The organism is Streptomyces sp. NPDC090077 (assembly GCF_044747545.1).
Lineage (GTDB): Bacteria > Actinomycetota > Actinomycetes > Streptomycetales > Streptomycetaceae > Streptomyces.
Map to the genome: position 1 here is coordinate 1 of NZ_JBIVEG010000003.1, position 230,686 is coordinate 230,686.

At 73.1% G+C, this 230,686-nt stretch carries 178 protein-coding genes, 1 tRNA gene, 1 rRNA gene, 2 pseudogenes and 1 riboswitch; of the genes and pseudogenes, 128 read left to right on the forward strand and 54 right to left on the reverse strand.

What is annotated here, in order from left to right; genetic code table 11:
* Positions 1–137: 137 nt before the first annotated feature.
* Positions 138–254 (forward strand): 5S ribosomal RNA (gene rrf, locus ACIPW5_RS07030).
* Positions 255–259: 5 nt separating this feature from the next.
* Positions 260–332: transfer RNA gene (locus tag ACIPW5_RS07035), tRNA-Thr, on the forward strand.
* A 128-nt stretch (positions 333–460) separates the two neighbouring features.
* On the opposite strand, the gene ACIPW5_RS07040 is transcribed toward ACIPW5_RS07035, so the two are convergent.
* A complete protein-coding gene (locus ACIPW5_RS07040) occupies positions 461–3,043 on the reverse strand; it encodes a SpoIIE family protein phosphatase (RefSeq protein ID WP_401241457.1) in 2,583 nt (860 codons plus the stop codon).
* Between the two features lie 167 nt (positions 3,044–3,210).
* On the opposite strand from ACIPW5_RS07040, the gene ACIPW5_RS07045 reads away from it, so the two are divergent.
* From ACIPW5_RS07045 to ACIPW5_RS07080, 8 genes are all read left to right on the forward strand, one after another.
* On the forward strand, positions 3,211–8,721 hold the full coding sequence (locus ACIPW5_RS07045) for a HAMP domain-containing protein (RefSeq protein ID WP_401241460.1): 5,511 nt from the start codon (positions 3,211–3,213) through the stop codon (positions 8,719–8,721).
* 236 nt (positions 8,722–8,957) lie between these two features.
* Positions 8,958–9,638 carry a two-component system response regulator gene (locus ACIPW5_RS07050; RefSeq protein ID WP_125818620.1) on the forward strand — a complete coding sequence of 227 codons (681 nt, stop codon included), beginning with the start codon at positions 8,958–8,960 and terminating at the stop codon, positions 9,636–9,638.
* A 168-nt stretch (positions 9,639–9,806) separates the two neighbouring features.
* On the forward strand, positions 9,807–12,578 hold the full coding sequence (locus ACIPW5_RS07055) for a DNA translocase FtsK (RefSeq protein WP_401241462.1): 2,772 nt from the start codon (positions 9,807–9,809) through the stop codon (positions 12,576–12,578).
* 302 nt (positions 12,579–12,880) lie between these two features.
* Positions 12,881–13,792 (forward strand): RodZ domain-containing protein, encoded by a 912-nt coding sequence (locus ACIPW5_RS07060; RefSeq protein WP_401241465.1) that lies wholly within the window; start codon positions 12,881–12,883, stop codon positions 13,790–13,792.
* 125 nt (positions 13,793–13,917) lie between these two features.
* Positions 13,918–15,420 (forward strand): 30S ribosomal protein S12 methylthiotransferase RimO, encoded by a 1,503-nt coding sequence (rimO, locus tag ACIPW5_RS07065; protein ID WP_401241467.1) that lies wholly within the window; start codon positions 13,918–13,920, stop codon positions 15,418–15,420.
* Positions 15,417–16,073, forward strand: coding sequence for a CDP-diacylglycerol--glycerol-3-phosphate 3-phosphatidyltransferase (gene pgsA / locus ACIPW5_RS07070; protein WP_401241469.1), 657 nt, complete (start codon positions 15,417–15,419; stop codon positions 16,071–16,073). The genes rimO and pgsA overlap by 4 nt, the downstream gene beginning before the upstream one ends.
* Positions 16,074–16,138: 65 nt before the next feature.
* Entirely contained in the window at positions 16,139–16,639 is a 501-nt protein-coding gene (locus ACIPW5_RS07075; RefSeq protein ID WP_401241471.1) for a CinA family protein, read from the forward strand.
* 109 nt (positions 16,640–16,748) lie between these two features.
* Complete coding sequence (locus tag ACIPW5_RS07080) at positions 16,749–17,129, forward strand: helix-turn-helix domain-containing protein (RefSeq protein ID WP_007266936.1); 381 nt, start codon at positions 16,749–16,751, stop codon at positions 17,127–17,129.
* Positions 17,130–17,548: 419 nt separating this feature from the next.
* Here the strand turns inward: ACIPW5_RS07080 and ACIPW5_RS07085 are convergent, their stop codons facing one another.
* From ACIPW5_RS07085 to ACIPW5_RS07100, 4 genes are all read right to left on the reverse strand, one after another.
* Positions 17,549–18,319 (reverse strand): SDR family NAD(P)-dependent oxidoreductase, encoded by a 771-nt coding sequence (locus tag ACIPW5_RS07085; protein WP_401241474.1) that lies wholly within the window; start codon positions 18,317–18,319, stop codon positions 17,549–17,551.
* Positions 18,320–18,351: 32 nt separating this feature from the next.
* Positions 18,352–19,164: an Fpg/Nei family DNA glycosylase gene (locus tag ACIPW5_RS07090; protein WP_401241476.1), complete on the reverse strand. Its 813-nt coding sequence runs from the start codon at positions 19,162–19,164 to the stop codon at positions 18,352–18,354.
* A 151-nt stretch (positions 19,165–19,315) separates the two neighbouring features.
* Entirely contained in the window at positions 19,316–20,035 is a 720-nt protein-coding gene (locus ACIPW5_RS07095) for a hypothetical protein (protein WP_401241478.1), read from the reverse strand.
* A gap of 173 nt (positions 20,036–20,208) precedes the next feature.
* Positions 20,209–24,801, reverse strand: coding sequence for an ATP-dependent helicase (locus ACIPW5_RS07100; RefSeq protein WP_401241481.1), 4,593 nt, complete (start codon positions 24,799–24,801; stop codon positions 20,209–20,211).
* Between the two features lie 81 nt (positions 24,802–24,882).
* On the opposite strand from ACIPW5_RS07100, the gene ACIPW5_RS07105 reads away from it, so the two are divergent.
* From ACIPW5_RS07105 to ACIPW5_RS07115, 3 genes are all read left to right on the forward strand, one after another.
* Complete coding sequence (locus ACIPW5_RS07105) at positions 24,883–25,722, forward strand: AraC family transcriptional regulator (RefSeq protein WP_401241484.1); 840 nt, start codon at positions 24,883–24,885, stop codon at positions 25,720–25,722.
* Between the two features lie 94 nt (positions 25,723–25,816).
* Positions 25,817–26,533, forward strand: a complete 717-nt coding sequence (locus tag ACIPW5_RS07110) for an AzlC family ABC transporter permease (protein WP_401241486.1) — start codon at positions 25,817–25,819, stop codon at positions 26,531–26,533.
* Entirely contained in the window at positions 26,530–26,838 is a 309-nt protein-coding gene (locus tag ACIPW5_RS07115) for an AzlD domain-containing protein (protein ID WP_042801959.1), read from the forward strand. The genes ACIPW5_RS07110 and ACIPW5_RS07115 overlap by 4 nt, the downstream gene beginning before the upstream one ends.
* Here the strand turns inward: ACIPW5_RS07115 and ACIPW5_RS07120 are convergent.
* Complete coding sequence (locus tag ACIPW5_RS07120; RefSeq protein ID WP_401241489.1) at positions 26,807–27,838, reverse strand: hypothetical protein; 1,032 nt, start codon at positions 27,836–27,838, stop codon at positions 26,807–26,809. The two genes, ACIPW5_RS07115 and ACIPW5_RS07120, sit on opposite strands and share 32 nt — an antisense overlap.
* Before the next feature lie 81 nt (positions 27,839–27,919).
* Between ACIPW5_RS07120 and ACIPW5_RS07125 the strand changes: the two genes are divergently transcribed.
* Together ACIPW5_RS07125 and ACIPW5_RS07130 are read left to right on the forward strand one after the other, a co-directional pair.
* Complete coding sequence (locus tag ACIPW5_RS07125) at positions 27,920–28,114, forward strand: DUF3046 domain-containing protein (protein WP_401241492.1); 195 nt, start codon at positions 27,920–27,922, stop codon at positions 28,112–28,114.
* Positions 28,115–28,393: 279 nt separating this feature from the next.
* A complete protein-coding gene (locus ACIPW5_RS07130; RefSeq protein WP_401242222.1) occupies positions 28,394–29,485 on the forward strand; it encodes an AI-2E family transporter in 1,092 nt (363 codons plus the stop codon).
* Here the strand turns inward: ACIPW5_RS07130 and ACIPW5_RS07135 are convergent.
* Complete coding sequence (locus ACIPW5_RS07135; RefSeq protein WP_401241495.1) at positions 29,439–30,194, reverse strand: Clp protease N-terminal domain-containing protein; 756 nt, start codon at positions 30,192–30,194, stop codon at positions 29,439–29,441. The genes ACIPW5_RS07130 and ACIPW5_RS07135 overlap by 47 nt on opposite strands.
* 110 nt (positions 30,195–30,304) lie before the next feature.
* Here ACIPW5_RS07135 and ACIPW5_RS07140 point away from each other — a divergent pair, with 110 nt between their 5' ends.
* Positions 30,305–30,877, forward strand: coding sequence for an HPP family protein (locus ACIPW5_RS07140; RefSeq protein WP_401241497.1), 573 nt, complete (start codon positions 30,305–30,307; stop codon positions 30,875–30,877).
* 58 nt (positions 30,878–30,935) lie between these two features.
* Here ACIPW5_RS07140 and ACIPW5_RS07145 read toward each other — a convergent pair whose 3' ends face one another.
* Complete coding sequence (locus tag ACIPW5_RS07145) at positions 30,936–31,361, reverse strand: hypothetical protein (RefSeq protein ID WP_401241500.1); 426 nt, start codon at positions 31,359–31,361, stop codon at positions 30,936–30,938.
* A gap of 298 nt (positions 31,362–31,659) precedes the next feature.
* On the opposite strand from ACIPW5_RS07145, the gene ACIPW5_RS07150 reads away from it, so the two are divergent.
* A complete protein-coding gene (locus tag ACIPW5_RS07150) occupies positions 31,660–32,520 on the forward strand; it encodes a serine protease (RefSeq protein WP_401241502.1) in 861 nt (286 codons plus the stop codon).
* A gap of 33 nt (positions 32,521–32,553) precedes the next feature.
* Here ACIPW5_RS07150 and ACIPW5_RS07155 read toward each other — a convergent pair whose 3' ends face one another.
* Positions 32,554–32,814, reverse strand: a complete 261-nt coding sequence (locus ACIPW5_RS07155) for a hypothetical protein (protein WP_401241504.1) — start codon at positions 32,812–32,814, stop codon at positions 32,554–32,556.
* Between the two features lie 69 nt (positions 32,815–32,883).
* Here ACIPW5_RS07155 and ACIPW5_RS07160 point away from each other — a divergent pair, with 69 nt between their 5' ends.
* The 4 genes and pseudogenes from ACIPW5_RS07160 (at position 32,884) to ACIPW5_RS07175 (ending at position 37,742) form a co-directional block, all read left to right on the forward strand.
* Positions 32,884–33,219, forward strand: coding sequence for a lysine transporter LysE (locus tag ACIPW5_RS07160; RefSeq protein WP_401241507.1), 336 nt, complete (start codon positions 32,884–32,886; stop codon positions 33,217–33,219).
* Positions 33,220–33,401: 182 nt separating this feature from the next.
* Entirely contained in the window at positions 33,402–34,508 is a 1,107-nt protein-coding gene (recA, locus tag ACIPW5_RS07165; RefSeq protein ID WP_401241509.1) for a recombinase RecA, read from the forward strand.
* Positions 34,421–35,089, forward strand: a pseudogene (recX, locus tag ACIPW5_RS07170) (recombination regulator RecX); the annotation flags it as partial. The gene recA and the pseudogene recX, both read left to right, overlap by 88 nt.
* Positions 35,090–35,198: 109 nt before the next feature.
* Positions 35,199–37,742 carry an FtsX-like permease family protein gene (locus tag ACIPW5_RS07175; protein WP_401241512.1) on the forward strand — a complete coding sequence of 848 codons (2,544 nt, stop codon included), beginning with the start codon at positions 35,199–35,201 and terminating at the stop codon, positions 37,740–37,742.
* A 435-nt stretch (positions 37,743–38,177) separates the two neighbouring features.
* Here ACIPW5_RS07175 and ACIPW5_RS07180 read toward each other — a convergent pair whose 3' ends face one another.
* The 8 genes from ACIPW5_RS07180 to ACIPW5_RS07215 form a co-directional block, all read right to left on the reverse strand.
* Positions 38,178–38,564 (reverse strand): rhodanese-like domain-containing protein, encoded by a 387-nt coding sequence (locus ACIPW5_RS07180; RefSeq protein WP_401241515.1) that lies wholly within the window; start codon positions 38,562–38,564, stop codon positions 38,178–38,180.
* On the reverse strand, positions 38,561–39,097 hold the full coding sequence (locus ACIPW5_RS07185) for a cysteine dioxygenase (protein ID WP_401241517.1): 537 nt from the start codon (positions 39,095–39,097) through the stop codon (positions 38,561–38,563). Before ACIPW5_RS07185 ends, ACIPW5_RS07180 begins: the two co-directional genes overlap by 4 nt.
* 92 nt (positions 39,098–39,189) lie before the next feature.
* Positions 39,190–39,276 carry a putative leader peptide gene (locus tag ACIPW5_RS07190; protein WP_311318651.1) on the reverse strand — a complete coding sequence of 29 codons (87 nt, stop codon included), beginning with the start codon at positions 39,274–39,276 and terminating at the stop codon, positions 39,190–39,192.
* A 33-nt stretch (positions 39,277–39,309) separates the two neighbouring features.
* Positions 39,310–40,881 (reverse strand): FAD-dependent oxidoreductase, encoded by a 1,572-nt coding sequence (locus tag ACIPW5_RS07195; protein ID WP_401241520.1) that lies wholly within the window; start codon positions 40,879–40,881, stop codon positions 39,310–39,312.
* 185 nt (positions 40,882–41,066) lie between these two features.
* Positions 41,067–41,960 (reverse strand): amino acid ABC transporter permease, encoded by an 894-nt coding sequence (locus tag ACIPW5_RS07200; RefSeq protein WP_401241523.1) that lies wholly within the window; start codon positions 41,958–41,960, stop codon positions 41,067–41,069.
* On the reverse strand, positions 41,957–42,631 hold the full coding sequence (locus tag ACIPW5_RS07205; RefSeq protein ID WP_401241526.1) for an amino acid ABC transporter permease: 675 nt from the start codon (positions 42,629–42,631) through the stop codon (positions 41,957–41,959). The genes ACIPW5_RS07200 and ACIPW5_RS07205 overlap by 4 nt, the downstream gene beginning before the upstream one ends.
* Before the next feature lie 84 nt (positions 42,632–42,715).
* Positions 42,716–43,570, reverse strand: a complete 855-nt coding sequence (locus ACIPW5_RS07210) for a glutamate ABC transporter substrate-binding protein (RefSeq protein WP_401241528.1) — start codon at positions 43,568–43,570, stop codon at positions 42,716–42,718.
* Between the two features lie 98 nt (positions 43,571–43,668).
* A complete protein-coding gene (locus ACIPW5_RS07215) occupies positions 43,669–44,454 on the reverse strand; it encodes an amino acid ABC transporter ATP-binding protein (protein WP_401241530.1) in 786 nt (261 codons plus the stop codon).
* 277 nt (positions 44,455–44,731) lie between these two features.
* On the opposite strand from ACIPW5_RS07215, the gene ACIPW5_RS07220 reads away from it, so the two are divergent.
* A complete protein-coding gene (locus ACIPW5_RS07220) occupies positions 44,732–45,433 on the forward strand; it encodes a response regulator transcription factor (protein ID WP_401241533.1) in 702 nt (233 codons plus the stop codon).
* Between the two features lie 12 nt (positions 45,434–45,445).
* Positions 45,446–46,867, forward strand: coding sequence for an ATP-binding protein (locus ACIPW5_RS07225; protein ID WP_401241535.1), 1,422 nt, complete (start codon positions 45,446–45,448; stop codon positions 46,865–46,867).
* On the opposite strand, the gene ACIPW5_RS07230 is transcribed toward ACIPW5_RS07225, so the two are convergent.
* Together ACIPW5_RS07230 and ACIPW5_RS07235 are read right to left on the reverse strand one after the other, a co-directional pair.
* The gene (locus ACIPW5_RS07230; RefSeq protein WP_401241538.1) at positions 46,864–48,999 is read right to left on the reverse strand and encodes an endo-beta-N-acetylglucosaminidase; all 2,136 of its coding nucleotides are present in this window, start codon (positions 48,997–48,999) and stop codon (positions 46,864–46,866) included. The two genes, ACIPW5_RS07225 and ACIPW5_RS07230, sit on opposite strands and share 4 nt — an antisense overlap.
* A gap of 77 nt (positions 49,000–49,076) precedes the next feature.
* The gene (locus ACIPW5_RS07235) at positions 49,077–50,324 is read right to left on the reverse strand and encodes a glycosyl hydrolase (RefSeq protein ID WP_401241539.1); all 1,248 of its coding nucleotides are present in this window, start codon (positions 50,322–50,324) and stop codon (positions 49,077–49,079) included.
* Between the two features lie 335 nt (positions 50,325–50,659).
* On the opposite strand from ACIPW5_RS07235, the gene ACIPW5_RS07240 reads away from it, so the two are divergent.
* The gene (locus tag ACIPW5_RS07240; protein WP_401241542.1) at positions 50,660–51,718 is read left to right on the forward strand and encodes a LacI family DNA-binding transcriptional regulator; all 1,059 of its coding nucleotides are present in this window, start codon (positions 50,660–50,662) and stop codon (positions 51,716–51,718) included.
* A gap of 103 nt (positions 51,719–51,821) precedes the next feature.
* Positions 51,822–52,745: an ROK family protein gene (locus tag ACIPW5_RS07245; RefSeq protein WP_401242225.1), complete on the forward strand. Its 924-nt coding sequence runs from the start codon at positions 51,822–51,824 to the stop codon at positions 52,743–52,745.
* On the opposite strand, the gene ACIPW5_RS07250 is transcribed toward ACIPW5_RS07245, so the two are convergent.
* Positions 52,735–53,730, reverse strand: coding sequence for a TAXI family TRAP transporter solute-binding subunit (locus tag ACIPW5_RS07250; protein ID WP_401241545.1), 996 nt, complete (start codon positions 53,728–53,730; stop codon positions 52,735–52,737). The genes ACIPW5_RS07245 and ACIPW5_RS07250 overlap by 11 nt on opposite strands.
* Before the next feature lie 340 nt (positions 53,731–54,070).
* Complete coding sequence (locus ACIPW5_RS07255; protein WP_401241547.1) at positions 54,071–54,997, reverse strand: LysR family transcriptional regulator; 927 nt, start codon at positions 54,995–54,997, stop codon at positions 54,071–54,073.
* 111 nt (positions 54,998–55,108) lie between these two features.
* On the opposite strand from ACIPW5_RS07255, the gene miaB reads away from it, so the two are divergent.
* Positions 55,109–56,629 (forward strand): tRNA (N6-isopentenyl adenosine(37)-C2)-methylthiotransferase MiaB, encoded by a 1,521-nt coding sequence (gene miaB, locus ACIPW5_RS07260; RefSeq protein WP_401241549.1) that lies wholly within the window; start codon positions 55,109–55,111, stop codon positions 56,627–56,629.
* 34 nt (positions 56,630–56,663) lie between these two features.
* Positions 56,664–57,386, forward strand: coding sequence for a class III extradiol dioxygenase subunit B-like domain-containing protein (locus ACIPW5_RS07265; protein WP_401241551.1), 723 nt, complete (start codon positions 56,664–56,666; stop codon positions 57,384–57,386).
* A gap of 119 nt (positions 57,387–57,505) precedes the next feature.
* On the opposite strand, the gene ACIPW5_RS07270 is transcribed toward ACIPW5_RS07265, so the two are convergent.
* Positions 57,506–57,751 carry an antitoxin gene (locus ACIPW5_RS07270; RefSeq protein WP_401241552.1) on the reverse strand — a complete coding sequence of 82 codons (246 nt, stop codon included), beginning with the start codon at positions 57,749–57,751 and terminating at the stop codon, positions 57,506–57,508.
* A gap of 22 nt (positions 57,752–57,773) precedes the next feature.
* A complete protein-coding gene (locus tag ACIPW5_RS07275; protein ID WP_401241554.1) occupies positions 57,774–57,983 on the reverse strand; it encodes a gliding motility protein in 210 nt (69 codons plus the stop codon).
* 218 nt (positions 57,984–58,201) lie between these two features.
* Between ACIPW5_RS07275 and miaA the strand changes: the two genes are divergently transcribed.
* The 6 genes from miaA to hflX all read left to right on the forward strand — a co-directional run bounded on the left by miaA (position 58,202) and on the right by hflX (position 66,567).
* Complete coding sequence (gene miaA, locus ACIPW5_RS07280) at positions 58,202–59,140, forward strand: tRNA (adenosine(37)-N6)-dimethylallyltransferase MiaA (RefSeq protein ID WP_401241557.1); 939 nt, start codon at positions 58,202–58,204, stop codon at positions 59,138–59,140.
* A gap of 111 nt (positions 59,141–59,251) precedes the next feature.
* Positions 59,252–59,854: a hypothetical protein gene (locus ACIPW5_RS07285; RefSeq protein WP_401242227.1), complete on the forward strand. Its 603-nt coding sequence runs from the start codon at positions 59,252–59,254 to the stop codon at positions 59,852–59,854.
* Positions 59,855–59,947: 93 nt separating this feature from the next.
* Positions 59,948–60,823 (forward strand): diaminopimelate epimerase, encoded by an 876-nt coding sequence (gene dapF, locus ACIPW5_RS07290; RefSeq protein ID WP_401241559.1) that lies wholly within the window; start codon positions 59,948–59,950, stop codon positions 60,821–60,823.
* Between the two features lie 140 nt (positions 60,824–60,963).
* Positions 60,964–63,066 carry a RelA/SpoT family protein gene (locus ACIPW5_RS07295; protein ID WP_401241562.1) on the forward strand — a complete coding sequence of 701 codons (2,103 nt, stop codon included), beginning with the start codon at positions 60,964–60,966 and terminating at the stop codon, positions 63,064–63,066.
* A 250-nt stretch (positions 63,067–63,316) separates the two neighbouring features.
* Positions 63,317–64,858: a M1 family metallopeptidase gene (locus ACIPW5_RS07300; RefSeq protein WP_401241565.1), complete on the forward strand. Its 1,542-nt coding sequence runs from the start codon at positions 63,317–63,319 to the stop codon at positions 64,856–64,858.
* 203 nt (positions 64,859–65,061) lie between these two features.
* On the forward strand, positions 65,062–66,567 hold the full coding sequence (gene hflX / locus ACIPW5_RS07305) for a GTPase HflX (protein WP_401241568.1): 1,506 nt from the start codon (positions 65,062–65,064) through the stop codon (positions 66,565–66,567).
* Positions 66,568–66,669: 102 nt separating this feature from the next.
* Here hflX and ACIPW5_RS07310 read toward each other — a convergent pair whose 3' ends face one another.
* Entirely contained in the window at positions 66,670–67,845 is a 1,176-nt protein-coding gene (locus tag ACIPW5_RS07310; protein WP_401241569.1) for a trypsin-like serine peptidase, read from the reverse strand.
* 195 nt (positions 67,846–68,040) lie between these two features.
* Here ACIPW5_RS07310 and ACIPW5_RS07315 point away from each other — a divergent pair, with 195 nt between their 5' ends.
* From ACIPW5_RS07315 to ACIPW5_RS07335, 5 genes are all read left to right on the forward strand, one after another.
* Complete coding sequence (locus ACIPW5_RS07315) at positions 68,041–69,615, forward strand: diaminobutyrate--2-oxoglutarate transaminase family protein (RefSeq protein WP_401241572.1); 1,575 nt, start codon at positions 68,041–68,043, stop codon at positions 69,613–69,615.
* A 782-nt stretch (positions 69,616–70,397) separates the two neighbouring features.
* A complete protein-coding gene (locus tag ACIPW5_RS07320) occupies positions 70,398–72,317 on the forward strand; it encodes an IucA/IucC family protein (protein ID WP_401241573.1) in 1,920 nt (639 codons plus the stop codon).
* A gap of 31 nt (positions 72,318–72,348) precedes the next feature.
* Entirely contained in the window at positions 72,349–73,023 is a 675-nt protein-coding gene (locus tag ACIPW5_RS07325) for a GNAT family N-acetyltransferase (RefSeq protein ID WP_401241576.1), read from the forward strand.
* A gap of 194 nt (positions 73,024–73,217) precedes the next feature.
* Positions 73,218–75,074: an IucA/IucC family protein gene (locus ACIPW5_RS07330; protein WP_401241579.1), complete on the forward strand. Its 1,857-nt coding sequence runs from the start codon at positions 73,218–73,220 to the stop codon at positions 75,072–75,074.
* Positions 75,075–75,126: 52 nt separating this feature from the next.
* Complete coding sequence (locus tag ACIPW5_RS07335; protein WP_401241581.1) at positions 75,127–77,097, forward strand: ATP-dependent DNA helicase; 1,971 nt, start codon at positions 75,127–75,129, stop codon at positions 77,095–77,097.
* A gap of 139 nt (positions 77,098–77,236) precedes the next feature.
* Here ACIPW5_RS07335 and lexA read toward each other — a convergent pair whose 3' ends face one another.
* Complete coding sequence (gene lexA / locus ACIPW5_RS07340; RefSeq protein WP_125602045.1) at positions 77,237–78,028, reverse strand: transcriptional repressor LexA; 792 nt, start codon at positions 78,026–78,028, stop codon at positions 77,237–77,239.
* Between the two features lie 546 nt (positions 78,029–78,574).
* Here lexA and nrdR point away from each other — a divergent pair.
* Both nrdR and ACIPW5_RS07350 read left to right on the forward strand, forming a co-directional pair.
* On the forward strand, positions 78,575–79,090 hold the full coding sequence (gene nrdR, locus ACIPW5_RS07345; RefSeq protein WP_079431988.1) for a transcriptional regulator NrdR: 516 nt from the start codon (positions 78,575–78,577) through the stop codon (positions 79,088–79,090).
* Between the two features lie 136 nt (positions 79,091–79,226).
* On the forward strand, positions 79,227–82,109 hold the full coding sequence (locus ACIPW5_RS07350) for a vitamin B12-dependent ribonucleotide reductase (RefSeq protein WP_401241585.1): 2,883 nt from the start codon (positions 79,227–79,229) through the stop codon (positions 82,107–82,109).
* A gap of 96 nt (positions 82,110–82,205) precedes the next feature.
* Here ACIPW5_RS07350 and ACIPW5_RS07355 read toward each other — a convergent pair whose 3' ends face one another.
* A complete protein-coding gene (locus tag ACIPW5_RS07355) occupies positions 82,206–83,165 on the reverse strand; it encodes a DUF1152 domain-containing protein (RefSeq protein WP_401241587.1) in 960 nt (319 codons plus the stop codon).
* 67 nt (positions 83,166–83,232) lie between these two features.
* Here ACIPW5_RS07355 and ACIPW5_RS07360 point away from each other — a divergent pair, with 67 nt between their 5' ends.
* The 4 genes from ACIPW5_RS07360 (at position 83,233) to ACIPW5_RS07375 (ending at position 86,372) form a co-directional block, all read left to right on the forward strand.
* Positions 83,233–84,075, forward strand: a complete 843-nt coding sequence (locus ACIPW5_RS07360; protein WP_401241589.1) for an arylamine N-acetyltransferase — start codon at positions 83,233–83,235, stop codon at positions 84,073–84,075.
* A gap of 32 nt (positions 84,076–84,107) precedes the next feature.
* Positions 84,108–84,713: a YdbC family protein gene (locus tag ACIPW5_RS07365; RefSeq protein WP_401241592.1), complete on the forward strand. Its 606-nt coding sequence runs from the start codon at positions 84,108–84,110 to the stop codon at positions 84,711–84,713.
* Between the two features lie 73 nt (positions 84,714–84,786).
* Positions 84,787–85,446 (forward strand): histidine phosphatase family protein, encoded by a 660-nt coding sequence (locus ACIPW5_RS07370; protein ID WP_401241593.1) that lies wholly within the window; start codon positions 84,787–84,789, stop codon positions 85,444–85,446.
* Positions 85,447–85,457: 11 nt separating this feature from the next.
* Positions 85,458–86,372: an ADP-ribosylglycohydrolase family protein gene (locus ACIPW5_RS07375; RefSeq protein WP_401241595.1), complete on the forward strand. Its 915-nt coding sequence runs from the start codon at positions 85,458–85,460 to the stop codon at positions 86,370–86,372.
* Between the two features lie 141 nt (positions 86,373–86,513).
* On the opposite strand, the gene ACIPW5_RS07380 is transcribed toward ACIPW5_RS07375, so the two are convergent.
* Positions 86,514–88,067: an MFS transporter gene (locus ACIPW5_RS07380; protein ID WP_401241598.1), complete on the reverse strand. Its 1,554-nt coding sequence runs from the start codon at positions 88,065–88,067 to the stop codon at positions 86,514–86,516.
* A 140-nt stretch (positions 88,068–88,207) separates the two neighbouring features.
* Between ACIPW5_RS07380 and ACIPW5_RS07385 the strand changes: the two genes are divergently transcribed.
* The 3 genes from ACIPW5_RS07385 to ACIPW5_RS07395 all read left to right on the forward strand — a co-directional run bounded on the left by ACIPW5_RS07385 (position 88,208) and on the right by ACIPW5_RS07395 (position 90,442).
* A complete protein-coding gene (locus ACIPW5_RS07385) occupies positions 88,208–88,813 on the forward strand; it encodes a TetR/AcrR family transcriptional regulator (protein ID WP_401241600.1) in 606 nt (201 codons plus the stop codon).
* Between the two features lie 193 nt (positions 88,814–89,006).
* The gene (locus tag ACIPW5_RS07390; protein WP_401241603.1) at positions 89,007–89,717 is read left to right on the forward strand and encodes a ribonuclease HII; all 711 of its coding nucleotides are present in this window, start codon (positions 89,007–89,009) and stop codon (positions 89,715–89,717) included.
* 59 nt (positions 89,718–89,776) lie between these two features.
* Positions 89,777–90,442: a hypothetical protein gene (locus tag ACIPW5_RS07395; protein WP_401241605.1), complete on the forward strand. Its 666-nt coding sequence runs from the start codon at positions 89,777–89,779 to the stop codon at positions 90,440–90,442.
* 171 nt (positions 90,443–90,613) lie between these two features.
* Here the strand turns inward: ACIPW5_RS07395 and ACIPW5_RS07400 are convergent, their stop codons facing one another.
* Positions 90,614–91,243: a hypothetical protein gene (locus tag ACIPW5_RS07400; protein WP_401241608.1), complete on the reverse strand. Its 630-nt coding sequence runs from the start codon at positions 91,241–91,243 to the stop codon at positions 90,614–90,616.
* Positions 91,244–91,458: 215 nt separating this feature from the next.
* Complete coding sequence (locus ACIPW5_RS07405; RefSeq protein ID WP_401241609.1) at positions 91,459–93,618, reverse strand: RecQ family ATP-dependent DNA helicase; 2,160 nt, start codon at positions 93,616–93,618, stop codon at positions 91,459–91,461.
* A gap of 124 nt (positions 93,619–93,742) precedes the next feature.
* Between ACIPW5_RS07405 and ACIPW5_RS07410 the strand changes: the two genes are divergently transcribed.
* The 7 genes from ACIPW5_RS07410 to ACIPW5_RS07440 all read left to right on the forward strand — a co-directional run bounded on the left by ACIPW5_RS07410 (position 93,743) and on the right by ACIPW5_RS07440 (position 104,693).
* On the forward strand, positions 93,743–95,014 hold the full coding sequence (locus ACIPW5_RS07410) for a DUF4192 domain-containing protein (RefSeq protein WP_401241612.1): 1,272 nt from the start codon (positions 93,743–93,745) through the stop codon (positions 95,012–95,014).
* A 485-nt stretch (positions 95,015–95,499) separates the two neighbouring features.
* Positions 95,500–97,473 carry a glycogen debranching N-terminal domain-containing protein gene (locus ACIPW5_RS07415; RefSeq protein WP_401241613.1) on the forward strand — a complete coding sequence of 658 codons (1,974 nt, stop codon included), beginning with the start codon at positions 95,500–95,502 and terminating at the stop codon, positions 97,471–97,473.
* A gap of 117 nt (positions 97,474–97,590) precedes the next feature.
* Positions 97,591–98,337, forward strand: coding sequence for an NUDIX domain-containing protein (locus ACIPW5_RS07420; protein WP_401241616.1), 747 nt, complete (start codon positions 97,591–97,593; stop codon positions 98,335–98,337).
* Between the two features lie 161 nt (positions 98,338–98,498).
* Complete coding sequence (locus tag ACIPW5_RS07425) at positions 98,499–100,580, forward strand: ATP-binding cassette domain-containing protein (protein ID WP_401241619.1); 2,082 nt, start codon at positions 98,499–98,501, stop codon at positions 100,578–100,580.
* A gap of 201 nt (positions 100,581–100,781) precedes the next feature.
* On the forward strand, positions 100,782–101,669 hold the full coding sequence (locus ACIPW5_RS07430; RefSeq protein WP_401241622.1) for a FadR/GntR family transcriptional regulator: 888 nt from the start codon (positions 100,782–100,784) through the stop codon (positions 101,667–101,669).
* Between the two features lie 381 nt (positions 101,670–102,050).
* Complete coding sequence (locus ACIPW5_RS07435; RefSeq protein ID WP_401241625.1) at positions 102,051–103,622, forward strand: RNA polymerase sigma factor; 1,572 nt, start codon at positions 102,051–102,053, stop codon at positions 103,620–103,622.
* Between the two features lie 216 nt (positions 103,623–103,838).
* Entirely contained in the window at positions 103,839–104,693 is an 855-nt protein-coding gene (locus ACIPW5_RS07440) for a serine protease (RefSeq protein ID WP_401241628.1), read from the forward strand.
* Positions 104,694–104,953: 260 nt separating this feature from the next.
* Here ACIPW5_RS07440 and ACIPW5_RS07445 read toward each other — a convergent pair whose 3' ends face one another.
* Entirely contained in the window at positions 104,954–105,187 is a 234-nt protein-coding gene (locus ACIPW5_RS07445) for a hypothetical protein (RefSeq protein ID WP_007267009.1), read from the reverse strand.
* Positions 105,188–105,634: 447 nt separating this feature from the next.
* Between ACIPW5_RS07445 and ACIPW5_RS07450 the strand changes: the two genes are divergently transcribed.
* The 3 genes from ACIPW5_RS07450 (at position 105,635) to ACIPW5_RS07460 (ending at position 110,084) form a co-directional block, all read left to right on the forward strand.
* A complete protein-coding gene (locus tag ACIPW5_RS07450; protein ID WP_401241632.1) occupies positions 105,635–107,755 on the forward strand; it encodes a type IIA DNA topoisomerase subunit B in 2,121 nt (706 codons plus the stop codon).
* Between the two features lie 185 nt (positions 107,756–107,940).
* The gene (locus tag ACIPW5_RS07455) at positions 107,941–108,495 is read left to right on the forward strand and encodes a DUF485 domain-containing protein (RefSeq protein ID WP_401241635.1); all 555 of its coding nucleotides are present in this window, start codon (positions 107,941–107,943) and stop codon (positions 108,493–108,495) included.
* Entirely contained in the window at positions 108,492–110,084 is a 1,593-nt protein-coding gene (locus ACIPW5_RS07460; protein WP_401241637.1) for a cation acetate symporter, read from the forward strand. Before ACIPW5_RS07455 ends, ACIPW5_RS07460 begins: the two co-directional genes overlap by 4 nt.
* Positions 110,085–110,088: 4 nt before the next feature.
* Here ACIPW5_RS07460 and ACIPW5_RS07465 read toward each other — a convergent pair whose 3' ends face one another.
* The 3 genes from ACIPW5_RS07465 to ACIPW5_RS07475 all read right to left on the reverse strand — a co-directional run bounded on the left by ACIPW5_RS07465 (position 110,089) and on the right by ACIPW5_RS07475 (position 113,739).
* The gene (locus ACIPW5_RS07465; RefSeq protein ID WP_401241639.1) at positions 110,089–110,787 is read right to left on the reverse strand and encodes a response regulator; all 699 of its coding nucleotides are present in this window, start codon (positions 110,785–110,787) and stop codon (positions 110,089–110,091) included.
* Positions 110,784–112,400, reverse strand: a complete 1,617-nt coding sequence (locus ACIPW5_RS07470; protein WP_401241642.1) for an ATP-binding protein — start codon at positions 112,398–112,400, stop codon at positions 110,784–110,786. Before ACIPW5_RS07470 ends, ACIPW5_RS07465 begins: the two co-directional genes overlap by 4 nt.
* Before the next feature lie 97 nt (positions 112,401–112,497).
* The gene (locus ACIPW5_RS07475; protein ID WP_401241645.1) at positions 112,498–113,739 is read right to left on the reverse strand and encodes a citrate synthase; all 1,242 of its coding nucleotides are present in this window, start codon (positions 113,737–113,739) and stop codon (positions 112,498–112,500) included.
* 55 nt (positions 113,740–113,794) lie between these two features.
* On the opposite strand from ACIPW5_RS07475, the gene ACIPW5_RS07480 reads away from it, so the two are divergent.
* Together ACIPW5_RS07480 and ACIPW5_RS07485 are read left to right on the forward strand one after the other, a co-directional pair.
* On the forward strand, positions 113,795–114,961 hold the full coding sequence (locus tag ACIPW5_RS07480) for a citrate synthase/methylcitrate synthase (protein WP_401241648.1): 1,167 nt from the start codon (positions 113,795–113,797) through the stop codon (positions 114,959–114,961).
* Positions 114,962–114,975: 14 nt separating this feature from the next.
* Entirely contained in the window at positions 114,976–116,136 is a 1,161-nt protein-coding gene (locus ACIPW5_RS07485) for a CobW family GTP-binding protein (protein ID WP_401241650.1), read from the forward strand.
* 10 nt (positions 116,137–116,146) lie between these two features.
* On the opposite strand, the gene ACIPW5_RS07490 is transcribed toward ACIPW5_RS07485, so the two are convergent.
* Both ACIPW5_RS07490 and ACIPW5_RS07495 read right to left on the reverse strand, forming a co-directional pair.
* A complete protein-coding gene (locus ACIPW5_RS07490) occupies positions 116,147–118,267 on the reverse strand; it encodes a restriction endonuclease (RefSeq protein WP_401241653.1) in 2,121 nt (706 codons plus the stop codon).
* A 104-nt stretch (positions 118,268–118,371) separates the two neighbouring features.
* A complete protein-coding gene (locus ACIPW5_RS07495; protein WP_401241656.1) occupies positions 118,372–120,828 on the reverse strand; it encodes a DNA topoisomerase (ATP-hydrolyzing) subunit A in 2,457 nt (818 codons plus the stop codon).
* Between the two features lie 227 nt (positions 120,829–121,055).
* Between ACIPW5_RS07495 and ACIPW5_RS07500 the strand changes: the two genes are divergently transcribed.
* The 4 genes from ACIPW5_RS07500 to ACIPW5_RS07515 all read left to right on the forward strand — a co-directional run bounded on the left by ACIPW5_RS07500 (position 121,056) and on the right by ACIPW5_RS07515 (position 125,813).
* On the forward strand, positions 121,056–122,408 hold the full coding sequence (locus ACIPW5_RS07500; RefSeq protein WP_401241659.1) for a M16 family metallopeptidase: 1,353 nt from the start codon (positions 121,056–121,058) through the stop codon (positions 122,406–122,408).
* 20 nt (positions 122,409–122,428) lie between these two features.
* Positions 122,429–123,796, forward strand: coding sequence for a M16 family metallopeptidase (locus ACIPW5_RS07505; RefSeq protein WP_401242230.1), 1,368 nt, complete (start codon positions 122,429–122,431; stop codon positions 123,794–123,796).
* A gap of 218 nt (positions 123,797–124,014) precedes the next feature.
* A riboswitch (cyclic di-AMP (ydaO/yuaA leader) is annotated at positions 124,015–124,174 on the forward strand.
* 12 nt (positions 124,175–124,186) lie between these two features.
* The gene (locus ACIPW5_RS07510) at positions 124,187–124,990 is read left to right on the forward strand and encodes a M23 family metallopeptidase (protein ID WP_401241662.1); all 804 of its coding nucleotides are present in this window, start codon (positions 124,187–124,189) and stop codon (positions 124,988–124,990) included.
* 157 nt (positions 124,991–125,147) lie between these two features.
* Entirely contained in the window at positions 125,148–125,813 is a 666-nt protein-coding gene (locus ACIPW5_RS07515; RefSeq protein WP_401241665.1) for a GntR family transcriptional regulator, read from the forward strand.
* Positions 125,814–126,003: 190 nt separating this feature from the next.
* Here the strand turns inward: ACIPW5_RS07515 and ACIPW5_RS07520 are convergent, their stop codons facing one another.
* Positions 126,004–126,285: an HPr family phosphocarrier protein gene (locus ACIPW5_RS07520; protein WP_007267025.1), complete on the reverse strand. Its 282-nt coding sequence runs from the start codon at positions 126,283–126,285 to the stop codon at positions 126,004–126,006.
* A gap of 210 nt (positions 126,286–126,495) precedes the next feature.
* Between ACIPW5_RS07520 and ACIPW5_RS07525 the strand changes: the two genes are divergently transcribed.
* The 4 genes from ACIPW5_RS07525 to ACIPW5_RS07540 are packed head-to-tail and all read left to right on the forward strand — an operon-like array spanning position 126,496 to position 131,869.
* The gene (locus ACIPW5_RS07525) at positions 126,496–129,309 is read left to right on the forward strand and encodes a GNAT family N-acetyltransferase (RefSeq protein WP_401241669.1); all 2,814 of its coding nucleotides are present in this window, start codon (positions 126,496–126,498) and stop codon (positions 129,307–129,309) included.
* Between the two features lie 47 nt (positions 129,310–129,356).
* A complete protein-coding gene (locus ACIPW5_RS07530) occupies positions 129,357–129,953 on the forward strand; it encodes a DUF5998 family protein (RefSeq protein WP_185911182.1) in 597 nt (198 codons plus the stop codon).
* Positions 129,953–131,158, forward strand: a complete 1,206-nt coding sequence (locus ACIPW5_RS07535) for an alkaline phosphatase family protein (RefSeq protein WP_401241672.1) — start codon at positions 129,953–129,955, stop codon at positions 131,156–131,158. The genes ACIPW5_RS07530 and ACIPW5_RS07535 overlap by 1 nt, the downstream gene beginning before the upstream one ends.
* Positions 131,159–131,218: 60 nt before the next feature.
* On the forward strand, positions 131,219–131,869 hold the full coding sequence (locus ACIPW5_RS07540) for a thymidine kinase (protein ID WP_401241675.1): 651 nt from the start codon (positions 131,219–131,221) through the stop codon (positions 131,867–131,869).
* A gap of 7 nt (positions 131,870–131,876) precedes the next feature.
* Here the strand turns inward: ACIPW5_RS07540 and ACIPW5_RS07545 are convergent, their stop codons facing one another.
* The 4 genes from ACIPW5_RS07545 to ACIPW5_RS07560 all read right to left on the reverse strand — a co-directional run bounded on the left by ACIPW5_RS07545 (position 131,877) and on the right by ACIPW5_RS07560 (position 134,095).
* On the reverse strand, positions 131,877–132,623 hold the full coding sequence (locus ACIPW5_RS07545) for a VOC family protein (RefSeq protein WP_401242232.1): 747 nt from the start codon (positions 132,621–132,623) through the stop codon (positions 131,877–131,879).
* Between the two features lie 214 nt (positions 132,624–132,837).
* On the reverse strand, positions 132,838–133,140 hold the full coding sequence (locus ACIPW5_RS07550; protein ID WP_401241678.1) for a winged helix-turn-helix domain-containing protein: 303 nt from the start codon (positions 133,138–133,140) through the stop codon (positions 132,838–132,840).
* Complete coding sequence (locus ACIPW5_RS07555) at positions 133,137–133,553, reverse strand: hypothetical protein (protein ID WP_401241681.1); 417 nt, start codon at positions 133,551–133,553, stop codon at positions 133,137–133,139. Before ACIPW5_RS07555 ends, ACIPW5_RS07550 begins: the two co-directional genes overlap by 4 nt.
* 101 nt (positions 133,554–133,654) lie before the next feature.
* Complete coding sequence (locus tag ACIPW5_RS07560; protein ID WP_401241684.1) at positions 133,655–134,095, reverse strand: nuclear transport factor 2 family protein; 441 nt, start codon at positions 134,093–134,095, stop codon at positions 133,655–133,657.
* Positions 134,096–134,193: 98 nt separating this feature from the next.
* Here ACIPW5_RS07560 and ACIPW5_RS07565 point away from each other — a divergent pair, with 98 nt between their 5' ends.
* Together ACIPW5_RS07565 and ACIPW5_RS07570 are read left to right on the forward strand one after the other, a co-directional pair.
* Positions 134,194–134,766, forward strand: a complete 573-nt coding sequence (locus tag ACIPW5_RS07565) for a PadR family transcriptional regulator (RefSeq protein WP_401241687.1) — start codon at positions 134,194–134,196, stop codon at positions 134,764–134,766.
* A complete protein-coding gene (locus ACIPW5_RS07570; protein ID WP_401241689.1) occupies positions 134,753–135,523 on the forward strand; it encodes an SGNH/GDSL hydrolase family protein in 771 nt (256 codons plus the stop codon). The genes ACIPW5_RS07565 and ACIPW5_RS07570 overlap by 14 nt, the downstream gene beginning before the upstream one ends.
* A 31-nt stretch (positions 135,524–135,554) precedes the next feature.
* Here ACIPW5_RS07570 and ACIPW5_RS07575 read toward each other — a convergent pair whose 3' ends face one another.
* Positions 135,555–136,358: a VOC family protein gene (locus ACIPW5_RS07575; RefSeq protein WP_401241692.1), complete on the reverse strand. Its 804-nt coding sequence runs from the start codon at positions 136,356–136,358 to the stop codon at positions 135,555–135,557.
* Positions 136,359–136,534: 176 nt separating this feature from the next.
* Between ACIPW5_RS07575 and ACIPW5_RS07580 the strand changes: the two genes are divergently transcribed.
* Complete coding sequence (locus ACIPW5_RS07580; RefSeq protein WP_401241694.1) at positions 136,535–137,368, forward strand: sulfurtransferase; 834 nt, start codon at positions 136,535–136,537, stop codon at positions 137,366–137,368.
* Positions 137,369–137,417: 49 nt separating this feature from the next.
* Here ACIPW5_RS07580 and sepH read toward each other — a convergent pair whose 3' ends face one another.
* Complete coding sequence (sepH, locus tag ACIPW5_RS07585; protein ID WP_401241695.1) at positions 137,418–138,446, reverse strand: septation protein SepH; 1,029 nt, start codon at positions 138,444–138,446, stop codon at positions 137,418–137,420.
* Between the two features lie 532 nt (positions 138,447–138,978).
* Here sepH and ACIPW5_RS07590 point away from each other — a divergent pair.
* Complete coding sequence (locus tag ACIPW5_RS07590; RefSeq protein ID WP_401241698.1) at positions 138,979–139,815, forward strand: hypothetical protein; 837 nt, start codon at positions 138,979–138,981, stop codon at positions 139,813–139,815.
* Positions 139,816–139,822: 7 nt separating this feature from the next.
* Here the strand turns inward: ACIPW5_RS07590 and ACIPW5_RS07595 are convergent, their stop codons facing one another.
* The gene (locus ACIPW5_RS07595) at positions 139,823–141,157 is read right to left on the reverse strand and encodes a D-arabinono-1,4-lactone oxidase (protein ID WP_401241700.1); all 1,335 of its coding nucleotides are present in this window, start codon (positions 141,155–141,157) and stop codon (positions 139,823–139,825) included.
* On the reverse strand, positions 141,102–142,364 hold the full coding sequence (locus tag ACIPW5_RS07600) for an MFS transporter (RefSeq protein ID WP_401241703.1): 1,263 nt from the start codon (positions 142,362–142,364) through the stop codon (positions 141,102–141,104). The genes ACIPW5_RS07595 and ACIPW5_RS07600 overlap by 56 nt, the downstream gene beginning before the upstream one ends.
* A 168-nt stretch (positions 142,365–142,532) precedes the next feature.
* Between ACIPW5_RS07600 and ACIPW5_RS07605 the strand changes: the two genes are divergently transcribed.
* A complete protein-coding gene (locus ACIPW5_RS07605; RefSeq protein WP_401241706.1) occupies positions 142,533–143,699 on the forward strand; it encodes a ferrochelatase in 1,167 nt (388 codons plus the stop codon).
* Between the two features lie 9 nt (positions 143,700–143,708).
* Positions 143,709–144,512 carry an inositol monophosphatase family protein gene (locus ACIPW5_RS07610; protein ID WP_401241708.1) on the forward strand — a complete coding sequence of 268 codons (804 nt, stop codon included), beginning with the start codon at positions 143,709–143,711 and terminating at the stop codon, positions 144,510–144,512.
* Between the two features lie 104 nt (positions 144,513–144,616).
* Here ACIPW5_RS07610 and ACIPW5_RS07615 read toward each other — a convergent pair whose 3' ends face one another.
* Complete coding sequence (locus tag ACIPW5_RS07615; protein WP_361599620.1) at positions 144,617–144,784, reverse strand: hypothetical protein; 168 nt, start codon at positions 144,782–144,784, stop codon at positions 144,617–144,619.
* Between the two features lie 283 nt (positions 144,785–145,067).
* Here ACIPW5_RS07615 and ACIPW5_RS07620 point away from each other — a divergent pair, with 283 nt between their 5' ends.
* The 4 genes from ACIPW5_RS07620 (at position 145,068) to ACIPW5_RS07635 (ending at position 148,594) form a co-directional block, all read left to right on the forward strand.
* Positions 145,068–145,721, forward strand: coding sequence for a response regulator transcription factor (locus ACIPW5_RS07620; protein ID WP_007267046.1), 654 nt, complete (start codon positions 145,068–145,070; stop codon positions 145,719–145,721).
* 4 nt (positions 145,722–145,725) lie between these two features.
* Positions 145,726–146,970 carry a sensor histidine kinase gene (locus ACIPW5_RS07625; RefSeq protein ID WP_401241711.1) on the forward strand — a complete coding sequence of 415 codons (1,245 nt, stop codon included), beginning with the start codon at positions 145,726–145,728 and terminating at the stop codon, positions 146,968–146,970.
* A 383-nt stretch (positions 146,971–147,353) separates the two neighbouring features.
* The gene (locus ACIPW5_RS07630) at positions 147,354–147,650 is read left to right on the forward strand and encodes a DUF4193 domain-containing protein (RefSeq protein ID WP_007267048.1); all 297 of its coding nucleotides are present in this window, start codon (positions 147,354–147,356) and stop codon (positions 147,648–147,650) included.
* Between the two features lie 182 nt (positions 147,651–147,832).
* Positions 147,833–148,594 (forward strand): hypothetical protein, encoded by a 762-nt coding sequence (locus ACIPW5_RS07635; RefSeq protein WP_401242235.1) that lies wholly within the window; start codon positions 147,833–147,835, stop codon positions 148,592–148,594.
* Between the two features lie 20 nt (positions 148,595–148,614).
* Here the strand turns inward: ACIPW5_RS07635 and ACIPW5_RS07640 are convergent, their stop codons facing one another.
* Positions 148,615–149,085: a DUF3093 domain-containing protein gene (locus tag ACIPW5_RS07640; protein WP_401241714.1), complete on the reverse strand. Its 471-nt coding sequence runs from the start codon at positions 149,083–149,085 to the stop codon at positions 148,615–148,617.
* A 58-nt stretch (positions 149,086–149,143) separates the two neighbouring features.
* Between ACIPW5_RS07640 and ACIPW5_RS07645 the strand changes: the two genes are divergently transcribed.
* From ACIPW5_RS07645 to ACIPW5_RS07675, 7 genes are all read left to right on the forward strand, one after another.
* On the forward strand, positions 149,144–149,728 hold the full coding sequence (locus ACIPW5_RS07645) for a PaaI family thioesterase (RefSeq protein WP_401241717.1): 585 nt from the start codon (positions 149,144–149,146) through the stop codon (positions 149,726–149,728).
* Entirely contained in the window at positions 149,728–150,267 is a 540-nt protein-coding gene (gene dut, locus ACIPW5_RS07650; protein WP_401241719.1) for a dUTP diphosphatase, read from the forward strand. Before ACIPW5_RS07645 ends, dut begins: the two co-directional genes overlap by 1 nt.
* Before the next feature lies 1 nt (position 150,268).
* Positions 150,269–151,045 carry a DUF3710 domain-containing protein gene (locus tag ACIPW5_RS07655; protein ID WP_401241722.1) on the forward strand — a complete coding sequence of 259 codons (777 nt, stop codon included), beginning with the start codon at positions 150,269–150,271 and terminating at the stop codon, positions 151,043–151,045.
* Between the two features lie 175 nt (positions 151,046–151,220).
* Positions 151,221–153,848, forward strand: coding sequence for a DUF4118 domain-containing protein (locus tag ACIPW5_RS07660; RefSeq protein WP_401241725.1), 2,628 nt, complete (start codon positions 151,221–151,223; stop codon positions 153,846–153,848).
* Positions 153,845–154,531, forward strand: coding sequence for a response regulator (locus tag ACIPW5_RS07665; RefSeq protein ID WP_401241728.1), 687 nt, complete (start codon positions 153,845–153,847; stop codon positions 154,529–154,531). The genes ACIPW5_RS07660 and ACIPW5_RS07665 overlap by 4 nt, the downstream gene beginning before the upstream one ends.
* A 43-nt stretch (positions 154,532–154,574) precedes the next feature.
* A complete protein-coding gene (locus tag ACIPW5_RS07670; RefSeq protein ID WP_125816976.1) occupies positions 154,575–154,994 on the forward strand; it encodes an OB-fold nucleic acid binding domain-containing protein in 420 nt (139 codons plus the stop codon).
* 3 nt (positions 154,995–154,997) lie between these two features.
* Positions 154,998–155,783: a DUF3159 domain-containing protein gene (locus tag ACIPW5_RS07675; protein WP_401241731.1), complete on the forward strand. Its 786-nt coding sequence runs from the start codon at positions 154,998–155,000 to the stop codon at positions 155,781–155,783.
* A 100-nt stretch (positions 155,784–155,883) separates the two neighbouring features.
* Here ACIPW5_RS07675 and ACIPW5_RS07680 read toward each other — a convergent pair whose 3' ends face one another.
* On the reverse strand, positions 155,884–156,549 hold the full coding sequence (locus ACIPW5_RS07680; protein ID WP_401241734.1) for a potassium channel family protein: 666 nt from the start codon (positions 156,547–156,549) through the stop codon (positions 155,884–155,886).
* Complete coding sequence (locus tag ACIPW5_RS07685) at positions 156,546–157,214, reverse strand: TrkA family potassium uptake protein (protein WP_358891940.1); 669 nt, start codon at positions 157,212–157,214, stop codon at positions 156,546–156,548. The genes ACIPW5_RS07680 and ACIPW5_RS07685 overlap by 4 nt, the downstream gene beginning before the upstream one ends.
* A gap of 210 nt (positions 157,215–157,424) precedes the next feature.
* On the opposite strand from ACIPW5_RS07685, the gene ACIPW5_RS07690 reads away from it, so the two are divergent.
* On the forward strand, positions 157,425–159,479 hold the full coding sequence (locus ACIPW5_RS07690) for an APC family permease (protein ID WP_401241737.1): 2,055 nt from the start codon (positions 157,425–157,427) through the stop codon (positions 159,477–159,479).
* Between the two features lie 112 nt (positions 159,480–159,591).
* Entirely contained in the window at positions 159,592–160,923 is a 1,332-nt protein-coding gene (locus ACIPW5_RS07695; RefSeq protein ID WP_401241740.1) for a class I SAM-dependent RNA methyltransferase, read from the forward strand.
* A gap of 525 nt (positions 160,924–161,448) precedes the next feature.
* Here the strand turns inward: ACIPW5_RS07695 and ACIPW5_RS07700 are convergent.
* Positions 161,449–163,140, reverse strand: coding sequence for a DUF6119 family protein (locus ACIPW5_RS07700; protein ID WP_401241742.1), 1,692 nt, complete (start codon positions 163,138–163,140; stop codon positions 161,449–161,451).
* Positions 163,141–163,363: 223 nt separating this feature from the next.
* Here ACIPW5_RS07700 and ACIPW5_RS07705 point away from each other — a divergent pair, with 223 nt between their 5' ends.
* The 15 genes and pseudogenes from ACIPW5_RS07705 to trpD all read left to right on the forward strand — a co-directional run bounded on the left by ACIPW5_RS07705 (position 163,364) and on the right by trpD (position 185,823).
* Positions 163,364–165,097 carry an N-6 DNA methylase gene (locus tag ACIPW5_RS07705; protein WP_401241745.1) on the forward strand — a complete coding sequence of 578 codons (1,734 nt, stop codon included), beginning with the start codon at positions 163,364–163,366 and terminating at the stop codon, positions 165,095–165,097.
* Positions 165,094–167,124 carry an N-6 DNA methylase gene (locus tag ACIPW5_RS07710; RefSeq protein ID WP_401241748.1) on the forward strand — a complete coding sequence of 677 codons (2,031 nt, stop codon included), beginning with the start codon at positions 165,094–165,096 and terminating at the stop codon, positions 167,122–167,124. Before ACIPW5_RS07705 ends, ACIPW5_RS07710 begins: the two co-directional genes overlap by 4 nt.
* Positions 167,121–168,311, forward strand: a complete 1,191-nt coding sequence (locus ACIPW5_RS07715) for a restriction endonuclease subunit S (RefSeq protein ID WP_401241751.1) — start codon at positions 167,121–167,123, stop codon at positions 168,309–168,311. Before ACIPW5_RS07710 ends, ACIPW5_RS07715 begins: the two co-directional genes overlap by 4 nt.
* A 12-nt stretch (positions 168,312–168,323) precedes the next feature.
* Positions 168,324–171,545: a type I restriction endonuclease subunit R gene (locus ACIPW5_RS07720; RefSeq protein WP_401241754.1), complete on the forward strand. Its 3,222-nt coding sequence runs from the start codon at positions 168,324–168,326 to the stop codon at positions 171,543–171,545.
* 72 nt (positions 171,546–171,617) lie between these two features.
* On the forward strand, positions 171,618–173,273 hold the full coding sequence (locus ACIPW5_RS07725; protein ID WP_401241757.1) for a protein kinase: 1,656 nt from the start codon (positions 171,618–171,620) through the stop codon (positions 173,271–173,273).
* A 238-nt stretch (positions 173,274–173,511) separates the two neighbouring features.
* A pseudogene (locus ACIPW5_RS07730) lies at positions 173,512–173,807 on the forward strand (3'-5' exonuclease); the annotation flags it as partial.
* A gap of 162 nt (positions 173,808–173,969) precedes the next feature.
* Entirely contained in the window at positions 173,970–175,163 is a 1,194-nt protein-coding gene (locus ACIPW5_RS07735) for a hypothetical protein (RefSeq protein WP_401241760.1), read from the forward strand.
* Positions 175,164–175,276: 113 nt separating this feature from the next.
* Positions 175,277–175,894 (forward strand): TIGR02679 family protein, encoded by a 618-nt coding sequence (locus ACIPW5_RS07740; protein WP_401241762.1) that lies wholly within the window; start codon positions 175,277–175,279, stop codon positions 175,892–175,894.
* A gap of 671 nt (positions 175,895–176,565) precedes the next feature.
* Positions 176,566–179,559 carry a BTAD domain-containing putative transcriptional regulator gene (locus ACIPW5_RS07745; RefSeq protein WP_401241765.1) on the forward strand — a complete coding sequence of 998 codons (2,994 nt, stop codon included), beginning with the start codon at positions 176,566–176,568 and terminating at the stop codon, positions 179,557–179,559.
* Positions 179,560–179,625: 66 nt separating this feature from the next.
* Complete coding sequence (gene sbnB / locus ACIPW5_RS07750) at positions 179,626–180,660, forward strand: 2,3-diaminopropionate biosynthesis protein SbnB (RefSeq protein ID WP_401241768.1); 1,035 nt, start codon at positions 179,626–179,628, stop codon at positions 180,658–180,660.
* A 64-nt stretch (positions 180,661–180,724) separates the two neighbouring features.
* Positions 180,725–182,263, forward strand: coding sequence for an anthranilate synthase component I family protein (locus tag ACIPW5_RS07755; protein ID WP_401241770.1), 1,539 nt, complete (start codon positions 180,725–180,727; stop codon positions 182,261–182,263).
* Positions 182,260–182,856: an anthranilate synthase component II gene (locus ACIPW5_RS07760; protein ID WP_401241772.1), complete on the forward strand. Its 597-nt coding sequence runs from the start codon at positions 182,260–182,262 to the stop codon at positions 182,854–182,856. The genes ACIPW5_RS07755 and ACIPW5_RS07760 overlap by 4 nt, the downstream gene beginning before the upstream one ends.
* Before the next feature lie 26 nt (positions 182,857–182,882).
* The gene (locus ACIPW5_RS07765) at positions 182,883–184,211 is read left to right on the forward strand and encodes a class II 3-deoxy-7-phosphoheptulonate synthase (protein ID WP_401241775.1); all 1,329 of its coding nucleotides are present in this window, start codon (positions 182,883–182,885) and stop codon (positions 184,209–184,211) included.
* A 264-nt stretch (positions 184,212–184,475) separates the two neighbouring features.
* A complete protein-coding gene (locus ACIPW5_RS07770) occupies positions 184,476–184,685 on the forward strand; it encodes a hypothetical protein (RefSeq protein WP_401241778.1) in 210 nt (69 codons plus the stop codon).
* 40 nt (positions 184,686–184,725) lie between these two features.
* On the forward strand, positions 184,726–185,823 hold the full coding sequence (trpD, locus tag ACIPW5_RS07775) for an anthranilate phosphoribosyltransferase (RefSeq protein WP_401241779.1): 1,098 nt from the start codon (positions 184,726–184,728) through the stop codon (positions 185,821–185,823).
* 103 nt (positions 185,824–185,926) lie between these two features.
* On the opposite strand, the gene ACIPW5_RS07780 is transcribed toward trpD, so the two are convergent.
* The 3 genes from ACIPW5_RS07780 to ACIPW5_RS07790 all read right to left on the reverse strand — a co-directional run bounded on the left by ACIPW5_RS07780 (position 185,927) and on the right by ACIPW5_RS07790 (position 189,578).
* Complete coding sequence (locus tag ACIPW5_RS07780) at positions 185,927–187,240, reverse strand: cation:proton antiporter (protein WP_401241782.1); 1,314 nt, start codon at positions 187,238–187,240, stop codon at positions 185,927–185,929.
* Complete coding sequence (locus ACIPW5_RS07785; RefSeq protein ID WP_401241785.1) at positions 187,227–187,880, reverse strand: flavin reductase family protein; 654 nt, start codon at positions 187,878–187,880, stop codon at positions 187,227–187,229. Before ACIPW5_RS07785 ends, ACIPW5_RS07780 begins: the two co-directional genes overlap by 14 nt.
* 99 nt (positions 187,881–187,979) lie before the next feature.
* Positions 187,980–189,578 (reverse strand): tryptophan halogenase family protein, encoded by a 1,599-nt coding sequence (locus ACIPW5_RS07790; protein WP_401241788.1) that lies wholly within the window; start codon positions 189,576–189,578, stop codon positions 187,980–187,982.
* A 176-nt stretch (positions 189,579–189,754) separates the two neighbouring features.
* Between ACIPW5_RS07790 and sbnA the strand changes: the two genes are divergently transcribed.
* The 25 genes from sbnA (at position 189,755) to ACIPW5_RS07915 (ending at position 226,026) form a co-directional block, all read left to right on the forward strand.
* Positions 189,755–190,789, forward strand: coding sequence for a 2,3-diaminopropionate biosynthesis protein SbnA (gene sbnA / locus ACIPW5_RS07795; protein WP_401241791.1), 1,035 nt, complete (start codon positions 189,755–189,757; stop codon positions 190,787–190,789).
* A gap of 67 nt (positions 190,790–190,856) precedes the next feature.
* The gene (locus tag ACIPW5_RS07800) at positions 190,857–191,120 is read left to right on the forward strand and encodes an acyl carrier protein (RefSeq protein WP_007267082.1); all 264 of its coding nucleotides are present in this window, start codon (positions 190,857–190,859) and stop codon (positions 191,118–191,120) included.
* Positions 191,117–192,385, forward strand: a complete 1,269-nt coding sequence (locus tag ACIPW5_RS07805) for a beta-ketoacyl-[acyl-carrier-protein] synthase family protein (protein ID WP_401241793.1) — start codon at positions 191,117–191,119, stop codon at positions 192,383–192,385. The genes ACIPW5_RS07800 and ACIPW5_RS07805 overlap by 4 nt, the downstream gene beginning before the upstream one ends.
* Positions 192,382–193,476, forward strand: coding sequence for a beta-ketoacyl synthase N-terminal-like domain-containing protein (locus ACIPW5_RS07810; RefSeq protein ID WP_401241796.1), 1,095 nt, complete (start codon positions 192,382–192,384; stop codon positions 193,474–193,476). Before ACIPW5_RS07805 ends, ACIPW5_RS07810 begins: the two co-directional genes overlap by 4 nt.
* A gap of 83 nt (positions 193,477–193,559) precedes the next feature.
* Entirely contained in the window at positions 193,560–194,303 is a 744-nt protein-coding gene (gene fabG, locus ACIPW5_RS07815) for a 3-oxoacyl-[acyl-carrier-protein] reductase (protein WP_401241799.1), read from the forward strand.
* Positions 194,304–194,347: 44 nt separating this feature from the next.
* On the forward strand, positions 194,348–195,064 hold the full coding sequence (locus tag ACIPW5_RS07820) for a 2-hydroxychromene-2-carboxylate isomerase (protein ID WP_401241801.1): 717 nt from the start codon (positions 194,348–194,350) through the stop codon (positions 195,062–195,064).
* Complete coding sequence (locus ACIPW5_RS07825; RefSeq protein WP_401241804.1) at positions 195,061–196,509, forward strand: condensation domain-containing protein; 1,449 nt, start codon at positions 195,061–195,063, stop codon at positions 196,507–196,509. The genes ACIPW5_RS07820 and ACIPW5_RS07825 overlap by 4 nt, the downstream gene beginning before the upstream one ends.
* Positions 196,506–197,699, forward strand: coding sequence for an FAD-dependent monooxygenase (locus ACIPW5_RS07830; protein ID WP_401241807.1), 1,194 nt, complete (start codon positions 196,506–196,508; stop codon positions 197,697–197,699). The genes ACIPW5_RS07825 and ACIPW5_RS07830 overlap by 4 nt, the downstream gene beginning before the upstream one ends.
* Before the next feature lie 144 nt (positions 197,700–197,843).
* Positions 197,844–198,086 carry an MbtH family protein gene (locus ACIPW5_RS07835; RefSeq protein ID WP_401241810.1) on the forward strand — a complete coding sequence of 81 codons (243 nt, stop codon included), beginning with the start codon at positions 197,844–197,846 and terminating at the stop codon, positions 198,084–198,086.
* Between the two features lie 83 nt (positions 198,087–198,169).
* Complete coding sequence (locus tag ACIPW5_RS07840; protein WP_401241812.1) at positions 198,170–203,434, forward strand: amino acid adenylation domain-containing protein; 5,265 nt, start codon at positions 198,170–198,172, stop codon at positions 203,432–203,434.
* On the forward strand, positions 203,431–209,961 hold the full coding sequence (locus ACIPW5_RS07845; RefSeq protein ID WP_401241814.1) for an amino acid adenylation domain-containing protein: 6,531 nt from the start codon (positions 203,431–203,433) through the stop codon (positions 209,959–209,961). Before ACIPW5_RS07840 ends, ACIPW5_RS07845 begins: the two co-directional genes overlap by 4 nt.
* A 4-nt stretch (positions 209,962–209,965) precedes the next feature.
* Complete coding sequence (locus ACIPW5_RS07850; protein ID WP_401241817.1) at positions 209,966–210,988, forward strand: ornithine carbamoyltransferase; 1,023 nt, start codon at positions 209,966–209,968, stop codon at positions 210,986–210,988.
* A complete protein-coding gene (locus ACIPW5_RS07855; RefSeq protein ID WP_401241820.1) occupies positions 210,985–212,397 on the forward strand; it encodes an MFS transporter in 1,413 nt (470 codons plus the stop codon). Before ACIPW5_RS07850 ends, ACIPW5_RS07855 begins: the two co-directional genes overlap by 4 nt.
* A gap of 190 nt (positions 212,398–212,587) precedes the next feature.
* The gene (locus ACIPW5_RS07860) at positions 212,588–213,376 is read left to right on the forward strand and encodes a Tat pathway signal sequence domain protein (RefSeq protein WP_401241822.1); all 789 of its coding nucleotides are present in this window, start codon (positions 212,588–212,590) and stop codon (positions 213,374–213,376) included.
* 83 nt (positions 213,377–213,459) lie between these two features.
* Complete coding sequence (locus ACIPW5_RS07865) at positions 213,460–214,671, forward strand: inositol-3-phosphate synthase (protein WP_401241825.1); 1,212 nt, start codon at positions 213,460–213,462, stop codon at positions 214,669–214,671.
* Positions 214,668–215,657 carry an SCO3242 family prenyltransferase gene (locus ACIPW5_RS07870; protein WP_401241828.1) on the forward strand — a complete coding sequence of 330 codons (990 nt, stop codon included), beginning with the start codon at positions 214,668–214,670 and terminating at the stop codon, positions 215,655–215,657. Before ACIPW5_RS07865 ends, ACIPW5_RS07870 begins: the two co-directional genes overlap by 4 nt.
* Positions 215,654–216,550, forward strand: a complete 897-nt coding sequence (locus tag ACIPW5_RS07875; protein WP_401241831.1) for a sugar phosphate isomerase/epimerase family protein — start codon at positions 215,654–215,656, stop codon at positions 216,548–216,550. The genes ACIPW5_RS07870 and ACIPW5_RS07875 overlap by 4 nt, the downstream gene beginning before the upstream one ends.
* Complete coding sequence (locus ACIPW5_RS07880; RefSeq protein WP_401241833.1) at positions 216,547–217,230, forward strand: EboA domain-containing protein; 684 nt, start codon at positions 216,547–216,549, stop codon at positions 217,228–217,230. Before ACIPW5_RS07875 ends, ACIPW5_RS07880 begins: the two co-directional genes overlap by 4 nt.
* 27 nt (positions 217,231–217,257) lie before the next feature.
* Complete coding sequence (locus ACIPW5_RS07885) at positions 217,258–218,115, forward strand: TatD family hydrolase (RefSeq protein ID WP_401241836.1); 858 nt, start codon at positions 217,258–217,260, stop codon at positions 218,113–218,115.
* Positions 218,116–218,135: 20 nt separating this feature from the next.
* Positions 218,136–219,365 carry a metabolite traffic protein EboE gene (eboE, locus tag ACIPW5_RS07890; protein ID WP_401241839.1) on the forward strand — a complete coding sequence of 410 codons (1,230 nt, stop codon included), beginning with the start codon at positions 218,136–218,138 and terminating at the stop codon, positions 219,363–219,365.
* Positions 219,362–220,771 carry an alkaline phosphatase family protein gene (locus ACIPW5_RS07895; protein WP_401241841.1) on the forward strand — a complete coding sequence of 470 codons (1,410 nt, stop codon included), beginning with the start codon at positions 219,362–219,364 and terminating at the stop codon, positions 220,769–220,771. Before eboE ends, ACIPW5_RS07895 begins: the two co-directional genes overlap by 4 nt.
* A gap of 30 nt (positions 220,772–220,801) precedes the next feature.
* The gene (locus ACIPW5_RS07900) at positions 220,802–221,623 is read left to right on the forward strand and encodes a 4'-phosphopantetheinyl transferase superfamily protein (RefSeq protein WP_401241844.1); all 822 of its coding nucleotides are present in this window, start codon (positions 220,802–220,804) and stop codon (positions 221,621–221,623) included.
* A 136-nt stretch (positions 221,624–221,759) separates the two neighbouring features.
* Positions 221,760–222,482, forward strand: a complete 723-nt coding sequence (locus ACIPW5_RS07905) for a hypothetical protein (protein ID WP_401241847.1) — start codon at positions 221,760–221,762, stop codon at positions 222,480–222,482.
* A gap of 203 nt (positions 222,483–222,685) precedes the next feature.
* Entirely contained in the window at positions 222,686–223,465 is a 780-nt protein-coding gene (locus ACIPW5_RS07910; RefSeq protein ID WP_362461037.1) for an ABC transporter ATP-binding protein, read from the forward strand.
* Entirely contained in the window at positions 223,465–226,026 is a 2,562-nt protein-coding gene (locus ACIPW5_RS07915) for an FtsX-like permease family protein (protein WP_401241850.1), read from the forward strand. The genes ACIPW5_RS07910 and ACIPW5_RS07915 overlap by 1 nt, the downstream gene beginning before the upstream one ends.
* 74 nt (positions 226,027–226,100) lie before the next feature.
* Here ACIPW5_RS07915 and ACIPW5_RS07920 read toward each other — a convergent pair whose 3' ends face one another.
* Positions 226,101–227,108, reverse strand: a complete 1,008-nt coding sequence (locus ACIPW5_RS07920) for a TauD/TfdA family dioxygenase (protein ID WP_401241852.1) — start codon at positions 227,106–227,108, stop codon at positions 226,101–226,103.
* 217 nt (positions 227,109–227,325) lie between these two features.
* Here ACIPW5_RS07920 and ACIPW5_RS07925 point away from each other — a divergent pair, with 217 nt between their 5' ends.
* Positions 227,326–228,114: a 4'-phosphopantetheinyl transferase family protein gene (locus ACIPW5_RS07925; protein WP_401241855.1), complete on the forward strand. Its 789-nt coding sequence runs from the start codon at positions 227,326–227,328 to the stop codon at positions 228,112–228,114.
* 143 nt (positions 228,115–228,257) lie between these two features.
* Positions 228,258–228,818: a hypothetical protein gene (locus ACIPW5_RS07930; protein ID WP_401241857.1), complete on the forward strand. Its 561-nt coding sequence runs from the start codon at positions 228,258–228,260 to the stop codon at positions 228,816–228,818.
* Between the two features lie 34 nt (positions 228,819–228,852).
* Here the strand turns inward: ACIPW5_RS07930 and ACIPW5_RS07935 are convergent, their stop codons facing one another.
* The gene (locus tag ACIPW5_RS07935; RefSeq protein WP_401241860.1) at positions 228,853–230,685 is read right to left on the reverse strand and encodes a BTAD domain-containing putative transcriptional regulator; all 1,833 of its coding nucleotides are present in this window, start codon (positions 230,683–230,685) and stop codon (positions 228,853–228,855) included.
* Position 230,686: the final 1 nt, after the last annotated feature.

The window sequence follows — 230,686 nt, forward strand, 5'->3', positions numbered from 1 at the left end:
CAGATGTGGAAGCCCGGTAACGGGTGGAGCTGACTGGTACTAATAGGCCGAGGGCTTGTCCTCAGTTGCTCGCGTCCACTGTGTTAGTTCTGAAGTAACGAACTCGCCTTGCCGGCTTGAGTTCAACTTCATAGTGTTTCGGTGGTCATAGCGTTAGGGAAACGCCCGGTTACATTCCGAACCCGGAAGCTAAGCCTTTCAGCGCCGATGGTACTGCAGGGGGGACCCTGTGGGAGAGTAGGACGCCGCCGAACAACCCGCCCTTTTAGCTCAGTCGGTAGAGCGTCTCCATGGTAAGGAGAAGGTCAACGGTTCGATTCCGTTAAAGGGCTCAAAGAAAAAGGCCCCCGCCAGATGGCGGGGGCCTTTTTGCGTTTCAGGACGAGTTTCCGGACCGGACGCCGGGCCGCGCTTCCACGGTTCCGGCCCGCCGGTGGCGCGGGCCGGGACCGTGTGCGGCTCAGGAGCCTTCGCGCTGCTGGGGGACGCGGAAGGCCAGGATGGCCATGTCGTCGGAGGCCGGTTCGGCCGCGAAGCGTTCGACCGCGCGCAGGACGCGGGAGGCGACCGCGCCGGCGGTCAGGCCGGTACAGGTGGTGAGCACCTCCGCGAGCCCGTCGTCGCCGAGCATCCTGGAGCCCTCGCGGCGTTCGGTGACCCCGTCCGTGACGCAGAGCAGGACGTCGCCCGGGTCGAGGGTCATGGTCTGTTCGTAGAGGTCGAGGTCCTCGATCACCCCGAGCAGCGGCTGCGGTTCCGCGGCAGCCGTGACCTCGCCGTCCGGGCGCAGGCGCAGCGGGAGGGGGTGGCCCGCGCAGACGACCTTCATCAGGGCGCCGCCGCCGGGCTGCGGGTGGAGTTCCCCGTAGAGGAGGGTGAGGAAGCGGCTGCGGGCGCCCTCGTCGAGGATCGCCGCGTTGAGGCGTTCCAGCACCGCCGGTCCGCCGAGGCCCTCGCGGGCCAGGAGGCGCAGGGCGTGCCGGGCCAGGCCGGTGACGGCCGCGGCTTCGGGGCCCGTGCCGCAGACGTCGCCGATGGCGAAGCCGTACGCGCCGTCGCGGATCGGGAAGACGTCGTAGAAGTCGCCGCCCACCTCGTTGCCCTCGCCGGCGGCGCGGTAGATGACCTCGACCTCCATGCCGGGGATGGCGGGGGAGCCGGGCGGCAGGAGGCTGCGCTGGAGCGAGCGGCTGATGGCGGTGCGCTCGGAGTAGAGGCGTGCGTTGTCGAGGGCCAGGGCCGCGCGCCGGGAGAGGTCGTCGGCGAGCTCCAGGATCTCCTGGCGGAAGTGCTCCTCGCTGGGCTTGCCGAGGGTCAGCATGCCGATCACCCGGTTGCGGGCGAGCAGGGGCAGGACGACCGTCTCGCCGCCGACCGCCGCAGCCGTCGCGGGCCAGGGGCGGGCGCCGGCCTCGCGGACCGGTTCGGGCGGGTCGACACGGGACAGCAGGGCCTTGAGGCCGTCGATGCGTTCCTCGTCCTCGTGCAGGACGTAGGCGAGGTACGGGTCCGAGGCCTGGTCGGCGATGGTGTAGACGGCGCACCAGGTGGCGAGCGTCGGGACGGTCATCTGGGCCATGAGGGCCAGGGTCTGGTCCCGGTCCAGGGTGCCGGCGAGCAGGTCGGAGGCCTCGACGAGGAAGGAGAGGGAGCCGCGGCGCAGCCGTTCCAGCTCGCCGAGGCGGGCGGACTCCACCGCCAGGGCGATGCGGTCGGCGGCGAACTGGAGGCGCAGGGCCTCCTCGTTGGTGTAGCGGCCGGGTCCTTCGGCGGCGACGCCGAGGGACCCGGTGAGGCGGCCCTCGACCTTGAGGGGGACGGTGACGACGGAGCGCATGCCGGTGGACTCCAGGAGCGGTACGGCTCCGGGGACGACGGCGAGGTCGTCGTGGACGGCGGGCAGACGGGCCGATCCGTAGCGGCTGGTGCCCGCCTCGACGGGGACGCGGGCGAAGCGCTGGCGGGTGGAGGGCAGGCCGGTGGTCGCGCGGACCTCCAGCTCGGTCTCGTCGTCGGTGGCCAGCAGCAGGAAGGCGGCGTCGGCGTCGAGCATGTCGCGGGCCCGCTCGACGGTGCGCTGGAGCAGTCCGTCGAGGTCGTCGGGGGCGGGGGAGCCGATGAAGACCTCGAAGGGGTCGGTGGGGCGGGGCTCGCTGTGCTGGCCGTCGGAGGAGGGGACGCGGACGGGGGTCTGGAGCAGGGCCCGCTCGTCGTCGTGGACGAGGAGGCAGACAATGGAGGGCTCGCCGTGGGCGTCGCGCACCCGCAGGTGGGAGGCGTAGACGGGGATGACCCGGCCGTCGGCGCCGCGGATGCCGTAGCTGCCCTCCCAGCGGGACAGGCGCAGGGCCTCGGCGACGCCGGTGCCGGTCCCCGGGGTCTGGGGCCAGGCGGCGATCTCTGCGAGGGGACGGCCGAGGGCCTTCTCGGCGGGGTGGCCGAAGATGTGCTCGGCGTCCTCGTTCCAGGCGGAGATGGTGTCGGCGGCGTCGATCTGGAGGACGGCGACGCGGACCCGGCTGTCGGCCAGCGGCAGGAACTGGTCCGGTACGACGGGCCCGGCGGAGCGGGTACCGACCGGACGGTCCGGGAGATCGAGGCGGAACCAGACGTGCTTGTGGGTGGCGGTGTACTCGACGCCCCAGCGGGTGGCGAGGGCGGCGCAGAGCATCAGCCCGCGGCCGCTCTCGCGGTCGGGGTCGGCGTACGGGCGCTCGCCGGGGTGCCGCAGCGGCAGTTCGCGCTCGGGGTAGCGGTCGGCGACCTCGACGCGTACGCCGCCCTCGGCGCGCAGGCACAGGACCTCGGCCCTGGTTCCGGCGTGCACCACGGCGTTGGTGACGAGCTCGCTGGTCAGTACGGCCGCGTCGTCGACGATGTCCGCGAAGCCCCAGCCCTGCAGCGTGTCGCGCACGAACGCGCGGGCGGCGGCGACCGACCGCCCTTGAGGGTCGAAACTGGCAGCCGCCCGTGCCGTGATCACGAGTCTCCTTCGACGCGGTTGGACATCGGATGCCAGGTTACTTACCTTCGCGGTCTCCATGAGGCGGTCGTACGGGAATCCACCCGCAGGGTGCGGCCGGTGTGCGATGGTGCCGAAGTGTTATCGCCGGGTTCGGCCGGGGTGAAACACTGGGCAGGCTTGGAGGGCCGGCTCTTGGACAGCCGGCGTCCGGTGGAACAGAGGTCGACCCTTTCGGGAGGGACACGGTGGAGTCTGGCGCAGCGGTGCGGCGTACGGGAACGCGCCCCAAGGGGGGCCGGTCCCGGCGGAACGGGACCACGGAAGTCGACACCGCCGCTCTGAACCGCCTGCTCACGGCCCTGGTGTCGATGCGGGACGGGAACTTCCGCAAGCGGCTGACGGTGTCCGGCGAAGGCGTGATGGCGGAGATCGCCGCCGTCTACAACGAGGTCGCCGACCGCAATCTGCACCTGACCGGTGAGCTGTCCCGGGTCCGGCGGACGGTGGGCCGTGAGGGCAAGCTGAGCGAGCGGCTGGAGACGGGGGCCTGCGAGGGTTCCTGGGCGGCCGCGATCGACGCGTCGAACCAGTTGGTCGACGATCTCGCGCGGCCGGTGTCCGAGGTGGGCCGGGTGCTGTCGGCGGTGGCCGAGGGCGACCTGGACCAGCGGATGGACCTGCGGACCCAGGCCCCGGACGGGGTGGGGCATCCGCTGCGCGGGGAGTTCCTGAAGGTCGGACGGACGGTCAACAACCTGGTCGACCAGCTGTCGGCGTTCACCGACGAGGTGACGCGGGTGGCGCTGGAGGTCGGCACGGAGGGCAAGCTGGGCGGGCAGGCCCAGGTGCGCGGAATGTCCGGTTCTTGGAAGGACCTGACCGACTCCGTCAACACGATGGCGTACCGGCTCACCGCTCAGGTGCGTGACATCGCCCTCGTCACGACGGCGGTCGCCAAGGGCGATCTGTCGCGCAAGGTCACGGTGCACGTGGCCGGCGAGATGCTCCAGCTGAAGAACACCGTGAACACCATGGTGGACCAGCTGTCCTCCTTCTCCTCCGAGGTGACGCGCGTCGCCCGCGAGGTGGGTACGGAGGGCGAGCTGGGCGGCCAGGCGAAGGTGCCCGGGGTCGCGGGCGTGTGGAAGGACCTGACCGACTCCGTCAACACGATGGCGGGGAACCTGACGGCGCAGGTGCGCGGGATCGCACAGGTGACGACGGCCGTCGCGAACGGCGACCTGTCGCAGAAGGTGCGGGTCAGCGCGCGCGGCGAGGTCGCGCAGCTGGCCGAAACGATCAATCAGATGACGGAGACCCTGCGGACCTTCGCGGACGAGGTCACGCGCGTGGCCAGCGAGGTCGGCGCCAAGGGCCTCCTCGGCGGCCAGGCGCAGGTGCCGGGGGCGGCGGGTACCTGGAAGGACCTCACCGACTCGGTGAACACGGTCTTCCGCAACCTCACCACGCAGGTGCGGGACATCGCGCAGGTGACGACCGCGGTGGCCAACGGCGACCTGTCGCAGAAGGTCACGGTCAACGTGGCCGGCGAGATGCTGGAGCTGAAGAACACCGTCAACACGATGGTGGACCAGCTCCAGTCGTTCGGTGCGGAAGTGACGCGCGTGGCCCGTGAGGTCGGCGTCGAGGGTGAGCTGGGCGGTCAGGCGCAGGTGCCGGGGGCGGCGGGTACCTGGAAGGACCTCACCGACTCGGTGAACACGGCTTTCCGCAACCTCACCGGGCAGGTCCGCAACATCGCCCAGGTGACCACGGCGGTGGCCAACGGCGACCTGTCGCAGAAGGTCACGGTGGACGTCTCCGGCGAGATGCTCCAGCTGAAGAACACCGTGAACACGATGGTGGACCAGCTGTCCTCGTTCGCCGACCAGGTGACCCGGATGGCGCGGGACGTGGGCACGGAGGGACGGCTCGGCGGCCAGGCCCGGGTGGAGGGGGTCTCCGGCACCTGGAAGGAGCTCACCGACTCCGTCAACTTCATGGCGGGGAACCTGACGTCGCAGGTGCGCCAGATCGCCCAGGTGACGACGGCGGTGGCGCGCGGTGACCTGTCGCAGAAGATCGACGTGGACGCCCGGGGCGAGATCCTGGAGCTGAAGAACACCATCAACACGATGGTCGACCAGCTGTCCGCCTTCGCGGAGCAGGTGACCCGGGTGGCCCGGGACGTGGGCACCGAGGGCCGGCTCGGCGGGCAGGCGCAGGTGCCCGGTGTGGCGGGCGTGTGGCGGGACCTGACGGACTCGGTGAACGGCATGGCCGGGAACCTGACGTCGCAGGTGCGCAACATCGCCCAGGTCGCGACGGCGGTGGCGCGCGGCGATCTGTCGCAGAAGATCGACGTGGACGCCCGGGGCGAGATCCTGGAGCTGAAGAACACCCTCAACACGATGGTCGACCAGCTGTCGAACTTCGCGGAGCAGGTGACGCGGGTCGCCCGCGAGGTGGGTACCGAGGGCATCCTCGGCGGGCAGGCGGAGGTCAAGGGGGTCTCCGGCACCTGGAAGGACCTCACCCAGTCCGTCAACTTCATGGCGAACAACCTGACGTCGCAGGTGCGCAACATCGCCGAGGTGACCACGGCCGTGGCCATGGGCGACCTCTCCAAGAAGATCACGGTGGACGCCAAGGGCGAGATCCTCGAACTGGTCACCACCGTGAACACGATGGTCGACCAACTGTCGTCCTTCGCGGAGCAGGTGACGCGGGTGGCGCGCGAGGTGGGCTCCGAGGGCATCCTCGGCGGCCAGGCCCGGGTGCGCGGGGTGACCGGCATCTGGAAGGACCTCACCGACAACGTCAACCTGATGGCCAACAACCTGACCTCGCAGGTGCGCAACATCTCGCAGGTGTCCGCGGCGGTCGCCAACGGCGACCTGACGAAGAAGGTGACGGTCGAGGCGCGCGGCGAGGTCGCGCAGCTCGCCGACACCGTCAACACGATGGTGAAGACCCTGTCGTCCTTCGCGGACGAGGTCACGCGCGTGGCCCGCGAGGTGGGCACGGAGGGCCGGCTCGGCGGCCAGGCGCACGTCCCGGGCGTCTCGGGGACGTGGAAGGACCTCACCGACTCGGTGAACTTCATGGCGTCCAACCTCACCGGCCAGGTGCGGCAGATCGCCATGGTCACGACCGCCATCGCCAAGGGCGACCTGACCAAGAAGATCGACATCGACGCCCGCGGGGAGATCCTGGAGCTCAAGACGACCATCAACACGATGGTCGACCAGCTGTCCTCCTTCGCCGACCAGGTGACGCGGGTGGCCCGCGAGGTGGGTACCGAGGGCATCCTCGGCGGCCAGGCCCGGGTGCGGGACGTGGACGGCACCTGGCGGGACCTGACCGAGTCCGTGAACGAGATGGCCGGGAACCTGACCCGGCAGGTGCGCGCGATCGCGGCCGTGGCCACCGCGGTGACCCGCGGCGACCTGAGCCTGAAGGTCGACGTGGACGCGGCGGGCGAGATCCAGGTCCTCCAGGACAACATCAACACGATGATCGTCAACCTGCGGGACACCACCCTGGCCAACAAGGAGCAGGACTGGCTCAAGGGCAACCTCGCCCGGATCTCGGCCCTGATGCAGGGCCGCCGGGACCTGGACGACGTGGCCTCGCTGATCATGAGCGAGCTGACGCCGGTGGTCTCCGCGCAGCACGGGGCGTTCTTCCTGGCCGTCCCGGCCGGCGGGACCTCCGAGATCGGGACGGACGGCGGCGCGGAGGGCTCGTACGAGCTGCGGATGCGCGGGAGCTACGCGTACGCGGGCGGGCAGATGCCGATCTCCTTCCGGCCCGGGGAGGGGCTGATCGGCACGGTCGCCGAGGAGAAGCGGACGATCCTCGTCGAGAACACCCCGCCCGGCTACCTGAAGATCTCCTCGGGGCTGGGCGAGGCGCCGCCGGCGCACGTGATCGTGCTGCCGGTGCTGTTCGAGGGGAAGGTGCTCGGCGTCATCGAGCTGGCGTCGTTCACTCCGTTCACGCAGATCCAGAAGGACTTCCTGAGCCAGATCGCCGAGATGATCGGTACGAGCGTCAACACCATCTCGGTGAACTCCAAGACGGAGATGCTGCTCAAGCAGTCGCAGGAGATGACCGAGCAGCTGCGCGAGCGCTCCGACGAGCTGGAGAACCGGCAGAAGGCCCTCCAGGCGGCCAACGCGGAGCTGGAGGAGAAGGCCGAGCTGCTGGCCCAGCAGAACCGGGACATCGAGGTGAAGAACACCGAGATCGAGGAGGCCCGGCAGGTCCTGGAGGAGCGTGCCGAGCAGCTCGCGGTGTCGATGCGGTACAAGAGCGAGTTCCTCGCGAACATGTCGCACGAGCTGCGGACCCCGCTGAACTCGCTGCTGATCCTGGCGAAGCTGCTGGCCGACAACGCGGACGAGAACCTCTCGCCGAAGCAGGTGGAGTTCGCGGAGACCATCCACGGCGCGGGTTCCGACCTGCTCCAGCTGATCAACGACATCCTGGACCTGTCGAAGGTCGAGGCGGGCAAGATGGACGTCTCGCCGACGCGGATCGCGCTGGTCCAGCTCGTGGACTACGTGGAGGCCACCTTCCGGCCGCTGACCGCGGAGAAGGGGCTGGACTTCTCGGTACGGGTCTCCCCGGAGCTGCCCGCGACCCTGCACACCGACGAGCAGCGGCTGCTCCAGGTGCTGCGGAACCTGCTGTCCAACGCGGTGAAGTTCACCGACAACGGGGCCGTGGAGCTGGTGATCCGGCCCGCCGGGTCCGACGTGCCGACGGCCATCCGGGAGCAGCTGCTGGAGGCGGGGTCGCTGCGGGACGCGGACGGCGACCTGATCGCCTTCTCCGTGACCGACACCGGGATCGGGATCGCGGCGAGCAAGATGCTGGTGATCTTCGAGGCGTTCAAGCAGGCCGACGGCACCACCAGCCGCAAGTACGGCGGCACCGGCCTCGGGCTGTCCATCAGCCGGGAGATCGCCCGGCTGCTGGGCGGGGAGATCCACGCGGCGAGCGAGCCGGGCCGGGGGTCGACCTTCACGCTGTACCTGCCGCTGCACCCGAGCGAGCTGCCGCCGCAGGGGTACGCGCCGCCGACGCCCGGCGGGGCGCGCGGGGAGTACCGCAGGGCGGCCGAGGAGGAGCCGGTGGCGGTCCAGCCGCTCCCGGCGGCGCTGCCGTCCCTGCCGGCGCCGCTGGGCGCGGCACCGCAGCGGCAGGCGCTGCCGGTGGCGGAGGGGGCCGGGCAGGGCTCCTCGGCGCTGTTCCGGCGCCGGCGCAAGCCGCCGGCCGGTCCGCTGCCGCGCACCGAGGTGCCGGGGCAGCCGGAGGGCGACGCCTGGGACGTGGCGGAGCCGCTGCCGGTGCCGCCGCGCACGTACGACTTCCACGGTGAGCGGGTGCTGATCGTGGACGACGACGTGCGCAACGTGTTCGCCCTGACGAGCGTGCTGGAGCAGCACGGGCTGGCGGTGCTGTACGCGGAGAACGGCCGGGAGGGCATCGAGGTCCTGGAGCAGAACGACGACGTGGCGGTCGTGCTGATGGACATCATGATGCCGGAGATGGACGGGTACGCGACGACCTCGGCGATCCGGCGGATGCCGCAGTTCGCGGGGCTGCCGATCATCGCGCTGACGGCGAAGGCGATGAAGGGGGACCGGGAGAAGGCCATCGACTCCGGGGCCTCCGACTACGTCACCAAGCCGGTCGAGCCCGACTACCTGCTGACGGTCATGGAGCAGCACATGCGCGGGGACTGACCGCGGGGCGGGCCGCGGGGCGGAGACCGGGAGGGGAACCTTCGGGTCTCCCCTCACGTTTCCGCTTCGTGCACAGTGACATCTCGGTGACAGGGTGTGGCGATCTCGGGACTGGGGCTACGATGACCGGCACAAGGACGGACGGCTCAAGGATGCCGTCCTCTGGGGCGGGGCCCGGCGCGCACGCCGGAGCCAGGAGCCGGGGAGGCCCCATGCCGGGGCGAGGAGGACAGGGCATGGTGCAGAAGGCCAAGATCCTCCTGGTCGACGACCGGCCGGAGAATCTGCTGGCGCTGGAGGCCATCCTCTCCGCGCTCGATCAGACACTGGTCCGGGCGTCGTCGGGGGAGGAAGCGCTCAAGGCGCTGCTCACGGACGATTTCGCGGTCATCCTGCTGGATGTCCAGATGCCGGGCATGGACGGATTCGAAACGGCCGCGCACATCAAGCGGCGCGAGCGGACCCGGGACATCCCGATCATCTTCCTCACCGCGATCAACCACGGTCCGCACCACACCTTCCGCGGCTACGCGGCGGGCGCGGTGGACTACATCTCGAAGCCGTTCGACCCGTGGGTGCTGCGCGCCAAGGTCTCGGTGTTCGTGGAGCTGTACACGAAGAACTGCCAGCTGCGGGAGCAGGCGGCCCTGTTGCGGCTCCAGCTGGAGGGCGGCGGGACCAACGGCGACGGCGGCCGGGAGACGGCCGGGCTGCTGGCCGAGCTCTCCGCGCGGCTCGCGGCGGTCGAGGAGCAGGCCGAGGCGCTGACCAAGCAGCTCGGCGAGGACTCGGCGGACGCCGGGGTGGTCGCCACGGCCGCGCACCTGGAGCGGAAGCTGACCGGACTGCGGCGGGCGCTCGACGCGCTGGAACCGGGAGCCAGCGGGGGAGCCGCGGTCCTGCCCGCGCAGGGCTGAGGGCGCGGGGCCGCCCGCCGCGCGACGGCGGAGCGGCCCGCCCGGCAGTCCTGCTGGGCACCCGTCAGTTCTGGCACGGCGTCAAAGCGCTTGCGGGCGCGGCGACACGAACGGGTGAAGGAGTGGGCACGCGTGTCCACCGGCGTGCGCACAGGTAACCTCGGCCCCATGGCCTCAAGTACGTCCGGCAAGGGTTCCCAGAGCACGGCGGGCACCGCGAAGGGCCGCACCGGCCGTACGACGGCGCCGACCAAGAAGGCGGCCCCGCGTAAGCCCCCCGCGAAGAAGGCGGTCGCGGCCAAGCGCCCCCCGGCGAAGAAGGCCGCCGCCAAGCCGGCGCCGTCGCCGAGCGGGGGAGTGGTGCGGCTGGTCCGCTGGTGCTGGCTCGGTCTCGCGCACGCCGTCGGCGGGCTGTTCCGCGGGATCGGCAGGGGCGCGCGGAACCTGGACCCCGCACACCGCAAGGACGGTGTGGCGCTGCTGCTGCTCGCCCTCGCGCTGATCGTCGCCGCCGGTACCTGGTCGAACCTGAGCGGGCCCGTCGGGGACCTGGTGACGATGCTGGTCACCGGTGCCTTCGGGCGCCTGGACCTGCTCGTGCCGATCCTGCTGGGGGTCATGGCGGTACGTTTCATCCGGCACCCCGAGCAGACCGACGCCAACGGGCGGATCGGGATCGGCCTGTCCGCCCTCGTCGTCGGCGTCCTCGGGCTGGTGCACATCGCCTGCGGGGCGCCCGGGCGGGACGAGGGCACCACCGCCATGCAGAACGCGGGCGGGCTGATCGGCTGGGGCGCCTCCAAGCCGCTGATCTTCACGATGGGGGCGCCGCTCGCGGTACCCATGCTGGTGCTGCTGACGGTCTTCGGGCTGCTGGTGGTCACCGCCACCCCCGTCGCCGCGATCCCGCAGCGGCTGCGCCGCGCCGGGATCCGGCTCGGGGTGATCCAGCCGAACGCGTACGACGAGGGGTACGGGGAGCCCGAAGGCGCCGGCGGGCAGGACCGTCACGACGCCGAGCAGTGGCAGGCCCGCACCGGCGGTGCGGTGGACGAGGCCGAGGAGGCGGCCCTGGCGCGCCGGCGCCGGCCCCGGCGGAGTGCCGCGCGGCCCGGCGGGCGCGAGCCGGACGCCGTCGACGTCGCCGCGGCGGCAGCGGCCGCGCTGGACGGGGTGGTCTACGGGGGGCTGCCGCCGAACCCGCTGGTCGCCGATCTCACCCAGGGCATCTCCGCCCGGGAGGAGGGCGTGGAGGTCACCGCTCCGGTGCCGCCCGCCCGGGAGGAGCGGCCCGCCCCGGCCCCCGCCCCGGCCCAGGCTCCGGCCCCGGCCGGCGGGCGTGACGAGGCCCCGCACGAGCGGACCGCAGCGGCCTCCGGGACGCTGTCGGTGCCGGACCTGACGAAGGCGCCGCCCGAGGCCCAGCCGCTGCCGCCGCGGGCCGAACAGCTCCAGCTGCGCGGGGACATCACGTACGCCCTGCCCTCCCTGGAGCTGCTGGAGAAGGGCGGACCCGGCAAGACCCGCAGCGCCGCGAACGACACGGTGGTGGCGGCGCTGACGAACGTGTTCACCGAGTTCAAGGTGGACGCGCAGGTCACTGGCTTCACCCGGGGTCCGACGGTCACCCGGTACGAGGTGACGCTCGGCGCCGCCGTGAAGGTCGAGCGGATCACCGCGCTGGCGAAGAACATCGCCTACGCCGTGGCCTCGCCGGACGTGCGCATCATCAGCCCGATCCCGGGCAAGTCGGCCGTCGGCATCGAGATCCCGAACACCGACCGCGAGATGGTCAACCTGGGCGACGTGCTGCGCCTCGCGGACGCCGCCGAGGACGACCACCCGATGCTGGTCGCGCTGGGCAAGGACGTCGAGGGCGGCTACGTCATGGCCAACCTCGCCAAGATGCCGCACGTGCTGGTCGCCGGCGCCACCGGCTCCGGCAAGTCCTCCTGCATCAACTGCCTGATCACCTCGATCATGGTGCGGGCCACCCCGGAGGACGTCCGGATGGTCCTGGTCGACCCCAAGCGGGTCGAGCTGACCGCCTACGAGGGCATCCCGCACCTGATCACGCCGATCATCACCAATCCCAAGCGGGCCGCCGAGGCCCTCCAGTGGGTCGTGCGCGAGATGGACCTGCGCTACGACGACCTGGCCGCCTTCGGCTACCGGCACATCGACGACTTCAACCAGGCGATCCGGGACGGCAAGATCAAGCTGCCGCCGGGCAGCGAGCGGGAGCTCAGCCCGTACCCGTACCTGCTGGTGATCGTGGACGAGCTCGCGGACCTGATGATGGTGGCCCCGCGCGACGTCGAGGACTCGATCGTCCGCATCACCCAGCTGGCCCGCGCGGCCGGCATCCACCTGGTGCTCGCCACCCAGCGGCCCTCGGTGGACGTGGTGACCGGTCTGATCAAGGCGAACGTGCCCTCGCGGCTGGCCTTCGCGACCTCCTCGCTCGCCGACAGCCGGGTCATCCTGGACCAGCCGGGCGCGGAGAAGCTGATCGGCAAGGGCGACGGGCTGTTCCTGCCGATGGGCGCCAACAAGCCGGTCCGGCTCCAGGGCGCCTTCGTCACCGAGGACGAGATCGCCGGGATCGTGCAGCACTGCAAGGACCAGATGGCGCCCGTCTTCCGGGACGACGTCACGGTCGGGCAGAAGCAGAAGAAGGAGATCGACGAGGAGATCGGCGACGACCTGGACCTGCTGTGCCAGGCGGCGGAGCTGGTGGTCTCCACCCAGTTCGGCTCCACCTCGATGCTCCAGCGCAAGCTGCGGGTCGGCTTCGCCAAGGCGGGCCGGCTCATGGACCTGATGGAGTCCCGCGGGGTCGTCGGGCCCAGCGAGGGGTCCAAGGCGCGCGACGTGCTGGTCAAGCCGGACGAGCTCGACGGGGTGCTCGCCGTGATCCGCGGCGAGGACGCCCCGTAGGGCGTCCGGAGCCCCCGGAGGCACCCGGGCAACGAGGGAAGCGGAATCCCCCGGGGCCCCGGGCGGCCCGCTAGAACGGGGGTCCGGCCGCCTCACCCGACCGAATGGGATCGTGGCCGGATCGTCACCGGATCAGGCGGCAACCGTTTCCCGCGGGCGTGCGTCAAGTTGAGGGAGGCACCGGCGACCGCTCCCTCGCCATTCGGATGGCGTAGGAAGCGGACCCTCCGGTTGCCCCACCCTTTCGTACCCCCCCTAGACTGGACATCCAGCAGGTGGCTACACGCTCGAAAGGCGCCCTTGTGTCCATCGGCAACTCCAACTCCCCCGAAGAAGAGCGGCCTTCGACCGACGTCCGGTCCGAGGACCGGTCCGAGGACCGCATCGTCGAGCGCTCCGTCGAAGAGCCGTCCATCGGGACGGCCCTGAAGAAGGCCCGGATCGCCGCCGGGCTCACCGTCGACGAGGTCAGTTCCACCACCCGCGTGCGCATCCCGATCGTGCACGCGATCGAAGAGGACGACTTCACGCGGTGCGGTGGTGACGTGTACGCCCGCGGCCACATCCGTACGCTCGCCCGCGCCGTCCACCTCGACCCGGCACCCCTGGTCGAGCGCTACGACGCGGCCCACGGCGGACGGCCGGCGCCCACCCCCGCCGCGCCGATGTTCGAAGCCGAGCGGCTCCGTCCCGAGCGGCAGCGGCCCAACTGGACCGCCGCCATGGTCGCCGCCATCGTCGCGGTGATCGGTTTCGTCGGCTTCACGGCCTTCGGCGGCGGTGACGGGCAGTCGAAGCGGCCGGTGGCGGAAGGTTCCGCCGCCCCGAAGCCCGCGCCCAAGCAGTCCGCGGGCAAGCAGCCCGCCGCCCCGAAGCCCCAGGCCCCGCAGGCTCCCAAGCCCGAGCCCTCGGACAGCGCCATCGCCGCCGCGCCCAAGGACGTCGTCACCGTCGTCCTGACGGCCGACGCCGGCGAGAGCTGGATCTCCGCGAAGGACCACAGCGGCCGGCTCCTCTTCGACGGCACCCTCGCGCAGGGCGAGTCGAAGACCTTCACCGACAAGGAGTCCGTGGACCTCGTTCTCGGCGACGCCGGTGCCGTCAAGCTGTTCGTGAACGGCAAGGAGATCAAGGAGCGGTTCGAGTCGGGACAGGTCGAACGTCTCACCTACACCAAGGACGACCCGCCCCAGGGTCAGGCCCAGGCGGGCTGACCAGCACGGAATACGAAATTCCAGATCCCCGGGATCCCGCGCGGCGGCCGCCGCCGGCCCCGGGGATCTTGTCGTGGGGGGACTTGGGGCGGGGGCGGCCGCCGGGACGAAGTAGTCTTGAGTCCATGCCCGAACGCCGTACCGTCGCCCTTGTCACTCTTGGCTGCGCCCGTAACGAGGTGGACTCGGAGGAGCTCGCAGGCCGCTTGGCGGCGGATGGCTGGGAGCTCGTCGAGGACGCCGCCGACGCGGACGTAGCCGTCGTCAACACCTGTGGCTTCGTCGAAGCCGCCAAGAAGGACTCCGTAGACGCCCTGCTGGAAGCCAACGATCTCAAGGATCACGGCAAGACCCAGGCCGTCGTCGCCGTCGGCTGTATGGCCGAGCGCTACGGCAAGGAACTCGCCGAAGCGCTCCCCGAGGCCGACGGAGTCCTCGGTTTCGACGACTACGCCGACATCTCCAACCGCCTCCAGACCATCCTCAACGGTGGCAGCGTCGAGGCGCACACCCCGCGCGACCGGCGCCAGCTGCTGCCGATCAGCCCGGCCGAGCGGCAGAGCGCCGCCGTGGCGCTGCCCGGCCACGCCCAGGCCGCCGAGGAGCCCGCCCCGGCCCCCGCCGACCTGCCGGACGGGCTCGCCCCCGCCTCCGGGCCGCGCGCGCCGCTGCGCCGCCGCCTGGACAAGAGCCCGGTCGCCTCCGTGAAGCTCGCCTCCGGCTGTGACCGGCGCTGCTCCTTCTGCGCCATCCCGTCCTTCCGCGGCTCCTTCATCTCCCGCCGCCCCAGCGACGTGCTGGGCGAGACGCGCTGGCTCGCCGAGCAGGGCGTCAAGGAGATCATGCTGGTCTCCGAGAACAACACCTCGTACGGCAAGGACCTGGGCGACATCCGCCTGCTGGAGACCCTGCTGCCCGAGCTGGCCGCCGTCGACGGCATCGAGCGCGTCCGCGTCAGCTACCTCCAGCCCGCCGAGATGCGGCCCGGGCTGATCGACGTGCTGACCTCCACCCCCAAGGTCGTGCCGTACTTCGACCTCTCCTTCCAGCACTCGGCACCCGACGTGCTGCGCGCCATGCGCCGCTTCGGCGACACCGACCGCTTCCTGGAGCTGCTGGACACCATCCGCTCCAAGGCCCCGCAGGCCGGCGTCCGGTCCAACTTCATCGTCGGCTTCCCCGGCGAGAAGGAGTCGGACTTCGCCGAGCTGGAGCGTTTCCTCACCCACGCCCGCCTCGACGCCATCGGCGTCTTCGGCTACTCGGACGAGGACGGCACCGAGGCCGCCGGCTACGAGGACAAGCTGGACGAGGACACCATCGCCGAGCGGCTCGCGCACATGCAGCGGCTCGCCGAGGAGCTGACCTCGCAGCGCGCCGAGGAGCGGATCGGCGAGACCCTGGAGGTGCTCGTCGAGACGGTCGTCCCGCTCGACGAGGCGGAGGAGGGCGAGGGTGCCTACGGGCGCGCCGCCCACCAGGCCCCCGAGACCGACGGCCAGGTCGTCTTCACCGACGGCGCGGGCCTGGTCCCCGGCCGTATCGTCACCGCCAAGGTGGTCGGGACCCTGGGCGTCGACCTCGTCGCCGAGCCCCTGGGCGTGGAACTCGAGGAGGCGGCCGGATGACCGGAGTCCCGGCATCGGCGGCGGGCGGGACCGGCCGCCGGCCCGCGCCCGGCACGAAGCTCGGGACTGCGGCCGTCAACCAGGCCAGCCTCTGGAACATCGCCAACATCCTGACGATGATCCGGCTCGTCCTCGTGCCGGGATTCGTCCTGCTGCTGCTCGCCGACGGGGGCTACGACCCCGTCTGGCGGGCGCTGGCCTGGGCGGCCTTCGCCGTCGCCATGATCACGGACGTGTTCGACGGGCACCTGGCCAGGACGTACAACCTGGTCACGGACTTCGGGAAGATCGCCGACCCCATCGCCGACAAGGCGATCATGGGGTCGGCGCTCGTGTGTCTCTCCTGGCTCGGCGACCTGCCCTGGTGGGTCACCGGGGTGATCCTCGGGCGCGAGCTCGGCATCACGCTGATGCGGTTCTGGGTGATCCGGTACGGGGTGATCCCGGCCAGCCGGGGCGGCAAGCTGAAGACCCTGGCCCAGGGCACGGCCGTGGGCATGTACGTGCTCGCGCTGACGGGGCCGCTGGCGACCCTGCGCTTCTGGGTGATGGCCGTCGCCGTCGTGCTGACCGTCGTCACCGGTTTGGATTACGTCCGGCAGGCCGTGGTGATGCGCCGGGCGGGTCTGGCGGCGGAGCGGGCCGCGACGTGACATACGGGGCGGGGGACGCGCCGGAGGCCGCGGAAGCGGCGGAAGGTGCCGCGGGGGCGGCAGCGGTGGCCGGGGACGTGCTGCGGCTGCTCGCGGAGAGTGACCAGACGCTCGCGGTAGCGGAGTCGCTGACCGGCGGCATGGTGGCTTCCGAGCTGACGGCCGTGCCGGGGGCCTCGCGCGCCTTCCGCGGCTCGGTCACGGCGTACGCCACTGAACTCAAGCACCGCGTCCTCGGGGTGGACGCGGAACTGCTCGCGGCCGAAGGCGCGGTGAACGCACAGGTCGCGGAGGAGATGGCCGCCGGTGTGCGGCGGGTGCTGGGTGCCTCGTGGGGGATCGCGACGACCGGAGTGGCCGGCCCGGACCCCCAGGACGGGCAGCCGGTGGGCACCGTCTTCGTCGCCGTGGCGGGTCCGCGGAGCAGGAAAACGGCCCGGCTGCGGTTGAACGGCTCCCGTGCGGAAATCCGTAGGGAGAGTGTACGGACAGTGCTCGAACTCCTCTCGAGCGAACTCCGCGAGAATCTGCGGGGGCAGGATACGGAACAGAACGGGGGGATTTGATGTTTGCAGCCCTGAGTGAACACGACATCGCTCCCCGCACGGCCGCGGCGCGAGGCGGTACGGTGGGGCGTGAAGGTTACGGCTACACGGTCAGAGGAGGGAGCCACCGATGATTCTGCTCCGTCGCCTGCTGGGTGACGTGCTGCGTCGGCAGCGCCAGCGCCAGGGCCGTACTCTGCGCGAAGTCTCCTCGTCCGCCCGAGTTTCGCTCGGCTATCTCTCCGAGGTGGAGCGGGGGCAGAAGGAGGCATCCTCCGAGCTGCTCTCCGCGATCTGCGACGCGCTGGACGTACGGATGTCCGAGCTGATGCGCGAAGTCAGTGACGAGCTGTCGCTGGCGGAGCTTGCGCAGTCGGCCGCCGCAAGCGAACCGGTGCCGGCACCGGTGCGCCCGATGCTCAATTCGGTCTCCGTGGCCTCGGTCACGGGCGGACCCGAGCGGGTGACCATCAAGGCACCCGTGGAAGCGGTGAACGTCGTAGCCGCTTGAGCGTTCCGTTGGGTATGTGAGCGTGGCGGGAGCCCCGGGTGGTGCGCGAGCACCGGCCGGGGCTCCTTGCCGTTCCGGGGGCCCTCGCGGGGTGCGCCCGGCGTTCTGGGTGCGGGGGCGCGGAGGGTGCGGGAGGATGGGCCCGTCCGGGAACCGGCCCTTCCCCCAGACTCCGTCCGGGGGGATCCCCAGGGAGGTCGCCGTGCGGCGGTCGCTGCGCATACCTGTGGCGGTGCCCTTCGCCCTGGCCGTGGCGGCGCTGTGGTGGTGGGCCGTGCTGCGCCTGGCGCTGGCGCCGGCCGAGGCGGGCCCGGTGGAGGGCGCGATGGCGGTCGGCGGCTGGGGCCTGGGGCTGCTGCCGGTGCACTGCGTGCCGGGGCCCGTGCGCGGGGCGGGTGGGGAGCCGTCCGGGGCAGCGGCTACCAGGGCATCGACACCCCGCCGTTCGGGCGCAGGATCTGCCCGGTCATGAAGGACGAGGCGTCCGAGGCCAGGTAGAGCACGGCCTGGGCGATGTCCTCGGGTTCGCCGACCCGGCCCAGCGGGGACATGCGGACCATGGCGGCCTCGGTCTGCTGCTGGACCTCGGGGCCGTGGCGGCCGGTCATGGGCGTGCGGACCCAGCCGGGGGCGACGGCGTTGACACGGATCCCGTGCGGGCCGCTCTCGGTGGCCAGGGTCTTGGTCAGCTGGACCACGGCGGCCTTGGCGGCGCTGTAGCAGAGCAGGCCGGGCTGGGCGGCGTCCACGGCGCCGGAGGCCATGGTGACGACCGAGCCGGGGCGGCCGGCGGAGATCATCGCGCGGACGGCCTCCTGGCAGGTGCGCAGGATCCCCTTGAAGTTGATGTCGAGGATCCGGTCGAGGTCCTCGTCGGTGGTGTCCAGGACGCTGCTGGTGTGCATGACCCCGGCGATGGCGGCCGCGATGTCGAGGGGGCCCGCGGCGGCGACGGCGGCCCGCAGGGCGGCCCGGTCGGTGACGTCGAGGGGGTGTGCGGTGGCCGAGCCGCCCTCCGCGGCGATCAGGTCGGCGGTCTCGGCGAGGCCCCGTTCGTCGCGGTCCGCGCAGTGGACGGCGGCTCCGGCGCGGGCGAGGAGGAGGGCGGTGGCACGCCCGATGCCGCCGGCGGCTCCGGTGACGAGCGCGGTGCGGCCGGTGAGGTCGTACGAGGCGATCGGTGTGGGCATGCCAGGACCGTACGAGTGGATCTGACGGTCCGTCAACTACCGGGGTGGTCCGGGACCGGGCCGGACTGGCAGCGGGGGCACCAGTAGGTGGGCCGGCCGTCCTGCGCGGCCTCGCGGACGGGGGTGCCGCAGCGCAGGCAGGGGCGGTGGGCGCGGCCGTAGACGAAGAGCTCCCGGCCGGGGCGGCGGCTGCCGGTGGTGTTGCGGGGTCCCCCGTGGCCGGTGTTCGCCGCCAGCAGGCGCTGGGCGGCGGCCGCGATGCGGGGGACGGTGGCGGCGGGGTCGGGGAGCGCCCCGACCGGGGTCCAGGGGGTGGCCCGGGCGAGGAAGCAGAGCTCGCACTTGTAGATGTTGCCGATGCCGGCCAGGTTGCGCTGGTCGAGCAGGGCCGCGCCGAGGGGCCGGGCCGGGTCGGCGAGGAGGTTGGCGGCGGCACGCTCCCGGTCCCAGTCGGGGCCCAGGAGGTCGGGGCCGAGGTGGCCCACGGCCCGGGCCTCGTCCGCGGTGCGCAGCAGTTCCAGTACCGGGAGCCGGTAGCCGACCGCGGTGGCGGCGGCGGTGGACAGGACGGCCCGGATCTCGTGGGAGGGCCCGCCGCGCCACTTCTCGCCGGGGGCGAAGAGCCGCCAGGAGCCGTCCATGCCGAGGTGGCTGTGGAGGGTGAGGCCGCCTTCGAGGCGGGCGAGGAGGTGCTTGCCGCGCGGGGTGACGTCGAGGACGGTGCGGCCGGTGAGGTCGGCGGTGGCGAAGCGGGGCACGCGCAGGTCGGCGTGGGTGAGGGGGCTGCCCGCGAGGGCGGCGTGCAGCCGGGCCGCCGCGCGGTGGACGCTGTCTCCTTCGGGCACGGGTCCATTGTCGGGCCCGCCGGGTCCGTGCGCGGTGCCGACGGGTCGGGAGGCGGGGCGGCCGGGCCCGGACGAGCGGAACCCCCTGGGCGGGGTGGCCGCCGCAGGGGGTTCGCGGATCAGGAGGTGTGAGGGCCGGACGGGCCGCTCGTCACTTCCAGGTGAGGCCCTTCTGCGGCGGGGAGGCCAGGTTGTTGTACGGGTCGCCCCAGTACAGGGCGCCGGAGACCTTGGTGCCGGTCGGGGCCAGGGCCACGGCGCAGGAGTTCTGCGACTGGCCGTTGGTGAAGCCCTTCGGCAGCGACTCGCTCGGGCACTTGTCGAACTTGCCGGCGATCAGCAGCACGTCGGACTCGCTGCCGCCGTCGAGCAGGCCCTTCATGTGGCCGACGGAGGAGAAGGACAGGTCCGTGCTGCCGGTGTTCTTGACCGTGTAGCGGATGTAGAAGGGGGTCTTGCCCTTCACCTTGTCGGGGGCGATGTTCACCGCGGCCAGGTCGGACGGGTTGCCCGCGTCGATGCCGGTGACGGTGATGGCGAGCTGGCCGCCCTTGTTGCTGCCGTAGCTGAACGGGACGGTGGCCGCCTCGCCGATCTTGAAGGCCTGGCCGGACTTCGCCACGGCGCCGCCGGCGGCGCCGCCCGGGGCCGGGGAGGCGCCCGCCGAGCCGTCGTAGCCGCCCGCCGAGGAGCTGGGCGCGGCCGGGGCGACCGGCTGGGCCGAGGAGCCGGCGGAGGCGGCGGCGGACGGGGCGGCCGGAGCCGCCGGCGTCTCCTCGATGCCGTCCTTGCAGCCGGTCAGGACGAGGGTTCCGGCGACGGCGAGGCCGGCGGCGGCGAGGGTGGTCCTGCGCATGCTGTTGGTGCTCACTGTTCTTGTCCCCCATGACGGGGCACCGCCGAGCGCGGTGCCTGTGATCACCTTTGATAAGCCACGGATAAGCGCCCGGGCCAGCCCTGGAGCCCCTGTGGAGCGGCTGGCAGCAGTTTCGTGACATGCCCAAGACATACGTGTCCGGGCCGAGACCGGACCGGGCCGGAGCGTCAGCTGCGCAGCCGCAGCCCCTTCGGGGTGGCGTGGAAGCCCGCCGCCTCCAGGGCCGCGCCCAGGGGGGAGGTCAGGGCCGCCGCCGCGTTGATCCGCTCCACCGTCAGCGCCGGCAGGGTGCCCGCGCGGGCCCCGGCGGCCAGCGCGGCCACGGCCGCCTCCAGCCGCGGATCCCCCGCCTCCGGCCAGGCCAGCAGGGTCTTGCCGCCGCGCTCCAGGTACAGGGTCAGCTCCCCGTCGACCAGCACCACCAGGGAGCCCGCCTTGCGGCCCGGCTTGTGCGAGGCGCCCGCCGGCGGCTCCGGCCAGGGCAGGGCCGCCCCGTACGCGTTCGCGGGATCGGCGGCGGCCAGGACCACCGCGGCCAGCGGCGGGGGGTTCTTCTCGGCGGCGCGGAGCCGGTCCACGGCACCGTCCATCGCGAACTGGGCCGCGCCCAGCCCCTCCACCACGTATCCCCGGCGGGCCTGGCCGCCGTCCTCGAACGCCGACAGCACCCGGTAGACGGCGCTGAAGCCGCCCTGCACGCCCTCCGCCGCCACCGCCCCCCGGGTGACCACCCCGTGCCGGTCCAGCAGGGTGCGGGCCAGGGCGTGCGCCCGGTGGGTCGGGTCGGGGGCCTGCGCGGGCAGCAGCGACCAGCGGCCCGAGACCGTCGGCGGGCCGTTGCGGGACACCGACGCGCTCAGGCTGCCGTACCGGCCGCGCGGCACCGTGCGCCGGGCCCGGTGCGCGGTGGCCCCCGCCGTGCGCCCCGAGCCCAGCAGGGAGCGCAGCGGGGCCAGGGTGTCGTTCGTCAGCCGGCCCGACCAGGCCAGGTCCCACAACACCTCGGAAAGCTCCAGGTCGGAGGCCTCCGGGTGGTGGGCGCGGACGGACTGGGTGATCTGCCGGAAGAACAGGCCGTACCCGCCGGCCAGGCTCTCCAGGACCGCCTGGTGCAGCGGGCCCGCCTCCAGCGGATGCGGATCGGGCAGCAGCAGCGGAGCGGCGTCCGCCAGGTACAGGGAGATCCACCCGTCCTTGCCCGGCAGGGCCCCCGCACCCGCCCACACCACCTCCCCGTTACTGGTCAGCTCGTCCAGCAGCGTCGGCGAGTACCCCGCCACCCGCGAGGGCAGGATCAGCCGCTCCAGCGCCGAGGCCGGTACCGGGGCCCCCTGGAGCTGCTCCACGGCGCGGGCCAGGCCGTCGACCCCGCGCAGGGCCCCGCCCAGGTGCTGCCACTGCGGCAGGAACGTTGCCAGCGAGGCCGGCGGGACCGGCTCCAGCTCCTGGCGCAGGGCCGCCAGCGAACGCCGCCGCAGCCTGCGCAGCACCGTCGCGTCACACCACTCCTGGCCGATGCCGGCCGGATGGAACTCGCCCTGCACCACCCGGCCCGCCGCCGCGAGCCGGTGCAGGGCGCCCTCGGTCACCGCCGCGCCCAGGCCCAGGCGGGCGGCCACCACCGCCGTGGTGAACGGCCCGTGGGTGCGCGCGTACCGGGCCAGGAGATCGCCGAGCGGGTCCTTGACCGGCTCGGTGAACGCCTCCGGCACCCCGACCGGCAGGGCCGTGCCCAGTGCGTCGCGCAGCCGGCCCGCGTCCTCGATGGCCGCCCAGTGGTCCGCGCCGCCGATCCGCACCCGGATCGCCCGCCGGGCCGCCTCCAGCGCCCGCGGCCAGCCGGGCTGGGCCCCCCGCGCGGCCAGCTCGGCGTCCGTCAGCGGGCCCAGCAGCCGCAGCAGGTCCGCCACCGACTCGGCGTCCCTGGCGCGCCGGTCCTCCGTCAGCCACTGGAGCTCCCGCTCCAGCTCCTCCAGCACCTCCGCGTCGAGCAGCTCCCGCAGCTCCGCCTGGCCCAGCAGCTCGGCCAGCAGCCGGGAGTCCAGCGACAGCGCCGCCGCCCGCCGCTCGGCCAGCGGCGAGTCCCCCTCGTACAGGAACTGCGCGACGTACCCGAACAGGAGGGAGCGGGCGAACGGCGAGGGCTCCGGGGTGGTGACCTCGACCAGCCGGACCCGGCGCGCCTCGATGTCCCCCATCAGCTCGGTCAGGCCCGGTACGTCGAACACGTCCTGGAGGCACTCGCGGACGGCTTCCAGCACGATCGGGAAGGAGCCGAACTCCGACGCCACCTGCAGCAGTTGCGAGGCGCGCTGGCGCTGCTGCCACAACGGGGTGCGCTTGCCCGGACTGCGCCGGGGCAGCAGCAGGGCGCGCGCCGCGCACTCGCGGAACCGCGACGCGAACAGCGCCGAGCCGCCGACCTGGTCGGTGACGATCCCCGAGACCTCGCCCCGGTCGAACACCACGTCCGCCGCACCCAGCGGGGCCTGCTCGTCGTCGAACTCGAACGCCGCGGGCCGCGCGGGGTCGTGGTCCAGCAGGTCCATGGAGAGCAGGTCGGCGTCCGGCAGGCGCAGCACGATCCCGTCGTCGGCGTGCATCACCTGGGCGTCCATGCCGTACTTCTCGGCGAGGCGGGCGCCCAGCGCCAGCGCCCACGGGGCGTGCACCTGGGCGCCGAAGGGGGAGTGGACGACGACCCGCCAGTCGCCCAGCTCGTCCCGGAACCGCTCCACCAGCACGGTCCGGTCGTCCGGCACGTGTCCGCAGGCCTCCCGCTGCTCCGCCAGGTAGGCGAGCACGTTGTCGGCGGCCCAGCCGTCGAGACCGGCCGCCAGCAGCCGCAGCCGGGCGTCCCCGTCGGAGAGCGCGCCCAGTTCCCGCAGGAACGCGCCGACCGCGCGGCCCAGTTCCAGGGGGCGGCCCAGCTGGTCGCCCTTCCAGAACGGCAGCCGGCCCGGCACCCCCGGGGCGGGGGTGACCAGGACCCGGTCGCGGGTGATGTCCTCGATCCGCCAGGAGGTGGTGCCCAGGGTGAACACGTCGCCCACGCGGGACTCGTAGACCATCTCCTCGTCCAGCTCGCCGACCCGGCCCCCGCCCTTCTTCGGGTCGGCGCCGGCCAGGAACACCCCGAACAGGCCCCGGTCCGGGATGGTGCCGCCGGAGGTGACCGCGAGCCGCTGGGCGCCGGGCCGCCCCGTGACCGTCCCGGCGACCCGGTCCCACACCACGCGCGGTCTGAGCTCGGCGAACGCGTCCGACGGGTAGCGGCCCGCCAGCATGTCCAGCACCGAGGTGAACGCCGACTCGGGCAGCGCCGCGAAGGGCGCCGCCCGCCGCACCAGCGCCAGCAGCTCGTCCAGCTGCCAGGTGTCCATGGCGGTCATCGCCACCAGCTGCTGGGCGAGCACGTCCAGCGGGTTGGAGGGGATCCGCAGCGACTCGATCGCCCCGGTCCGCATCCGCTCGGTGACCACGGCGGCCTGCACCAGGTCCCCCCGGTACTTGGGGAAGACCACACCGGTGGAGACCGCGCCCACCTGGTGCCCGGCCCGGCCCACCCGCTGGAGCCCCGAGGCCACCGACGGCGGCGACTCCACCTGCACCACCAGGTCCACCGCCCCCATGTCGATGCCCAGCTCCAGGCTGGAGGTGGCGACGACGGCGGGCAGCCGGCCCGCCTTCAGGTCCTCCTCGACCTGTGCGCGCTGCTCCTTGGACACCGAACCGTGGTGCGCGCGGGCCAGCAGCGGCGGGGCGCCCAGGGCGGCGCCCGACTGGGCCATGATCTCCGCCGGGGGCGGTGCGCCCTCGGCGAGCGGTGCGCCCGTGGCCCGCTCGTGGGCGATCTCGTTGAGCCGGTTGCACAGCCGCTCGGCGAGACGGCGGGAGTTGGCGAACACGATCGTCGAGCGGTGGGCCTGCACCAGGTCCGCGATCCGCTCCTCCACGTGCGGCCAGATCGACGGCTTGTCGCCGCCCTCCCGGCCCTCCGTCGCCGGGGAGCCCCCCAACTCGCCCATGTCCTCGACCGGGACGACCACCGACAGGTCGAACTCCTTGGACGACGGCGGCTGCACGATCTCCACCCGGCCGCGCGGCGCCAGGTAGCGGGCCACCTCCTCCACCGGCCGGACCGTCGCCGACAGCCCGATCCGGCGGGCCGGGCGGGGCAGCAGCTCGTCCAACCGCTCCAGGGAGAGCGCCAGATGGGCGCCGCGCTTGGTCCCGGCGACGGCGTGCACCTCGTCCAGGATCACCGTCTCCACCCCCGACAGCGCCTCCCGCGCCGCCGAGGTCAGCATCAGGAACAGCGACTCCGGCGTGGTGATCAGGATGTCCGGCGGCCGCGTCACCAGAGCCCGGCGCTCGGCGGCCGGGGTGTCCCCCGAGCGGATCCCCACCCGGACGTCCGGCTCCGGCAGCCCCAGCCGGGCCGACTCCTGCCGGATCCCCGTCAGCGGACTGCGCAGGTTGCGCTCCACGTCCACCGCCAGGGCCTTCAGCGGCGACACGTACAGCACCCGGCACCGCTTGCGCGCCTCGGCCGGCGGCGGCTGCGAGGCGAGCCGGTCCAGGGCGGCGAGGAAGGCGGCCAGGGTCTTGCCCGACCCCGTCGGCGCCACCACCAGCACGTCCGAGCCCTCCCCGATGGCCCGCCAGGCGCCCTCCTGCGCGGGAGTGGGCGTACGGAAGGCCCCCGTGAACCACGAGCGGGTCGCGGGGGAGAACGAATCGAGCGCAGCGCCTGCCATGCCCCCATCGTGCACCCCGCCTCTGACAACCGGGCCCGACCTGCGCAAACGCCCCGCCGCGGCGAGGCGCAGAATGAGGGCATGGGGACGGACGGCGGACGCGCGCGCGGCGAGTGGGCACGGCACTGGCAGTACGAGGAACTGCCCGGCCTGGACCTGCTGCGCGCCCACTACGTGCGCCACACCTTCCCCCGCCACGCCCACGACGGGTACGTCATCGCCGCCGTCACCGGCGGGGTCGAGGAGATCGGCCTGCCCGGCGGCACCGTACGGGCCGGGCCGGGCAGCGTGGTGCTGATCAACCCGGAGGTCGCGCACACCGCCCGCGCCGGGGTCCCCGAGGGCTGGGCGTACGCCACCCTCTACTCCCCGCGCGAGCTGATCGCCGAGGTCGCCGCCGAGATCGCCACCCCGCGCGGCACCCCCGGGTTCACCACCGACCTGGTCGCCGACGCGCAGGGCGCACGGGCCATCACCGAGGTCCACCGGGCCGCCGAGGCCGGGAACGCGCTGGCCGCCGACACCCTGCTGCGGGGCGTCGTGGCCCGGATGCTCAGCCGGCACGCCGGCCCGCTGCCCGCCCGCCCCGTGCGCGGCGCGGGCGCCGCCGACGCCGAACGGGCCAGGGCCGTACTGGAGGACCGGATGGCCGAGCCGCCCTCGCTGGAGCAGCTCGCCGCCGGACTCGGCACCAGCCCCTTCGCGCTGCTGCGCGCCTTCCGGGAGCGGTACGGGATGCCCCCGCACACCTGGCTGACCGACGCCCGGGTGCGCAGGGCGCGCCGGCTCCTCGACGCGGGCGTCCCGCCCGCCGAGGCCGCCGTCACCGTCGGCTTCACCGACCAGCCCCACCTGAACCGGCACTTCACCCGCATCGTCGGCGTCCCGCCGGGCGCCTACCGCAGGGAACGCGCAGGTTAGGCCCGCTGCTCGCGGCAGCCCGGACGGGCGCGCAAGAACGTACAAGACCCGGCCGGTCCTCCCCGCCTACCTTCGGGGCGTGGGAGAACATCAGATGGTGATACAAGAGGCCCCCGGCGCGGTCGAAGGCCGTCCGCGGGCCGCCGTCGTACGGGATGCGCTCGGGGTCGGCGTGGCCGTCGGCCTGTCCGGGTTCGCGTTCGGCGTGACCGCGGCCGGCGCCGGGATCAGCGTGCTCCAGGCCTGCGTGCTGAGCCTGCTCGTCTTCACCGGCGCCTCGCAGTTCGCGCTGGTCGGAGCACTCGCGGCGGGCGGGAACCCGTTCACCGCCGCCGCCGGGGCCTTCTTCCTCGGCACCCGCAACGCCTTCTACGGGCTGCGGCTGTCCCAGCTGCTGGCCCTCCCGAAGGCCGTCCGGCCCCTCGCCGCGCACTGGGTGATCGACGAGACCACCGCCGTGGCCCTGGCCCAGCCCGACCGCAGGTCGGCCCGGCTCGGCTTCACCGTGACCGGGCTCGCCCTCTACGTGCTGTGGAACCTCACCACCCTGCTGGGCGCGCTCGGCGCCGAGGCCATCGGCGACACCGCCGCCTGGGGGCTCGACGCCGCCGGGCCGGCCGTGTTCCTCGCCCTGCTCGCGCCGATGCTCAAGAGCACCACCGAGCGGGCCGTCGCCGCCCTCGCCCTGGTGCTGGGGCTGGGCTTCCTGCCGGTGCTGCCGGCCGGGGTGCCCGTACTGATCGCCGCGCTGGCCGCACCCGCGGTGCTGTGGATGAAGGGCCGCCGTTCGCCGGAGGGAGAGCGCTCGTGAACGTCTGGATCGCCATCGGGCTCACCGTCGTCGGCTGCTACGCCGTCAAGCTCGCCGGACTGCTCGTGCCCGCGGGGGCCCTGGAACGCCCCGTGGTGCGCCGGCTCTCCGCCCTGCTGCCCGTCGCGCTGCTCGCCGCGCTCACCGCCCAGCAGACCTTCAGCACCGGCCACGAGCTGGTCCTCGACGCCCGCGCCGCCGGGCTCGCCGCCGCCGGGGTCGCCCTGCTGCTGCGCGCCCCGTTCCTGCTGGTCGTCGGCGCGGCCGTGGTGGTCACCGCGGGCGTCCGGGCGCTGGGAGGCTGACCCCGCCGGCCCCAGCCGGGGCCCCGATCGGCCGCCCGTACGCCCGCAGCGTCAGCAGGGCCTCCAGGGTGGCGATCGGCCGCCGTTCCAGCGAGCTGCCCGGAGCCCAGGCCCGGCGGTGCACCGGCCAGCCGCCGTCGGGCTGCTGCTCCGCCGCGAGGAAGTCCAGCGAACGCCGCATCTCCTCGTCGGTGAACCAGCCCCGGGCCAGCGACTCCGGCCGCCGCGCGTAGTCGTGCGGGAACAGCTGCTCGCCCGGCGCGTAGCCGGGGGCGGTCGGGTACTCCGCGCGCCGGTCCGGTTCGAGCACCGCCAGCCGCCGCTCGCGCACCAGCCGGCCCAGCCGGTCCGCGGCGGCCGCGGCACGGGCCCGGTCCGGGGCGCCGTCGAGGAAGGCCACCGCGCTCTGCACCTCGTACGGATGGGTCTGGCGCAGGCCCTCGACCCGCTCCCAGCAGAAGTCCGTCGCCCGGAACAGCCAGGCGTGCCAGATCCGGTTGCGGTGCAGCACCCCGACGACGGGCCCCGTGGTCAGCAGCGTCCCCGGCGGGTCGTCGCACACCGGGTGGTACGGGGCGGCGGGATAGTCCCGCGGGCCCGCCAGGGCCAGCGGGAGCGCGCCCTCCGGGGTGGAGACCCGGGTCAGGTGGCGGCACAGCCGTTCGATGCGCTGCCCGGCGCACCGGCCGAGGGCGTCGAGGACCCGCAGGGCGTGCGCGGTGTGCAGGGGCTGGCTCAGCGGGCCGCGCAGGTCGGGGTCGAGCGCGTGCCCGTAGCCCCCGTCGTCGCCGAGGTAGGAGCCGAGGGCGGCGTCGACGGGGTCGGCGTCCCCGCCGAGGAAGTGGAACGCGAACCGCCGCTGCTCCAGCACCCGGGCCGTGAGCCAGGTGAACCGTTCGGCACGGGCCAGCGGGCCGGCCGCGGGGGAGGCGGGGGCGGAGGGGGCCGTCGGGGCCGCCGGGCCCGGTGGGGCCGGCGTGGAAGCTTCGTCTCCAGGCATGCGTGACACCGTAGGGCGCGCGCACGGGGGCGCAGGGGAGCAACGGGGCCGGTGCACTCTCCGGGGCGGGATACTGGAGGCATGCGGTTGACGATTTTCTGGGAGCGGATGGCCGAGCACTTCGGCGCGGGCTACGCGGACTCCTTCGCCCGGGACCACGTGATGGCCGAACTGGACGGACGCACCGTCCACCAGGCGCTGGACGAGGGCTGGGAGACCAAGGACGTGTGGCGCGCGGTGTGTTCGGCGATGGACGTGCCCGCCTCGCTGCGCTGACCCGGCCGCCCCGGCACGCGGCGCAGGCCCCGCCGGCCGGCCGGTCCCGTCCGGTTTCGTGGTCCGGGCGGACGGTGGGACAGACTGGGCGGCGTGGCAGCAACAGAAGAGACGACCGACCAGACGACGGGCCGGACGGAGGACGGGACGGCCGCCGGGCCGGCGGACCCGTCGGAGGGCGCCCCCGGAGCCGGCGCCCCCGAGGCCCCCGCGGGAGCGGGCACCGTCCCGCCCGGCACCGTCCCACCCGGGACCGCCCCGGCCGGGGCGGAGGCGCGGATGCCGCGCTGGCTGCCGCGCGCGGTGGTCCTCGTACTGGCCCTGGTCGCCTGCTTCCAGCTCGGCAGCTGGGCCTTCCACCAGCTGATCGGGCTGCTGGTCAACATCCTGATCGCGTTCTTCCTCGCGCTCGCCATCGAACCGGCCGTGGCCAGGATGGCGGCCCGCGGGATGCGCCGCGGGCTCGCCACCTTCCTGGTCTTCCTGGGCGTGTTCGTCGCGGCCGCGGGGTTCCTCGCGCTGCTCGGTTCGATGCTCGCCGGGCAGATCATCGACATGGTCGAGGGCTTCCCGGGTTACCTCGACTCGGTGATCGACTGGATCAACCGGACCTTCCACACCGATCTGTCCCGGCTGGAGATCCAGGACAGCCTGCTGCACTCCCAGTGGCTCCAGAAGTACGTGCAGAACAGCGCCACCGGTGTGCTCGACGTGTCCACCACCGTGCTCGGCGGGCTCTTCAAGCTCCTGACGATCTTCCTGTTCTCCTTCTACTTCGCCGCCGACGGGCCCAGGCTGCGGCGCGCGCTGTGCTCCGTGATGCCGCCCGCCAAGCAGCGCGAGGTGCTCCGGGCCTGGGAGATCGCCGTGGCGAAGACGGGCGGCTACCTGTACTCGCGCGGGCTGATGGCACTGATCTCCGGCATCGCGCACTACGTCCTCTTCGCGGTGCTCGGCGTGCCGTACGCGCCCGCCCTCGCGGTGTGGGTGGGGCTGGTCTCCCAGTTCATCCCCACCATCGGCACCTACCTGGCGGGCGCGCTGCCGATGCTGATCGCCTTCACCGTCAACCCCTGGTACGCGCTGTACGTCCTCGGGTTCGTGGTGATCTACCAGCAGTTCGAGAACTACGTCCTCCAGCCGAAGCTCACCTCGAAGACCGTGGACATCCATCCCGCGGTGGCCTTCGGCTCGGTCATCGCGGGCACCGCCCTGCTGGGCGCGGTCGGGGCGCTCATCGCGATCCCGGCCGTCGCCACCCTGCAGGCCTTCCTCGGCGCGTACGTGAAGCGGTACGAGCTGACGGGTGCGGCGGCCGGCGAGGCTACGCCCCCGCGTCCCCGCCGAGTACGGCTGCGAGGGCTTCGGTGACGGTCGCCTCGGCGGCGGCCTTGTCCAGTCCGGCGCCGCTGAGCGGGCCCTCGCCGTTCTCCAGCTCCAGGAGCGCGAGCAGGACGTGTTCGGTGCCGACGTAGCCGTGGCCCAGGCGCAGGGCCTCGCGGAAGGTGAGCTCCAGGGCCTTCTTGGCGTTCGCGTCGAAGGGGACGAGGTCGGGGACCGCGGCCTCGGCCGGGGGCAGGGCGGCGGTCACGGCGGTGCGCAGTGCTTCCACGTCGACGCCGCGGGAGGTGAGGACGTGGGCGGCCAGGCCCTCGGTCTCGGCGAGCAGGCCGAGCAGCAGGTGCTCGGTGCGGATCTCGGTGTTGCCGGCGGCACGGGCCTCGTTCTGCGCGGACATGACCGCGTTGCGGGCGCGGGGGGTGAAGCGGCCGAATCCCGCGTTCGGGTCGAGGCCGGGGTCGCCGTCCTTGTCCGCCTTGGGGACGAAGCGCTTCTGGGCGGCCTGGCGGGTGACGCCCATGCTGCGGCCGATGTCGGTCCAGGAGGCGCCGGAGCGGCGGGCCTGGTCGACGAAGTGGCCGATGAGGTGGTCGGCCACGTCGCCGAGGTGTTCGGCGGCGACGACGGCGTCGCTGAGCTGGTCGAGGGTGTCGGAGTGGACCTTCTTGATGGCCTCGATCAGGTCGTCGAGGCGTACCGGATTGGTCATGCGAACGGGTTCCACCGAAGGGTTCGTCATGAGTGCAACCCTAGGTTGACACTTCGAGGGGTGTCAACCGTCGGTTGTCACTCGGTGGTGGGTGGTTCCGTATAGGGCCGTGATGCGGGGGGCGCGTAGACCTGGCCCCCATGAGTGCGGACACGAGTCACACGCGTACGGGGCCTGCGTCGAAGGCGGCCGGCCGGGCCCGCCCCGGGCTCTCCGGCGTGCTGGCGGGGCGGGCTCCCGCGCCCGCGTCGCCGGCACGGGCCGCCGCCCTGCACAGCGGCGGGGTCGCGGCGGCCGCGCTGCTGGCACTCGTCGGCATCGGCGCGGTCCTCCGCGAGCCGGTGCTGATCCCGCCGGTCGCGGCGAGCGCGGCGATCGTCTGCGGGGTGCCCGCGCTGCCGCTGGCCCAGCCGCGCAGCGTCCTCGCCGGGCACCTGCTGTGCGCGGCCGTGGGCTACCTGGCGCTGGCCCTGCTGGGGGGAGCGCCGTGGGTGGCGGCGCTGGGGGCGGGGGTGGCGGTGGGGGTGATGACCCTGGCCCGGACCCCGCATTCGCCGGCGGCGGCGACCACCGTCGTGGTGGTGCTCCAGGCGCCGGATCCCCTGGTGTTCGTACCGCTGCTCGCGGGGGCGGCGCTGGTGCTGGTGCTGGCCGGGGCGGTCGCCTCGCGGGCCCGGCGGGGTGCGGTGCGCTACCCCGTGTACTGGTGGTGAGCCCGGGGGCGGAGAGGGGCTGGGGACGGGTCCCCCTGCACCCCCGGGCCGTCAGGCGTCAGGCGACGGGCTGGCTCTGACCCGTCAGCAGGCCGAGCAGCTGGTCCATCTCGGCGCGCCAGATGCGGTGCACGTTCATCCGGGTCGGCGCGGCCTGGCCGGGGAGCTGCATGCGGAAGGAGCTCCAGACGGCGTTGCGCTTGACCTCGGTGATGCTGCCGACGGCCTCGGCGGGGGATATCGCGAAGACGATCTCCTGGGGGCGGTTGCTCATCCGGCTGGCCTTGTGGAGCACCACGGCCTGCTCGGTGACGGTGACGAAGTAGTAGGTGAGGAACGCCTGGCCGATGAGGCCGAGCATGCTCATCAGCCACACGCTGGGGCCGGCGATGGCCTGGATCGTGACGATGGGCTTGTCGGTGGGGTTGGCCTGGGCGAGGGCGTCTGCCACCTGCTGCTGGATCGTGGCCTTCTTGATGGCCATGGGTCCTCCTGAGCGGAATTTTCACGGCCCCCGTCGTCGGGGGCACCGCAGGGTACCGACCGTCCGGAGGGGGTTCCGCGCCAGCCCGGGGTGCCGGTGCATGTGCCCCGGTAGGGGCATCGGTGCCCGCCTCGTGGGGTGTTGGAATGGTTGATTCCGGATGCGTCGCAGGCCCGGCGGTGGGGCTTCGGCCCAACGGGCAAGGCCCTCTTGTGGGTTGGGCTCCCTGGTTTGAGAATGCGCATGACAACCGGAAGATCTTCGGTCGTCACATCCTTCACCAGAGGGGACCCCCCACATGAACAAGCCTCTCGCCGCCGTCGCGCTCGCCTTACTCCTCACCGGAGCGGCAGCGGCCCCGGCCATGGCCTCGACCTCGGCCTCCGACACGGCCGCCGGCACACCCACCGCCGCCGCGCCCGCCGTCGCGGTCACGTACGCGGGCACGGTCGCGCTCAGCAACTGCTCCGGTTCCGTCGTCCGCACCCCGAACTCCCAGCCCGGAGACCCCGCGCTCGTCCTCTCCAACGGGCACTGCCTGGAGACCGGCTTCCCGGCGGCCGGCCAAGTCCTCGTCAACCGGGCGTCCAGCCGCACGTTCTCGCTGCTCAACGCCGCGGGCTCGAAGGTCGCGACGCTGCGCGCGAACAAGATCGCGTACGGGACGATGACGGACACGGACGTCTCGCTCTACCAGCTGACCACGACGTACGCGCAGATCCAGAGCCAGTACGGGATAGCGGCACTCACCCTCAACGACGCCCGCCCGGCGCAGGGTTCGTCCATCAAGGTCGTCTCCGGGTACTGGAAGCGCACCTACAGCTGCAACGTCGACGGGTTCGCGTACCGCCTCAAGGAGGGCGCCTGGACCTGGAAGGACTCGGTCCGCTACACCTCGTCCTGCAACACCATCGGCGGCACGTCCGGCTCGCCGGTGATCGACACGACGACGGGCAAGGTGGTCGCCGTCAACAACACGGGCAACGAGGACGGCCAGCGCTGCACGGACAACAACCCGTGCGAGGTCGACGCGAACGGCAACGTGACGGTCCGCCGGGGCATCAACTACGCCCAGCAGACCTACACCCTCGTCCCGTGCATCGGCCCCGGCAGCCAGATCGACCTGAGCCGCCCCGGCTGCACCGTGCCGAAGCCGTAACCCCCGCCTGACGCCGGGGCCTCGCCCACCCCCTCACGGGGTGGGCGAGGCCCCGGTGAGGGACATCCGGCTCCGGACGGTCTCCTGGTGGGAGCCGTCCGCGGTACCCGCCGCCACGGCCGCCGCGTCCCCGGCGGAGCGCGGCGCCCCCGCGCGGGCCGGCAGGACGAGCGGCCACTGCGGGCCCGGGCCGGGCGGCGCCCCGTCGAAAGGCTCCCGGTCCCAGGGCCCGTCGAACCGCCACGCCCGGCCGCCGCCGCCGACCTCGTCGCCCGGCCCACCGACGGCAACCATCGCCGTGCCGCCGGGGTCTTCTCCTCCGGGCCCCGCGCAGGGGCGACGGGCGCGGGGCGGGGAGGCATCGTGCGGGTCCGCAGGGCCGTGAAGGCCGTCGGCGACTTCGTGATCGAGGCGGCGGGCGAGTTCGTCGGGGAGCTGATCCTCAGCCTGCTCGCCTGCGCCCTCCTCGGCGGCCTGGCGCTGGCCGTCCACCTGAGCTGGTCCGCCAGCCCGCGCCTGACCGTCGCGGGGGCCGGGCTGCTGGCCCTGCTCTTCGCCCACGGCGCCTGGCGGACCTTCCGCGATCCCGCGGAGGGCAGCCCCCGGGGTTTCGCCGCCGTGACCGCCGCCTGCTTCACCCTCGCCGCCGGGACGGCCGGCTTCCTGCTGGTCTACGGCGGCGACTGCGGCTGCCTGTGAGTCCGGCGGCTCCCTGCCCGCCGACGCCCCGCCGGGGCGGGCGTGGCTCGCTTGACAGGGAAATCGAACATCCATTCTGATGGGTTATCCACAGCCGAAACGGGCGTGGGAGCGCATTGTCAGTGGCAGGCGTTAGCGTCAATGGCGTGAAGCGATCGACTCAAGCAAACCGGGTGGAACCCATGGCAGGCACCGACCGCGAGAAGGCTCTCGACGCCGCGCTCGCGCAGATTGAACGGCAATTCGGCAAGGGTGCGGTCATGCGCCTCGGCGACAAGCCGAACGACCCCATCGAGGTCATCCCCACCGGGTCGACCGCGCTGGACATCGCCCTCGGCGTCGGCGGTCTGCCGCGCGGCCGCGTGGTCGAGATCTACGGCCCGGAGTCCTCCGGTAAGACGACCCTGACCCTGCACGCCGTGGCGAACGCGCAGAAGGCCGGCGGCACCGTCGCCTTCGTGGACGCCGAGCACGCCCTCGACCCCGAGTACGCCCGGGCCCTCGGCGTGGACACCGACAACCTCATCCTGTCCCAGCCGGACACCGGCGAGCAGGCCCTCGAGATCGTCGACATGCTGGTCCGCTCCGGCGCGCTCGACCTGATCGTCATCGACTCCGTCGCGGCGCTCGTCCCCCGCGCGGAGATCGAGGGCGAGATGGGCGACTCGCACGTGGGTCTCCAGGCCCGTCTGATGAGCCAGGCCCTCCGCAAGATCACCGGTGCGCTGAACCAGTCCAAGACCACCGCGATCTTCATCAACCAGCTCCGCGAGAAGATCGGTGTGATGTTCGGCTCGCCGGAGACCACCACCGGTGGCCGCGCGCTGAAGTTCTACGCCTCCGTGCGCATCGACATCCGCCGCATCGAGACCCTGAAGGACGGCACGGAGGCGGTCGGCAACCGCACCCGCTGCAAGGTCGTCAAGAACAAGGTCGCGCCGCCCTTCAAGCAGGCCGAGTTCGACATCCTCTACGGCCAGGGCATCAGCCGCGAGGGCGGCCTGATCGACATGGGCGTGGAGCACGGCTTCATCCGCAAGGCCGGCGCCTGGTACACGTACGAGGGCGACCAGCTCGGCCAGGGCAAGGAGAACGCCCGCAACTTCCTGAAGGACAACCCCGACCTCGCCAACGAGATCGAGCGCAAGATCAAGGAGAAGCTCGGCGTGGGCGTCCGCAAGGACGCCGAGGGTGACGAGTCCGCCGCCGCCGCGCCGGCCGACGCCTCGGTGCCCGCCCCGGCGTCGAAGGCCAAGCCCGCGGCCAAGGCCGCCGTGGCCAAGAGCTGACCGTGCGCGAAGAGCAGGAGCGGGGCGGCAGAGCGAGGGGCGGCCGGGAGGGCCGCCAGGAGCTGCCGCCCCAGAGTCCCGAGGAGCAGGCGCGGGCGATCTGTCTGCGCCTGCTCACCGGGATGCCCCGCACCCGGCGGCAACTGGAGGAGGCCCTCGCGAAACGGGGCATCCCCGAGGAGGTGTCGCAGGAGGTCCTCTCCCGCTACGAGGAGGTGGGCCTGATCGACGACGCCGCCTTCGCCGGGGCCTGGGTGGAGTCCCGGCACCGCGGCCGGGGCCTGGCCCGCCGGGCCCTCGCGCAGGAGCTGCGGACCAAGGGGGTGCACACCACCCTCGTCCAGGAGGCGCTGGAACAGCTGGACTCCGAGCAGGAGGAGCAGACCGCCCGGGAACTCGTGGAGCGCAAGCTCCGCAGCACCCGCGGCCTGGAGCGGGACAAGCGGATCCGGCGCCTCGCCGGAATGCTCGCCCGCAAGGGATACCCCGAGGGCATGGCCCTGCGGGTGGTCCGGCGCGCGCTGGAGACCGAGGGCGACGACGTCGACGACGCCGACGGCCCGGGGTACCCCGGGTACTGAGCCCGGGCCCCGCGAAGGGGGCCGGGTTCCGGGGGTGGGGGTAGCCCCCGGAAGAGGACGCCGGGGCGCTCCAGTGCCGGAAAACCGGCACGCGGCCAGAGTTGACCGCATGATGCTGCGTTACGCCCTTCAGACCATCCGGGACCGCAAAGCCGGCTTCCTCGGAGCCTTCGTCGCGCTCCTGTGCGCGGCGGCCCTGATCACCGCCTGCGGCACCCTCCTGGAGACCGGACTCCGCGGCCGGATCGTCACCGAACGCTACGCCGGCACCCCGGTGGTCGTCTCCGCCGACCAGAACGTCCACCAGACGACGGTCAAGGAGAAGAAGGGCAAGACCAAGACGAAGCACAAGGCCAAGCCGGTCGCCGAGCGGGCCTGGCTGCCGGCCTCCACCGTGGAGACCGTACGCGCCGTCCCCGGCGTCGAGCGGGCCGTGCCCGAGCTGACCTTCCAGGCCGTCCCGCTCCTGAAGACACCGGCCGGCCCGGACCGGCCCTCGTACGGGCACGCCTGGACCTCCGCCGTCCTCACTCCCTTCACCCTCGCCGAGGGCCGCGCCCCCCAGGGCGGCGACGAGGTCGTCGTCGACCGCGCCCTCGCCACCCGGGCGGGACTGGCCGCCGGCGCGCGGCTGACCGTACAGGCCACCGGCGAGCCGAAGACCTACACCGTCAGCGGCATCGCGCGGACCGCCGCCGGCGACCCCGTACGACAGGCCTCCCTGTTCTTCAGCGACTCCGAGGCCGAGCGGCTCGCCGCCCGCGCCGGACAGGTCGCCGCCGTCGGAATCCTGCCCCGGCCCGGGACCGACGCCGACCGGCTGGCCGGACAGGTCCGCCGGGCACTGGCCGCCACCCCGCAGGGCGCCACCGCACAGGTGGCCACCGGGGACGACCGCGGGCCCGTCGAGTTCCTCGACGCCGCCGGGGCCCGGATCAAGCTCGTCTCCATGGGCGGCGCCATGGGCGGAACCTCCCTCCTCGTTGCGATCCTGGTGGTCGTCGGCACCTTCGCCCTCTCCGTGCAGCAGCGCTACCGCGAACTCGCCCTGCTGCGGGCCATCGCCGCCACCCCCAAGCAGCTGCGCCGCATGATCGGCCGCGAGGCCCTGCTCGTCGGCCTCGCCGCCGGCCTCACCGGCTCCCTCGCCGGACTGCCGCTCGCCGCCTGGCTGCACGGCCGCTTCGTCAGCAGCGGCGTGATCCCCACCACCCTGGAACGCACCGCCGGGATCTTCCCGATGTTCGCCGCCGTCGGCGCGAGCCTCCTCGGAGCCTGGGCCGCCGCACGGATCACCGGCCGCCGGATCGCCCGGATCCGCCCCGCCGAGGCACTGGCCGAAGCCGCCGTCGAGCGGGCCCGCCCCTCCTGGATCCGGACCCTGGCCGGACTGCTCCTGCTGGCCGGCGGAGCGGTACTGGTCGTCGTACTCGGCTCGCTGCGCACCGAACCCGCCTCCACCCCCGTGACCTTCCTGGCCGTGGTGGTCCTGGCCGGCGCGGTGTCGCTGCTCGGCCCGCTGCTCGTCCGGCTCGCCACCGCGCTGCTCGCCGAACCCCTGCGGCTGGCCGGCCCCGGCGGCCGCCTGGCCACCGCCAACCTGCGCGGCAACGCCACCCGCATGGCCTCCGCCGTCACCCCGCTCACCCTGCTCATCGGCATGACCTGCACCGTGCTCTTCGTCACCCCGACCCTCGGCGACGCGGCCCGCGCCCAGGCCCGCGAAGGCGTCCGCGCCCAGTGGGTCGTCGCCGCGCAGGGCCCCGGCGTCAGCGCCGCCACCGCCGAGCGGATCCGCCGCACCCCGGGCGTCACCGCCGCCACCGAGATCGTGCACACCTCGGTCCGGGTCGGCCTCACCAAGTACGCGGTCCAGGGCGTGACCCCGGCCGGCCTCACCCGCACCTGGGACCCGGAGGTCACCAGCGGCAGCCTGGACGGCTTCGGCGAGAACAGCGCCGCCGTCAGCGAACTCGCCGCCGACCAGCTGGGGCTGAAGCCCGGCAGCCCGCTGAAGCTGACGCTGGGCGACGGGACCCCGGTGACGCTGACCGTCTCCGCCGTGTACGGCCGGGGCCTGGGCTTCGGCGACCTGACCCTGCCGCACCGTCTGGTGGCCGCGCACGTGGACAACCCCCTCGCCGCCAGTGTGCTCGTCGCGGCGGAGCCGTCCGTCGGCCGGGAGCAGTTGGCCGCCCCGGGCATCGCGGTGCTGTCCGCGGCGGAGGCCGACACGGCACGGGCCGAACGGCAGCAGGCCGGCGCCGAGATCAACCTGCTGGCCATGGGCCTGGTCCTGGCCTTCACCGCCATCGCGGTCGTCAACACCCTGGCGATGTCCACCGCCGAGCGGTTCCGGGAGTTCGCGATGCTGCGGCTGGCCGGGGCGAAGCGGCGCCAGGTGCTGCGGATGCTGCGCACGGAGACCCTGGCCGTGCTGCTGATCGGGGCGGTGCTCGGGTCGGGGATCTCGCTGGCCGTGCTGACCGCGTTCAGCGTGGGCATGACGGGGGTGGCGGCGCCGGCGGTGCTGCCGCTGGTGTACGCGGTGGTGATCGGCGCGGCCGGGCTGCTGGCGCTGGCCGCCACCGCCCTCCCGGGCCGGGCCGCCCTCCGGCTCCGCCCGGTGGAGGTCGCCACCTCCAAGGCGTGACCCCGGTCCCGCCGGGCCCCGCCCCTCCGGCCGTACGGCCGGCCGGAGGGGCGGGGCCCTTCCCCTGGCCGGGTCCCCGACACCGCTGCCGGAGCCACTCCCCGCCCCACCCTTCGCCCGTTCCCTGGGGGCTCCGCCCCCAGACCCCCGCGCCTCAAACGCCGGCGAGGCTATATCTAGCCTCGCCGGCGTTTGAGGCGCGGGCGCGGTAGCGCCGTATGGGTCCGGGCGCAGCCCGGGGAACGGTGGAAGGGCGGGTAGGGGACCCAGCCCCGCGCAGCGGCACACCACCCGCAGACGACCCACCGGCCCCGGCCACCCGAACCGGCCCCGCCCCGCAGGCCGCCGGACGGAGTCCGGCGCAGCGGCGTGAAGCCGGGGAGGCCGCCCGCGGCTGAGCCGCGCGAGCGGCGCGTCAAGAAGGAGGGCGGCGCGTCAGAGAAGGGGAAGCCCCGCCGCGCGCCACGCCTGGAACCCGCCCGTGAGGTCGGTGGCCCGCCGCAGCCCCAGCGCGTGCAACGACACCGCGGCCAGCGAAGACGCGTAGCCCTCGTTGCAGATCACCACCACCCGCAGGTCGTGCGAGACCGCCTCTGGCAACCGGTGGGAGCCCTGGGGGTCCAGCCGCCACTCCAGTTCGTTGCGTTCGACGACCACCGCCCCCGGGATCAGCCCGTCCCGCTCGCGCAGCGCCTGGTAGCGGATGTCCACCAGCAGGGCCCCGTCCAGCGAGGCCTCGTACGCCTCGCGCGCGTCGACGCGGTCGTACGTCGCGCGGACCCGCTCCAGCAGCTCGTCGATGCCCACGGCGCCGGCGCTCACTGCCAGTCCGCCGGGCGCTCGACGTGCTCCAGCCGCAGCACGGGACCGCTGCGGCTGTACCGGCGGATCAGCGGCAGCGGCGGGTAGTACGCGTGGACGGACACCGCGTGCTCGGAGGCGGACTCGTTGAGCACCTCGTGGACGTGGTGCTCCCCGAAGGCCCGCCCGCTGGCCGCGCCGAGGCGGCGGGTGCGGTCCACGTCGGGGGCCAGTTCCAGGCTCTGCCAGCCTTCCGAGGGCAGCCGCACCGTCAGGGAGTGCTCCGTCAGCCGGCCCCGCGCGGTGGCGAAGGCGCCCCGGGACTCGGCGTGGTCGTGCCAGCCGGTGCCGGTGCCCGGCGGCCAGCCGATCAGCCAGGCCTCGCTGCCGCCGGGCCCGTCGAGGCGGATCCAGGTGCGGCCCTCGGGGTCGAGGGGGAGCGAGCCGACGATCTCGGGGTCGGCGGCGGTGCGCAGGGCGAAGTCGAGGAGTTCCGCCGCCGTCGGGGCGGACGTCGGGCGGGCGGGGGCGTGCGTGGACACGGGGGAAGGCATGGGTGGTGACCGTCCTGGGGTTCGCGAAGGTGCGCGCGCCGGGCGGCAGGCCGCAAGGGGCCGGGCTCAGGGGCGCGCGGAGGGAAGGCGAATCAGCAGGAGGGGCGACACACGCAGCCCGCGTAGCGGAGCAGGTCCATGTGAACCCTCCGCCACAGGCGTACGTCGTTGCCGGTCATGTCCGCGAGTGAACCACGCGCCCCCGAGGGCGGTCAATCGATCACGGGAGCGGGTGTGGCGGGCGCGCCCGCCGGGGCGCCCGCCCGGACGGCGTCGGCCGCCGCGTACAGCTCCGCCGGCCGGACCCCCGCGAAGGTGGCCGCCAGGTGCCCGTCGGGGCGTACCAGCAGCACGGTGTGCGCGGGCGCTCCCGGGTAGCCGTCGGCGACGAGCAGGTCGGCCGGGACGGGCAGCGCGCTCACGGCCGCCGCGAGCCGGGGCATCACCCCGGCGCTCTGCCAGTGCCGCCGGTCCCACACCCCGGTGCCGGGCGCGACCAGCAGCACCAGCAGCCGGCCCCGCCCCAGCAGGTCGCGCAGCGGGACGGTGGCTCCGTCGGGCGCGGTCACGGGTACGTTCGCCACGGGCCCGCCCGGCTCGGTCGCCGTCGGGACCTCGCGTACGGCCACGGGCGGGGCGTACACGGGCTGCGCGCCCAGCGGGCCCCGCCCCAGGTGCCCGTCGGTCAGCAGGGCCTCGGCGGAACGCCCCGTCCCGGGGAGCAGGGTGCGCAGTCCGCCCCCGCCGCGCAGTACGGGCATGGCCTGGTCGGCGGAGCGCAGCCGGGCGGCGACGGCGGTGCGCCGTTCGCCCTCGTAGCTGTCGAGCAGGGCCTCGGAGGCGCCCTGGTGCCAGGCCAGGGCCAGCTTCCAGGCGAGGTTCTCCGCGTCGCGCAGCCCCTCCTCGACGCCCTGGGTGCCGACCGCGCCCAGCAGGTGCGCGGCGTCACCGACGAGGAAGGCCCGGCCGTCGCGCCAGCGCAGCGCGAGCCGGTGGTGGAGGGTGTGCACGCCGGTGTCGATGAGGTCGTACGGGGGGGTCGTGCCGCCGCACCACAGGGCCAGGGTGTCCCGGATGAGGGTGACGAGCGCGTCGGGCGTGACGAGGTCCCCGCGCGGGGACAGCAGCCAGTCGAGCCGCCACACCCCGTCGGGCAGTGGCCGGGCGGTGATCTCCTCGGGGCCGTTCGGCGGGTTGCGGTGCAGCAACGCTTCGCCGGGCCAGGGCAGTTCGGCACGGAGGGCGGCCACGGCGTGCCGCTCGACGGCGGTCCGGCCGGGGAAGCGGATGCCGAGCAGCTTGCGCACGGTGGAGCGGGCCCCGTCGCAGCCGACGAGGTGGCTGCCGCGCCACCAGGCGCTCTCGGTGCTCCGGGTGCGGGCGGTGACGCCGTGCTCGTCCTGCTCGAAGGACTCCAGCTTGGCGCCGGTGACCAGCTGGACCAGGGGGTGCGCGGTGGCGGCGTCGCGCAGTCCGCGCACGAGGGCGTGCTGCGGCAGGTGCAGGGGGGCCGGGCGGTCCTCGAAGGTGATCCGCCGGGCCTCCTGGCGGCGCTTCACGGTGCGCCAGGCCGCGTACGGCGCGCCCTCGTCGCGCAGGGTCGTGCAGCCCAGCCGGTGGGCCATGGCGGCGGTGTCGGAGTGCAGCACGACACTGCGGGCGGGCCGGGGCTCCTCCTTGCCGGGCCCCTCGTCGAGCAGCACGCTGGGCACGCCGTGTCCGGCCAGGGCGAGGGACAGGGACAGCCCGACGGGCCCCGCGCCGACGACGATCACCGGGTCCATGATGCGGCTCCCGATGTCCGGTATGTGATCACAGAACGTATGCAACCCACTGGAGGTTCCGGCGTCAAGTGACACCGGCCCCGGACAGCAACGTGTGGTGCGGCGGAGGAATCCGCCGCACCACACGGGCTACGCACTATGGCTGACCCTACGTCAGCCCTCCGGCGGTTCTCCGCCGGGGCCGGTCAGGACAACGAGTTGGCTCCGGTGGCCATGTCGTTGACGTCGCCCACGCCGACCACCGCGCCGGTGCTCTTCTTCGACTTGCGCAGCCGGCCCTCCATCCAGGAGGCGAAGGTGGTGAGGGCGAAGTTCACGCCGATGTACAGCAGGGCGATCACCACGAGCGTGGCGATGGTGTTGCTGTAGTTCGCCGAGATCTGCCGGTTCGCGGCCAGCAGGTCGTTCACGCCGAGCAGGGAGCCGCCGAGGGCGGTGTCCTTGAGGATCACCACGAGCTGGCTGACCAGAGCGGGCAGCATCGCCGTGACGGCCTGCGGGATCAGGACGTAGACCATGGTCTGGCCCTTGCGCATGCCGATCGCCTTGGCGGCGTCGGTCTGGCCGCGCGGCAGGGACAGCACGCCGGCCCGGACGATCTCGGCGATGACCGAGGCGTTGTACAGGACCAGGCCGATCACGACCGCGTACAGCGGGCGGAAGTCCGAGGACACGGCGGGGACGAACTGCACGATGAACGCCGAGCCGAACATCATCAGCATCAGCACCGGAACGGCGCGGAAGAACTCGACGACCGTGCCGACGGGGACGCGGACCCAGGCGTGGTCGGAGAGCCGGCCCATGCCCAGCAGGGCGCCCAGCGGCAGGGCGATCACCATGGCGATCGCGCCGGCCTTCAGCGTCTCCAGCAGGCCGGGGATCAGGTAGGTGGTCCAGATCCGGCCGTCGGTGACGAAGGGGGTCCACTTGTCGGCGTCGAGCTGGCTCTTCTCCGCCATGACGGAGAGGATCCACCAGGCGGCCAGCGCGAACAGGACCAGGAAGCCGGCCGTGTACATCCAGTTGCGCGCCTTGGCCTTGGGCCCGGGCACGTCGTACAGCACGGAGCTGGTGCTCATCGCTTCACCGCCACTCGCTTGGCCACCCAGCCCAGCAGCAGGCCGGTGGGCAGGGTCAGCAGGACGAAGCCGAGGGCGAAGACCCCGAACACGGCGAAGAGCGCGTCCGCTTCGTTCTCGATCATTTCCTTCATCAGCAGGGCCGCTTCGGCCACGCCGATGGCCGCGGCCACCGTGGTGTTCTTGGTGAGCGCGATCAGTACGTTCGCGAGCGGTGCGATGACCGCCCGGTAGGCCTGGGGGAGCACGATCAGGGTGAGTACCTGGAAGAAGCTCAGACCCAGCGCGCGGGCCGCCTCGGCCTGGCCGACGGGCACGGTGTTGATGCCCGAGCGCAGTGCCTCGCAGACGAAGGTGCCGGTGTAGGCGGTCAGCGCGAGGACGGCGAGCCGGAAGCCCGTCTCCTTGAAGGTGCCGCCGCCCAGGGTGATGCCCAGGGTCTGGCTGAGGCCCAGCGAGCAGCCGATGATCAACAGGGTCAGCGGGGTGTTGCGGACCAGGTTGACGTATGCGGTGCCGAAGGCCCGCATCAGCGGGACCGGGCTGACCCGCATCCCGGCCAGGGCGGTGCCCCATATGAGGGACCCCACCGCCGAGTAGAGGGTGAGCTGAACCGTCACCCAGAAGGCTCCGAGCAGGTCGTACTGCCCGGAATCAAGAAAGTCGAACACGTTGCCCTGCGCTCTCCCCAGGATGGCCGGTGGGGCGCGCCGCCGCCCGCGGACGGGCGGGCGGCGACGCACCCCACCGGGAAATCAGCTGCCTTCGGTGATCTGCGGGGCAGGCTCGTTCTTGTAGCCGGCCGGGCCGAGGTTCTTCTTGATGGCCGCTTCCCAGGAACCGTCCGAGACCATCTTCTTGAGCGCGGCGTTGATCTTGGTCTGGAGCTCCTTGTCGCCCTTCTTCAGACCGATGCCGTAGTTCTCGTTGCTCATGCTCAGGCCGACGAGCTTGAACTTGCCCTTGTTCTTCTCCTGCGCGGCGTAGCCGGCGAGGATCGAGTTGTCCGTGGTCAGCGCGTCCACGGACTTGTTCTCCAGGCCGGTGAGGCACTCGGAGTAGCCCGGGAGCTCCTGCAGGTCGGCGTCCTTGGCCAGGTCCTTCTTGATGTTCTGGGCCGAGGTGGAGCCGGTGACCGAGCAGAGCTTCTTCTTGTTGAGGTCCTCGACCTTGGTGATCGAGGTGTCGTCGGCGCGGACCAGCAGGTCCTGGTGGGCCAGGAAGTACGGGCCGGCGAAGTCGACCTTGGCCTTGCGCTTGTCGTTGATCGAGTACGTGGCGGCGATGAACTTCACGTCGCCGTTGGAGATCAGGTTCTCGCGCTCGGCGCTGACGGCCTGCTTCCACTCGATCTGGTCCGGCTGGTAGCCGAGCTCCTTGGCGACGTAGGTCGCCACGTCGACGTCGAAGCCCTCGAACTTGCCGTCCGGGGTCTTCAGGCCCAGGCCGGGCTGGTCGAACTTGATGCCGATGACGATCTTGTCCGACTTGGTGCCGCCGGAGGCGCCCGCGTCGCTCGCGGTGTCCTTGCTGCCGCCGCCACAGGCGGTCGCCGTCAGGGCGAGAACGACGGCCGTGGCAACGGCAGCGCCGGTCTTGAGAACCTTCATGGTGAACTTCCCTCGGGTGAGACGTTGTTGAACGACGAGCAGGACACGTCGTGGGCGACGGCACGGGCCGTCGATCGGATCACTACCAGACGAGAGCGTCAGTGGTGCAGGATCTTCGAGAGGAAGTCCTTGGCGCGGTCGCTCTTCGGGGCGCTGAAGAACTGCTCCGGGGCGGCCTGTTCGACGATCTTGCCGTCCGCCATGAACACGACCCGGTCGGCCGCGGAGCGGGCGAAGCCCATCTCGTGCGTGACGACGACCATCGTCATGCCCTCGCGGGCGAGCTGCTGCATGACCTCCAGCACCTCGTTGATCATCTCCGGGTCCAGCGCCGAGGTGGGCTCGTCGAAGAGCATCACCTTCGGGTCCATCGCCAGCGCCCTGGCGATCGCCACGCGCTGCTGCTGGCCACCGGACAGCTGCGCCGGGTACTTGTCGGCCTGTGCGCCGACACCCACCCGGTCCAGCAGCGCCTTCGCCTTCTCCAGGGCCGTCGCCTGGTCCGCCTTGCGGACCTTGAGCTGACCCAGCATCACGTTCTGCAGCACCGTCTTGTGTGCGAACAGGTTGAACGACTGGAAGACCATGCCCACGTCCGCGCGCAGCCGGGCCAGTTCCCTGCCCTCGGCCGGAAGGGGCTTCCCGTCCAGCGTGATGCTGCCCGAGTCGATGGTCTCCAGCCGGTTGATGGTCCGGCACAGCGTCGACTTGCCCGAGCCCGAAGGCCCGATGACCACGACGACCTCACCGCGGGCAATGCTCAGATCGATGTCCTGAAGCACGTGCAGCGCGCCGAAGTGCTTGTTGACGTTGCTCAGTACGACCAGGTCGTCGGCGGCACCGGCCGCATCCTCCACGTCCTTGGTCACTGATACTCCGCTCATCGGCTTCTTGCTCCGTCCTCCGTCGGTTGGGAGGAATGTAGTGACGAGGTGAGCACACCGTCAGCACATCTGAGGGAGAATTGAGCATAACGAAACGGCCTCGCACCGATACGCTCCGTACCCGGTACCCACGAAGGCCGCGATGTACGCGTACCGGGTGCATAACGGAAGACTCGCCGGACCGGAACCCTCTTGACGTGGGACTCTCCCATGGGCGTGGATGCATGGTGACCATCTGTACGGAAGCCGAATCGGAAGAAACGGGAAGGGGGACGCCATGAGGCTGCTGCTCGTCGAGGACGACGACCACGTCGCCGCCGCCCTGTCGGCGATCCTCGCCCGGCACGGCTTCCAGGTGACCCATGCCCGCAACGGCGAGGAAGCCCTCCAGGCGCTGCTGCCGGCCGGGGCCAAGCCCTTCGGGGTGGTCCTGCTGGACCTGGGCCTGCCCGACCAGGACGGCTACGAGGTCTGCGGCAAGATCCGCAAGCGCACCTCCACGCCCGTCATCATGGTCACCGCCCGCGGCGACGTCCGCTCGCGCATCCACGGCCTGAACATGGGCGCCGACGACTACGTGGTCAAGCCGTACGACACCGGGGAGCTCCTCGCCCGCATCCACGCCGTCGCCCGGCGCACCGGCACCTCCGAAGAGGCCGCCACCGCCGAGAGCGCCCCCGGCACGGTCCGGCTCGGCCCCGTCGCCGTGGAGCTGCCCACCCGCCGCGTCACCGTGGACGGCAGCGACGTACCGCTCACCCGCAAGGAGTTCGACCTGCTGGCCCTGCTCGCCCAGCGGCCCGGCGTGGTCTTCCGCCGCGAGCAGATCATCAGCGAGGTGTGGCGCACCAGCTGGGAGGGCACCGGCCGCACCCTGGAGGTCCACGTCGCCTCGCTGCGCTCCAAGCTGGGCATGCCCGCGCTCATCGAGACCGTCCGCGGTGTGGGCTACCGGCTCGTCACCCCGGCCGCCCCCTAGCGGGACCCCGCCGTGCGCACCCGGCTGCTCCCGCTCCTGGTCATCCTGATGGCGGGCGTCCTGATCGCGCTCGGCCTCCCGCTCGGCGTCAGCCTCGCCGCCGGCCAGCAGCAGCGGGTGGTGGTCGACCGCATCGACGACAGCGCCCGCTTCGCGGCCCTCGCGCAGTTCGTCATCGACGCCGAGGGCTCCGGAGCCACCGGCGCCGACGAGCGCCGCGACACCCTCCAGCTCGAACTCGCCCGCTACCAGGAGCTGTACGGCATCCGCGTCGGCATCTTCTACCGCGACGACAACGCCATGGTCCGCGCCCCCGGCTGGTGGCAGCTCCCCGAGTCCGGCGAGGGCAAGCGCGCCTTCGACGAGGCCCTCGCCGGCCGCCGCAGCCACGACCCCGGCCAGGTCTGGCCCTGGCAGACCAACGGCAAGCTCCTCGTCGTCTCCCCGGTCGTCCTCGACGGCGACGTCGTCGCCGTCGTCGCCACCGAATCCCCCACCGACCAGATGCGCGCCCGCATCCTGCGCGGCTGGCTGATCATCGCCGCCGGCCTCGCCGCCGCCATGCTCGTCGCCTTCGGCGCGGCCCTGCGTCTGACCAGCTGGGTGCTCAAGCCCGTACAGACCCTGGACGCCGCCGCCCACGGCATCGCCACCGGGCGGATGAACTCCCGCGTCGCCGCCGCCGGCGGACCCCCGGAACTCAGACGCCTGGCCCGGTCGTTCAACGAGATGGCCGACAACGTCGAAGAGGTACTGGAGCAGCAGCGGGCGTTCGTCGCGGACGCCTCCCACCAACTGCGCAACCCGCTCGCCGCGCTGCTCCTGCGCATCGAGCTCCTCGCCCTCGAACTCCCCGAGGGCAACGAGGAGATCGCCTCCGTGCGCACCGAGGGCAAACGCCTCGCCCAGGTCCTGGACGACCTGCTGGACCTGGCGCTGGCCGAGCACGCCTCCGCCGAGATCAGCCTCACCGACATCGCGGAGCTCACCGCCGAGCGGGTGGCCGCCTGGAGGCCCCTCGCCCAGGAGAAGGGCGTACGCCTCACCGAGGCGGGCCGCAGCGCCGTCACCGGCTGGGCCGACCCCATCGCACTGTCCAGCGCCCTCGACGCCGTGATCGACAACGCCCTGAAGTTCACCCCCGCCGGGGAGGAGGTCGAGGTGTCGGTCTCCGCCGAGGGCCGCAGCGCGCTCGTCGTCGTCGCCGACCGGGGACCCGGCCTGACCGCGGAGGAGCTGCTGCGCGTCGGCGACCGCTTCTGGCGCAGCGGCCGCCACCAGAACGTCAAGGGCTCCGGTCTCGGCCTGTCGATCTCCCGCGCCCTGCTCGCCGCGGGCGGCGGATCCATCTCCTACGAGACGAACCCGCCGCACGGGCTGCGCGTGACCGTGGCCGTACCCCGCACCGACCCCCAGGACACCCGGACGGACTAGGGGGCGTCCGCGAAGTCCCAGGGCAGCCCCGTGGCGGCCGGCGCGGAGACGGCGTACGTCTCGTCCACCGCCCGCAGCTCGAAGGCCGCCGCCCGCTCCCCGGCCGCGCGGACCACGGAAGGCAGGTGGAGGGCGGCCGCGCAGGTGCCGGCCAGGAAGCGGCGGGTGCCGTCGGGGAGGAGGCGGTGGAGCTCGTAGTGCCGGACCGGCCCGGCCGCCCGGTCCCAGCGCAGGCGGAGCTCGGCACGACCGTCGCCCTGCGGGGAGACGGCCTCCACCCTGAGGTGCGAGGGCGGGGCCGGGGGCCGCCGCGCGGTGGTGTCGCGTACCGTCAGGGCGCCGAGCCGCCAGGACACCGCCGCCTTCCCGGGTGCGGTGATCCGTACGGCAAGGGCGTACGCGGTCCTCCCGGCCAGGTGTCCGAGGGGGACCCGGGAGGTCCGCCAGCCCCGGCCGGAGCCCTGCGGAGCGGCCTTCAGCCAGGTGTACGGAACCGGCGCGCCGGGGGAGGACGGCTCGCGGAGGGCTACCCCCAGCTCGACGGCCACCGGGCCCGTGCCGCTCGCGTGGACCAGCTCCGCGACCGCCGAGCCGGTCAGGGGCAGCCGGGTGGCGTGCAGGCCGACGGCGACGGGCGCGGTGAGCGCGCCCGCCACCAGCAGGCTGGAACCCCCGCGCCAGGCGTCCGCGAAGTCCAGGGTCACCGCGGGGCGCGCCCCGGACGTGTCCACCACCCAGCGCCGGCCCGGGAGCCGGTCCTGGAGCGCGAGGTGGTTCCACGGCTCCTCGGAGGTGACCGCCCCCTCCTCGTACCAGCGCAGCCCGTGCCCGGTGTTGAAGGAGCAGCCGAACGGCAGTCCGGCCACGGTGGAGCGGTCCGCGGTGAAGGTGGCCGGGGCCCGCCAGGCGGCCTGCGGCGCCGGGCGGGACGGGTCCAGGGACTCGCCCGTCCAGAACCGGTCGTCGGCGCGGTGGAAGGCGCCGGGGGAGCGGTCCGCGAGGTGGTTGCGGGTCCACTCCGGCCGGTAGAGGCCGAGGCTGACCACGTGGGCGCGGTCGCGCGGGACGATCGCGTCCCAGTCGACGGTGGCGTCCCAGCCCCTGGACTCCACGTCCACGGCCGCCCACAGGTCGTGGCGGCTGCGCCCGAGCCGGTCCGCGAGGGCGCCGGAGTCGGCGAGCGAGCGCGCCGTCCAGCGGAAGTCCACGAACACCGTGTCCGCGACCCGGCCCGAACGGTCCTCGAAGAACTCCTGGTTGAGCGCGTTGAGGGCGCCCTGCCAGCCGACCCTCCCGGTGCTGTTCATCGCGTCGTACCAGGTGATGCGCAGCCCGTGCGGGGCGCCCGCCGCCCGCAGCGCCCGCAGGAACTCCCGCATGCGGGTGGCGAGGGCGCTGTCCCCGCCGTCCGTCTCGGCGTTGACGAACCAGCCGTCGAAGCCGTGCGCCACCGCCACCCGGACCAGCTGCTCCGCGACCGGGAACCGGCCGTCGGACTCCCGCCGGACCAGGTCGCGCGTCCACTGGAGGTCGCCGCCGTAGGGGACGGGCGGCAGGAAGACGTTGCCCAGCACCGGGACCCCGTGGCGGTGGGCGGCGTCGACGACGGGGGCGTTCGGGGCCAGGACCAGGCCCTCGCCGGCGGAGCCGCCCCAGAAGACCAGCTCGTCGAGGTACGCCCAGTGCGTCAGGGCGTAGGAGTCGGCGGTCGCCGAGCCCTGGGAGGGGTTGCCGGAGGTCGGCCCGAACGAGACCAGCGCCGAGATCCGGGCCTGGCCGGCGCGGGCGCCGCGGTGCGCGGGGACCGGGGTGAAGCGCGGGGCGAGGGGCACGGACGCCGTGTTGTGCGCGAGGTCCGGATCCGACTCCGGGGTCCAGTCGGCGAGCGAGCGCCAGACGACGCCGGGGGCGGGGGTGCCGTGGGGGAGGGTGCCGGGGAACCAGTAGGAGGCGTGGGGGGCCAGGGTGCCGGCGGGCGGGGTGGGGGTGGGGGCGGGGGCCGGCGCGGCTGCCGCCGGGGCGGGCGGGCCGAGGAGGGCGGCTCCGGCGGTGGCTGCGGTGGCTGCTGTGGCGGCCAGGATCGTGCGTCTGGCCGGGGGTAAGGGGGCGGGGATGGGGGAGGGATCGGGCATCGCGGGGCTCCTCACGGTGCTGCTCGGGCGGGGTGGGGACGGGGACGGGGTGGGGACGGGGACGGGGTGGGGTGCCGTCATCCGACCTCCTTGACGTGGAGCACTTGTGTGATGCCGCGTGCGGACAGGTGGGCGGGGTCCTGCGCGCGGTCCGCGAGGACCACCGCGGGGCGGGCGCCCCGGGCCGTCAGGGAGGCCCAGGCCTCGAAGAAGGCGCCGCCCGGGGCGCACGCCGAGCGGTCGCCCGCCCCGTCCAGCGCGAGCGCCGTGGACCGTACGGGCGGGCGGTGCTCGCGGTCCCGCCACGCCTCCGCGATCCGGGCCAGGACGGCCCCGGCGGGCTTGGTCCGGCGGTCGTTGGTGAGGACGCCGAGGCCGTACTCCAGCTCGGGGAAGTCCGCGAGCTCCCGGGACACGTCGTGCGAGCACCACCACGTCACCCCCCACAGCCCGGGGCAGTCCAGCGCGGCCGCCAGCGTGGCGGCCGTGAACCGCGCGGCGTGCTCCGGCGGGACCAGCGGCGCCGGCGCCCCGACCTCCTGGAGCCACACCGGGCGCTCCGGGTCGGCGGCCCAGGCCTTCGACAGCTCGATCAGGTACGCGGCGTGGTGCTCGGTCGCCGTCCCGGTCCGGCCGTGGCGCTGCGCGGTGCCGTTGAACACCCACGAGTGCACGACGGTGGCGGCGCCCAGCCGGGCCGCCTGGGCCGGGGTGAAGGGGTGCCCGTCCTGGTACCAGGCGGCGTCGTACTCCGCGTGCACGTGCAGCCGCCCCGGTGCGCCCCGCTCGCAGGCGGCGAGCATCGTCTCCAGCCAGCGGCCGGCCTGTTCGGGGGTGACGCGGTCGGGGTCGGGGTGCGGGGGGCCGGAGAACTGGTTGATCTCGTTGCCCACCGTCATCCCGAGGAAGTTCGGCCGGCCGGCGAGCGCGGCGGCGAGGGTGCGCAGGTACTCCTCCTGGCCGGCGACGGCCTCCGGGTCGGTGAAGAGGTTCCGCCGGTGCCAGGTCCGCGTCCAGGCGGGCAGGAAGTCGAAGCTCGACAGGTGGCCCTGGAGCCCGTCCACGGCGACGTCGAGCCCGCGCGCGGCGGCCGCGTCGGCGAGGGCGACGAGCTGCTCGACGGCGCGCGGCCGGATCAGCGTGCGGTTGGGCTGGAAGAGCGGCCACAGCGGGAACACCCGTACGTGGTCCAGGCCGAGGGCGGCGATCGAGTCGAGATCGGCCCCGACCTCGTCCGGGTCGAAGTCGAGCCAGTGGTGGAACCAGCCGCGTGCCGGGGTGTAGTTGACGCCGAAGCGGAGGGAGCGGGAGGGGGCACGGTGCATGGCAGGTCCCGGGGTCTGGGGGAAGGCGCCGGACGCCCACAAACTGCCGGGCCGCACGGGGCGGAGTCAACAGCGCCTTTGCCGCCGGGCGGCCGGATTCCCACCGTGGCGGTACTTATGCGCTTCAGCCCGTGCGGGGCAAGGGCGGTGGGTGACCCGTGGGTGGGCGGGTATTGCGGTTTAGTGTGGGGTGTGCATGCCTTTCGTCGGCAAATCCCTTTCATGTCAGGGTTGTTGCCGCCGTCGAGCCGGTTCGTCGCGGGGGCGGACCTGGGGCCCGGGATCGCGTACGGTCCGCCCCAACGCAGTCCACGTCACCGAGGGATGAGGCAGGCATGGCCCGCAGACCCACCATCAAGGACATCGCCCGCGGGGCCGGAGTGTCCGAGAGCGCCGTCTCCTTCGCCCTCAACGGCAGGCCGGGGGTCTCCGAGGGCACCCGCGCCCGGGTCCGCCGGGTCGCCGAGGAACTCGGGTGGCAGCCGCACCACGCCGCCCGCGTCCTGTCCGGCGAACGCTGCGGCGCCGTCGGGCTGGTCCTGGCCCGGCCCGCGCACACCCTCGGCGTCGAGTCGTTCTTCCTCCAGCTCGTCTCCGGCATACAGGAGGTGCTCTCCGCCGGCCGGACGGCACTGCTCTTCCAGGTCGTGGAGGACGTCGACGCCGAATGCGCCGTCCACCGCCGCTGGTGGGCCGAACGCCGCGTGGACGGGGTCATCGTCGTCGACCCCCGTACGCAGGACCCGCGCCCGGAGCTCCTGGCCGGGCTCGGACTCCCGGCCGTCTTCGTCGGCGGGACGGGGGAGCCGGAGGCGGGGGCCGGGGTGGAGGCGCCGCCGCAGCTGTCGTCCGTCTGGGCCGACGACGCCCGTGCCATGGCCGGGGTGCTGGAACACCTCCACGGCCTCGGGCACCGCCGGATCACGCACGTCGCCGGCCTGCCCGGCCTCGCCCACACGGCCCGCCGGATCGCCTCGCTGCGCGCCGAGGCCCGTCGGCTCGGGCTGCCCGAGGACCACGTCAGGTCGGTGACCACCGACTACTCCGACACCGAGGGGGCGGCCGCCACCCGCCGGCTGCTCGCCGAGCCGGAGCCGCCCACCGCCCTCGTCTACGACAACGACGTGATGGCGGTGGCCGGCAGCGCCGTCGCCGCCGGGCTGGGCATCCCCGTGCCCGGCCGGCTCTCCATCGTCGCCTGGGACGACTCCGCCCTGTGCCGGGTCACCCACCCCCGGCTGACCGCGCTGGTCCGCGACACCGCCGGATTCGGGCGGCTCGCCGCAGAGGAACTCCTCGCGCTCCTCGCCGGAGGGCCGCCCCGGGCCCGGGAGAGCGAGCTGCCCCGGCTGGAACCCCGCGAGAGTACGGCCCCGCCGCCGACGTCATACTGAAATCCGACCCCTTGGCAGGAGCGCCTCCGTGACCACCCCCACCTCAGCCTTCCCCGTGCCGCGCGGTGCCGCGGCGGCCGCGGCGGCCGTCGCCGGCCCGACCGTGGCGATCGACATCGGCGGGACGAAGATCGCCGGGGCGCTGGTCCACCCCGACGGCGCGATGACCGCGGTCACCCGGCGTCCCACCCCGCGCGGGACGGACGCCGACGGGGTCATGGCGGCGGTCGCGGAGGTGATCGCCGACCTGGCGCAGCACCCCGTGTGGGCGCAGGCCGTCCGCTGCGGCATCGGCAGCGCCGGCCCGGTGGACACCTCGCGGGGCACCGTGAGCCCGGTCAACATCGGCGCCTGGCGGGAGTTCCCCGTGCAGGAGCGGATCGCCGCCGAGCTGGCGGCGCGCGGGGCCCGGATCCCGGTCGTCCTGGTCGGCGACGGGGTGGCCATGACGGCCGCCGAGCACTGGCTCGGCGCCGCCCGGGGCCATGCCAACGCCCTGTGCATGGTGGTCTCCACCGGGGTCGGGGGCGGCCTGATCCTGAACAACCAGCTCCACCCCGGCCCCACCGGCAACGCCGGTCACATCGGCCACATCAGCGTCGCGTTCGACGGGGAGCCGTGTGCCTGCGGGGGCCGCGGCTGCGTCGAGTCCCTCGCCTCCGGGACCGCCATCGCCCGCTGGGCCCTCGCCCAGGGCTGGACCGGCCCCGACCCCACGGCGGCGGGCGTCGCCGCCTCCGCCGCCGCCGGCGACCCGGTGGCGGTGGCCGCCTTCGACCGGGCCGGGCGGGCCCTGGCCGCGGCCATCGCGGCGACCGCCACCCTCGTCGAGACCGACGTCGCGGTGATCGGGGGCGGGGTCGCCGCCAGCGGGGACACCCTCTTCGCACCGGTCCGGCGGCACCTGGCCTCGTACGCGGCCCTGTCCTTCGTGAAGGACCTCCAGGTGGTCCCGGCCGCCCTCGGCACCCACGCCGGACTGATCGGCGCGGCCGCCGCCGCGATGATGCTGCTGCCTACGGCTTGACCGAGCGGTAGTACCGCCGGGCCCCCTCGTGCAGGTCCAGCGGGTCCGTGTAGATCGCCGTCCGCAGGTCCACCAGCTGGGCGGCGTGCACCTGGTGCCCGATCCCGTCCCGGCTCAGGATCACCGTCCGGGTGAACTGCTCCGTCAGCTCCGCACCGGTGTCCTCCCGGGTCACCAGCAGGTTCGGCACGGCGAGCGTCGCCACCGACGAGGTGTTGCGGGCCCGCGCGTACGCGTCCTGCGGCATCACCGCGGCGCGGTAGTACCGGGCAGGGCTGCCACTGCCCTGGAGCTGCTCGACGAGGTCGCCCAGCTGGACGAGCCGGATGTCGAAGCGCTCCGACAGCTCGCGCACGGCGGTCGTCGGGAGCCCGCCCGACCAGAAGAAGGCGTCGATCCGCCCCGCCTCCAGCTCGGCGGGCATGGTGTCGATGCCGATCCCGACGGGGGTGATGTCCTTGTGCGGGTTGAGCTTCGCCGCGGTCAGCAGCCGTTCGGCCACCAGTCGGACCCCGGAGCCGTCCTGTCCTATCGCCACCCGCTTGCCCCGCAGGTCGCGGGCCGACTGCACGGGCGAGCCCGCGGGCACCACCAGCTGCACGTAGTCGTCGTAGAGCCGCGCGCAGCCCCGCAGCCGGTCGGCGCCCGGCTTGCCGTCGGCCCGGTACTTGGAGACCGCGTCCGCCGTGGCGATGGTGAAGTCGGCCTGCCCGGCGGCGACCCGCTGGAGGTTCTGCTGCGAACCCTCGCTGGGCTCCAGCCGCACCTTCACGTCGGGCATGTCCTGCGCGAGCGCCCCCTCCAGCAGCTGCCCGTAGCGGTGGTAGACGCCGGTACGCACACCCGTGCTGAAGGTCAGCTCGCCCTTGAGGCCGGGCTCCCAGAAGGGCTTCGGCCACCACACCAGCCCCCCGAGCACGACCAGGACGGCGACCAGGCCAATAAGGAGGCGGCGCCGGCTGATGCGGGGAGGTACGAGGGACATGCCGGGATCCTCCCACCCACCCCACCGTCCTGTCACGGCCACCCCCGCCACCCCCAGCCCCCGCTCCGCACCTCCGGCCGCGCGGGGCCCGCGCCCGCCGCCCCTGCTCCCGGGCTGCCGTCGTGTCCGCCGGGCCCCGGCTGCCGTCCCGCGCGTCCGTCCGGGCCCGCTCGCCGTGCCCACCCGGCCCGGGTCGCCGCGCCCCGGTCCTCCGGCCGCGCCCAGGCCCGCGCTGCCGCCCGCACCTCCGCCCGCGCCGACCGACCGACCGCCGCCCTGCCGCTCCGGCCGCGCCGCCGCGCTGCACCCCCGGCTGGCGCCGCGTTCGCCCGGCGACGGCCTAGCCCGCGCCCCCGGCAGGGTCCGGCAGGGCTGCGCGGAGGCGGGTCAGCAGGTGGGCGGCCGCCGTGCCGGACGGGCCCTCCGTGCGCCAGGCCAGGGCGACCCGGCCCCGCAGCTCCGGGCCGGTGATCCGCAGCGCCCGTACCCCCGGCCCGGCCGCCGACTCCGCGCCCTCCGGGACCACCGCCACCCCCAGCCCCCGCCCCGCCAGCCGGGCCAGCACCGCCGGCGCGGCCGCCTCGAAGTCCACCCGGGGGCCGAACCCGGCCTCCGCGCAGGCCCGCTCCAGCACCCCGCGCAGCCCCGTACCGCGCGGCAGGGCGATCAGCGCCCGCCCCCGCAGCTCCGCCAGCGGCAGCCGGCCGTCCACCGCGGCCCGTACGAGGGGGTCGGCGGCCCGGACCACCGCGACGAGGGGCTCGTCCAGCACCACCCGCGCCGTGATCCCCTGCGGCGGCTCCCCGGCCAGCCCGGCCACCACCACGTCCAGTTCCCCGCGCCGCAGCGCCGCCAGCATCCGCTCCGAGGTGTCCTCGGCCAGCGAGATCTCGACCCGGGGGTACGCGTCGTGGAAGTCCCCCAGCAGCCCGACCACGTCGAAGGCGCCCACCGCCGCCGACGCCGCCCCGGGCACCAGCCCGAGCGCCACGCGCCCCCGCAGCAGCCCCGAGAACTCGTCGGCGGTCCGCCGGACCCCCTCAACCGCCGCCAGCGCGGCCCGTGCGTGGACGAGTACGGCCGCGCCCGCCTCCGTCGGCGTCACCCGCCGCCCCGAACGGTCCAGCAGCCGCTGCCCCAGCTCCCGCTCCAGCTGCCTGACCTGCGCGCTCACCCCGGGCTGGGACACGTGCAGCCGCTCGGCGGCCCGGGTGAAGCCGCCCTCGTCTACCACCGCCACGAGGTACCGCAACTGGGACAGCTCCATGGGCGGCGATTCTAGATCGCAGGCCTGTTCGACTTCGGTCCTGCGGCGCCTCCCGGCGGGCGGGCGGCACCGGCGGCCGGAGGGCCCTCCGGCACCGCCTACCCTTGTTGTATGACCAGCAGCGGCGACCGGAGCACGGCAGTGGTGGACCCCAAGGGAACTTACGAGGTGCGCACCTACGGGTGCCAGATGAACGTGCACGACTCCGAGCGGCTGTCCGGTCTGCTGGAGGACGCCGGCTACGTCCGCGCGCCCGAGGGCTGTGACGGCGACGCCGACGTGGTCGTCTTCAACACCTGTGCCGTCCGCGAGAACGCCGACAACAAGCTGTACGGCAACCTCGGCCGGCTCGCCCCGATGAAGACGAAGCGCCCCGGCATGCAGATCGCCGTCGGCGGCTGCCTCGCCCAGAAGGACCGCGACACCATCGTCAAGAAGGCCCCGTGGGTCGACGTGGTCTTCGGCACGCACAACATCGGCAAGCTGCCGGTCCTGCTGGAGCGCGCCCGCGTCCAGGAGGAGGCGCAGATCGAGATCGCCGAGTCGCTGGAGGCGTTCCCCTCCACGCTCCCGACCCGCCGCGAGTCCGCGTACGCCGCCTGGGTCTCGATCTCCGTCGGCTGCAACAACACCTGCACCTTCTGCATCGTCCCGGCGCTGCGCGGCAAGGAGGAGGACCGCCGTCCCGGCGACATCCTCGCCGAGGTCGAGGCCCTGGTCGCCGAGGGCGTCTCCGAGATCACCCTGCTCGGCCAGAACGTCAACGCCTACGGTTCCGACCTCGGCGACCGCGAGGCCTTCTCCAAGCTGCTGCGGGCCTGCGGACAGATCGAGGGCCTGGAGCGGGTCCGCTTCACCTCCCCGCACCCCAAGGACTTCACCGACGACGTCATCGCCGCGATGGCCGAGACCCCGAACGTGATGCCGCAGCTGCACATGCCGCTCCAGTCGGGTTCGGACCCGATCCTGCGGGCGATGCGCCGGTCGTACCGGCAGGAGCGATTCCTCGGCATCATCGAGAAGGTCCGCGCCGCGATCCCGCACGCCGCGATCTCCACCGACATCATCGTGGGCTTCCCCGGCGAGACCGAGGAGGACTTCCAGCAGACGATGCACGTGGTCCGCGAGGCCCGCTTCGCCAGCGCCTTCACCTTCCAGTACTCCAAGCGCCCCGGCACACCGGCCGCCGAGATGGAGGGGCAGATCCCCAAGGAGGTCGTCCAGGACCGCTACATGCGCCTGGTCGCCCTCCAGGAGGAGATCTCCTGGGAGGAGAACAAGAAGCAGGTCGGCCGCACCCTGGAGGTCATGGTCGCCGAGGGCGAGGGCCGCAAGGACGGCGCCACCGCCCGCCTGTCCGGCCGCGCCCCCGACAACCGCCTCGTGCACTTCACCAAGCCCGACGAGGACGTCCGCCCCGGCGACGTGGTCACCGTCGAGATCACCTACGCGGCCCCGCACCACCTCCTCGCCGAGGGCCCGACGCAGGCCGTGCGCCGCACCCGCGCGGGCGACGCCTGGGAGAAGCGCAACGCCGCCCCGGCGCAGCCGGCGGGCGTCATGCTCGGCATTCCGTCCATCGGCGTCCCGGCCCCGCTGCCGGTGGCCACCTCGGGCTGCGCCGTCGACTGACCGCGCGGGGGCCGGGGCGGCTAGGCTGCGGATCATGCTCGTAGCCGCCGCCGTCTGCCCCGCCCCGCCGCTCCTCGTGCCGGAGGTCGCCGCGGGCGCCGCCGCCGAACTCGACGACGCCCGTACCGCCTGCTCCGACGCGCTGGCCGTGCTCGCCGCAGCCCGGCCCGACCTGCTGGTCGTGGTCGGCGCCGCGGCCGAGGGCGGCGGCTACGACCAGGGCACCCCCGGCAGCTTCGCCGGCTTCGGCGTGGACCTGACCGTCACCCTGGGCCCGGACCTGGGCGAACCGCCGAGCGGCGAGGCCACCGGGACCGCCCTCCCGCCCTCCCTCGCGGTGGCCGGCTGGCTGCTCGGGCAGGCCCGCTGGGCGGGCGCACCGGTCGCCGGGGTGGCCGTCGCCGAGGACCTCCCGCCGAGCGGCTGCGGCCTCCTCGGCGCGGACCTGGGCGGCTCCGCCGACCGCGTGGCCATGCTGGTCCTCGGGGACGGCAGCGCCTGCCGCACCCTCAAGGCCCCCGGCTACCTGGACGAGCGCGCCGCGGCCTTCGACGCCGCCGCCGCGCGGGCCCTGGGCGCCGCCGACACGGCCGCGCTGGCCGCGCTGGACCCCGGGCTCGCCGCCGAGCTGCTGGCCGCCGGCCGGGCGCCCTGGCAGGTGCTCGCGGGTGCCGCGGAGGGTGCGGGCCTGGACGGCCGGCTGCTGTACGAGGACGCCCCGTACGGGGTCGGGTACTTCGTGGCCGCCTGGTCGTAGCGGCCGCGGGCCGGCGCGTACGCACACGCCGGACCCGTACGCACACGCCGGACCCGTACGCGCACACGCCGGAGGGGCGCGGGATCAGCCGATCCCGCGCCCCTCGCGCCGTCATCGCGTCAGGAAGCGGCCGGCGGCGTCGGCCCGCCGGGGGTGTCCTTGTGCGCGATCTTGCCCAGGGCGTCCTTCGCCTTGTCCGCGCCGGTCGTGATCCGGTCGCTGTACTTGCCATGGGTCTTGGAGTCCACGACCTTGGCGACCTTGTCCAGGCCCTCGCCGATCTTGCCCCCGTGCTGCTGCGCGAGGTCGCCGACCTTGTCCTTCGCCGGAGCGAGCTTGGCCTTCAGATTGTCCATGAACCCCATGGGGCACCTTCCAGTGGCGTGGCTACGTGCGGGCGCCCTCGCCGGCCTCGCTGTCCGCGGCCGCCTCCGCCGACTGCTGCTTCGGAATCTCCACGGCCTCCGCCGCGGGGGTCCCGGCCGCCGCAGACCCGGCTTCCACGGCCTCCGTGACCTCCTCGGCCCCTGCGGCCGGCTCGGTCTCCGCCTCCAGCGCCTCCGCCGCCCCGGCCTCGGCGGCGGCCGGCTCGGCCACTACCTCTTCCTTACGACGAAAAATCCGGTCAAAAACGCCCATTGCTACTCCCATAACGTTACTCGTGCGGGTGAAGTTCCGCCCTGACCCGACCGGCCTCCACCAGATGCGCGCCAGGCGCACGCCGGGGCCGGAACCTCTTCAGGGCAACGACCCCGCCCGCACCCCGTCACCTCACCCGATCGGGTACATGCCGCCGGGTTTGCGAGACTGTGTCAGTGAGGAATCCAGCCCCCGCCCCGCGGGTCATCGCCGTCGTCGGTCCCACCGCGGCCGGAAAGTCCGACCTGGGCGTCGCCCTGGCCCGCCACTTCGACGGCGAGGTCGTCAACGCCGACTCCATGCAGCTCTACCGGGGGATGGACATCGGCACCGCCAAGCTGACGCTCGAAGAGCGCGGCGGGGTCCCGCACCACCTCCTCGACATCTGGGACGTCACCGAGACCGCGAGCGTCGCCGAGTACCAGCGGCTGGCCCGCGCCGAGATCGACAAGCTGCTCGCCCAGGGCCGCACCCCCGTCCTCGTCGGCGGCTCCGGCCTCTACGTGCGCGGCGCCCTCGACGCCATGGAGTTCCCCGGCACCGACCCCGAGGTGCGGGCCCGGCTGGAGGAGGAGGCCACCCTGCGCGGCCCCGGCGCCCTGCACGCCCGCCTTGCCGCCGCCGACCCGGCCGCCGCCGCCGCGATCCTGCCCAGCAACGCCCGCCGCATCGTCCGGGCCCTGGAAGTCATCGAGATCACCGGCAAGCCCTTCACCGCCAACCTGCCCGGCCACGAGTCGGTGTACGACACCGTCCAGATCGGCGTCGACGTGGCCCGCCCCGAACTCGACGAGCGGATCACCCTGCGCGTGGACCGCATGTGGGACGACGGCCTCGTCGACGAGGTCCGCACCCTGGAGGCCCGGGGACTGCGCGACGGCATCACCGCCTCCCGGGCACTGGGCTACCAGCAGGTGCTGGCCGCCCTCGCGGGAGAGTGCACCGAGGACGAGGCGAAAGCCGAGACCGTACGCGCCACCAAGCGCTTCGCCCGCCGCCAGGACTCCTGGTTCCGCCGGGACCCCCGCGTGCACTGGCTCAGCGGAGCCGCCGCCGACCGGGGGGAACTCCCCGGACTCGCGCAGTCGTTGGTCGAACGAGCGGTCACAGCCTGATCACGTGATTGCATCGGGAAGCCCCGTGTGCCCGTCGCGGGCCCGCGTCCGTGCCATCATCAAACTTCTGAACAGTGGCGTACGAAGTCCGAGTGGGGAGGGCGCGTGGCTATGGAGGCCGGCCCTCGTGACACGGGGCGGGACGACACCAGGCGGGGAGCGGACCCGATGCTCCGAAACGGGCCCGGTGAGCCTGGTGCGCCCGCGGGCCCCGGCACGCCGGACGCCCCGGCGGGCCCCGGCGCGACCGGTGCCGCCACCGGCACCCCCGGGGGTTCCGGTGCGGACGCCGACGGCCTCGGGCTGCCCGCCGAACCGGCCCGGCTGAGCCCCGACGGCCCCGACGCCCCGGAGCCGGGCACGGAGGCCGCCGGCCCCGAGTTCGAGGTCGAGCTGCGCCCGCAGCGCCGCCTGCGGATCTGGCAGATCGCGCCCATCGTGATGCTCGCCGCCGCCGGCTCCCTGATGTTCGCCTTCCCCCTCGCCTTCGAGTTCGGGGACGGCGGAGCCGTCGTCGCCATGCTCGGCTTCCTCATCAGCTCCTGCGCGGGCGGCTGGGGCATGATGGCCGCGCGCCGCGTCGGCTACACCTGGCCCGGACTGCCGCCGCGCGGCAGCGGCCGCCGCCCCGACTGGCGGATGGCCGCGCTGTACGCGCTGGTCGCACTGGCCGTCGTGGCACTCGCCGTGTACCGGGTGGCCCGGCTGCGCTGACCGCGCCGCCCCACCGCGACGGCCCGGGGCCCCGGCCCGTCCGCATGCCGGTCCCGCAGGTCACGGCCCGGAACGGCTCGGTACCATGGGCGGGTGACGCACACCACCCTCTCCTTCCTCAAGGGCCACGGGACCGAGAACGACTTCGTGATCGTCCCGGACCCCGACAACGCCATCGAGCTGCCCGCCACCGCAGTCGCCGCCCTGTGCGACCGCCGGGCCGGCATCGGGGCCGACGGTGTGCTGCACGTGGTCCGTTCCGCCGCCCACCCCGAGGCCGCGCACATGGCCGACGAGGCCGAGTGGTTCATGGACTACCGCAACAGCGACGGCTCCATCGCCGAGATGTGCGGCAACGGCGTCCGAGTCTTCGCCCGCTACCTCCAGCACGCCGGCCACGTCGAGCCCGGCGACCTCGCCGTCGCCACCCGCGGCGGCGTCAAGCAGGTCCACCTCGACAAGACCGGCGACGTCACCGTCTCCATGGGCCGCGCCCTGCTCCCCGAGGGCGACGTCACCGTGTCCGTGGGCGAGCGCTCCTGGCCCGCGCGCAACGTGAACATGGGGAACCCGCACGCGGTCGCGTTCGTTGAAAGCCTCGACCACGCCGGCGACCTGTACAGCCCCCCGCCGTTCAGCCCCGCCTCCGCCTACCCCGCCGGGGTCAACGTCGAGTTCGTCGTCGACCGCGGCCCGCGGCACGTCGCCATGCGCGTCCACGAACGCGGCTCCGGCGAGACCCGCTCCTGCGGCACCGGCGCATGCGCCGTCGCCGTCGCAGCCATCCGCCGGGACGGCGCCGACCCCGCCGCCACCGGCCAGCCCGTCGCGTACACCGTCGACCTGCCCGGCGGCACCCTCGTCATCACCGAACACCCCGACGGCCGCGTCGACATGACCGGACCCGCCGTCATCGTCGCCTCCGGCGAGTTCGAAGCCGCCTGGCTCACCGAAACGGCTTTCGCCTGAAGATTCCCTCTCATGGGTGATCCGTTTCACGCTGAGCGAGAGGTGGACTGCGCCACGTGGTGGGGTCGGTAACATCAGGCACCGGCCCTGAGGGCTCACCCCATGCCCGCCACCGCCGGTCGAAGCCGCCGGAGGTGCCCATGAGTGCAGAGGCCACGAACCCCGAAGCACATGCCGAGATGCGCCCTGAGCTGCGCAGACGAGGCCGTAGTCGACTCGATCTGCGCCGCCTGGGGCGCGCCGCCCTGCTCGGGCCCACGTCCCGCGACCGCCTGCCCGACGCCATCGGACACGTAGCAGAAGCCCACCGCGCCCACCATCCGGACGCCGACCTGTCCATTCTGCGGAAGGCCTATCTGCTCGCGGAGCACTCCCACCGCGGCCAGATGCGCAAGAGTGGTGAGCCGTACATCACACACCCGCTCGCCGTCACCCTCATCCTCGCGGAACTCGGCGCCGAGACCACCACCCTGACGGCCTCTCTCCTCCACGACACCGTCGAGGACACCGATGTGACCCTCGAACAGGTCCGGGAGGAGTTCGGCGACGAGGTCTGCTTCATCGTCGACGGCGTCACCAAGGTCGAGAAGATCGACTACGGGGCCGCCGCCGAACCCGAGACCTTCCGCAAGATGCTCGTCGCCACCGGCAACGACGTCCGCGTCATGTCCATCAAACTCGCCGACCGGCTGCACAACATGCGCACCCTCGGCGTGATGCGCCCCGAGAAACAGGCCCGCATCGCCAAGGTCACCCGCGACGTCCTGATCCCCCTCGCCGAACGCCTCGGCGTCCAGGCCCTCAAGACCGAGCTGGAAGACCTCGTCTTCGCGATCCTCCACCCCGAGGAGTACGAGCACACCCGCGCCCTCATCGCCGCCCGCGCGGGCCAGGACGACCCCCTCGCCGCCATCGCCGAATCCGTCCGCACCGTCCTGCGCGACGCCGGCATCGCCGCCGAAGTCCAGGTCCGGCCCCGGCACTTCGTCTCCCTCCACCGCATCTCCCGGCAGCGCGGCGAACTCCGCGGCTCCGACTTCGGCCGCATCCTCGTCCTCGTCGCCGAGAACGCCGACTGCTACGGGGTGCTCGGCGAACTCCACACCTGCTTCACCCCGGTCGTCTCCGAGTTCAAGGACTTCATCGCCGCACCGAAGTTCAACCTCTACCAGTCGCTGCACACCGCCGTCGCCGTCCCCGAGGGGTACGTCGCCGAGGTCATCGTCCGCACCCGCCAGATGCACCGCGTCGCCGAAGCCGGGGTCGTCGCCCTCGGCAACCCCTACGCCACCGGCGAGACCGCAGCCGCCTCCTCCGCCACCGCCACGGCCGCCGACTGCGACGAGGAACGCGTCGACCCCACCCGCCCCGGCTGGCTCTCCCGGCTCCTCGACTGGCAGCAGTCCGCGCCCGACCCCGACACCTTCTGGAGCGTCCTGCGCGCCGAGCTCGCCCAGGACCGGGAGATCACCGTCTTCCGCGCCGACGGCGGCACCCTCGGCCTGCCGGCCGGCGCGAGCTGTATCGACGCCGCCTACGCGCAGCACGGCGAGGCGGCCCACGGCTGTATCGGCGCCCGCGTCAACGGGCGCCTCACCTCCCTCTCCTCCCCCCTCTCCGACGGGGACACCGTCCAGCTGCTCCTCGCGCAGGACGCCTCCTCCGGGCCCGCCCCCGACTGGCTGGAGCACGCCAGGACCCCGGCCGCCCGCATCGCCATCGGCAGCTGGCTCCAGACCCATCCCGACGGCCCCGGCCCCGCCACCGCCGCACCCAGGCCGCCGCTGTCCGTGGCCGGCCTGCGCGGCGGCGGGGGCAACGCCGTCGCCGACCTGCCCGACGCGCACGTCCGCCTCGCCGGATGCTGCACCCCCGTACCACCGGACGCGGTCGCCGGGTTCGTCGTACGCGGCGGGGCCGTCACCGTGCACCGGGTGCACTGCCCGGCCGTGGCCCAGATGCGCTCCGTGGGCCGCACCTCGGTCGCCGTGCACTGGCGGGCCACCGCGGACTGCCGGGTCACCCTCACCGCCGAATCGTTCGGGCGGCCGCACCTGCTGGCCGACCTGACCGAGGCCATCGCCCGGCTGGGCGTCGAGGTCATCTCCGCCACCGTCGAGCCGCCCGTCGAACAGCGCGTCCACCACAGCTACACGCTGCAGATGCCCGACGCGGCGGTCCTGCCCGCGCTGATGCGCGCGATGCGGGACGTACCCGGCGTGTACGACGTCAGCCGGGTGTAGGGGGCCGGGGGCGGCGGGGGATCGCGGGGACCAGGGGTTCAGGGGGCTGTCGGGGGCCGGGGAAGGTTCCGGGGGATCCGGGGAGCGTGCCGGGTCGTGACGGGGATCGACGGGGATCGACGGGGACAGCGTGCGCGGGGGCGCGCACGCGGGGCGCACGGAGCCCGCTGACCGGACCAGGCGCCCCGTTCGGGTGGAGTCGTCGCGCGCCGCTCGCGGGCCCGGGACACGCGCTGGTAAGCGGTGGTGGATGCAGCTCACCTCTCCACGCCTGCGCGCCTCCCTGCTCGCCGCGGCCTCGCTCACCCTCGTCGCCGCCGTGCTGCCCCCGCCGAAGCCGCTGGGCATCGGCGACCGGCTCTTCCCCGAGCTGGGCAACCCCGGCTACGACGTCCTCTCGTACGACCTGTCCCTCACGTACAAGGACAACCGCAGCCCCCTCGACGCCGTCACCGCCATCGAGGCACGCAGCCTGGAGCCGCTGGACCGGATCAACCTCGACTTCACGCACGGGACGGTCGCCTCCGCCGAGGTCAACGGGCAGCCCGCGCGGTTCGAGACGGCGGGGGAGGACCTCGTGCTGACCCCCGCGCACCCGGTGCCGGCGAGCGCCCCGCTCCACATCACCGTCCGGCACACCAGCGACCCGCGCGGCCGGGCCTCCGACGGCGGGTGGGTCGTCACCGAGGACGGCCTCGCCATGGCCAACCAGGCCGACGCCGCCCACCGCGTCTTCCCCTGCAACGACCACCCCGCCGACAAGGCCTACTTCACCTTCCGCATCACCGCCCCCGACGGCTACCGGGCCGTGGCCAACGGGCTGCCCGGCGCCCTCCCGGCCGCGCGGGCGGGCGGTACGACCGAGTGGACGTACCGGACCCTGCACCCGATGGCCACCGAGCTCGCCCAGGTCTCCGTCGGCCGCTCCGCCGTCCTCCACCACACCGGACCGCACGGCCTGCCGCTGCGCGACGTCGTGCCCGCCGCGGACCGGGAGAGGCTTGAGCCCTGGCTGATGAAGACCGCCGGGCACGTGGCCTGGATGGAGGAGCGCGTCGGCCGCTACCCCTTCGAGAACTACGGGGTGCTGATCGCCCGGGCGAAGACCGGCTTCGAGCTGGAGACCCAGACCCTCTCGTTCTTCGAGCACGGCCTGTTCGCAGGGGAGGCGGCCGGCTACCCCGAGTGGTACGTCGAGTCCGTCATGGTCCACGAGCTCGCCCACCAGTGGTTCGGCGACAGCGTGACCCCGCGCACCTGGTCCGACCTGTGGCTCAACGAGGGGCACGCCACCTGGTACGAGGCCCTCTACGCGGACGGCCTCGGCAAGTACTCCCTGGAGCGGCGGATGCGCGAGGCCTACCAGCGCTCCGACCAGTGGCGGGCCCAGGGCGGCCCCCCGGCCGCCCCGAAGGCGGCCCCTCCCGGCGAGAAGATCGGTCTGTTCCGGCCCGTCGTCTACGACGGGGCCGCGCTGATCCTCTACGCCCTGCGCCAGGAGATCGGCACGGCGGCGTTCGACCGGATCGAGCGGCGCTGGGTGGCGGAGCACAAGGACGGGATCGCGGGCACGGACGACTTCGTACGCCTGGCCTCGCAGGAGGCCGGACGCGACCTGACGGCCTTCCTGCGGCCCTGGCTGTACGGGGAGACCACCCCGCCGATGCCCGGACACCCGGAGTGGAGCGGCTCGGCGGCCCGGGCCGGGGCTCCGGCTCCGCGTTCGCCCCAGGGACCGGCTGCGGCTCCGGCCCCGGCCGGGGCTGCGGGGAAGGCCCAGGGCAAGCCGTAGCGGCGGAAAACGGTATGACGGCCGGGGAACGGGCATGACACCATCGACGAGGCCGACGGGGGTGCCCCCGGGAATCACCGGACCGGACCACACGTTGGACGTGACAGTGTTATGTCACGCACAGCGGTACCTTTGGCCCTGGCCCAGCCGGCCGGGCGCCGGAAGCGGCCGGCGCGACACCATCGAATCGACGTAAGGATCCAATGACCTCCTCTTCTTCCCCTTCCCAGGACCCGCGGGACGCGCAGAACGTGCGGGACTCGCAGAGCTTCACCGAGAGCCTTCGGGCCGATGCCCTGATGGAAGAGGACGTCGCCTGGAGCCACGAGATCGACGGAGAGCGGGACGGCGACCAGTTCGACCGCTCCGAGCGCGCGGCCCTGCGCCGCGTCGCCGGCCTCTCGACCGAGCTCGAGGACGTCACCGAGGTCGAGTACCGCCAGCTCCGCCTGGAGCGCGTGGTCCTCGTCGGTGTCTGGACCTCCGGGACCGTGCAGGACGCCGAGAACTCCCTCGCGGAGCTCGCCGCCCTCGCCGAGACGGCGGGCGCCCTCGTGCTCGACGGTGTCATGCAGCGCCGCGACAAGCCCGACCCGGCCACCTTCATCGGCTCCGGCAAGGCCCGCGAGCTGCGCGACATCGTCCTCGAAAGCGGTGCCGACACCGTCGTCTGCGACGGCGAACTCAGCCCCGGCCAGCTCATCGCGCTGGAGGACGTGGTCAAGGTCAAGGTCGTCGACCGGACCGCCCTCATCCTCGACATCTTCGCCCAGCACGCCAAGTCCCGAGAGGGCAAGGCACAGGTCGCACTCGCGCAGATGCAGTACATGCTGCCGCGACTGCGCGGCTGGGGCCAGTCGCTCTCCCGGCAGATGGGTGGCGGCGGCGGTGGCGGCATGGCCACCCGAGGCCCCGGTGAAACCAAGATCGAGACCGACCGGCGCCGCATCCGCGAGAAGATGGCGAAGATGCGCCGGGAGATCGCCGAGATGAAGACCGGCCGGGACATCAAGCGGCAGGAACGCCGCCGCAACAAGATCCCCTCGGTCGCCATCGCCGGCTACACCAACGCCGGCAAGTCCTCCCTCCTCAACCGCCTCACGGGCGCGGGCGTCCTGGTGGAGAACGCACTGTTCGCCACCCTCGACCCGACCGTGCGCCGGGCCGAAACCCCCACCGGCCGCGTCTACACCCTGGCCGACACCGTGGGCTTCGTCCGGCACCTGCCCCACCACCTCGTCGAGGCGTTCCGCTCCACGATGGAGGAAGTCGGCGACTCCGACCTCATCCTCCACATCGTGGACGGATCGCACCCGGCCCCGGAGGAGCAGCTGGCGGCCGTGCGCGAGGTCATCCGCGAGGTCGGCGCGGTCAACGTGCCCGAGATCGTGGTGATCAACAAGGCGGACGCCGCGGACCCGCTCGTCCTCCAGCGCCTGCTGCGCATCGAGCGGCACTCCATCGCCGTCTCGGCCCGCACCGGCCAGGGCATCGAGGAACTCCTCGCGCTCATCGACGCCGAGCTGCCCCGGCCCGCCGTCGAGGTGGAGGCCCTCGTGCCGTACACCCGCGGCTCGCTGATCGCCCGCGCCCACGCCGACGGCGAGGTGATCTCCGAGGAGCACACCCCCGAGGGCACCCTGCTCAAGGCACGGGTGCACGAGGAACTGGCGGCGGAGCTGGCACCGTACGTGCCCGCCAAGCACTGACGGCAGCACCGGGCGGCCTCCGGGCCCGCCGCTGACACGACGACCGAGGGCCCCCGCGATGCGCGGGGGCCCTCGGTCGTTCACGCCGGTCTCGCCACGCGGCTACTTGAACTTGGCGCTCACCGCGTTGTAGATGCCCTTGGCCTCAGGACCCAGCTTCGGCCCGGCCAGCCAGCCGGCCTTCGCCGGACCGATCGAGGTGTTCGACACCAGCGCCGGCTTGCCGTCGGCACCCGCCGCGATCCAGCCGCCACCGGACGAACCGCCCGTCATCGTGCAGCCGATGCGGTACATCACCGGGTCCGCCTGCTTCAGCGCCAGCCGGCCCGGCTTGTCCGCGCACTGGAACGCCTTCTGCCCGTCGAACGGAGCCGCCGCCGGGTAACCCGTCGCCGTGATGCTCGCGACCTTGCCCACCGCCGGAGCGTTGAACTCCACCGGAAGCGCCGTACCGACCGTCTCCTCCAGCGACTTGCCGCCGCCCTTCTCCGGCGTCACGTGCAGCACCGCGAAGTCGTACGGGGCACCCGCGCCGCCCGTCGGACCGCCGGTCGCGATCCACTGGTCGGACGTCTGCGCCCAGTCGCTCCACCACACGCCGTACGGGGCGACCTGCTCGCGCGGCGCACCCTTGAGCGCCGCCGCCGGCTTGCCCGCGTTGTTGTACGACGGGACGAAGGCGATGTTGCGGTACCAGCCGCCGGCCTTGCCCGCGTGCACGCAATGGCCCGCCGTCCAGACCATGTTGGACTTGCCCGGGTGGGCCGGGTCCTTGACCACGGTGGCCGAGCAGACCATCGAGCCCTCGGGGCCGTCGAAGAAGACCTTGCCGGACGCCGGGACGCTGGAGTGGTACGGCGAAGCCGCCGGCTGGGCGGTCACCGGAGCCGGGGTCGGGTCGGTGACGCCCTGGTCCTTGCCCGCGTCCGGGTCGACGGCCGGGCGCTGCGGCTGCTCCGCGTCACGCATCCGGTCCGGGTCCCAGAGGCCGTCGATGATGGGGTTGACGTAGTCGCCCGCCTCGCGCAGCCAGTCCTCCTTCTTCCAGTTCTTCCACGCGCCCCCCTTCCACTTCTCCAGGTCGAAGCCGTGCTGCTTGAGCCTCTCCTTGAGCTCGTCCGGAATCGTGATCCCGTCCGCAGCGCCGGACGGCAGGGGCGCAGCCACGGTCGGCTTGGCATCGGCGCCGGCCTCCCCGTCGCCGGGTCCGCAGGCCGAGGCGGTCAGCGCGAGCGCGGCCGCGCAGAGGATCGCGGTGACCGGTCGGTTCGGTCGCATGTCGTAAGCCCCCATGAGTTTCGAGGTGTTGGGACGGAGTCGATCGGGGTGGATCGCAGCACCCCACTATGCCGCCGTGGCATAGGACGGCGGGCGCCGGGTCGATGGTTCCTGCCGCGAACGTCCCGCCGAACCGCAAGGATCTTCGGCCCACCCGTGATCCGAAGCCTTCACCGTCGTTGGTACGTACGGGGGATGGTGCAGCAGCGTTCGTGTTCGAGACGCAATCCGGAAGAGCAACCCGCGGGAGGACCGACAGTCGTGGCCGTGACCGAACCGACCGCAGCCGATGCCACGACCACAGCCGGGGCCCCGGCGGGGGGTGCTGCCCCGGCGGCGGGCGCTGCTCCCGCGGAGGAGGCAGCCTCGGCCGGGGGCGCGGCCGACAGCACAGGCTCGGTTCCGGACGGAGCCGCAGCACGGACCCCGCCCGGCCACACCGGTACCCAGGTCCCGGCACAGGGCGGACGCAGAACCACCTCCGCGGAAGGGATCCTGCGCCGGCAGGCGCTCCGCGAGTCCGCGGCCCGGACCTACGCACGCTCGCTGCCCATCGTTCCCGTGCGCGCCCGGGGGCTGACGATCGAGGGCGCCGACGGGCGGCGCTACCTCGACTGCCTCTCCGGCGCGGGCACCCTCGCCCTCGGGCACAACCACCCCGTCGTCCTCGAAGCGATCCGCGGAGTACTCGACTCCGGAGCTCCGCTGCACGTCCTCGACCTGGCCACCCCGGTCAAGGACGCCTTCACCACCGAGCTCTTCGAGAACCTGCCGGCCGCCCTGGCCGCCGACGCCCGCGTGCAGTTCTGCGGCCCCGCCGGGACCGACGCCGTCGAGGCCGCCCTGAAACTGGCCCGGGCCGCCACCGGACGCACCGGGCTGCTCACCTTCACCGGCGCCTACCACGGCATGACCGCCGGAGCCCTGGAGGCCTCGGGCGGCGCCGGCGACGTACGGGTGACCCGGCTGCCCTACCCGCAGGACCACCGCTGCCCGTTCGGGGTCGGCGGCGACGAGGGGGCACGGCTCGGGGCCCGCTGGACCGAGACCCTGCTCGACGACCCCAAGGGCGGGGTGCCGCGGCCCGCCGCCATGATCGTCGAGCCGGTGCAGGGCGAGGGCGGGGTCCACCCGGCCCCGGACGCCTGGCTGCGCCGGATGCGGGAGATCACCGCGGCCCGGGGCATCCCGCTGATCGCGGACGAGGTGCAGACCGGGGTGGGCCGCACCGGCGCGTTCTGGGGAGTCGACCACGCCGGGGTGGTCCCCGACGTGATGGTCCTGTCCAAGGCCATCGGCGGCAGCCTTCCGCTGGCCGTGATCGTCTACCGGGCCGAACTGGACGTCTGGGCCCCCGGTGCCCATGCCGGAACGTTCCGCGGGAACCAACTCGCCATGGCCGCGGGCACCGCCACCCTCGCCTACGTGCGGCGCAACGGACTCGCCGAGCGCGCGGCGGCACTCGGCGGGCGGATGCTGACGACCCTGCGCGGCCTGGAGGCGGAGCACCCGTGCGTCGGCGACGTGCGGGGCCGCGGCCTGATGATCGGCGTCGAACTCGTCGACCCCGGCACCGGCGCCGCCGCACCCGCCCTCGCTGCCGCCGTGCGCCAGGAGTGCCTGGACCGGGGCCTGATCGTCGAGCTCGGAGGCCGCCACTCCAGCGTCGTCCGCCTGCTGCCCCCGCTGACCCTGACCGACGAACAGGCCGCAGCCGTCCTGGACCGGCTGGCCGACTCCATCCCCGCCGCCGCCCGCCGGCCCCACTGACCGCACGCCGAAGGACCCCGATGCCCGACCCCTCCAGCACCTCGCGCTCCGACTCCTCGACCACCCCGCCCCACCCGGCCCCAGGCCCGGCCCGCCCCGCCCCGACCCACGCGAGCCCGACGTCCCCTGTGCAGGCGGCCCCTGGTCCGGAGCTGGGGCATGCGGGCCCGGTCCTCCCCGTGCCGACCCACGTGAGCCTGACGCCCCCTGCGCAGGCGGCGCCTGGCCCGGAGCTGGGGCATGCGGGCCCGGCTCAGCCGGCCCCGGTACCCCTTCCTCCCGCAGCCCCGGGCCCGGCGGACCAGGCCTTGGCACCCCCGCAGCCGGGCCCCGCCCACCCGACCCCCGCGTACAGCGCAAGCGCAGGCCCGGCCCCGGCGCACCCGGGCTCGGCAGTCGAGGCCCCAGCCCACCCGGCCCCTCCGCGCCCGGGCGAGGACCGCCCGGCCTCCGTCGCCATCACCGGCGGACTGCCGCAGGGTCCCGCCCTCGGCTCCGCGCAGGCGGCGTCCGCCGGCGCTGCTCCCGCGGCCGCGCCCGCCGCGGCCCAGCCGGCAGCCGGTCCGGGCAGCGCCCCGGCCCAGCCCCCGGGCTCTGCCGCCGCTGCATCGGCCGGTGCACCGGCGCAGCCCGCAGCTGCCCCGGACCACCACCCGGCCCCGGCGTGGCCCGACGGCGCTGCCCGGCCACCCGCCGCCGGGCACCCGCACCCCGCCGCGCAGCCGTCGCCGGCGCCCCGCCCGGACTCTGCGGCACCCGAACAGCCCGCCGCATCCCCGGCGGTGGACGGGGAGCAGGCCGGCCCCGGGCGGGCCCAGACCGGAGCGGCGCCCGCGCCCGTGCCCGGAGTGCAGGCGGCGCAGGCCACCCCGGCGCAGGCCCCGCCCGGCACCGTGCCCCGGCAGAAGGACGGCACCCTCCGCCCCCGGGTGGGCGGCACCGGGCCCGCCGGTCCCGACCCGGCCGCGCTCCCCGACCTGCTGGACCACCCCGACCCGGCCACCGCCGCCGAGTCTGCGACGGTGGAGAACCTGCTGCGATGCTGGGTCCGCGAGAGCGGCATCGGCCGCCCCGACGGGCCCGTCGGAACCCTGCTCCGCATCCCCCTCCCCACCTCCGGGGCCGCACTGCTCGTCCCCGTCCGCTACTGGTCCCCGGCAGGCTGGCACCGGTTCGCCCCCGCCCGCCTCGAAGGCGCTCCCGCCCACGCCCCGGCCGTGGACGCCGTCACCCTCGCAGCCCTGCTCGCCCGTGAGGGCGACGGCCGCAGCGGCACCGACCTCGTCGGCCGCGTCGCCGACTCGGTGCGTCGCACCACCGAGTTCATCGCCGACCGCCGCCAACGCCCCACCGGACCGTCCCCCGTCGCCGGGGACCGCTTCCTCACCGCCGAACAGTCACTCCTCCTCGGCCACCCCCTCCAACCGGACCCCAAGAGCCGCGAAGGGCTCTCCGAAGCCGAAGTGCGCCCCTACTCGCCCGAACTCCACGGCTCCTTCCCCCTGCACTGGATCGCCGTCGCACCGCAGGCCCTCGCCACTGACTCCGCCTGGACCGAACGGGGCCGCCCGGTCTCCGCCGCGCAGCTCCTCGCCCGGCTCGCCCCCGGCCTCCCGCTGCCCAGCGGCACCACCGCCGTTCCCCTGCACCCCTGGCAGGCCTGCGACCTCCTCCGACGCCCCGCCGTCACCGCCCTCCGCGACGCGGGACTCATCACCGACCTGGGCCCCTACGGCGCCCCCTGGTACCCCACCTCCTCCGTCCGCACCGTCCACCGTCCTAGTGCCCCCGCGATGCTCAAGCTCTCCCTCGGCCTGCGCATCACCAACTCCCGCCGGGAGAACCTCCGCAAGGAACTCCACCGCGGCGTCGAGGTCCACCGGCTGCTCCGCACCGGCCTCGCCGAGCAGTGGCAGGCCGCCCACCCCGGCTTCGACATCGTGCGCGACCCCGCATGGGTCGCCGTCGACGCCCTGGACGGCACCCCCGTCCGGGGATTCGACGCCGTGCTGCGCCACAACCCCTTCCACTCCGACGACGACGCCGTCTGCGTCGCCGCACTAACCTCCCTCCGTCCGTGGCCCGGCCGGACCACGATGCGCTCCCGGCTCGCCGACACCCTCTCCCGGCTCGCGGTGACCACCGGCCGGCCCGTCGCCGCCGTGGCCGCCGAGTGGTTCCTGCGCTACCTCGACCACGTCGTCCTGCCGGTACTCGCCTTCGACGCCCTCGCCGGCATCGCCCTCGAAGCGCACCAGCAGAACACCCTGGTGCTCCTCGACCCATCGGGTTGGCCCGTCGGCGGCCGCTTCCGCGACAACCAGGGCTACTACTTCCGTGCATCCCGCCGCGCCGAACTGGAACGGCGCCTCCCCGGCATCGGCGGCGCCAGCGACACCTTCGTCCCCGACGCCGTCACCGACGAACGCTTCGCCTACTACCTCGGCATCAACAACGTGATCGGCCTCATCGGCGCCTTCGGATCACAGCGGCTCGCCGACGAGCGCGTGCTCCTCGCCGCCTTCCGCCGTTTCCTCGGCAAGGCCTCGGGCCTGGGCCCGGTCCCCGGACGGCTCCTCGACTCACCCACCCTGCGCTGCAAGGCGAACCTGCTCACCCGCCTGGGCGGACTCGACGAGCTCGTCGGCCCCGTCGACACCCAGTCCGTCTACGTCACCATCGCCAACCCCCTCCACGACTGACGCGCTCCCACCGACACCGAGAAGAGCCCCGATGCCTCCCACGGACACCACCACGAGCACCGCCGGCAGCCCCGCCTCCCAGGGGGCCACCGCACACCACTTCACCGTCGGACTGCTTCCGCTGCTCGCCGAGGCGGACCTCCTCGACTCGCCGGCGGCCTGGGGCGCGGCCCCGACACAGGCCGGGGTCTTCCGCCTCGAACCCGTACGGCCGGGCCGGGACCTGGAACTGCTCACCGGCTGGATGAACGACCCCGAGGTGGCCGCCTACTGGGAACTCAGCGGCCCCGCAGCCGTGACCGAGGCCCACCTGAGGGCCCAGCTCGACGGCGACGGCCACAGCGTCCCCTGCCTGGGCCTGCTCGACGGCAGTCCCATGAGCTACTGGGAGATCTACCGGGCCGATTTCGACCCGGTCTCCCGCCACTACCCGGCGCGCTCCCACGACACGGGTATCCACCTGCTCATCGGAGACGGCACGAACCGGAGCCGGGGCCTGGGCACCACGCTGCTGCGCGCCGCCGCCGAGCTCGTCTTCGACAACCGCCCCCGCTGCACACGCGTCATCGCGGAACCGGACATTCGCAACACCCCCTCCGTGTCAGCCTTCATGAACGCCGGTTTCCGCTATTCCACGGAAATCGACCTTCCCGGGAAGCGAGCCGCCCTGATGATCCGTGAGCGGGCGCTGCGCAATCTGCTCTGATTGCCGACGCCCATCCCGCTCACCCTGCTCATCGCCTCATCCCGATCGTCGTGACCGGTCCGCGTCTTCGGACCCGGGCATTCGCTTCTCGGTATTCGGCTTCTCGGATCTCGGTTCTCGACATTCGGTTTTCACTGCTCTCATCTCAAGAACTCCGCGTCGCTCAGCAAGGTTCCCGATATCCGAGGAGTCCCGTGCCGAATTTCCCCGCCGCCCCCGACTCCGCCGAGCACGCCGTTCCCCCGTCGCCCCAGCACCCGCGCACGCCCCCCGAACTCAACCGTCCCACCTGGGACTTCGCCGCGCGCCGGATGCTGGCCAAGATGCTCGGCGAGTTCGCGTACGAGGACATCGTCAGCCCCGTCCCGGTGCACTCCGCCGCCGGCGACGCCTGGACCCTGACCCTCGACGACGGCAGCAGCCTGGGCTTCCGGGCCCGCCGCCGCGTCTACGGCAGCTGGCAGGTTGCCCCGGACACCATCACGCTGACCCCGCCGGCCCCCGCCACGGAGCCGCCGATCGCCTTCGGGGACCCGTACGGCTTCCTCGTCCGCGCCCGCACCCTGCTGCGCCTCGACGGGCCGACCCTCGGCCATCTGATCCACGAGCTCAGCTCCACCCTCGCCGCCGACGCACGGCTCGACCACCACGCCCTCACCGCCGACGTCCTCGCCGACCTCGACTACGCGGCGCTCGAAGGACACCAGACCGGACACCCCTGGCTCGTCCCCAACAAGGGCCGCGTCGGATGGTCCGCCGCGGACGCCGCCGCCTGGGCCCCCGAAGCGCGCACCCGGCAGCGCCTGCCGTGGCTCGCCGCCCATACCTCCCTGGCCGAGTACCGGGGCACCGCCGGCCTCGAAGACCCGGCACGGCTCTACGCGGCAGAGCTCGACCCCACCACCCGCACGGCGTTCGACCGGATCCTGCGCGACCGGGGCCTCGATCCGCTCCGCTACCTCTACCTCCCCGTCCACCCCTGGCAGTGGGACGAGATCGTCCTCCCCCTCTTCGCCCCCGCCCTCGCTGCCGGCACCCTCGTGCCCCTCCCCGCCGACCCGGACGACAGGATCCCGCAGCAGTCGATCCGCACCTTCCTCAACCTGACCCGTCCCGACCGGCACAGCGTCAAACTCCCGCTGTCCGTCTTCAACACCACCGTCTGGCGCGGTCTGCCCGGCGACCTCAGCGAGGCCGCGCCCGCCGTCACCGCCTGGATCCACTCCCTCCGCGACGCAGACCCCTTCCTGCGCGACGAATGCCGGGTCGTGCTGCTCGGGGAGGTCGCCTCGGTCACCGTCCGCCACCCCGTGTACGACGGACTCCCCGAGGTCCCCTACCAGTACCGGGAACTCCTCGGAGCGATCTGGCGCGAGCCGCTGACCGGACGGCTCGACCCCGGCGAGCGCGCCCGCACCCTCGCCGCCCTCCTCCACGTCGATCCGCGCGGCCGCTCCTTCACCGCCGAGCTCGTCGCCCGCTCGGGCCTCACCCCCGAGGCCTGGCTGCGGCGCCTCTTCGCCGCCCTGCTGCCCCCGCTGCTGCACTTCCTCTACCGCTACGGCACGGTGTTCTCCCCGCACGGCGAGAACACCGTCGTGATCTTCGACGAGCAGGACGTCCCCGTGCGCCTCGCGGTCAAGGACTTCGTGGACGACGTCAGCATCAGCAGCACACCCCTGCCCGAGCACGCGTCGATGCCCGACGAGGTACGGGCCGCGCTGCTGACGGAACCGCCCGGCTTCCTCATCCAGTTCATCCACTCGGGGCTGTTCGTCGGGGTCTTCCGCTACCTGTCCGCGCTGTGCGACGACCGGCTCGGCGTACCCGAGGACGCGTTCTGGTCGCTCGTCCGGGCGGAGATCCTCCACCACCAGGCCCGCTTCCCCGAGGACAAGGAACGCCACCGCCTCTTCGACCTGCTGACCGAGCGGATCGACCGGCTCTGCCTCAACCGGAACCGGCTCTACGCGGACGGCTACCGCGACCGCCCGGACCGGCCGGGCGCCGTCGTCCACGGGACCGTGCCCAACCCCCTCCACGGCCCCTGAAGAGTGATCGATGCGGCCGCTGTCGGTGGCGCCCCGTAGGGTTGGCAGTGCTATGACGAAGCCCTCCCTCCCCGACCTGCTGCACGCCGCCGTCTCCGCCGTCGGCGGCACGGAGCGGCCCGGCCAGGTGGCCATGGCCGAAGCGGTCGCCGAAGCGATCGACGACAACTCCCACCGGCTGATCCAGGCCGGCACCGGCACCGGCAAGTCCCTCGGCTACCTGGTGCCGGCCCTCGCGCACGGCGAGCGCGTGGTCGTCGCCACCGCGACGCTCGCGCTCCAGCGCCAGCTCGTCGAGCGCGACCTGCCGCGCACGGTCGAGGCGCTGCATCCGCAGCTGCGTCGGCGGCCGCAGTTCGCCATGCTGAAGGGCCGGTCCAACTACCTGTGCCTGCACCGCCTCCACGAGGGGGTCCCGCAGGACGAGGAGGAGGGCCTCTTCGACCAGTTCGAGGCGGCCGCCCCGTCCAGCAAGCTCGGCAAGGACCTGCTGCGCCTGCGAGACTGGGCGGACGAGACCGAGACGGGGGACCGGGACGACCTCACCCCCGGCGTCTCCGACAAGGCCTGGAGCCAGATCTCCGTCTCCTCCCGGGAGTGCCTGGGCGCCACGAAGTGCGCCTACGGGGCCGAGTGCTTCGCGGAGGCGGCCCGCGAGCGGGCCAAGCTCGCCGACGTGGTCGTCACCAACCACGCGCTGCTCGCCATCGACGCCATCGAGGGCGCCCCCGTGCTCCCGCAGCACGAGGTGCTGATCGTGGACGAGGCCCACGAGCTGGTCTCCCGCGTCACCGGTGTCGCCACCGGCGAGCTCACCCCGGGCCAGGTCAACCGGGCCGTGAAGCGGGCCGCCAAGCTGGTGGACGAGAAGACCGCGGACTCCCTGCAGACCGCTTCGGAGACCTTCGAGCGGGTGATGGAGCTGGCGCTCCCCGGCCGCCTGGAGGAGATCCCCGAGGACCTCGGCTACGCGCTGATGTCCCTGCGTGACTCCGCGCGCAGCGTGATCTCCGCGATCGGCGCCACGCGGGACAAGTCCGTCCACGACGAGGACGCCGTCCGCAAGCAGGCCCTCGCCGCCGTGGAGAACGTCCACACGGTGGCGGAGCGGATCACGAACGGCTCCGAGTACGACGTCGTCTGGTACGAGCGCCACGACCGCTTCGGCGCCACCCTGCGGGTCGCCCCGCTCTCGGTGTCCGGCCTGCTGCGCGAGAAGCTCTTCGAGGACCGGTCGGTGGTCCTCACCTCCGCCACTCTCAAACTGGGCGGCGACTTCAACGGGGTCGCGGCCTCGCTGGGCCTCTCCCCGGAAGGGGTGGAAGGCGAGGGCGTGCCGGTGTGGCGGGGCCTGGACGTCGGGTCGCCGTTCGACTACCCGAAGCAGGGCATCCTCTACGTCGCGAAGCACCTGGCGACGCCCGGCCGGGAGGGCACCCGCGGCGACATGATGGACGAGCTGGCGGAGCTGATCGAAGCCTCCGGCGGGCGCACCCTGGGTCTCTTCTCCTCCATGCGCGGCGCCAAGGCCGCCGCCGAGGAACTGCGCGGGCGGCTGGACAACCCGATCCTGCTCCAGGGCGAGGAGACGCTGGGCGAGCTGATCAAGACCTTCGCGGCGGACCCGAAGACCTGCTTGTTCGGCACGCTGTCCCTGTGGCAGGGCGTCGACGTGCCCGGCCCCAGCTGCCAGCTCGTGATCATGGACCGGATCCCGTTCCCGCGCCCCGACGACCCGCTGATGAGCGCACGGCAGAAGTCGGTCGAGGAGAACGGCGGCAACGGCTTCATGGCGGTCGCGGCCACCCATGCCGCCCTGCTGATGGCGCAGGGCGCGGGCCGGCTCGTACGGGCCTCCGGTGACCGGGGTGTGGTGGCGGTCCTGGACCCCCGCCTGGCCACGGCCCGGTACGGGAGCTTCCTGCGGGCCTCGCTGCCCGACTTCTGGTACACCACGGACCGCAATCAGGTCCGCCGCTCGCTGGCCGCGATCGACGCGGGCGCGAAGGCCGACGGCAAGTGAGGCCCCACGGCAGGTGAGGACCGCCGTCACGTGACGCTGTACGGCACGAAGGGGCCGATGGCGAGTCCCTGCGGGCATGCAACAGCTCCGGGACCGGCGCAGTGGGTCCCGGAGCTGGCTGAGGGGCGACGGGCCGGTATCAGACCCGTCGGAGCACGGCGACGACCTTGCCGAGGATGGTCGCCTCGTCGCCGGGGATCGGCTGGTAGGCGGCGTTGTGCGGGAGCAGCCACACGTGGCCGTCCTCCCGCTTGAAGCGCTTGACGGTGGCCTCGCCGTCCAGCATCGCGGCGACGATGTCGCCGTTCTCCGCGACGGGCTGGCGGCGGACGGTGACCCAGTCGCCGTCGCAGATCGCGGCCTCGATCATCGAGTCGCCGACGACCTTGAGGACGAACAGTTCGCCGTCGCCGACGAGCTGGCGGGGGAGCGGGAACACGTCCTCGACCGACTCCTCGGCCAGGATCGGCCCGCCGGCCGCGATCCGGCCGACCAGGGGGACGTAGGAGGCGGCGGGCTTGCCGGTGGTGTCCGTGGGCTGCGAGCTGGGCTGGTCCGAGCCGCGCACCTCGTATGCGCGGGGCCGGTGCGGGTCGCGCCGCAGGAAGCCCTTGCGCTCCAGGGCCATCAGCTGGTGGGCCACGGAGGAGGTGCTGGAGAGGCCGACCGCCTGGCCGATCTCGCGCATCGACGGCGGGTAGCCGCGGCGCTGCACGGAGTCCCGGATGACCTCGATCACCCTCCGCTGCCGGTCCGTGAGTCCGGAGCTGTCGGCGCGGATGCCTGGAGGTCGCCCTGGCAGGGAGCGCGCGGGGCGCACGGCCTCCGCCTCCTGGTTCTGACTTGCGTCATTCATGGCATGCACCGGCTCGAGTCGGCTCTGGGAGCGGTTCTGGGCAGTGATGGTGGCACTGTCTGCGGTGGTGGTCACGTCGGCCCCTCTCGAAATGTTCTCCCTAGCTGGACAACGGTAGTAGCTTTCGAAAGGTTGCGCCAAACACACGTTCGAGTGAAAAATCGGGGATCCCCCACCTGGGTTAGACGGGCGGGTGTATGGGCGTCGGTAAGGGTGGCCGACGGACGTGTCGCGGAGGCCGTCGCGGCGAAAACCGGAATGTGTTCGGCGCCGGTCCGGCCGAACGCGGGTTCGGCTTCGCATCCGCTCCTTACGGTACCCTTCCCGGTTGGATCGGCCATGCCCGGGCGGGGCCCGGGAACGGGCCCAGTGTGGCATCAGGAGCCCCCGGATCCGGCCATCGGACGCCGCGACACGCGGAGTGCTCCAAATCCTGCGCAACCCAAGATCTAGTGGTTGGATGGGCGCGGCCACCCAGAAGTTGTGGTCCTCGGTCCGCCGAGGTCTCCGGGATCGCATATGCTTGTGGCTGCTTCACGAGCCCCCGGCGAAGACTCGCTCTCCGTCGTTGAGGGGCTCCGTGGGGTGATTCAGTCGTGCCAAGAGGAGGGTGAGGGAACCATGCACTGCCCCTTCTGCAGGCACCCCGACAGCCGCGTCGTCGACAGCCGCACCACCGACGACGGAACGTCGATCCGCCGGCGCCGTCAGTGCCCCGACTGCTCCCGTCGTTTCACGACGGTGGAGACGGCCTCGCTGATGGTGATCAAGCGAAGCGGGGTCACCGAGCCCTTCAGCCGTACCAAGGTCATCTCCGGCGTGCGCAAGGCGTGCCAGGGGCGGCCGGTCACCGAGGACGCCCTCGCCAAGCTCGGCCAGCGGGTCGAGGAGGCGGTGCGCGCCACCGGGAGCGCCGAGCTGACCACCCACGACGTGGGTCTGGCCATACTCGGCCCGTTGCAGGAGCTCGACCTCGTCGCGTACCTGCGGTTCGCATCCGTCTACAAAGCGTTCGACACCCTTGAAGACTTCGAGACCGCCATCGCGGAACTGCGCGAGCCGCGGCCTCATCCCCACGAGTGCGAGCCCGGAGGGACCCCCCCGGTCGTCCCCGTGCCCGCCTCCGCCGCCGACTGACCGCTCGGGGCCGCAGTGCAGCGCGGTCCCGCCGGCCGGTAGGGCGATGTTCGTAGATACAAGACACACAGCACTGTGCCGCGGAATAACGCTGGCACTTTAGGGCGTTTTTGCCCGCATATGGGAGGCAGGCGGCATGACAGAGACGGCGAGCAGCTCGGCACGTGGTTCCCGCGCCAAGGGGACCAAGCCGGCCAAGGGCGGCCTTCGGATCGAGCGCATCCACACCACCCCCGGCGTGCACCCGTACGACGAGGTGAACTGGGAGCTCCGTGACGTCGTCATGACCAACTGGCGCGACGGCTCGGTCAACTTCGAGCAGCGCGGCGTCGAGTTCCCCGACTTCTGGTCGGTGAACGCGGTCAACATCGTCACCAGCAAGTACTTCCGCGGCGCCGTCGGCACCCCGCAGCGCGAGACCGGTCTGAAGCAGCTCATCGACCGCATCGTGAAGACCTACACGAAGGCCGGCGACGACCACGGCTACTTCGCGTCCCCCGCCGACTCGGAGATCTTCGAGCACGAGCTGACCTACGCCCTCCTGCACCAGATCTTCAGCTTCAACTCCCCGGTGTGGTTCAACGTCGGCACGCCCCAGCCGCAGCAGGTCTCCGCCTGCTTCATCCTGGCCGTCGACGACTCCATGGAGTCGATCCTCGACTGGTACAAGGAAGAGGGCATGATCTTCAAGGGCGGTTCCGGCGCCGGCCTGAACCTCTCCCGCATCCGCTCCTCCAAGGAGCTCCTCTCCTCCGGCGGCAACGCCTCCGGCCCGGTCTCGTTCATGCGCGGCGCCGACGCCTCCGCAGGAACGATCAAGTCGGGCGGCGCCACTCGCCGTGCGGCCAAGATGGTCGTCCTGGACGTGGACCACCCGGACGTCGAGGACTTCATCGCCACCAAGGTGAAGGAGGAGGAGAAGATCCGCGCCCTGCGCGACGCGGGCTTCGACATGGACCTGGGCGGCGACGACATCACGTCCGTCCAGTACCAGAACGCCAACAACTCCGTCCGCGTGAACGACGAGTTCATGACGGCCGTCGAGAACGGCACCGAGTTCGGCCTGCGCGCCCGCATGACCGGCGAGGTCATCGAGAAGGTCGACGCCAAGGCGCTCTTCCGCAAGCTCGCCGAGGCCGCGTGGGCCTGTGCCGACCCGGGCATCCAGTACGACGGTGTGATCAACAACTGGCACACCTGCCCCGAGTCCGGCCGCATCACCGCGTCCAACCCCTGCAGCGAGTACATGCACCTGGACAACACGTCCTGCAACCTCGCCTCGCTGAACCTGATGAAGTTCCTGAACGACGACGGCAAGGGCAACCAGTCCTTCGACGCCGAGCGCTTCGCCAAGGTCGTCGAGCTCGTCATCACCGCGATGGACATCTCCATCTGCTTCGCGGACTTCCCGACGCAGAAGATCGGCGAGAACACCCGCGCCTTCCGCCAGCTCGGCATCGGCTACGCCAACCTCGGCGCCCTGCTGATGGCGACCGGCCACGCCTACGACTCGGACGGCGGCCGCACCCTCGCCGCGTCGATCACCTCGCTGATGACCGGCACCGCGTACAAGCGCTCCGCCGAGCTGGCCGCCATCGTCGGCCCGTACGACGGCTACGCCCGCAACGCCGACTCGCACAAGCGCGTCATGAAGCAGCACGCCGACGCCAACGCCGTCGCGCCGCGCACCGACGACCTGGACAACGGGATCTGGGCCGCGGCCACCGAGGCCTGGCAGGACGTCCTGCGCCTCGGCGAGAAGAACGGCTTCCGCAACGCCCAGGCCTCCGTCCTCGCGCCGACCGGCACCATCGGCCTCGCGATGTCCTGCGACACCACCGGTGTCGAGCCGGACCTGGCCCTGGTCAAGTTCAAGAAGCTCGTCGGCGGCGGTTCGATGCAGATCGTCAACGGCACCGTCCCGCAGGCCCTGCGCCGCCTGGGCTACCTGGAAGAGCAGATCGAGGCGATCGTCGCCCACATTGCCGAGCACGGGAACGTCGTCGACGCCCCGGGCCTGAAGACCGACCACTACGAGGTCTTCGACTGCGCGATGGGCGAGCGCTCCATCTCCGCGATGGGCCACGTCCGCATGATGGCCGCGATCCAGCCCTGGATCTCCGGCGCGATCTCCAAGACGGTCAACATGCCCGAGACGGCGACCGTCGAGGAGATCGAGGAGATCTACTTCGAGGCGTGGAAGATGGGCGTCAAGGCGCTCGCGATCTACCGCGACAACTGCAAGGTCGGCCAGCCCCTCTCCGCCAAGAAGAAGGAGGAGGAGAAGGCCGAGATCACCGAGAAGGCCGAGGAGACCATCCGCACGGCGGTCGAGAAGGTCATCGAGTACCGCCCGGTCCGCAAGCGCCTCCCCAAGGGCCGCCCGGGGATCACCACCTCCTTCACGGTCGGTGGCGCCGAGGGCTACATGACCGCGAACTCCTACCCGGACGACGGCCTGGGCGAGGTCTTCCTGAAGATGTCCAAGCAGGGTTCCACCCTCGCGGGCATGATGGACGCCTTCTCGATCGCCGTCTCCGTCGGCCTGCAGTACGGCGTCCCGCTGGAGACGTACGTCGCGAAGTTCACCAACATGCGCTTCGAGCCGGCCGGTATGACGGACGACCCCGACGTGCGGATGGCGCAGTCGATCGTCGACTACATCTTCCGTCGCGTGGCGCTGGACTTCCTGCCCTTCGAGACCCGCTCGGCGCTCGGCATCCACTCCGCCGAGGAGCGTCAGCGCCACCTCGACACCGGCTCCTACGAGCCGCTCGACGAGGAGGAGCTCGACACCGAGTCCCTCGCCCAGTCGGCGCCCGTCGCCGCCGTGGCCAAGCCGGTGGCGATCGTCCCGGTCCCGGCCCCCAAGACGGCGCACAGCAACGCCGAGCTGGTCGAGATGCAGATGGGCGTCTCCGCCGACGCCCCGCTCTGCTTCTCCTGCGGTACGAAGATGCAGCGCGCCGGCTCCTGCTACATCTGCGAGGGCTGCGGCTCCACCAGCGGCTGCAGCTGAGCCCGTGCGGGTAGCCGACCGCTGACCCGCCGCACGTGAACGAAGGGGACCGGCCCGTGGCCGGTCCCCTTCGCCGTACCCGCGCCGGGGCGCTCGTCAGTGGGGGATCGCGCGGGAGGGGCGGGTGACCAGGTCCTCGCGGAACTCCGCGATCCTGGAGTGGACCTGGCGCATCAGGTGGGTGTCCTCGATGCGGTCCAGGTAGAGGCAGCGGTCGGCGATCCCGCGCAGCTCGAAGGCGAAGCACAGGGACATCAGCGGGTTCACGAAGAGCTCGCTGCCCCGGGTGCGTTCGGTGAAGCGGACGTCGCCGAAGGATCCGCGGACAGCCGCCGCGACCGAGCCCGCCACGATGCTCGGGCGGTCCGGCGTGTGGTCCTGGGCGTGGGCCACCGCGTCCAGGAAGAGCGCCCCCTCCCGGGTCGCCCGGGGTATGGAGAACGCGCCGAGGTACGCCCCGTCCCGCTCCAGCGCCGCGATGTTCTCCAGGACCAGGGCGTGGCTGACCCCGTGGTACGCGTCCACGCCGAAACCGACCGACACCACGAGCCGTTCCGGTACGTCGTCCAGTGCGGCCAGCGCCGCCACGCTGGTCAGGTCCTCCTCGGGGGTGCCGAGGCCCGCCTCGTCGCCCCGCATCAGGATGTCCGTGCCCCCGTCGACCAGTACCACCGCGTCGATCCCGTGGAGGTCGATCAGCGCCCGGTAGGCGGCGCGCAGCGGCTGCACGCCGACCTGGGGGAAGGCGTACACCGTCGAGGGGTAGCGGTGCAGCCGGAGCCACCGTGCGAGGGTCCGCTCCGGGAAGTAGGACAGGTGGGGCGCCGAGTCGGGGGTGACGGCGGCCAGGTCGGGGGCCGGCCACTCCTCGGCCGGCAGTCCGGCGAGGGTGCTGAAGGAGAGGTTCGCCAGGTGCACCTCCTTGCCCTGGTGCAGCAGCGACAGCGCGACGGGCAGGCCCGAGTAGATGTCGAAGCCCCCGCCGGCGCCGGCGACGAGCACGCGTTGCGCCGATTCCAGACGGGCGAAGAGGGGGTTGGTGTGCAAGGCGGTCATGGCGATCATTGTGCGGGGCCCGGGTGCGCGCGGGCACGGGGATTTCACGGCGGGGGAGCGGAGAGCCATGTGGAGCGGTGACGAACTGGACCTGGACGCCTACCTGGCGCGGATCGGGCTCGCCGGCGGGACGGGACGGGCGTCGCGGGAACTCGGCCCGGACCTGGAGACGTTGTACGAGGTGCACCGGGCCCACACCGCCGCCATCCCCTTCGAGAGCCTGGACGTCCTGCTCGGCCGCCCCGTCGAGCTGGAGGTCAAGGCCCTGGAGGACAAGCTCGTACGCGCCCGCAGGGGCGGCTACTGCTACGAGCAGAACTCGCTGCTGGCCGCCGCCCTGGAGCGGATCGGCTTCGAGGTCTCAGGGCGCGGTGCTCGCAACCGCACCCGGGGGGATTCCCTGCTGGCGGTGACGCACGCGGTGCTGGTCGTCACCGTCGAGGGCGAACCGTGGCTGTGCGACGCGGGATTCGGCTACATGGGCCCGCGCGAGCCCGTCCCGCTCGCGCGGCCCGGCACCGAGGTGCACCAGGGCCCGTGGACGTACGCGGTCCACGAGGAGGAGGAAGGCGTCCTCGTGCTCCGGGCCCGCCGCGGGGAGGGCTGGTGGGACCTGTACGCCTTCTCTCCGCAGCGGTACCACCCCGTCGACTACGTCGTGCTGAACCACTACAGCTCCACGCACCCCCGGTCGGCGTTCGTCGGGACGACCATCGTGCAGCTCCCGGGGGACACCGTGCGCAGGACGCTGGTGGGGCGCGAGCTGACGCGGCTCTTCCCCGACGGGCGGACCGAGCGGGAGCAGGTGGACTCCGATGGGCTGCCCGCCCTCCTCGACCGGGAGTTCGGGCTTCGCCTGCCCGAGCGGGATGCGGCGGAACTGGTACGGATCCACCGCTCCGGGGACTGACCCGGACCCCGCCCGGCCCGTACGATGGCGCGGTGCTGGTCAAGTGGATTCGCTGCACGGTGACGGACCGACGCGGGTTCGAGCGCGGGCAGCGCAAGTGGGCGGGGCTGCCCGGCGAACCGGGATTCCGGGGGCAGGGCGGCGGCTGGAGCAGAGGCCGGCAGGGGGTCGCGCATGTCTTCGCGTTCTGGGAGAGCCGTTCCTTCTACGACTCCTTCATGGCCCGCTCGCACGACAGACTGGCGGCTTCGCAGAACGGCACCTACACCGATTCCCGCGTGACGCTCTTCGACCACCGCTTCGACGTGAAGACCGGCTTCGAGCCGCGCTTCAGCGACGCCGACGTCGTGCGCGTCGCCCACACCCGGGTGCGGGAGGGGCGCGTGGACCATTTCGCGCTGATGCAGGAGAAGGTGTGGAACCCCGCCATGGCGGGTTCGCCCGGGATGATCCGGGGCCTGTTCGGGGAGGCGCCCGGACGGGAGTTCCTGGTGCTGTCGATGTGGCGGGCGGCGGCGGAGCACGGCAAGTACCGGCAGGAGCGGGTGGAGCGGCTCTCGCTGCGCGCCCAGACCGAGGCCGATGTGGAGGCGCTCACCGGGGACGTCGTCGACCTCGAACCCGGCTGGACGGTATGACCGTAGGACGAACGTCACCCCCGACCGGCGTGCCCGGGGCACACCCGCCCGGGCGGCCGCATAGGGTCGGGGGATGGTTCGACCACGGCGCATCGTCCTTGTCCGGCACGGGGAATCGGAGGGGAACGTCGACGACACGGTGTACGAGCGGGAGCCCGACCACGCCCTGCGGCTGACCCGCACCGGCCACGGGCAGGCCGCGGCCGCCGGGGAGCGGCTGCGCGAGCTGTTCGGCGAGGAGAGCATCAGCGCGTACGTCTCCCCCTACCGCCGGACCCTGCAGACCTTCCGCGAGCTGCGGCTGGACCCGGCACGGGTACGCATGCGCGAGGAGCCCCGGCTGCGCGAACAGGACTGGGGCAACTGGCAGGACCGCGACGACGTGAAGCTCCAGAAGGCGTACCGGGACGCGTACGGGCACTTCTTCTACCGCTTCGCCCAGGGCGAGTCGGGCGCCGACGTCTACGACCGCGTCGGCTCCTTCCTGGAGAGCCTCTACCGCAGCTTCGAGGCCCCGGACCACCCCGAGAACGTCCTCCTGGTCACCCACGGGCTGACCATGCGGCTGTTCTGCATGCGCTGGTTCCACTGGTCGGTCGCCGAGTTCGAGGCCCTGTCCAACCCGGGCAACGGCGAATACCGCGTCCTGCTGCTCGGACCCGACGGCCGGTACCGGATGGACCGCCCGTTTGAGCGGTGGACCACACCCGAGCCTTATGACCTGGACGGCTAGAGTGACGCGCGATGACCGCTGATTCCACTTCCGAAACGCGTTACGCACGCGCCCTGTCCAGCCTCCGGGGGCTGGCCCTCGGGGACGCCCTGGGCTCCCAGTACTTCGTCCCCGTCAACTATCCGCTGCTGAAGCGGCGCGAGCTGCCGGCCGGCAGCGAGCCGTGGCAGTGGACCGACGACACCGAGATGGCCTGCTCGGTGCTGGCCGTGCTCGCCGTGCACGGCCGCGTCGACCAGGACGCCCTGGCGGCGTCCTTCGCCGACCACCACGACTTCGACCGCGGCTACGGGCCCGCCGTGAACCGGATGCTGCGCCTGGTCCGGGAGGGCGAGGACTGGCGGACGCTGGCCGCCGAGCTGTTCAACGGCCAGGGCTCCTGGGGCAACGGCGCCGCCATGCGGATCGCCCCGCTCGGCGCCTGGTACGCGGACGACCCCGAGCAGGCCACGCACCAGGCGGAGATCTCCGCCTACACCACCCACCAGCACCGCGAGGCGGTGTGCGGGGCCATGGCCGTCGCCGCCGCGGCCGCGCTGGCGGCGTCCCCGGCCGGGGTGCCGACCGCCGCCGAACTGCTGGACGGGGTGATCGCGCTGGTGCCGCGCAGCGCCGTGGGCGCGGGCGTGCGGCGGGCGCGGGACATGCTGGACTACGGCGACGCGACGACGGTCGCCGCGGTGCTGGGCTGCGGGCGGCGCACGAGCGCCCACGACACGGTGCCCTTCGCGCTGTGGTCGGCGGCCCGGGCGCTGGACGACTTCGAGCGGGCGTTCTGGACCACCGCGCAGGTGGGCGGCGACGTGGACACCACCTGCGCGATCGTCGGCGGGGTACTGGGCGGGCGCGGTGAAGCGGCGCTGCCGCAGGCCTGGCTGGACCGGACCGAGGCGCTCCCGGCGTGGCTGCCCGGCCTGCCCGTCTGACGGGTTCCCGCTGCTGACGGGTTCCGGGCGGGTGGTGCCGGTGCCGGGCGGGAGGGGGCCGGGTGCGGGGGTGGTTCCGCGCCCGGTGCTCCTCGTACGTCTGTCCCGGACGTGGCCGCACGGCGGGTACGGGCCGCGCGGTCAGGCCGCGGGGCCGGCCTCGGCGGCGGCTCCGCTCAGCGCTTCCAGGTCGCTCTTGCGCACCCGGATCACCAGCAGTGCCGTGGCCAGTGCCAGTCCCGCCATGGCGACGGCGGCGATGAAGGCGGTGGAGATGCCCTGGGTGAGGACGAGGTCCCCCCAGGGGTCCGGCAGCTGCCCGGTCTCCTTGAAGGCGGCCAGCTGACCCGGTTCGGCGTGCGCCATGAAGTCCGGCACCTGCTGGGCGGCTTCGTCGCGACCGGCCGTGCCGAAGACGGTGACCAGGATCGACAGCCCGAGCGAACCGCCCACTTGCTGGCTGGCGTTCAGCAGGCCGGAGGCCGCGCCGGCTTCCTGCGGTGCCACGCCGGAGACGGCGGTGAGGGTGAGGGTGACGAAGTTGAGGCCCATGCCGAATCCGAACAGGAGCATCGGGCCGAGCACGCCGGACAGGTAGCTGCTGTCGGTGCGGATGAAGGTCAGCCAGGCCAGGCCGGTCCCGGTGAGCGCCGAGCCGGCGACCATGAACGGCTTGGGTCCCAGGCGCGGCAGGAAGCGCTGCGAGAGCCCGGCGGCGACGATGATCGCCACCGTCACCGGCAGGAAGCCGAGGCCGGACTGGATGGGCGAGAACCCCAGGACGTTCTGTACGAACTGGACGATGAAGAAGAACATGCCGAACATGGCGGCGGCGAGGCCGAGCATGATCAGGTAGGTGCCGGCGCGGTTGCGGTCGGCGAACATCCGCAGCGGGATGATGGGTTCGGCCGCCCGTGACTCGACGAGCACGAACAGGCCGAGCAGGGCGAGGGCGGCGGCGAAGGAGCCGATGGTCAGGGAGTCCCGCCAGCCGTCCTCGGAGGCGCGGATGAACCCGTAGACGAGGGCGGTCATGCCCGCGGTGGAAGTGAGCGCTCCGGCGGCGTCGAAGCGGCCCGGGTGGCGTTCGGACTCGTTGATGTAGAGCGGCGCGAGGACGGCGATGAGCACGCCGATCGGCACGTTGACGAAGAGCACCCAGCGCCAGTCGAGCCACTCGGTGAGCATGCCGCCGGCCAGCAGGCCGACGGCGCCGCCGCCGGCCGACACGGCGGCGAAGACCCCGAAGGCACGGTTGCGGTCGGGGCCTTCGGCGAAGGTCGTGGTGATCAGGGCGAGGGCGGTCGGCGAGGCGATGGCCCCGCCGATCCCCTGGAGCGCGCGGGCGGCCATCAGCTGCCAGGGCTCCTGGGCGAAGCCTCCGAGGAGGGAGGCCAGGGTGAACAGCAGGATTCCGGCCACGAAGACGCGGCGCCTGCCCAGGATGTCGCCGGCCCGGCCGCCGAGCAGCAGGAGCCCGCCGAAGGCGAGGGTGTAGGCGCTGATCACCCAGGACAGGTCGGTGGTGGAGAAGGAGAGGGCGGTCTGGATGTGCGGGAGCGCGATGTTCACGATGGTCGCGTCGAGCACGACCATGAGCTGGCAGGCGGCGATGACGGCGAGCGCCACCCCCGGACGTCCGGGCCGCCGGGCGGCCCCCGGTATCCGGGGCGGGGCGAGTTGAGCGCTTGTCACTTGGATCCCCCCGAAGTGAAATAGTGAACGCATTCGTTCACTGCGGGTCCACGGTAGGAGCCCGAACGCAGGGAACGCAAGCGTTCACTAAGGCTGAAAATGTGTGCGGGGAACCGCGCGGGCCGGTCGGAGGTACGGGCATGACGGATTCGGGCTGGTCGGCGGGGGCGGCTCCGGCGCGCAGGCGGGGGCCGGCGCTCGAACGGGCGATTCTGGACTCGGCCCTGGAGCAGCTGAGCACCGTGGGCTGGAATGCCCTCACCATGGAGGCGGTCGCGGCCGGGGCGCGCACCGGCAAGGCGGCCGTCTACCGGCGCTGGCCCACCAAGACCGACCTGGTGGCGGAGGTGCTGCGGGCGGGGCTGCCCGCGCTGGGGGAGATCGCCGACCAGGGATCGGTCCGCGAGGACCTCTACCGGCTGTGCGTGCGGATGCGGGACGTGATGCACTCCCAGGCCGGCGTGGCTCTGCGTGCAGTCCTTCACGAATGCGACCACGCCCATGCCGGCCTGTTCCGTGAAGTGATCTGGAAGGGACTGCACGAGCCGGCGCACGTGGTGATACGTGCGCTTTTCCAGCGGGGAATCGAGCGAGGTGACGTCCGGGCCGACGCCACCGGACCCATGCTCACCGATGTGATCCCGGCGATGCTCATGTACCGGGCGAAGGTGTGCGGAAGCGAATGGCCCGACGTCGAGATCGCGGAGATGATCGACGGGGTGATGGTGCCGATGCTCCGGATGTGAACCGTGGGGGAACTGGACGGCGGCCTCCGCGAGAGCCCGTCGGGGCCCTTCCTCCCGGGCCCGGCGGGACGTGGGCAGGGCACCGGAAGGCATGGTTCCGGCCCGCCCCGCGGCCTCGCGGCGACGCCCCGGCGCCGCTTGCCCCGGGCCGGGGTGTGCAGGCGGCCCGGGGCGGCGTAACCTTGCTGGCGCCATGCCGTACGAAGCACCCACCCACACCGTCGAGCGCTCCCTCCGTGCAACCACCGGCGCCAAGGTCATCGCCGGGGTCGACGAGGTCGGACGAGGGGCCTGGGCCGGTCCCGTCACCGTCTGCGCGGCGATCACCGGCCTGCGCCGGCCGCCCGAGGGGCTCACCGACTCCAAACTGCTCACGCCGAAGCGGCGCGACGCGCTGCTGGAGGTCCTGGAGGACTGGGTCACCGCCCACGCCCTCGGACACGCCACCCCGGAGGAGATCGACGAACTCGGGATGACGGCCGCCCTGCGGCTCGCGGCGGTCCGCGCACTGGAGGCGCTTCCGGTGCGGCCCGACGCGGTGATCCTCGACGGCAAGCACGACTACCTCGGCCCGCCCTGGCGGGTCCGGACGGTCATCAAGGGCGACCAGTCCTGCATCGCCGTGGCCGCGGCCTCGGTGATCGCCAAGGTCCGACGCGACCGGATGATGGCCGAACTCGGCGAACCGGGGGAGGGGATCGAGGACTTCGCCTTCGCCGCGAACGCCGGTTACCCCTCGCCCGTGCACCGGGCCGCGTTGGAACTGCGCGGGCCCACCGCGTACCACCGGCTCTCGTGGTCCTACCTCGACGCGCTGCCCCAGTGGCGTCACTTGAAGAAGGTGCGCCGCAGCGAGGAAGCCCTGGAACTGGAAAACGGAGGCCAACTCGGCTTCGATTTCTGATCGCACCCACGTGCCACCGACCGGTACGTTTCGTACCGGTGTTTGATAGATATCAACTCATGCCTCTCACCCCCGCCATCGAGGAGCCTCAGATTCACGAGAGTGCCCAGGGTCCCCGCGTCACGCCGGCCGCGAGCCGCACCGCGCAGACCCCCCGCCCTGTACCTGGTCCGCGTCCCGCAGCCGTCCCCCGGCCCGGGCGCCCCGGTCCCTCACCCGCGGCGGCGAACCGCGCGGGTGCCGCCCCCCGGCCCGCTCCGCCCGCGCCGCGCGTGGCGGAGACCACCCCCGGACCCGTTCCCGCAGCCCCCGCCGCACCGTCCGTCTCGGCGGCGGTCCCGCAGGTCCAGCTGATCCCGGCCTCCGCCGAGGGCGCGCTGGACGCGGCCGAGGAGGCCGTGGACCTGCTGCTCGACACCGGGCGCGCGCCCGGTGAGATCCTGGTGATCACCACCGGCGACCCGCACCCGTGGGCCGCCCACGAACTGTCCTTCGGCGAGGCCTCCTACTGGGCCCAGCACGACGCCGGGGACGACGTCTTCTACGCGGACGCGGCGCACGTGCAGCGCGCCTCCGGACGCCCTGTCGTGGTCTTCGCGGCCAACGGCGGACCGGCCTCGGCGACCTCCACCGCACTGCCGGTGGCGCTCGGACGGGCAGGTGCGCTGCTGATCGTGTGCGGCGACGTCAAGCAGATCAACTCCGTGCTGGGTGCGGGCGTCTGACGCCCCGTATCCCGCACGGGCGAGGGGCGGGGCGGGCCATGGGCCGGCCCCGCTGAAGTCCGGAGCCCGACCAGCCGTACCCCCTTCGCCGGGAGTACGGCCGTGAGGGCTGCCCGTGCGCGTACCCGGCGGCGCGAGCCGGCTTGCGAACCGGCCTGGCGCGGGCTCCGCTCAGCGCGCGGCGGTCCGGCGCAGGGGCTCCGAGGTGCCGCCCACGGTGCTCAGGGTCAGCGGCGTGAGCTCGGGCGTCAGGGAGCCGAGCGGCTCGGGCCGGGAGTCCGAACCGGGCCGCCGCCCGCCCCGGCCCTCACCCACCACCTGCCAGCCGCCGCGGGTCAGCGTGATGTACGCGCCGCAGCGCAGCCCGTGCAGGGTGCAGGCGTCGCGCAGCCCCCACATCCAGGCGCCGTCCTCCTCGGTCCAGCGGTCGTCGCCGTCGCGGCAGTACATCAGGACCGCCGTCCGGACCGGGGTCCGGCGCCGCAGGTCGTGCGGGAGGACCCGGCGCAGCCGCGACAGCAGCGCGTTGCGGTACTCCCAGCCGTCCGCCGAAACGGACTTCTGCACGAACGAGGCGCTGGCGACCAGCTGTTCCTCGGGGCCGAGCACGGCTATGACGGCGGTGGACGGCGCCGGGCTGTGCCGGGAGTGCAGCCCGCTGACCACTTCGCGCGGATTGCGGAGCAGGGGTATCCCCGCCGCCGTCCACTCGGAGGGTTCGAGCAGTCTTCCGTGCCGGCTTGCGCCACCCGCCGCCGTTGCCAGTGACGTGGTCGAGGACGGGGCGAATCCGAAGGTCACGGTCCTCCCTTCGGGTACACGCCCGCGTACGGGCACGGCTGAGGTGTGGGCGCGCCGCAGCGCGGCCCAGGAGAGTGCCGACGAGCCGAGCGGGAGCACTCCGATTCTCGCGTGGCCCGCAAGGATGGGGCAATGAGCATTTGCGGCCGCGGACCGGAATTCGCCGGTATGCCGCTCATATCCTTGCCCCGCCCCGCCGAAGATGACGCATTCCGCTAGGGCTGGAGCGCCAGCACCAGCGGAAACACCCCCTCGGCCCCCGCCCGCCGCAGCAGCCGGGCGGCCACCGCGAGGGTCCATCCGCTCTCCGCGCGGTCGTCGACGAGGAACACCGGACCCCGGACCTCGGAAAGGCTCGCCGCCAGGGCTGGCGGCACGGTCAACGCCTGGTGGAGCCCGCGGACCCGCTGGGCGCTGTTCGAGGACGGCAGCCCGAACTGCGGGGCCTGATCCGTGTACTCCAGCGTCCCCAGCAGGGGGATCCGCCCCACCTCGGCGATGCGCGCGGCCAGGGAGCCGACCAACTGAGGGCGGCTGCGCGAAGGCAGCGCGACCACGCCCACCGGCCGCGCCGGAGCGTCCGCGCCCCCCGAGGCCCAACCGCCTGGACCCCGGGCCCAGTCGGCGAGCACCGCCACCACGGCCTGCGCCACATCGTCCGGAACCGGCTGGTCGGACGCCTGCGGAGCCAGCATGGGGCGCAGCCGGTTGCCCCAGCCGATGTCGGACAGCCTGCCCAGGGCACGTCCGGTCCAGGACTGCTCCCCGGCCGGGATCCGCCCCTTCAGGTCCACGCCCACCGCGGCGAGTCCGGTCGGCCACATCCTGCGCGGCTCCAGTTCCACTCCCGGGCGCCCCAGTTCGCCGCGCGCGGTGTCCAGCGCGGTGCCGGACACCTCCGCAGTGAAGCGGGCGCCGGCGCAGTTGTCGCAGCGGCCGCAGGGGGCGGCCTCCTCGTCGTCGAGCTGGCGGCGCAGGAACTCCATCCGGCAGGCGGTCGTGGACGCGTAGTCCCGCATCGCCTGCTGTTCGGCGGCCCGCTGCCGGGCCACCCAGGCGTACCGCTCGGAGTCGTACGCCCACGGCTCCCCGGTGGCGGTCCAGCCGCCCTTCACCCGGTGGACGGCCCCGTCCACGTCGAGCACCTTCAGCATCGTCTCCAGACGGGTGCGGCGCAGGTCCACCATCGGCTCCAGCGCGGGCAGCGAGAGCGGGCGCCCCGCCTGGGCCAGCACGTCCAGGGTGCGGCGCACCTGCTCCTCCGGAGGGAAGGCCACCGAGGCGAAGTACTGCCAGATCGCCTCGTCCTCACGGCCCGGCAGCAGCAGCACCTCGGCGTGCTCCACCCCGCGGCCGGCACGGCCGACCTGCTGGTAGTAGGCGATGGGGGACGACGGCGAGCCCAGGTGCACCACGAAGCCCAGGTCGGGCTTGTCGAAACCCATCCCGAGGGCGGAGGTCGCCACCAGGGCCTTCACCCGGTTGGCCTGGAGGTCGCTCTCCGCCTGCTCGCGGTCGGCGTTCTCCGTCTTTCCGGTGTACGAGGACACCGTGTGCCCGCGGTGGCGCAGGTAGGCGGTGACCTCCTCGGCGGCGGCCACCGTCAGCGTGTAGATGATCCCGGAGCCGGGCAGCCGGTCGAGGTGGTCGGCGAGCCAGGCCAGCCGGTGCGCGGCGTCGGGCAGGGACAGGACCGCCAGGCTCAGGCTCTCGCGGTCCAGCGGGCCGCGCAGCACCAGCGCGTCCGTGCCGGCCCCCGTGCCGAGCTGCTCCGCGACGTCGGCCGTCACCCGGGCGTTGGCCGTGGCGGTCGTCGCCAGCACGGGGACGCCCGGAGGGAGATCGGCGAGCATCGTCCGCAGCCGACGGTAGTCGGGACGGAAGTCGTGCCCCCAGTCGGAGATGCAGTGCGCCTCGTCGACCACGAGCAGGCCGGTGGCGGCCGCCAGCTTGGGGAGCACCTGGTCGCGGAAGTCCGGGTTGTTGAGCCGCTCGGGGCTGACCAGCAGGACGTCGACCTCGCCCGCCGCCACCTCGGCCTGGATCCCCTCCCATTCCTCGGGGTTGGCGGAGTTGATGGTGCGCGCGTGGATGCCCGCCCGTGCGGCGGCCTCGACCTGATTGCGCATCAGCGCCAGCAGCGGGGAGACGATGACGGTGGGGCCGGCGCCGCCCGCCCGCAGCAGGGACGTGGCCACGAAGTAGACCGCGGACTTGCCCCAGCCGGTGCGCTGGACGACCAGGGCGCGCCGCTTGTGCGCGACGAGGGCCTCGATCGCCCGCCACTGGTCCTCGCGCAGCCGCGCGGTGCCCGTGGGGTCGCCCACCAGACGGGCGAGTACGGAATCGGCCGAGGACCTCAGGTCTGCGTTCATGCCCCCATGCAACCCGATGGCTCTGACATCGCGCCAATGCGGATCCGGACCTGTGGAAATTGAAGATCGAACGAGTTATCCACAGGGGTTTCCGGATCGGAACGGGCGCGGGACCGTCGGACGCATGACGACGAACCACGAATCATCCAGCCCGTCCGCCCCGTCCGGACGGCCCTCCATCAGCCCGTCCGGAACCCCCGCCGAACCCCAGATCACCCTGCGCAGCCCGGCGGAACTGGCCGACGCGCTGCCCTACATGCTCGGCTTCCACCCCACCGACTCCCTCGTCATGGTCGCCGTGCACGGCGAGAACGGACGCTTCGGCGGCCGGCTGCGCGTGGGCATCCCCCTCGCCCCGGCCGAATGGGAGGACACCGCCCGGCAGGTCGCCGAATGCCTCGTCCGCGGCAGCGAACGGCGCGCCGCCAAGCCCGACGGCATCGTGGTCTTCCTCTGCCAGGACCCCAGGGGCGGCGAGAGCGGGCAGCGGGTCATGACCCGGCTGCGGCCGTTCGCCCAGCGGCTGCGGATCGCCTGCGGCGCCCTGGACGTGCCCGTCCTGGAGGCGCTGTGCCTCTCCGCCGGCCGCTACTGGTCCTACACCTGCGGCGACGACGGCTGCTGCCCGGCAGAGGGCAACCCGCTGACCCCGCCCGGCACCTCGGTGATGGCCGCCGCGGCCACCTTCGCGGGGCTCCAGGTCCGGGGCTCCCTCAAGGAGATCGAGGGCCGGCTGACCCCGCTCGTCGGTGCCTGGGCCGCCGATCAGGAAGAGGCGCTGGAGCGGGCCGCCACCGCCCTGGTCCCGCGGATCCTCGACGGGACGACCCGGGAGGAGGTCGGCGCACAGACCCTCGCCATGGCGCGGACCCTGATGACGCGGCTGACGCAGGCACCGCCCGCCGAGGGCGGACCCCGCGCCGACGACTGGGACGACGCACTGCTCGGCCACGACGAGGCCGCCGCCGTGATCCTCGGACTCCAGGACCGGGAGATCCGCGACATCGCCGCCGAGTGGATGGAGGACGAGGAGGCCGCACCCGCCCTGCGGCTCTGGCGGGCCCTGGCCAGGCGCTGCGTCGGCGCCTACGGGGAACACGCCGCGGCCCCGCTGACCCTGGCCGGCTGGGTCTCGTGGTCCACCGGGGACGAGCCGACCGCCCGGATCGCGTTCGGACTGGCCCTGCGGGCCGACGCCGAGTACAGGTTCGCCCAGCTCCTCCACCACGCCTGCAACGAGGGCATCGACCCCGAAGGGCTGCGGGAGTGCCTCCGGGAGGAGCGCAGGCGGCGGGAGCCGGGCCGCAAGCGGCCCGCCGGAGCCACCCGCCCGCCGGGCCGCCGCACGGGACAGCGCCACCGCGCCTCCCGCCGCACCGAGGGGCGCGGGCAGTGAGCCCCCGTCGCGGCCCGGGGAGGCTCCTGCGGGGTCCGGCGGGCCGGGCCGCGCGCCCGGGCCGGGCCGTCCGGTACGGGCAGCCGCCACCGGGGCCCGTGACCCGGGCGGGGGTGGGGGCGTTCAGCTGGGGGGTGGTGGGGGCCCGGCCGCGCCGCCGCCCCGCAGAACCGGCCGGAGCGCAGACAAGGCGGCACATGGCTCCCCCCGTACCCCGAAGCGGCCCGTCCGGGCCCCCTCCCACCCCGGCGCCCCGCCCGGCGGCCCCCGCCCCCGGATCCCGGACGGAGCACCCGCCGGAGCGCCTGGGCGACTCGGCCGGGCCGGGCGGCCTGTTGCCGGGGGCCGGCGCGCCGGCCGGGCCGGCTTCGGGGCGGGTGTCGGAGCAGCCGTCCGCTGCCGACGGAGTGCCGGGCCCCGCGGGGCGGGGCACTGCTGCGGGGCTGCCGCCCGGACCGTCCGAGGGAACGGGTTCGGGTGGCGGGATGCCCGGGCAGACGGGCGCCGGTCCCGGGCGGCGGGTCGAGCTGCCTCCCGTGCACGGGGCGGTCATCTGTGTCGCCGCGCCCTGCCTGGCGATCTCGCCCGAGCACGGCCAGCTGACCGGGCGGGGGATCGACGGGATCTACCGCTCCGGGCGCCGGCTGCTCTCCCGCTGCGTGCTGCGCGTCGCAGGCCGGGACCCGGTCGCCCTCCAGGGCCGCAGCATCGGCGCGGACCGGGCCTCCTTCACCGCCACCGTCCGCACCGGCATCGAACCCGGGCCGGATCCCGACATCGGGGTCGAACGGATCCGCCACGCCGACGGCACCGAGCGGATCACCGTGCGCAGCTTCGCCGCCCGCCCCCTGCGCCTGCCCGTGGAGCTCTCCCTCGGCACCGACCTGGCCGACCTCGGCGCGGTGGCCGCCGGCCGCGCCGGGCCGGAGATCGCCGCCGGGGTGCACGCCGCCGGACTGCGGTGGAGCAGCGGGGACGCCCTCGCGGTCACCACCGCCGAGCCGGCCCCCGACGATGCCCTCGCCTCGGCCGGGCTGCTGCGGTGGGAGCTCGAACTCGGCCCCGGCGAGTCCCGCACCATCGAGCTGCGCACCACCCGGGACCGCACCGCGCGGGCCCCCGCGGGGCAGGTCGCGAACCCCTTGGCCGCAGCCCGCGCCGAGGGGGACGACCCGAGGGCCGAGGCGTGGTTCCGCACCAGTGTCGAAGACCTCCGGGCACTGCTCCTGCGGGACCCCGCGGAACCCGGCGACGCCTTCGCGGCGGCGGGAGTGCCGTGGCGGCTCGGGCCGGCCCCGGCGGAGTCGCTGTGGGCCGCGCGGATGGCGCTGCCGCTCGGCACCGGACTGGCCGCCGCCACGCTGCGGATCCTGGCCCGGGGGCAGACCGGGGGCCGGGGCCCGGACGCGGGGAAGATCCCGGGTCCGCTGCGGGCCGCCGGGCCGCAGCTGCCGCCCGGGTGCACCGGGACCGAAGCCACCCTCGGCTTCCCGGCGGTGCTCGCCGAGGCCCGGCGGTGGGGCCTGCCCGAGGAGGAGGTGGCCCGGCTGCTGCCCGTCGCGGAGCGCTGCCTGGACTGGCTGCGCGGTGCGCTGGGGGAGGACGGGTTCCTGGCCGACCCCGACCCGGGGCCACGGCGCTGCGAGACCCAGGCCCACGCGTACAGGGCCGCGCTGCTCGGCGCCGACCTGCTGGACGGGTGCGGGCGCGGCGCAGCGGGGGAGTGGCGGGAGTGGGCGGCCGCCCTGCGGGAGAGGTTCCGGGCCCGGTTCTGGATCGACGGCCCGGACGGCGGTCGCCCCGCCGCCGCCCTGCACCCCGACGGCCGGCCGCTGCCCCGGCTCACCGGAGCCGCCGCGCACCTGCTGGACACGGGCCTGCTCGGCGGGGGCCGGATGGCGCCCGGGCTGCTGGACGCCGTCCGCACGGAACAGCTCGCGCGGCTGCTCGGAGCCCCCGCCATGGATTCGGGATGGGGGCTGCGGAGCATGGCGGCCCGAGAGCCCGGACACAACCCCTTCGGCCACAGGTCGGGAGCGGTCCGGGCACACGAGAGCGCCGTCGCGGTGGCCGGCCTGGCCCAGGCCGGCTTCGAGAAGGAGGCCGCCGGGCTGTTGCGGGGCCTGCTCGACGCGGCGGAGGCCTTCGGGTACCGGCTGCCGGAGATGCACGCCGCCGAGCAGCGCACCGCGGGCAGCGTGCCCCTGCCGCACCCGGCGGCCTGCCGGCCCGCCGCGGTGGCCGCGGCCGCGGGGATCCACGTGCTCACCGCCCTGGCCGGCATCCGCCCGGACGCCCCGGCGGGCACGGTTGCCGTGGCCCCGAGGGCGGGCGCCCCGCTCGGTGCGCTGCGCCTTGCCGGACTGCGGGTGGCGGGGGAACCGTTCACCGTCCGCATCAGCCGCCTCGGCGTCGGCATGGTGGAGGAGGCGGCCGATGGGCTCCAGCTGGGAGGCTGAGCGGAAGCCCGCGCGGTGGCCCCCGGTGCTCGGGAGAATCCTGACTGGGGTCCAGATCACCGTCCTCGGGATCACGAAACGACTGTTTATCGTCAGGCAGACGACTATGATCGCGGCATGTCGCCCTACGACCCGTCGGCCTATCCGCCCTTCGCCGTCACCGTCGACCTGGTCGTGCTCACCGTGCGGCGCCACGCGCTCTGCGCGCTGGTCGTGCGACGGGGTGAGCAGCCGTTCCAGGGGCGCTGGGCGCTGCCTGGCGGCTTCGTGCGCGGGGACGAGGACCTGGCGGGCGCCGCGGCCCGGGAACTCGCCGAGGAGACCGGCCTGTGCGCGCACGATCCGGCCGCGCCCGGCGTGGACAACGGAGCGCACCTCGAACAGCTCGCCACCTACGGGGACCCGAAGCGCGACCCCCGGATGCGGGTGGTCAGCGTGGCCCACCTGGTGCTCGCGCCGGACCTGCCCGCCCCGCGCGCCGGCGGCGACGCCAACAGCGCCCGCTGGGCGCCCGTCGACGAACTCTTCGAGGGCCCCGACCAGGCCTCCGCCGGGCTCGCCTTCGACCATGCGACGATCCTCGCCGACGGCGTCGAGCGGGCCCGCTCGAAGATCGAGTACTCCTCGCTGGCCACCGCCTTCTGCCCGCCCGAGTTCACCGTCGGCGAGCTGCGCCGGGTGTACGAGGCCGTGTGGGGCGTGGCGCTCGACCCGCGCAACTTCCACCGCAAGGTCACCGGGACCCCCGGGTTCCTGGTGCCCGCCGGGGGGACGACCACCCGTCAGGGCGGGCGGCCCGCCCAGCTGTTCAGGGCCGGCGGGGCCACCCTGCTCAACCCGCCGATGCTGCGCCCGGAGGTCTGATCCGCCGGGGTTCCGGCGGTGCCCTCCGCCGTCCGGGGCCCGGCCTGCGGCCATATCGGTACGGATGCGGACCGGTTGCGTACAAAATCGGACATATCGCGCTATCTTGCATGCGGTACTCACGCTGCCGCAAAGCGGTCTCACACCCCGCGAGAGAAGCGATGCTCCAGGCCATCGGACTCACCAGCACACCCCGTCGAGATCTCCCGCCCCTCGTGGACGACCTCACCTTCGAGGCCCGTCCGGGGTGCGTGACCGCCCTGCTCGGAGAGCCGGGTTCGGGCAAGACCACCGCCCTGCGGCTCATGCTCGAACTCGAACCGGGCCGCGGCGTCACCTACTTCCGCGGCCGCCCGCTGCACCGGATCCCGCATCCGGGCCGGGAGGTCGGGGTCCTCCTCGGAGACGTCCCCGGACACCCGTCGCGGACGGTCCGCAACCAGCTCCGGATGCTCTGCGCCGCCGTCGGCGTCCCGGCCTCGCGGGCCGACGCCATGATGGAGGTCGTCGGCATCGGCGGCCTGCGCGACCAGCGGCTCGGGTCCCTCTCGGCCGGGATGGACCGCCGGGTGGGGCTGGCCGCGGCCATGCTCGCCGACCCCTGCACCCTGCTCCTCGACGAGCCCACGGCAGGACTGGCCCCCCGCGAACGGGCCTGGCTGCACGGCCTGCTGCGCGGCCACGCCTCCCTGGGCGGCGCCGTGCTCTTCACCACCGACGACGCGAAGGAGGCGGCCCGCAGCGCCGACCGGGTCGTCTCCATCGCCTCGGGCCGGCTCGTCGCCGACCAGGACGCCGCGGACTTCGCGCGCACCCGGCTGCGGCCCAGGGTCGCCGTGCGCACCCCGCACGCCGCCCGACTGGCCGACGTACTGGGCCGCGAGGCCCGCGCCGCGCACCGGGTGGTGGAGATCGTCGAGGAGAGCGGCAGCCGGCTCTCGGTGTACGGCAGCAACTGTGCCGAGGTCGGCGAGGCCGCGTTCCGCCACGGCGTACTGGTCCACCAGCTCGCGGACGAGACGGGCGACACCGGAGCACCCGTCCCGCCCGTGCCGCAGGCCCGCACCCGGACCGGCTCGGGGGTCCGGGTGGAGGCCCGCGCCGAGGCCCGGGTGGAGGCCGCGGCGCAGGCCCGCACCGGCCAGGGCGCCGTCACCGTCACGGCCGGCGCCGACACGGGCCTCCCAGCGGAACCCCGACCCCACACCGGCCCCCTACCCGGCAGCGGCCCCGTCCCGGGCCCTGCCGCCGGTGCCGGCCCCGTACCCGGTGCAGGCCCCGGCCCCGCCCCGACACCAGGATCCGCCGCCGGTGGCGGATGCGCCGCCGCGGGCCGCGCCGAACCGGCCGGCGGAGCCCCGGCCGCGCCCACCGGGGCGCCCGCCCCCGAGTCCGCCGGGCGTACGCGGCCCCTCGCGCGACGGGCCCGCCACGCCCGGCCCGCGCGCCCCGCCCCGGCGGTGCGCCGCGTGGGCGGCCCGCTGCGGCCGCTGCGCTACGAGCTGCGCCGCGCCTTCGGCACCGCCACCCCCTTCCTCACCGCAGCCCTCGTCGTCGCCGTCTCCGCCGTCACCGCCCTCGTGCTCGCCCGCGCCGGCCACGCCCCGCAGAACCGGATCCTCGCCGCCTGGCCGGAGCCGTTCCCGCTGCCCCCGGCCGCGCTCGGCGCCGGACTGCTGGGGGCCCTGGCCTTCGGCGAGGAGTACCGCTACCCCGCCCTCGCCGCCGACCGGGGCACCGTGCCGCGCCGGCTGGGGCTGCTCACCGCCAAGCTCGGGGTGTGCGCCGCCCTCGCCCTCGTGCTCGGGGCCCTCGCGGTCACCGCCGACGCCGCCGCGCTCCGCCTCGTCTTCGGAGCCGCCCCGCTGCGCGCCCCGGCCGAGTGGCTCGCCCCGGCCGCGAGTTGGGCCGGGCTGCTGGTCGGCTGCGCCTGGGCCGGGGTGCTCGCCTCCGCGGTCTTCCGGTCCGCCCTCGCGGGCCTGGGCGCGGTGCTCGCCGTACCGGTGGCGGTCGTGCCGCTGGTGCGCAAGGCACTGGAGGGGCAGTCCGCGTACCCCGCGAGCGGAGTCGCCTCCCGGCTGCGCGAGCTGGCCTCCGCGCCGTGGCCCCCGGAAGGGGACCGCTTCGTGCTGGGGGCCCTTCGGGTGATGGCCCAACCCGTCGGCACCGCGCTGGTGTTGTCGTTGATGGTCCTGTTGTGCGCCTATGGGTTCACAGGACTGCGCGCCAGAGTCCGTTGGTGATCGTTCCGGTACGGGAGGCGACTACGGGGCGACCGTAGAAGTCCGGTTCGCACGGAATCAGGCGAAGGGGACCGCAACTCCCCGTAAAAGGCCCGGTTCCTTACGATAAGGCGTCAATTGCGTAGGTGGCACCGATCACCCTTTCGTGTGCTTTTCACCAAAGACCTCAAGGGTCATGGAGGCACGGCCGACAAAGGATTCGTGAGTACCCTTGCGCACACCATGATGACCGCCGCCCGCCATGCCGACACCGGCCTCGCCGGCCCGGGCGAACTCGACCGCTACCCCTACGCGGAGACCGCGGGCTCCGACCGGGTCGGACCACCCCACTGGGACGGCGCCGACGTCGAGTTGAGCCGCGTCGGACGCCGGGCGGCCGGCAGCCGCGGCCGCGGACTGCACGGCCAACTCGTCCAGCAGCTCGGCCAGATGATCGTCTCCGGCGACCTCGGCGCGGACCGGCCGCTGGTCCCCGAGGAGATCGGCCAGCGCTTCGAGGTCTCCCGCACCGTCGTCCGCGAATCGCTCCGGGTCCTGGAGGCCAAGGGCCTCGTCAGCGCCCGCCCCAACGTCGGCACCCGGGTCCGGCCCGTCGCCGACTGGAACCTCCTCGACCCCGACATCATCGAGTGGCGCGCCTTCGGCCCCCAGCGCGACGACCAGCGCCGCGAGCTCAACGAGCTCCGCTGGACGATCGAGCCGCTGGCCGCGCGCCTCGCCGCCGGACACGACCGCCCGGACGTCCAGCAGCGCCTCTGCGACATGGTCGAGATCATGGGCCACGCCCTCGGCCAGGGTGACGCGATCACCTTCGCCCGCGCCGACAACGAATTCCACTCGCTCCTGATCCAGGTCGCGGGCAACCGCATGCTGGAGCACCTCTCGGGCATCGTGTCCGCCGCCCTCCAGGTCTCCGGCAGCCCCATCACCTCCTGCGACCGCCCCAGCGAGACCTGCGTGGCACACCACGCGCGGATGGTGGAGGCCCTCGCCTCCGGCGACGGCGCCGGTGCCGAGAGCGCCATGCGCCAGCTCCTGACGGTGCATCCGGAGGTCGAGCGCGTGGTCCCCGCCCCGCGCGAGCACTGACGCTCCGACGCACGGGGGCGTGGGAGCGCACCACCGGTCGCCGGGCCCCCGGGCCCGGCGACAGCGGCGTGCGGGGGCTCCGCCCGCGGGGCTCCGGGCGGTCGCGGACGGTCGCGGGTCCGGTCCGGCCGCGCACGGGGTGTGACGCAGGCCACGAAGCGCTGCGGTCGGGACACGAAGATTGGGCGTAACGCTCCGCGACGTCACGCGATGACCTAAGAGGTGATGGCCGACGGAGGGAAGACAGCAGCCCTTGGGGATGCTGTGCAGCTCCCCGGCCCCTGCCCGCGCCCCCGGCCCATCCCCAGTCGGTGGTCGTCGGCTCCGGTCCAGCACCACGCCGGGGTCGGAAGCCGTTCCCATCGTTCCGAGAGGTTGTTCGTGTCGGCCAGCACATCCCGTACGCTCCCGCCGGAGATCGCCGATTCCGAGTCTGTGATGGCGCTCATCGAGCGGGGCAAGGCCGAGGGGCAGATCGCCGGCGATGACGTGCGTCGGGCCTTCGAGGCTGACCAGATTCCTGCGACCCAGTGGAAGAATGTCCTGCGCAGCCTCAACCAGATCCTCGAGGAAGAGGGTGTGACGCTGATGGTCAGTGCCGCGGAGTCGCCCAAGCGCACCCCACGCAAGAGCGTCGCAGCGAAGACTCCCGCGAAGCGGACGGCGACGAAGACCGTCGCGGCCAAGACGGCGGCCGCCCCGGCCGTGGCCGACACCATCGCGGAGGCGGGGGCGGCGGACCCCGACACCGCCGACGTGCTCTCCGGGGAGCCGGCGGCAGAGCCCGCCGCCAAGAAGACGGCGGCGAGGAAGACGGCGGCCAAGAAGGCCGCACCCGCCAAGAAGACGGCCGCGAAGAAGACCGCAGCGAAGAAGACCGCGGCCAAGAAGGACGGCGACGAGGGCGACGAGGAGGTCCTCGGCGAGGGCCCGGACGCCGCGAAGGCGGAGGCCGAGGAGGAGGAAGAAGGCGGGGAGAACAAGGGCTTCGTCATCTCCGACGACGAGGACGACGCCCCCGCCCAGCAGGTCGTCGTGGCCGGCGCCACCGCCGACCCCGTCAAGGACTACCTCAAGCAGATCGGCAAGGTCCCCCTCCTCAACGCCGAGCAGGAGGTCGAACTCGCCAAGCGCATCGAGGCCGGTCTGTTCGCCGAGGACAAGCTGGCGAACTCCGACAAGCTGGCCCCCAAGCTCAAGCGCGAGCTGGAGATCATCGCCGAGGACGGCCGCCGCGCCAAGAACCACCTGCTGGAGGCCAACCTCCGCCTCGTCGTCTCGCTGGCCAAGCGCTACACCGGCCGCGGCATGCTCTTCCTGGACCTGATCCAGGAGGGCAACCTGGGTCTGATCCGCGCGGTGGAGAAGTTCGACTACACCAAGGGCTACAAGTTCTCCACGTACGCCACCTGGTGGATCCGGCAGGCGATCACCCGCGCCATGGCCGACCAGGCCCGCACCATCCGCATCCCGGTGCACATGGTCGAAGTGATCAACAAGCTCGCCCGCGTGCAGCGCCAGATGCTCCAGGACCTGGGCCGCGAGCCCACCCCGGAGGAGCTGGCCAAGGAACTGGACATGACCCCCGAGAAGGTCATCGAGGTCCAGAAGTACGGCCGCGAGCCGATCTCCCTGCACACCCCGCTCGGCGAGGACGGCGACAGCGAGTTCGGCGACCTCATCGAGGACTCCGAGGCGGTCGTCCCGGCCGACGCCGTGAGCTTCACGCTCCTGCAGGAGCAGCTCCACTCCGTGCTCGACACGCTGAGCGAGCGCGAGGCCGGAGTGGTCTCGATGCGCTTCGGACTGACCGACGGGCAGCCCAAGACCCTCGACGAGATCGGCAAGGTCTACGGGGTCACCCGCGAGCGCATCCGCCAGATCGAGTCCAAGACCATGTCGAAGCTGCGCCACCCGTCGCGCTCGCAGGTCCTGCGCGACTACCTGGACTGATCCGGTCCGCGGGCCGGCCCGCAGGCGGCTCCGGAGGCGTGCCGCCACCCGGGCCGGGCCGGCCCCGACCGGGCGTCGAGCGGACGCGGGGCGGTCCTCGACCGGCCTTCGACCGCTGCGTCGGGCCCGCGGGCCCGGCCCGGGGCAGCAGGTGCGCATGTTCCCCGGTCATCCCACTCTGGGTGTAGTCGAGCACACTCAGAGTCAGGAGGCCTCATGAGTCGTCCCTTCGCCCGTGCCCTGGCGGGTGCTCTGACCCTGGTGGCGGGAGCGGCCGCGGTGCCGCTGGCCCAGGCACCCAGGGTGGCCGCGGACAGCGTCGTCATAGGCGGGAGCCCGGTACGGGTCGCCGACAGCCCCTGGGTGGTGGCGCTCGCCAGCCGTGACCGGTTCGGGGGTATCCGTGACGGGCAGTTCTGCGGCGGCGTCATCGTCGCGCCGACGACCGTGGTGACGGCGGCCCACTGCCTCGGCCGCCAGGTACTCGGCGGCCCGGTCGAATCCGTGGCCGACTTCCGCGTGATCACCGGACGTACGGAGCTCCGCGCGCCGGAGGGCCGCGAGATCGCGGTCGCCGGGGCCCGGGTCAACCCCGCCTACGACCCCGGGACCAACGCCGGGGACCTCGCCGTGCTGGAGCTGGCCGAACCGGTGCCGGCGGACCACGTGCTCCCCATGGCCGGGGCGGGCCACCCCGCCTACGGGGCGGGCACCGTGGCGAGCGTGTACGGCTGGGGCGACACCAGCGGCTTCGGCGACTACGCGTACGGGCTGCGGGCGGCGCGGGTCACCGTACTGGCCGACGAGGTCTGCCACCGGGCGTACCCCGGGGACTCGGACGGGCAGTACCGGGAGGAATCCATGGTGTGCGCGGGCGACAGCTCGGGCGGGAAGGACGCCTGCCAGGGGGACAGCGGCGGACCGCTGGTGGCGCAGGGGCGGCTCATCGGGCTGGTGTCCTGGGGGCGCGGCTGCGGGCGCGCCGACAGCCCGGGGGTGTACACCCGGATCGCACCGCTGGTCGACTTCGTGAGCGGCCCCGAGAGGCGCTCGCGGCCGAGCGGGGTCTAGGGCACCGCGCGGGGCGTCCGGAGGGGCTCCAGGCGCCCCGCAGGCCCCGGGAAGGGGGTGTGGGCGCCGCAGGGGGCGGGCGCTCCGCGCGGTGGAAGACCCACGGGGGCTCCGGGGCCTCCCGGACGCCTCAGGGCGCCCCGCGGTACCCGGAAGGCATGCGGACATGAGGACGGGCGGCACCCCTGGATCTCAGGGGTGCCGCCCGTCGACCGGCCTGGCCGGTCCTGGCTCGTCGGATGCGAGGTGCAGGCCTTGTGTCAGCGGTCCTCGTCGGCCGCGCTGGCGGCCGGAGCGGACGTAAGCCGCTCGGTCTCATCCTGTATTTCCGCGGCGATCTTCTTGAGTTCCGGCTCGAACTTACGCCCGTGGTGGGCGCAGAAGAGCAGTTCACCACCGCTCAGGAGGACGACGCGCAGATATGCCTGGGCGCCGCAACGGTCGCATCGGTCAGCGGCCGTCAGCGGGGTCGCGGGTGTCAGAACAGTAGTCACGTCGCCTCTTCTCTAGCTCGACGAGCTGTCGTACCAGGGTCAACATCCAACCAGGCCGAAAACGTTCCCGCTCGCGGCTTTTCCTCGAAACTTCCTTCCGAAGCTGGCCGGCTGCTGCCGGTTGGCGGCGAAGGAGCCGTATTGCGTTGCTTTACGGTTTCGCGTTGTCAGTCGTTCGCTTGTAGCAGTTCTCGTCCCCCCCGGCGTGAGTGCCGGTTGTTCATGAGGACGTGCCCGAACCCTAAATGGTTCATGCCTCGAAGGGAACGTGATGTTTGCTTCACCCTCACGGGGGATCGAACACCCGTGCGGATCTGCACTAGGCTGTGGAACCCACGTGGGTGGCGTTGCATCGGCTCTACCAGGCCTCGGTACCCTTCGACCGGCGACCCAGCCACCCCTGCGCCCGACCGGGCCAGAAAAGAAATTCAGCGAGGAGCGAACTGCGTGACCGCCGACACGTCCGTGCCTTCCAGCGCGCTGCTGTCCGGAGCAGACCGGGACGGTTCCAACTACACCGCGCGGCACCTGCTCGTCCTCGAAGGCCTCGAGGCCGTCCGCAAGCGCCCCGGCATGTATATCGGCTCCACCGACAGCCGAGGCCTGATGCACTGCCTGTGGGAGATCATCGACAATTCCGTCGACGAGGCCCTGGGCGGCTACTGCGACCACATCGAGGTGATCCTGCACGACGACGCCTCGGTCGAGGTCCGCGACAACGGCCGCGGCATCCCGGTCGACGTCGAGCCCAAGACCGGCCTGTCCGGCGTCGAGGTCGTCATGACCAAGCTGCACGCCGGCGGCAAGTTCGGCGGCGGCTCCTACGCCGCCTCCGGCGGCCTGCACGGCGTCGGCGCCTCCGTGGTCAACGCCCTCTCCGCCCGCCTGGACGTCGAGGTCGACCGGAACAGCTCCACCCACGCCATCAGCTTCCGCCGCGGCGTCCCCGGCCTCTTCACCGAGCAGGGCCCCGAGAGCCCCTTCGACCCGGGGAACGGCCTGCGCAAGGCCAAGCGGATCGCCAAGGGGAAGACGGGCACCCGGATCCGCTACTGGGCCGACCGGCAGATCTTCCTCAAGGACGCCCGGCTCTCCCTGGAGACCCTCTACCAGCGCGCCCGCCAGACGGCCTTCCTCGTCCCCGGCTTGACCATCGTCGTCCGGGACGAGCGCGGCATCGACGGCGCCGGCAAGACCGAGGAGACCTTCCGCTTCGACGGGGGGATCAGCGAGTTCTGCGAGTACCTCGCCCAGGACAAGGCCGTCTGCGACGTGCTGCGCCTGACCGGCACGGGGACCTTCAAGGAGACCGTCCCGGTCCTCGACGACCGCGGCCACATGACCCCCACCGAGGTCACCCGCGAGCTCGGCGTGGACATCGCCCTGCGCTGGGGCACGGGGTACGAGACCGGCGTCAAGTCCTTCGTGAACATCATCGCCACCCCCAAGGGCGGCACCCACGTCTCCGGGTTCGAACGCGCGGTCACCAAGACCGTGAACGAGGTGCTGCGCTCCGCGAAGCTCCTGCGCGTCGCCGAGGACGACGTGGTCAAGGACGACGCCATGGAGGGCATGACCGCGGTCGTGACCGTCCGCCTCGCCGAACCGCAGTTCGAGGGCCAGACCAAGGAGGTCCTCGGCACCTCCGCGGCCACCAGGATCGTGGCCGCCGTCGTCGCCAAGGAGCTCAAGGCCTTCCTGACCTCCACCAAGCGCGACGACAAGCAGCAGTCCCGCGCGGTGATGGAGAAGATCGTCGCGGCCGCCCGGACCCGGATCGCGGCGCGCCAGCACAAGGAGGCGCAGCGCCGGAAGACGGCCCTGGAATCCTCCTCGCTGCCGGCCAAGCTGGCCGACTGCCGCAGCGACGACGTGGACCGCAGCGAGCTCTTCATCGTCGAGGGGGACTCCGCCCTCGGTACGGCCAAGCTCGCGCGGAACTCCGAGTTCCAGGCGCTGCTGCCGATCCGGGGCAAGATCCTCAACGTCCAGAAGTCCTCGGTCTCGGACATGCTCAAGAACGCCGAGTGCGGGGCGATCATCCAGGTCATAGGAGCCGGCTCGGGCCGCACCTTCGACATCGACGCCGCCCGTTACGGGAAGATCGTCCTCCTCGTCGACGCCGATGTGGACGGCGCGCACATCCGCTGCCTGCTGCTCACGCTCTTCCAGCGGTACATGCGCCCGATGGTCGAGGCGGGCCGGGTCTTCGCGGCCGTGCCGCCGCTGCACCGGATCGAGCTGGTCCAGCCCAAGAAGGGCCAGGACAAGTACGTCTACACGTACTCGGACAACGAGCTGCGCCAGACCCTGCTGGAGTACCAGCGCAAGAACATCCGGTACAAGGACGCCATCCAGCGCTACAAGGGCCTCGGCGAGATGGACGCGGACCAGCTGGCGGAGACCACCATGGACCCCCGCCACCGCACCCTGCGGCGGATCAACATCGGCGACCTGGACTCCGCCGAGCAGGTCTTCGACCTGCTCATGGGCAACGAGGTGGCCCCGCGCAAGGAGTTCATCACCGGCTCCGCGGCGACCCTCGACCGCTCGCGCATCGACGCCTGACCCCCTGCGGTACCGGCCGGCCACGGCCGGTACCGCGCGGGGCGGAAACGGCGTTCCGGCACACCGGTGCCGCTCGTTCCATCACCTGAAGGGGTGAAGAGCACCGGGACATCAGTCCGGAAACCGACCATCCGGCACATCCTTGTGGGCACGCGGCCAATGCGGCGGCGGACAAGGAGAGTTCGGTGGACAAGCACGAAGGTCGTGATGCCGGAACGATCCGGTTGGACGACCCCTGGTACGACGCGCTGGCCGTGGGCTGGGGCGAGGGCGCGGACACCGTCCCGGCCCAGGTCCCCCCGGTCCCCGGAAACCGGACGGCGCCCGGCGCATCCGAGATCTATCTCGAAGTGCAGCGCAGCGCTGCCTTCCAGGAGGTCAGGGGCCGTTACCGAAGGTTCGTCGTGCCCGCGACCGCCGGCTTCCTCCTCTGGTACGTCGCCTACGTGGTCGCCGCCACCGCGGCACCCGGGCTCATGGCCCGGCCCGTGGCCGGCGCGGTCAACGTGGCCCTGCTGGCCGGTCTCGGGCAGTTCCTCAGCACCTTCCTGCTGACCTGGGCGTACGCCCGGCACGCCCGGCTGCGCCGGGACCGGGCCGCGCTCGACCTGCGCTGGACGGTCTTCGAGCAGGAACGCGTGCAGGAGCGGGCGCAGGAGCGCGCACAGGGCCGGGCGGCCGCCCGCGAGCAGGAGGGCGGCCGGGCGCGGACGAGGACGTTCCGGGGTGAGGGGGCGTGACCACCGAGCACCAGACCCTCGCGCTGATCCTTTTCAGCGCCTTCATCGCGGTCACCCTCGGCATCACCACGTGGGTCAGCCGCAACCGGCACGGCTCGGCCGAGGAGTTCTACGCGGGCGGACGCCTCTTCTCCCCCATGGAGAACGGTTTCGCCATCGCCGGCGACTACATGTCGGCCGCCTCCTTCCTGGGCATCTCCGGGCTGATCGCCCTCTTCGGCTACGACGGCCTGCTGTACTCCGTGGGCTTCCTCGTCGCCTGGCTCGTGGTGCTGTTCCTGGTCGCCGAACTGGTCCGCAACTGCGGCCGGTTCACCCTGGCCGACGTGGTCGCCGCCCGGATGAGCGAGCGGCCCGTCCGGATCGCCGCGGGCACCTCCTCGGTCGTTGTCTCCGTGCTCTACCTGGTCGCGCAGATGGTCGGGGCGGGCAGCCTGGTGGGCCTGCTGCTCTCGGACTCGGGCCCCGCCGCCCGGACCCTGACCGTGATCGGGGTCGGGGCGCTGATGGTGGTCTACGTGACCTTCGGCGGGATGCGGGCCACCACCTGGATCCAGATCGTCAAGGCGGTGCTGCTGATGGGCGGGGCGGTGGCCCTGACCGTGCTCGTCCTGCTCCGCTTCCACGGGAACCTCGACCAGCTGCTCACCGGCGCCGCCGAGCGCAGCGGGCACGGGGCCCGCTTCCTCAGCCCCGGCCTCAGGTACGGCGGGGACTGGACCGCCCGGGTCGACTTCATGAGCCTCGGGCTCGCCCTGGTCCTCGGCACGGCCGGGCTGCCGCACATCCTGTCGCGCTTCTACACCGTCCCGACCGCGCGGGCGGCCCGCCGGTCGGTGGTGTGGGCGATCGCGCTGATCGGCGGCTTCTACCTGATGACCGTCGTCCTCGGCTTCGGGGCGGCCGCGCTGGTCGGGCCGGACGAGGTGCGGGCCTCGAACGCCTCAGGGAACACGGCCGTACCGCTGCTGGCGGCCTTCCTGGGCGGGGGCGCCGAGTCCACCGGGGGCGCGGTCCTGTTCGCGATCGTGGCCGCCATCGCCTTCGCGACGATCCTCGCGGTGGTCGCCGGGATCACCCTGGCCTCGTCGGCCTCCGTCGCGCACGACCTGTACGCCTCCCTCAAGCGCCGCCACGCCCGGCAGCGCAGCGAGGTGGCCGTGGCGCGGGCCGCGGCCGTCGGGATCGGGGCGGTGGCCATCGCCCTGGGGCTGCTCGCGCAGGACCTGAACGTGGCGTTCCTGGTGGGGCTGGCCTTCGCCGTGGCGGCCTCGGCGAACCTGCCGGTGCTGCTGTACTCACTGTTCTGGCGCGGCTTCACCACGCGGGGGGCGGTCTGGTCGGTGTACGGGGGCCTGGTCCCGGCGGTGCTGCTGGTGGTCCTGTCGCCCGTGGTCTCCGGGAGCCCCGAATCCCTCTTCCCGGGCGTGGACTTCCAGTACTTCCCGCTCCAGAACCCGGGCATCGTCTCGATCCCGCTCGGCTTCCTGGCCGGCTGGCTGGGCACCGTCACCTCGGCGGAGGAGCCGGACGAGCGCAAGCACGCCGAGACGGAGGTCCGTTCCCTGACGGGGGCCGGCGCGGTGTGACCTGCTAGGGGGTGTCCGACGGGCGCCAGGCGTAGCGGTGTTCGGGGCGGCCGGTCTCGCCGTAGCGCAGGGCGAGGGTGACGCGGCCGGCCCGGTCCAGGAGCTTCAGGTAGCGCTGGGCGGTCTGCCGGCTGATGCCGGCGCGATCGGCGATCTGCTGGGTGGACAGGGGGCCTTCGGCGGCGCGCAGCACCTGGCGGACCAGTTCCGCGGTGGTGGGGGAGTGCCCCTTCGGCAGCTCGTTCGGGGTGCCGGCCGCGGCGAGGGCGCCGAAGATCCGGTCGACCTCGGCCTGTTCGGCCTCGCCGCCGCCGGAGAGGGAGCGGCGCAGGGAGGCGTAGGCCTCCAGCTTCGTGCGCAGCCCGGCGAAGGTGAACGGCTTGACCAGGTACTGGAGGGCGCCGAGTCGCATGGCCGCCTGGACGGTGGCCAGGTCCCGGGCGGCCGTGACCATGATCACATCGGTGTGGTGGCCGAGCTGGCGCAGCCGGCGGACCAGGTCGAGCCCGTTCTCGTCCGGGAGGTAGTGGTCGAGCAGGACCAGGTCCACGGGCTGGGCGGTGAGGAAGTCCAGGGCCTCGGCCGCCGAATGGACCTCGGCGCGGACCCGGAACCCGGGAACCTTCGCCACGTACGCCGCGTTGATCCTGGCAACACGCATGTCGTCGTCGACGACCAATACGTGGATCGGGGTCTCGTTCATCGCAGGGCCTCCGGGAGCACGACGGAGAATTCCGCCCCTCCGTCCTCTGCCGCCCCGGCCCGTGCGCTGCCGCCCTGCCGCTCCGCGAGGCGGCGTACGAGGGCCAGCCCCAGCCCGCGCTCGCGGTGGGCCTGGGGCTGCTTGGTCGACCAGCCCTCCGTGAAGATCTCCTCGTGCCGGCCGGCGGGGATCCCGGGGCCGCTGTCGCGCACCCGCAGCACGGCGGTGCGCCCCTGCGCGCGGATGTCGACCTCGACCAGGGGTGCGGCCGAGCCGGCCGCCGCGTCCAGGGCGTTGTCGACGAGGTTGCCGAGGATCGTGACGAGGCCTCCCGGGTCGACCAGTGCGTCGGGGAGGAGCGCGGCCGGGGCGAGGCGCAGTGTGACGCCGCGCTCGGCGGCGACGGTGGCCTTGCCCACCAGCAGGGCCGCGAGCAGGGGGTCGTGGACCTTCTCGGTGACCTGCTCGGCGGTGGTGCGGTGGACGCCGACGACCTCGTTGACGAAGTCGACGGCTTCCTCGTGCAGGCCCAGTTCGAGCAGGCCGAGGAGGGTGTGGAGGCGGTTCGCGTGCTCGTGGTCCTGGGCGCGCAGGGCGTCGATCAGGCCCTTGGTGGAGTCCAGTTCGCGGCCGAGGCGCTCCACCTCGGTGCGGTCGCGCAGGGTGGCGACGGCACCGCCGTCGGCGGTCGGCCTCCGGTTGGCGACCAGGACCCGCGGTCCCTGGACGGTGAGCAGGTCGCGGCCGGTGACCCGCCCGGTCAGGACGTCGCTGGTGCGGCCCGGGCCGAGGATCTCGTCCAGGGGCCGGCCGGCGAGGGTGCCCGCGCCGTCCGGGGGGAGGCCCAGCAGGCGGGCGGCCTCGTCGTTGACGAGCCGCACCCGGTCGTCGGGGTCGAGGGCGATCACGCCTTCGCGGATGGAGTGCAGCATGGCCTCGCGCTCTGCGAGGAGGCCCGCGATGTCGGAGAAGGCCAGGTCGCGGGTCTGCCGGTGGATCCGGCGGGAGAGGAGGTAGGCGGCCAGCGCACCGGCCGCCAGGGCGCCGCCCGCGTAGGCGAGCAGTCCGGGGATGGCGGCGAGCAGCCGGTCGCGGACGCTGTCGTAGGCGATGCCGACCGAGACGGCGCCGACGACCTCCCCGTCGGCGGCGACCAGGGGGACCTTGCCCCGGGCGGAGCGGCCCAGGGTGCCCTCGTCGATCTCCATCACGTCGTGGCCGGCGAGGACGTCGCTCGGGTCGGTGGAGACCGGCTGTCCGATGCGGTCGGCGCTGGGGTGGGAGCGGCGGATCCCTCGGAGGTCGAGGACCACCACGTACTCGGCGCCGGTCGCCCTGCGGACGCGTTCGGCCGCGGCCTGCACGGGGCTGTCCGGTGCCGGCTCCGAGCGCAGGAGGTCGGCGGCCAGGGACGGGTCCGCGGCCGCGCTCTGGGCGATGGCCAGGGCCCGCCGCATCGCCTGGTCGTCCAGCTGGTGGCTCAGGGGGGCCAGGAAGAGCCCGGTCGCCAGGACGGCGACCCCGGCCGCGATGGCCAGCTGGGTCAGCAGGATCTGCGAGACGGCCCGTCGGGGCAGCCCGAGGCGCCGAGCGCCCGTGGGGAGGAACCGCATGACTAGCACCGTAGGTCGGCGGGGGCGGAAGCGGAATTTCCCCCGTCTATGAGAAGGCCCACCCGCAGGGGGCGCGCGCCGGCCCGGGCGGCGGCGGTCAGGGCAGCGGGAGGGGTGGGCGGGGGCCCGTGTAGTGGCCGCTCGGGCGCATGCGCAGGGGGCGTTCCTGGTACTCCTCCAGCGCGTGCGCGATCCAGCCCGCCGTCCGGGCGACCGCGAAGACCGTCTCACCGGCCTCGGCTGCCATCCCGCAGGACACCGTCAGCGCCGCCAGCGCCAGGTCCACGTTGGGGTGCAGCCCGTGCCGGGCCATCACCGCCGCGACGTCCCGGGCCGCGCCGAGCGCCGGGGCGGCCCCCGGGAGCCCCTCCAGGTGCCCGAACAGCGCCCGCGCCCTCGGGTCCTCGCCCCGGTACAGCCGGTGGCCGAGCCCGGGGACCCGGCGTCCCGCGCGCAGGTGCTCCGCCACCACGGGCGCGGCGCCGCCCCGCTCCAGGACCTCCGCCAGCATCCGGTGCGCGAGCCGGCCGGCCGCCCCGTGCAGGGGGCCCTCCAGCGCGCCGAGTCCGGCCGAGACCGCCGCGTACGGGTGGGCCCGCGCCGAGGCGGCCACCCGTACCGCGAGGGTGGAGGCGGCGAGGTCGTGGTCGACCAGCAGGGCGAGCGCCAGGTCCAGGGCGCCCACGGCCACCGGGTCCGGCTCCTCCCCGGTCAGCCGGGACCACAGGGACCGGGCGAGCGGCACGCCGCCTTCGGGGGTCCGGACCGGAGGAGCCCCGGCCGGATCGGCCTCGGGCAGGGCGCCGACCAGGGTCGGGATCAGGCAGCGCGCGGAGCCGAGCACCGCCTCCTCGGACAGGTCGAAGCGCAGCGGGTCCACCACCGCGGCGGCGGCGACCGCGACCCGCAGCCGGTCCAGAGGGCCGCTGTGCTCGGGCAGGGCGGCCACCGCCCGCCGGGCGGCGGCGAGCGCCTCCGGGGGAGCGGTGAACCGGGCCCCGCGCGGCAGGCTCCCCGTCCAGAGCCACTCGGCGACCTCCTCGTAGGGGTGGCGCGAGGCCAGCCCGACGGCGTCGACGCCGCGGAAGAAGTACCGGTCGGCCTCGATGAGGGTGAGCGAGGTGCGCACGGAGAGCTCCCCGGCGGGCGCTGCGGCCTCCCGCCGGCTGCGCCTGGCCAGGGCCTCCACCTCCCGCGCGTCGAAGGTGCTGCCCCGCCCGGCCGCGTCGCGGCGACTGCCGAGCTGGCCCCGGCTCACGTACGCGTACACCGTCGCGGGCTTCACCCCGAGGAGCTGCGCGGCCTCCCGGGTGGTGAGCCGCCTCTCGTCTTCGCTCATGACGGACACCCTACATATGTTGATTCGATCAATATTGACATCGATCCAATCAAGGATGGATGGTCAATCCATGAACACCACCGTCGAAGTACCCCGCGGTCTCGCGGGAGTCGTGGTCACCGAAACCCGGCTCGGTGACGTCCGGGGCCGTGAGGGCTTCTACCACTACCGCCAGTACTCGGCCGTCGAGCTCGCCGAGAGCCGCACCTTCGAGGACGTGTGGCACTTGATGTTCCGCGGCACGCTCCCCCCGGACACCGCCGGGCGGACCGCCTTCGCCGCCGAGACCGCCCCGCTGCGGCACCTGCCCCCCGAGGTCCGCGCCGCGCTCCCCGCCCTCGCCGGCGCCACCGCCCTCTCCGGGCCCCTCGCCGGACTGCGCACCGCGCTCTCGCTGCTCGGCGCCTGCTCCGGCTTCCGCCCGGTCTACGACCTCGACCCCGGGCGCCGGGCCGCCGACGCGCTCGCCGCCTGCGCCGCCGTCCCCACCCTGCTCACCGCCCTGCACCGGCTCGGGCAGGGCCTGGAGCCGGTCGAGCCGCGCGACGACCTGCCGTACGCCGCCAACTACCTGTGGATGCTGACCGGCGAGGAGCCCGACCCCGTCAAGGCCCGCGCCGTCGAGCGGTACCTGATCTCGACCGTCGACCACGGCTTCAACGCCTCCACCTTCACCGCCCGCGTCATCGCCTCGACCGGCGCCGACGTCGCGGCCTGCCTCACCGGGGCGATCGGGGCGCTCTCCGGCCCGCTGCACGGCGGGGCCCCCAGCCGGGCCCTGGACACCCTGGACGCCATCGGCACGGTGGAGCGCATCGGGCCGTGGATCCGGGAGCGGGTCCTGGCCGGGGAGCGGATCATGGGCTTCGGGCACCCCGTCTACCGCACCGAGGACCCGCGTTCGCGGATGCTGCGGGACATCGCCCGGCAGTTCGGCGGGCCGCTCGTGGACTTCGCCGTCGAGGTCGAACGCCAGGTGGAGGAGATCCTCGCCGAGCTCAAGCCCGGCCGCGAGCTGCACACCAACGTGGAGTTCTACGCGGGCGTGGTCATGGAGCTCTGCGGGCTGCCGCGCGAGATGTTCACCCCGACCTTCTGCGCGGCCCGCGTGGTGGGCTGGAGCGCGAACGTCCTGGAGCAGGCCGCCGACTCGAAGATCATCCGCCCGGCCGCGCGCTACACCGGCCCCGTCCCGCCGCAGCCGGTACCCGTCGCGGGCTGACTACGATCGTCCGGGTGAACAGCGTCCAGCCCATTCCCGTCGTGGTCCTCGCCGGATTCCTCGGCTCCGGCAAGACCACGGTCCTCAACCACCTCCTCGGCAACCGGGGCGGCACCCGGATCGGGGTCGTCGTCAACGACTTCGGCTCGATCGAGATCGACGCGATGTCGGTCGCCGGACAGGTCGGCGACTCGATGGTCTCCCTCGGCGGGGGCTGCCTGTGCTGCGCCGTCGACGGCAGCGAGCTGGACGCGTACCTGGACAGGCTCGCCGCCCCCGTCCACCGCATCGACGTGATCGTCATCGAGGCCAGCGGGCTCGCCGAGCCGCAGGAGATGGTCCGGATGCTGGTGGCCAACGAGAACCCCGCGATCCGCTACGGCGGCCTGGTCCAGGTCGTCGACGCGGCGGAGTTCGACCGGACGCGGACCGCGCACCCGGAGACCGACCGCCACCTGTCCGTCGCCGACCTGGTGGTGCTCAACAAGACCGACCGGGTGGACCCCGCCGAACGCGCCCGGATCGAGGGGGAGCTCGCCGGGCTCTGCGCCCCGGGGACCCCCCTGGTCGGCGCCGACCACGGGCGGATCGACCCGGAACTGCTCTTCGACCGCCGCCCCTGGACCGAGACGCGCGGGCAGCTGTCCTTCGAGGACCTGATCGCGGAGGCGGCCGACGACGGCGGCCACGACGCCCACGCGGACCACGCCCACGCCCGCTACGAGAGCGTCGAGTTCACCTCCGACCAGGCCCTCTCCCCGCGCCGCTTCATCGACTTCCTCGACCGGCGCCCGGCCGGCCTCTACCGGATCAAGGGGTTCGTCTGGTTCGGCGTGCCCGGCCATCAGGAACGGTACGAGGTCCACGCGGTCGGCCGCTTCCTGCGCTTCGGCCCCGGCCCCTGGGGGCGGGGCGAGCCCCGCCGCACGCAACTCGTCCTGATCGGCTGCGGCACCGACGGGCCGGCCCTGCTGCGCGAACTGGAGGCCTGTCGGGACGAGTCCCCCGAGCAGGCCCCGCCGGAGAGCATGTGGGGCGTCCTGCGCTACGTCCCGGCGGCGGACCGCGGCGAGGACCCCTCGGCGCAGGCCGGCAGCCCGTCAGGGGAGGACCCGGAGGACCCGGAGGACCCGGAGGGCCAGGACCGGGCCGCCTGGCCGGAGGACACCCCCTAGGGCCCGGGCCCTAGGCCACCTCGATGCCGAAGTCGCCCAGCAGGGCCTCCAGGCCGCCGCGGTAGCCCTTGCCGCCGACCACGAAGTCCCAGTCCCCGTTCGCCCGCCGCCGGAACGAGCCCAGCACCAGGGCCGTTTCGCCGGCCCGGCCGTCGGAGACCTCCAGACGGCCCAGCTCCCCGCCCGCCGCGTCCAGCAGCCGGATGCCGGCCTCGGTGAAGCCCGACAGGTCCGCGTCCGGGTTGACCTCGGGGTCCACGGCGGCCACCAGCACCAGCCGGTCGGCCTGTGCGGGCAGGCCCTCGAACGCCACCTCGACCGCTGCCTTGTCCGGGCCGGAGTGCGGGCGGGAGCGGACCGAGCCGTCCGGCGTGCGCGGGTTGTTGAAGAACACGAAGTGGTCCTCGCTCAGCACCCGGCCGCCCGTGCAGACCAGCGCGCACACGTCGAGGGCCACCGATCCCGACCAGTACATGCCCAGCACGTTGTGGTCGGCGGGCGGAGCCGCGGGCGTGTCCACGAGCGTCGGCGCCTCGGAAGCCGCCGCGGGCGGCACGGTGGCCGCTCGGGACGCGGAGCCGCCCGGGCCCAGCCGCCCGCGGAGCCCGTACTGGTGCAGCAGCTCCACCAGCTCGGCCCCGGGAACCAACTCCAGCGGCTTGCCGTTGGCAAAGGTGTACGACCCGGGCCCGAAGGACGCGGTGGTGACCAGCACCCCCTTGTTCGCCCCCTTGTCCTGGACCGTGCCGTACAGGTCCCGTACCGCCGTCGGCGGCACGGTGTTCCGGTAGCGCTTGACCTGCACCACGATCCGCCCGCCCCGGATGGGGGCCGGGTCCAGCGCCTCGACGTCCACGCCGCCGTCGCCCGACCGCTGCGTGGTCACCGCCTCCATGCCCATCGCCCGGAACAGCTCGGCGACCAGGTTCTCGAAGACGATCGGGTCCATCTCGAAGAGGTCCGGCTCGTCCTCGTCGCCCGCCGCGTGCCCGCCGTGGCTGACGACGTCCCCGCCGACCTCGCCCGGACGGCGGCCCGCCCGGACGGCCGTCAGCTGGTCCGGGCGGGCCGACAACTGCCCCCGGAGCCCCTCGACCAGGCAGTCCACCGCACTCACCTGCTCCAGCCGCAGCCCGGCGAAGGCGCTGCCCGCCACCTGCACGGTCGCCAGCACGAGCTGCGCCTCACGGCCCGTCACCGGATCGTGGTCGTCCACGAACCCGTTGACGACCACCGAGTCCAGGGCGCCGAACTCGTCCGCCGCGTACAGCTCGCGCAGCACCAGCAGCAGGCACTGGGCGAGCAGGTCCCGGTACAGCGCCCGGCGCTGCGTGGCCGGCCGCGCCGTCTCCCGGTCCTGGTCCGCACTCGGCACGTACCGCACGGCCTTGACCTCCGGCACCACCTCGTACCGGGGCAGCTCCCAGTCCAGGACGAGCTGGCGCGCCCCGGGGTCGTACGCCGCCGACACCTGCCGGGGCAGCTCACCGGGCCAGGCCGTGGAGGCGTACAGGGCGGCGGAGAAGTAGTCCACCACCGCCTCGGGTTCGCCCGCGCGCAGGGAGCCGGCCAGTTCGGTGAGGCCGCTGTTGTGCCTGCGTATCCCGGCGAGCTGCTCCGCCGCCCACCGGTCGTACTGCTGCCGGTACGCCGCCAGCTGCCGGAGCCGTTCCTGTTCGGCGGCGTGCGCGGCCTGCCAGGCCCGGGTGTACCGGTCGTGGGCCTCCCGCTCCGCCCGGCCGCGCGAGCCGAGGGCCCAGCCGCCGCCCTGCTGGTGGAACTGGGCCAGCTGCGGCATGGGCACCGGATGCCCGAGGCCGCCGGGGTCGAAGGGCTGGAGCTGCTCGGCCCGCACCAGGGAGGACATCCGGAACCCCGGCGCCCGGCAGCCCGCGGCCAGCAGTCCCTGCAGGGCCGCCACCTGCGCGTCGAGCTGTTCGGTGCGGCGCCGTGCCTCGCCCTCGCGGTGCTGCTTGTAGGCGGCCTGCTGCTCGCGCCGGTCCCGGGCGGCTTCACGTTCGTACGCGCGCTGCCGCCGCTCCGCCTCGCGCATCTGGATCAGCTGTGTCTGCTGCTGCTGTCGCTGGGCCTCGGCCCAGTCCCCGATCAACCCTCCGGAGCGACGACTCATCAGCTCTGCTCTCCCCCCACCCGCGTGTACCGGGAAAACAGTAGTGGGCGGCGGGTGGGCGGGTGGCCCGGAGAACGCATCCGGTCCACCCGCCCACGCCGCGGCTACAGCGCGGCGCCCGCCAGCGACTCGACGGCGGCCGGCAGCGCGGCGCCCGAGCCGTCGCGGCGCGGGTCCGGGGCCGGCAGCGCGGCCGGGGAGCCGTTCCCCGCGGCCGCGCGGACCGGGGCGTTGCCCGCCCAGGCCAGCGTCAGCGTGTCCTCGCCCTTCAGGAACCGCTGGCAGCGCACACCGCCGGTGGCGCGGCCCTTGCGCGGGTACTGGTCGAACGGGGTCAGCTTGCCGGAGCGCACGGAGTCGTCCAGCGTGCCGTGGGAGCCGGCGACCGTGAACACCAGGGCGTCCCGGGCGGGATCGACCGCCGAGAAGTGGATCACCTTGGCGTTCTCGGCGAGCTTGATGCCCGCCATGCCGCCCGCCGGGCGGCCCTGGGGGCGCACCTGGCCGGCCGGGTAGCGCAGCAGCTGCGCGTCGTCGGTGATGAAGACCAGGTCCTCCTCGCCCGTCCGCAGTTCGACCGCGCCGACGATCCGGTCGCCCTCCTTGAGGGTGATGACCTCCAGCTCGTCCTTGTTCGCCGGGTAGTCCGGCACGACCCGCTTGACCACGCCCTGCTCGGTGCCCAGGGCCAGGCCCTGCGAGGACTCGTCGAGCGAGAGCAGGCAGACCACCGTCTCGTCGGCCTCCAGCCCGGAGAGGAACTCCGAGACCGGGGCGCCGCCCGCCAGGTTCGGCGCGGCGGCCGTGTCCGGCAGCTGCGGCAGGTCGATGACCGCGAGCCGCAGCAGGCGGCCGTGCGAGGTGACCGCGCCCACGTCGGCCCGGGCGGTCGCCGCGACCTGCGAGACGATCACGTCGTGCTTCGCCCGGGCGCCGCCCTCCTCCACGGGCAGCGGGTCGGCGTTCGCCGTACGGGCCAGCAGGCCGGTGGAGGACAGCAGCACCCGGCACGGGTCGTCCGCGACCTCCAGCGGGACGGCCGCGACCGAGGTCCCGGCCGACTCCAGCAGCACGGTGCGCCGCTCGGTGCCGAACTTCTTCGCCACCGAGGCCAGTTCCGCGGAGACCAGCTTGCGCAGCGCCGCGTCCGACTCCAGGATCCCGGTCAGCTCGTCGATCTCGCCGGTCAGCCGGTCGCGCTCGGCCTCCAGCTCGATCCGGTCGAAGCGGGTGAGGCGGCGCAGCGGGGTGTCCAGGATGTACTGGGTCTGGACCTCGCTCAGCGAGAAGCGCTCCATCAGGCGCTCCTTGGCCTGGGCGGAGTTGTCGCTGTCGCGGATGATCCGGATGACCTCGTCGATGTCGAGCAGGGCCACGAGCAGGCCCTCGACCAGGTGCAGCCGGTCGCGCCGCTTGCCGCGGCGGAACTCGCTGCGCCGGCGCACGACCTCGAAGCGGTGGTCGAGGTAGACCTCCAGGAGCTCCTTGAGGCCCAGCGTCAGCGGCTGGCCGTCGACCAGCGCGACGTTGTTGATGCCGAAGGACTCCTCCATCGGCGTCAGCTTGTACAGCTGCTCCAGCACGGCCTCCGGGTGGAAGCCGTTCTTGATCTCGATGACCAGGCGCAGGCCGTGCGAGCGGTCCGTGAGGTCCTTGACGTCGGCGATGCCCTGGAGCTTCTTCGAGCCGACCAGGTCCTTGATCTTCGCGATGACCTTCTCGGGACCCACCGTGAAGGGCAGTTCGGTGACGACCAGGCCCTTGCGGCGAGGGGTGACGTCCTCCACGGAGACCGTCGCGCGGATCTTGAAGGTGCCGCGGCCGTTCTCGTAGGCGTCCTTGATGCCGGACAGGCCCACGATGCGGCCGCCGGTCGGCAGGTCGGGGCCCGGCACGAAGCGCATCAGCGCCTCCAGGTCCGCCTCCGGGTACCGGATCAGGTGGCGGGCGGCCGCGATGACCTCGCCCAGGTTGTGCGGGGGCATGTTGGTGGCCATGCCGACCGCGATCCCGGACGTGCCGTTGACCAGCAGGTTCGGGTAGGCGGCGGGGAGGGCGACGGGCTCGCGCTCCTGGCCGTCGTAGTTGGCGGTGAAGTCGACCGTGTCCTCGTCGATCGACTCCGTCATCAGCGACGTGGCGTCCGCCATCTTGCACTCGGTGTAGCGCATCGCGGCCGGCGGGTCGTCGTTGCCGAGCGAGCCGAAGTTGCCGTGGCCGTCGACCAGCGGCAGCCGCATCGAGAAGGGCTGGGCCATGCGCACGAGGGCGTCGTAGATCGACTGGTCGCCGTGCGGGTGCAGCTTGCCCATGACCTCGCCGACGACGCGGGCGCACTTGACGTACCCCCGGTCGGGCCGCAGGCCCATCTCGTTCATCTGGTAGACGATGCGCCGGTGCACCGGCTTCATGCCGTCGCGGGCGTCGGGCAGGGCGCGGGAGTAGATCACCGAGTACGCGTACTCGAGGAAGGAGCCCTGCATTTCGTCGACGACGTCGATGTCGAGGATCTTCTCCTCGAAATCCTCCGGCGGCGGGGTCTTCGTGCTGCGGCGGGCCATCGCTGCGCGGCTCCTTAACCAAGGTTCGGGATGTACTGGGTGGATCTGGCGTGGTTGACGCGGACCATTGTGGCCCGAGGCACCGACAACGCGGACTCCGACCCCGGGGGTCCCCCGTACGGAGTCCGGGGGAGTGACCCGGGAACTTATCCGGCCGTCGGTGCGCTTGCATACAGTGGCAGGTCTGACAGAAATCTCTGCATCGCGATCGAAGGGACCACATGCCCATGGGTCACACGGCCACAGCTCAGGCCGGCTCCGGCGGCCTGACAGCGACCGAGCACCGGCTGGCCAACGGCCTGCGCGTGGTGCTGTCCGAGGACCACCTCACCCCGGTCGCCGCCGTCTGCCTCTGGTACGACGTCGGCTCGCGCCACGAAGTCAAGGGGCGGACCGGTCTGGCTCACCTCTTCGAGCACCTGATGTTCCAGGGTTCGGCGAGCGTACCGGGCAACGGGCACTTCGAGCTCGTCCAGGGCGCCGGCGGTTCCCTGAACGGCACCACCAGCTTCGAGCGCACCAACTACTTCGAGACGATGCCGGCGCACCAGCTGGAGCTCGCCCTGTGGCTGGAGGCGGACCGCATGGGTTCGCTGCTGGCCGCCCTGGACGACGAGTCCATGGAGAACCAGCGCGACGTGGTCAAGAACGAGCGCCGCCAGCGCTACGACAACGTCCCGTACGGCACCGCGTTCGAGAAGCTGACCGCCCTCGCCTACCCGGAGGGCCACCCGTACCACCACACCCCGATCGGCTCCATGGCCGACCTGGACGCCGCCTCCCTGGAGGACGCGCGCAACTTCTTCCGTACGTACTACGCGCCCAACAACGCCGTGCTGTCGGTCGTGGGCGACATCGACCCGGAGCGGACCCTCGCCTGGATCGAGAAGTACTTCGGCACCATCCCGGCGCACGACGGCAAGCAGCCGCCGCGCGACGGCTCGCTCCCCGAGATCATGGGCGGGCAGCTGCGCGAGGAGATCGTCGAGGAGGTGCCGGCGCGTGCGCTGATGGCCGCCTACCGGCTGCCGCACGACGGCACCCGCGAATGCGACGCCGCCGACGTGGCGCTGACCGTGCTGGGCGGCGGCGAGTCCTCCCGCCTGCACAACCGCCTGGTGCGCCGCGACCAGACGGCCGTGGCCGCCGGGTTCGGCATGCTGCGCCTGGCGGGCGCGCCGTCGCTGGGCTGGCTGGACGTCAAGACCTCCAGCGGCGTCGAGGTGCCCGCCATCGAGGCGGCCGTCGACGAGGAGCTCGCGCGGTTCGCCGCCGAGGGCCCGACGGCCGAGGAGATGGAGCGCGCGCAGGCGCAGCTGGAGCGCGAGTGGCTGGACCGGCTCGGCACCGTGGCCGGCCGCGCCGACGAACTGTGCCGCTTCGCGGTGCTGTTCGGCGACCCCCAGCTCGCCCTGACCGCCGTCCAGCGGGTGCTGGACGTCACCGCCGAGGAGGTGCAGGCCGTGGCCGCGGCCAGGCTGCGCCCCGACAACCGGGCGGTGCTGGTCTACGAGCCGCTGGGCGGCGCCGAGGGCCAGGAGACCGAGCAGCACGACGAGAACGAGGGGGCGGAGCAGTGAGCGACACCGCAGCCGTCACGATGACCTTCCACCCGCGGCCGCAGGCCGGCGAGGCGAAGCCGTGGGCCTTCCCGGCCCCGGAGCGCTCCACGCTCCCCAACGGCCTGACCCTGCTGCGCTGCCACCGCCCCGGCCAGCAGGTGGTGGCGGTCGAGGTGAACCTCGCGGCGCCGCTGGACGCCGAGCCCGAGGGCCTCGACGGGGTGGCCACCATCATGGCCCGCGCCCTGTCGGAGGGCACCGACAAGCACTCCGCCGAGGAGTTCGCCGCCGAGCTGGAGCGCTGCGGCGCCACGCTCGACGCCCACGCCGACCACCCCGGCCTGCGGGTCTCCCTGGAGGTCCCGGCCTCCCGGCTGCCCAAGGCGCTCTCCCTGCTCGCCGAGGCCCTGGGCGCGCCCGCCTTCGCCGACGGCGAGGTCGACCGCCTGGTGCGCAACCGGCTCGACGAGATCCCGCACGAGCTGGCCAACCCGCAGCGCCGCGCCGCCAAGGAACTCTCCAAGGAGCTGTTCCCGGCCGGCCTGCGCATCTCCCGCCCGCGCCAGGGCACCGAGGAGACGGTCGCGCGGATCGACTCCGGGGCCGTACGCGCCTTCTACGAGGCCCACGTACGCCCCTCCACCGCCACCGCGGTGGTCGTCGGCGACCTGACCGGCATCGACCTGGACGCCCTGCTGGCAGACACCCTGGGCGCCTGGACCGGCGACACCGCCCCGCCCCGCCCCGTCCAGCCGGTGACGGCCGACGACACGGGCCGCGTGGTCATCGTGGACCGGCCCGGAGCCGTCCAGACGCAGCTGCTGATCGGCCGGATCGGGCCGGACCGGCACGACATCGTCTGGGCCCCGCAGGTGCTCGGCACCTACTGCCTCGGCGGCACCCTCACCTCCCGTCTGGACAAGGTGCTGCGCGAGGAGAAGGGCTACACCTACGGAGTGCGCGCCTTCGGGCAGGTGCTGCGCTCGACCGCCGACGGCAAGGGCGCCTCGATGCTCGCCATCAGCGGTTCGGTGGACACCCCCAACACGGGTCCGGCGCTGGAGGACCTGTGGAAGGTGCTGCGCACCCTCGCGGAGGGCGGACTGACCGACGCCGAGCGGGACGTGGCGGTGCAGAACCTGGTGGGCGTGGCCCCGCTGAAGTTCGAGACGGCGGCCTCCGTCGCCGGCACGCTCGCCGACCAGGTCGAGCAGGAGCTGCCGGACGACTACCAGGCGCGGCTGTACGCGCGGCTGGCCGACACCGGTACGGCGGAGGCCACTTCGGCCGTCGTGAACGCCTTCCCGGTGGACCGTCTGGTCACCATCCTGGTGGGCGACGCCGCGCAGATCGAGGAGCCCGTCCTGGCCCTCGGGATCGGTGAGGTCACCGTCGTCTCCAACTGAGCGGCGCGAGGCCCGAGACGGGGCGTGACCCGGCCCGTTTCCAGGGGGCTCCGGTGGAACATCCACCGGAGCCCCCTTTGTCCGTTTAGTGGAGTGGTTGCATGTATGCGGTGTGGCGTACGCAACAAAACCGCTCGTGTGTTTGGCGATTGACTGATGATCCGCCTAGCGTCGGCCGTGCTGTTCGTCAGTTGCACCCGCCGCACCCCCGCGGCACCGGACAGCGATCGCCGAGTCCCCGTCAGGCGCGAGCCTGGGGAGCCGGGGACCCACATGTGTCCCTGGGGTGAATCGGACCCCCTCGCAAGAGGAGGCCCGTAGGAGACCTTCCTGCTCCGAACCCGTCAGCTAACCCGGTAGGCGAGAGGGAAGGAAAGGATCACCCCCTTCATGGCGTTTGGCAGTCGTGCCGCCGGTTCTGGTAAGCACCGTGGTTCCAGCCGTCTGAGCCGCAAGACCGCCGGTTTCGCCGGCGTCGCCGCCCTCGCCACCACGGGCGTGGTCGGCACCCTGGCCGCTCCGGCCTTCGCGGCGGACAACAGCAACGCTCCGTCCATGGAGGACACCGGTCAGAACGCGATCGTCGTCGCCGACGGTCTGCAGGACGACATCGAGGTCCAGGCCGCGACCCAGCAGAGCGCCGCCGAGGCCGTCGCCGCGCAGGCGCAGGCCGAGGCCGAGGCGAAGACGCGGGCCGCCGAGGCCAAGCGCACCGCCGAGGCCAAGGAGAAGGCCGACCGCGAGGCCGCCGAGAAGGCCGCCAAGGAAGAGGCCCGCAAGCGCCTCAACACCTTCGTCGCCCCGGTCGACGGCTCCTACGTCAGCACCCAGTACGGCGCCGGCGGCGGCATGTGGTCCTCCGGTAGCCACACGGGCATCGACTTCCACGCCGACGAGGGCAGCATCGTCCACGCCGTGGGCGCGGGCACCGTCGTCGAGGCCGGCTGGGGCGGCGCGTACGGCAACAACGTCGTGATCCGCCACAACGACGGTACCTACACCCAGTACGGGCACCTGCTCTCGCTGAGCGTCTCCGCCGGTCAGACGGTGGGCGCGGGCCAGCAGATCGGCCTGTCGGGCTCCACCGGCAACTCCAGCGGTCCGCACCTGCACTTCGAGGCCCGCACCGGCGCCACGTACGGCACGGACATCAACCCGCTGACGTACCTGCGCAACCACGGCGTGGGCATCTGACCCGCACGCACACAGCGCGCTTCACCGAAGAAGGCCCCGGCTCACAGAGCCGGGGCCTTCTTCGTGTTTTCGGCCCTGCTCGGAAATTTATCGCGTGTTGCAATAGAGTCGCAGCACGGCCACGATAAACCGAACCGAAACCAGCGGAGGTCCGGCCTTGCGTATTCCGGCGCACGCGGTGTGCACAGCGATTCGCGACGATATCGTCTCCGGATTCTTCGGGCCGGGCGGCCGGCTGACGGAGGAGGTGCTCGCCCGCCGCTACGGGGTCTCGCGCGTCCCGGTGCGGGAGGCGCTGCGGACCCTGGAGTCCGAGGGCTTCGTCACCACGCGGCGGCACGCGGGCGCCTGCGTGGCGGAACCGACCGAGCAGGAGGCCGCCGACCTCCTGGAGCTGCGGACGCTGCTGGAGCCGCTCGCCGCCTCCCGGGCCGCCCGCCGGCGCACCGACGGCCACCTGAAGGTGCTGCGCGGACTGGTCAGGCTGGGCCGGGAGCGGGCCGGGCGGGCCCAGGGGGAGGACCTGCGCTCCCTGGGGGCCTGGTTCCACGAGACGCTGTCCCAGGCCTCGGCGAGCCCGGGGCTGATCGCCCTGCTGACCCAGACCCGGCACAAGATCGCCTGGATGTACCTGGTCGATCCCCCCGCGCAGCCCGAGGAGTGCTGGGCCGAGCACGCCGCGATCGTGGACGCCGTCGCCCGCGGGGACGCGGAGCGGGCCAGGGCCCTGACCGCGTTGCACGCGCAGCGGTCGGCCGGGGCGCACCGGCCGAGGGTGAGGAATCCGCAACCTGCCGTAAACACGGCGAGCGCCCGGAATTAACAGGTCCCGTATACAACGGAGGGATATCCGGGGGATCCCGGGTGTCGAAGGAATTCCCTTCCTCTTTTATGCGCCGCCGTGGCCCGATTCCGGTGTGCCGAATGCATGCATTCCCCGGAGGGGAAATAGCGGAAGCCGCAGCCCCCGGGGTGGTGGGGACTGCGGCTTCCGGTCTACCGGACCCGAAGGGTCAGACGGTCTCGGGGAGCTCCTCGAGACCCTCGGCGACCAGCTTCGCGAGGCGGTCGAGCGCGGCGTCCGCACCCTCGGCGTCGGAAGCCAGGACGATCTCCTCGCCACCCTGGGCGCCCAGGCCCAGGACCGCCAGCATCGACGCGGCGTTGACGGGGTCGCCGCCGGCCTTCGCGATGGTCACCGGAACTCCGGAGGCGGTCGTCGCCCGGACGAAGATCGAGGCGGGACGAGCGTGCAGGCCCTCGGCCCAGCCGACGTTGACGCGGCGCTCTGCCATGGTGATGCCCTTCAGGTTCTACGGGTTGTCTAGACCAGTCTCTCACGCCGTCCGGAATGCTCGGACCGACCTTCGGCCCGTATCCACCGCCGTTCGACCCTCCCCAGCTTGCACCGGTTCGCCCCTGGACGCCGCGTTCGCCGCGCACGCGCCGGGCGGCCCGTCCACCGCACCCGCACACCTGGCCGAACCGCCCCTTAAGGTGGCCCCATGACCACCGCGTCGGACCCCTCGTACCCGGCCCACTGGGAAGCGGACGTCGTGCTGCGCGACGGCGGCACCGCCCGGATCCGCCCCATCACCACCGAGGACGCGGGCCGCCTGGTCAGCTTCTACGAACAGGTCTCGGACGAGTCGAAGTACTACCGCTTCTTCGCGCCCTACCCCCGCCTCTCGGACCGCGACGTCCGCCGCTTCACGCACCACGACTACGTCGACCGGGTCGGCCTGGCCGCGACCATCGGCGGGGAGTTCATCGGCACCGTCCGCTTCGACCGCATCGGCCCCGACGGACGGCCCGCCTCCGCCCCTGCCGACGAGGCCGAGGTCGCCTTCCTCGTCCAGGACGCCCACCAGGGCCGCGGGGTCGCCTCCGCCCTCCTGGAGCACATCGGCGCGGTGGCCCGGGAGCGCGGGATCCGCAGGTTCGCGGCCGAGGTGCTGCCTGCCAACACCAAGATGATCAAGGTGTTCACGGACGTCGGCTACCAGCAGAAGCGCAGCTTCGAGGACGGCTCCGTCCACCTCACCCTCGACCTCGAACCCACCGCCGAGTCCCTCGCCGTCCAGCGCGCCCGCGAACAGCGCGCCGAGGCGCGCTCCGTGCAGCGGCTGCTCGCCCCCGGCTCCGTCGCGGTGGTCGGCGCCAGCCGCTCCGGCGCCGGCGTGGGCGCCACCGCCCTGCGCAACCTGCGTGACGGGGGTTTCCGCGGACACCTCTACGCCGTCAACGAGGCCCGCGCCCCCGGCATGGAGGGCGACCTCCTCGAAGGCGTACGGGCCTACCGCGGCCTCGCCGACATCGGCGCCCCCGTCGACCTCGCCGTGATCGCCGTCCCCGCGGACCGGGTCCCCGACGCCGTGGCCGCCTGCGGTGAGCACGGGGTGCAGGGGCTGGTGGTCCTGTCCGCCGGATACGGCGAGAGCGGCCCGGCCGGACTGGCCCGCCAGCGGGAACTGGTACGCCAGGTCCGCTCGTACGGGATGCGGCTCATCGGGCCCAACGCCTTCGGGGTGATCAACACCGCCCCCGAGGTGGAGCTGAACGCCTGCCTCGCCCCGGCCCCCGCCTCCGCCTCCGCGCGCGGCCGGATCGGCCTGTTCACCCAGTCCGGGGCGATCGGCATCGCCCTGCTCTCCGCCCTGCTGCGGCGCGGCGAGGGGCTGTCGTCCTTCGTCTCGGCCGGTAACCGGGCCGACGTCTCCGGCAACGACATCCTCCAGTACTGGTACGAGGACGAGGCCACCGACGTCGCCCTCATGTACCTGGAAACCCTCGGCAACCCGCGCAAGTTCACCCGCCTCGCCCGCCGCACCGCCGCCGCCAAGCCCGTCGTCGTCGCCCGCGGCGGCCGGCACACCCCCGCCGGGCACGTCGTCCCCGGCACCCGGCTCCCCGAGGCCACCGTCTCCGAGCTGCTCCGCCAGGCCGGAGTCATCCGCGTCGACACCGTCACCGAGCTGGTCGACGTCGGCCTGCTGCTGGCCGGGCAGCCGCTGCCGGCCGGGCCGCGGGTGGCGATCCTCGGCAACTCCGAGTCCCTCGGCGTGCTCACCTACGACGCCTGCCTGACCGAGGGGCTGCGCCCGCTGCCCCCGCTGGACCTGACGACCGCCGCCGGCCCGTCCGACTTCCGCACCGCCCTGCGGGCCGCGCTCGCCTCCGGCGACTGCGACGCCGTCATCGTCACCGCCATCCCGTCCGTGAGCGACCGGGAGCTCGCCGACGAGCTCGCGCAGGCGCTGCGGGAGGCCGTCGCCGAGGTCCCGGGCAAGCCCGTCGCCGTGGTCCACGTGGAACTCGGCGACCTCGTCGAAGCCCTGTCCGCCGCAGCCGGCGACCCGGCCCCCGCCGCACCCCCGCCGCCCGCCGGAGCCCCGGCCGGGGACGGCGGCGGGCACGGCCCCGAGGGTGCGCAGGGTCCCGAGAGCGCCGGCCGGATCCCGGCCTACCCGGCTGCCGAGCGCGCCGTGAAGGCCGTCGCCGAAGCCGTGCGGTACGCCCGGTGGCGGCGGGACAACGCCGAGACCGGACAGGTCCCCGAGTACGAGGACATCGACGAGCAGGGTGCCGCCGCCCGGCTCGCCACCCTGCTGGCCGGCGTGGCGGAAGGGGAGGCCCTGACCCTGGACGAGGCCGAAGCCCGCGACCTGCTCGCCCGCTACGGGATTCGGGTGCTGCCCACCCTCCCCGCCCCCAGCCCCGACGCCGCTGTCCGCGCGGCCCGGGTGCTGGGCTACCCGGTCGCCCTCAAGACCACCGCCCCGCACCTGCGCCACCGCGCCGACCTGGGCGGCGTACGCCTCGACCTCACCACCGAGGACGAGCTCAGGCGCTCGTACGAGGAGCTCACCGAGGCCCTCGGCAAGCCGGCCGAGCTGCAGCCCGTGGTGCAGTCGATGGCCCCGCGCGGGGTGGACACCGTCGTCCGCGCCACCGTCGACCCCGCCGCCGGGGCCGTCCTCTCCTTCGGGCTCGCCGGGGTCCCCTCCGAGCTGCTCGGCGACACCGCCCACGGCCTGGTCCCCGCCACCGACCGGGACGCCGCCGCCCTGATCCGCTCCATCCGCGCCGCCCCGCTGCTCTTCGGCTGGCGCGGCAGCGACCCCGTGGACACCCCCGCCCTGGAGGAGCTGCTGCTGCGGCTGTCCCGGCTGGTGGACGACCACCCGGAAGTGACCGGGGTCTCGCTGGAGCCGGTCGTCGTCGCCGCCGAGGGCCTCTCCGTGCTCAGCGCCACCGTCCGCGTGGCCCACCCGCCCGCCCGGACCGATCTCGGCCCGCGCACCCTGCCGAGCTACTGAGCGCACGGCAGGCAGGGGGAGGCCGTACGGGCCTTAGGATGGACCTCATGGCGAAATCCGGTACGACGACCCAGGGGCTGCGCGCGGCCATCGAGCGCAGCGGCTACTACCCGGCCCTCGTGGCCGAGGCGGTGGAGGCCGCGGTGGGCGGCGAGCCGATCTCGTCGTACCTGGTCCACCAGGAGACCACCTTCGACTCCAACGAGGTGCGCCGGCACGTCACCGTGCTCGTCCTGACCGGCAACCGGTTCATCGTCAGCCACACCGACGAGCAGGCCGCCGACGCCGGGTCGCCGTCCCCGTACGCGACCACCTCCACCGAGTCGGTCAAGCTCTCCAGCATCTCCTCCGTGGTGCTCAGCCGCGTCGTGGCCAACCCGGAGTCGTACACGCCCGGCCAGCTGCCCCGCGAGGTCGTCCTGACCATCGGCTGGGGCGCGGTCTCGCGCATCGACCTGGAGCCCGCCGCCTGCGGCGACCAGAACTGCGACGCCGACCACGGCTACACCGGCAACTCCACCGCCGACGACCTCAGCCTGCGCGTCAGCGAGGCCGGCGACGGCCCGGAGACGGTGCGCCAGGCGCTGCTCTTCGCGCAGGCCCTCAGCGAGGCGACGGCGGCAACCTCCGGCCCCGCCCGCTGATGTCCTACTCCGTACCGCCGAACTGGCAGGACGAACCGGAACTGCTCGACCTCGCGAGCGCCCCGATCCCGCAGTACGGCTCCGGCTCGCTCGCCGACCTGCTGCCGACCCTCGCGGCCGGCCAGGGCGTACCCGGCCTCGCCGCCGGGATCACCGAGCTGGCCCCGGCCGACCGGAACTGCGTGTTCCTGGTCGACGGCATGGGCTGGGAGCAGATCAAGGCCCACCCGGACGAGGCCCCGTTCCTCACCTCCCTCCTCGCGAGCTCGCGCGGTGGCACCGGCCGGCCGATCACCTCCGGCTTCCCGGCGACCACCGCCACCTCCCTGGCCTCCGTCGGCACCGGCCTGCCGCCGGCGCGGCACGGCCTGCCCGGGTACGCGGTGCGCAACCCGGCCTCCGGCGAGCTGATGAACCAGCTCCGCTGGCACCCGTGGACCCCGCCGAAGCCCTGGCAGCCGTACCCGACGGTCTTCCAGCTCGCCGACGCGGCCGGGGTGCACACCGCCCAGGTGTCCGCGCCGAACTTCCAGAGCACCCCGCTCACCCAGATCGCGCTCAGCGGCGGCACCTTCCACGGCCGGATGACCGGCGAGGAGCGGATGGACCTCGCGGCGATCCAGCTCGCGGCCGGCGAGCGCTCGCTCGTGTACACGTACTTCAGCGAACTCGACGGCGCCGGCCACCGGCACGGCGTGGACTCCGACGCCTGGCGCGGCCAGCTCATGTGCGTCGACCGGCTCGTGCAGCGCCTCGCGGAGCAGCTGCCGCCGCGCACCGCCCTGTACGTCACCTCCGACCACGGCATGGTCGACGTGCCCTTCGACGAGGACTCCCGGATCGACTTCGACGAGGACTGGGAGCTGGGCGCGGGCGTGGCCCTGCTGGGCGGCGAGGGCCGGGCCCGGCACGTCTACGCGGTGCCGGGTGCCGAGGCCGACGTCCTGACCGTGTGGCGCGAGGTGCTCGGCGACCGCTTCTGGGTCGCGAGCCGCGAAGAGGCCCTGGAACTGGGCTGGTTCGGAGCGCCGGGGGAGTGCGACGAGCGCGTCCTCGGCCGGATCGGCGACGTGATCGCCGCGGCCCAGGCCGACGTCGCGATCACCGCCTCCCGCAACGAGCCCAACGAGTCGGCGCTCACCGGGATGCACGGCTCCATGACCGCGGCCGAGCAGCTGGTCCCGCTGCTCGAGATCCGCACCTGACCGTCCCCGCCCCGCCCCTCCGCTCCCACCCCGACCGACCCGAAAGGTCCCGTACTTCCCATGCCCGAGCTGGTGTTCTTCTCCGGAACGATGGACTGCGGAAAGAGCACCCTGGCTCTCCAGATCGCCCACAACCGCGACGCGCGGGGCCTGCAGGGCGTGATCTTCACCCGTGACGACCGTGCGGGTGAGGGCAAGCTGTCCTCCCGGCTGGGCCTGGTGACGGAGGCCGTCGAGGCGCCGGAGGGCATGGACCTGTACGCCTACCTGGTCGCCCAGCTCTCCTCGGGCGGCAAGGCCGACTACGTGATCGTGGACGAGGCCCAGTTCCTGGCGCCCGAGCAGATCGACCAGCTGGCGCGGATCGTGGACGACCTGCACATGGACGTCTTCGCCTTCGGCATCACCACCGACTTCCGCACCAAGCTCTTCCCGGGCTCCCAGCGGCTGATCGAGCTGGCGGACAGGCTGGAGCAGCTGCAGGTCGAGGCCCTGTGCTGGTGCGGCGCCCGCGCCACGCACAACGCCCGTACGGTGGGCGGGCAGATGGTGGTCGAGGGTGCGCAGGTGGTGGTCGGCGACGTGAACCGCCCGGCGGAGGAGATCGGCTACGAGGTCCTCTGCCGCCGGCACCACCGCCGCCTGATGACCTCCGCGTCCGCCCACGCGGGCAGCCTCTCCCCGGACGTCCTCCCGGTCAACAACGCGTAGCCGGCCGTCAGGAGCGGCCCGGTGCGGCCGGGCCGACGATGTTGAACACGGCGCCGTCGCGGTCGCGCAGGGTGCGTTCGCGGGGGTGGGCGCCGGGGTCCGCGGCGGGGACGGTGGTGCCGCCGAGGGCGGTGGCGGCCTCCACCGCTGCGTCCAGGTCGGGGACCCGGAAGTGGGCGCGCCAGCGGGGCCTCAGGTGCGGGTCGGGGGCCTCCGCGAGGGTTCCGCCGTGCAGGCGGGCCACGGTGCGGCCCCCGCGGCGGAGCAGGATGCGGTCGTCCTCCTCCACGTAGGCGACCTCGCAGCAGCCGGTGTGCTCGCAGGCCCACTCCAGGACCTCGCCGTAGAAGATGGCCGCGTCGAAGGCGTTCCGGGTGTGCAGTTCCAGCCAGGCCGGCGCCGCCTCGCCGCCCATGCCCCAGTCCGGGATGGCGTCGCCCTGCCAGATCCCGAAGACCGCCCCGTCGCGGTCGGAGGTGAGCGCGGCCCGGCCGGTGCCGAAGGACAGCGGGCCGACGGCGACGGTCCCGCTGCGCTCCCTGATGCGCGCCGCCGTGACGTCGGCGTCGTCCACGGCGAAGTACGGGGTCCAGGCGACGGGGATGCTGAGGCCCGGGGGCAGCGCGCCGATGCCGGCCACCGGGACCCCGGAGGCGAAGCCGACGGCGAAGGCCTCGCCGAGGTGGGCCGGACCGAATTCCCATCCCAGGACCGCGCTGTAGAACTCCTTCGCCGTGTCGGGGCTGCGGGCCATCAGGCTGACCCAGCAGGGCGCGCCGAACGTTTCGTGACTCGATGTCGACACGGTGAACCCCATCCGCCGGTGCGCCCCCGGGAGCCCTTCCACAGTACTCGTGGGCGGCTCCCCGGGGCGGTGCGTAGCCGCGTGGGCGCGGTCCGTCAGGTGCGGAAACGCCGGCCACATCCTCGTACCGCGGCCGGGCCGGCCGGACGGCGACACGCCGCGGTCAGTGCGGCGGGCCCGCGATGGCGGTGAGGGCGGCGACGTGCCGCCGGTAGCCGGCCAGGCCCTCCCCGGTCAGCAGCAGCCAGGTCCGCGGCATCCGCCCGACCCGCCCCTTCTCGACCGTCACCCAGCCGGCCTCCTCCAGGCGGGCGACCTGCTTCGACAGCGCGGAGTCGGTGATCTCCACGAGGTCCCGTACGTAGCCGAACTCGGCCTTCTCCACGGGCGCGAGGGCCGCCACGATCGACAGGCGCACGGCCGAGGAGAGCAGCGGGGCGAGCGCGTGGCGCGGGTGCGGGGTCATGCGGCGCGGGCCTCCCGCCAGGCGGCGGCGGCCGGGGGCAGCGCGCACAGCAGGGCGGCCGCGGCCACGAAGGCGGTGTTGTCCGTGAAGACGGTGAGGCCCAGCGCGAGGGAGAGCGCGTACGCGGCGGCCCAGGCGCCGATCGCCCCCAGGTGGCGGCGGCCGTGGCCCCGGGGGACCACCGGCTGGCGCATGGTGAACGCGGACAGGGCCGTCACCACGGCCGCGTTCGCCACCGTGCTGACGAGCGTCCCGGTCCGTCCGTGCCACAGCAGCACGGTGGGGACGAGGAGCAGCTGCCATCCGGCGAAGGCCCACAGGCAGCCGGTGAGCCACCGGCTCCGCTGCCGTGTGCCGGCCTCGATCCGTGCGATCCCCTTCAACGCCGCTGCCGCGGCCGCCTGTTCGGTCATGGCGGTTCCCCCGTGTGGTGGCCGGGCGGCCCCGTGTGCGATGCCCGGCAAGTACTTGCCAATGTAGCAAGTACTTGCCGGGCGCCGGTGACGGCCTGCCGTCAGGCCTCCGGAACGAGGCCGTCGGCGACCAGTCCGGCCAGCACCGCCTGGCCCAGGGCCTGCACGGCGGACTGGGGCCGGACCATCACCGTGAACTCCTTCACCCGGCCCGCTCCGTCGAACTGGAGCTGGTCGATGCCGTGGATCTGCTTGCCCGCCACCAGCGCGCGGAAGGGCAGGACCACCGTCGGGGCCTCCTCGCCACCGGACGTGGTCTCGACGTCGCCGTCCAGCCGGCCGAGGTAGCGGAGGTCCTCGAAGGTGCGCAGCAGGACGCCGAAGAGGCCCAGGACGGCGGCCTTGCCCTCGAACGGGTTGAACTTCACCGGGCTGTAGAGCCGGATGTCCTCCGTGAACAGGTCGTCCAGCGCGGCGAGATCGCGCTTCTCCACGGCGGCGCGGAAGCGCTCCGCGGTCTCCACGGAATCCACGGTCCCCATGTGGCCCCTCCTCCTGTCGGCGATTACTCATGGATGCGAGTAGTCAGATTGTTGAGTATGGTGCCGCTGCGGGCACCGAAAGGGAAGAGGGAGCGGCCATGGCCTTGCGGCACGCGGTACTGGCGGCACTGCTCGACGGCGAGTACAGCGGCTACCAGCTGGCGAAGGCCTTCGACATCAGCGTCGCCAACTTCTGGCACGCCCTGCCCCAGCAGCTCTACGCCGAACTGGCGAGGCTGGAGGCGGACGGACTGGTCGCCGGCCGGGAGGTGGTGCAGGAGTCCAGGCCCAACAAGCGGCTGTTCCGGGTCACCGACGCCGGCCGCGACGAACTGGAGCGGTTCGCCGGGGCGGCGGCCAAGCCCTCCTCGATCCGCGACGACCTCCTCGTGAAGGTCCAGAGCGCCGACCGCATCGGCACCGCCGCGGTCATCGGGCAGCTCCTGGAGCGGGCGGCCGCCGCCGAGGCCAAGATCGAGCTGCTCCGCGGGCTGCTGCGCGGCATGCGCGGCGAGCTGGACGAGGACGAGTTCCTGCTGCGCGGCGAGCGGATCGGCGGCTACCTCACCTGCCTGCGCGGGGTGGCCTTCGAGGAGGGCCACCGGGACTGGTGCCTGCGCGCCGCGGACGTACTGGGGAAGAGGGAGGGGACCACCCGTGCGGAAGGCTGAGTACCTGCGTTACGTCGCCCTGGGCGACAGCCAGACCGAGGGCCTCGGGGACGGTGACGACACGGTGGGCCTGCGGGGCTTCGCCGACCGCCTCGCCGGCCACCTCGCGGCCACCGCCCCCGGGCTGCGGTACGCCAACCTCGCGGTCCGGGGCCGGCTCGCCGGACAGGTCCGCGCCGAACAGCTCGGGCCCGCCCTGGAGCTGCGGCCGGACGTCGCGACCGTCGTCGCGGGCGTCAACGACATCCTCCGGCCGCGCTTCGACGCCGCCGAGGTGGCCGGGGAGCTGGAGGAGATGTTCGCGGCGCTGACCGGCGCCGGGGCCCGGGTGGCCACCGTGACCTTCCCCGACGTGGCCCGCATCGCGCCCCTGGCCCGGCCGCTGAGCCCCCGCGTGAGCGAGCTCAACGGCCACATCCGGGCCGCCGCCGCCCGCCACGGGGTGGCGGTCGCCGAGACCGGCCGGGAGGCCGCGGCCACCGACCCGCGGATGTGGGCGACCGACCGGCTGCACGCCAGCCCCCTCGGCCACGCCCGGATCGCCGCCGCCCTGGCCGAGGCCCTGGAGCTGCCCGGCAGCGGCGGTGCCTGGCGGGAACCGCTGCCGCCCCGGCCGTCCCGCGCGCTCGTCGGGACCGTCGCCGCCGAGGCGGCCTGGCTGGCCGGGTTCCTCGGCCCCTGGCTCGGCCGCCGGCTGCGCGGCACCTCCTCCGGCGACGGCCGCACCGCCAAGCGCCCGCAGCTGCTGCCGCTCTAGGCCGTCCGGGGTCGTCCTAGTCCCGGCCGTCCTAGTCCCGGCCGTCCTCGTTCAGGGACGTCCGGACCAGGGCGAAGACCGCCCCCTCCGGGTCCGCGACCACGGCCAGCCGCCCCGTGATCCGCTCCCGGGGCGGGGTCACGACCCGGCCGCCCAGCTCCGTCACCCGGGCGGCGGCCGCGTCGGGGTCCGCCACCTCGAAGTACGTCATCCAGTGCGGCCCCCGGTCGTGCGGCAGCGACCGGCCGACCCCGTGGACGGCGGCGACCGGCCGGCCGTCCAGGCGCAGCGTCAGGTAGTCGAAGTCGGACGCGGCGTCCGGGTGCGGCTCGGCCTCGTGGCCGAAGACGTGCTCGTAGAACTTGCCGACCGTCGAGGACTCCTGGGTGAGCAGCTCGTTCCACACCGGGGTGCCCGCCGCCCCCGCCCGGCGGGCCGCGGGGTGGCCGTCGCTCTGCCAGATCCCGAAGATGGCGCCCAGCGGGTCGGCGCAGATCGCCATCCGCCCCGCCGCCCCCGCGTCGAGCGGGCCCACCGCGACCGTGCCGCCGCACGACCGGATGGACTCGGCGGTGCAGTCGGCGTCGTCCGAGGCGAAGTACGTGGTCCAGGCCACCGGAAGATGGCGGTCCGGCGGCATCTCGCCGATCCCGGCGACCTCCTGGCCGTCGAGGAAGGCCCGGACGCTCGGGCCGAACTGGGTGGGGCCGGGCTCGTACTCCCAGCCGAAGAGGTCGGCGTAGAAGTCCTCCGTGCTCCCGAGGCCGTGCACCATCAGGCTCACCCAGCAGGGTGTGCCGGGCGTGCGCCGCGAAGCCCCCGATGCCTCCGTCATGTCAGCCGTCTCCCGCCGTCGTGTCCCTGTTCCCCGCAGATGCTTGCACTCCCCGGCACCCGGCGCGCCCCGACCGGCCGGGTGAACGGGGTGCGGAACAGAGATGTCCGAATCACTGCGCCCCGTCGATGTCGGGCTTGTTACACGGCTTCGGGGGCGGGGAGGAAGATGGGCCCATGACTGCGATTCTCTCGGCCTCCGAACTGCGCGGCGAGCTCGCCGGCCCCCGCCCGCCGGTACTCCTGGACGTCCGCTGGCAGCTGGGCGGCCCCGACCAGCGCCCCGCCTACGAAGCCGGGCACCTCCCCGGTGCCGTGTACGTCGACCTGGACCGCGAACTGGCAGGTCCACCGGGGGCGGGCGGCCGCCACCCGCTCCCGGACCCGGAGGACTTCGGCACCGCGATGCGCCGGGCCGGGGTGCGGGCCGGCGAGCCGGTGGTCGTGTACGACGGCGGTCTCGGCTGGGCGGCCGCCCGCGCCTGGTGGCTGCTGCGCTGGACGGGGCACCGGAACGTGCGCGTACTGGACGGCGGCCTGGCCGCGTGGACGGCGGCGGGCGGTGCGCTCACGGCCGACGCGCCGATGCCCGTCGAGGGCGATTTCAAGCCAACCCCGGGCGCGTTCGGACTCCTGGAGGCCGACGACGCGGCCGCGCTGGCCCGTACGGGCCTCCTGCTGGACGCCCGGGCGGGCGAGCGCTACCGCGGCGAGGTCGAGCCGATCGACCCGGTCGGCGGGCACATCCCGGGTGCGGTGTCGGCCCCGACCACCGAGAACGTCGGCCCGGACGGGCGGTTCCTGTCGGCCGGGGAGCTGCGTGCCCGGTTCGCGGAGCTCGGCGCCGCGGGGGACACGGCGGTGGGCGTGTACTGCGGCTCCGGGGTCTCCGGGGCGCACGAGGTCCTCGCGCTGGAGGTGGCGGGCATTCCGGCCAGTCTGTACGCGGGCAGCTGGTCGCAGTGGTCCTCGGACCCGGAGCGGCCCGTGGCCACCGGCCCCAACCCCTGACGTGCCGTCCGCGTCCGGTGGCGCCCCCTCGGGGGCGCCACCGCGCGGGCTACTCCTGCTTCTTGCGCCGGGTCCCGAAGACGATCTCGTCCCAGCTGGGCACGGCGGCCCGGCGCCCCGGCCGGACCCCGTCGGCCTCGGCCTGCCGGTCGGTGGTGCCCGTCAGCCGCTCGCGGTGGCCCGCCACCGTGCGCGGCATCAGCACGTCCGCGTACGCCGCGCCGGCGCCCGCCGACGCCGCCGCGGCCGGGGGCTCCTCGGACTCCGGCTCCTCGGCGGGGGTCTCCGTACGGTCCGGCACCACCAGGTCGCCGCGGAAGCTCGGGACCGCCTCCAGCAGGCTGGTCAGCGTGTCCCGTTCCTCCTCGGGTTCCGGCGCGGGCGGCGGGGCGGGGCGGCTGTCGGGCCGCTCGATCTGCCGGTCCAGGGCGCGGTCCAGCGGCCGGTCCCGGGGGAGCCGGGCGATCCTCGGCACGAACGGGAAGCTCGGCTCCGGGGTGGAGGGCAGGTCGGCCTCGCCGATCAGGGAGCGGGCCTCGTCGTCCATGGCGACGACCAGCCGGCGCGGCGGGTCGTAGGACCAGCTCGCCGAGTGCGGTTCGCCCGCCACCCGGTAGACCAGCAGCACCTCCCAGGTGCCGTCGTCGCGGCGCCAGGAGTCCCACAGCACGGAGTCCTTGTCGGCCCCGCGCAGGGTGAGGCGCTCCTGCACGGCCTCGCCGAGCTGCGGTCCGGTGTTCTCACCGGGGCGGCGCACGGGGGTCTTGCGGGCGCGCTCGGCCATGAAGGCGCGCTCGGCCAGCACCGGACCCTCGAAGCGGCGTACCCGGTCGACCGGGATGCCGGCGAGCTGGGCGACCTCCTCAGCGGAGGCACCGGCCCGTATGCGGGCCTGGATGTCCCGCGGGCGGAGGTGGCTCTCCACCTCGATCTCGATCTGGTTCAGGCGCGCGCGGTCGTTGCGCACGGCAGCCCGCAGCCGCTCGTCGATCGGAAGCGTGTACTCCGTGCTGTCCGCAGCCTTGAGCACCAGTCGTGTTCCGTCATTCGAGACGGCCACGACACGCAGTTCGGGCATGGGGACCTCCCGGGTGGTGCCTGCCGACGTCACGTGCGTCGCTGCTTCCGCTAGTCGAGTGTGGCCTGCCCGGGTGCAGCCTGCCACAACCTTGCCGAGTTAAACCGGCGTGTCGGGCATGCGCCCTTGATCGACGTTATGGCACGGTTACCTGTTGGGCACGGACAGTGACCAAGTGGTTACTGTGTGCAGCAGGAACCCGTGCGATACCGCGGTATCACCGGTCTTGAGTGCCGCTTCTCCATCAACCGGCCCCCTCTCCCGAGTCCGGACAGCCGTAAGGAAGGACGGTCCCAGGGCTCGCCACAGTACTCCATTCGGGCCACCCGGGTGGACCGCCGCGCCGCCGAACTTGTCCCGGGCGGCGGCAGTTGGCCTGCCCGAAATCGGGCCCGCATCCGGGTCCACCTGCGGACGGGGCCGTTTTCGGGTGTCCTGCTTCACAGAATCCGCAGAAACGGAACTTTCCATTTCGCTCAGAGGTCCCTCACTGCAGGAAGAGGAGAGGCGCGAGAGGCGGGACACACAGCGGATGGCGATGGGTCAGAAGACGGCGAACCACACCCGGGCGGACGCGGCGGCGGATCCGGCCGATCAGCCGGAACCGGGGCGCAGGAAGCTGGACCTGAGCGTGACCCAGGTCGCGGGCAGCTCCCTCGCCACCGTCGCCGCGGCCCTGCTCGCCTCGAAGATGGGCGTCTACGGGACCATCCTCGGCGCCGGAGTGGTCAGCGTGGTCGCCACCGCGGGCGGGCCCGTCATCCAGCACCTGTTCCGCCGCACCGGCGACCAGCTCCGCGAGAGCGCCCGCCCCAGGGCCCGTCAGGTCCCGCCGCCCGCAGGGGAACCGGGCCCGGCCGCCCCGCCGGACGGCCGGTTCGGGGAAGCCACCGTGCACGGCACCCGCGTACGGGGCTGGAAGCGCACGGCGGTGGCCTCCGGGGCGGCCTTCGCCCTCGCCCTCGGCGGCCTCGGGACGTACGAGGCCTTCGCGGGCACCTCGGTCAGCAGCGACGGCCGCACCCTCTGGTCGGGCGGCTCCCGCACCGCCCCCGACCACCGGCCCGCCCCGCCGAAGCCGGACCCGGAGCGGGACGGCGGGAGCGGGACGGACCGCCGGGGCGGACCCGGCGGCGGGAAGGGCGGCGCCGCCACGCACGGGCCGGACGGGAAGACCCCGGAGTCCGGGACCTCCCCGAGCCCCTCGGGTCCGCACGGCGGCGGGAGCCCGGCCCCCGACCCCACCCCGTCCGCCCCGGTGGTGCCGACACCCGCGCCGACCCCCTCGAAGCAGAGCCCGAAGCCCGGCCCGACCCCCGGCTCCGGCGGCGCGGGAGGCGGCCAGGAGCCGTCCCCCGGCGGTTCTTGAGCGGGGGTCAGTCCCCGAGCACCCGCCTGAGGTAGTCGTTGCCGAACAGCCGGTCCGGGTCCAGCCGGTCCCGCAGCGCGGTGAACTCGGCGAAGCGCGGGTAGACCGCGGCCAGCTGCTCCGCGTCCCGGCTGTGCACCTTGCCCCAGTGCGGCCGCCCCCCGTGGGCGGTGAAGATCTTCTCGGCCGCGGTGAAGTAGGCCTGGTACGGGGTGCCCCGGTACATGTGCACCGCGATGTACGCCGTCTCCCGCCCGGAGGCGGTGGACAGCGTGATGTCGTCCGCCGGAGCCGTGCGCACCTCCACCGGGAAGCTGATCCGCAGGCCGGAGCGGTCGACCATGGCCTTGAGCTCCCGCAGCGCCCCGACCGCCCGCTCGCGCGGGAGGGCGTACTCCATCTCCACGAACCGGACCCGGCGCGGGCTGGTGAACACCTTGTAGGGGATGTCCGTGTAGGTGCGCGCCGACAGGGCGCGGCTGGCGACGCGGGCGATCGAGGGGATGGCCGCCGGGACGGCCCGGCCCAGGGAGTTGACGGCCTGGAAGACCCCGTTGGAGAGCAGCTCGTCCTCGATCCAGGCGCTGACCGCGCCGGGCGGGGCGGCGGGGCCCTGGCTGCGGTTGTTGCGCTTGGTGTTGCAGTTGCCCGTGTGCGGGAACCAGTAGAACTCGAAGTGCTCGTTCTCCGCCACGTGCTGGTCGAACTCGGCCGTCACCCGGTCGAAGCGCATCGGCTCCTCGCGGGCGGTCAGGAAGAAGAGCGGCTCCACCGCGAAGGTGATCGCGGTGACGACGCCCAGGGCGCCGATGCCGATCCGCGCCGCCGCGAAGACCTCGGGGTTCTCCTTCTCCGAACAGGTCATCAGCCCGCCGTCCGCCGTGACCAGCTCCAGGCCGCGGATCTGGGCGGAGATGGAGGCGGAGTCCCGGCCGGTGCCGTGCGTGCCGGTGCCGGTGGCGCCGGCCACCGTCTGCTCCATGATGTCGCCCATGTTGGCGAGCGAGAGGCCCTGCCGGGCCAGGTCCCGGTTCAGGTCCCTGAGGGCGGTGCCCGCCGCCACGGTGACGGTGCCGGCGGCCCGGTCGACCGACAGGATGCCGGTGAGCGCCTGCGGGCGCAGGAGCACACCGTCGGTCGCGGCCGCCGCGGTGAAGGAGTGGCCGGTGCCGACCGCCTTCACCCGGAGTCCCTCCTCGGCGGCCCGGCGGACCGCCTCCCGGAGCTCGTCGGCCGAGGCCGGAGTCACCACGCGCGCGGGCGTGGCGCGGACGTTGCCCGCCCAGTTACGCCACGCGGCCGGTGCGTTCTTCGCTGCTGCTGCTGTCCCCGACGTCGCCATCGCTGGCAGGCTCCTCCCCTTGCGCCGGCCTCGTCAGCCGGCGGTAACCCGCGAACGCCACCGCCGCCGCGGCCACTCCCGAGGAGACCGAGACGACGTACCCGCGCTGGGCCCCGGCCGCGTCGATGACCAGACCGGTCACCGAGGAGCCGACCGCGACCCCGACCGCCAGGCCGGTGCTGATCCAGGTCATGCCCTCGGTGAGCTTCGCGCGTGGTACGTGCGCTTCGATCAGGGCCATCGTGGTGATCATCGTGGGAGCGATGGCGAGGCCCGAGACGAAGAGCGCCACGGCCAGAAACGGAAGGTTCCCGGCCAGTAGGAGGGGGATCATACTCACGGCCATAGCACATATGCCCAGTACCCAGCGGCGTTCGGCTTTGCCCTTCAGGTGCAGCAGGCCGAAGACGATTCCGGCGATACAGGACCCCGCCGCCCAGATCGCCAGGATGAAGCTGGCGGACGACTTGCTGCCCTGCTCCTCGGCGAAGGCCAGCGTGGACACGTCGATGGACCCGAAGATCGCGCCGGTCGCCACGAAGGTGGCCGTCAGCACCTGGAGGCCGGGGGAGCGCAGGGCCGAGGAGCGGGCTGTGTCGGGGCCGCGCGGGTGCGGGGCGGGCTCGGTGGAGCGCTGGGCGGTGAGCAGCCAGACCCCGACGAGCAGGCAGCCGGCCGCGATCACCGGTCCGGCCTCGGGGAACCAGGTGGTGGACAGGCCGATCGCGAGGATCGGGCCGAAGATGAAGCACACCTCGTCGATCACGGACTCGAAGGAGTACGCGGTGTGCAGTTCGCGGGGCGAGTGCCGGTAGAGCTCGGTCCAGCGGGCGCGGACCATCGAGCCGACGCTCGGCACGCAGCCGGCGACGGCGGCGAAGACGAACAGGGTCCAGTCGGGCAGGCCGTTCGCGGCGGCCAGGACCAGGCCGGTGACGGCCGCGGTGGAGATCAGGGTCGCGGGGCGCAGCACCCGCCGCTGCCCGTACTGGTCCACCAGACGGGAGACCAGGGGGCCGATGAACGCGGCGGCGAGGGCGAGGGTGCCGGTGAGGGCGCTGGCCATCGCGTAGCGGCCGGTCATCTCCGAGATCATCGTGAGGATGCCGACACCGACCATGGATATCGGCAGCCTGCCTATGAGGCCGGCTGCGCTGAACCCCCGGGTGCCGGGGGCCGCGAAGATCGCGCGGTAGGGACTGGGCAAGGTGTCTCCGTAAGGGACGTCATTGGCCCGTACAGGTTACGACCGCAGACAAGACGCCCGCACGGGGAAATATCGGCACTTCGACTTAGGGTCACCTCACCTACGCCGCGTCCGGGATGCGGACCGGCCGGTTCTCCCCGGCGGACCCCGGGTGGCAGGATTCGAGGCATGTCAGACCAGCTCCCCGCCCCCGACGCGCCCGCGGCCGAAGGCCTCGCCGCCCCCTACGACGCCCTGCTGCTGCTGTCCTTCGGCGGCCCCGAGGGACCCGACGACGTCGTGCCGTTCCTGGAGAACGTCACGCGCGGCCGCGGCATCCCGCGCGAGCGGCTCAAGGAGGTCGGGCAGCACTACTTCGGCTTCGGCGGCGTCAGCCCGATCAACGGGCAGAACCGCGAGCTGCTGGACGCCCTGCGCAAGGACTTCGCCGAGCACGGGCTGGACCTGCCCGTCTACTGGGGCAACCGGAACTGGGCCCCGTACCTGACCGACGCGATGCGGGAGATGGTGCGCGACGGCCGCCGCCGCATCGCCGTCCTCGCCACCAGCGCCTACGCCTCGTACTCGGGCTGCCGCCAGTACCGCGAGAACCTCGCCGACGCGCTCGCCACCCTGGCGGAAGAGGGCCTGGAGCTGCCGCGCGTGGACAAGCTGCGGCACTACTTCAACCACCCCGGCTTCGTACGGCCCATGACCGACGGGGTGCTGGCCTCGCTCGCGGCCCTGCCCGCCGACGTCCGCGACGGGGCCCGGCTGGCCTTCACCACCCACTCCATCCCGGACTCCGCGGCCGACGCCTCCGGCCCGGTCGAGGAGCACACCGAGGGCGGCGGGGGCGGGGCCTACGTCCGCCAGCACCTCGACGTGGCCCGCGTCATCGCGGACGCCGTGGCGGCGGAGACCGGCACCGCGCACCCCTGGCAGCTCGTCTACCAGTCCCGCAGCGGCGCCCCGCACGTCCCGTGGCTGGAGCCGGACATCTGCGACCACCTGGAGGCCCTGCACGCCGACGGCGCGCCCGCCGTGGTCATGGTGCCCATCGGCTTCGTCTCCGACCACATGGAGGTCCTCTACGACCTCGACACCGAGGCGAAGGCCAAGGCCGCCGAGCTGGGCCTGCCGGCCGAACGCTCCGCGACCGTCGGCGCCGACCCCCGCTTCGCCGCGGCGGTACGGGAGCTCGTGCTGGAGCGCGCCGCCCGTGAGCGCGGGGAGCGGCCCGAGGAGTGCTGGGTGGGCACGCTGGGGCAGAGCCACGACCTGTGCGCGGTGGGCTGCTGCCCGGCCCGCGCGCCCCGGCCGGCGGCCGCCGGCGCGGACAGCCCGTACGCGTAGGGGGAGCGAGTGATCACCGAAGAGCTGAAGGCCGAGCTGCTGGACGTGGCCCTGGAGGCCGCCCGGCGGGCCGGGGAGCTGCTGCGCGACGGCCGGCCGGCCGATCTGGCGGTGGCCGCGACGAAGAGCAGCCCGATCGACGTGGTGACCGAGATGGACATCGCCGCCGAGAAGCTGATCACCGGCGTCCTCGCCGAGCGCCGGCCCGCGGACGGGCTGCTGGGCGAGGAGGGCGCGGACAGCCCCGGCACGAGCGGGGTGCGCTGGGTCGTCGACCCCCTCGACGGCACCGTGAACTACCTCTACGGGCTGCCGAGCTGGGGCGTGTCCATCGCGGCCGAGTACCGGGGCGAGACCGTGGCGGGCGTCGTGGCGGCGCCGATGCGCGGGGAGACGTACCACGCGGTGCTGGGCGGCGGGGCCTGGTCGGGCGGCGCCCGGCTGGCCTGCCGGCCGGCCGCGCCGCTGGACCGGGCGCTGATCGCCACCGGGTTCGCGTACGTCCAGACGCGGCGGGCCCACCAGGCCGAGGTCGCCGGACGGATCATCCCGCTGGTGCGGGACATCCGGCGCGGCGGTTCGGCGGCGCTCGACCTGTGCGACGTCGCCGCGGGCCGCCTCGACGGGTACTGGGAGCGCGGGCTGAACCCCTGGGACCTCGCCGCGGGCGAGCTGATCGCCCGCGAGGCGGGAGCGCTGACCGGCGGGCGGCCCGCGGAGCCGGCCTCGGGGGAGCTGGCGCTGGCGGCCACCCCGGCCGTCTTCGGCCCGCTCCAGCGGCTCCTCGACGAAGCCGGGGCCTGGCACGACTGACGGCGCACGGCCCGCCGGCACACCGCGCACGGCACCGGACCCCGGCCGCCAGGAGGGCGGCCGGGGTCCGGTGGGTGCGCCGTGAGCTCGGCGGTGCCGTCGGGTCAGGCGGCGGTGACCGGTACGCCGTGTTCGGCGGCGAGCCGCTGGAGGTCCTCCAGCTCCGCCTGTTCCACATCCGCGAGGTAGTCGTCGCCCGTCTCACGGGCCTTGCTGAGGTCCGACTGCGTGGCCTTGATGCGCTGCAGGAGACCCGCGGTGAATGCGTCCATGGTGGGTGCGCCCCCTCTGCGTGGGTCGGCGGCGGAGAGCACGGAGCAGTCCGCCGCTTCAGGGTGTGGTTGGGGTGTGCTCTCGTCCTCCCCGGCACCCTGGGCCCAGAAACCTCGTAAGGCGAGGGAATCCTCACTTCCACCCCGCCCACACGCCGCTTCCACGCCTTCCGCACGCCCCAGGAGGGCCCCAGGGGCGCCTTACAGCCGGTTTACGGCCGAAACCGGCAGGATGGAGGCGCAATACACGTGTGCCCTGGAGGGCTCGAAGGAAGGAAACGACGTGCGCGTACTCGTCGTCGAGGACGAGCAGCTGCTCGCCGATGCGGTGGCCACGGGCCTGCGCCGGGAGGCCATGGCCGTGGACGTCGTGTACGACGGTGCCGCGGCGCTGGAGCGCGTCGGGGTGAACGACTACGACGTGGTCGTGCTCGACCGGGACCTTCCGCTGGTGCACGGCGACGACGTCTGCCGGAAGATCATCGAGCTGGGCATGCCCACGCGCGTGCTCATGCTCACCGCCTCCGGCGACGTCAGCGACCGCGTCGAGGGCCTGGAGCTGGGGGCCGACGACTACCTGCCCAAGCCCTTCGCCTTCACCGAGCTGACCGCCCGCGTGCGCGCCCTCGGACGGCGCACCACCGTCGCGCTCCCGCCCGTGCTGGAGCGGGCCGGCATCAAGCTGGACCCGAACCGCCGGGAGGTGTTCCGGGAGGGCCGCGAGGTCCAGCTGGCTCCGAAGGAGTTCGCGGTGCTGGAGGTGCTCATGCGCAGCGAGGGGACCGTGGTCTCCGCCGAGCAGCTGCTGGAGAAGGCCTGGGACGAGAACACCGACCCGTTCACCAACGTGGTCCGGGTGACCGTCATGACCCTGCGCCGCAAGCTCGGGGAGCCGCCCGTCATCGTGACCGTGCCCGGCTCCGGCTACCGGATCTGATCCGGTGGCCCCGAACCCGGCGCCGCCCGCGGCGCCACCGAAACCGACCTGGGACCCCGGCCAGCCCGAGGGTCCCTTCCCTTGGCTGCGGCCGACCATCCGGATAAGGCTCACGCTGCTGTACGGCGGCATGTTCCTGATCGCGGGGATCCTGCTGCTGTCGATCATCTACCTGCTGGCCGCCCAGGCGCTGCGGGAGGGCAACGCGCTCCCGTTCAAGATCGTCGGCGGCCAGAAGGTCGAGGTCTCCAGCACCACCTGCTCCGGCGTGGGCATCGACCAGTCGATCGACCAGTTCAACGCGGCGATCGCGCAGTGCATCCTCGACCAGCGCAAGCACGCCCTGGACGACCTGCTCAGCCGGTCCCTGATGGCCCTGCTCGGCCTCAGCGTCATCGCCTTCGCCTTCGGCTACGCGATGGCCGGCCGGGTGCTGTCGCCGCTGGGCAAGATCACCCGCACCGCCCGCCGGGTGGTGGGCTCCGACCTGACCCGGCGGATCGAGCTGGACGGGCCGGACGACGAGCTGAAGGAGCTCGCCGACACCTTCGACGAGATGCTCGACCGGCTGGAGCGGGCCTTCACGGCCCAGCAGCGCTTCGTGGCCAACGCCTCGCACGAGCTGCGGACCCCGCTGGCGATCAACCGGACCCTGCTGGAGGTCCACCTCTCGGACCCCGGAGCGCCGGTGGAGCTCCAGCAGCTGGGCAGGACGCTGCTGGCCACCAACGAGCGCAGCGAGCAGCTGGTCGAGGGCCTGCTGCTGCTGGCCCGCAGCGAGAACCAGATCGTCGAGCGCAAGCCGGTCGACCTGGCCGAGGTCGCCTCGCGCGCCATCGACCAGGCCCGCGGTGAGGCCCTGGCCAAGGGCGTGGAGATCCGCGGCGAGCGCGCGCTGGCCGTGATCCAGGGCAACGGCGTCCTGCTGGAGCGGATCGCCCTCAACCTGGTGCAGAACGCCGTCCGGTACAACGTGCCGGAGGGCGGCTGGGTGGAGGTCACGACCGAGGCCCAGCACGGCCAGGCGGTGCTCGTGGTCTCGAACACGGGTCCCGTGGTTCCCGCGTACGAGGTGGACAGCCTCTTCGAGCCCTTCAGGCGGCTGCGTACGGAGCGAACGGGCAGCGACAAGGGTGTGGGCCTCGGCCTGTCGATCGCGCGCTCCGTGGCGCGCGCACACGGCGGCCGCATCCTGGCGACGCCCCGGGAGGGCGGTGGCCTCGTGATGCGTGTCACGTTGCCCCTTTGATCCACCCGGGTCCTGTTCGCCGTCAGCGGAACGCGGCGGCGGCCGGGATCGGTGGTTCCTGTGTGATCGATCACAGTGCCGGGTGGCGGGTCATGTGCGTTCGGTGACCCCAAGCTGGCCGGAAAGCCCGGGAAGTCCGGGTTTCCGGCCCCCCGGATGGCGGGAAATACACCGGGTGGCGTTTGTGCAAGACGACCCCCTGACCGTGTACGGTCCGCTCGACATCCCGGCCACGGAGTCCTTCGGGCGCGCGGCTGGGTGTCGATTGAGTAACAGACCTTGATGTGAGGCAAAATCTCCGCCTCAGGTCGGGCACAAGTCCGGCCTCTCGCGCGTTACGTGCGCTGAGACACCGCTAAATCCCAGAGGGGGAGAGCGAAAAAATGGCAACGGACTACGACACCCCACGCAAGACCGACGACGACGTCGACAACGACAGCATCGAAGAACTCAAGGCCCGGCGCAGTGACAAGGTCACGTCGAGCGTCGACATCGAGGACTTCGACGGCGCCGAGAGCCTGGAGCTCCCGGGTGCCGACCTCTCCAACGAGGAGCTGGCCGTCCGGGTGCTGCCCAAGCAGGCCGACGAGTTCACCTGCATGAGCTGCTTCCTGGTGCACCACCGCAGCCAGCTGGCGCGCGAGAAGAACGGCCAGCCGATCTGCCGCGACTGCGACTGAGGACGGCCGTGACCGGCTCGACGCCCTTTCGGAAGCGACGCTTTCGGAAATCCGGCGATCCGGAGGCGGACGTCCGCGCGGTGACCACGGGCCCGGAAACGGGCCCCGCGGGCGCCGGCGGCCAGGCCTTCGGGACGACCGTGGTGCCGTCCGACACCGCAGCGGCGGTGCCGCCGGCCGCGGTGGCGGACGAGGAGTCCCGGGGCAGGCCCGGGGCGCGTCGGATGCAAGCCGTCAAGAACGGTGTGCGCAAGGGCGGCGAAAGCGCGAAGGCCGCCGCCCTGTACATCGCCGACGTGATCATCGAGAACGCCCCGCGCGTTCCGGTGCGGGACCTCGCGACCCTGCGGAAGCAGTTCCCCGGCCTCGGTCCCGACCAGCTGGCCGACAAGCTGATCAGCGGGGCCGCCAACGGCACCTCGACCGTGGGCGCCGGCATCGGCGCCGCGGCCATGCTGCCGGTCCCGCCCGCGATGCCGGCCGAGCTGGCCGCGGAGATCACCGGGGTCGCCGCGATCGAGCTGAAGCTCATCGCCGAGCTCCACGAGGTCTACGGGCAGCGCCCGCCGGGCGGCCTGAAGGAGCGCAGCTTCGCCTACCTGACCTCCTGGACCGAGGAGCGCGGGATCGACCTGACCAAGCCGACCACGCTGAACGTGGCCCTCGGCGGGCAGATGAAGCGCGAACTGCGCCAGCAGATCATGAAGCGGACGTTCCGCAACCTGCCGAACCTCATGCCGTTCATGATCGGCGCGGCGGTCGGAGCGGTCATGAACCGCCGGGACACCAGGAAAGTCGCCGAGAAGGTCCGCAGGGACCTGCGGAGCCGTGCCGTGCCCTGGGACGCCCTGCCGCCCCTCCCGCCCCTGGAACGGCCCTCAGGGACCCTTTCCGAGGCCGCCAGGGCCGCTCTCGAGGGGCGCCGCCCCGACGGGCTGGGCTGAGCCCCGCCGCCGGAGCCGGATCAGGCCTCCGCGGCGGCGGTCTTCGCCGCGCGGACGGCCGCCGCCAGGGCCAGGGGCTCGCGCGTGGAGACGTACACGTACGGGGTCGGGTCCGCCGGGTCGGTGACCTCGATCCGGACCGCCGTGGGGACGTAGCTGCGCATCAGCATGAAGGCCCGGGTGTCGGCCTTGTACGTGCGCCAGGCGCGCGCCTCCTCCGCCTCCAGCACCTCGGGCTCGCCCAGGGCCGTCACCGGGATCCGGGCGTCGCCGGCCGCGAGTGCGCCGTTCACCACCCGCACGCGCGCGGAGCCGTACGAGCTCACCAGCATCCCCGTCAGCGCGGCGCCGCCGACCAGCCCGGCGAGCAGCGGCAGGGTGCCGAGCGGCAGCAGCATCAGCGCGCAGGCCACACCCGTCAGGGCTGCGATGCCCCACCAGGAACGGGGGGCGGAGAGGCGTTCGTCGTGGTGCGCGGGGGAGAGCTGCATGGCACCTAGCCTCCCACGGGGCGACCGGCGGGTAGCAGCGCGGGTAAGGTCAGCGGCTGTGAGTGGACGAAACGCGTCGTTGACGCCCCCGGCCGATGCCTCCGCACCGGTCAGGCACCCCGATGCCCCGGCGCCCGGAGAGCTCCTCGGCGCGCACTACGAACACTGTTTCGGATGTGGCGGGGGGCAGCCGCACGGGCTCCACCTGGAGGCCCGCGCGGGCGAGGGCGTGCGCGTCACCGCCGAGTTCACCGTCAAGCCCGCGCACCAGGGTGCACCCGGTCTCGCGCACGGCGGCGTCCTCGCCACCGCGCTCGACGAGACGCTGGGCTCCCTGAACTGGCTGCTGCGGGTCATCGCGGTGACCGGCCGGCTGGAGACCGACTTCGTACGGCCCGTGCCCGTGGGCACCGTGCTGTACCTGGAGGCCGAGGTCACCGCCGTCGCCGGCCGGAAGATCTACTCCACCGCCGTGGGCCGGACGGGGGGCCCGGACGGCCCCGTCGCCGTCCGCGCGGACGCGCTCTTCATCGAGGTGAAGGTCGACCATTTCATCGACAACGGTCGGCCCGAGGAGATCCGGGCGGCGATGTCCGACCCGGACCAGGTCAGGCGCGCACGCGCCTTCGAGGTGAACCCCTGATGTCCCAGAACAACCATGCTCCCGTCGACGTGCTGATCCGGCGCGTCGACCCCGAGGTGCCCATCCCCGCCTACGGTCACCCCGGCGACGCCGGCTGCGACCTGGTGACCACCGTGGCCGCAGAGCTGGAGCCCGGGGAGCGGACCGTGCTGCCCACCGGCGTCTCCATCGCCCTCCCCGACGGGTACGCGGCCTTCGTGCACCCGCGCTCGGGCCTGGCTGCCCGCTGCGGGCTCGCGCTCGTGAATGCCCCGGGGACGGTGGATGCCGGGTACCGTGGGGAGATCAAGGTGATCGTGGTCAATCTCGACCCGCGCGAGAGCGTCCGGTTCGAGCGATTCGACCGCATTGCCCAGCTGGTTGTCCAGCGGGTCGAGAAGGTGCGCTTCCACGAGGTGGCGGAGCTTCCCGGCTCGGCCCGGGCCGACGGGGGGTTCGGCTCCACCGGCGGTCATGCGGCCGTGGCCGGATCCGGGGCTGGTCAGCAGCAGGGTGGGAATGGCTACGCTTCGGTCGTATCCGACCGGGAAGGACAGTGACGTGTTCGGACGTCGCAAGAAGAACGACTCCGCCAATGACGGCGGCGCGGCCGAGCAGGTCGTGAACGGCGTGGCTGCCGACGAGCAGGCCGGCGACGACTCCGCCGCGCCCCGCCGGCTCAACCTGCCCCCCGCCCCGCGGCCCGACGGGCCGTGGGACGTCTCCGAGGTGCTCGGCAACCCGGCCGACGGCCGGGTCGACCTGGGCGGCATCCTCGTGCCCGGCGTCGAGGGCATGGAGCTGCGCGTCGAGGTCGCGGGTGACGCGATCGTGGCCGCCACGGTCGTCCTGAACGACAGCGCCGTGCAGCTGCAGGCCTTCGCCGCCCCCAAGAAGGAGGGCATCTGGGGCGAGGTCCGCGACGAGATCGCCGCGGGCATCACCCAGCAGGGCGGCATCATCGACGAGGTCGACGGCCCGCTGGGCTGGGAGCTGCGCGCGCAGGTCCCCGTACCGCTGCCCGACGGCCAGACCGGCGCCCAGCTGGTCCGCTTCGTCGGCGTCGACGGCCCGCGCTGGTTCCTGCGCGGCGTCATCTCCGGCCAGGGCGCGGTGCGCCCCGAGTCGGCCGGCGTGCTGGAGCAGATCTTCCGGGAGACCGTCGTCGTCCGCGGCGACGGCCCGATGGCCCCGCGCGACCCGATCGTCCTGAAGCTGCCGAACGACGCCCAGATGGTGCCGGACGGCGTGCAGACGGCCGAGGAGCAGGAGGGCTCGCGCTTCTCCGGCGGCATGGGCCAGCTGGAGCGCGGCCCGGAGATCACCGAGGTCCGCTGACCGCGGCCCCAGGGCTTCCTCAGGCCCGCGTGGTCCGTCCCCCCGGCCGGGGGGACGGACCACGCGGGCCTTCGCGCGTCCGGGGCGCGGGCCGGTGCGTCAGGGATGCGTCAGGGATGTCCGGTGGATGCCCTTCCGGTGCGTGAACAGCGGGAACGTCCCCGAGAATGAGCGCATGGGACGCGGCAGGCTAAGGATCCATCTCGGCGCGGCACCCGGTGTGGGCAAGACGTACGCCATGCTCTCGGAAGGCCACCGCAGGGTGGAGCGGGGCACCGACTGCGTCGTCGGCTTCGTCGAGCACCACGGGCGGCCGCGCACCGAGGTGATGCTGCACGGGCTCGAACAGGTGCCCAGGCGGGAGCTCTCGTACCGGGGGGCCGCCTTCACCGAGATGGACGTGGACGCCGTGCTCGCCCGGCGCCCCGCCGTGGCCCTGGTGGACGAGCTCGCGCACACGAACGTCCCCGGCTCGCGCAACGCGAAGCGCTGGCAGGACGTGGAGGAGCTGCTGCGCGCCGGGATCGACGTGGTGACCACCGTCAACATCCAGCACCTGGAGTCCCTCGGGGACGTGGTGGAGAAGATCACCGGGGTGCGGCAGCGCGAGACCGTGCCGGACGAGGTGGTGCGGCGGGCCGACCAGATCGAGCTGGTCGACATGTCCCCGCAGGCCCTGCGCCGGCGCATGGCGCACGGCAACATCTACCAGCCGGACAAGGTCGACGCGGCCCTCTCGAACTACTTCCGGCCCGGCAACCTGACCGCGCTGCGCGAGCTGGCCCTGCTGTGGGTCGCCGACCGGGCCGACGAGTACCTCCGGCAGTACCGGGGCGAGCACGACATCCGCTCGGCCTGGCAGGCCCGCGAACGGATCGTGGTGGGCCTCACCGGCGGGCCCGAGGGCCGCACGCTGATCCGCAGGGCCGCCCGGATGGCGGCCAAGGGCTCCGGCAGCGAGGTCCTCGCCGTCTACATCGCCCGCAGCGACGGGCTGACCTCGGCCTCGCCCAAGGAGCTCGCGGTGCAGCGGACCCTGGTCGAGGACCTCGGAGGAACGTTTCACCATGTGATCGGCGACAACGTCCCCGAGGCCCTGCTCGCCTTCGCCCGCGGGGTCGACGCCACCCAGGTCGTGCTGGGCTCCAGCCGCCGCAAGGCCTGGCAGTACGTGCTGGGGCCCGGGGTGGGCGCCACCGTCGCCCGCGACTCCGGGCCCGACCTGGACGTGCACATCGTCACCCACGAGGAGGTGGCCCGGGGGCGCGGGCTGCCCGTGGTCCGCTCGGCGGCCCGGCTCGGCCGGCCCCGGATCGTGGCCGGCTGGGTGGTCGGCGTGGTCTTCCCGGCCCTGCTGTGCCTGCTGCTGACCCACATCGACGCCGATCCCGGCCTCGCCAACGACATGCTGCTGTTCCTGGCGCTGACGGTCGCGGCCGCGCTGCTGGGCGGGCTCTGGCCGGCGCTGGCCTCGGCGGCCTTCGGCTCGCTGCTGCTGAACTACTTCTTCGCCCCGCCGCTGCACCGGTTCACCGTCTCCGACCCCAGGAACATCATGGCCATCGCCGTGTTCTTCGGCGTCGCCGTCTCCGTCGCCTCGGTGGTCGACCTCGCCGCCCGGCGCACCCACCAGGCCGCCCGGCTGCGGGCCGAGTCCGAGGTGCTGTCCACCCTGGCCGGGAGCGTGCTGCGCGGCGAGACCGCCCTGGACGCGCTGCTGGAGCGGGTGCGCGAGACCTTCGGGATGGAGTCGGTGGCCCTGCTGGAGCGGGCCGGCGAGACGGAGCCCTGGACCCCGGCCGGCAGCGTCGGGCCCCGCCCGGCGGACCGGCCCGAGGAGGCCGACGTCGACATGCCGGTCGGCGACCACATGGCCCTGGCCCTGTCCGGGCGGGTGCTGCCCGCCGAGGACCGCCGGGTGCTCGGCGCCTTCGCCGCCCAGGCCGCCGTGGTACTGGACCGCCAGCGGCTCGTGGGGGAGGCCGAGGAGGCGCGCCGGCTGGCCGAGGGCAACCGGATCCGGACCGCCCTGCTGGCCGCCGTCAGCCATGACCTGCGTACCCCCCTGGCCTCCATCAAGGCCTCCGTCAGCTCCCTGCGCTCCGACGACGTGGAGTGGTCCGAGGAGGACCGGGCCGAGCTGCTGGCCGGGATCGAGGAGGGCGCCGACCGGCTCGACCACCTGGTGGGCAACCTGCTGGACATGTCCCGGCTCCAGACCGGCACCGTGACCCCGCTGATCCGGGAGATCGACCTCGACGAGGTGGTCCCGATGGCGCTGGGCGGCGTACCGGAGGACAGCGTGCTGCTCGACGTGCCGGAGACCCTGCCGATGGTGGCGGTGGACCCGGGGCTGCTGGAGCGGTCCGTGGCCAACGTGGTGGAGAACGCCGTCAAGTACAGCCCCGCCGGAGAGCGGGTCCTGGTCGCGGCAAGCTTCCTCGGAGACCGGGTCGAGGTGCGCGTCGTCGACCGCGGCCCCGGGGTCCCGGACGAGGCCAAGGACCGGATATTCGCCCCGTTCCAGCGGCACGGGGACGCCCCGCGCGGCGCGGGCGTGGGCCTGGGGCTCGCGGTGGCCAGGGGCTTCGCCGAGGCCATGGACGGCACCCTCGCCGCCGAGGACACCCCCGGCGGCGGGCTGACCATGGTGCTCACCCTGCGCGCGGCCGCCCGCGGCGGCCCGCCGGAACCCGCCGCAACCGGGCACGGGCCCGGCGGCGTCGAACCGGCGCGGGCCCCGCGCCGGGAACCGAACGGAACCGGGGACCTCCCCGGACGACAGAAAGCAGGTCCCCGATGACCCGGGTGCTCGTGGTGGACGACGAGCCGCAGATCGTCCGAGCCCTCGTGATCAACCTCAAGGCGCGCAAGTACGAGGTCGACGCGGCGGCCGACGGGGCGGGAGCCCTGGAACTCGCGGCCGCCCGCCACCCCGACGTGGTCGTCCTCGACCTCGGCCTGCCCGACATGGACGGGGTCGAGGTCATCAGGGGGCTGCGCGGCTGGACGCGGGTGCCGATCCTGGTGCTCTCCGCCCGGCACAGCTCCGACGAGAAGGTCGAGGCCCTCGACGCGGGCGCCGACGACTACGTCACCAAGCCCTTCGGCATGGACGAGCTGCTGGCCAGGCTGCGCGCCGCCGTCCGCCGGGCCGAGCCGGCCACCGGCACCGGCGACGACGAGGTGGTCGTCTCGACCGAGGGCTTCACGGTGGACCTCGCCGCCAAGAAGGCGGTGCGCGAGGGGCGCGACGTACGCCTCACCCCCACCGAGTGGCACCTGCTGGAGGTGCTCGTGCGCAACGGCGGGAAGCTGGTCAGCCAGAAACAGCTGCTCCAGGAGGTCTGGGGGCCCTCCTACGGGACCGAGACCAACTACCTGAGGGTCTACATGGCCCAGCTGCGCCGCAAGCTGGAGGCGGACCCCTCGCACCCCCGGCACTTCATCACCGAACCCGGCATGGGGTACCGCTTCGAGAAGTAGCAGGGGCTTCGGAAGGCGGCGGGGGCGCCGGTACGCTTCCTGTATGAGTGCTGAACCGCGTCCCGAGAAGCCCGCGAAACCGGCCAGGCCGGCGGGCCGGTTCCGCCGGATGATAGAGCGGCTGTCCACCTCCCAGGAGGAGCTGCATTCGGCGGAGCTGCAGGAGGACGCAGAAGCCGCGGGGTGCACGCGGATCTGCGACTGCCACGACCGTCAGATAGTGAAGGTGACCGGCACGCTGCGGACCGTCACCCTCCGGCCGCGGGCGGGCGTGCCCGCCCTGGAGGCGGAGCTGTTCGACGGCTCGGCCGCGCTGGACGTGGTCTGGCTCGGGCGTCGCTCGATCGTGGGAATCGAACCCGGGCGGCGCATGATCGCTTCGGGACGCATCTCGATGAGCCACGGCCGTCGGGTGCTCTTCAACCCGAAGTACGAACTCCGCCCACTCGGACAGGAGCACTGACCGGTGACGTCACTCGACAAACCGACCACGCCGGAGCCGGGCGCCGCGCCCGCCGACGACCAGAGCGCGGTCACGCAGGCGGCGCTGTTCGACGCCTTCGGCGGCATCCGCGGCACCGTGGAGACGATGCTCCCCGGCCTGCTCTTCGTGATGATCTACACGATCAACAAGGACGTGAAGATGTCCGCCATCGCGGCGGGCGTCGTCGCGGTGCTGCTGGTCGTGGTCCGGCTGGCGCGCAAGGACACCGTGAAGCACGCCTTCAGCGGCGTCTTCGGCGTCGGCGTCGGCGTGGCCTTCGCCCTCTTCACGGGCAGCGCCAAGGGCTTCTACCTGCCGGGCATGATCTACGGGGTCTGCCTGGGCCTGGCCTTCACGCTCTCGGCGCTGGTGGGGTTCCCGCTGCTGGGGGTGATCCTGGGGCCGGTGTTCAAGGAGAACCTCTCCTGGCGCACCCGCAACCCGGGGCGCAAGAAGGCGTACGTCAAGGCCAGCCTGGCCTGGGGGCTCATCTTCCTGGCGAAGTACGCGATCCTCTTCCCGCTGTACTGGTGGGGTGACGAGACGCAGCTGGGCTGGGTGCTGATCGCGCTCAAGCTCCCGCCGATGGTGCTGGCCGTGTACTTCACCTGGGTCTTCCTGGCGAAGGCGCCGCCGCCGATCGACGTGATCGCCGAGTACGAGGCCGAGGAGGCCGAGCACGAGGCGGCGAAGGAGGCCGCGAAGGCCGCCAAGGCGGCGCAGTCCGGGCAGCCGTCCGGGCAGTCGGGCCGGCACAAGCGGGCCTGAGGACGGGCCTGAGGACGGGCCTTAGCACGGAGGCGGCATGCGAAAGGGGCGGGGCGACCGGTGTGGTCGCCCCGCCCCTTCGTCGTACTCGTCGCCGGTGCTACGGGTGGCGCGCCTGGAGGAGGTCCTCCAGCTGCTCCTCGCGGGCCTGGGCGGCCACGAAGAGGAGCTCGTCACCCGGCTCCAGCGTCTCCTCGCCGTGCGGGGTGAGCACCCGGTTGCCGCGGATGATCGTGACCAGGGAGGTGTCCTCCGGCCAGGCGATCTCGCTGATCTGGGTGCCCGCGACCGAGGAGTCGGCCGGCAGGGTCAGCTCCACGAGGTTGGCGTCGCCGTGGCTGAAGCGCAGCAGGCGCACCAGGTCGCCGACGCTGACGGCCTCCTCGACCAGGGCCGACATCAGGCGCGGCGTGGACACGGCCACGTCGACGCCCCAGGACTCGTTGAAGAGCCACTCGTTCTTCGGGTTGTTCACGCGCGCCACCACGCGCGGGACCCCGTACTCGGTCTTCGCGAGCAGGGAGACGACCAGGTTGACCTTGTCGTCGCCCGTCGCGGCGATGACCACGTTGCAGCGCTGGAGCGCCGCCTCGTCGAGCGAGGTGATCTCGCAGGCGTCGGCCAGCAGCCACTCCGCCTGCGGCACCCGCTCCACCGAGATGGCGGTCGGCGCCTTGTCCACGAGGAGCACCTCGTGGCCGTTCTCCAGCAGCTCGCCCGCGATGGAGCGGCCCACGGCCCCGGCTCCGGCGATCGCGACCCTCATGCGTGTGCCTCCTCGGGGCCCTCGGCGAAGGCCGCCTCGACCTTGTCGATCTCGTCCGTGCGCATCATCACGTGGACGAGGTCGCCCTCCTGGAGGACGGTCTGCGAAGTCGGCAGCATGGCCTCGCCCAGGCGGGTGAGGAACGCGACACGGACGCCGGTCTCCTCCTGCAGTTTGCTGACCTTGTGGCCGATCCAGGCCGCCGAGGTGTGCACCTCCGCGAGCTGCACCCCGCCGCTCGGGTCGCGCCACAGCGGCTCGGCGCCCGAGGGGAGCAGCCGGCGCAGCATCTGGTCGGCGGTCCACCGCACGGTCGCGACGGTGGGGATGCCGAGACGCTGGTAGACCTCGGCGCGCTTGGGGTCGTAGATGCGGGCGGCGACGTTCTCCACGCCGAACATCTCGCGGGCCACGCGGGCTGCGATGATGTTGGAATTGTCACCACTGCTGACGGCGGCGAAGGCGCCCGCCTCCTCGATCCCGGCCTCCCGCAGCGTGTCCTGGTCGAAGCCGACACCGGTGACGCGGCGGCCGCCGAACGAGGCCCCGAGCCGGCGGAATGCGGTGGGGTCCTGGTCGACCACGGCGACCGTATGCCCCTGCTGTTCCAAGGTCTGCGCGAGGGCGGAGCCCACCCTTCCGCAGCCCATAATGACGATGTGCACGGCCGTCCTTCCGGCTGACAGCTGCTCGCTGGTATCCAGCCTCATTGCATGCTCTGGCTAATCAGGGTCTCAGACCATGGCCCAAGCTACACACGGGCGGTCACCGGTGTGACCATTTGGGGTCCGCCAGGTGCTTCATTGGAGGCGCATTGGTGCGGATCGGGGGCAGGGGGTTCGTCAGCCACATTTCGAACGCTTACGATCCTCTGCGTGTCCAAACTGACCGACGTGCCCAAACGGATCCTGATCGGCCGGGCGCTACGCAGCGACCGCCTCGGGGAAACGCTCCTCCCCAAGCGGATCGCCCTTCCTGTGTTCGCATCCGACCCACTCTCCTCGGTGGCATATGCCCCCGGCGAGGTACTGCTGGTCCTGTCCATCGCGGGTGTGTCGGCGTACCACTTCAGCCCCTGGATCGCGCTCGCGGTCGTCGTGCTGATGTTCACGGTGGTCGCCTCCTACCGGCAGAACGTCCACGCCTACCCCAGCGGCGGCGGCGACTACGAGGTGGCCAACACCAACCTCGGACCCCAGGCCGGCCTGACCGTCGCGAGCGCCCTGCTCGTCGACTACGTCCTCACCGTCGCCGTCTCCATTTCCTCCGGCGTCGAGAATCTCGGCTCCGCCGTCGATTTCGTCATCGAGCACAAGGTGCTCTCGGCGATCGTCATGATTCTGCTGCTCACGCTGATGAATCTGCGCGGGGTGAAGGAATCCGGGAAGCTCTTCGCCATCCCGACGTACGTGTTCGTCGGCGCCGTGTTCGTCATGATCGCGTGGGGCGCCTGGCGCGGCCTCGTGATGGGCGACACGATGGAGGCCCCGACCGCCCACCTGGAGATCAAGGCCGAACACCAGGGGCTGGCCGGCTTCGCGCTGGTCTTCCTGCTGCTGCGCGCGTTCTCCTCCGGCTGTGCCGCCCTGACCGGCGTCGAGGCCATCAGCAACGGCGTACCGGCCTTCCGCAAGCCCAAGAGCAAGAACGCGGCCAGCACCCTCGCCCTCATGGGCGCCCTGGCCGTCACCATGTTCTGCGGGATCATCGGCCTGGCCATGGCCACCGACGTGAGGATGGCCGAGTCGCCCTCCACCAACCTGCTGGAGAACGGCGTACCGGTCGGTGACGGGTACGTCCAGCACCCGGTGATCTCCCAGGTCGCCGAGGCCGTCTTCGGCAACGGCAGCTTCCTGTTCATCCTGCTCGCCGCCGCCACCGCCCTCGTGCTGTTCCTGGCCGCGAACACCGCCTACAACGGCTTCCCGCTGCTCGGCTCGATCCTCGCCCAGGACCGCTACCTGCCGCGCCAGCTGCACACCCGCGGCGACCGGCTCGCGTTCTCCAACGGCATCGTGCTGCTCGCGGGCGCGGCCATACTGCTGGTGTGGATCTACGACGCCGACTCCACCAAGCTGATCCAGCTCTACATCGTCGGCGTGTTCGTCTCCTTCACGCTGAGCCAGATCGGCATGGTCCGGCACTGGAACCGCCACCTGAAGACCGAGCGCGACCAGGCGGCCCGCCGCCGGATGTTCCGCTCGCGGGCGATCAACACCTTCGGCGCGTTCTTCACCGGCATGGTGCTGGTCGTCGTCCTCGCCACCAAGTTCACGCACGGTGCCTGGGTGGCCCTGCTCGGCATGCTGATCTTCTACGGCACCATGACCGCGATCCGCAAGCACTACGACCGCGTCGCCCACGAGATCGCCGCTGACGACGGCCCCACCGACGACAGCGTGCGCCCCTCCCGGGTCCACTCGATCGTCCTGGTCTCCAAGGTCCACAAGCCGACCCTGCGCGCCCTGGCCTTCGCCAAGCTGACCCGCTCGGACCGGCTGGAGGCGCTCAGCATCAGCGTCGACCCGGCCGAGACCAAGGCCCTGCGGGCCGAGTGGGAACGCCGCGGGATCAACGTCCCGCTGAAGATCCTCGACTCGCCCTACCGCGAGATCACCCGTCCGGTGGTCGAGTACGTCAAGGGGCTGCGCAGCGAGAACCCGCGCGACGCGGTCAGCGTCTACATCCCCGAGTACGTCGTCGGACGCTGGTACGAGCACCTCCTGCACAACCAGAGCGCGCTGCGCCTCAAGGGCCGGCTGCTGTTCACGCCCGGCGTGATGGTCACCTCGGTGCCCTACCAGCTGGAGTCCTCGGAGCTCGCCAAGCGGCGGGCGAAGAAGCGCCAGGACTGGAACGCTCCGGGCGCGGTGCGCCGCGGCCCCGTCGACACGCCGAGGCCCCGCCAGAAGGACGCGGCGGGCAAGTAATCCTGGTGGTGAACGGCCGGAGGAGACCCACGTAAACTGGTGGGTCGGTCCTCCGGCCGTTCTTGTTTTTCCTTCCCCCCTTCCTCCCCTTGATCCTTGGAGCCTCCCCACCATGACCGAGCAGAACGAGAAGCAGTCACTGGTCGGGGAGGAGTACGAGGTCGAGGTCGGCCCCGTCGCACACGGCGGCCACTGCATCGCCCGCACCTCGGACGGCCGCGTCCTGTTCGTCCGCCACACCCTGCCGGGCGAGAAGGTCATCGCGCGCGTCACCGAGGGCGAGTCGGACTCCCGCTTCCTGCGCGCCGACGCGATCACCGTCCTGACCGCCTCCAAGGACCGCGTCGAGGCCCCCTGCCCGTACGCCGGCCCCGGCAAGTGCGGCGGCTGCGACTGGCAGCACGCCAAGCCGGGCGCCCAGCGCCGGCTCAAGGGCGAGGTGGTCGCCGAGCAGCTCAAGCGGCTCGCCGGGCTCACCCCGGAGGAGGCCGGCTGGGACGGCACCGTCATGCCGGCGGAGGGCGACAAGCTCCCGGCCGGGCAGGTCCCGCAGTGGCGCACCCGCGTCCAGTACGCCATCGACGAGACGGGCCGGGCGGGCCTGCGCAAGCACCGCTCGCACGACATCGAGCCCGTCGACCACTGCATGATCGCGGCGCCCGGGGTCTCCGAACTCGGGATCGAGAAGCAGGACTGGCCCCAGATGGCCACCGTCGAGGCGATCGCCGCGACCGGCTCCCAGGACCGCCAGGTCGTCCTCACCCCCCGCCCGGGCGGCCGCCTCCCCCTGGTGGAGCTCGACAAGCCGGTCTCCGTCCTCCGCGTCGAGGAGAAGGACGGCGGGGTGCACCGCGTCCACGGCCGCCCCTTCGTCCGCGAGCGCGCCGACGGCCGCACGTACCGCGTCGGCATGGGCGGCTTCTGGCAGGTCCACCCGCAGGCCGCCGACACCCTGATCAAGGCCGTCATGCAGGGCCTGATGCCGCGCAAGGGCGAGATGGCCCTCGACCTCTACTGCGGCGTGGGCATCTTCGCGGGCGCCCTCGCGGAGCGCCTCGGCGAGACCGGCGCGGTCCTCGGCATCGAGTCGGGCAAGCGCGCGGTGGAGGACGCCCGCCACAACCTGGCGGACTTCCCCCGGGTCCGCATCGAACAGGGCAAGGTCGACACCGCCCTCCCGCGCACCGGCATCACCGAGTGCGACCTGGTCGTCCTGGACCCGCCCCGCGCGGGCGCGGGCAAGCAGACGGTCCGCCACATCGCGAGCCTCTCGGCCCGCCGCATCGCCTACGTCGCCTGCGACCCGGCAGCCCTGGCCCGCGACCTGGGCTACTTCAAGGACGCGGGCTACCGCGTCCGCACCCTCCGGGTCTTCGACCTCTTCCCGATGACGCACCACGTGGAGTGCGTCGCGATCCTTGAGCCCGCCGAAAAGGGCCGCTGACCTGGGGTTATTCGTCTACGTAGGTGCCTCCACCTGTTTTCCGACGGACAACAGGTGGAAACCTATGTTTACGGCTGCAGCCCCCTGACCTGCGGTTTTGGGTAGCCAAGGAGGGGGCATGGTTGAGGCCTCGCTGGATCGCTCAGTGTCTTGACGCACGAATGACGCACATCCAGCGCCATGGCTGACGGTCCATTAGTAATGTGTAGCCGCTACTTGGGCCGTCTTGAACGGTGTTCTTCGCGCCTCTCGCCAGTACAGGCCAGCGCCGGACGGCTTGGGGTGTGGCTGGCCGATTTCGGCAAGCATCCGTGTGTAGATGTGACTTTGTGTGATGGCGTGCCTGGGTGGGAGAGCGGCCAGCGCGGACTGGAGCGACCTGGGATGCCGTCGCTCGATATGCCTGTCAGCGCACCAGTCAACGGCGCGGCTGCGCGCGCATCGCCGCTGTTGACCCTTCGCTAGGGAGGTTCCAGCCCGCTCTTGTTGTCTGCAGTCGCTGAAGCACCCTGGAGCAGTGCGGGCTCAGCGTCGGATAGCGACGACCTCGACCTCTGCGTTCATCGCGCGCAAGCGACGTGCCGACTGGAGGAGGGAGACCTGGGCGAAGGCGAAGAGGGAGTTGACAGTGATCTCCTTTCCGTCCTTGAGGAGGATGGCGAGCACGACCTTCAGCGTGCCGAAGTCGCTCAGGAGACGGTGCTCGGGAGTACGGTCCGCAACCTGCCCCAAGAAGGCGCTGCGGATGGCTTTGTCGCTGCGCAGGGTTTCGACGGCGGTGACCGCCTGGGCGAAGAGGTGGTTCAGCGGTGCGGTGCCGTTGCTGCTAGTGGCCTTCTTGACGCAGATCAGCTGGTTGTCCGGGCCGAGGACATCGCAGACCTCCAGGCCGCCACCGTTGAACTTGTCCGTGACGATGTTCTTCTTGTCGAAGAGGAGGTAGCCCGCCTGGGCTGCCGCCTGCTTGTTGTACCAGTCCTCATCGTGAGAGTCCCGCCCCTTGGCGTTCGGTGCTCCCTTTGGCCAGGCGGGCAGTTGGACGCTGGCCGACTTGCCGAGCAGTTCCCGGAGCTCTTCCTCCAGCGTCTCGAGGAATCCGGCTCCCACCTCGTACCACTTTCCGTGGCCGTAGAAGTACCGCACTGTTTCTACAGGGACGTCCGCGATGAGCCACTCTTTGCCGGTGGTCGCGGCGCTGGCCGGCGTTTTCAAGTCGTCGTCGCTGAACATGACGACCCGGACTTGGCCGAGCGCTTTGAGGCGCTCTCCCTCGGTCTTGTCCGAGACGAAGCCGAGGAGGACCGGAAGGTCCAGGTCGGTGACGTCGATGCTGCGGCTACCCGAGCTGATCCGGAATGCTTGGGCGGAGCCGAAGCCCTCCTGGCAGCTCTCCGGAACTCCCAGCGTGAGCCGCGGGTGAGTAGGGTGGGCGAGCATGCGCTCAAGGACTGCTTGGGCGTCCACCGCCTTGCGGCTGCGCTTGTCCAGCGTACGGAGCCGATCGACGAAGCCCAGTTCGGGCAGCGGATCCGGGCGTGAGCAGACCTCCTCTATCGCGCGCAGGTCGTTGAGGAATTCCTCCGGGGTGGTGGCCAGCGGCAGCTTGATGGTCGACTCGGAACACTCGACTCGAACATGCTTGGAGCTACCGGCGGGCAGTGAGGTCAACGGGATGCCGCTGACCGTTCCACACATGCGGCGGACGACTGCGCCGAACCGGTCGAGTCCGAAGCCGTCGATACGCTCTCCCCGGGCGACGGAGTACTCGTCGACGCGCCCTCGTCCGTCCATGATCTGATTGCGCACTTTGATGATGCCGTCCTCGTCGAGGCAGCGGGTGGCGAACTCCAGGCCGAACTCATCGTCACGGTAGTACGGGTCCAGCATGTGCTGGCCGACCCCGTAACTCAGGGCGTACAGGCCGCGCTCGGTGCGCATGAGCACCAGGCCCGCAGCGGAATGATTCCGTTCGTTGACCTCCAGGCCGGTGATCCGCTCCACGGCCGGGCACCAGTCGGCGCGGTCTCGGGGGATTCCCCCGTTCACCAGCAGCCCGGTGACGTCCTCCCGGGCGAACTCGCGGACTTGGTAGCCGGGTCTGTCTAGATAGTGGGGGCGCACAAGGGTGCGGAGTTCTACCTCGCCACCGTCGGGAACGGTGAGTCGGTGCAGTGTGGACTTACGGGTGCCGGTGCTGCTCTTCTCCTTGCCGGCCATTTCATGCTCCTTCGCGTCGAGGTGCCGGAGGTCGGTGCCGCGGGGTCGTTCCGTTCTCCTCGATCCGCGTGACTCCGTGCTTACGCCCGGTTCTCCTCCGGTGCGCCTGGCGCTGTGCGGTGTCGGAATCCTTGGCACGTGATGCCCAGTGAACAGCAGCCGGTTAACACCGTCAACTGAATGTAACTTGGAAATTCAAGCGTGAGCGGTGTACGGTCGCGTCATGACCGGAGGAAACGAGGCGCCCGATGCCACGGCGACCGCTGCGGAGATCGCACGGTTGGCAGGCGTGACGCGTGCCGCGGTGTCCAACTGGCGCAGGCGTCGTTCGGACTTCCCCGCGCCCGTAGGTGGCACCTCGGCGAGCCCCCTGTTCTCGCTCGCTGAGGTACGGCAGTGGCTGGACGGGCAGCGCGACGGGCGAGAGGTCAGCGCGGAGGTCCGGCTCTGGCAGGCGCTGCGCGGCGCCTACGGCGAGGACATGGCGCGGGCCCTGGCTGCGGTCGGGGAGTATCTCTGGGGTGATGCGGAAGAGCTCGTCGACCAGGCCGTCCGAGCGGCGGTGGACGGGCTGGTTGCCGACCGGATGCCCACCGAGGTGATGGACGCTCTGGTCGCCCGGCTGTTGGAGTCCACCGCGCGCGCCGCGTTGGACGGGGCCTCGACACTGCGGCTGGCTCGCGCGGTCCGTGAATTCGCTGGTGAGACCTCAGGCATCGTCTTTGACCCGGCGTGCGGCATCGGCTCGCTCCTCGTTGCGGTGGGCGGCGGTGCGGTCCAGAGCAGGCTGGGGCAGGACACACAGGTGGATGCGGCACGCGTAGCCCAGGTTCGTGCGGCCTTGGCCGCCACTGGGAAGGCGGCGCCGGTTCAGGTCGTGGCAGGCGACTCGTTGCGGGCTGACGCGTTCCCCGATCTCCGCGCAGACCTGGTCGTGTGCGAGCCGCCGACCGCCGTGGCCGACTGGGGCCGTGAGCAGTTGCTCGTCGATCCGCGCTGGGAGGCGGGTGTGCCCTCGCGTGGGGAGAGCGAACTCGCCTGGCTTCAGCATTGCTACCACCACACGGCACCCGGCGGGCGAGCCGTGGTGCTCCTGCCGGCATCGGTTGCCCATCGCCGCTCCGGTCGCAGAATCCGTGCGGAGTTGGTGCGTCGCGGCTGCGTCACCGCAGTGGTGGCTCTACCCCCCGGCCTCGCCGCTAGTCATGCACTTCCGCTACACCTGTGGCTGCTGAGCCGTCCCTCCAACCCTGGGCGGGCGGCAGGGACCGTACGCATGGTGGATCTCAGCGCCAACAGCCCGGACGGACCGTGGGCCCCGCAGCCGCACCAGGAGGCGGAGGTGCAGCTGATCGATCTGCTGGACAACGAGGTGGACCTCACTCCCAGCCGCTACGTACGCGAGCCGGAACCCGACTACGCGGTGGAGTACGCCAAGCTGCGTGAGGATCTGGACACGCGCCTGCGCCGCCTTCGGGCGCTGCTTCCCGAGCTGCCACCACGTGGCCGGGCCGATGCCCTGGACGATGGCGTCCCGGTGGTGGTGAGCGACCTGCTGGCCGCCGGCCTGGTCAGCCTGGACGGTAACGAGCTCACCTCCGTCAGCGACCAGCTGGACCCCGACTACGTGCGTGGATTCGCCAGCAGCGCGGCGAACGTCCGTCGTAGCACGTCCTCTTCGGGTACGTTCCGAGCGGAGTTGCAGGCGGCGCGCCTGCCCCGCATGGACGTTGAGCGGCAGCGCCGCTACGGCGACGCCTTTCGCTCGTTGGGCGCGTTCGAGCGCGAACTCACCGAACTCGCCGGCATGGGCGACCGGGCTGCGCGGCTCGCCCGCGACGGCCTCACCGGCGGCGCACTCGATCCGCCGCCGACCCGTAACGGCGGCAACGCCAAGCACCAAAGCACGACGACCGACGAAGACGCCGCAGTGGGGCGAGAGGACAGGACACGTTGAGCAAGAACCAGGAACTGGCCGACTTCATCTGGTCGGTGGCCGACCTCCTGCGCGGTGACTACAAGCGCTCCGAGTACGGAAAGGTCATCCTGCCGCTGACGGTGCTGCGCCGACTGGACTGCGTCATGGCCCCGACCCGCCAGGCGGTGTGGGACCGGGCGGCCTCCTACACCGGAGAGAACAAGGACGGACTGCTGCTGGCAGCGTCCAAGCTCAAGTTCTACAACCTGTCCGAGCAGACCTTCGACACGATCAGCAGCGACGCGGCCAACGTGGCGAAGAACCTCAAGGACTACATCCGGGGATTCTCCTCGGAGGCCACCGAGATCATCAACCGCTACGAGTTCCACCTCCAGATCGACCGCCTGGACAACGCCGACCTGCTCTACCAGGTGGTGCGGAAGTTCGCCGGCCTGGATCTGAGCTTCAAAGCCGTGGACAACCACGATATGGGCTACGTCTTCGAAGAGCTGATCCGCAAGTTCGCCGATGCCTCCAACGAGACTGCCGGTGAGCACTTCACCCCGCGCGAGGTCATCGAGCTGATGGTCGAGCTGCTGCTCGCCCCGGACGACGACCGGCTGAACGGAGAGGGCCAGGTCGTCAAGATCCTCGACCCGGCCTGCGGCACCGGCGGCATGCTCTCGGCAGCTGAAGAGCACATCCGCAAGCTGAACCCGCGCGTGCGTGTCAACCTGTTCGGACAGGAGCTGAACGCCGAGTCGTACGCGATCTGCCGCTCCGACATGCTTCTGAAGGGCCACACGGCCAAGAACATCCGCTTCGGCAACTCCTTCAGCCAGGACGGCCACGACGGCGAGACCTTCAACTTCATGCTCGCCAACCCGCCCTTCGGCGTGGAGTGGAAGAAGGTCGAGAAGGTCGTACGCCAGGAGCACGAGGACCGCGGATTCGACGGCCGCTTCGGAGCCGGCCTGCCGCGGATCAACGACGGCTCGCTGCTGTTCCTGCAGCACATGATGAGCAAGATGCAGCCGCTTAAGAAGGACGCAGCAGGCGACGAGGCCGGTGGCACCCGCCTGGCCATCGTCTTCAACGGTTCCCCGCTGTTCTCCGGCGGCGCGGGGTCAGGCGAGTCCGAGATCCGCAGGTGGATCATTGAGCACGACTACCTGGAGGCGATCGTCGCCCTCCCGGACCAGCTCTTCTACAACACCGGCATCTCCACGTACTTCTGGATCGTCACCAACCGCAAGGCGGCCGACCGCAAGGGACGTGTGATCCTGCTCGACGCTCGCGATCAGTGCGCCCCGATGGACAAGTCCCTAGGCGAGAAGCGTAAGAAGATCACACGGGGCCAGATCGGTCACATCTGTACGATCTACCGCGATGTGTTGAGCATCGTTGGCGACGAGACCCATCCGGATCACGCGCGGGTGAAGGTCCTCGCCAACCGGGAATTCGGCTACCAGCGGATCACCGTAGACCGGCCGCTCAAGCTCCGTTTCGAGCTGACCGAGGACAGCCTCGCTCAGCTCGGCGCGTCGATCGCTGTGAAGAAGGCGGTCGGCGGGGACGCACCGGTCGAGCTGCTGCTTGCCGCGCTCAAGCCGCTACTCGGATCGCGGTGGTCCACCAAGGCAGAGGCGTGGGATGCCCTGCGGACGGCAATGGTGAACGGGGGCGTGCTGTGGCCCTCCGTTACTCCGTTCCAGAAGGCCCTCCGTGACGCCGTGGGCGTGACCGATCCGGACGGCGAGGTCCAGCTCACCAAGGGCAAACCCGAACTTGACCCCGACCTGCGTGACAACGAGAACGTACCGCTTGGCGAGGATATCGACGAATACCTCGCCCGCGAGGTGTTGCCCCATGTCCCGGATGCCTGGATTGCGGAGACCCGCAACCTGAAGACGAAGGAGATGGAGCGGTTCAAGGTGGGGTATGAGATCCCCTTCACCCGCCACTTCTACGCTTACACGCCGCCGAGGCCGCTGTCGGAAATCGATGCGGAGCTAAAGGCGCTGGAAGAGCAGATTCAGGTCCTGCTGGCAGAGGTGGCCCGGTGAATGTTCGCCTCAAGATGATCGTCACTAACCCGGTTGAGAAATCGGACGGTGAGCCTCGCCCATTCCTCGGCCTTGAAAATCTCGAAAGCAGGACCGGCCGTGCGCTCGTCGTTGACCTTCCACTCAAGGCGGCAGAAGACGCTGTCATCCACCGCGACGGCGATGTCCTATTCAGCAAACTCCGCCCTTACCTGGCCAAGTCCTACCTGCCCCGCAGGGAAGCTACGGGAACTGGCGAACTCCTCGTGCTGCGTCCCGGTCGCAGGATTAACCCCAGATTCCTATTTTATTCCAGCCTATCGCAGCCATGGGTGGACTGGGCCAGCACCACTGCGTACGGCACGAAGATGCCGCGGACGTCATGGGAATTGATGGGCGAGTACCGGATTTGGCTGCCGACAATCGATGAACAGCGTCGCATCGCCGATTTCCTCGACGGAGAGACCGCCCGCATCGACCGCCTGATGGAATTGATGAAATCCCAGGACAAGCTGCTTTCTAGTCGCCGGCGGGCAGTGCTTTCTTCAGTGTGGGACCCCGAAGTGCAGGTAGCGAGGTTGGGCTACTTCCTTAGTCTGGTGACTAGCGGTCCCCGCGGATGGGGCGAGTACGCCAGTAACGAGGGAAACCTGTTCTTTCGGAGTGCCAACCTCCGGCGGGATTCCACAGAGCCGAAATTGACTGCGGTCACATACGTCGAGCCCCCTGCATCCGCATTGGCGGAGTCCACTCGATCCGCAGTCCATCTTGACGATGTTCTCGTTGGCATTACTGGCGCGAACACCGGATGGGTGTGTCTTGCGAATCAGGAAATCGTGGGCGCGAACGTCAGCCAACATGTGTGTCTACTTCGCCCATCCCGGTTTGTTTCTGGAAAATGGTTGGCATACCTGCTCTCATCTCCAGCAGTTCAGGATTCTCTTCTGGGGAGCCAGTATGGCGGCACAAAGACCCAGCTCTCCCTTCCCGACCTGAGGGATTTGAAAGTTCCGATTCCTGAACTTCGGAGGCAGAAAGTTGTGGCTGACGAGATTCAGCATCAGATCGTTGCTATCGAAAGCGAAAGGGATGCACGTGCTAGGCAGCTCGCGCTCCTCGCCGACCGGCGCCAAGCACTGATCACCGCTGCCGTCACCGGTCAGCTCGACGTCACCACCGCCCGCCCCGCGCACGACCGCGACCTCTGAGGGGGATTTCAGATGAACGACGCCCGCGTATACACCGAGAAGGCATTTGAAGACGCCGTGGAAGCGGCGCTGCTGCGCAGCGGCTGGCAGCGCGGGCTGTCGAACACCTACAACCCCACGCTCGGTATCGACACCTCCGAGCTGGCCGCGTTCCTCGGTGCGTCGCAGAACGACGCGTGGCTGGCGCTCCAGGCCGCCTATGGCGAGGACGAAGAGCAGGCCGTCGGCCGGTTCGCCAAGCGGGTGGCGCGGGAGATCGACTCCCGCGGCCTGCTGGACGTGCTGCGTCGCGGCGTGAATGACCGCAACGTGAAGGTCCAGCTTGCGTACTTCCGTCCCGCGCACACCCTCGCCGCCGACGCCTTGGACGAGTACGACGCCAACCGGCTCACCTTCGTGCGCCAGTTCCACTACTCTGACGCGCGTCCGGCCGACAGCCTTGACATGGCCTTCTTCCTCAATGGACTGCCGGTCGCCTCAGTGGAGTTGAAGAACGGACTGACCGGCCAGACAGTAGAGGACGCCAAGCGGCAGTACCGCCGCGACCGCGACCCGAATGAGCTGTTCTTCGCCAAGCGCAGCCTGGTCCACTTCGCGGTCGATCCGACGCTGGCTTTCCTGACGACCCGCCTGGCTGGCGATGCCACCCGCTTTCTCCCCTTCAACACCGGCTCTGGTGGCCCTGGCCAGATCGGTGGCGCGGGCAACGTCCCGGCCTCGACGGATGGGAAGTACCCCACGTCCTACCTCTTCGACGAGGTGTGGGCTCGGGACAACTGGCTGGAGCTGCTGCAGCGGTTCCTGCACGTCGAGGACGCTGCCGCGAAGGCCGGCCGGGCGCCGTCCCACAAGCCGGGTAGCGCGCACACGCAGCCGTTGATCTTCCCGCGGTTCCACCAGTGGGACGCAGTGCGCAAGCTCATCGCACACGCGGCCCGCCACGGGGCGGGGGAGAACTACCTGATCCAGCACTCCGCCGGCTCGGGCAAGTCCAACACCATCGCCTGGCTCGCGCACCACCTGTCCAGCCTGCACACCTCCCACGACCCCGGTCAGATCGCGCCTGCCGCGCTTGCCTCCGGTCTGGGGGCGAACAAGCTGGTCTTCGACAAGGTCATTGTCATCACCGACCGGCGGGTGCTGGACAAGCAGCTCCAGGACACCATCTACCAGTTCGACCACAAGGCCGGCGTGGTCGTGCGGATCGACGAGAACTCCCAGCAGCTCGCGGACGCGCTGACCGGGCCGACGGCCCGGATCGTGATCACCACGGTGCAGAAGTTCCCCTTCGTCCTGGACAAGGTTGCCGGGCTGGGCGGCCAGCGCTACGCGGTGATCATCGACGAGGCGCACTCCTCGCAGGGTGGCGAGAGCGCGGCGGCCCTTAAGAAGGCGCTGGGACGTCTCGGCTCGGACGCGGTGGACGAGGACGGCGACCCGCTGACGGCCGCGGCCCTGGCGCGCGGCAAGCAGCCGAACCTGTCCTTCTTCGCGTTCACGGCCACCCCCAAAGCGAAGACGATCGACCTCTTCGGCACGCCCTACGCCAATCCCGGCTCGGGGGAGCAGGAGAAGGGACCGTTCCACGTTTACTCGATGCGGCAGGCCATCGAAGAGGGCTTCATCCTCGACGTGCTCGGCAACTACATCACCTACGCCACGTACTTCAAGCTCCAGGAAGCTGCCGCCGAGGAGGCGGAGCAGCAGGTGGACCCGCGTAAGGCGCGCTCGCGGCTGGTGCGGGCCGCGCTGATGTCGGAGGCGTCGATGGCCTCCCGGGCGAAGATCATCGTCGACCACTTCCGGTTGCACTCCAGCCCGCGCCTCGGCGGCCGGGCCAAGGCGATGGTGGTCACCTCCGGCCGTGACCACGCCGTACGGCTGTACCAGGCCATGCGGGCCTACATCGACCAGCGGGGCTTCACCGACTGCGGCACCTTGGTCGCGTTCTCTGGGGCGCTGACCCTCGACGGGATCGAGTACACCGAGGCCAAGCTCAACGGTTTCCCCGAACGCGAACTGCCGGCGCGCTTCGGCTACACCCGCACGGACGACCCGAACCCGCCGTCCGTCCCCAAGCCCGAGTACCGCATCCTCGTTGTCGCCGAGAAGTACCAGACCGGCTTCGACCAGCCGCTGCTGACCACCATGTACGTGGACAAGGTCCTGGTGAAGCTGGCCGCGGTGCAGACGCTTTCCCGGCTCAACCGCACCCACCGGCTGAAGACCACCGAGGACCTGTTCATCCTCGACTTCGCCAACCGGCCCGAGGACATCGAGCAGGCTTTCCAGCAGTACTACGAGGCGTCGGTCAGCGAGCCTACCGACCCCAACCTGCTGTTCGACCGCGAACGCGAGGTGATGGCCTACCAGCTGCTGGTGGAAGCCGAGATGGACGCTTTCGTCACCGCGTACTTCGCAGCCTTCCAGGGGGGCTCGGCCACCGACACCGCCATCATGAAGGCCCACGCCCGCCTCTATGGCTACCTGCAGCCGGCTCTAGACCGCTTCAACGCCCTCAGCGCCACCGAACCGGAGACCGCCTCCGAGTTCCGCCGCGCCCTGGACTCCTACACCAAGGCGTACGGCTGGCTCTCCCACGTCATCGGATTCGAGAACCTCGAACTGGAACGGCTCTACCAGTACGGACGCTTCCTGCTGCGCCGCCTGCCCGCGCCCGCCCGCAGCGCGGGCGCCGACATAGGGACGGCCGCCCCGAGTCACATGCGCATCGCCCAGACGGGCACCCCAGAGCTGCGCCTGGAGGCGGCGGGCGCGCAGGTACTGCCTGGCCTGGTACCCGAGGCGGCCGGAGCGGTGGCCGAGGCGGAGGAGATGTCGCTGGCCGAGGTGATCCAGTCCGTCAACGAGGAGTACGGGACCGGGCTGTCCACCACCGACCAGATCCTGCTCGGGCAGCTCGTTGTCGCCGTCAGCGAGGACCCCGAACTCCGGGCCATCGCCATGCACCAGGACCAGGACGTCTTCGGCGGGGAACTGGAGAAGGACCTTGACCGGATCGTCATCGACCAGGCGGCGTCCAACGACGCCCTGATGGTCCGCTACTTCGACGACGCCGACGTCAACCGTCTGTTCAAGCAGGTCGCGACCCAGCAGGCGTACCAGCTCATTCGACGCCCGGTCCGACGTGAGGCCGAGCGCCGGGCCACCGAGCAGCGGGCTGCCGAACTCAAGTCGTCCGGAAGCCGTCGGGCGGAACCGCCGACCGCATAGCCTGTGCTTGGCAGCACATCAGACACGAGTAACGGGGTGGTCACGCTCCGACCACGCAGAGGGGGGCCTCGTATGGTGCAGGACGGCACGCCGAGCTTCGAAGCCGGCGTACCGGCCCGCGTGATCGCGGGCCGGTACCGACTGCACACGCCCATTGGCGCGGGTGGCATGGGCGAGGTCTGGCAGGCGTACGACGAGCGCCTGGACCGCCGGGTCGCGGTCAAGATGATGCTGGCCGAGAGCCCGGTTCCGCCCGGGTTCCAGGGCGCGGCCTTCGAGGAGACCCTGCAGACCCGCCGTGCCCGCTTCCTGCGCGAGGTCCAGATCACGGCCGGCATCGAGCACCTGGGTGTGCCGGCCGTCTACGACACCGGAACTGACGAAGCCAGTGGACGGCTGTTCGTCGTCATGCAGCTCCTGCAGGGACGCGAACTGCAGACGTTCATCGACGAGACCGACTACGAAAGCGAGACGGTTTCGGTCTCCTGGGCAGCGGCCGTCGGTGCCCAGATCGCCTCCGTCCTGGACACCGTCCACCGTCACGACGTCGTGCACCGCGACATCAAGCCGTCCAACCTGATGCTCACCCCCGGAGGCGTGGTCAAGGTCCTCGACTTCGGCGTCGCCGCCCTGCGTGGAGTCGGCACCCTGCCCCGGCTCACCCAGGTCGGCATGACCGTAGGCACCCCGCCCTACATGTCCCCCGAACAGAGCCTGGCCAACGCCGTCGGCCCCGCCGCAGACGTCTACGCTCTCGCCTGCGTGCTCCATGAACTGCTCACCGGCAAGCCGCCGTTCACCCCCGACGACAGTCGCTCCCACATGTGGCACCACGTCCACACCCCGCCTCCGCTCATTCGTACCCTGCGCCCGGACGTGCCGGCCGAGATCGAGAAGCTCCTGCTCGCGATGCTCACCAAGGAAGCCGAGCAGCGTATGGACGCGATGGCTGTCTACGACGCTCTCCTGCCCTTCGTCCACGTCTCCACAGGTATCCCCACCGCGGCCGACGAGGGCACACTCGACCCCCGTCTGCCGTTCCTGCGCCCCTTCGGCAGCCGGGCGCCCCGCCCCAGTGTTGCCGCCTCGTACACCCCCACACTCGTGCTTCCCTCGCCGCTCGCGCCCTCGCCGGCCGCCGAACCACCGGGGTTGGAGCTAGGCCCCGCCGCACTGACCGACCACGAAGCGGACGCGGTATCCGACCGGGCAGCGCGGCTCGTTCAGGATGGCCAGTTCACCCAGGCCGCCGACGCACTCGCTGATGCCATCGCGAGAGCCGCTGACCTGGAGCTCAAAGAAGGTATGCAGTTCAACCTCGCGCAGGTGAAGTTCCTGGCGGGAAGCCACCGCGAGGCCCTCTCGCTCTTTGAGCCGCTCGCCCACCAGTACGCCGACCGTTACGGCGACCAGGACGAGCAAGTCCAGCTGTGCTGGTACTACGCAGCGCAGTGCCGGATGGAGCTCGGCGAAGCGACGGCCGCCATCCAGGCTTTCGACCGAATCACTGAAGTCACACCCGACGAGGGCGACGAGGACGCTGTCAACCGCCACCTCGATGCTCTCTCACGGTTGATGAGCCTGTACGCCGCGACGGAAAGCCTTCATCAGGCACTGGATATCGGAGAGCGGCTCAGATCAGAAACCTCCCGTGTACGGGGAGGCGACTGGCCTGGACTTGCGCAGATCGACACCTATCTCCGCCGCCTGCGCCATGACCTGGGCTGATTGACGACTCTGGGTCAACAGGAGTAACTGCTGGCTCTTGCGGAGGTAGTTGACTGCGGGCTGTATTCGCCAGCGCTTGTTGTAAAGCCCTAGCGCTGGGATCACCGCGGGTCATTCCGCTTTCCGCAGTGATGGTGATTTGACGCACATGCCCCGTCGTTGGATTAGTGCAGTCCTCTGACCTGCTGTTTTGTATTCAAGGTAGGCTGGCTGCCTGGGTTCGGATCGAGGTGGCGGCCGATTCAATGAACTGTGTGACCTGGCCGGCGGGGGCCTACGACTGCTGGCATCAGGGCCGCTCAGCGTCGCGGAGACGCGCCAGCGTGCCCGGGCGCCGTCAGCATCAGCACGATGCACTTCTTCAAGGGCCTCGAGTACCAGTGCGTCGCGGTGATCGGAGCACATGACGGAGGCCGCCGCCTGACGCCGACTGCCTTCAGCACGACGCCGATCTCCTGGCGGAACGTTGCCTGCTGTGCGTGGCCTGCACCCGTGCCAGGGATGGGCCTTTACGTCTCTTGGTTTGGGGGCTAAGTCCGTCCCTGGTGAAGGCGTCTCCACATGCCCGCGGCCGAGCGTGAGGCCATCGACCCGCCTCCGACGCTATCCTTGGGGGCGTCAAGTAGAGCTTGAGGCATGACCACCTGAAGGTGAGTATCCGCATTAACGTCAGAGCCGTCTGCCACTCTGCCCGTCATGACGCTGACAGAATTCGTGAACCTCTCGTTCTTCTGGGGCTGGTGGACATTCTTCGAGGCTGTCTGGATCGCCATGTTGTGGTGGACCCGCACTCGAGTGCTGGGCGCGGTGGTGTCCCGGATGCCCGGCGTGGGACGCCTTCGGAGAGGTGTTTGCGAAGCGCGTGTTGACGCGCTGCTCGCGGAGTTGGAGCGCAAGGACGTACCAGCGGGGGCTTGGCCGGACAGGAGGGAACTTGTCGACCGGTGGCACCGTGTCGTCGCCGGTCGCTGTGTCTCTGTGCTTCTTCAGGCGGTGCCCATGATGGTTGTGGTGGTGGCCTTCTGGTGGAGGACATCACCACTTGGCCAGACCACAGTCACGCCTTTCTGGATGTTCGCCGTCATGGCCGGCTTTGGTGCTCTCTCCATCACGCTCATGGCGGGTGATGACCGCGCTGCGGCTGTTTCGGACGCGGCCGGGGTTGTCACGGTGGCGTCGGTTCGCTTCTTGGAGATGCTGCTCATTCCGGACAGCCGTAGGACACAGGACTCGGCGCTTGAGGTGCACGGCAAGAATTTCGGGAGGCTTTGCACCTCACTGCGCACCCAGGCTCGGCATACAAGCCGCACGATGCCACCCGCCTCGCGTCAACGGGTACGCGCGACCACTGAAAGGCTTATTTCAGCACTCGTCGAGCGCAACGAGCGATACCTCTTCTGCGAGGGGTCCGACCGTGAAATCGCCGTCCACGGTTTGTCCTGGCTCGTTACCGACGCACTACGCCACAGCTGCAGGCCACGTGCACACCGCGACAGTCTGGTGATTGTCGATGAAGCACTCCTCGTGGGCGTGCCAGAACCGGACGCAGCAGGCCTGGCGACCGAGCCGCTCAGGAGCCGCCTGCTCGCGGGGGCAGGGAAGATCGCAGTGACTGTGGGTCTCCTCACTGGGGCGGTCCTCTTCCCCGGCGGCGGAGCCGTCGCGGACCTGCTGGGGGCCGCGGGCCTGGCAAGTGTAGCCCTGGTCTGTCCCCCGCTCCGAGAGGCTTTGTACCGAGCCAGGGAACTTATCGTTGGCGGCCCGTCCGTCGGCAGCGGAGCGCCGGAGGTGGCAGACGAGGCGCCAAGTCCGCCGCCTCCGCCGGGCCCTTCCCGCCCGCAGGGCGCTGGCCTGTCAGCCGTGAGTGCCGGACCAGGGTCGGCCGGGTAGAGACGTCAGGGCCGATGTTGACGCTCGTTTGACGCACGGCCGCACCGTCGAGGTGGCCGCATGGCCTCTGACCTGCGGGTTTCTTGGAAGTTAGGCCTGTGCATTCCTTCTCGATGACGCACCACGTGGAGTGCGCGGCGATTCTGGAGCCGGTCCGCGAGGCCTGGGCGTCGGCCGGGCTGCTGCGCGACGAGCTGTCCTCGACCGTGCTCACCCTGAACCTGCGGGGCACTCCGGCTCTGGACTGGGCGGCCGACGCGGGCGAACCGTGTGTCCTGACCCTGCGGCAACTCGTCCGCACCCCCCTTGCCGGCTCCGCCCCGCTGGTCCGGATCTGCGAGAACCCGACGGTGCTCGCGGCGGCAGCCGACACCCACGGCGGCGACTCCGCCCCACTGGTGTGCCTCCAGGGACAGCCGTCGGCCGCCGCCCTCACTCTCCTACGTCACCTGCACCAGGGCGGAACCACGCTCCGCTATCACGGCGACTTCGACTGGGGTGGCCTGCGCATAGCGTCCGCGTTGCTGCGCCGCGTCCCGTGGCTGCCCTGGCGCTTCACGACGGCCGACTACCGTGCCGCGGTACTCGACCACCCGGGCGGACCGCCCCTCACCGGACGCCCGGCCGAAGCCCCCTGGGCCCCGGGGCTGTCCGATGCACTTGAGGAGCTGGGCGTCCGCATCGAGGAGGAGACCGTCCTCGACGTACTGCTGTCCGACTTGGCCCGATGACCCACCATTGCGTGGGCCGGCGGCGGTGATGACCCCGTCGTGGACGCCGGGGCCGGCGCGCATGCGTCCCGCCGAGATCACTGTGTGCGTCATGGGCCCGACGGTGTCAGGCCGTGGTTCAAGGCGGCGTCAACCCGGTGGGTCGGCCCGGCTCCTCGAACTGGTGGGCGGCCGGATCGGGTTCGCGGGGGAGGGGGAGGTGGGGGTGGGTGGCCGGTACCGGGGGGTGAGGGGGTCGGTGGGGTGTGGCGGGGGTGTGAATTCCGGGGGTGAGGGGGGTGGCGGTGGGTGGGGGCGGCGGTTGGATGGGTGGGAAGAGCGCCATCCGGAGGTTGGCGGGTTCGGGTGGGGGGTGGGGGGTCCGGACTGCGGGGAGGTGGCGTTCGGGTGGCTTTGGGGAGGCGTGAACGGGACCCTCCTGTTCCCTGGGTTTGGCTGGATGTAGACCTCGTGGCAGGTGATCGAGCGGCGGTAGGGTTCCGATCGATTCCAGCCAATCACGAGATGATCGATCAGCTTTCGGTCATGGTGTCTCACCAGCCGCAAAGCTTGGGTCTCGGCCCTTTTCTGTCAGCGGCAGACAGGTAGGGTGATCGCGCTGCCGGGCCCGGTGGCGACGGGGGGAGACACAGTTGGGCGAGCCACTCAGATTCGGAATTCTCGGACCACTGATGGTCACCGTAGGGGAACGGACCGTTCAGGTCGGGGGTGCCCGGCAACGTACGATTCTGGCCCTTCTGCTCCTGAGTCCGGGGCGAATCGTTCCGGTTGACACCCTCGTGGACGTGGTCTGGAACGGTCGTCCGCCAGCCACCGCGCGCACCCAGGTCGCCATCGTCATCGCGGCCCTGCGCAAGGCCATCAAGAGCGAGGGGATCGCCGAGGAGGTCATCGCCACCGCGCACCCCGGCTACCTGCTGCGCCCCGACGGGCACGTGCTCGACACCGTCACCTTCAGCGGGCTCGTGGGCGAGGCCGAGGAGGCCGTGCGTGCGCGCCGTCCCGCGGACGCGGCGCGCTGTTACTCGGAGGCGCTCGCGCTCTGGCGGGGGCCCGCGCTCGCGGGGGTCACCGGGCAGCTCGTCGAGGACGAGGCGGCCCGTTGGGAGGAAGTGCGGATCAACGCGTACGAGGCGATGACGGGCGTGCAGCTGGAGCTGGGGCGGCATCAGCTGCTGCTGCCCGAACTGGCGGCGGCCGTGCGGGAACACCCGCTGCGTGAGCGCACCCGGTACCACTTGATCCTGGCCCAGTACCGCTCGGGGCGCCGGGCCGAGGCGATGGAGAGCTTCCGGGAGGCGCGGCGCCAGTTCATCGACGAGCTCGGCATGGATCCCGGTCCCGAGCTGCAGGAGCTGCACGACGCGATCCTGCGGGACGATCCGTCCCTGGCCTTCGAGCCGCCGGCCGGCCCGGTGGACGGGGGAGAAGGTGCCGACGCCTTAGCGGCGCGCGGGCGGGTGGTGCCCTCGGAACTGCCGCCCGACGTGCCGGGGTTCGCGGGGCGCGGGGTCGAACTCGCGGCGCTCGACACCTTGGCGGACGGTCAGGGGGAGGGCGGCCGGGCCTCCACCGTCGGGCTGATCACCGGTGTCGCGGGGGTGGGCAAGACCGGTCTCGCGGTCCGCTGGGCGCACCGTGTTACCGAACAGTACCCCGATGGGCGGCTCTTCGCGGACCTTCGGGGATATGACGAGCACCATGCCCCGACGACCGCCGGGGACATACTCAGCCGCTTCCTGCGCTCGCTCGGCGTGGACAGCGACGACGTGCCCAACGGCCTGGAGGACCGCATCGCGCTGTACCGCAGCGTGCTCGCGGAACGCAGGGTGCTGATCGTGCTGGACAACGTACGCACCTTCGCGCAGATCCGGCCCCTGCTGCCGGGCAGCGGCGGCTCCACCGTGCTCGTCACCAGCCGGGAACAACTGGAGCAGCTCGTGACCTGGCCGCAGCGGGGCCGGGTGCACCTGGGCGTGCTCCCCGAGGCGGACTCGGTCGAGCTGCTCGGCCGGATCGTTGGCGAGGCCCGGATACAGGCCGCCCCCGAGGACTCGGCCCGGCTGGCCGAGCTGTGCGACCGGCTGCCGCTGGCGCTGCGCATCGCGGCCGCCCGGCTGGCGTCGAAGCCGCACTGGACGGTGCGCCACCTGGTGACCCGGCTCAGCGACGGGCGGCGCCGGCTGGACGAGCTCAGCCAGGGCGAGTCCCAGGTCCGGGCCAGCTTCGAGCTGAGCTACCGCTACCTGCACAAGGACGCGGCCCGGCTCTACCGGCTGCTCGGGCTGCTCGGCGTACCCGACTTCACCACGTGGGTGGGCGCCGCGCTGCTCGACGGGGACGTCATGGACGCGGAGCGGCTGATCGAGCACCTGGTGGACGCGCAGTTCCTGGAGGTCGTCGGCGTCGACGCCACCGGGCAGCTGCGCTACCGCTTCCAGAACCTGATGCGGTTGTACGCGGAGGAGCTGGCGCGGGGGGAGGAGAGCGAGGAGGACCGGCTGGCGGCGTGCGAGCGGGTGTTCCGGTCCTGTCTGACCATTGCCGAGCAGGCCTTCAGGCGTGAGAAGGGCGGCGACTACGGCACCGTGCGTGGTGGCGAGCCGCGGCGTGACGTCGACTCGGTGCTGGTGGAGGAGCTGCTGGCGGCGCCGCTGGAGTGGTTCGAGGCGGAGCGCCTGTCGCTGGTGGCGGTCGTCGAGCAGGCGGCGGAACTGGGCATGGACGACCTGGCTTGGGACCTGGTCATGTCCATGGAAGTCCTGTTCGAGTCGCGGAACTACCTGGAGGACTGGCGCCGGTGCAGCGAGTACGCCCTCGAAGTGGCCCGCGATGCCGGCAACCTGCGCGGGTGGGCTGCCATGGAGCAGCAGCTCGGCGTGGTCGAACTGCGGCACCGCCGACTGGCCGAGTCCACTGCGCGGCAGGAGAGGGCGCTGGGGCTTTATACGGAAGCGGGTGATCCGCGCGGCAGGGCACTGGTGCTGAACAACCTCGCCTTCATCGACCGGATCCGGGGCGACTACGACCTGGGGATGAGCCGGCTGCGCGAGGCCCTGGCGGTGTTCCGTGCGCAGGACGACCGCACCACGCAGGCGTACGCGCTCCAGTTCATGGCCCAGATCGCCCTCGAACAGGGCCGGCCGGAGATGGCGGTGGAGCTGAGCATGGACTCCCTGCGGGTGTGCGAGGGCATCAAGGGGGGCGGTCGCACGCTGGCCCTTGCCACGCACCGGCTGGCCAGTGCGTACCTGGCGCTCGGGCGCCTGGGGGCGGCGGAGGAGAACTTCTCCCGCGTGGTGGACATCGTCCGGGAGAAGTCCGATCTGCTCGGTCTCGCCTACTCGTTGCTGGGGCTCGCCGAGACCAGGCTCAAGGCGGGCGCGGCGGACGCTGCCGAGCGGACCTTCGCGGAGGCACTGGAGGTGGCCCACCGCACCCGGAGCCCCATGGTCGAGGGACAGATCCAGCTCGCCCTCGGGGAGGCCTGCCGGCAGTCGGGCCGACTGGAGGCGGCGGGTACGCACGCGGCTGCCGCGCTCGCCATGTTCCGGGGAATCGGTTCTCCGCCCTGGGAGGCGAAGGCGACGGCCGCCCTGCGCCGGCTGGACGAGGAGGGCGCGGCAGCGGGAGGTGCCGGGGGAGCGTCCGTAACCGGTCAATAACCCGGCGATAAAGCGGCTCCCTAGCGTCATCGCAGACGAGAAAACCGCCAAGTTGTGGAGTCTGCGATGTCACGTACGGCCGGTGCGCCTTCCTTCGCCGTGATCCCGGGTGCCCAGGTGCACGAAGTCCTCGACGGCCGTGCGCCCGAAGTGGTCGGATTGATCGAATCCGCTTATCGGGTGCACGGCGAGGGCGGGACGGTCAATCCGCCGTCCTATTTCCTGCGCTTTCCCGACCGGCCCACCTCGCGGATCATCGCGCTGCCGGCGTCGATCGGGGGAGCGGCCCCGGTCGACGGGGTGAAGTGGATTTCCAGCTTCCCCGAAAACGTGGCGGCCGGAATTCCGCGTGCCTCCGCCGTACTGATACTCAACGACCCCGCGACGGGCTATCCCCTCGCCTGCCTGGAATCCTCGATCATCAGCGCGGCCCGCACCGCCGCCTCCGCCGCCCTGGCGGCCGACCGGCTCAGCCCGGCGGGCCGGCGGCCGCGCCGGATCGGATTCTTCGGCGTCGGTCTGATCGCCCGCTTCATCCACCAGTACCTGGCGGGCACGGGCTGGGAGTTCGACGAGATCGGCGTCCACGACCTGTCCCCCGAGCACGCCGGCGGCTTCGCCGACTACCTCGGCCGCTCCGGCGAGGAGGGCCCGGTCACCGTCCACGACAGTGCCGAGAAGCTGATCCGCAGCAGCGATCTGGTCGTCTTCGCGACCGTCGCCGGCACCCCGCACGTCACCGAGCCCGACTGGTTCGGCCACAACCCGCTCGTGCTGCACGTCTCGCTGCGCGACCTGTCGCCCGAGGTGATCCTCTCCGGCTTCAACGTGGTCGACGACGTCGAGCACTGCCTGAAGGCCGACACCTCCCCCCACCTGGCCGAACAGCTCACCGGAAGCCGCGACTTCGTCGACGGGACGCTGTACGACGTGCTCTCCGGGCAGCTGTCCGTGCCCGAGGACGAGCCCGTCTTCTTCTCGCCCTTCGGGCTGGGCGTCCTCGACCTCGCGGTCGGCCGGCACGTCTACGACACCCTGCGCGAGCGCGGAGACCTGGCGGTCGTGGAGGACTTCTTCCACGAGATGCGCCGCTACGGCTGAGCCCCGCCCCCGCGCACACCCGGCCGCTCCGAACGGCCCCGAGCCATCCGAGGAAAGTGATTCAGTGACCACACTGCTCGACACCGCCACTCGGGCGCCGGCCGCACACGGCCGGCGCCCCCTCCCCGTCCGGATCGAGGAGACCGTCCTCGACCCGCACCCCCCGATCGAGCTGTACGAGGCCCTGCGGGCGCGGTTCGGCGAGGACGTCTTCCTCCTGGAGTCCCTGGAGAGCCCGGAGTTCGACGGCAACTCCGCCGTGGTCGGCTTCGGCCGCCTCGCCGAGCTGCGCATCCGCGCCGGGCGGATCTCCGCCGCCGGTGCCGCGCCCGTACTGGCCGAGCTGTCCCTGGTCGCCGACCGGCTGGGGCTGGCCGCCGGGCCCGGGGGCGACCGGGTCTTCGAACGTCCCGGGCAGGTCTGGGACGTGCTGCGGGCCGTCCAGGCCCGCTTCGACGTCGACAGCGCCCGCCCCGACTACGCCTTCGGCTTCCTCGCCACCATCGGCTACGGAGCCGCCTGGTACATGGAGGAGCTGCCCGTCCGGGAGCACACCGACGAGGGGGCGCCCGACCTGGTGCTGACCCTGTTCCAGGACACGGTCTGGTACGACCTGGACGCCGGCACGGCCGTCCGGCTGGCGGCCCGCAGCGAGGCCTTCGGCCCCGACGGCGGCCCTGCCGCCCGTACCGACCTGGCCGGGATCGTCGAGCGGCTGACCGCCGGGATGACCGAGCCCGCGGGCCGCGTCCCGGCCGCCCCCGCCCCCCGCGCCGTACGCGACAGCACCGACGAGGAGGCCTTCCGCGCGAACGTGGAGCGCTGCCTGCGGCACATCGGCGTCGGCGACATCTACCAGATCCAGATCGGCCACCGCATCGAGGTCGACACCGACCTCACCCCGCTCGACGTCTACCGGCGGCTGCGCGGACGCAACCCGTCCCCGTACATGTACCTCGTCCCGCGCGACGGCTCCACCCTCATCGGGGCCAGCCCCGAGGTGCTCTTCCGCACCGAGGGCGACCGCATCGTGATGCGCCCCATCGCCGGCACCACCCCGCGCAGCGGCGACCCGGCCGTGGACGGGCCGCGCGTGGAGGCGCTGCTCGCCAGCGAGAAGGAGCAGGCCGAGCACGTGATGCTGGTCGACCTGTGCCGCAACGACATCGGCCGGGTCTGCCTGCCCACCACCCTCGACGCCCCCCAGCTGATGACGGTCGAGACCTTCAGCCACGTCTTCCACCTGGTGTCCACCGTCGAGGGCAGCCTCGCCCCCGGCGAGGACACCTGGTCCTCGCTGGCCGCGACCTTCCCCGCGGGGACGGTCACCGGCGCCCCGAAGATCCGCGCCATGGAGATCATCTCCGAACTGGAGTGCGAGCCCCGCGACATGTACGCCGGCGCCGTCGGCCTGGTCGACGTCCGCGGCTGGTCCCGGCTCGCGCTGTGCATCCGCACGGTCACCCACGACGGAACGGCCTACTCCACCCAGAGCTGCGCCGGCATCGTCGCCGACTCCTCGCCCGCCGCCGAGTGGCGCGAGACCCTGCACAAGATGGGAGCGGCCTACTGGGCGCTCACCGGTGAGGAGCTGCTCCCGTGAAGGTCCTGCTCGTCGACGCCTACGACAGCTTCACCCACATCATCGACCAGTACCTGCGCACCCTCGGCGCCGACACCGAGGTCGTCCGCTCCCGCACCGCGAGCCCCGACGAGCTCGCCGCGCGGCTGCCGGACGCCGTGGTCCTGGGCCCGGGACCGGGGCACCCCGCCGAGTCGGGCCACGTCGAGCTGGTGCACCGGTTCGCCGGACGGGTCCCCCTGCTGGGCATCTGCCTGGGCCACCAGGCCATCGGCCTGGCCTACGGGGGCCGCGTCCAGGTGGCGGAACGGCTCAAGCACGGCAAGACCAGCGAGGTCGCCCACGACGGGGCCGGCGTCTTCGCCGGGCTCGGCGACACCATGACCGCGACCCGCTACCACTCCCTCATCGTCGCCGAACCCCTCCCGCAGGAGCTGCTCGCCACCGCGCACGCCGTGGACGACGGCTACGTGATGGGCCTGCGCCACCGCACCCTCGCGGTCGAAGGGGTGCAGTTCCACCCCGAGTCCATCACCACCGTCGGCGGCATGCCGCTGCTGCGGAACTTCCTCACCAGCGCACGGACCCGGCCGGCCGGCACCCTCGCCGGGTGACGGAGGAGCATCGAAGGAGCGATCTCGTGGAGCACGTGGATTCCTGGCGGGCCCTGCCCGCCGCCCAACAGCCCGAATGGCCCGACCCCGCCGCCCTGGGCGAGGTAAGGGCGCGACTGCGGGAGGCCGTCCCGCTCGTGGTCGCCGCCGAGTGCGAGCAGCTCAAGGACCGGCTCGGCGCCGTCGCCCGGGGCGAGGCCTTCCTGCTCCAGGGCGGGGACTGCGCCGAGACCTTCGCGGACGTCCGCGAGGACTCGGTGCGCCGCAAGGTGCAGACCCTGCTGCAGATGGCGCTCGTCCTCCAGTACGCCGCCTCCGTGCCGGTCGTCAAGATCGGCCGGATGGCGGGCCAGTACGCGAAGCCCCGTTCCAAGCCCACCGAGACCCGCGGCGGGCTGACCCTGCCGGCCTACCGGGGCGACGCCGTCAACGGCTTCCCCTTCGAGGCCGCCGAGCGCACCCCCGATCCGGAGCGGCTGCTGCGGATGCACCAGGCGGCCTCCGGCACGATCAACCTCGTACGGGCCTTCACCACCGGCGGGTACGCCGACCTGCGCCAGGCGCACGCCTGGAACCAGGACTTCGTGGCCCGCTCGCCCGTCGGCGAGCGCTACGCGGAGCTCGCCACCCAGATCGACCAGACCCTGAACTTCATGCGCGCCTGCGGGGCCGACGAACGCATCCAGCACGCCGTGGAGTTCTACGTCAGCCACGAGGGTCTGCTGCTGGAGTACGAGGAACCGCTGGTCCGCGAGGACCCGGCGACCGGCAGGTGCTACGCGACCAGCGGGCACATGCTCTGGATCGGGGAGCGGACCCGGGACCTGGACGGCGCGCACGTGGAGTTCTTCTCGCGGATCGCCAACCCGGTCGCGGTGAAGCTCGGCCCCACGACGGACTCCGACACCGTGCTGCGGCTGATCGACCGGCTCGATCCCGAACGAGAGCCGGGCCGGCTCACGTTCGTCGTGCGGATGGGCGCCGGGCAGGTGCGCGAGCGGCTGCCGGAGCTGGTGGAGAAGACGGCGGCGGAGGGCGCGCCGGTGGCCTGGGTGAGCGATCCCATGCACGGCAACACCTTCGAGGCGCCGTCGGGCCTCAAGACCCGCCGCTTCGACGACATCGTCGACGAGGTGAAGGGCTTCTTCGAGGTCCACCGCGAGCTCGGGACGCATCCCGGGGGCGTGCACCTGGAATTCACCGGGGGCGACGTCACCGAATGCGTGGGAGGGGGTGAGGACGTGAGCCTGGACGGGCTGAGCGAACGCTACGAGTCCACTTGTGACCCCCGGCTCAACCGGACCCAGTCCCTCGATCTCGCATTCCTGGTTGCCGAGATGTACCGGGAACGCTGAACTCCGCTTATTGCCGTTATCGCCGGCCACCCGCGAAGGCGTCCCGATGATGTCTCAAGCGGCCCGCGAGTGGTGGTCAAGAGGGGCCCCAAAGGCTTGTTATCGCTCTTCGGGCCCCTCCTGACCTGCGGGTATATCGTCCTTATCGAAATGGTGCAGCTCCTGAAGGCAGAGCGATATCAGCTCGAAGCCGCCCCTTCCTAGTGTTCTTCTCACCGGAACAAAGCAAAGCTCAAGCGGTACTCAACGGGGAGAAGAACAGAGATGCAGAACACGTGGCGCAACCAGGTCAAGCGCATCACCGTCGCGATCATCGCCGCCGTGGCGATCGCGGGTGGCGTACAGATCGCCGGAGAGGGCGCTCCGGCCGGCACCGGCACCGGTGTGACCGCGGACGCCACGACCCCGCAGGCTCCGCCCGCGGCCCCCACCCCGTCGCCGTCCTCCACCAAGGACAACGACGAGTGGAGCTGAGCGGCGGGGCCCGCCCCACCACTCACCCGAGGAGACCCAAGTGACCACCGCCAGACCGGAACCCGCCCGCGACACGCGCAGCTGGCCCGCCCTGCTGGACACCCTGCTCGCCGGCCGTGACCTGGCCCCCGCCGACACGGCCTGGGCCATGGACCGGGTGATGGGCGGCGAGGCGACCGACGCGCAGCTCGCCGGCTTCCTGGTCGCCCTGCGCGGCAAGGGGGAGACGGTCGGTGAACTGGAGGGCCTGGTACGGGCCATGCTCCACCACGCGGTCCCCCTCGACGTCCCCGGTGACACGGTCGACGTGGTCGGCACGGGCGGCGACGGGGCCCGCACCGTCAACATCTCGACCATGTCCGCGATCGTCGCGGCCGGCGCCGGTGCCCGGGTCGTCAAGCACGGCAACCGGGCGTCGAGTTCGGCCTCGGGCTCCGCGGACGTGCTGGAGGCGCTGGGCGTGCGGCTGCGCCTGGAGCCGGCCAGGGTGGCCGCCCTGGTGGACGAGGCGGGGATCACCTTCTGCTTCGCCCCGGACTTCCACCCGTCCATGCGGCACGCCGCCGCGGTCCGCAAGCAGCTGGGGATCCCGACCGTCTTCAACGCGCTCGGGCCGCTGACCAACCCGGCCCGGCCGACCGCGCAGGCGGTCGGCGTGGCGGACGCGCGGCTGCTCCCGCTGATCGCGGGGGTACTGGCCCGCCGGGGCGGCAGCGCCCTGGTGTTCCGCGGGGACGACGGCCTGGACGAGCTCAGCGTCACCACCACCTCGACCGTGCTCAGCGTCGAGGGGGGAAGGGTCCGGGAGGAATCCTTCGACCCCCGCGACGCGGGCATCGCGCCCGCTCCGGTGGACGCGCTGCGCGGCGGGGACGCCGCGCACAACGCGGAGGTGGCCCGGCGGCTCTTCGCCGGTGGGGAGCGGGGCCCGGTGCGCGACGCGGTGCTGCTCTCGGCCGCCGCGGCGCTGGCCGCCGCCGAGCCGTCCCGGGGCCGCACGGTCACCGAGCGGCTGCGCGAGGGGGTCGCCGCGGCGGCGGCCTCCCTGGACTCGGGGGCCGCCGAGGCGGTCCTGGAGCGCTGGGCGCGGGCGGCCGCCGGACATGCCGGAGCACCGCTCGCCGCCGCGGGGCGGTGAGCGGTACGCACGGTGCGCAGCGTTCGGACGCCGCGGTGCGGCCGGGCCGTTCCCCGGGAGGGGGGACGGACCGGCCGTACCGGCGGCGGTCGGGGCCGAAGGGTCAGGGGGACAGGGCGGCCGCCTTCGCCGGCAGCCGCACCGGCTCGTGGACCAGCGGTCCCTCGGCCGCGTCGTCGGCCTCCTTGCCCGGGGGCACCCCCCGGCGGATCCAGGACAGGGCCGGCGAGGTGACCGCGGTGGTGAGCAGGGCCATCAGGACCAGCATCGTGAACAGCTGGGGTCCGATCACCCCCAGCTCCAGCCCCAGGTTGAGCACCACCAGCTCGGTCAGGCCGCGGCAGTTCATCAGCGCCCCGATCGACATGGCGTCCCGCCAGGACTGGCCGGTGGCCCGGGCCGCCGCGGTGCTGCCGCCCCACTTGCCGAGGAAGGCGACGACCATGACGGCGCCGGCCCACAGCCACATCATCGGATCGGCGGCGATCAGCCCCACGTCGGTCTTCAGGCCGGTGTTGACGAAGAACAGGGGCAGCAGGATGGGGATGGTGAAGGCCCGCAGCCGGGCCGCGCACAGTTCGATCACCCGGGAGCCGCGCGGGGTGATCACCCCGAAGACGAAGGCGCCGAACAGGGCGTGCACGCCGATCTTGTCGGTGGTGAAGGCCGAGAGGCACAGCCCGCTGAAGAGGACGACCAGGACGACGGAGTCCACCGTGCGGGCGGCCCGTACGGCCCACTTGGCGAGCAGCGGCCGGATCGCGTAGATCATGAAGGCCAGGAACAGGGCCGCGAGGGCCGCCGTCGTGGCCGCCTCGACGGGGGAGCTGCTGGTGCTGACGGCGACGACCGCGGCGAGCAGGCACCAGGCGGTCACGTCGTCCACCGCCGCGCAGGCCATGGCCAGGGCGCCGATCCGGGTGTTGTAGAGCCCCCGGTCGGTGAGGATCCGGGCGAGCACCGGGAAGGCCGTGATGCTCATGGACACGGCGATGAACAGGACGAACGCGAGTTTGGTGACCCCCTTCGGGGCCATCGAGTCGTACATCAGCAGGGCGAGGCCCGAGCCGAGGACCAGCGGGAGCGCGATGCTCGCCTGGCTGACGCCGATGGCCGTGCGACTGTGCCCGCGCAGGGCCGAGAGGTTGAGTTCCAGGCCCACCAGGAACATGAACGCCAGCAGACCGATGTTTCCGAACGCCCCGGTGAACGGCAGGACCGTCCCGGGGAACAGCCATGTCTGGGCGTCGGGCCACAGCCAGCCGAGCAGCGAGGGCCCGAGCAGGATGCCGACGGCGATCTCGCCGACCACAGGCGGCTGACCCAGCCGGCGGAAGAGCATGGCGCCGGCCTTGCACGCGATGATGACGGCCGGGATGGCGATCAGCAGGTCGGGCAGCGGGTCACGGGCGGACACGGGCCGCTCCTTCCTTGGCCGGCGGGGCGGCGAGCGGGGCGGGTATCGCCGGCAGGGGAGGGGCCGCCGCGGGTGGGCCGGGGACGGCCGTGGCGTCGGTCCAGCGGGCGTACCTGCGCTTGCCGTACAGCAGGGGCTCCGCGTCCTCGCGCAGCGAGACCCGGGTGATCCGTACGAACACCGCGGTGTGGTCGCCGAACTCGACGGCCTGGGTGACCTCCCCGTCGGCCACCGCGTGCGAGGACTCCGCCAGGTGCGGGCCGCCGGCCCCCAGCGGCAGCCGCCACTCGACGCGCTCGAAGCGGTCGGCGGCGCCCGAGGCGAACAGGTCGGAGACGGGGCGGGCGTTCTCGTGGAGCAGGTTGACCGCCACGTGCCCGGTCTCCAGGACGGCCTGGACGGTCGGGCTCGCGGTGCGCAGGCACAGCACCACGGTGGGCGGGGAGAGGGCGACGCTGGCGAGGGAGCTGCAGGTCATGCCGCGCGGCTCGGAGTCCGGGCCGATCGTGGTGATCACCGAGACGCCCGAGGGGAAGGCCGACATCAGCGGCCTGATGTCGGCTTCGGCCGCGTCGGACAGGCCGGCGCGGGCGGAGGGGGCGGAAGGAGCGGAGGGGGACGGCTGGGAGGTGGCTGTCATGGGTGGGACTCTCCTGGGCTCGGGGGTGCGGAGCGGGCCCGGAAGCCGGAGGGAGGAGCCGGCTCCGGGCCTGTGCACCGGACGGGGGGGCGACGCGTACTAGCCGTGCAGCTTGCGCAGGTAGTCGTAGGTGCTGGGGAGGGTGTCGAGGAGGTGGTCCTGCTCCTGCTTGACCTTGCCGAACAGGGCCTCGGCGCCGGCCACGGAGTCGGGCTTGTGCGCGAGGATCGGCAGCGGGGCGTCCGGTTCCAGGCCGAGGCCCGCGAAGACGCAGTAGTAGCTGCCGTTCGTCCAGAAGTTGCGGAATTCGGCCTCGAAGTTGCCGTAGTACGTGGACTCGTCCGCGATCGGCGAATTGATGGCCAGGCCGGCCTTGTAGGCGGAGATCTTCTCCTGGATGTTCTGCGGGAGGGTCAGTTCCTTGTTGGCCCGCCAGAAGGGCGTGTCGTTGCGCGGCGCGTAGTAGAAGTGCGCCTGGATGAAGTCGCGGGTGTCGTCGAACATCACCTCGATCTCGTGGTTGAAGCTGTTCGCCAGCTCCGGGTTGAAGGTGCGGTCCGGGAAGTGCTTGGCGAGCTGGTAGATGGCCGCGGTGATGAAGTAGATGCCGGTCGATTCCAGCGGCTCCAGGAAGGCGGAGGAGAGGCCGATGCTCACCACGTTGTTCACCCAGGCGCGGCGGTTGCGGCCGACCCGGAACTTCACGTGGTTGAACTTCGTCGTCTCCGGGTCCAGGCCCCACAGGGCGCTGAATTCCTTCGTCGCCTCCTCCTTCGTCGTGAACTTGCTGGAGTAGACGTAGCCGGAGCCGAAACGGCCCAGCATCGGGATCTTCCAGGTCCAGCCGGAGGACATCGCGATGGCGGAGGTGTACGGCTCGATGCCGTTCGCCTCGTCGTCGTGCGGGACCGCGGTGGCGACGGCGCTGTCGCACAGCAGGTGGTCGCTCATGTCGATGAACGGCTCTTCCAGGGCCTGGTTGATGAGCAGGCCGCGGAAGCCGGAGCAGTCCACGAACAGGTCGGCGTCCAGCACCCGGCCGGCCTTGGTGTGCAGGGCCGTGATGAACCCGCGCTCGTCCTTCTCGGCGTGCGTCATCTCGTCCTGGACGTGGTGGACGCCCTGCCTCTCCGTCGCGAAGCGGCGCAGGAAGTCGGCGACCAGGGCGGCGTCGAAGTGCCAGGCGTAGCGGGTGGACGGGGTGCCGTCGAGCCACTTCGGGGACTTCTTCGCGTCCATCACCGGGGGCTCGCGGAAGCACGCGTAGTCGAACGGCTCCTCGGTCAGGCCCTCCAGCTTCCGCTTGGCCCAGTAGTGCGACATCGGGACGTTGTCGCTGTCGGGCAGGATGCCGAACGGGTGGTAGAAGTGGTCCGGGCCGCCGTTCTCCAGCTCACGCGCGTCGGGCTGGCCCTGGCCGCCGGTTCTCCAGTTCACGAACCGCACCGCCATCTTGAAGCTGGCGTTGCACTCCCGCATCCACTCCTCCTCGGCGATGCCGAGGTAGTCGAAGAGGACCTTGTGGAGGTTCGGGACGGTGGCCTCGCCGACACCGATCCGCGGAATCGCCGGCGCCTCCAGGACCGTGATGTCCACGGTGCCCTGCAGGGCCTTCCCGAGATATGCGGCGGTCATCCAGCCGGCGGTACCGCCGCCCAGGATGACGACTTTCTGAATGCGCGAGTCGGTGCCGGTCATGTGGGGACTCTCTCTTCCGTCTGCTGGGGAGTTCCGTTGTGCGATGGGAAGAGATTCGGACCGTCGACTATGCGCCACCTATAACCAGCCGTATGGCATCGATATAGCGGATTGGCCGAATCTCGGTCCCGTTGTATCCGCACCCCGCAACTCCCAGCAGAGGATGGCTGCATCAGATGCCGTACGACGAAGGGACGAAGGGAATCCTCTCTACCGTGGGAGGAACGCCGCTCATCGAACTGGAGCGTTTGCTGCCGGGCCTCGGCTCGCGGGTGTTCGCGAAGGTGGAGCGGTTCAATCCCGGAGGAAGTATCAAAGACCGCTCGGCACTTTCCATGGTGCTGGCGCGCATCAGGTCCGGGGAACTCGTCCCCGGCACCTCCACGGTGATCGAGTCGAGTTCGGGCAACCTCGCGATCGGGCTCGCCCAGATCTGCGGCTATTTCGGGCTGCGGCTCGTCTGCGTCGTCGACGCCCGCACGACCCGGCAGAACGTGGCGATCCTGCGGGCCTACGGGGCCGAGGTCGAGATCGTCGTCGACCCCGACCCGGCCACCGGCGAGCTGCTGCCCGCCCGGCTGCGACGGGTCGCCGACCTCGTCGCCGAGACCCCCGACGCCTACTGGCCCGACCAGTACTCCAACCCGCTCAACCCGGTCGCCCACCAGAACACGATGCGCGAGATCGCCGAGGCCCTCGACGGCCGCGTCGACCAGCTCGTCGTGGCCGCGGGCACCAGCGGAACCCTGGGCGGCTGCGCCGAGTACATCCGCCGGCACGGCATGAACACCACCGTCAACGCGGTCGACGCCATCGGCAGCGTGCTGTTCGCCCCGCCCGAGCGCGTCACCCGGCTGATCCCGGGACACGGCGCCTCGGTCGTGCCCCGGCTGCTGCGCCCCTCGGACGCGGACCGGGTCATCCACGTCGGCGACCTCGACTGCGTCGTGGGCTGCCGCCGGCTGGTGCGCCAGGAGGCGGTCCTCGCCGGCGGCTCCTCGGGGGCCGTGGTGGCCGCCCTGGAGCGGATCGCCCCGGACATCATCCCGGGTTCCAACGTGGTCCTCGTCCTGCCCGACGGCGGCGACCGCTACCTGGAGACGATCTACGACGACGACTGGGTGCGCCGCCAGTTCGGCGAGGTCTCCCACCTGTGGAAGGACCCGCAGCCGGCCGTCACGCCCCACCTCGTGGATATAGGCCACGGATAGCGGCCGCTCCCACCATCGAACCCAACGCTCCCCCCCCGCACGATCCCCACCCAACGGAGGAATTCGGATGACCACCCAGATCGCCACCCTCGACGCCGAGCGCAAGGAGCAGATCAAGGAGATCGTCTGCGACATCCTGGAGCTCGACCTCGACGAGGTGACCGAGACCAGCCTCTTCAAGGAGGAGCACGACGCCGACTCGCTGCGCACCATCGAGATCCTCGCCTCGCTGGAGCGGGTCTTCGGCATCACGCTGGAGCAGGCCGAGCTCAGCCGCATGGTCAACCTGGTCGGCGTGTACGCCGTGATCGCGGAGGCCGAGGGCAAGTGACCTCCGAGACGGCCGCGACGGGGCGGCGACCCGCCGCCCGGCACCGGGTGGTGATCACGGGTCTCGGTGTCGTGACGAGCATCGGCACGGGCGTCGACGCCTTCGCCGACGGCCTGCGGGGCGGACGCAGCGGGGCCAAGCCCATCAGCGCGTTCGACACCACCGGCTTCGCCCATTCCAACGCCTGCGAGATCACCGACTTCGAGCCGGAGGCCTGGCTGCGCGAGCTGCCGGCCGACGAACTCGGCCGGGCCGCACAGTTCGCGGTCGCCGGGGCCCGCATGGCGGTGGCCGACGGCGGACTCACCGAGGCGGACGTCCGGGCCAGGCGCTCCCTGGTCTCGGTCGGCACCACCGACGGCGAGTCCCGCGACCTGGACCACCTCACCGGGCTCCAGGTCGCCCAGGGCGAGGACACCCTCGACCCGGTGGTGGCCCGGCGCGTCTGGCCGGGCCGGCTCTCCGCCGGCATCGTCCGCGAACTGGGCCTGGAGGACGTCGAGACGGTCACCGTCCCGACCGCCTGCGCCGCCGGCAACTACGCCGTCGGCTACGGCTACGACGCCATCAGCTCCGGCGACGTGGAGATGGCCCTGTGCGGCGGCGCCGACGCCCTGTGCCGCAAGACCTTCACCGGCTTCTACCGGCTCGGCACCATCGCCCCCGACGTGTGCCGGCCCTTCGACGCCGACCGCCAGGGCATCCTCACCGGCGAGGGCGCCGGCATCCTGCTCATGGAGTCCCTCGAATCCGCCCTGGCCCGCGGCGCCCGGATCTACGCCGAGGTGCTCGGGTACGGGCTGTCCTGCGACGCCAGCCACCCGGTCGCCCCCGACCGGGACTCGATCGCCCGCTGCATCACCGCCGCGCACGCCAACGCCGGCATCACCCCCGCCGACGTGGACTTCATCTCCGCGCACGGCACGGGCACCAGGGCCAACGACGTCACCGAGGTCGGCGCGATCCGCCAGGTGTTCGGCGAGGACCTGCCCCGCACCGTCTCCATCAAGTCGATGATCGGCCACACCATGGGCGCCGCGAGCGCCCTGGCCTCCGCGGCCTGCGCCCTCGCCCTGCGCGAGGGGTTCATCCCGCCGACCATCAACCACCGCACCACCGACCCCGAATGCGGGGTGGACTGCGTACCGAACGAGGCCGTCGAAGCCGACCTCAAGGTCGTGCAGAACAACGGACTCGCCTTCGGCGGCAACAACGCCGTGCTGGTCCTCGGCCACTGGGAAGACGAGAGGAGCGCCGTCGCATGAGCACGGCAGCGGAACCCCGCGAGCGGCAGCTCGTCATCTCGGGCTGGGCGGTCAGCTCCCCGTACGGGCTGGGCCGGCGGGCCTTCGCCGAGGGACTCCTCGCGCGGACGCCGGCCACCGCCCCCGTCGACGCCGGCACGTGGCCCGTCCCGTACGAGGAGGCGGGCCTGATCCCCGGCTTCGACATCAAGGAGGTGCTCGGCCGCAAGGGCACCCGCTCCATGGACCGGGCCACCGGCATCGCCGTCGTCACCGTCGGTGAGCTCCTGGAGGACTTCGGGCGGGGCCTGGCCGCCGACCCCGAGAAGACCGGACTGGTCCTCGGCACCTCCGGCAGCGTCCAGTCCATCATGGACTTCACCAAGGACGCCCTGACCGGGGAGAAGCCCTACCTCGTCGACCCGGCCCGGTTCCCCAACACCGTGATGAACTGCCCGACCGGCCAGAGCGCCATCCGGCACACCCTCAAGGGCCCCAACGTCACCGTCTCCGGCGGCTCGGCCACGGGCCTGCTCGCCCTGAACTACGCCTCCCGGCTGCTGCGCGGCGGCCACGCCAACGCGCTGCTGGCCGGCGCCGCCGAGGAGTACTCCGTCCAGCGGGCCCGCCTGGAGCACGTCGCCGACCACGGCGGGGCCGCGGCCGACCCGCTCGGCGAGGGCGCCGCGCTCTTCCTGCTGGAGAGCGGGGCCGCCGCCCGCGACGGGGGCCGGCAGGTCCTCGCCACCGTGCTCGGCTCCCGCTTCCGGGCCTTCCCCGACAGCGGGCGGGCCGGCTCCGCGCTGGCCCGCTGCGTGGCCGAGGTGCTCGCCGGTGCGGGCGCCGCCCCCGAGGACGTCGCCCTCGTCGCCCCGGGCGCCCCGGCCGGACTGCTCGGCAAGCAGGAGGAGTCCGCGCTGGAGACCGTCGCGGGCGAGCGGATCGCCGTACGCCCCCTCGTCGGCGACGCCACCGCCGCCTCGGCCGCCTTCCAGCTGGCCGCCGTCCTCGCCCACGCCGACGCCCGGCCCGCCCTGGTCGACCGGCTCGCCCTGGTCACCGCCCTCGACCGGGACGGCACCGTCGGCGCCACCCTGCTCCGGCTCGGCTGACCACGCCGCGGGGGCGCACGCCGACGCGCCCCCTCCGCACCCCCGAACGCGCACCCGCGCCCCCGAGAGAGAGGCACCAATCCATGTCCGAGACACCGAGGCCGGTAGCCCTCGTCACCGGCGGCTCCCGCGGCATCGGCCGGGCCGTGGTGGAGATCCTGGCGCGGGACGGCCACGACGTGGCCTTCTGCTACCAGTCCAACGAAGAGGCCGCCCGGCTCGCCGCCCAGGCCGCCGAGGCACTGGGGGCACGGGTGCTCGCCCGCCGGGTGGACGTCACCGACCGCGAACAGGTCCGGGCCTTCACCGCGGAGGCGGAGGCCGAACTCGGCCCGGTGGAGGTACTGGTCACCGCCGCCGGCATCGTCCGCGACGGCCACCTCGCCATGATGAAGGACGAGGACTGGGACGCGGTCGTCCGCACCAACCTCGACGGCACCTTCAACTTCGCCAAGGCCCTGGCCTTCCCGATGATGAAGCGCCGCCGCGGCACCATCATCACCCTCTCCTCGGTCGCCGCCGCCGGCAACGCCACCCAGAGCAACTACTCCGCCACCAAGGCCGGGATCATCGGCTTCACCAAGGCCCTGGCCAAGGAATCCGGCCGCAGCGGACTGCGCGCCAACGCCGTGGCCCCCGGCTTCATCGCCACCGACATGGTCGGCGGACTCTCCGAGAAGCACGCCAAGGAGATGACGGCCCGGATCCCGCTGCGCCGCTTCGGAGAGGCGCACGAGGTCGCCGAACTGGTGTCCTTCCTCGCCTCCGACCGCGCCTCCTACATCACCGGACAGGTCTTCCACATCGACGGCGGCCTGGTCGTCTGACCGGCCCGACAGCCAGACCAGCCCGATCCACAGAGGAGTTCGACATGGCCGGCCGTGCCGCCAAACCGCCCCGCTTCTACTTCAACCTGCGCAGCCCCTACAACTTCTTCGCCCTGCACGACATCGAGCGCGAGCACCCCGGACTGCTCGACCGCGTCGAATGGCGCCCCTTCTGGGAGCCCGACGAGACCAGCGCCCGGCTGCTCGACGAGGCCGGCGGGCAGTTCCCGTACACGCCGATGAGCCGCGCCAAGCAGTTCTACATCCTGCGCGACGTACGCCGCCTCGCCGCCGACCGGGGCCTCGCGCTGACCTGGCCCACCGACCGCAGCCCGTGGTGGGAGCCGGCCCACCTGACCTGGTTCCTCGCCGCCGACGCGGGCCTCGGCCGGGAGTGGGTCGCGCGCGCCGGGCGGGCCCGCTGGCTGGAGGGCCGCGACATCTGCGACCCGGCCACCGTCGTCGAACTGGCCGCCGAGACCGGCCTGGACGCCGACGCCGTGGCCGCCGCCACCGAGGACGCCGCACTGCGCGCCCGCGGGGCCGCCGCCCTGCTCGACGTGCACCGCGACGGGGTCTTCGGGGTCCCGTACTTCGTCCACGGCAGCGAGCCCTACTGGGGGCTGGACCGGGTCCGGGAGTTCGCCGCCTCCTTCGCCGACGAGGCCCCCGCCCCGGCCGCGCGGCCCGAGGAGAAGGAACTCGCCGCCGTCGGCGCCGGCCGCACCACCGACATGAGCCACGCGGGAGGCTGCGGATGAGCACCACCACCGTGGAGGCGCTGCCCCTCACCGCCATCCAGCAGTCCATGTGGACGGCCTACCGGGTCTCGCCCGAGGCCTCCGCCTACAACATCGTCATGCCGCTGCGGCTGCGCGGCCGCGTCGACCCCGTCGCGATGGACGCCGCCGTAACCGCCGTCGGGGCCCGCCAGGAACTGCTGCGCTCGGTCTTCACCGAGAGCGCCGCCGGAGTGCGCCGCACCGTCAGCGAAACCCCCCTGGTCCGGATGGAGTTCCAGGACCTCGACGGCGCCTCCGAGGCCGAGCTGCACCGGGCCGCCGAGGAGGCCGGGGCCCGCCCCTTCCGCCTGGAGTCCGGAGCCTTCCGGGTGGTGCTGCTGCGCCGCACCGACTCGGACTGGGCCCTGGTCACCTCCGCCCACCACATCGTCAGCGACTTCACCTCCCGCTGGCTGCTCGTCCGCGACGTCCTCGACGCCTACGCGGGCACCGCCGCCGGCACCGAACCCGCCTGGCGGCCCATCCCCGGCTCCTACGCCGACCACGCCGCCGAAGAGCTCCGCTACACCGCCTCCGAGGCGGGCCGGCGCGCCGCCGCACTGTGGCACGAGTCGGTGGCCGACGCGGCCGCCGCCGAACTGCCCCTGGACCGGCCCCGGCCCGCCCTGCGCTCCTACCGGGGCGGCACCGTCGTACGGCAGCTCGCGCAGGACACCGCCGACGGACTGCCCGCCGCGGCCACCGCCGCCGGGGTGACGCCCTTCGCCTACCTGCTCTCCGTCTTCCAGGCCCTCACCCACCGCTGGACCGGCCAGGACGCCTTCGTCCTCGGCGTGCCGGCCACCAGCCGGATGGGCCGCGCCCAGCGCGACGTGATCGGCTGCTTCCTCAACACCATGCCGGTCCGCGCCGACTTCGACGCCCGCTCCACCTTCCGCAGCGCCGCCGCCCAGGCCGGCGAGCGGGTCATGCGCGGCATGGTCAACGTCCGCTACCCCTGTGCCCTGGCCTTCCCCCGCGCCACCGTCTTCCGCACCGCACTGTTCCTGGTGCAGATGGACCGCATGGAACCGCCCGTGCCCAACGTCCCGCCCGGCGCGAGCGAGGGCCCGTCCGTCCCGTACGCCGGGCTGGACATCGCCCTGATCGACGTACCCCAGCAGGAGGGCCAGCTGGACCTGCTGCTGCGCATCGAGCAGACCCCGGACGGGGTCACGGCCGTGTTCTCGTACGACACCGACGTACTGGACCGCGAGACCGTCGCCCGCTTCGCCGACGGCTACGAGCGGATGCTCGCCGCCGCCGTCAAGGAGCCCGACACCCCGGTCGCCGACGTGGAACTCGCCGGCGCGAACGAGCTCCAGGCCCTGCTGGCCCTGGGCACGGGCGCCGGCCCGGACCTCGACGGGTTCGACGCGTTCGACGAGTTCGAGTCCTTCGAGAACGCCTGGGAGCAGCGGTGAGCCCCCGCGTCGCCGTCATCGGCGCGGGCCTGGGCGGCCTGACCGCCGCCGCGGCCCTGTACGCCCGGGGCCTGGACGCCACCGTGTACGAACGCGGCGACGCCCTGCGCGAGCAGGGCGTCGGCATGCACCTCGGCCCCAACGGCACCCGCCTGCTGGAGCGCCTGGGCCTCGGCACGCAGCTGGCCGAACGGGCCGTCCGCCCCGAGGCCCTGGAGGTCCGCGCCTTCCACGACGGCGCCCTGGTGGCCGAGCAGGAGATGGGCGAGGCCTGGGAGCGGCGGTTCCGCGCCCCCTACCTCACCGTCCACCGCGGCGACCTGCACCGGATGCTGGCCGCACTGGTCCCGGCGGAGCGGGTGCGCACCGGCAAGGAGCTGGTGCGGTACGAGGAGCGCCCCGACGGGGTCCGGCTGGAGTTCGCCGACGGCACCACCGACCGCGCCGACGTCCTGGTCGGCGCCGACGGGGTGCACTCGGCGGTGCGCCGCGCCCTGGCCGGCGACGAGGCCCCCGTGTACTCGGGGAACAGCGCCCTGCGCGGACTGGTCGCCGCGGCGGACGTCCCCGCACTCGACCCGGCCCGCATGTACATGTTCGCCGGCCCCGACGCCCGGGTGCTGTGCTACCCGGTGTCCGGCGGGCGGGAGTTCACCTACGTGGTGGTGGTCCCGGCCCCCGAGGGCGACGCCGAGTCCTGGACCAGCGCCGGAGAGCGGGCCGACCTGGACTCCGCACTCGCCGGCTGGGCACCGCAGGTCCGCGAACTGGTCGGCGCGGCCGGCGAGGTCCGCCGCTGGGCCCTGTACGACCGGGCCCCGCTGGAGCGCTGGAGCACCGCCCGCACCACCCTGCTCGGCGACGCCGCCCACCCGATGCTCCCGCACCACGGACAGGGCGCCAACCAGGCCGTCGAGGACGCCGTCGCCCTCGCCGTCTGCCTCGCCGAGGCGGCCCCGGGCGCGGCCGGCACCACGGCCGCCCTCGCCCGCTACGAGGCGCTCCGCCGCCCCCACACCACCCGGGTCCAGCTCGGCTCCCGCGAGGGCGCGAAGCCCGGCGGAAGGCCCGGCGGCGGCCCCGGCGGCCCCGGCGGCGACGTCAAGGGCGCGGCCGCCGACGTGAGCCGGATCCTCGACCACGACGTGGAAGCCGCCCTGCGCACCCCGGTGACCAGCACGGCAGCCTGACACCCCACCCCCACCCCCACGGGCCCCCGACGCCATCCGGCGCCGGGGGCCCGTCCCGCGTTCCGGCCCGTATATGCGCTCGATAGGGCACCGATAGCGCCCTCTTCAAGGATGGCCACACCTGATCACGCGAAGGGAACAGCGATGAGCGAACAGCAGAACGGCACCCGGTCCGGCGAGGGGCAGGCGGAGACCCGCTACCGCGTCGTCCTCAACGACGAGGAGCAGTACTCGCTCTGGTGGGCCGAGCGCGCACTCCCCGCCGGCTGGACGGCCGAGGGCACCGAGGGCACCCGCGAGGAGTGCCTCGCCCGGATCACCGAGGTGTGGACCGACCTGCGCCCCGCCAGCCTGCGCCGGCGGATGTCCGCCGCCTCCGCGGCCTGACCCACCCGCACCGCCGGGCCCGTCCCGGACCGCCCAGGCCTCGGGCACGGCCGACGCCACCCGATCCCGATGAAGGAGAGCACGTGAACGACCGTACGCAGTCGGGATCCGCCCCCGGCCGTCTGCTGCTGCCCGCCCTGTTCAGGGCCCAGGCCGCCCGCACCCCCCAGGCCCCCGCCGTCCTCGGCGCCGACGGAACCGTCCTCGACTACGCCGCCCTGGACCGGCTCGCCGGCCGCTACGCCGCGGCCCTGCGCGCCCGGGGGGTGGCCCCCGGCGACTTCGTCGGCGTCTGCCTGCCGCGCGGCCCCGAACTCGTCGCCGCACTGCTCGGCGTCTGGTTCGCGGGCGCCGGCTACGTCCCGCTCGACCCCGACTACCCCGAGGCCCGCCTCGCCCTGGTGCTGGAGGACGCCGGCGCGGCCGTCGTGCTCGCCTCGCACGCCACCGCCGCCCGGCTGCCCGCCGGCACCGCCGTCCTCGACGTCGCCGACGCGCCGCCGACCGTGGCCGACGAGGAGGCCGCCGCCTTCCCGCTGGTCCCCGACGCCGCCCGGCCCGCGTACGTCCTGCACACCTCCGGCTCCACCGGCCGCCCCAAGGGCGTCCTCGTCCCGCACGGCGGTATCGCCAACCGGGTCCGCTGGCTGGCCCACCGCCACCGGCTCGGCGCCGCCGACCGCTTCCTGCTGAAGACCACCATCGGCTTCGACGCCGCCGGCCTGGAGGTCTTCTCCCCGCTGATCAGCGGGGGAGCGGTCGCCGTCGCCCCTGCGGACGCCGAACGCGACCCCGCCGCCCTGCTGCGCGCCGTCGCCGCGCACGGGGTCACCGTCCTGCAGGGCGTCCCCTCCGTCTACCGGCGCCTGGTCGAACAGCCCGGCTGGGAGGACGCCGGCGCCCTGCGGCTGCTCTTCAGCGCGGGCGAGCCGCTGCACGCCGAACTCTGCCGGGCCCTCGCCGAACTGGCCCCGCGCGCCGAGATCTGGAACACCTACGGCCCCACCGAGGCGTCCGTCGACGTCACCGAGCACCGCTGGGACCCGGCCCAGCAGACCGGCGCCGTCCCCATCGGCCGGCCGATCGCCCACATGCGCGCCCTCGTCCTCGACCCGGCCGGCCGTCCCGTCCCCGTCGGCGTCCCCGGCGAACTCCACGCCGGCGGCGTCGGCCTCGCCCTCGGCTACCAGGGCCGCCCCGACCAGACCGCCGAACGCTTCGTCCCCGACCCGTACGGCGCGCCCGGCGAGCGGCTCTACCGCACCGGCGACCGGGTCCGCTGGCTGGCCGACGGCACCCTGGAGTACCTCGGCCGCCTCGACCACCAGGTCAAGGTCAACGGCGTCCGCATAGAGACCGGCGAGGTCGAGGCCGCCCTCGCCGCCCACCCCTGGGTCCGCGCCGCCGTCGCCGCCGCCGTCCCCGACGGCACCGGAGGACACCGCCTCGTCGCCTGGGTCCAGTCCCGCGGCGAGCTGCTGCGCCCCGAGGAACTGCGCACCTTCCTGCGCCGCTCCCTGCCCGCCCCGCTGATCCCGTCCGTCTACGTGCCCGTCGCCGAGTTCCCGCTCACCGCCAACGGGAAGATCGACCGGTCCGCCCTGCCCGAGCCGGCCGCCGCGGCCGCCTCCGCAGCCGAGGGCGCGCACGTCCCCGTGCGCACCCCCGCCGAACGGGTCGTCGCCGAACAGTGGTCCGCCCTCCTCGGCATCCCCGCCGAACAGATCGGCGCCACCAACGACTTCTTCCAGCTCGGCGGCGCCTCCCTGCTCCTCAGCAGGCTCGCCGAGGCCCTGACGGCCGCCTCCGGCACCCGGGTCCCGCTGCGCGCCCTGTTCACCGCCACCACCGTGGAGGCCCAGGCCGCCCTGCTCGCCGACGGCCCCGCCCTGGCCGCCGCCGGACCCGACGCCGACGACACCGTCCGGCCCGTGGAGCGCCCCGCGCAGGGCCTGCCCCTGTCGCCCGGCCAGCAGGGCCTGTGGCTGATGGACCGGATGCGGCCCGGCAGCGCCGAATGGAACGCGCCCGTCTTCATCACCCTGCCCCACGCGTACGCCGACGCCACCGTCGCCGCCGCCCTGACCGGCCTCGCCGAACGCCACGAGATCCTGCGCACCCGCTACGTCCTGCGCGGCACCGAGCCCGTGCAGATCGCCGACGCCGAGGCCCGCGTCGAGCTGCGCACCACCCGCGCCGAGACCGCCGCGGCCCGCCACGCCCTGATCGAGGACGAGTTCAGCCGCCCCTTCGACCTGGAGGAAGGCCCCGTCTGGCGGGCCCTCACCGTGCGCGGAGCGGACTCCCTGCACCTCGTGCTCTCCGTCCACCACATCGCCTGCGACGGCTGGTCCTCCGTCGTCCTCGAACGCGACCTGCTGGCCCTCGCCGACGCCGCGCACCACGGCACCACCGCCGAACTGCCCGCCCTGCCCGTGCAGTACGCCGACCACGCCGCCCACCAGCGGCGCCGGCTGGCCGGATCCGCCGCCGGCACGGAGCTGTCGTACTGGAAGCAGGCCCTGGAGGGCCTCGTCCCCGTCGACCTGCCCGCCGACCGGCCCCGGCCCGCGGTCCGCGACGGACTCGGCGCCGCCCACGTGTTCACCGTCCCCGCCGGGCTGGCCGCGCGGGCCGCCGCCCTCGGACGCGGCCACGGCGCCACCCTCCAGCAGACCCTGCTGACCGTGTTCGGGACCCTGGTGGCCCGGCTCACCGGGCAGTGGGACGTGCCGGTCGGCGTGCCCGTCGCCGGGCGCGAGCGGCCCGAGGCCGCCGACGTCGTCGGCTTCTTCCTCAACACCCTGGTGATGCGCTGCGACGCCCCCGCCGACGCCACCTTCACCGAGGCCCTGGTCCGGGTGCGCGACACCGCCCGCGCCGCCTTCGCCCACCAGGACCTGCCCTTCGACCGGCTCGTGGCCGAGCTGGACGGGGCCCGCGACCCCGGCCGCACCCCCCTCTACCAGGTCATGTTCGACCTGCACGAGGAAGGCCGCACCGGCACCGCCACCGCCGCCGACGACGTCGAGGCGTTCCGCGGCGCCTGGCGCTCCGCCCGCACCGACCTCACCTTCGTCGTGCAGGCACAGGCCGACGGCTCCCTGCTCGGCATGGTCGAGTACGCCACCTCCCTCTTCGACGCGGCCACCGTCGAACGGTTCGCGGCCGGCTGGGTCCGCCTCCTGGAGTCCGTCACCGCCGACCCCGGGGTCCGCCTCGGCCGCGCCGACCTCCTCCCGGAGGCCCTGCGCGCCGAGATCCTGGCGCTGGGCCCCGGCGCCCCTGAACCGGGCACCGACCGCACCGGCGAGGACGCCGTGCACACCGCGGTCGCGGCCGTCGCCCGCCGCTCCCCGGACGAGACCGCCGTCGTCTGCGGCGGCGAGAGCTGGAGCTACGCCCGCCTGGAGCGCCGCGCCGAGGCCTTCGGGCAGCGGCTGCGGGAACTGGGCGCGGGCCCCGAGACCACCGTCGCCGTGATGCTGGGCCGCACCCCCGACCTGATCGCCGCCTACCTCGGCACCTGGAAGGCCGGCGCCGCCTACGTACCGCTCGACCCGGCGGCCCCCGACGAGCGGCTCGGCCACGTCCTGCGGGACGCCGGCGCCACCCTGCTGGTCTCCGACCTGGCCGGCGCCACCCGGCTGCGCGGCCGGCACGAAGGCCCCTGGCTGGCGGTGGACACCGACGAACGCCTGGCCGCGGCCTCCGGCGGTACGCAGGGGTCCGCGGCGGGGTGCGCCCCCGTCGGGCTCACCGCCCGGGCGCCCGGCGCCGAGTTCGCCGCCGCCGCGGGCGCCGCCGCCCTGGCCGCGGCCAGCGACCCCGCGCTCGCCGCCGACGGGCTCGACGCGTGGGCCCGTACCGCCCGGCCGGGCGAAGGCGCGGGCGGGCAGCACACCGGGGGGCTGCCGTCCTGGCCCACCACACCGCCGGAGGCGCCGGCCGACCCGGCGCGGCTGGCGTACATCATGTACACCTCCGGCTCCACGGGCCGCCCCAAGGGCGTCGCCGTCGAGCACCGGACCCTGCTGGCCATGCTCCGCGCCTCGCAGGCCCACCTGGACTTCGGCCAGGGCCCCGACGACGCCTGGCTGGCCCTGGCGCAGCCCACCTTCGACATCTCCTGCACCGAGCTGCTGATGCCGCTCGTCGCCGGCGGCCGGGTGGTGCTGGCCCGGGAGCAGGACCTGAACGACCACGCCGCGCAGCTGCGGCTCATCGAGGAGCACGGGGTCAGCCACCTCCAGGTCGCCCCGGCGCACTGGCAGATGCTCATCGACGCGGGGCTGGGCCGGCGCCCGCTCGTCGGCCAGACCGGCGGCGAGCCCTGCCCGCCCGCCCTGGCCCGGGACCTGTCCCGCCGCCTGCTGCGGTTCGTCAACGAGTACGGGCTCACCGAGACCACCATCGCCGCGACCCGCTGGGACGCCCACGACACCGCCACCGCCGTACCCGTCGGCCGCGCCTACCCGCACGTCACCGCCCGCGTCCTGGACGAGTACCTGGAGCCCGTCCCGTACGGCACCACCGGCGAACTCTGCGTCGGCGGCGCCGGCCTGGCCCGCGGCTACCACGGCCGCCCCGGCCAGACCGCCGAGCGCTTCGTACCCGACCCGTACGGAGCCCCCGGGGCCCGCCTCTACCGCACCGGCGACCGGGCCCGGATGACCGCCGACGGCACCATCGAGTTCGCCGGCCGCGCCGACGGCCAGGCCAAGATCCGCGGCCGCCGCGTGGAGACCGGAGAGGTGCAGGGCGTCCTCGCCGAACACCCCGGGGTCTCGCAGTGCGCGGTCGTCGTGCACGGCACCGGCCCCACCGCCGCGCTCATCGGCTACTGGGTGCCCGCCGGCGCCAACCCGCCCGGGGACTCCGAACTCCTCGACCACTGCGCCCGCAGCCTGCCGGACTACATGGTCCCCGCGCTGCTGGTGCCCGTACCCCGGATCCCGCTCACCCGGCACAACAAGGTCGACACGGCGGCCCTGCCCGCCCCCGACCTCGCCGCGGCCCTCTCCGACGAGCCGTACACCGCGCCCGAGGGCCCGGTCGAGGAGATCGTCGCCGAGATCTGGGCCGAGGTCCTCGCCGGGGAGGACGGCACTTCCCGCCGGATCGGCGCCCGCCAGGGCTTCTTCCGGATCGGCGGGAACTCCGTCCTCGCCGCCCGCGTCATCGCCCGCCTCCACGAGGAGTTCGACGTCGAGATGCCGCTGCGCGCCGTCTTCGAACACCCCACCGTCGCCGGCCTCGCCGCGGCCGTCGAAGAGGCCGTCCGCCTCGAGATCGAGAACCTCGACCACGCCGAACTCGCCATCGCCCACAGGGAGTACCAGCCGTGACCGCACCCACCGCACCCACGCAGGACGAGCTGCGCGCGGAGCTGCTGCGCAGACGGCTCGCCGGCCGCGCGGGCCGCGCCGCGGGCGTCCCGGCCCGTACCGGGATCCCGCGCGCCGACCGGGGGGCGCCGCTGGCGCTCTCCGCCGGCCAGCGCCAGCTGTGGTTCCTGCACCAGCTCGACCCGGACAGCCCCGAGTACCTGCTGCCGCTCGCCCACCGGCTGCGCGGCCCCCTCGACGAGAACGCCCTGCGCCGCTCCTTCGACGCACTGGCCGCCCGGCACGAGATCCTGCGCACCCGCTACCTCCTCGACGGCGCCGAACCCCGCCAGGCCGTCGACCCGGCCGGGCCCGTCGACTACGCCGTCACCGAGGCCACCGGCGTCGCGGACGCGGACCGGGACGCCGCCGCGGCCGCCTTCGCCCGGGCCCGCGCCACCGAGGTCTTCGACCTGGCCACCCAGGCCCCGCTGCGGGTGCGCCTGCTGCGCCTGGCCGCCGACGACCACGTCCTGGTCGTGGTCATGCACCACATCGCCTGCGACGCGCTGACCCGGCCGCTGCTCCTCGCCGACCTGGCCGCCTGCTACCGGGCCGCGGGGACCACCACCGGCCCGCTGGACGGCGTCCTGCCCGAACCGCCCGTCCAGTACGCCGACTACGCGGCCTGGATGAACGCCCGCCAGCGCGGCCCCGCCGCCGAGGCCGCCCTCGACTGGTGGCGCGGACAGCTCGCCGGCACCGAACCCCTCGGCCTGCCCACCGACCGGCCCCGGCCCTCCGTACGCGGCTGGGCCGGCGCCGTCGCCGAGTTCGACGTGCCCGCCGCCACCGCCTCGGCCCTGCGCACCCTCGCCGAACAGGAGGGCGCCACCCTCTTCATGGTCCTGCTCAGCGCCTACCAGGCACTGCTGGGCCGCTACACCGGCAAGCGGGACGTCAGCGTCGGCACCGCCGTCTCCGGCCGGACCCGCCCCGAACTGACGCAGATGGCCGGCTACGCCTACAACAGCCTGGTGCTGCGCGGCCGCTGGCAGGGCGACCCCGCCTTCCGCGAGCTGCTCGCCGGCAACCGCACCACCGTCCTCGACGCCTTCGACCACCAGGACACCCCCTTCGACCGGATCGCCGACGAGCTGGAGCCCGAACGCGACCTGTCCACCACCCCGCTCTTCCAGGTGATGTTCGACCTGGCCTCCGGCCAGGGCTCCGACAGCCCCGACCTGCCCGGCCTCACCGTCGGCCCGGTCGCCGCCAGCGGCCGGATCGCCCGCTTCGACCTCACCCTGCACCTCGCCGAGCGCCCCGACGGCTCCCTGCACGGCGCCCTGGAGTACGCCACCGACCTGTTCGAGGCCGCCACCGCCGAGCGGATCACCGGCCACTACGCCGCGCTGCTCGCCGCCGTCGCCCGGGACCCCGGCGCCCCGCTGTCCGCCCTGGAGTTCATCGGCGGCGCCGAGCGCGCCCTGCTCCTCGACGGCCCCGCCGAGCCGGTCGGCGCCCCCGTGGACGCCGCCGCCCTGCGGCCCGTCTTCGAGACCATCGCCGAGCGGACGGCCGCCACCCCCGGCGCGGTCGCCGTCCGGTACGCCGGCGGAGAGCTCACGTACGCCGAACTCGACGCCCGTGCCGACCGGTTCGCGCGCCGCCTGGTCCAGCTCGGGGTACGCCCCGACGACACCGTCGGCGTCCTCCTGGACCGCGGCCCCGACCTGGTCGCCGCCCTGCTGGGCATCTGGCGGGCCGCCGCCGCGTACGTGCCGATCGACCCGGGCTACCCGGACGAGCGCATCTCCTTCATGCTCGGCGACACCGCCACCCGCCTCGTCGTCACCCAGTCCCGGCACGCGGACCGCTTCGAAGGCCCGGACCTGGTCGTCGTCGACGACCCGGCCGAGCGGACCGCCCTCGCCACCGCCGAGGCCGAACTGCCCGCCGCGTACGACCTCGACCAGCTCGCCTACGTCATCTACACCTCCGGCTCCACCGGCAGGCCCAAGGGCGTCCTCATCGGCCACCGGGGCCTGGCCAACTACCTCACCTGGACCGCCGGCGCCTACGCCGCGGCCGGCACCGGCGGCGCCCCCCTCTTCTCCTCCGTCGCCTTCGACCTCGGCGTCCCCGACCTGTACGCCCCCCTGATGACCGGGCAGAGCGTGCACCTGCTGCCCCAGGACTTCGACACCGCCGACCTGGGCGCGCTGTTGGCGGACGGGGGCCCGTACGCCTTCATCAAGCTCACCCCCGGCCACCTCGACCTGCTCTCCCAGCAGCTCGACCCCGCACAGGTCCGCGACCTGGCCGGACTGGTCATCGCGGCCGGCGACTCCTTCACCCACCGCCTCGCCGAGCGCTGGGCCGCCGCCGCGGGCCCGGACGGCACCCGCCTCGCCGCCGAGTACGGACCCACCGAGATCACCGTCGGCAACTCCGCGCACTTCCTCGCCGCCGACGGCGCCCCCCACGGCCCCGTCACCACCGAGCTCGTCTCCATCGGCCGGGCCATCCCGCACACCACCATGTACGTCCTCGACGAGCACCTGCGGCCGCTGCCGCTGGGCGTCCCCGGCGAGGTGTGGATCGGCGGCACCGGACTGGCCCGCGGCTACGCCGGCCGCCCCGACCTGACCGCCGAGCGCTTCCTGCCCGACCCGTACGGCGCCCCCGGCGCCCGCATCTACCGCACCGGCGACCTCGCCCGAGTGCTGCCCGACGGCAGCCTCGACTTCGTCGCCCGCATCGACCACCAGGTCAAGCTGCGCGGCTACCGCATCGAACTCGGCGAGATCGAGACCGCCCTGACCGCGCTGCCCGCCGTCGCGGAGGCCGTCGCCCTCGTCCGCGAGGACACCCCCGGCGACAAGCAGCTCGTCGCCTACCTCGTGCCCGCACCCGGCGCCGACGGGACCGCGCTCGCCCCCGCCGCCCTCAAGGAGGCACTGGCCGAGGCCCTGCCCGCCTACATGATCCCCTCCGCCTACCTGAGCCTGGACGCCCTCCCGCTCACCGCCAACGGCAAGCTCGACCGGCGCGCCCTGCCCGCCCCCGGCCGCGAGGCCACCGCCGTCGGCGAGCACGTGGAGGCACGCGACGCCGCCGAGGCCTCCATCGCCGCGGTCTGGGCCGAGGTCCTCGGCCTGGAGAAGGTCGGCGTCCACGACAACTACTTCGACCTCGGCGGCGACTCCATCCGGGCCGTCTCCCTCGTCGGCGCCCTGCGCGAGGCCGGCTGGGAGACCAGCGTCCGCGACGTCTTCGAGCACCGCACCGTCGCCAGGCTGCGCGCCGCCCTCGGCGACCAGGCCGGCGACGGCTCCGCCGAACGCGCCGACGGCCCCGTCGCCCCCTTCGCCCTGATCTCCGAGGAGGACCGGCTCGCCCTCCCCGCCGACGTCACCGACGCCTACCCGGTCTCCCGGATCCAGGCCGGGATGCTCGTCGAGATGCACGGCCGCAGCGGCGAGAACCGCTACCACAACATCACCTCCTTCCGGATCCGCGACGCGCTGCCCTTCGACCCCGAGGTCTTCCAGCGCGCCGCCGACCTGATCGTCGAACGCCACGAGGTGATGCGGACCTCCTTCGCCATGGCCGGCTACGGCGAGCCGCTCCAGCTCGTCCACGCCGTCGGCACCGTCTCCATGCCCTGCGTCTTCGAGGACCTGCGCCACCTGCCCCGCGAGGAGCGCGAATCCACCCTGTGGTCCTTCGCCGACCGCGACCGCGAGGAGCTGTTCGACCTCACCGCCGCCCCCCTCATGCGGATGGCCGTGCACCTCGTCGACGACGAGAGCTGGTGGCTGTCCATCACCGAGTGCCACCCCGTCATCGAGGGCTGGAGCTACCACTCCCAGCTGATGGAGCTGCTGCGCGCCTACAACGCGATCCGCACCGGCGGCGAACCCGAGCCGGCCCCGCCCGTCCCGGCCGTGCGCTACGCCGACTTCATCGCCGGCGAGCTGCGCTCCCTGGCCAGCACCGAGGACCGCGACTACTGGCGCGAACTCGTCGACTCCCACGAGAAGTTCACCATCCCCACCGGCTGGGCCGGCGACCCGCACGGCATCGACGAGCGCTACCGCATCGACATCTCCCTCGCCGACGTCGAGCCGGGCCTGCGCGCCCTCGCCTCGGCCGCGCAGGTCCCGTACAAGAGCGTGCTGCACGCCGCGCACAGCAAGGTCCTGTCGATGCTGACCCGGTCCGGGGCCTTCCGCGGCGGCATGGTCGCCGACGCCCGCCCCGAGGAGGCCGGCGCCGAACGCGTCTCCGGCATGTACCTCAACTCCGTGCCCTTCCCCTACCGCACGGGCGCCGCGACCTGGGGCGGACTGGCCCAGGAGGTGTTCGCCCGCGAGGTGTCGCTGTGGCCGCACCGCCGCTACCCGATGCCCGCCATGCGCGTGGCCGGCGGCGAGAGCCACCTGATCGACGTGCTCTTCCACTACCTCGACTTCCACCAGGTCGACGTGGAGCTCATCGACATCATGGCCAGCCGCGACGACAGCCCCAACGAGTTCCCGCTCGTCGTCGGCACCCCGGTGCGCGGCCACATGTCGATCGCCTCCCGTACGAGGACCCTCGCCAAGGCCAACGCCGAGCGGCTCGCCGGGCTCTACACGGCCGTGCTCGCCGAGATGGCCCGCACCGGCGCCGACGGGGACGCCACCGGCGCCTTCCCCAGCGCCTACGAGAAGGCCCGCCTTGCCGCGCCGCCCCTGCCGCACCCCGACACGCCGGTGGACGTCCTCGCCGGCTTCGAGGAGCGGGCCGCCCGCACCCCGTGGGCCACCGCCCTCACCGGCGCCGGCACCCCCGGCACCTCGTACGCCGAGCTCGACGAACGGGCCAACCGCATCGCCCGCGGGCTGCGCGCCCTCGGCGCCGGCCCCGAGACCCGGGTCGCCGTCCTGCTGGACCGCGGGCCCGAGCTGGTGGCCGCCCTGCTCGGCGTGTGGAAGGCCGGCGCGGCGCAGGTGCCGGTCGACCCCTGCACCCCGGACGCCCGGATCGCCGCCCTCGGCTTCGAGCTGGCCCTCACGCAGGACGCGTACGCCGGACGCTTCGCCGGGATCCTGCCCGAGGGACGGGTCCTCACCACCGAGGGGGTCTCCCACGAGGGCGACGGCAGCCCGCTCGGCCTCGACCCGGACCCGGACCGGCTGGCGTACGTCCTGCACACCTCCGGCTCCACCGGCACCCCCAAGGGCGTCGAGGTCACCCACCGCGCCCTCGCCCACTACCTCGACTGGGCCGTACGGGCCTACGCGGAGGCGGGCACCGGCGGCGCCCCCTGGTTCACCTCGGTCGGCTTCGACCTGGGCCTGCCCGCCCTGTACGCGCCGCTGCTCACCGGGCAGCCGGTGCACCTGCTGCCGCAGGACTGGCAGCCGGGCGAGTTCGGCCCGCTGCTGATGGCCGGAGCCCCGTACTCCTTCGTCGGGCTGACCCCCGGCCACCTGCGGCTGCTGGAGGAGCAGCTCACCGACAGCGAGCTCGGCGGCCTCGCCGGGATCACCGTCTGCGCCGGTGACGCCTACCCGACCGCACAGGCCGAACGGGTCTCCGCCCGGATCGCCGCGGCCGGCGGGCGCATGCTGCTCGGCGCCGAGTACGGACCCACCGAGGCCACCGTCGCCGCGACCTTCGGGTACGTCCGCCCCAACACCGGGCGCACCCTGGTCCCGCTGGGCTCGGCCCTCCCGGGCGTACTGCTGCGGATCCTCGACGAGCGGCTGCGGCCGGTGCCCGACGGCATCGCCGGCGAGGTCTGGCTCGGCGGCGAAGGCCTGGCCCGGGGCTACGCGGGACAGCCCGCCCGCACTGCCGAATCGTTCCTGCCGGACCCGTACGGACTCCCCGGCACCCGGCTCTACCGCACCGGCGACCTGGCCCGCCTGCTGCCCGGCGGGATCCTGGAGTTCACCGGCCGCGCCGACGAGCAGGTCAAGATCCGCGGCCACCGCGTCGAACCCGGCGAGGCCGAAGCGGCCCTGACCGCCGACCCGGCCGTCCGTGAGGCGCTCGTCGCACCCGTGGACGCCGCCGACGGCGGCAAGCGGCTCGCCGCCTGGGTGGTCCCCGCCGACGGCGCGCCCGTCGAGGTCCCCGCCCTGCGCGACCGGCTGCGCACCGTCCTGCCCGCCGCCGTCATCCCCGCCACCGTCACCGTCGTCGCACGGCTCCCGCTCACCGCGAACGGCAAGCGCGACAAGGCCGCCCTGGCCTCCCGCCGGGCCACCGCGACCCCGCTGCCCTACACGGCACCCCGCACCGACCTGGAAAAGGTGCTCGCCGAGGTCTGGTCCGAGGTCCTCGGACTCGAACAGGTCGGCGTGCACGACGACTTCCGCGACCTCGGCGGGGACTCGCTGCTGGTGGCACCGCTGCTCGTCACCGCCCGCCGGCACGGACTGGCCCTCGACCTGGCCACCGCCCTGCGCAACCACACGGTCGCCCGGACCGCCGCCGCGCTCGAAGCCGCCGCCCGACAGGACGGCGCAGACCACTCCCCGAAGGGCTGATCCGATGGACCGCCACACCACCGACCGGCAGGGCCGCCGCCCCGCTCGCCACCTGATCTCCATCGACGACCTCACCGACCGGGACCTGCGCCGGATCGTGGCCCGCGGCGCCGAGTTCTCGGCGGGCACCGCCACCGGATCCGACGCCCTCGACGGCCTCGTCGCCGGCATCTACTTCGCCAAGACCTCCACCCGCACCCGCACCGCCTTCTCCTCCGGCGCACTGCGCGTCGGGGCCCGGATCGTCGCCTACGGCCCCGGCGACCTCCAGCTCAACACCGGGGAGTCCGTCGAGGACACCGGCCGCGTCCTGTCCGGCATGCTCGACGTCCTCGTCGCCCGCACCGCCGGCCCCGAGGCCGAACTGCGCGGCTGGGCCGCCCAGGACCGGATGGCCGTCGTCAACGCCATGAGCGCCGAGGAGCACCCCACCCAGGCCCTCACCGACCTCACCACCCTGCTGCGCCACTTCGGCCGGATCGAGGGACTGCGCATCCTGTACGTCGGCGAGGGCAACAACACCGCCGCCGCCCTGGCCCTGGCCCTCACCCGCTTCCCGGGCGTCCACTTCGAGCTGCGCACCCCGCCCGGCTACGGGCTGCTGCCCTCCGTCACCCGCCGGGCGCTGGCCCAGGCAGCCCGCACGGGCGCGGTGCTCGTGGAGCGGCACGACACGGACGCGCTGCCCGAGGGCTTCGACGTCGTCTACACCACGCGCTGGCAGACCACGGGCACCGAGAAGCCGGACGCGAACTGGCGGGAGATCTTCGCCCCGTTCCAGGTCACCGCCGGCCTGTGGGAGGCCAGTCCGCGCGCCGTCTTCATGCACGACCTGCCCGCCCACCGGGGCGAGGAGGTCACCGCCGAGGTGCTGGACGGGCCGATGAGCATCGCCTTCGCCCAGGCCGCGAACAAGATGCACAGTGCCATGGCGGTACTGGAGTACACCCACTCCGGCCCGGACGAGGACACCGCCCTCACCCCCGACGACCTGGCCGGGCTCCGCCCCGCCCTGGCCGTACGGTGACCCCGCCGCCGAAGACGGCCACGGACCCGGCGGTCCTCCAGTGGCACCTGAACGAGGACCCCGCGGGCGCCTCCGGCGCCGGGACCCCGGGTGAGGCCGCGGCCGCCCCGCAGGCCCCGGCGGAGGCGCCGGGGGAACCGGCACCCGCCGCCGGGCCCGTCGTGGACGTCCCGGCCGAGGCCGGGACCGGGGACCGGGACGAGGCCGTGCCCCTGCGGCGCAACCGGGACTTCTCGCTGCTCTGGGGCGGCGCCGGGCTGTCGCTGCTCGCCGGGCGGGCCACCGCCGTGGCCTACCCGCTCACCGTGCTCTGGCTCACCGGCTCGCCCGGCGACGCCGGACTGGTCGGCACCGCCCTCCTCCTCCCGCAGCTCCTCGTCCAGCTCCCCGGCGGCGCCCTCGTCGACCGCTGGGACCGGCGCCGGATCATGCTCGGCGCCGGCCTCGGGCAGGCCCTGGTCGCCGGGGCGGTCGCGGCGCTGCTGCTCAGCGGGCACGTCTGGCTGTGGGCCCTGCTCGCCGCCGCCTTCGTCGAAGGCACCCTCGGCGTGCTTCACCAGCTCGCGGAACGGGCCGCCGTACCCGCCGTCGTGCCCGCCGAGCAGCTCCCCGCCGCCCTCACCGGCAACGAGGCGCGCACCCGCGGCGCGGCCATCGCCGGCCAGCCGCTCGGCAGCGGCCTGGTCGCCCTCGGGGCCTCCTTCCCCTACGTGGCGGCGCTCGTCGGCCAGCTCGCCTCCGTCGCCCTGCTGTTCGGGGTACGGGGCAAGCTCCAGACCGAACGCACCGGCCCGCGCCCCGACCTCGTCGCGGACGTGAAGGAAGGCCTCGTCTGGATGTGGCGCCAGCACTTCCTGCGCGCCGTCATGGCCGCCGTGGCCGTCTCCAACCTGCTCTTCCAGGGCCTCAACCTCGCGGTGATGACCGGGATCCAGGAGAACGGCGGCTCCCAGTTCGAGATCGGCCTCGTCCTCTCGCTGAGCGGGGCCGGCGGGCTCGTCGGCGCCATCAGCGGCGGCTGGTGGGCCACCCGGTTCTCCCTGCGCACCCTGGTCCTGGGCGGGCTGGCCGTCTGGACCGCGCTCATGGTGCCCGTCGCCGTCCTGCGCGACCCCTTCGCCCTCGGCGCGCTCTTCGCGGCCAGCGGCTACGTCGGCGGGGTCTTCAACGTCGCCGGCGGGGTCTTCATGGTCCGCGTCGCCCCCGACCGGATGCGGGGGAGGGCCAACTCCCTCGCCATGCTGGTCGGCGGCGGGGCCATGGCCGCCGGACCGGTCGCCGCGGGCTTCGCCCTGGAGGCGTACGGGCCCGCCCGCACCGTCCTCGGCCTCGCCGTCGCCATGGGACTCACCGCGTTCGCCGCCCTGCTCTCGCCCGCCCTGCGCCGCAACCCCCTCGACGCGGCGTAGCCCCCTTCCCCGTACCCGTCCCGCACCCGCGCAGGCCCCCGCCCAGGGGGCCTGCGCGGCCGTGTTCCCGGGGTCCGGCCGGACGTACGAGACGTATAGAGCGGCCATAGCGGGCCACGGAAAAGTACAGGTCATCGCAGTCCCCCGAATGCCCGTCCGCATCCGCGCCAGACCCTGAAGGAGCACCCCGATGCCGCTCAACTCCATGGACCGCAGGAGCGTCCTGCGGACCGCCATCGGCGTCGCCGGAGCCGCCGCCACCGTCGGACTCGTCGGCGCGACGCCGGCCGCCGCCCACGGCCGCCACCGCCCGGAGCTGCCGAAGGTCGAGGGCCTGGTGGGCGACCGCTGGGCGAGCGAGTTCTGGTACGACTACGACGAGATGTCGTACTACAACCCGACCGCGGAGATGAAGGCCGCCGTCGGCGCGATCACCGCCCCCTTCGGCGGGTTCACCAAGTCGTACGACGCCTGGGTCGCCACCCGCAAGGGCGGCCGCTACCCGCGCAGCTGGACGGAGATCATCCAGCCGAACCGCGCGCACTTCGAACTGCTCTCCCGCGAGCAGAAGAAGGTCTACGACAAGTGGTACGGCCGCGACCCGAAGGGCCTCGTCTTCGCCTTCCAGGAGTTCGGCCAGGGCACCCTGTTCGACCCGCGCCGCCCCGCCGGCAACAAGGTCCACATGATGAACTACACGCCGCCGACCCCCACCCAGGCCTACCACCGCTGGCACGCCTACCTGCAGTCCTTCCAGCTGCTGAACATCGACCGCCGCTTCTGGGCGCACATCAACCGCCTCACCGGCATGGCCTGGGAGCTGCAGTCGATCGGCAAGCCGGTCAACGACGCCAACGACAACAAGCACCTGCCCCGGCACGTGGTCAACAAGGTCACCGCCAAGTGGCTGTGCCGCTCCGACGCCAAGGTCACCGCGGCGTTCGACGTCTGGCCCTACCCCGCCGACCTGGGCAAGTAGCAGCAGCCGCCGCGGGGCCCGTCCGCCGTACCGGACGGGCCCCGGACCCCTCACCCCCAAAGAGCCAGGAGGAAAGGCACACCATGCGAGACACGACCGGATCAGCACCCCGAATCGGCGTCTGGATGGTCGGCGCGCGAGGCTCGGTCGCCACGGCCGCCGTCGCCGGCGCCGCCGCCATCGTCGCGGGTGCCGCCTCCCCCGTCGGGTGCGTCACCGAAACCCCCCCTTTCGCGGACGCACCCCTCCCGGCCCTCGCCGACCTGGTGTTCGGCGGCCACGACGTCGTCGGCACCCCGCTGTCGGCGAGGGCCCGGCAGCTCGTGGACGCCGGAGTGCTGCCCGCGTCCGTCCTGGGGGCGCTGGACACCCCGCTGGCCGCCGCCGAGCTGGAAATCCGCGACGGGTCCGCCCGCCCGGGCGAGTGCCAGTCCGAGACCGCGGCCCGCCTCGCCGAGGACATGGCCTCCTTCCGCGACCGGCACGCCCTGGAACAGGTCGTCGTGGTCAACGTCTCCTCCACCGAGCCGCTGCCCGAGCCCGACCCCGCCTTCCTCGGCCTCGCCGCCCTCGAAGCGGCCCTCGCCGCCGGCTCGGTGACCCTGCCCGCCAGCTCCCTCTACGCCTACGCCGCCTTCACCGCCGGCTGCTCCTACGTCAACTTCACCCCCTCCGCGGGCGCCACCCTGCCCGCCCTGGAGGAACTGGCCCGGCTGCGCCGCGTCCCGCACGCCGGCCGCGACGGCAAGACCGGCGAGACCCTCGTCAAGAGCGCCCTCGCGCCCATGTTCACCCAGCGCGCGCTGCGCCTGCGCTCCTGGTCCGGCACCAACCTGCTCGGCGGCGGCGACGGTGCGACCCTCGCCGACCCGGCGGCCGCCCGCTCCAAGACCGAGTCCAAGCAGCGCTCCCTGGAGGAGACCGTCGGGCACGCCGTCCAGGGGCAGACGCACATCGACAACGTCCCCGAGATGGGGGAGTGGAAGACCGCCTGGGACCACATCTCCTTCGAGGGCTTCCTCGGCGTCCGCATGACCATGCAGTTCACCTGGCAGGGCTGCGACTCCGCGCTCGCCGCCCCGCTGGTCCTGGACCTCGTACGGCTCACCGCGCTGGCCGGCCGGCGCGGCGAGGCCGGGGCACTGGCCGCCCTCGGCTTCTTCTTCAAGGACCCGGCCGGCTCCACCGAGCACAACCTCACCCTCCAGTACGAGACCCTGCGCGCCTGGGCCACCGCCCCCGCCACCGCCCCCGCCCCGGTACGCCCGGACCCGCTGACCGGGATCCGGCCGTGACCGCGGCAGCCGGCCCGGCCCCGAGCCCCGCCGCGACCGCCGCCGCCGCGGCGGGGCGGGCGGGCCGGCCCCGCACCTCCGGCCCCGGCGGGCCGCTGCACCTGCCGCCCTTCCCCGGCCGGGCCTTCCGGGCCCGCCGCACCCTGCGCGCCTACGCCGAGCTGCTCCGGGCCCCGGCCGCGATCACCGTCCCCGGCGACGTCCTCGCCGGGGCGCTGGCCGCCGGCCGGGGCGCCGGACCCCGCACCCTGGGCCTGGCCGGCTCCTCCGTCTGCCTCTACTGGGCGGGCATGGCCCTCAACGACTGGGCCGACCGGGAGCAGGACGCCGCCGAGCGGCCCGAACGGCCCCTGCCGTCCGGCCGGATCAGCCCCCGCGCCGCCCTGGCCACGGCCGCCGCGCTCACCGCCGCCGGACTGGGCGCCGCCGCCCTCGCGGGCGGGCCGCGCACCGTCCTGACCCGGACCCTGCCCCTGGCCGCCGCCGTGTGGGCCTACGACCTCGGAGCCAAGAACACCCCTCTCGGGCCGGCCGTGATGGCCGCCGCCCGCGGCCTCGACGTCCTGCACGGCACCGGCCCCGGCCCGGCCCGCCCGGCCCTCGGGCCGGCCGCCGCCGTCGCCGGGCACACCCTGGCCCTGACCCGGCTCAGCCGCCACGAGGTCGCGGGCGCCCCGCCGCACGAGGCCGCCCTGACCGCGCTGGCCTCGGCCGCCGCGGCCGCGGGCACCCTCGGCCGCGGCACCGGACCCGCACAGGGCGCCGCCCTCGCCCTCTACGGCGCCGGCTACGGACCCGCCCTCGCCCGGGTGCTGCGCCACCCCGCCGCCCCCGAGGTGCGCCGGGCCGTCGGCGCCGGCATCCACGCCCTCCTGCCCCTCCAGGCCGCCCTGGCCGCGCGGGCCGGAGCCCCCCGAACCGCCGCCGTGCTCGCCGCCGCCCTGCCGGTGGCGCGCCGCCTCGCCCGGAAGGTCTCCCCGACATGAGCGCACCCGCCGCGCTCCGGTTCTCGTACGGCACCAACGGGCTCGCCGACCACCGCCTCGGCGACGCCCTGCGGCTCCTCGCCGACCTCGGCTACGAGGGCGTCGCACTGACCCTGGACCACCAGCACCTGGACCCCTACGCCCGGGACCTCGCCGCCCGCGTCGACACCGTCCGCCGGGTCCTGGACGGCACCGGCCTCGCCGTCGTCGTCGAGACCGGCGCCCGCTACCTCCTCGACCCGTACCGCAAGCACCGCCCCACCCTGCTGTCCGCCGACCCGGAGGGCCGCCGGCTGCGCCTGGACCTGCTCCGCCGGGCCGTCGCCATCGGCGCCGAACTCGGCGCCGGGGCCGTCCACTTCTGGAGCGGCACCGCCGACCCGGACACCACCGCCGACGAGGCCTGGCGACGGCTGGTCGACGGCTGCGCCGAGACCGTCGGGCACGCCGACGCCGCCGGGATCGACCTCGCCTTCGAACCCGAGCCCGGGATGCTCGTCGCCGACCTCGCCGGCTACCGCAGGCTCCTCGCCGACCTCGGCCGGCCGGACCGCTTCCGCCTCACCCTCGACCTCGGGCACTGCCGGTGCCTGGAGCCCTGGCCCGTCGCCGACTGCGTGGCCCTGGCCGCCGACCGCCTCGCCCACGTCCAGATCGAGGACATGCGCCGGGGCACGCACGAACACCTCCCCTTCGGCGAGGGCGAGATCGACTTCCCGCCCGTCCTGCGCGCCCTCGCCGACACTGGCTACCAGGGGCTCGTCTCCGTCGAACTCCCGCGCCACAGCCACGCCGGCGCCGAATCCGCCCGCCACAGCATCGCCTTCCTGCACGCGGCCGCCGGCCGCCGCCCGCAGCAGCGGACCCACCAGAAGGAGGCCGTACCGGTATGACCGCCCCCACCCTCGCCCCGCCCGCCGCCGCCCTCGCCGACGGCGCCGTGCACGACGCGCTGACCCTGCGCACCCTCCGGGAGTCCCTGCGCTCCGTCCTCGACCAGGAGCACCGCAGCCGGCTCACCGCCGCCGAGGAGGCCGTCGCGGCCGAAGGCCCCGCCGCCCTGGACCGCCGCTTCCCCGCCGCCGGACGCGAGTACGGCCGCGGCCCCCTGCCCGGCTGGGCCGACTGGGCCGTCGAGGACGCCGTACGCACCGTCCTGCTCCTCGCCCTGACCCGCTACGGCACCACCGGCGCCGCCCTGGCCGCAGAAGCCGCCGCACGGTACGCCCACGGCGACGCGGCCGAACGCCGCGGCGTGCTGCGCTCCCTGCCGTTCCTGCCGGTCGGCGACCGCGCCGTGCACCTCACCGACGACGCCGTGCGCACCAACGACAACCGGCTCATCGCCGCCGCGCTCGGCCCCTACGCCCGCGCCCACCTCGACCAGTACCGCTGGCGCCAGGCCGTCCTCAAGTGCCTGTTCACCGGCATCCCGCTGGCCAAGGTGGCCGGCCTGCACGAACGCCGCGACGCCGAACTCGCCCGGATGGCCCACGGCTTCGCCGCCGAACGGCGCGCCGCCGGCCGCACCGTACCGGCCGACCTGTGGGCCGTAGCGACCCTCGACCACTGACCCACCGACCCCTACCGGAGCCCGACCATGCGCATCTTCGACCCGCACATCCACATGACGTCCCGCACCACGGACGACTACCGGGCGATGCACGCCGCCGGCGTGCGCGCGCTGGTCGAGCCCGCGTTCTGGCTGGGCCAGCCCCGCACCTCACCCGCCAGCTTCACCGACTACTTCGACGCCCTCCTCGGCTGGGAGCCCTACCGCGCCGCCCAGTTCGGCATCAGCCACCACTGCACCATCGGCCTCAACCCCAAGGAGGCGAACGACCCGCGCTGCACCCCCGTCCTGGACCTGCTGCCCCGCTACCTTGCCAAGGACGGGGTCGTCGCCGTCGGCGAGATCGGCTACGACACCGTCACCGAGGCCGAGGACCACGCCTTCGCCGTCCAGCTGGCCCTCGCCGTCGAGTTCGCCCTGCCCGCCCTCGTCCACACCCCGCACCGCGACAAGGCCGGCGGCACCGGGCGCTCCCTCGCCGTGATCCGCGAGTCGGGCATCGACCCCGGCCACGTCGTCCTCGACCACCTCAACGAGGTCACCGTCCGCGAGGTCCGCGACTCCGGCTGCTGGATGGGCTTCTCCATCTACCCCGACACCAAGATGACCCCCGACCGCATGGTCGCCATCCTCAAGGAGCACGGCACCGAGCGGATCCTCGTCAACTCCGCCGCCGACTGGGGCCACAGCGACCCGCTGCTCACCCGGGCCACCGCCGAGGCCATGCTCGCCGCCGGCTTCGACGAGGACGACGTGGACCGCGTGCTGTGGCGCAACCCGGTCGCCTTCTACGCCCAGTCGGGCCGCCTCGGCCTCGACGGCTACACGGACGTCCAGGCCGCCGGCCTCTACGCGGGCAACTCCATCGCCCGCGGCGGAAACTGATCAGGAGGAAGGGACGCCTGATGCGCTTCCGCCACCGGGACGGCACCACCGTCCACCTCGCCTACTGCACCAACGTGCACCCCGCCGAAACCCTGGAGGGGATCACCGCCCAGCTCGACGCGTACGCCGAACCGGTCCGCCGGGCCGCCGGCGAACCCCTCGTCGGCCTCGGTCTGTGGCTGCCCGTGGACGCCGCCGCGGCCCTCGCCGCCGACCCGGCCGCCGTCACCCGGCTGCGCGGGGAGCTCACGGCGCGCGGCCTGGAGACGGTCACCCTCAACGGCTTCCCCTACCGGGGCTTCCACGCGCCCGTGGTCAAGCGGGCCGTGTACTACCCGGACTGGTCCGAGCCCGCCCGGCTCGACTACACCCTGAACCTGGCCCGGATCCTGGCCGGACTGCTGCCCGACGACGCCCGGCGCGGCTCGGTCTCCACGCTGCCGCTGGCCTGGCGCACCGCCTGGTCGCGCACCCGCACGGCCGCAGCGGCCCGCAACCTCGACGCGCTCGCCGCGGGCCTCGCCCGGATCGAGGCGGAGACCGGACGGACCGTGCGCGTCGCCGTCGAGCCCGAGCCGGGCTGCGTCGCCGAGACCACCGAGCAGGCCGTCGAGGTGCTGTCCGACGTCGACCACGACCGGATCGGGCTCTGCCTGGACGCCTGCCACCTCGCCGTCGCGCACGAGGACCCCGACACGGCCGTCGCCCGGCTGCTCGCGGCCGGAGTCCAGGTCGTCAAGCTCCAGGCCTCCAGCGCCCTGGAGGCCGCCGACCCGCAGGACCCACGGGTCCGGGAGGCGCTGGCCGCCTTCGCCGAGCCGCGGTTCCTGCACCAGACGCGCGAGGCCGGACCCGACGGCGCCGGACTGTACGGCGCCGACGACCTCGGGCCGGCCCTGGCCGGAGCCCTGCCGGGCAAGGCGCCCTGGCGCATCCACTACCACGTGCCGCTGCACGAGGAGCCGGCCCCGCCGCTGGCCTCCACCCGGCCGGTGCTGCGCGACACCCTGCGGACCCTGTTCGGCGGGGACCACGCCGTCACCGACCACGTGGAGGTGGAGACCTACACCTGGTCCGTGCTGCCCGAGGAGGCCCGGCCCGTCGGCGGGGCCGGCCTCGCCCGCGGCATCGCCGCCGAACTCGCCTGGACGGCCCGGGAACTCACCGCGCTCGGCCTGACCCCGCTCACCCCGACCCCGGCCGGCCCCACCCCGGCCGCACCCGCCGCGCAGAAGGAGCCCGGCCCATGACCGCCCCCGTCCCCGCCCCCGTCCCCGCCGTCCGGCGGAAGAAGACCGCGGTCCTGTGCACCGTGGGCCTCACCCCCCGGCTGCTGCCGCACATGCCGAACGTCCGGGCCATCGGCGAGCAGGGCTTCGCCGCCCCGCTCGACACGGTGTTCCCGGCCGTCACCGCCACCGTCCAGGCCACCCTCACCACCGGCCTGCCGCCCCGCGAACACGGGGCCGTCGGCAACGGCTGGTACTTCCGCGACCACGGCGAAGTCATGATGTGGCGCCAGCACAACGCCCTGGTCCGCGGCGAGAAGGTCTGGCAGGCCGCCCGCCGCCGCGACCCGGACCACACCACCGCCTACCTGTGCTGGTGGTGGGCCATGGGCGCGGACGTCGACACCGTCCTCACCCCGCGCCCCGTCTACCACTACGACGGCCGCAAGGCCCCGGACTGCTACACCGTCCCCGCCGCCCTGCGCGACGAACTGAGCGCTGCACAGGGCGAGTTCCCGCTCTTCAACTACTGGGGTCCGACCGCGTCGCTGACCTCCACCCGGTGGATCGCCGGCGCCGCCCGGCACGTCGCGGACACCCGCGACCCCGACCTGTCCTTCATCTACGTCCCGCACCTCGACTACGACCTCCAGCGGTTCGGCCCCGACGGCCCCGAAGCCGTCCGGGCCGCCCGCGAGGCCGACGCCGCCCTCGGCCCGCTCCTGGCGGACCTGCGCGACCGCGGCACCACCGTCGTCGCCCTCAGCGAGTACGGCATCTCGCCCGTCAGCCGGCCCGTGGACGTCAACCGCGCGCTGCGCCGCGAGGGCCTGCTGTCCGTCTACACCCAGCGCGGCATGGAGTACCTCGACCCGCATACCTCCCGGGCGTTCGCCGTCGCCGACCACCAGGCCGCCCACGTCTACGTGGCCGACCCGGCCGACATCCCCCGCGTGCGCGACGTACTGAAGTCCGTGGACGGGGTCGACGAGATCTGGAACCGCACCCAGCAGGCCGACTACGGCATCGACCACCCGAACGCCGGCGAACTCGTCGCCGTCGCGGAACCCGACGCCTGGTTCACGTACTACTACTGGCTCGACGACGGCCGCGCCCCGGACTTCGCGCGCGGCGTCGAGATCCACCGCAAACCGGGCTACGACCCGGCCGAGCTGTTCTTCGACCCCGCCGATCCGGCGGCCAAGGCGAAGGCGGCCCTCGCGGTGCTGAAGAAGAAGGCGGGGATGCGCGCACCGCTCCAGGTGGTGCCGCTCGACCCGGGCTGCGTCCGCGGCAGCCACGGACGCCTGCCCGGCGACGACCGGGACGCGCCCGTGCTGCTCTGCTCGGACCCGTCCCAGGAGCGGCCCCGCTACCACGCCACCGAGGTGAAGGACCTGCTCCTGCGCCTCGGCGGACTGACCTGACAACGCCCTCAAGGGGGAGAGGAGGACCCGATGACGAGCCAGACCCTGACCGCCGTGCGCGGCCGCATCGACCACACCGCCACGACCGGTGTGCTGCCCGTGCCCGCAACGGCCGCACGGGAGGCCGCGAGACTGCGCGCCACGGGCGAGGCACACGTGTGGTGGTGGCCGCTCGACGACCGGGTGGACCAGGCCGACTTCGACCTGCTGGACGAGGTCGAGCAGGTACGCGCCCGCCGCTACCGGGCCGAGAAGGACGCCGCCGCGTTCATCCGGACCCGGGCCGCCGCCCGCCGCGCGATCGGCGGGCTGCTGGGGGTGGACGCCCGTACGGTGGCCCTCGGCCGCCGCGTCTGCCCGGGCTGCGGGGACCTGGAGCACGGCCCGCCGGCCGTGGCGAGTCCCGCCGTCGGGCTCGCCGTCAGCCTGACCCGCACCAGCGGCTGCGGGGTCCTCGCCCTGCACGCGGGGGACTGGATCGGGGTGGACGTCGAAGCGCTGCGGCCCGTGGAGTCCGGCTCCCTGGCCAGTGTGGTGCTCGCGCCCGCCGAGCACGCGTACATCCTGTCGCTGCCCGCCGGACCGGAGCGGACCGCCGCCTTCCACCGGGTGTGGACCCGTAAGGAGGCCGTGCTCAAGGGGGTCGGGCTGGGGCTGCTCGGGATCGACCTCAACGCCCTGGACGTCACCCCCGGCACGCCCGGCCCGGTCGAGGTGGAGCACGGCTACCAGGGCGAGGTCAGCCGCTGGCAGATCGACGACCTCGACCTGGACGGCAACTGGTCGGCCTCCCTGGCCCGCCCGGTGGACGGCTCCCCCCTGGGCCCCGTCCACCGCCACCGCCCGTCCTGACCCCGCCCCGCCGGCCTCCCGTCCGGCAGGGCGCCGGCGTCCACCACCCGGCTCCGGGCCCGGCCCCCCCAGGGGGTCCGGGCCCGGTCCGGCCGACCTCCCCGCACGGAGGACCGACCCCTTCCCGGAGCTCCCCATGGCCCAGCCCGCCACCCCCACCACCGCCCCGGCCCCCGCCGCCCCGCCTGCCGCCGCCCCGGCCCCCGCCGCCGCGCCCGCCCCCGCCCCCGCCCGGCCAGGGCCCCCGCACACCCCCGCCCCCGGGGCCGCGGCCGTCACCGGCGGGCTGCTCGTCGTCGCCCTGCTGCTGTGCGCGGGCCCCCTCGCCGGCGGCGCCGTCCAGGAGTTCCTGGACCGGATGGCCGGCGTGTTCGCGCTCGTCGCCCTCTCCGGCTCCGTGATGCTCGGCCTCGCCACCGTCTTCCGCGACGTGCTCACCCCGGCCCGGCGGCAGTTCGCCCAGCTGCTGCACCGCGCGGCCGGCCTGGCCGGGGTCGGCTTCCTCCTCGTCCACATCGGCGTCAAGGTCGCCGGGGAGCGGATCGACGCCGTCGACGCCGTACTCGGCTGGGGGAGCGGCGACCTCCTGGTCGACCTCGGCACCCTGGCCGCCCAGCTCTTCGTCCTCGCCCTGCTCACCGGCCTGTGGCGGGGCGTCTTCGCCACCCGCCGCTGGATCCGCCCGTTCCGCGTCCTGCACGGCGCCGCGTACGCCGGCTGGGCCGTCGGCCTCGTCCACGGCCTCGGCGCCGGCCGCACCCCCGCCGCCTGGGTCGTCGCCTGCTACGCCCTGTGCGCCGCGGCCACCCTCGCCGCCCTCGCGTACCGCCTCACCCGCGGCCGCCGCCGCCCCCGCTGACCGCTCCCCGCTCACCGAACGGCCCCGGACCGCACGGTTCCGGCCGGAGGGCACCGCCCCCGGCCGAAACCGTGCGCCCGGGGCCTCCTCGCGTAGAGGGAATATAGACCCGCCCTCAAGGATCGGCGTGTTGCATCCGCCGACTTGGGCGGATGGGGCTGCTGACATACCCCCCTCAAACGCATGGGAAGGACTGGTCGCGCATGCGGACCCAGACGAACAGCCTCCGTGGGCAGAGCAGCACCGGATCCCCCGGGTTCGCGCTGCGCCTGGACGGGGTCGTGAAGGAGTACGGAAAGAGCGGGCGCGGCGTGCGCGCGCTGGACGGAGTCTCGGTCGGCATCGAGCGCGGCTCGTTCACGGCCGTCATGGGACCCTCCGGTTCCGGAAAGTCGACCTTCCTGCACTGCGCGGCCGGCCTCGACAAGCCGTCCAGCGGCAAGGCCTTCATCGGCGACACCGAACTCGGCGGGATGAACGAGACCCAGCTGACGAAGCTGCGCCGCGAGCGCATCGGCTTCGTCTTCCAGGCCTTCAACCTCATCCCCGCCCTGTCGGTGCGCCAGAACGTGGAGCTCCCGCTGCGCCTGGCCGGCGAGCGCCTCGACGCGGCCTGGCTGGAGGAGATCCTCACCCGCGTGGGCCTGGGCGGCCGCGCCACCCACCGGCCCGCCGAACTCTCCGGCGGCCAGCAGCAGCGCGTGGCGATCGCCCGCGCCCTGATCACCCGCCCCGACGTCATCTTCGGCGACGAGCCCACCGGTGCCCTCGACACGGTGACCGCCAAGGAGATCCTCTCCCTGCTGCGGTCCTGCGTCGACGAGACCGGCCAGACCGTCGTCATGGTCACCCACGACCCGGTCGCCGCCTCCTACGCCGACACCGTCCTCTTCCTCGCCGACGGCCGCATCGCCGACCGGATGCACGCCCCCACCGCCGACCGCGTCGCCGACCGCATGACCCACCTGGGAGCGTGGGCCTGATGCTGCGCTATGCCCTGCAGACCCTGCGCGCCCGCAAGGGCGGCTTCATCGGGGCCTTCCTCGCACTCTTCTGCGCCGCCGCGCTCGTCACGGCCTGCGGCATCCTCCTGGAGACGGGTTTAAGAGGAGAGATCGGCACCGAGCGCTACGCCGGTGCCCCGGTGATCGTCGGCGGTGACCAGAACGTCCACCAGGTCACCGTCAAGAACAAGGGCGACAAGACCAAGACCAAGGAGAAGGAGAAGCCGCTCGGCGAGCGGGTCTGGCTGCCCGCCGACACCGCCACCGCCCTCGGCTCGCTGCCGGGCGTCAAGGCCGCCCTGCCCGAGGTCACCTTCCCGGCCTACGCGGTCGGCCCCAAGGGGCAGATCGTCCCGGGCGTCGACGGCAAGCCCTCCTACGGCCACTCCTGGACCTCCGCGGCCCTGACCCCCTTCACCCTGTCCGAGGGCGCCGCCCCGGCCGGCGCCGCCGAGGTCGTCGTCGACCGCGAACTCGCCCGCCGGGCCGGCATCAGGACCGGCACCGAACTGACCGTCCAGGCCACCGGCTCCCCGCGCACCTACCGGGTCAGCGGCATCGCCGCCCCCGCCGGAGGCGACCTGGAGCAGCAGAGCTCGCTGTTCTTCTCGGACGCCGAGGCCGAGCGGCTCTCCGGCCGCGCCGGACAGGTCGCCGTGGTCGGCGTGCTGGCCAAGCCCGGCGTGTCCACCGCGGACCTCGCCGCCCAGGTGAAGAAGGCCCTCGACGGCACCACCGCCCAGGTGGTCACCGGCGGCGAGCGCGGCCCGGTCGAGTTCCTCGACGCGGCCAAGGCCCGCATCAAGCTGGTCTCCATGGGCGGCGCCATCGGCGGCACCTCGCTGCTCGTCGCGATCCTCGTGGTCGTCGGCACCTTCGCCCTGTCCATCCAGCAGCGCTACCGCGAACTGGCCCTGCTGCGCGCCATCGCGGCGACGCCCAAGCAGGTCCGCCAGCTCATCGGCCGCGAGGCACTGATCGTCGGCGCCCTCGCCGGCGTGCTCGGCTCGGTCACCGGCCTGCCCATCGCCTACTGGCTGCACGGGAAGTTCGTCGGCTTCAAGGCGATCCCCGACACCCTCGAAGTCACCTTCAGCGTCTTCCCGTTCTTCGCGGCGATCGGCGCGGCCCTGCTGGGCGCGTGGGCGGCCGCCAGGATCTCCGCCCGCCGCACCGCCCGCATCCGCCCCGCCGAGGCCCTGTCCGAGGCGGCCATGGAGCAGCGGAACTTCGCCTGGGGCCGGCTCGGCGCCGGCGCCGCGTTCCTGGCCGGCGGGATCGTCCTGCTCGCGGTCCTCTCGGTGCTGCGCAGCGAACCGGCCTCCACCCCGGTCACCTTCCTGTCCGTCGTGGTCCTCGCGGTGGCGGTGTCGCTGCTCGGCCCGCTGATCGCCCGGATCGCGGTCGCCGTCCTCGGGGTCCCGCTCAAGGCCTCCCGGGTCGGCGGGTACCTGGCCACCGCCAACGCCCGCGCCAACACCAAGCGGCTGTCCGCGGCCGTCACCCCGCTCGCCCTGCTGATCGGCATGGCCTGCACGGTGTTCTTCGTCCAGACCACGATGGGCGCGGCGGCCACCGCCCAGGCCAAGGCCGGCAACAAGGCCGACTGGGTCGTCGGCTCGGCCGGCCCCGGAGTGCCCGCGCAGGCCGCGGACAGCCTCCGAAGGGTCCCCGGCGTCACCGCGGTGACCGAGGTCGTACGCACCTCCGTGCGCGTCGGCCTGGAGAAGTACCCGGCCCAGGGCGTCTCCACCCAGGGCCTGACCCACACCTGGGACCCGGGCGTCAGCGCCGGCACCCTGGACGGGTTCGGAGCACAGTCCGTCGCCCTCAGCGACGTCGCCGCCGACAACCTGGGCAAGAAGCCGGGGGACAAGCTGAAGCTGACCCTCGGCGACGGCACCGAGACCGAGCTGAACGTCGCGGCCGTCTACGACCGCGGACTCGGCTTCGGCGACCTGACGATGTCCCACGAACTGGTCGTCCAGCACGTCGACAACCCGCTCGCCTCCTCACTGCTGGTCAAGACCGCCGGCGACGGCGGGCCCGGCCGCGCCGAGCTGCAGAAGGCCGTCGGAGCCCTGCCCGGAGTCGGCGTCCTCGACCGCGACCAGGTCGAGGACCTCCAGGCCGAGGTGCAGCAGTCCAACGCCGAGGTCAACTACGTGGCGATGGGCCTGATCATCGCCTTCACCGCGATCGCCGTGGTCAACACGCTGGCCATGTCGGTCTCCGACCGGATCCGCGAGTTCGCCCTGCTCCAGCTCGTCGGCACCACCCGCCGGCAGGTGATGGGCATGCTCCGGATCGAGTCCGCCCTGGTGGTCCTCATCTCCGCCGTGCTGGGCACCGGCATCGCCTTCGCGGTGCTCACCGCCTTCAGCGTCGGGATGACGGGCTCCGCGTCCCCGTCCATCGACCCCTGGATGTACCTCGGGGTGCTGGGCTTCGCCGCGGTGCTCACCGCCCTGGCCACCCTGGTCCCGGGCCGCCTCGCCCTGGCGGGCCGCCCGGCGGACGTCATCGGCTCGCGCCAGTAACGGCGCAACGGCCGGAGGGCCGGCCCCCCTCGCGGGGGCCGGCCCTCCGGCCTTCGGTGCGTGCGGTCCGGTCCTCAGTCGAGCACCGCCCCGCCGCCCTTGCGGTCCACCCGGCTGCGCCGGTGGTCCAGGTGCGCGTAGACCCGGTGCAGCCAGCGGTCCTGGCCGTCGTAGCGAGGGGTGAAGGAGGTCCTGCCGTGCACGGCGAGCCGGTTGTCCACCACGGCGAGGTCGCCGACCCGCAGCGCCAGGGCCGACATGGTCCGCATGAGCGCCTCGCGCAGCTCGGCCATGGCGGCCGCGGCCTCGTCGTCCAAGGGGTGCGTCGCCGCGAAGTCCACCAGGACGTTCGGGTCCTCCGGGTCCCCGACCAGGATGGGGTGCGCCGGCGTGACGGAGTTCAGGACGCCGAACGACGGCGGCGGCTCGGTGAGGAAACGGGGCGCGGCCAGGACCGCGACCGTGCGTTCGGAAAGCAGCGGGAGCGCCCGCCGTATCGAGGACGTGCACAGCTTCGCATCGCCCGTCGCATCCTCGCGCACGCACAGCAGCCCCACGTAGTCGGGCTTGTTGTCGTGGAATGCGTTCTCGACGTGAAGTTCCAGCAGAACCGATCCTGCATTGCTCTGGGAATTCTCGCTCCCCGGCACCGGAACGACGTTCTGCACCAGGGCCCCGGTCTTCTCGCTGCGATAGGCGATGACCTCGCCGAGCTGCAGCATCGCCGCCGTGACCAGGGCCGACGCCACGGCCGGCAGCCGCTCCACGGAACCGGGCACGCTCGGAGTCTCCGGCAGCGGGTCGTTCGCCACCACCGGCACGTTGCGCAGCAGCAGCACCGCGTCCGGTCCGGCGTCGTGCCGGAAACGGCGCAGCTCGGAGAGGATCCGGCGGGGCAGCATCGACGAGGCGTCCCGGACGGCGTCCAGCCAGGCCGGCTCGTCGATCAGCGCCGGGCCGGACTCCAGCACCCCGGTGGCCAGCGCGATCAGCTCGTCGCGCTCGGCATCCGTGAGGGTGACGGCGTCCGGCGTCGGGCCGGCCGCGGGAAGGGTGAGGGTGTGCTCTCGCATCCTTGGCATGAAGAATTCCTCGGGTAGATGAGCCTTGACCCGAGTCAGTTTCCGGACGCGCCCTATTACATTCCTATGGAAAACACTCCCGAAGGGGCAGCGGAAATAGGTATAGGCGGGACATAGTTGCCCGCCGAATGCTTATGGGGCGGCTTTGTCCCCGGTTCATCCACCGGTGGGCCGCAGTTCCCGCACTGTCCGACGGGGGAGAAGAAGGGAGGATCGCATGGCATGGAGGGAAGAGGAGCCTGCCCACGGCGCGGCCATCGCCGCGGCCGGCGCCCTGGGCGCCCAGGGGGAGGCCCACGTCTGGTGGTGGCGTCCGCCCGAGAACACCGACCCGGCCGATCTGCCGCTGCTGGACACCGAGGAGTTCCGGCGGGCCCTGTCCCTGCCCGCCGAACGCGACGCCGCGGCCTTCGTCCGCTCCCGCGCCGCGGCCCGCCGGGCCCTCGGGGACCTGTTCCACCTCGACCCCCGGGACATCGCCCTCGGCCGGCACGACTGTCCCGGCTGCGGCGACGGCAGCCACGGCCCGCCCCGGCTGCTCGTCCCGCCGGTGCCGCTCGCCCTCAGCACGAGCCGGACCAACGGCTGCGGGGTCTTCGTGCTCGGCGCGGGCCCCGCGATCGGCATCGACGCCGAGGCCCTGCGTCCCGTACGCCGCTCGGCGACCACCGACCCGGACCTGACCCCCGCCGAGCGCGCCCACCTGGCCGCCCTGCCGCAGGGGCCCGAACGGGACGCGGCCTTCCACCGGATCTGGACCCGGAAGGAGGCCGTGGTCAAGGCCACCGGCCTCGGCCTGTCCGGCGTCGAACTCGGCCTGCTGGAAACCCATCCGGCCCGCTCCGGACCGGTCCGGATCACCCACACCCACCGCGGCCGCACCACCGCCTGGACCGTCGAGGACCTCCGGGTGTTCGACGACGTCGCGGTGGCACTGGCCCGGCCGGCCGGACCCGCCGCGCACGGCCCGGTCCACCACCACACCGACCCGGCACCCGCCGGCTGACCCGGAGCACCTGCCGCGCAACCGCACCGCACCCGCAGCGCATCCGTACCGCCCCTCAGGCACCCGTCCCTGCGCCCGTCCACGCGCCCCGCCCCACCCGACCGCCCCGGTACCGCCTCAGCGAAAGAAAGGCCCGCAGCGCCATGACCATCGAGTCCTTCTTCCCCGTGGAAGAGCTGATCGCCGCCAGCCCCCGCCCCGGCCACCCGGCCCCCCAGGCCCCGGCCGGCACCCGGCTTCTGGGCCTGACCGCCCAGGACCTGGACGACTACTTCACGCAGATCGCGGAGGCCGTCGAGCAGGACGACCCGGGCCCGGCCGCGCGCGGCGGCTGGGAGGAGCGGGAGCGTCTGCGCTTCTCCACCTGGGTCCGCCGGGTCTACGAACACCCGCTCTCACCCGCCGTCTTCGCGCTCCCGGTCACCGGGCTCATCCGCGAGGTCCAGCGGGGCCAGGCCGCCGAACTCGCCTTCCGCATCGACGTGGGCCGGGCCCGGGCGAAGGCCGCGAAGCCCTCCGCCGAGGTCCGGGCCACCGCCGCCGTCGCGTCGGCCTGGGCCATCGCCGCCGACGCCCTCGCCCGGTCACCGCGCCCGCCGCGCGAGCGGGTGGTCGGCGACGTCTGGACGATCGTCCGGGAGACCATCGAACCCGCCCTGCGGCCGGCCGGCACCTTCCGGCCGCGCTCCCACAGCTCCTGGTGAGCGCCGCACCGTAGGTGCCCGGCCCGCCGCACGGTCACCGCGCGGCGGAGGGGAAGGCGTCGCGCGTGGTCAGCGAGGCCGCCAGCAGCCGCACCAGGTCGTTGCACCGGTACAGCGGCCTGCCCTGGGCGTCCAGCCCGGACAGCTCCATGAGGGCGCCGTCCACCAGGGCGTCCAGGGCGGCCTCCGCCTCCTCCTCCGCCGAGCCGAGCACCAGCGCCGCGTACTGGGCGGAGAACGGCTCCCCGTCCCAGTCGGCGAGCCCGGTCAGCGTGGCCAGCTCGGGGCCGCCCACCCGGCGCACGCAGTGCACCAGCGCCTCGCGGACGCTGACGTCCCCGTACGCCAGCTCGGCCAGCCGGCCGTCCGGATCGGCCAGCCGGGCCGCCAGCCGGGCCACCGGCCAGTGCGGCCGCGCCGCCAGCCGGGCCCCGGTCACCGACAGGGCCAGCGGCAGCCCCGCGCAGTACGCGACCAGGTCGTCGGCCGCGTCCGGATCCGCCTCCAGCCGGTCCCGGCCCACCAGCGAGGCCAGCAGCTCCATCGCCTCGTCGTCGTCGACCGGGGTCAGCGCGGTGGTGTCCGCGCCCGCCACCCGCGCCAGCCGGGCCTGACTGGTGATCAGCACCGCCGCCTCCGGTCCGCCCGGCAGCAGCGGCGCCACCTGCCGGTCGCCCACCGCCCCGTCCAGGACCAGCAGCAGCCGGGCGCCCGAGGTCCGGGTCCGGTACAGCCGCACCAGCTCCTCCAGGTCCTGCGCGGCGGCCGCCGGCGGCGGCTCCCCGAGGGCCCGCAGCAGCCGCACCAGCACCTCGGCGGGTTCCTTGGGGGCGCCGTCCGGATGGCACAGCTCCACGTACAGCTGCCCGTCCGGGAACCGTGCGGCACAGTCCTGGGCCGCGCGCACCGCGAGCGCCGTCTTGCCCACCCCGGCCATGCCGGTGATCAGCAGCCGGCGCGGGCGGCCGTCCTCCCGGGTCAGCCGCTCGCGCAGCGCGGCCAGTTCGGCCCCCCGGCCGGTGAACTCCCCGTAGGGCGCCGGCAGGGTCGAGGGCGCGGACCGCCCCGCGGGAGCCGCCGCGGCCGCCGGAGCGCCCTCCGCGCCGGACGCCCGGGGCGCGGCCGAGGCCAGGCCCAGTCCGCCGCCGAGCACCGCCTGGTAGGTGGAGCCCAGCGCCTCGCCCGGGTCCACGCCCAGCTGGTCGGCGAGGACCGCGCGCCCCTCGTAGTAGGTGTGCAGCGCGTCGGCCTGCCGCCCGCAGCGGTACAGGGCCGTCATCAGCTGGGCGCGCAGCCGTTCCCGTACGGGGTGCTCGGCGACCAGCCCGGTCAGCTCGGCGGTCACCTGCTCGTGCCGCCCGACGGCCAGGTCGGCCTCGATCCGGCTCTCCAGCGCGATCATCCGCGCCTCTTCCAGCGGGGGCAGCTCCGCCTCGATCATCTGCTCGGTCGCGTTGGCCAGCGCGGTGCCCCGCCACAGGTCCAGCGCGTCGCGCAGCAGCGCCCCGGCCTCCTCGAAGCGCCGGTCGGCGAGGGCCTCGCGGCCCAGCCGGTCGAGCCGGGCGAACTCGGTCAGGTCGATCCACGCCCCGGGCGCCCGCAGCACGTAGCCGGGCTGGCGCCGGACGATCTCGATCTCCTCGCCGAGGTGCTTGCGCAGCCTCGACATGTACGTGTAGATCTGCGCGCTCGCCGTGGCCGGCGGGTCCCACCCCCACAGGAGCGCGCTGAGCCGTGCATCGGAGACCACGCGCCCCTCGGACAGCAGCAGCGCGGCGAGCACCGTGTGCACCTTCGAACCGGAGAGCGGGATCGTAGCGCCGCCTCCCCGTTTGGCCTCGATCGGCCCGAGCAGCCGGAAGTCCATG

Excerpts from the sequence above, each read along its gene's own strand:
- ACIPW5_RS07040 (WP_401241457.1), bottom strand. The coding sequence starts at position 3,043 with ATGGAGACCGCGAAGGTAAGTAACCTGGCATCCGATGTCCAACCGCGT.
- ACIPW5_RS07050 (WP_125818620.1), top strand. The coding sequence starts at position 8,958 with ATGGTGCAGAAGGCCAAGATCCTCCTGGTCGACGACCGGCCGGAGAAT.
- ACIPW5_RS07055 (WP_401241462.1), top strand. The coding sequence starts at position 9,807 with ATGGCCTCAAGTACGTCCGGCAAGGGTTCCCAGAGCACGGCGGGCACC.
- rimO (WP_401241467.1), top strand. The coding sequence starts at position 13,918 with ATGCCCGAACGCCGTACCGTCGCCCTTGTCACTCTTGGCTGCGCCCGT.
- pgsA (WP_401241469.1), top strand. The coding sequence starts at position 15,417 with ATGACCGGAGTCCCGGCATCGGCGGCGGGCGGGACCGGCCGCCGGCCC.
- ACIPW5_RS07080 (WP_007266936.1), top strand. The coding sequence starts at position 16,749 with ATGATTCTGCTCCGTCGCCTGCTGGGTGACGTGCTGCGTCGGCAGCGC.
- ACIPW5_RS07085 (WP_401241474.1), bottom strand. The coding sequence starts at position 18,319 with ATGCCCACACCGATCGCCTCGTACGACCTCACCGGCCGCACCGCGCTC.
- ACIPW5_RS07100 (WP_401241481.1), bottom strand. The coding sequence starts at position 24,801 with ATGGCAGGCGCTGCGCTCGATTCGTTCTCCCCCGCGACCCGCTCGTGG.
- ACIPW5_RS07105 (WP_401241484.1), top strand. The coding sequence starts at position 24,883 with ATGGGGACGGACGGCGGACGCGCGCGCGGCGAGTGGGCACGGCACTGG.
- ACIPW5_RS07110 (WP_401241486.1), top strand. The coding sequence starts at position 25,817 with ATGGTGATACAAGAGGCCCCCGGCGCGGTCGAAGGCCGTCCGCGGGCC.
- ACIPW5_RS07120 (WP_401241489.1), bottom strand. The coding sequence starts at position 27,838 with ATGCCTGGAGACGAAGCTTCCACGCCGGCCCCACCGGGCCCGGCGGCC.
- ACIPW5_RS07125 (WP_401241492.1), top strand. The coding sequence starts at position 27,920 with ATGCGGTTGACGATTTTCTGGGAGCGGATGGCCGAGCACTTCGGCGCG.
- ACIPW5_RS07130 (WP_401242222.1), top strand. The coding sequence starts at position 28,394 with ATGCCGCGCTGGCTGCCGCGCGCGGTGGTCCTCGTACTGGCCCTGGTC.
- ACIPW5_RS07135 (WP_401241495.1), bottom strand. The coding sequence starts at position 30,194 with ATGACGAACCCTTCGGTGGAACCCGTTCGCATGACCAATCCGGTACGC.
- ACIPW5_RS07140 (WP_401241497.1), top strand. The coding sequence starts at position 30,305 with ATGAGTGCGGACACGAGTCACACGCGTACGGGGCCTGCGTCGAAGGCG.
- ACIPW5_RS07145 (WP_401241500.1), bottom strand. The coding sequence starts at position 31,361 with ATGGCCATCAAGAAGGCCACGATCCAGCAGCAGGTGGCAGACGCCCTC.
- ACIPW5_RS07150 (WP_401241502.1), top strand. The coding sequence starts at position 31,660 with ATGAACAAGCCTCTCGCCGCCGTCGCGCTCGCCTTACTCCTCACCGGA.
- ACIPW5_RS07155 (WP_401241504.1), bottom strand. The coding sequence starts at position 32,814 with ATGGTTGCCGTCGGTGGGCCGGGCGACGAGGTCGGCGGCGGCGGCCGG.
- recA (WP_401241509.1), top strand. The coding sequence starts at position 33,402 with ATGGCAGGCACCGACCGCGAGAAGGCTCTCGACGCCGCGCTCGCGCAG.
- ACIPW5_RS07175 (WP_401241512.1), top strand. The coding sequence starts at position 35,199 with ATGATGCTGCGTTACGCCCTTCAGACCATCCGGGACCGCAAAGCCGGC.
- ACIPW5_RS07185 (WP_401241517.1), bottom strand. The coding sequence starts at position 39,097 with ATGCCTTCCCCCGTGTCCACGCACGCCCCCGCCCGCCCGACGTCCGCC.
- ACIPW5_RS07190 (WP_311318651.1), bottom strand. The coding sequence starts at position 39,276 with ATGACCGGCAACGACGTACGCCTGTGGCGGAGGGTTCACATGGACCTG.
- ACIPW5_RS07195 (WP_401241520.1), bottom strand. The coding sequence starts at position 40,881 with ATGGACCCGGTGATCGTCGTCGGCGCGGGGCCCGTCGGGCTGTCCCTG.
- ACIPW5_RS07200 (WP_401241523.1), bottom strand. The coding sequence starts at position 41,960 with ATGAGCACCAGCTCCGTGCTGTACGACGTGCCCGGGCCCAAGGCCAAG.
- ACIPW5_RS07210 (WP_401241528.1), bottom strand. The coding sequence starts at position 43,570 with ATGAAGGTTCTCAAGACCGGCGCTGCCGTTGCCACGGCCGTCGTTCTC.
- ACIPW5_RS07215 (WP_401241530.1), bottom strand. The coding sequence starts at position 44,454 with ATGAGCGGAGTATCAGTGACCAAGGACGTGGAGGATGCGGCCGGTGCC.
- ACIPW5_RS07220 (WP_401241533.1), top strand. The coding sequence starts at position 44,732 with ATGAGGCTGCTGCTCGTCGAGGACGACGACCACGTCGCCGCCGCCCTG.
- ACIPW5_RS07230 (WP_401241538.1), bottom strand. The coding sequence starts at position 48,999 with ATGCCCGATCCCTCCCCCATCCCCGCCCCCTTACCCCCGGCCAGACGC.
- ACIPW5_RS07235 (WP_401241539.1), bottom strand. The coding sequence starts at position 50,324 with ATGCACCGTGCCCCCTCCCGCTCCCTCCGCTTCGGCGTCAACTACACC.
- ACIPW5_RS07240 (WP_401241542.1), top strand. The coding sequence starts at position 50,660 with ATGGCCCGCAGACCCACCATCAAGGACATCGCCCGCGGGGCCGGAGTG.
- ACIPW5_RS07250 (WP_401241545.1), bottom strand. The coding sequence starts at position 53,730 with ATGTCCCTCGTACCTCCCCGCATCAGCCGGCGCCGCCTCCTTATTGGC.
- ACIPW5_RS07255 (WP_401241547.1), bottom strand. The coding sequence starts at position 54,997 with ATGGAGCTGTCCCAGTTGCGGTACCTCGTGGCGGTGGTAGACGAGGGC.
- miaB (WP_401241549.1), top strand. The coding sequence starts at position 55,109 with ATGACCAGCAGCGGCGACCGGAGCACGGCAGTGGTGGACCCCAAGGGA.
- ACIPW5_RS07265 (WP_401241551.1), top strand. The coding sequence starts at position 56,664 with ATGCTCGTAGCCGCCGCCGTCTGCCCCGCCCCGCCGCTCCTCGTGCCG.
- ACIPW5_RS07270 (WP_401241552.1), bottom strand. The coding sequence starts at position 57,751 with ATGGGGTTCATGGACAATCTGAAGGCCAAGCTCGCTCCGGCGAAGGAC.
- ACIPW5_RS07285 (WP_401242227.1), top strand. The coding sequence starts at position 59,252 with ATGGAGGCCGGCCCTCGTGACACGGGGCGGGACGACACCAGGCGGGGA.
- ACIPW5_RS07295 (WP_401241562.1), top strand. The coding sequence starts at position 60,964 with ATGAGTGCAGAGGCCACGAACCCCGAAGCACATGCCGAGATGCGCCCT.
- ACIPW5_RS07300 (WP_401241565.1), top strand. The coding sequence starts at position 63,317 with ATGCAGCTCACCTCTCCACGCCTGCGCGCCTCCCTGCTCGCCGCGGCC.
- hflX (WP_401241568.1), top strand. The coding sequence starts at position 65,062 with ATGACCTCCTCTTCTTCCCCTTCCCAGGACCCGCGGGACGCGCAGAAC.
- ACIPW5_RS07310 (WP_401241569.1), bottom strand. The coding sequence starts at position 67,845 with ATGCGACCGAACCGACCGGTCACCGCGATCCTCTGCGCGGCCGCGCTC.
- ACIPW5_RS07315 (WP_401241572.1), top strand. The coding sequence starts at position 68,041 with ATGGTGCAGCAGCGTTCGTGTTCGAGACGCAATCCGGAAGAGCAACCC.
- ACIPW5_RS07325 (WP_401241576.1), top strand. The coding sequence starts at position 72,349 with ATGCCTCCCACGGACACCACCACGAGCACCGCCGGCAGCCCCGCCTCC.
- ACIPW5_RS07335 (WP_401241581.1), top strand. The coding sequence starts at position 75,127 with ATGACGAAGCCCTCCCTCCCCGACCTGCTGCACGCCGCCGTCTCCGCC.
- nrdR (WP_079431988.1), top strand. The coding sequence starts at position 78,575 with ATGCACTGCCCCTTCTGCAGGCACCCCGACAGCCGCGTCGTCGACAGC.
- ACIPW5_RS07350 (WP_401241585.1), top strand. The coding sequence starts at position 79,227 with ATGACAGAGACGGCGAGCAGCTCGGCACGTGGTTCCCGCGCCAAGGGG.
- ACIPW5_RS07355 (WP_401241587.1), bottom strand. The coding sequence starts at position 83,165 with ATGACCGCCTTGCACACCAACCCCCTCTTCGCCCGTCTGGAATCGGCG.
- ACIPW5_RS07360 (WP_401241589.1), top strand. The coding sequence starts at position 83,233 with ATGTGGAGCGGTGACGAACTGGACCTGGACGCCTACCTGGCGCGGATC.
- ACIPW5_RS07370 (WP_401241593.1), top strand. The coding sequence starts at position 84,787 with ATGGTTCGACCACGGCGCATCGTCCTTGTCCGGCACGGGGAATCGGAG.
- ACIPW5_RS07375 (WP_401241595.1), top strand. The coding sequence starts at position 85,458 with ATGACCGCTGATTCCACTTCCGAAACGCGTTACGCACGCGCCCTGTCC.
- ACIPW5_RS07385 (WP_401241600.1), top strand. The coding sequence starts at position 88,208 with ATGACGGATTCGGGCTGGTCGGCGGGGGCGGCTCCGGCGCGCAGGCGG.
- ACIPW5_RS07390 (WP_401241603.1), top strand. The coding sequence starts at position 89,007 with ATGCCGTACGAAGCACCCACCCACACCGTCGAGCGCTCCCTCCGTGCA.
- ACIPW5_RS07395 (WP_401241605.1), top strand. The coding sequence starts at position 89,777 with ATGCCTCTCACCCCCGCCATCGAGGAGCCTCAGATTCACGAGAGTGCC.
- ACIPW5_RS07405 (WP_401241609.1), bottom strand. The coding sequence starts at position 93,618 with ATGAACGCAGACCTGAGGTCCTCGGCCGATTCCGTACTCGCCCGTCTG.
- ACIPW5_RS07410 (WP_401241612.1), top strand. The coding sequence starts at position 93,743 with ATGACGACGAACCACGAATCATCCAGCCCGTCCGCCCCGTCCGGACGG.
- ACIPW5_RS07415 (WP_401241613.1), top strand. The coding sequence starts at position 95,500 with ATGCCCGGGCAGACGGGCGCCGGTCCCGGGCGGCGGGTCGAGCTGCCT.
- ACIPW5_RS07420 (WP_401241616.1), top strand. The coding sequence starts at position 97,591 with ATGTCGCCCTACGACCCGTCGGCCTATCCGCCCTTCGCCGTCACCGTC.
- ACIPW5_RS07425 (WP_401241619.1), top strand. The coding sequence starts at position 98,499 with ATGCTCCAGGCCATCGGACTCACCAGCACACCCCGTCGAGATCTCCCG.
- ACIPW5_RS07440 (WP_401241628.1), top strand. The coding sequence starts at position 103,839 with ATGAGTCGTCCCTTCGCCCGTGCCCTGGCGGGTGCTCTGACCCTGGTG.
- ACIPW5_RS07465 (WP_401241639.1), bottom strand. The coding sequence starts at position 110,787 with ATGAACGAGACCCCGATCCACGTATTGGTCGTCGACGACGACATGCGT.
- ACIPW5_RS07470 (WP_401241642.1), bottom strand. The coding sequence starts at position 112,400 with ATGCGGTTCCTCCCCACGGGCGCTCGGCGCCTCGGGCTGCCCCGACGG.
- ACIPW5_RS07475 (WP_401241645.1), bottom strand. The coding sequence starts at position 113,739 with ATGAGCGAAGACGAGAGGCGGCTCACCACCCGGGAGGCCGCGCAGCTC.
- ACIPW5_RS07480 (WP_401241648.1), top strand. The coding sequence starts at position 113,795 with ATGGATGGTCAATCCATGAACACCACCGTCGAAGTACCCCGCGGTCTC.
- ACIPW5_RS07490 (WP_401241653.1), bottom strand. The coding sequence starts at position 118,267 with ATGAGTCGTCGCTCCGGAGGGTTGATCGGGGACTGGGCCGAGGCCCAG.
- ACIPW5_RS07495 (WP_401241656.1), bottom strand. The coding sequence starts at position 120,828 with ATGGCCCGCCGCAGCACGAAGACCCCGCCGCCGGAGGATTTCGAGGAG.
- ACIPW5_RS07500 (WP_401241659.1), top strand. The coding sequence starts at position 121,056 with ATGGGTCACACGGCCACAGCTCAGGCCGGCTCCGGCGGCCTGACAGCG.
- ACIPW5_RS07505 (WP_401242230.1), top strand. The coding sequence starts at position 122,429 with ATGACCTTCCACCCGCGGCCGCAGGCCGGCGAGGCGAAGCCGTGGGCC.
- ACIPW5_RS07510 (WP_401241662.1), top strand. The coding sequence starts at position 124,187 with ATGGCGTTTGGCAGTCGTGCCGCCGGTTCTGGTAAGCACCGTGGTTCC.
- ACIPW5_RS07520 (WP_007267025.1), bottom strand. The coding sequence starts at position 126,285 with ATGGCAGAGCGCCGCGTCAACGTCGGCTGGGCCGAGGGCCTGCACGCT.
- ACIPW5_RS07525 (WP_401241669.1), top strand. The coding sequence starts at position 126,496 with ATGACCACCGCGTCGGACCCCTCGTACCCGGCCCACTGGGAAGCGGAC.
- ACIPW5_RS07530 (WP_185911182.1), top strand. The coding sequence starts at position 129,357 with ATGGCGAAATCCGGTACGACGACCCAGGGGCTGCGCGCGGCCATCGAG.
- ACIPW5_RS07535 (WP_401241672.1), top strand. The coding sequence starts at position 129,953 with ATGTCCTACTCCGTACCGCCGAACTGGCAGGACGAACCGGAACTGCTC.
- ACIPW5_RS07540 (WP_401241675.1), top strand. The coding sequence starts at position 131,219 with ATGCCCGAGCTGGTGTTCTTCTCCGGAACGATGGACTGCGGAAAGAGC.
- ACIPW5_RS07545 (WP_401242232.1), bottom strand. The coding sequence starts at position 132,623 with ATGGCCCGCAGCCCCGACACGGCGAAGGAGTTCTACAGCGCGGTCCTG.
- ACIPW5_RS07550 (WP_401241678.1), bottom strand. The coding sequence starts at position 133,140 with ATGACCCCGCACCCGCGCCACGCGCTCGCCCCGCTGCTCTCCTCGGCC.
- ACIPW5_RS07555 (WP_401241681.1), bottom strand. The coding sequence starts at position 133,553 with ATGACCGAACAGGCGGCCGCGGCAGCGGCGTTGAAGGGGATCGCACGG.
- ACIPW5_RS07560 (WP_401241684.1), bottom strand. The coding sequence starts at position 134,095 with ATGGGGACCGTGGATTCCGTGGAGACCGCGGAGCGCTTCCGCGCCGCC.
- ACIPW5_RS07565 (WP_401241687.1), top strand. The coding sequence starts at position 134,194 with ATGGCCTTGCGGCACGCGGTACTGGCGGCACTGCTCGACGGCGAGTAC.
- ACIPW5_RS07575 (WP_401241692.1), bottom strand. The coding sequence starts at position 136,358 with ATGACGGAGGCATCGGGGGCTTCGCGGCGCACGCCCGGCACACCCTGC.
- ACIPW5_RS07580 (WP_401241694.1), top strand. The coding sequence starts at position 136,535 with ATGACTGCGATTCTCTCGGCCTCCGAACTGCGCGGCGAGCTCGCCGGC.
- sepH (WP_401241695.1), bottom strand. The coding sequence starts at position 138,446 with ATGCCCGAACTGCGTGTCGTGGCCGTCTCGAATGACGGAACACGACTG.
- ACIPW5_RS07590 (WP_401241698.1), top strand. The coding sequence starts at position 138,979 with ATGGCGATGGGTCAGAAGACGGCGAACCACACCCGGGCGGACGCGGCG.
- ACIPW5_RS07595 (WP_401241700.1), bottom strand. The coding sequence starts at position 141,157 with ATGGCGACGTCGGGGACAGCAGCAGCAGCGAAGAACGCACCGGCCGCG.
- ACIPW5_RS07605 (WP_401241706.1), top strand. The coding sequence starts at position 142,533 with ATGTCAGACCAGCTCCCCGCCCCCGACGCGCCCGCGGCCGAAGGCCTC.
- ACIPW5_RS07615 (WP_361599620.1), bottom strand. The coding sequence starts at position 144,784 with ATGGACGCATTCACCGCGGGTCTCCTGCAGCGCATCAAGGCCACGCAG.
- ACIPW5_RS07630 (WP_007267048.1), top strand. The coding sequence starts at position 147,354 with ATGGCAACGGACTACGACACCCCACGCAAGACCGACGACGACGTCGAC.
- ACIPW5_RS07640 (WP_401241714.1), bottom strand. The coding sequence starts at position 149,085 with ATGCAGCTCTCCCCCGCGCACCACGACGAACGCCTCTCCGCCCCCCGT.
- dut (WP_401241719.1), top strand. The coding sequence starts at position 149,728 with ATGTCCCAGAACAACCATGCTCCCGTCGACGTGCTGATCCGGCGCGTC.
- ACIPW5_RS07660 (WP_401241725.1), top strand. The coding sequence starts at position 151,221 with ATGGGACGCGGCAGGCTAAGGATCCATCTCGGCGCGGCACCCGGTGTG.
- ACIPW5_RS07665 (WP_401241728.1), top strand. The coding sequence starts at position 153,845 with ATGACCCGGGTGCTCGTGGTGGACGACGAGCCGCAGATCGTCCGAGCC.
- ACIPW5_RS07670 (WP_125816976.1), top strand. The coding sequence starts at position 154,575 with ATGAGTGCTGAACCGCGTCCCGAGAAGCCCGCGAAACCGGCCAGGCCG.
- ACIPW5_RS07680 (WP_401241734.1), bottom strand. The coding sequence starts at position 156,549 with ATGAGGGTCGCGATCGCCGGAGCCGGGGCCGTGGGCCGCTCCATCGCG.
- ACIPW5_RS07695 (WP_401241740.1), top strand. The coding sequence starts at position 159,592 with ATGACCGAGCAGAACGAGAAGCAGTCACTGGTCGGGGAGGAGTACGAG.
- ACIPW5_RS07700 (WP_401241742.1), bottom strand. The coding sequence starts at position 163,140 with ATGGCCGGCAAGGAGAAGAGCAGCACCGGCACCCGTAAGTCCACACTG.
- ACIPW5_RS07705 (WP_401241745.1), top strand. The coding sequence starts at position 163,364 with ATGACCGGAGGAAACGAGGCGCCCGATGCCACGGCGACCGCTGCGGAG.
- ACIPW5_RS07720 (WP_401241754.1), top strand. The coding sequence starts at position 168,324 with ATGAACGACGCCCGCGTATACACCGAGAAGGCATTTGAAGACGCCGTG.
- ACIPW5_RS07725 (WP_401241757.1), top strand. The coding sequence starts at position 171,618 with ATGGTGCAGGACGGCACGCCGAGCTTCGAAGCCGGCGTACCGGCCCGC.
- ACIPW5_RS07735 (WP_401241760.1), top strand. The coding sequence starts at position 173,970 with ATGACGCTGACAGAATTCGTGAACCTCTCGTTCTTCTGGGGCTGGTGG.
- ACIPW5_RS07740 (WP_401241762.1), top strand. The coding sequence starts at position 175,277 with ATGACGCACCACGTGGAGTGCGCGGCGATTCTGGAGCCGGTCCGCGAG.
- ACIPW5_RS07745 (WP_401241765.1), top strand. The coding sequence starts at position 176,566 with ATGGTCACCGTAGGGGAACGGACCGTTCAGGTCGGGGGTGCCCGGCAA.
- sbnB (WP_401241768.1), top strand. The coding sequence starts at position 179,626 with ATGTCACGTACGGCCGGTGCGCCTTCCTTCGCCGTGATCCCGGGTGCC.
- ACIPW5_RS07770 (WP_401241778.1), top strand. The coding sequence starts at position 184,476 with ATGCAGAACACGTGGCGCAACCAGGTCAAGCGCATCACCGTCGCGATC.
- ACIPW5_RS07785 (WP_401241785.1), bottom strand. The coding sequence starts at position 187,880 with ATGACAGCCACCTCCCAGCCGTCCCCCTCCGCTCCTTCCGCCCCCTCC.
- ACIPW5_RS07790 (WP_401241788.1), bottom strand. The coding sequence starts at position 189,578 with ATGACCGGCACCGACTCGCGCATTCAGAAAGTCGTCATCCTGGGCGGC.
- sbnA (WP_401241791.1), top strand. The coding sequence starts at position 189,755 with ATGCCGTACGACGAAGGGACGAAGGGAATCCTCTCTACCGTGGGAGGA.
- ACIPW5_RS07800 (WP_007267082.1), top strand. The coding sequence starts at position 190,857 with ATGACCACCCAGATCGCCACCCTCGACGCCGAGCGCAAGGAGCAGATC.
- ACIPW5_RS07810 (WP_401241796.1), top strand. The coding sequence starts at position 192,382 with ATGAGCACGGCAGCGGAACCCCGCGAGCGGCAGCTCGTCATCTCGGGC.
- fabG (WP_401241799.1), top strand. The coding sequence starts at position 193,560 with ATGTCCGAGACACCGAGGCCGGTAGCCCTCGTCACCGGCGGCTCCCGC.
- ACIPW5_RS07820 (WP_401241801.1), top strand. The coding sequence starts at position 194,348 with ATGGCCGGCCGTGCCGCCAAACCGCCCCGCTTCTACTTCAACCTGCGC.
- ACIPW5_RS07825 (WP_401241804.1), top strand. The coding sequence starts at position 195,061 with ATGAGCACCACCACCGTGGAGGCGCTGCCCCTCACCGCCATCCAGCAG.
- ACIPW5_RS07835 (WP_401241810.1), top strand. The coding sequence starts at position 197,844 with ATGAGCGAACAGCAGAACGGCACCCGGTCCGGCGAGGGGCAGGCGGAG.
- ACIPW5_RS07850 (WP_401241817.1), top strand. The coding sequence starts at position 209,966 with ATGGACCGCCACACCACCGACCGGCAGGGCCGCCGCCCCGCTCGCCAC.
- ACIPW5_RS07860 (WP_401241822.1), top strand. The coding sequence starts at position 212,588 with ATGCCGCTCAACTCCATGGACCGCAGGAGCGTCCTGCGGACCGCCATC.
- ACIPW5_RS07865 (WP_401241825.1), top strand. The coding sequence starts at position 213,460 with ATGCGAGACACGACCGGATCAGCACCCCGAATCGGCGTCTGGATGGTC.
- ACIPW5_RS07875 (WP_401241831.1), top strand. The coding sequence starts at position 215,654 with ATGAGCGCACCCGCCGCGCTCCGGTTCTCGTACGGCACCAACGGGCTC.
- ACIPW5_RS07880 (WP_401241833.1), top strand. The coding sequence starts at position 216,547 with ATGACCGCCCCCACCCTCGCCCCGCCCGCCGCCGCCCTCGCCGACGGC.
- ACIPW5_RS07885 (WP_401241836.1), top strand. The coding sequence starts at position 217,258 with ATGCGCATCTTCGACCCGCACATCCACATGACGTCCCGCACCACGGAC.
- eboE (WP_401241839.1), top strand. The coding sequence starts at position 218,136 with ATGCGCTTCCGCCACCGGGACGGCACCACCGTCCACCTCGCCTACTGC.
- ACIPW5_RS07895 (WP_401241841.1), top strand. The coding sequence starts at position 219,362 with ATGACCGCCCCCGTCCCCGCCCCCGTCCCCGCCGTCCGGCGGAAGAAG.
- ACIPW5_RS07900 (WP_401241844.1), top strand. The coding sequence starts at position 220,802 with ATGACGAGCCAGACCCTGACCGCCGTGCGCGGCCGCATCGACCACACC.
- ACIPW5_RS07905 (WP_401241847.1), top strand. The coding sequence starts at position 221,760 with ATGGCCCAGCCCGCCACCCCCACCACCGCCCCGGCCCCCGCCGCCCCG.
- ACIPW5_RS07910 (WP_362461037.1), top strand. The coding sequence starts at position 222,686 with ATGCGGACCCAGACGAACAGCCTCCGTGGGCAGAGCAGCACCGGATCC.
- ACIPW5_RS07915 (WP_401241850.1), top strand. The coding sequence starts at position 223,465 with ATGCTGCGCTATGCCCTGCAGACCCTGCGCGCCCGCAAGGGCGGCTTC.
- ACIPW5_RS07920 (WP_401241852.1), bottom strand. The coding sequence starts at position 227,108 with ATGCCAAGGATGCGAGAGCACACCCTCACCCTTCCCGCGGCCGGCCCG.
- ACIPW5_RS07925 (WP_401241855.1), top strand. The coding sequence starts at position 227,326 with ATGGCATGGAGGGAAGAGGAGCCTGCCCACGGCGCGGCCATCGCCGCG.
- ACIPW5_RS07930 (WP_401241857.1), top strand. The coding sequence starts at position 228,258 with ATGACCATCGAGTCCTTCTTCCCCGTGGAAGAGCTGATCGCCGCCAGC.
- ACIPW5_RS07935 (WP_401241860.1), bottom strand. The coding sequence starts at position 230,685 with ATGGACTTCCGGCTGCTCGGGCCGATCGAGGCCAAACGGGGAGGCGGC.